This window comes from Streptomyces sp. B5E4, assembly GCF_039871555.1.
Classification (GTDB): Bacteria; Actinomycetota; Actinomycetes; order Streptomycetales; family Streptomycetaceae; genus Streptomyces.
Map to the genome: position 1 here is coordinate 1 of NZ_JBDPMI010000009.1, position 229959 is coordinate 229959.

At 72.2% G+C, this 229959-nt stretch carries 196 protein-coding genes, 1 tRNA gene and 3 pseudogenes (1 of these 200 only partly in view); 82 read left to right on the forward strand and 118 right to left on the reverse strand.

The features are described from left to right. Positions 1–69: 69 nt before the first annotated feature. Positions 70–675 carry a hypothetical protein gene (locus ABGA99_RS14300; protein WP_347582760.1) on the reverse strand — a complete coding sequence of 202 codons (606 nt, stop codon included), beginning with the start codon at positions 673–675 and terminating at the stop codon, positions 70–72. A gap of 231 nt (positions 676–906) precedes the next feature. Between ABGA99_RS14300 and ABGA99_RS14305 the strand changes: the two genes are divergently transcribed. After that, the gene (locus tag ABGA99_RS14305; RefSeq protein ID WP_347578235.1) at positions 907–1602 is read left to right on the forward strand and encodes a response regulator transcription factor; all 696 of its coding nucleotides are present in this window, start codon (positions 907–909) and stop codon (positions 1600–1602) included. 42 nt (positions 1603–1644) lie between these two features. Here ABGA99_RS14305 and ABGA99_RS14310 read toward each other — a convergent pair whose 3' ends face one another. Then, on the reverse strand, positions 1645–3456 hold the full coding sequence (locus ABGA99_RS14310; protein ID WP_347578236.1) for a GAF domain-containing protein: 1812 nt from the start codon (positions 3454–3456) through the stop codon (positions 1645–1647). Positions 3457–3684: 228 nt separating this feature from the next. Here ABGA99_RS14310 and ABGA99_RS14315 point away from each other — a divergent pair, with 228 nt between their 5' ends. Further along, complete coding sequence (locus ABGA99_RS14315; RefSeq protein ID WP_347578237.1) at positions 3685–4257, forward strand: TIGR03086 family metal-binding protein; 573 nt, start codon at positions 3685–3687, stop codon at positions 4255–4257. A gap of 18 nt (positions 4258–4275) precedes the next feature. Here ABGA99_RS14315 and ABGA99_RS14320 read toward each other — a convergent pair whose 3' ends face one another. From ABGA99_RS14320 to ABGA99_RS14335, 4 genes are all read right to left on the reverse strand, one after another. Then, a complete protein-coding gene (locus ABGA99_RS14320) occupies positions 4276–4737 on the reverse strand; it encodes a PaaI family thioesterase (protein ID WP_347582761.1) in 462 nt (153 codons plus the stop codon). 34 nt (positions 4738–4771) lie between these two features. Then, positions 4772–5356, reverse strand: a complete 585-nt coding sequence (locus ABGA99_RS14325) for an ATP-binding protein (RefSeq protein WP_347578239.1) — start codon at positions 5354–5356, stop codon at positions 4772–4774. A gap of 292 nt (positions 5357–5648) precedes the next feature. Further along, on the reverse strand, positions 5649–6416 hold the full coding sequence (locus ABGA99_RS14330) for an enoyl-CoA hydratase-related protein (protein WP_347578240.1): 768 nt from the start codon (positions 6414–6416) through the stop codon (positions 5649–5651). 118 nt (positions 6417–6534) lie between these two features. Then, positions 6535–7776: an Ig-like domain-containing protein gene (locus tag ABGA99_RS14335; RefSeq protein WP_347582762.1), complete on the reverse strand. Its 1242-nt coding sequence runs from the start codon at positions 7774–7776 to the stop codon at positions 6535–6537. Positions 7777–8108: 332 nt separating this feature from the next. On the opposite strand from ABGA99_RS14335, the gene ABGA99_RS14340 reads away from it, so the two are divergent. The 3 genes from ABGA99_RS14340 to ABGA99_RS14350 are packed head-to-tail and all read left to right on the forward strand — an operon-like array spanning position 8109 to position 13238. Then, entirely contained in the window at positions 8109–9404 is a 1296-nt protein-coding gene (locus tag ABGA99_RS14340) for an MFS transporter (RefSeq protein ID WP_347578431.1), read from the forward strand. A gap of 34 nt (positions 9405–9438) precedes the next feature. After that, the gene (locus ABGA99_RS14345; protein ID WP_347582763.1) at positions 9439–11385 is read left to right on the forward strand and encodes an ABC transporter ATP-binding protein; all 1947 of its coding nucleotides are present in this window, start codon (positions 9439–9441) and stop codon (positions 11383–11385) included. Further along, positions 11382–13238 (forward strand): ABC transporter ATP-binding protein, encoded by a 1857-nt coding sequence (locus tag ABGA99_RS14350; protein ID WP_347578243.1) that lies wholly within the window; start codon positions 11382–11384, stop codon positions 13236–13238. Before ABGA99_RS14345 ends, ABGA99_RS14350 begins: the two co-directional genes overlap by 4 nt. A gap of 40 nt (positions 13239–13278) precedes the next feature. Here the strand turns inward: ABGA99_RS14350 and ABGA99_RS14355 are convergent, their stop codons facing one another. Further along, positions 13279–13779 (reverse strand): HAD domain-containing protein, encoded by a 501-nt coding sequence (locus ABGA99_RS14355; protein ID WP_347582764.1) that lies wholly within the window; start codon positions 13777–13779, stop codon positions 13279–13281. Between the two features lie 400 nt (positions 13780–14179). On the opposite strand from ABGA99_RS14355, the gene ABGA99_RS14360 reads away from it, so the two are divergent. From ABGA99_RS14360 to ABGA99_RS14385, 6 genes are all read left to right on the forward strand, one after another. Then, positions 14180–15082 carry a lysozyme gene (locus tag ABGA99_RS14360; RefSeq protein WP_347578245.1) on the forward strand — a complete coding sequence of 301 codons (903 nt, stop codon included), beginning with the start codon at positions 14180–14182 and terminating at the stop codon, positions 15080–15082. 138 nt (positions 15083–15220) lie between these two features. Then, the gene (locus ABGA99_RS14365; RefSeq protein WP_347582765.1) at positions 15221–17446 is read left to right on the forward strand and encodes a right-handed parallel beta-helix repeat-containing protein; all 2226 of its coding nucleotides are present in this window, start codon (positions 15221–15223) and stop codon (positions 17444–17446) included. Then, complete coding sequence (locus ABGA99_RS14370) at positions 17443–17925, forward strand: hypothetical protein (protein ID WP_347578247.1); 483 nt, start codon at positions 17443–17445, stop codon at positions 17923–17925. Before ABGA99_RS14365 ends, ABGA99_RS14370 begins: the two co-directional genes overlap by 4 nt. Further along, the gene (locus ABGA99_RS14375) at positions 17925–19208 is read left to right on the forward strand and encodes a hypothetical protein (protein WP_347582766.1); all 1284 of its coding nucleotides are present in this window, start codon (positions 17925–17927) and stop codon (positions 19206–19208) included. Before ABGA99_RS14370 ends, ABGA99_RS14375 begins: the two co-directional genes overlap by 1 nt. Positions 19209–19250: 42 nt before the next feature. Beyond that, a complete protein-coding gene (locus tag ABGA99_RS14380; RefSeq protein ID WP_347578249.1) occupies positions 19251–19835 on the forward strand; it encodes a TetR/AcrR family transcriptional regulator in 585 nt (194 codons plus the stop codon). Positions 19836–19955: 120 nt separating this feature from the next. Next, positions 19956–21116 carry a maltokinase gene (locus ABGA99_RS14385; RefSeq protein ID WP_347582767.1) on the forward strand — a complete coding sequence of 387 codons (1161 nt, stop codon included), beginning with the start codon at positions 19956–19958 and terminating at the stop codon, positions 21114–21116. Between the two features lie 22 nt (positions 21117–21138). Here ABGA99_RS14385 and ABGA99_RS14390 read toward each other — a convergent pair whose 3' ends face one another. From ABGA99_RS14390 to ABGA99_RS14440, 11 genes are all read right to left on the reverse strand, one after another. Next, positions 21139–21870, reverse strand: a complete 732-nt coding sequence (locus ABGA99_RS14390) for an MBL fold metallo-hydrolase (protein WP_347582768.1) — start codon at positions 21868–21870, stop codon at positions 21139–21141. An 83-nt stretch (positions 21871–21953) separates the two neighbouring features. Then, positions 21954–23027: a hypothetical protein gene (locus ABGA99_RS14395; protein ID WP_347578252.1), complete on the reverse strand. Its 1074-nt coding sequence runs from the start codon at positions 23025–23027 to the stop codon at positions 21954–21956. Then, the gene (locus ABGA99_RS14400; protein WP_347578253.1) at positions 23027–24466 is read right to left on the reverse strand and encodes a polysaccharide pyruvyl transferase family protein; all 1440 of its coding nucleotides are present in this window, start codon (positions 24464–24466) and stop codon (positions 23027–23029) included. The genes ABGA99_RS14395 and ABGA99_RS14400 overlap by 1 nt, the downstream gene beginning before the upstream one ends. Positions 24467–24525: 59 nt before the next feature. Then, positions 24526–25866: a UDP-glucose/GDP-mannose dehydrogenase family protein gene (locus ABGA99_RS14405; protein ID WP_347578254.1), complete on the reverse strand. Its 1341-nt coding sequence runs from the start codon at positions 25864–25866 to the stop codon at positions 24526–24528. An 18-nt stretch (positions 25867–25884) separates the two neighbouring features. Then, positions 25885–27219 carry a hypothetical protein gene (locus tag ABGA99_RS14410; protein ID WP_347582769.1) on the reverse strand — a complete coding sequence of 445 codons (1335 nt, stop codon included), beginning with the start codon at positions 27217–27219 and terminating at the stop codon, positions 25885–25887. Positions 27220–27233: 14 nt separating this feature from the next. Beyond that, positions 27234–29336 carry an acyltransferase family protein gene (locus ABGA99_RS14415; RefSeq protein ID WP_347582770.1) on the reverse strand — a complete coding sequence of 701 codons (2103 nt, stop codon included), beginning with the start codon at positions 29334–29336 and terminating at the stop codon, positions 27234–27236. A 55-nt stretch (positions 29337–29391) separates the two neighbouring features. Continuing rightward, positions 29392–31353: a glycosyltransferase family 2 protein gene (locus tag ABGA99_RS14420; protein WP_347578257.1), complete on the reverse strand. Its 1962-nt coding sequence runs from the start codon at positions 31351–31353 to the stop codon at positions 29392–29394. 14 nt (positions 31354–31367) lie between these two features. Further along, positions 31368–33389 carry a hypothetical protein gene (locus tag ABGA99_RS14425; RefSeq protein WP_347578258.1) on the reverse strand — a complete coding sequence of 674 codons (2022 nt, stop codon included), beginning with the start codon at positions 33387–33389 and terminating at the stop codon, positions 31368–31370. Further along, complete coding sequence (locus ABGA99_RS14430; protein WP_347582771.1) at positions 33386–34918, reverse strand: bifunctional cytidylyltransferase/SDR family oxidoreductase; 1533 nt, start codon at positions 34916–34918, stop codon at positions 33386–33388. Before ABGA99_RS14430 ends, ABGA99_RS14425 begins: the two co-directional genes overlap by 4 nt. A 131-nt stretch (positions 34919–35049) precedes the next feature. After that, the gene (locus tag ABGA99_RS14435) at positions 35050–36621 is read right to left on the reverse strand and encodes a glycosyltransferase family A protein (RefSeq protein ID WP_347582772.1); all 1572 of its coding nucleotides are present in this window, start codon (positions 36619–36621) and stop codon (positions 35050–35052) included. 90 nt (positions 36622–36711) lie between these two features. Then, positions 36712–38085, reverse strand: a complete 1374-nt coding sequence (locus tag ABGA99_RS14440; protein ID WP_347582823.1) for a cation:dicarboxylase symporter family transporter — start codon at positions 38083–38085, stop codon at positions 36712–36714. Positions 38086–38221: 136 nt separating this feature from the next. Between ABGA99_RS14440 and ABGA99_RS14445 the strand changes: the two genes are divergently transcribed. From ABGA99_RS14445 to ABGA99_RS14465, 5 genes are all read left to right on the forward strand, one after another. Further along, the gene (locus ABGA99_RS14445) at positions 38222–40531 is read left to right on the forward strand and encodes an ATP-binding protein (protein ID WP_347582773.1); all 2310 of its coding nucleotides are present in this window, start codon (positions 38222–38224) and stop codon (positions 40529–40531) included. Then, complete coding sequence (locus ABGA99_RS14450; protein WP_347578262.1) at positions 40528–41229, forward strand: response regulator; 702 nt, start codon at positions 40528–40530, stop codon at positions 41227–41229. The genes ABGA99_RS14445 and ABGA99_RS14450 overlap by 4 nt, the downstream gene beginning before the upstream one ends. 213 nt (positions 41230–41442) lie before the next feature. Beyond that, complete coding sequence (locus tag ABGA99_RS14455; protein ID WP_347578433.1) at positions 41443–42783, forward strand: ABC transporter substrate-binding protein; 1341 nt, start codon at positions 41443–41445, stop codon at positions 42781–42783. 209 nt (positions 42784–42992) lie between these two features. Further along, complete coding sequence (locus tag ABGA99_RS14460; protein ID WP_347578434.1) at positions 42993–43799, forward strand: sugar ABC transporter permease; 807 nt, start codon at positions 42993–42995, stop codon at positions 43797–43799. A gap of 4 nt (positions 43800–43803) precedes the next feature. After that, positions 43804–44709: a carbohydrate ABC transporter permease gene (locus tag ABGA99_RS14465; protein ID WP_347578263.1), complete on the forward strand. Its 906-nt coding sequence runs from the start codon at positions 43804–43806 to the stop codon at positions 44707–44709. A 137-nt stretch (positions 44710–44846) separates the two neighbouring features. Here ABGA99_RS14465 and ABGA99_RS14470 read toward each other — a convergent pair whose 3' ends face one another. Next, positions 44847–45392: a lytic polysaccharide monooxygenase auxiliary activity family 9 protein gene (locus tag ABGA99_RS14470; protein WP_347582774.1), complete on the reverse strand. Its 546-nt coding sequence runs from the start codon at positions 45390–45392 to the stop codon at positions 44847–44849. A gap of 147 nt (positions 45393–45539) precedes the next feature. On the opposite strand from ABGA99_RS14470, the gene ABGA99_RS14475 reads away from it, so the two are divergent. After that, a complete protein-coding gene (locus tag ABGA99_RS14475; protein WP_347578265.1) occupies positions 45540–46250 on the forward strand; it encodes a helix-turn-helix transcriptional regulator in 711 nt (236 codons plus the stop codon). 160 nt (positions 46251–46410) lie between these two features. Beyond that, entirely contained in the window at positions 46411–46938 is a 528-nt protein-coding gene (locus tag ABGA99_RS14480; RefSeq protein WP_347578435.1) for a GNAT family N-acetyltransferase, read from the forward strand. On the opposite strand, the gene ABGA99_RS14485 is transcribed toward ABGA99_RS14480, so the two are convergent. Further along, positions 46935–47807 (reverse strand): oxidoreductase, encoded by an 873-nt coding sequence (locus tag ABGA99_RS14485; protein ID WP_347582775.1) that lies wholly within the window; start codon positions 47805–47807, stop codon positions 46935–46937. The two genes, ABGA99_RS14480 and ABGA99_RS14485, sit on opposite strands and share 4 nt — an antisense overlap. Positions 47808–47946: 139 nt before the next feature. Here ABGA99_RS14485 and ABGA99_RS14490 point away from each other — a divergent pair, with 139 nt between their 5' ends. Beyond that, positions 47947–48801, forward strand: coding sequence for a LysR family transcriptional regulator (locus ABGA99_RS14490; RefSeq protein WP_347582776.1), 855 nt, complete (start codon positions 47947–47949; stop codon positions 48799–48801). A gap of 19 nt (positions 48802–48820) precedes the next feature. Here ABGA99_RS14490 and ABGA99_RS14495 read toward each other — a convergent pair whose 3' ends face one another. The 4 genes from ABGA99_RS14495 to ABGA99_RS14510 all read right to left on the reverse strand — a co-directional run bounded on the left by ABGA99_RS14495 (position 48821) and on the right by ABGA99_RS14510 (position 52400). Next, complete coding sequence (locus ABGA99_RS14495; protein WP_347578268.1) at positions 48821–49411, reverse strand: hypothetical protein; 591 nt, start codon at positions 49409–49411, stop codon at positions 48821–48823. A gap of 34 nt (positions 49412–49445) precedes the next feature. Then, positions 49446–50489, reverse strand: coding sequence for a hypothetical protein (locus ABGA99_RS14500; RefSeq protein WP_347582777.1), 1044 nt, complete (start codon positions 50487–50489; stop codon positions 49446–49448). Between the two features lie 14 nt (positions 50490–50503). Beyond that, the gene (locus ABGA99_RS14505; RefSeq protein ID WP_347582778.1) at positions 50504–51166 is read right to left on the reverse strand and encodes a hypothetical protein; all 663 of its coding nucleotides are present in this window, start codon (positions 51164–51166) and stop codon (positions 50504–50506) included. A 208-nt stretch (positions 51167–51374) separates the two neighbouring features. Then, positions 51375–52400: a 6-phosphofructokinase gene (locus tag ABGA99_RS14510; protein ID WP_347578271.1), complete on the reverse strand. Its 1026-nt coding sequence runs from the start codon at positions 52398–52400 to the stop codon at positions 51375–51377. Positions 52401–52616: 216 nt separating this feature from the next. Between ABGA99_RS14510 and pta the strand changes: the two genes are divergently transcribed. Genes pta through pyk form a run of 3 tightly spaced genes read left to right on the forward strand, consistent with a single transcriptional unit; the run spans position 52617 to position 57439 of the window. Next, positions 52617–54776 (forward strand): phosphate acetyltransferase, encoded by a 2160-nt coding sequence (gene pta, locus ABGA99_RS14515; RefSeq protein WP_347578272.1) that lies wholly within the window; start codon positions 52617–52619, stop codon positions 54774–54776. Next, entirely contained in the window at positions 54773–55981 is a 1209-nt protein-coding gene (locus tag ABGA99_RS14520) for an acetate kinase (RefSeq protein WP_347582779.1), read from the forward strand. Before pta ends, ABGA99_RS14520 begins: the two co-directional genes overlap by 4 nt. Before the next feature lie 33 nt (positions 55982–56014). Continuing rightward, on the forward strand, positions 56015–57439 hold the full coding sequence (gene pyk, locus ABGA99_RS14525; RefSeq protein WP_347578274.1) for a pyruvate kinase: 1425 nt from the start codon (positions 56015–56017) through the stop codon (positions 57437–57439). 20 nt (positions 57440–57459) lie between these two features. On the opposite strand, the gene ABGA99_RS14530 is transcribed toward pyk, so the two are convergent. The 4 genes from ABGA99_RS14530 to ABGA99_RS14545 form a co-directional block, all read right to left on the reverse strand. Next, complete coding sequence (locus ABGA99_RS14530; RefSeq protein WP_347582780.1) at positions 57460–58761, reverse strand: hypothetical protein; 1302 nt, start codon at positions 58759–58761, stop codon at positions 57460–57462. Further along, entirely contained in the window at positions 58748–59299 is a 552-nt protein-coding gene (locus ABGA99_RS14535; protein WP_347582781.1) for a DUF6114 domain-containing protein, read from the reverse strand. The genes ABGA99_RS14530 and ABGA99_RS14535 overlap by 14 nt, the downstream gene beginning before the upstream one ends. A 90-nt stretch (positions 59300–59389) precedes the next feature. Further along, complete coding sequence (locus ABGA99_RS14540) at positions 59390–60019, reverse strand: DUF6230 family protein (protein ID WP_347578277.1); 630 nt, start codon at positions 60017–60019, stop codon at positions 59390–59392. A gap of 468 nt (positions 60020–60487) precedes the next feature. After that, on the reverse strand, positions 60488–61474 hold the full coding sequence (locus ABGA99_RS14545; RefSeq protein ID WP_347578278.1) for a tetratricopeptide repeat protein: 987 nt from the start codon (positions 61472–61474) through the stop codon (positions 60488–60490). Between the two features lie 196 nt (positions 61475–61670). On the opposite strand from ABGA99_RS14545, the gene ABGA99_RS14550 reads away from it, so the two are divergent. Together ABGA99_RS14550 and ABGA99_RS14555 are read left to right on the forward strand one after the other, a co-directional pair. Next, on the forward strand, positions 61671–62339 hold the full coding sequence (locus tag ABGA99_RS14550; RefSeq protein ID WP_347578279.1) for a TetR/AcrR family transcriptional regulator: 669 nt from the start codon (positions 61671–61673) through the stop codon (positions 62337–62339). Between the two features lie 70 nt (positions 62340–62409). Next, complete coding sequence (locus ABGA99_RS14555) at positions 62410–63384, forward strand: NAD(P)-dependent alcohol dehydrogenase (RefSeq protein WP_347582782.1); 975 nt, start codon at positions 62410–62412, stop codon at positions 63382–63384. Between the two features lie 45 nt (positions 63385–63429). Here ABGA99_RS14555 and ABGA99_RS14560 read toward each other — a convergent pair whose 3' ends face one another. After that, positions 63430–65130, reverse strand: a complete 1701-nt coding sequence (locus ABGA99_RS14560; RefSeq protein ID WP_347578281.1) for a methylmalonyl-CoA mutase family protein — start codon at positions 65128–65130, stop codon at positions 63430–63432. 152 nt (positions 65131–65282) lie between these two features. Here ABGA99_RS14560 and ABGA99_RS14565 point away from each other — a divergent pair, with 152 nt between their 5' ends. Then, positions 65283–65618 carry a DUF3817 domain-containing protein gene (locus tag ABGA99_RS14565; RefSeq protein ID WP_347578282.1) on the forward strand — a complete coding sequence of 112 codons (336 nt, stop codon included), beginning with the start codon at positions 65283–65285 and terminating at the stop codon, positions 65616–65618. 33 nt (positions 65619–65651) lie between these two features. Here the strand turns inward: ABGA99_RS14565 and ABGA99_RS14570 are convergent, their stop codons facing one another. Both ABGA99_RS14570 and ABGA99_RS14575 read right to left on the reverse strand, forming a co-directional pair. Further along, positions 65652–66158, reverse strand: a complete 507-nt coding sequence (locus ABGA99_RS14570; protein WP_347578283.1) for a MarR family transcriptional regulator — start codon at positions 66156–66158, stop codon at positions 65652–65654. Positions 66159–66179: 21 nt separating this feature from the next. Continuing rightward, the gene (locus tag ABGA99_RS14575; protein ID WP_347578284.1) at positions 66180–67532 is read right to left on the reverse strand and encodes an MFS transporter; all 1353 of its coding nucleotides are present in this window, start codon (positions 67530–67532) and stop codon (positions 66180–66182) included. Positions 67533–67613: 81 nt separating this feature from the next. On the opposite strand from ABGA99_RS14575, the gene ABGA99_RS14580 reads away from it, so the two are divergent. Further along, positions 67614–68606 carry a DUF5937 family protein gene (locus ABGA99_RS14580; RefSeq protein ID WP_347578285.1) on the forward strand — a complete coding sequence of 331 codons (993 nt, stop codon included), beginning with the start codon at positions 67614–67616 and terminating at the stop codon, positions 68604–68606. 121 nt (positions 68607–68727) lie between these two features. Beyond that, entirely contained in the window at positions 68728–69738 is a 1011-nt protein-coding gene (locus tag ABGA99_RS14585; RefSeq protein WP_347578286.1) for a glycoside hydrolase family 6 protein, read from the forward strand. A gap of 99 nt (positions 69739–69837) precedes the next feature. On the opposite strand, the gene ABGA99_RS14590 is transcribed toward ABGA99_RS14585, so the two are convergent. The 3 genes from ABGA99_RS14590 to ABGA99_RS14600 form a co-directional block, all read right to left on the reverse strand. Then, a complete protein-coding gene (locus ABGA99_RS14590; protein ID WP_347578287.1) occupies positions 69838–71769 on the reverse strand; it encodes a galactose oxidase-like domain-containing protein in 1932 nt (643 codons plus the stop codon). Between the two features lie 3 nt (positions 71770–71772). Next, entirely contained in the window at positions 71773–73704 is a 1932-nt protein-coding gene (locus tag ABGA99_RS14595) for a cellulose synthase catalytic subunit (RefSeq protein WP_347582783.1), read from the reverse strand. 132 nt (positions 73705–73836) lie between these two features. Then, positions 73837–74181, reverse strand: coding sequence for a DUF3817 domain-containing protein (locus ABGA99_RS14600; RefSeq protein WP_347582824.1), 345 nt, complete (start codon positions 74179–74181; stop codon positions 73837–73839). A gap of 129 nt (positions 74182–74310) precedes the next feature. On the opposite strand from ABGA99_RS14600, the gene ABGA99_RS14605 reads away from it, so the two are divergent. Genes ABGA99_RS14605 through ABGA99_RS14615 form a run of 3 tightly spaced genes read left to right on the forward strand, consistent with a single transcriptional unit; the run spans position 74311 to position 76313 of the window. Further along, complete coding sequence (locus tag ABGA99_RS14605) at positions 74311–74949, forward strand: AIM24 family protein (RefSeq protein WP_078898453.1); 639 nt, start codon at positions 74311–74313, stop codon at positions 74947–74949. Beyond that, entirely contained in the window at positions 74950–75600 is a 651-nt protein-coding gene (locus tag ABGA99_RS14610) for an AIM24 family protein (RefSeq protein WP_347578289.1), read from the forward strand. Positions 75601–75623: 23 nt separating this feature from the next. Beyond that, the gene (locus ABGA99_RS14615) at positions 75624–76313 is read left to right on the forward strand and encodes an AIM24 family protein (RefSeq protein ID WP_347578437.1); all 690 of its coding nucleotides are present in this window, start codon (positions 75624–75626) and stop codon (positions 76311–76313) included. 63 nt (positions 76314–76376) lie between these two features. Here the strand turns inward: ABGA99_RS14615 and meaB are convergent, their stop codons facing one another. Together meaB and ABGA99_RS14625 are read right to left on the reverse strand one after the other, a co-directional pair. Further along, positions 76377–77339 carry a methylmalonyl Co-A mutase-associated GTPase MeaB gene (gene meaB, locus ABGA99_RS14620; RefSeq protein WP_347578290.1) on the reverse strand — a complete coding sequence of 321 codons (963 nt, stop codon included), beginning with the start codon at positions 77337–77339 and terminating at the stop codon, positions 76377–76379. A 99-nt stretch (positions 77340–77438) separates the two neighbouring features. Next, the gene (locus ABGA99_RS14625) at positions 77439–78647 is read right to left on the reverse strand and encodes an acetyl-CoA C-acetyltransferase (protein WP_347582784.1); all 1209 of its coding nucleotides are present in this window, start codon (positions 78645–78647) and stop codon (positions 77439–77441) included. Positions 78648–78779: 132 nt separating this feature from the next. On the opposite strand from ABGA99_RS14625, the gene mce reads away from it, so the two are divergent. The 7 genes from mce to ABGA99_RS14660 all read left to right on the forward strand — a co-directional run bounded on the left by mce (position 78780) and on the right by ABGA99_RS14660 (position 88023). After that, positions 78780–79217, forward strand: a complete 438-nt coding sequence (mce, locus tag ABGA99_RS14630; protein ID WP_347578292.1) for a methylmalonyl-CoA epimerase — start codon at positions 78780–78782, stop codon at positions 79215–79217. Positions 79218–79382: 165 nt separating this feature from the next. Continuing rightward, on the forward strand, positions 79383–82757 hold the full coding sequence (gene scy, locus ABGA99_RS14635) for a polarized growth protein Scy (RefSeq protein WP_347582785.1): 3375 nt from the start codon (positions 79383–79385) through the stop codon (positions 82755–82757). Between the two features lie 103 nt (positions 82758–82860). Continuing rightward, positions 82861–83796: a cellulose-binding protein gene (locus tag ABGA99_RS14640; RefSeq protein ID WP_347578294.1), complete on the forward strand. Its 936-nt coding sequence runs from the start codon at positions 82861–82863 to the stop codon at positions 83794–83796. 147 nt (positions 83797–83943) lie between these two features. Further along, the gene (locus tag ABGA99_RS14645; protein WP_347582786.1) at positions 83944–84951 is read left to right on the forward strand and encodes an ABC transporter ATP-binding protein; all 1008 of its coding nucleotides are present in this window, start codon (positions 83944–83946) and stop codon (positions 84949–84951) included. A 5-nt stretch (positions 84952–84956) separates the two neighbouring features. Continuing rightward, positions 84957–85736, forward strand: a complete 780-nt coding sequence (locus ABGA99_RS14650; RefSeq protein ID WP_347578296.1) for an ABC transporter permease subunit — start codon at positions 84957–84959, stop codon at positions 85734–85736. Positions 85737–85888: 152 nt separating this feature from the next. Continuing rightward, positions 85889–87061, forward strand: a complete 1173-nt coding sequence (locus ABGA99_RS14655) for an ABC transporter ATP-binding protein (protein ID WP_347582787.1) — start codon at positions 85889–85891, stop codon at positions 87059–87061. Further along, complete coding sequence (locus tag ABGA99_RS14660; protein ID WP_347578298.1) at positions 87058–88023, forward strand: ABC transporter permease; 966 nt, start codon at positions 87058–87060, stop codon at positions 88021–88023. Before ABGA99_RS14655 ends, ABGA99_RS14660 begins: the two co-directional genes overlap by 4 nt. 20 nt (positions 88024–88043) lie before the next feature. Here the strand turns inward: ABGA99_RS14660 and ABGA99_RS14665 are convergent, their stop codons facing one another. Both ABGA99_RS14665 and ABGA99_RS14670 read right to left on the reverse strand, forming a co-directional pair. Further along, entirely contained in the window at positions 88044–88709 is a 666-nt protein-coding gene (locus tag ABGA99_RS14665; RefSeq protein WP_347578299.1) for a response regulator transcription factor, read from the reverse strand. Then, entirely contained in the window at positions 88702–89982 is a 1281-nt protein-coding gene (locus ABGA99_RS14670; protein ID WP_347578300.1) for a histidine kinase, read from the reverse strand. The genes ABGA99_RS14665 and ABGA99_RS14670 overlap by 8 nt, the downstream gene beginning before the upstream one ends. Before the next feature lie 167 nt (positions 89983–90149). Here ABGA99_RS14670 and ABGA99_RS14675 point away from each other — a divergent pair, with 167 nt between their 5' ends. Beyond that, positions 90150–90812, forward strand: coding sequence for a hypothetical protein (locus tag ABGA99_RS14675; protein WP_347578301.1), 663 nt, complete (start codon positions 90150–90152; stop codon positions 90810–90812). On the opposite strand, the gene ABGA99_RS14680 is transcribed toward ABGA99_RS14675, so the two are convergent. From ABGA99_RS14680 to ABGA99_RS14690, 3 genes are read right to left on the reverse strand one after another with little or no spacing between them, the layout of a single operon-like run. Next, positions 90729–91301: a cob(I)yrinic acid a,c-diamide adenosyltransferase gene (locus tag ABGA99_RS14680; RefSeq protein WP_347578302.1), complete on the reverse strand. Its 573-nt coding sequence runs from the start codon at positions 91299–91301 to the stop codon at positions 90729–90731. The genes ABGA99_RS14675 and ABGA99_RS14680 overlap by 84 nt on opposite strands. 23 nt (positions 91302–91324) lie before the next feature. Further along, positions 91325–92080: an ABC transporter permease gene (locus ABGA99_RS14685; RefSeq protein WP_347578303.1), complete on the reverse strand. Its 756-nt coding sequence runs from the start codon at positions 92078–92080 to the stop codon at positions 91325–91327. A gap of 60 nt (positions 92081–92140) precedes the next feature. Next, complete coding sequence (locus ABGA99_RS14690) at positions 92141–92926, reverse strand: ATP-binding cassette domain-containing protein (protein WP_347578304.1); 786 nt, start codon at positions 92924–92926, stop codon at positions 92141–92143. A gap of 79 nt (positions 92927–93005) precedes the next feature. Between ABGA99_RS14690 and ABGA99_RS14695 the strand changes: the two genes are divergently transcribed. The 4 genes from ABGA99_RS14695 (at position 93006) to ABGA99_RS14710 (ending at position 98075) form a co-directional block, all read left to right on the forward strand. After that, on the forward strand, positions 93006–93647 hold the full coding sequence (locus ABGA99_RS14695; protein ID WP_347578305.1) for a TetR/AcrR family transcriptional regulator: 642 nt from the start codon (positions 93006–93008) through the stop codon (positions 93645–93647). A gap of 125 nt (positions 93648–93772) precedes the next feature. Further along, on the forward strand, positions 93773–94627 hold the full coding sequence (locus ABGA99_RS14700; protein ID WP_347578306.1) for a 3-hydroxyacyl-CoA dehydrogenase family protein: 855 nt from the start codon (positions 93773–93775) through the stop codon (positions 94625–94627). A 330-nt stretch (positions 94628–94957) separates the two neighbouring features. Continuing rightward, on the forward strand, positions 94958–95242 hold the full coding sequence (locus tag ABGA99_RS14705) for an STAS domain-containing protein (RefSeq protein WP_347578438.1): 285 nt from the start codon (positions 94958–94960) through the stop codon (positions 95240–95242). A 109-nt stretch (positions 95243–95351) separates the two neighbouring features. After that, entirely contained in the window at positions 95352–98075 is a 2724-nt protein-coding gene (locus ABGA99_RS14710; RefSeq protein WP_347582788.1) for an ATP-binding protein, read from the forward strand. Between the two features lie 150 nt (positions 98076–98225). Here ABGA99_RS14710 and nucS read toward each other — a convergent pair whose 3' ends face one another. Next, positions 98226–98897: an endonuclease NucS gene (gene nucS / locus ABGA99_RS14715; protein WP_047018161.1), complete on the reverse strand. Its 672-nt coding sequence runs from the start codon at positions 98895–98897 to the stop codon at positions 98226–98228. 217 nt (positions 98898–99114) lie between these two features. Between nucS and ABGA99_RS14720 the strand changes: the two genes are divergently transcribed. After that, positions 99115–99507, forward strand: coding sequence for an SCO5389 family protein (locus ABGA99_RS14720; RefSeq protein ID WP_347578315.1), 393 nt, complete (start codon positions 99115–99117; stop codon positions 99505–99507). Between the two features lie 67 nt (positions 99508–99574). Here the strand turns inward: ABGA99_RS14720 and ABGA99_RS14725 are convergent, their stop codons facing one another. After that, positions 99575–100606, reverse strand: coding sequence for an LLM class flavin-dependent oxidoreductase (locus ABGA99_RS14725; protein ID WP_347578316.1), 1032 nt, complete (start codon positions 100604–100606; stop codon positions 99575–99577). Positions 100607–100807: 201 nt separating this feature from the next. Between ABGA99_RS14725 and ABGA99_RS14730 the strand changes: the two genes are divergently transcribed. The 3 genes from ABGA99_RS14730 to ABGA99_RS14740 all read left to right on the forward strand — a co-directional run bounded on the left by ABGA99_RS14730 (position 100808) and on the right by ABGA99_RS14740 (position 104654). After that, positions 100808–101134 (forward strand): ATP/GTP-binding protein, encoded by a 327-nt coding sequence (locus tag ABGA99_RS14730; protein ID WP_347578317.1) that lies wholly within the window; start codon positions 100808–100810, stop codon positions 101132–101134. A gap of 196 nt (positions 101135–101330) precedes the next feature. Then, complete coding sequence (locus ABGA99_RS14735; RefSeq protein WP_347582789.1) at positions 101331–102584, forward strand: glycoside hydrolase family 18 protein; 1254 nt, start codon at positions 101331–101333, stop codon at positions 102582–102584. Between the two features lie 315 nt (positions 102585–102899). After that, positions 102900–104654, forward strand: a complete 1755-nt coding sequence (locus tag ABGA99_RS14740; RefSeq protein ID WP_347582825.1) for a glycoside hydrolase family 18 chitinase — start codon at positions 102900–102902, stop codon at positions 104652–104654. Between the two features lie 99 nt (positions 104655–104753). On the opposite strand, the gene ABGA99_RS14745 is transcribed toward ABGA99_RS14740, so the two are convergent. The 24 genes from ABGA99_RS14745 to ABGA99_RS14860 all read right to left on the reverse strand — a co-directional run bounded on the left by ABGA99_RS14745 (position 104754) and on the right by ABGA99_RS14860 (position 129282). After that, positions 104754–105194 carry a DUF2550 domain-containing protein gene (locus ABGA99_RS14745; protein ID WP_347578319.1) on the reverse strand — a complete coding sequence of 147 codons (441 nt, stop codon included), beginning with the start codon at positions 105192–105194 and terminating at the stop codon, positions 104754–104756. Between the two features lie 36 nt (positions 105195–105230). Continuing rightward, complete coding sequence (locus ABGA99_RS14750) at positions 105231–105611, reverse strand: F0F1 ATP synthase subunit epsilon (protein ID WP_347578320.1); 381 nt, start codon at positions 105609–105611, stop codon at positions 105231–105233. Positions 105612–105721: 110 nt separating this feature from the next. Further along, positions 105722–107173 (reverse strand): F0F1 ATP synthase subunit beta, encoded by a 1452-nt coding sequence (atpD, locus tag ABGA99_RS14755; RefSeq protein ID WP_347578321.1) that lies wholly within the window; start codon positions 107171–107173, stop codon positions 105722–105724. Between the two features lie 2 nt (positions 107174–107175). Then, the gene (locus tag ABGA99_RS14760; RefSeq protein ID WP_347578322.1) at positions 107176–108117 is read right to left on the reverse strand and encodes a F0F1 ATP synthase subunit gamma; all 942 of its coding nucleotides are present in this window, start codon (positions 108115–108117) and stop codon (positions 107176–107178) included. Between the two features lie 2 nt (positions 108118–108119). Beyond that, positions 108120–109691, reverse strand: coding sequence for a F0F1 ATP synthase subunit alpha (gene atpA / locus ABGA99_RS14765; RefSeq protein ID WP_347578323.1), 1572 nt, complete (start codon positions 109689–109691; stop codon positions 108120–108122). 104 nt (positions 109692–109795) lie between these two features. After that, entirely contained in the window at positions 109796–110611 is an 816-nt protein-coding gene (locus tag ABGA99_RS14770) for a F0F1 ATP synthase subunit delta (protein WP_347578324.1), read from the reverse strand. Next, a complete protein-coding gene (locus ABGA99_RS14775; protein WP_347582826.1) occupies positions 110608–111180 on the reverse strand; it encodes a F0F1 ATP synthase subunit B in 573 nt (190 codons plus the stop codon). The genes ABGA99_RS14770 and ABGA99_RS14775 overlap by 4 nt, the downstream gene beginning before the upstream one ends. A gap of 23 nt (positions 111181–111203) precedes the next feature. Further along, complete coding sequence (atpE, locus tag ABGA99_RS14780; protein ID WP_026276655.1) at positions 111204–111446, reverse strand: ATP synthase F0 subunit C; 243 nt, start codon at positions 111444–111446, stop codon at positions 111204–111206. A gap of 80 nt (positions 111447–111526) precedes the next feature. Beyond that, positions 111527–112237 carry a F0F1 ATP synthase subunit A gene (atpB, locus tag ABGA99_RS14785; protein ID WP_347582827.1) on the reverse strand — a complete coding sequence of 237 codons (711 nt, stop codon included), beginning with the start codon at positions 112235–112237 and terminating at the stop codon, positions 111527–111529. Between the two features lie 304 nt (positions 112238–112541). Then, positions 112542–112991, reverse strand: coding sequence for a hypothetical protein (locus ABGA99_RS14790; protein WP_347578326.1), 450 nt, complete (start codon positions 112989–112991; stop codon positions 112542–112544). Positions 112992–113248: 257 nt separating this feature from the next. After that, on the reverse strand, positions 113249–114622 hold the full coding sequence (locus ABGA99_RS14795; RefSeq protein WP_347578327.1) for an MraY family glycosyltransferase: 1374 nt from the start codon (positions 114620–114622) through the stop codon (positions 113249–113251). 147 nt (positions 114623–114769) lie between these two features. Beyond that, positions 114770–115402, reverse strand: coding sequence for a protein-tyrosine-phosphatase (locus ABGA99_RS14800; RefSeq protein WP_347578328.1), 633 nt, complete (start codon positions 115400–115402; stop codon positions 114770–114772). Then, complete coding sequence (locus ABGA99_RS14805; protein ID WP_347578329.1) at positions 115399–116046, reverse strand: L-threonylcarbamoyladenylate synthase; 648 nt, start codon at positions 116044–116046, stop codon at positions 115399–115401. Before ABGA99_RS14805 ends, ABGA99_RS14800 begins: the two co-directional genes overlap by 4 nt. Positions 116047–116059: 13 nt before the next feature. Further along, entirely contained in the window at positions 116060–116917 is an 858-nt protein-coding gene (prmC, locus tag ABGA99_RS14810; RefSeq protein ID WP_347578330.1) for a peptide chain release factor N(5)-glutamine methyltransferase, read from the reverse strand. Between the two features lie 37 nt (positions 116918–116954). Further along, positions 116955–118034 carry a peptide chain release factor 1 gene (gene prfA, locus ABGA99_RS14815; protein WP_347582790.1) on the reverse strand — a complete coding sequence of 360 codons (1080 nt, stop codon included), beginning with the start codon at positions 118032–118034 and terminating at the stop codon, positions 116955–116957. Between the two features lie 121 nt (positions 118035–118155). Continuing rightward, the gene (gene rpmE, locus ABGA99_RS14820) at positions 118156–118377 is read right to left on the reverse strand and encodes a 50S ribosomal protein L31 (RefSeq protein WP_018840095.1); all 222 of its coding nucleotides are present in this window, start codon (positions 118375–118377) and stop codon (positions 118156–118158) included. 176 nt (positions 118378–118553) lie between these two features. Continuing rightward, positions 118554–119702 (reverse strand): LCP family protein, encoded by a 1149-nt coding sequence (locus ABGA99_RS14825; RefSeq protein WP_347582791.1) that lies wholly within the window; start codon positions 119700–119702, stop codon positions 118554–118556. A 206-nt stretch (positions 119703–119908) separates the two neighbouring features. Next, the gene (gene rho / locus ABGA99_RS14830; RefSeq protein ID WP_347578333.1) at positions 119909–121900 is read right to left on the reverse strand and encodes a transcription termination factor Rho; all 1992 of its coding nucleotides are present in this window, start codon (positions 121898–121900) and stop codon (positions 119909–119911) included. 543 nt (positions 121901–122443) lie between these two features. Next, positions 122444–123406: a homoserine kinase gene (gene thrB / locus ABGA99_RS14835; protein WP_347578334.1), complete on the reverse strand. Its 963-nt coding sequence runs from the start codon at positions 123404–123406 to the stop codon at positions 122444–122446. Between the two features lie 405 nt (positions 123407–123811). Beyond that, positions 123812–124876: a threonine synthase gene (gene thrC, locus ABGA99_RS14840; protein ID WP_347582828.1), complete on the reverse strand. Its 1065-nt coding sequence runs from the start codon at positions 124874–124876 to the stop codon at positions 123812–123814. A 36-nt stretch (positions 124877–124912) separates the two neighbouring features. After that, positions 124913–126205, reverse strand: a complete 1293-nt coding sequence (locus ABGA99_RS14845; protein WP_347578335.1) for a homoserine dehydrogenase — start codon at positions 126203–126205, stop codon at positions 124913–124915. A gap of 127 nt (positions 126206–126332) precedes the next feature. Further along, a complete protein-coding gene (gene lysA, locus ABGA99_RS14850; RefSeq protein WP_347578336.1) occupies positions 126333–127721 on the reverse strand; it encodes a diaminopimelate decarboxylase in 1389 nt (462 codons plus the stop codon). A 52-nt stretch (positions 127722–127773) separates the two neighbouring features. Continuing rightward, entirely contained in the window at positions 127774–128766 is a 993-nt protein-coding gene (locus tag ABGA99_RS14855; protein ID WP_347578337.1) for a DALR anticodon-binding domain-containing protein, read from the reverse strand. A gap of 63 nt (positions 128767–128829) precedes the next feature. Next, positions 128830–129282: a response regulator gene (locus ABGA99_RS14860; protein WP_347582792.1), complete on the reverse strand. Its 453-nt coding sequence runs from the start codon at positions 129280–129282 to the stop codon at positions 128830–128832. Positions 129283–129446: 164 nt separating this feature from the next. Here ABGA99_RS14860 and ABGA99_RS14865 point away from each other — a divergent pair. Continuing rightward, positions 129447–129518 (forward strand) — tRNA-Arg (locus ABGA99_RS14865). Between the two features lie 211 nt (positions 129519–129729). Here ABGA99_RS14865 and ABGA99_RS14870 read toward each other — a convergent pair. From ABGA99_RS14870 to ABGA99_RS14905, 8 genes are all read right to left on the reverse strand, one after another. Continuing rightward, positions 129730–130329 (reverse strand): hypothetical protein, encoded by a 600-nt coding sequence (locus ABGA99_RS14870; protein ID WP_347578339.1) that lies wholly within the window; start codon positions 130327–130329, stop codon positions 129730–129732. Between the two features lie 261 nt (positions 130330–130590). Then, positions 130591–131967: a tyrosine-type recombinase/integrase gene (locus ABGA99_RS14875; protein WP_347578340.1), complete on the reverse strand. Its 1377-nt coding sequence runs from the start codon at positions 131965–131967 to the stop codon at positions 130591–130593. Then, positions 131964–132167, reverse strand: a complete 204-nt coding sequence (locus ABGA99_RS14880; RefSeq protein ID WP_347578341.1) for a helix-turn-helix domain-containing protein — start codon at positions 132165–132167, stop codon at positions 131964–131966. Before ABGA99_RS14880 ends, ABGA99_RS14875 begins: the two co-directional genes overlap by 4 nt. Further along, positions 132157–133527: a replication initiator gene (locus tag ABGA99_RS14885; RefSeq protein WP_347578342.1), complete on the reverse strand. Its 1371-nt coding sequence runs from the start codon at positions 133525–133527 to the stop codon at positions 132157–132159. Before ABGA99_RS14885 ends, ABGA99_RS14880 begins: the two co-directional genes overlap by 11 nt. Continuing rightward, positions 133524–133769: a hypothetical protein gene (locus tag ABGA99_RS14890; RefSeq protein WP_347578343.1), complete on the reverse strand. Its 246-nt coding sequence runs from the start codon at positions 133767–133769 to the stop codon at positions 133524–133526. Before ABGA99_RS14890 ends, ABGA99_RS14885 begins: the two co-directional genes overlap by 4 nt. 179 nt (positions 133770–133948) lie before the next feature. Beyond that, positions 133949–134122: a hypothetical protein gene (locus ABGA99_RS14895; protein WP_347578344.1), complete on the reverse strand. Its 174-nt coding sequence runs from the start codon at positions 134120–134122 to the stop codon at positions 133949–133951. 30 nt (positions 134123–134152) lie between these two features. Further along, positions 134153–135496 (reverse strand): FtsK/SpoIIIE domain-containing protein, encoded by a 1344-nt coding sequence (locus tag ABGA99_RS14900; RefSeq protein WP_347578345.1) that lies wholly within the window; start codon positions 135494–135496, stop codon positions 134153–134155. Further along, positions 135493–135834, reverse strand: a complete 342-nt coding sequence (locus ABGA99_RS14905; RefSeq protein ID WP_181785710.1) for a hypothetical protein — start codon at positions 135832–135834, stop codon at positions 135493–135495. Before ABGA99_RS14905 ends, ABGA99_RS14900 begins: the two co-directional genes overlap by 4 nt. Before the next feature lie 208 nt (positions 135835–136042). On the opposite strand from ABGA99_RS14905, the gene ABGA99_RS14910 reads away from it, so the two are divergent. After that, on the forward strand, positions 136043–136786 hold the full coding sequence (locus tag ABGA99_RS14910; RefSeq protein WP_347578346.1) for a GntR family transcriptional regulator: 744 nt from the start codon (positions 136043–136045) through the stop codon (positions 136784–136786). A 333-nt stretch (positions 136787–137119) separates the two neighbouring features. On the opposite strand, the gene ABGA99_RS14915 is transcribed toward ABGA99_RS14910, so the two are convergent. Continuing rightward, positions 137120–137665: a hypothetical protein gene (locus ABGA99_RS14915; RefSeq protein ID WP_347578347.1), complete on the reverse strand. Its 546-nt coding sequence runs from the start codon at positions 137663–137665 to the stop codon at positions 137120–137122. A 240-nt stretch (positions 137666–137905) separates the two neighbouring features. Beyond that, complete coding sequence (locus tag ABGA99_RS14920) at positions 137906–139390, reverse strand: hypothetical protein (protein ID WP_347578348.1); 1485 nt, start codon at positions 139388–139390, stop codon at positions 137906–137908. A 496-nt stretch (positions 139391–139886) separates the two neighbouring features. Here ABGA99_RS14920 and ABGA99_RS14925 point away from each other — a divergent pair, with 496 nt between their 5' ends. Then, positions 139887–140258 carry a GIY-YIG nuclease family protein gene (locus tag ABGA99_RS14925; RefSeq protein ID WP_347578349.1) on the forward strand — a complete coding sequence of 124 codons (372 nt, stop codon included), beginning with the start codon at positions 139887–139889 and terminating at the stop codon, positions 140256–140258. Positions 140259–140689: 431 nt separating this feature from the next. Here ABGA99_RS14925 and ABGA99_RS14930 read toward each other — a convergent pair whose 3' ends face one another. The 3 genes from ABGA99_RS14930 to ABGA99_RS14940 are packed head-to-tail and all read right to left on the reverse strand — an operon-like array spanning position 140690 to position 141709. After that, positions 140690–141004, reverse strand: a complete 315-nt coding sequence (locus ABGA99_RS14930) for a hypothetical protein (RefSeq protein ID WP_347578350.1) — start codon at positions 141002–141004, stop codon at positions 140690–140692. Further along, a complete protein-coding gene (locus ABGA99_RS14935) occupies positions 141001–141309 on the reverse strand; it encodes a hypothetical protein (RefSeq protein WP_347578351.1) in 309 nt (102 codons plus the stop codon). Before ABGA99_RS14935 ends, ABGA99_RS14930 begins: the two co-directional genes overlap by 4 nt. Next, positions 141293–141709 (reverse strand): hypothetical protein, encoded by a 417-nt coding sequence (locus ABGA99_RS14940; RefSeq protein ID WP_347578352.1) that lies wholly within the window; start codon positions 141707–141709, stop codon positions 141293–141295. The genes ABGA99_RS14935 and ABGA99_RS14940 overlap by 17 nt, the downstream gene beginning before the upstream one ends. Positions 141710–142227: 518 nt before the next feature. Here ABGA99_RS14940 and ABGA99_RS14945 point away from each other — a divergent pair. Further along, positions 142228–143478, forward strand: coding sequence for a hypothetical protein (locus ABGA99_RS14945; RefSeq protein ID WP_347578353.1), 1251 nt, complete (start codon positions 142228–142230; stop codon positions 143476–143478). A gap of 3 nt (positions 143479–143481) precedes the next feature. Here ABGA99_RS14945 and ABGA99_RS14950 read toward each other — a convergent pair whose 3' ends face one another. The 9 genes and pseudogenes from ABGA99_RS14950 to ABGA99_RS14990 form a co-directional block, all read right to left on the reverse strand. Next, complete coding sequence (locus tag ABGA99_RS14950; RefSeq protein ID WP_347578354.1) at positions 143482–144408, reverse strand: aminoglycoside phosphotransferase family protein; 927 nt, start codon at positions 144406–144408, stop codon at positions 143482–143484. A gap of 475 nt (positions 144409–144883) precedes the next feature. Next, positions 144884–145993 carry a site-specific integrase gene (locus ABGA99_RS14955; protein WP_347578355.1) on the reverse strand — a complete coding sequence of 370 codons (1110 nt, stop codon included), beginning with the start codon at positions 145991–145993 and terminating at the stop codon, positions 144884–144886. 502 nt (positions 145994–146495) lie between these two features. Beyond that, entirely contained in the window at positions 146496–146657 is a 162-nt protein-coding gene (locus ABGA99_RS14960) for a hypothetical protein (protein ID WP_347578356.1), read from the reverse strand. A gap of 225 nt (positions 146658–146882) precedes the next feature. Continuing rightward, on the reverse strand, positions 146883–147626 hold the full coding sequence (locus tag ABGA99_RS14965; protein ID WP_347578357.1) for a HEAT repeat domain-containing protein: 744 nt from the start codon (positions 147624–147626) through the stop codon (positions 146883–146885). A gap of 225 nt (positions 147627–147851) precedes the next feature. Continuing rightward, positions 147852–148118: pseudogene (locus ABGA99_RS14970) on the reverse strand (transposase); the annotation flags it as partial. Between the two features lie 133 nt (positions 148119–148251). Beyond that, positions 148252–149682 (reverse strand): group II intron reverse transcriptase/maturase, encoded by a 1431-nt coding sequence (gene ltrA, locus ABGA99_RS14975; protein ID WP_347578358.1) that lies wholly within the window; start codon positions 149680–149682, stop codon positions 148252–148254. Between the two features lie 614 nt (positions 149683–150296). After that, a pseudogene (locus ABGA99_RS14980) lies at positions 150297–150557 on the reverse strand (DDE endonuclease); the annotation flags it as partial. Continuing rightward, complete coding sequence (locus ABGA99_RS14985) at positions 150554–151093, reverse strand: winged helix-turn-helix domain-containing protein (protein ID WP_347578359.1); 540 nt, start codon at positions 151091–151093, stop codon at positions 150554–150556. The gene ABGA99_RS14985 and the pseudogene ABGA99_RS14980, both read right to left, overlap by 4 nt. A 1209-nt stretch (positions 151094–152302) precedes the next feature. Beyond that, the gene (locus ABGA99_RS14990) at positions 152303–160996 is read right to left on the reverse strand and encodes a DNRLRE domain-containing protein (protein ID WP_347582793.1); all 8694 of its coding nucleotides are present in this window, start codon (positions 160994–160996) and stop codon (positions 152303–152305) included. A gap of 427 nt (positions 160997–161423) precedes the next feature. Between ABGA99_RS14990 and ABGA99_RS14995 the strand changes: the two genes are divergently transcribed. From ABGA99_RS14995 to ABGA99_RS15010, 4 genes are all read left to right on the forward strand, one after another. Next, positions 161424–161891: a hypothetical protein gene (locus tag ABGA99_RS14995; RefSeq protein WP_347582794.1), complete on the forward strand. Its 468-nt coding sequence runs from the start codon at positions 161424–161426 to the stop codon at positions 161889–161891. 71 nt (positions 161892–161962) lie between these two features. After that, positions 161963–162235 (forward strand): CopG family transcriptional regulator, encoded by a 273-nt coding sequence (locus ABGA99_RS15000; protein WP_347578362.1) that lies wholly within the window; start codon positions 161963–161965, stop codon positions 162233–162235. Further along, on the forward strand, positions 162232–162645 hold the full coding sequence (locus ABGA99_RS15005) for a PIN domain-containing protein (RefSeq protein ID WP_347578363.1): 414 nt from the start codon (positions 162232–162234) through the stop codon (positions 162643–162645). The genes ABGA99_RS15000 and ABGA99_RS15005 overlap by 4 nt, the downstream gene beginning before the upstream one ends. Before the next feature lie 692 nt (positions 162646–163337). Then, a complete protein-coding gene (locus tag ABGA99_RS15010; protein WP_347578364.1) occupies positions 163338–163757 on the forward strand; it encodes a hypothetical protein in 420 nt (139 codons plus the stop codon). Positions 163758–163796: 39 nt separating this feature from the next. Here the strand turns inward: ABGA99_RS15010 and ABGA99_RS15015 are convergent, their stop codons facing one another. The 8 genes from ABGA99_RS15015 to ABGA99_RS15050 form a co-directional block, all read right to left on the reverse strand. Next, positions 163797–164948, reverse strand: a complete 1152-nt coding sequence (locus tag ABGA99_RS15015) for an MFS transporter (RefSeq protein WP_347578365.1) — start codon at positions 164946–164948, stop codon at positions 163797–163799. Next, positions 164941–165777 carry a family 3 encapsulin nanocompartment shell protein gene (locus tag ABGA99_RS15020; protein WP_145783460.1) on the reverse strand — a complete coding sequence of 279 codons (837 nt, stop codon included), beginning with the start codon at positions 165775–165777 and terminating at the stop codon, positions 164941–164943. The genes ABGA99_RS15015 and ABGA99_RS15020 overlap by 8 nt, the downstream gene beginning before the upstream one ends. 23 nt (positions 165778–165800) lie before the next feature. Beyond that, on the reverse strand, positions 165801–166550 hold the full coding sequence (locus tag ABGA99_RS15025; RefSeq protein ID WP_347578366.1) for a sulfotransferase family protein: 750 nt from the start codon (positions 166548–166550) through the stop codon (positions 165801–165803). After that, positions 166547–167530: an aldo/keto reductase gene (locus ABGA99_RS15030; protein WP_347582795.1), complete on the reverse strand. Its 984-nt coding sequence runs from the start codon at positions 167528–167530 to the stop codon at positions 166547–166549. Before ABGA99_RS15030 ends, ABGA99_RS15025 begins: the two co-directional genes overlap by 4 nt. Positions 167531–167622: 92 nt before the next feature. After that, complete coding sequence (locus tag ABGA99_RS15035; RefSeq protein WP_347582796.1) at positions 167623–170670, reverse strand: amino acid adenylation domain-containing protein; 3048 nt, start codon at positions 170668–170670, stop codon at positions 167623–167625. Positions 170671–170706: 36 nt separating this feature from the next. Beyond that, positions 170707–171837 carry an FAD-dependent oxidoreductase gene (locus ABGA99_RS15040; protein ID WP_347578370.1) on the reverse strand — a complete coding sequence of 377 codons (1131 nt, stop codon included), beginning with the start codon at positions 171835–171837 and terminating at the stop codon, positions 170707–170709. Then, positions 171830–173458: an MFS transporter gene (locus ABGA99_RS15045; RefSeq protein ID WP_347578371.1), complete on the reverse strand. Its 1629-nt coding sequence runs from the start codon at positions 173456–173458 to the stop codon at positions 171830–171832. The genes ABGA99_RS15040 and ABGA99_RS15045 overlap by 8 nt, the downstream gene beginning before the upstream one ends. Further along, positions 173455–175101: an AMP-binding protein gene (locus ABGA99_RS15050; protein WP_347582829.1), complete on the reverse strand. Its 1647-nt coding sequence runs from the start codon at positions 175099–175101 to the stop codon at positions 173455–173457. Before ABGA99_RS15050 ends, ABGA99_RS15045 begins: the two co-directional genes overlap by 4 nt. Positions 175102–175299: 198 nt before the next feature. Here ABGA99_RS15050 and ABGA99_RS15055 point away from each other — a divergent pair, with 198 nt between their 5' ends. After that, positions 175300–176193 (forward strand): hypothetical protein, encoded by an 894-nt coding sequence (locus ABGA99_RS15055; RefSeq protein WP_347582797.1) that lies wholly within the window; start codon positions 175300–175302, stop codon positions 176191–176193. Positions 176194–176216: 23 nt separating this feature from the next. Here ABGA99_RS15055 and ABGA99_RS15060 read toward each other — a convergent pair whose 3' ends face one another. The 3 genes from ABGA99_RS15060 to ABGA99_RS15070 form a co-directional block, all read right to left on the reverse strand. Beyond that, on the reverse strand, positions 176217–177233 hold the full coding sequence (locus ABGA99_RS15060; RefSeq protein ID WP_347578373.1) for a GNAT family N-acetyltransferase: 1017 nt from the start codon (positions 177231–177233) through the stop codon (positions 176217–176219). Between the two features lie 7 nt (positions 177234–177240). Further along, the gene (locus ABGA99_RS15065) at positions 177241–178074 is read right to left on the reverse strand and encodes a DUF6202 family protein (RefSeq protein ID WP_347578374.1); all 834 of its coding nucleotides are present in this window, start codon (positions 178072–178074) and stop codon (positions 177241–177243) included. A gap of 116 nt (positions 178075–178190) precedes the next feature. Continuing rightward, positions 178191–179219: a DUF6421 family protein gene (locus tag ABGA99_RS15070; protein ID WP_347578375.1), complete on the reverse strand. Its 1029-nt coding sequence runs from the start codon at positions 179217–179219 to the stop codon at positions 178191–178193. Positions 179220–180474: 1255 nt separating this feature from the next. Here ABGA99_RS15070 and ABGA99_RS15075 point away from each other — a divergent pair. The 3 genes from ABGA99_RS15075 (at position 180475) to ABGA99_RS15085 (ending at position 182632) form a co-directional block, all read left to right on the forward strand. Continuing rightward, positions 180475–180909, forward strand: coding sequence for a hypothetical protein (locus ABGA99_RS15075; protein ID WP_347578376.1), 435 nt, complete (start codon positions 180475–180477; stop codon positions 180907–180909). Between the two features lie 749 nt (positions 180910–181658). Next, the gene (locus ABGA99_RS15080; RefSeq protein ID WP_347578377.1) at positions 181659–181889 is read left to right on the forward strand and encodes a hypothetical protein; all 231 of its coding nucleotides are present in this window, start codon (positions 181659–181661) and stop codon (positions 181887–181889) included. Positions 181890–181969: 80 nt separating this feature from the next. Continuing rightward, positions 181970–182632: an N-acetylmuramoyl-L-alanine amidase gene (locus tag ABGA99_RS15085; RefSeq protein ID WP_347582798.1), complete on the forward strand. Its 663-nt coding sequence runs from the start codon at positions 181970–181972 to the stop codon at positions 182630–182632. A gap of 123 nt (positions 182633–182755) precedes the next feature. Here the strand turns inward: ABGA99_RS15085 and ABGA99_RS15090 are convergent. After that, positions 182756–182925: pseudogene (locus tag ABGA99_RS15090) on the reverse strand (winged helix-turn-helix domain-containing protein); the annotation flags it as partial. A gap of 209 nt (positions 182926–183134) precedes the next feature. Here ABGA99_RS15090 and ABGA99_RS15095 point away from each other — a divergent pair. The 3 genes from ABGA99_RS15095 (at position 183135) to ABGA99_RS15105 (ending at position 186925) form a co-directional block, all read left to right on the forward strand. Further along, the gene (locus ABGA99_RS15095; RefSeq protein ID WP_347582830.1) at positions 183135–184223 is read left to right on the forward strand and encodes a MerR family transcriptional regulator; all 1089 of its coding nucleotides are present in this window, start codon (positions 183135–183137) and stop codon (positions 184221–184223) included. 114 nt (positions 184224–184337) lie between these two features. Continuing rightward, a complete protein-coding gene (locus tag ABGA99_RS15100; protein ID WP_347578379.1) occupies positions 184338–184898 on the forward strand; it encodes a GNAT family protein in 561 nt (186 codons plus the stop codon). A gap of 125 nt (positions 184899–185023) precedes the next feature. Continuing rightward, positions 185024–186925 (forward strand): ABC transporter ATP-binding protein, encoded by a 1902-nt coding sequence (locus tag ABGA99_RS15105; protein ID WP_347582799.1) that lies wholly within the window; start codon positions 185024–185026, stop codon positions 186923–186925. 28 nt (positions 186926–186953) lie between these two features. Here the strand turns inward: ABGA99_RS15105 and ABGA99_RS15110 are convergent, their stop codons facing one another. Further along, on the reverse strand, positions 186954–188411 hold the full coding sequence (locus ABGA99_RS15110) for an aminotransferase class V-fold PLP-dependent enzyme (protein WP_347582800.1): 1458 nt from the start codon (positions 188409–188411) through the stop codon (positions 186954–186956). 336 nt (positions 188412–188747) lie between these two features. Between ABGA99_RS15110 and ABGA99_RS15115 the strand changes: the two genes are divergently transcribed. From ABGA99_RS15115 to ABGA99_RS15140, 6 genes are all read left to right on the forward strand, one after another. Then, entirely contained in the window at positions 188748–189665 is a 918-nt protein-coding gene (locus ABGA99_RS15115; protein ID WP_347582801.1) for a class I SAM-dependent methyltransferase, read from the forward strand. A 275-nt stretch (positions 189666–189940) separates the two neighbouring features. After that, positions 189941–190690: a class I SAM-dependent methyltransferase gene (locus ABGA99_RS15120; RefSeq protein ID WP_347578383.1), complete on the forward strand. Its 750-nt coding sequence runs from the start codon at positions 189941–189943 to the stop codon at positions 190688–190690. Positions 190691–191102: 412 nt separating this feature from the next. After that, on the forward strand, positions 191103–191279 hold the full coding sequence (locus ABGA99_RS15125; protein WP_347582802.1) for a hypothetical protein: 177 nt from the start codon (positions 191103–191105) through the stop codon (positions 191277–191279). A gap of 27 nt (positions 191280–191306) precedes the next feature. Then, positions 191307–191975, forward strand: coding sequence for a DNA alkylation repair protein (locus ABGA99_RS15130; protein ID WP_347582803.1), 669 nt, complete (start codon positions 191307–191309; stop codon positions 191973–191975). 99 nt (positions 191976–192074) lie between these two features. Beyond that, the gene (locus ABGA99_RS15135; RefSeq protein WP_347578386.1) at positions 192075–192521 is read left to right on the forward strand and encodes an SPW repeat protein; all 447 of its coding nucleotides are present in this window, start codon (positions 192075–192077) and stop codon (positions 192519–192521) included. A gap of 225 nt (positions 192522–192746) precedes the next feature. Further along, positions 192747–193880, forward strand: coding sequence for a serine hydrolase domain-containing protein (locus ABGA99_RS15140; protein WP_347582804.1), 1134 nt, complete (start codon positions 192747–192749; stop codon positions 193878–193880). Positions 193881–193902: 22 nt separating this feature from the next. On the opposite strand, the gene ABGA99_RS15145 is transcribed toward ABGA99_RS15140, so the two are convergent. Further along, positions 193903–194517, reverse strand: coding sequence for a TetR/AcrR family transcriptional regulator (locus ABGA99_RS15145; protein ID WP_347578388.1), 615 nt, complete (start codon positions 194515–194517; stop codon positions 193903–193905). Positions 194518–194623: 106 nt separating this feature from the next. Between ABGA99_RS15145 and ABGA99_RS15150 the strand changes: the two genes are divergently transcribed. The 3 genes from ABGA99_RS15150 to hemC all read left to right on the forward strand — a co-directional run bounded on the left by ABGA99_RS15150 (position 194624) and on the right by hemC (position 198752). Further along, complete coding sequence (locus ABGA99_RS15150) at positions 194624–195598, forward strand: ABC transporter permease (protein WP_347582805.1); 975 nt, start codon at positions 194624–194626, stop codon at positions 195596–195598. A gap of 185 nt (positions 195599–195783) precedes the next feature. Continuing rightward, on the forward strand, positions 195784–197655 hold the full coding sequence (locus ABGA99_RS15155) for a CocE/NonD family hydrolase (protein ID WP_347582806.1): 1872 nt from the start codon (positions 195784–195786) through the stop codon (positions 197653–197655). 164 nt (positions 197656–197819) lie between these two features. Then, entirely contained in the window at positions 197820–198752 is a 933-nt protein-coding gene (gene hemC / locus ABGA99_RS15160) for a hydroxymethylbilane synthase (protein ID WP_347582807.1), read from the forward strand. A 24-nt stretch (positions 198753–198776) separates the two neighbouring features. Here the strand turns inward: hemC and ABGA99_RS15165 are convergent, their stop codons facing one another. Continuing rightward, complete coding sequence (locus tag ABGA99_RS15165) at positions 198777–200396, reverse strand: amidase (protein WP_347582808.1); 1620 nt, start codon at positions 200394–200396, stop codon at positions 198777–198779. A gap of 199 nt (positions 200397–200595) precedes the next feature. Further along, positions 200596–201873, reverse strand: a complete 1278-nt coding sequence (locus ABGA99_RS15170; protein WP_347582809.1) for a PQQ-binding-like beta-propeller repeat protein — start codon at positions 201871–201873, stop codon at positions 200596–200598. Positions 201874–202209: 336 nt separating this feature from the next. Between ABGA99_RS15170 and ABGA99_RS15175 the strand changes: the two genes are divergently transcribed. Next, positions 202210–202908, forward strand: coding sequence for a response regulator transcription factor (locus ABGA99_RS15175; protein WP_347582810.1), 699 nt, complete (start codon positions 202210–202212; stop codon positions 202906–202908). Between the two features lie 57 nt (positions 202909–202965). Here the strand turns inward: ABGA99_RS15175 and ABGA99_RS15180 are convergent, their stop codons facing one another. The 3 genes from ABGA99_RS15180 to ABGA99_RS15190 all read right to left on the reverse strand — a co-directional run bounded on the left by ABGA99_RS15180 (position 202966) and on the right by ABGA99_RS15190 (position 205992). Beyond that, the gene (locus ABGA99_RS15180; RefSeq protein ID WP_347578395.1) at positions 202966–203526 is read right to left on the reverse strand and encodes a hypothetical protein; all 561 of its coding nucleotides are present in this window, start codon (positions 203524–203526) and stop codon (positions 202966–202968) included. 11 nt (positions 203527–203537) lie between these two features. Next, entirely contained in the window at positions 203538–205529 is a 1992-nt protein-coding gene (locus ABGA99_RS15185) for an alpha/beta fold hydrolase (protein ID WP_347582811.1), read from the reverse strand. Positions 205530–205689: 160 nt separating this feature from the next. Continuing rightward, on the reverse strand, positions 205690–205992 hold the full coding sequence (locus ABGA99_RS15190; protein WP_347582812.1) for a hypothetical protein: 303 nt from the start codon (positions 205990–205992) through the stop codon (positions 205690–205692). Positions 205993–206270: 278 nt separating this feature from the next. Here ABGA99_RS15190 and ABGA99_RS15195 point away from each other — a divergent pair, with 278 nt between their 5' ends. The 3 genes from ABGA99_RS15195 (at position 206271) to ABGA99_RS15205 (ending at position 208444) form a co-directional block, all read left to right on the forward strand. Beyond that, positions 206271–207572 carry a methyltransferase gene (locus ABGA99_RS15195; RefSeq protein WP_347578398.1) on the forward strand — a complete coding sequence of 434 codons (1302 nt, stop codon included), beginning with the start codon at positions 206271–206273 and terminating at the stop codon, positions 207570–207572. After that, positions 207550–207960 (forward strand): DCC1-like thiol-disulfide oxidoreductase family protein, encoded by a 411-nt coding sequence (locus tag ABGA99_RS15200; protein WP_347578399.1) that lies wholly within the window; start codon positions 207550–207552, stop codon positions 207958–207960. Before ABGA99_RS15195 ends, ABGA99_RS15200 begins: the two co-directional genes overlap by 23 nt. Before the next feature lie 82 nt (positions 207961–208042). Further along, positions 208043–208444: a metalloregulator ArsR/SmtB family transcription factor gene (locus ABGA99_RS15205; protein WP_347578400.1), complete on the forward strand. Its 402-nt coding sequence runs from the start codon at positions 208043–208045 to the stop codon at positions 208442–208444. Positions 208445–208494: 50 nt separating this feature from the next. On the opposite strand, the gene ABGA99_RS15210 is transcribed toward ABGA99_RS15205, so the two are convergent. After that, positions 208495–209529, reverse strand: coding sequence for a transposase (locus tag ABGA99_RS15210; protein WP_347582813.1), 1035 nt, complete (start codon positions 209527–209529; stop codon positions 208495–208497). A gap of 276 nt (positions 209530–209805) precedes the next feature. Between ABGA99_RS15210 and ABGA99_RS15215 the strand changes: the two genes are divergently transcribed. After that, positions 209806–210846, forward strand: a complete 1041-nt coding sequence (locus tag ABGA99_RS15215) for a TIGR03086 family metal-binding protein (RefSeq protein WP_347578401.1) — start codon at positions 209806–209808, stop codon at positions 210844–210846. Positions 210847–211084: 238 nt separating this feature from the next. Continuing rightward, positions 211085–211597, forward strand: a complete 513-nt coding sequence (locus tag ABGA99_RS15220; protein WP_347578402.1) for a hemerythrin domain-containing protein — start codon at positions 211085–211087, stop codon at positions 211595–211597. A 38-nt stretch (positions 211598–211635) separates the two neighbouring features. Here ABGA99_RS15220 and ABGA99_RS15225 read toward each other — a convergent pair whose 3' ends face one another. Beyond that, positions 211636–212241 (reverse strand): DUF6506 family protein, encoded by a 606-nt coding sequence (locus ABGA99_RS15225; protein ID WP_347578403.1) that lies wholly within the window; start codon positions 212239–212241, stop codon positions 211636–211638. 107 nt (positions 212242–212348) lie between these two features. Between ABGA99_RS15225 and ABGA99_RS15230 the strand changes: the two genes are divergently transcribed. Beyond that, a complete protein-coding gene (locus ABGA99_RS15230) occupies positions 212349–215516 on the forward strand; it encodes a BTAD domain-containing putative transcriptional regulator (RefSeq protein WP_347582814.1) in 3168 nt (1055 codons plus the stop codon). A gap of 4 nt (positions 215517–215520) precedes the next feature. Next, positions 215521–216054, forward strand: coding sequence for an N-acetyltransferase family protein (locus ABGA99_RS15235; RefSeq protein WP_347578405.1), 534 nt, complete (start codon positions 215521–215523; stop codon positions 216052–216054). Between the two features lie 65 nt (positions 216055–216119). Here the strand turns inward: ABGA99_RS15235 and ABGA99_RS15240 are convergent, their stop codons facing one another. After that, on the reverse strand, positions 216120–216830 hold the full coding sequence (locus tag ABGA99_RS15240; protein ID WP_347578406.1) for an anthrone oxygenase family protein: 711 nt from the start codon (positions 216828–216830) through the stop codon (positions 216120–216122). Then, positions 216827–217666, reverse strand: a complete 840-nt coding sequence (locus ABGA99_RS15245; protein WP_347582815.1) for an NmrA family transcriptional regulator — start codon at positions 217664–217666, stop codon at positions 216827–216829. Before ABGA99_RS15245 ends, ABGA99_RS15240 begins: the two co-directional genes overlap by 4 nt. 183 nt (positions 217667–217849) lie before the next feature. Here ABGA99_RS15245 and ABGA99_RS15250 point away from each other — a divergent pair, with 183 nt between their 5' ends. After that, positions 217850–218764 (forward strand): LysR family transcriptional regulator, encoded by a 915-nt coding sequence (locus ABGA99_RS15250; RefSeq protein ID WP_347578408.1) that lies wholly within the window; start codon positions 217850–217852, stop codon positions 218762–218764. Between the two features lie 68 nt (positions 218765–218832). On the opposite strand, the gene ABGA99_RS15255 is transcribed toward ABGA99_RS15250, so the two are convergent. Next, a complete protein-coding gene (locus tag ABGA99_RS15255) occupies positions 218833–219279 on the reverse strand; it encodes an ATP-binding protein (protein WP_347578409.1) in 447 nt (148 codons plus the stop codon). Positions 219280–219538: 259 nt separating this feature from the next. On the opposite strand from ABGA99_RS15255, the gene ABGA99_RS15260 reads away from it, so the two are divergent. The 3 genes from ABGA99_RS15260 to ABGA99_RS15270 all read left to right on the forward strand — a co-directional run bounded on the left by ABGA99_RS15260 (position 219539) and on the right by ABGA99_RS15270 (position 221635). Further along, positions 219539–220432, forward strand: coding sequence for a helix-turn-helix transcriptional regulator (locus ABGA99_RS15260; RefSeq protein WP_347578410.1), 894 nt, complete (start codon positions 219539–219541; stop codon positions 220430–220432). 2 nt (positions 220433–220434) lie between these two features. Then, complete coding sequence (locus ABGA99_RS15265; protein ID WP_347578411.1) at positions 220435–220722, forward strand: DUF397 domain-containing protein; 288 nt, start codon at positions 220435–220437, stop codon at positions 220720–220722. Between the two features lie 85 nt (positions 220723–220807). After that, on the forward strand, positions 220808–221635 hold the full coding sequence (locus ABGA99_RS15270) for an SAM-dependent methyltransferase (RefSeq protein WP_347582816.1): 828 nt from the start codon (positions 220808–220810) through the stop codon (positions 221633–221635). A gap of 47 nt (positions 221636–221682) precedes the next feature. Here the strand turns inward: ABGA99_RS15270 and ABGA99_RS15275 are convergent, their stop codons facing one another. The 5 genes from ABGA99_RS15275 to ABGA99_RS15295 all read right to left on the reverse strand — a co-directional run. Beyond that, entirely contained in the window at positions 221683–223884 is a 2202-nt protein-coding gene (locus tag ABGA99_RS15275; protein WP_347582817.1) for a bifunctional serine/threonine-protein kinase/ABC transporter substrate-binding protein, read from the reverse strand. A gap of 13 nt (positions 223885–223897) precedes the next feature. Further along, positions 223898–226009 carry a bifunctional serine/threonine-protein kinase/ABC transporter substrate-binding protein gene (locus ABGA99_RS15280; RefSeq protein WP_347582818.1) on the reverse strand — a complete coding sequence of 704 codons (2112 nt, stop codon included), beginning with the start codon at positions 226007–226009 and terminating at the stop codon, positions 223898–223900. Next, positions 226006–226875 carry a hypothetical protein gene (locus ABGA99_RS15285; protein ID WP_347582819.1) on the reverse strand — a complete coding sequence of 290 codons (870 nt, stop codon included), beginning with the start codon at positions 226873–226875 and terminating at the stop codon, positions 226006–226008. Before ABGA99_RS15285 ends, ABGA99_RS15280 begins: the two co-directional genes overlap by 4 nt. A gap of 181 nt (positions 226876–227056) precedes the next feature. Further along, on the reverse strand, positions 227057–229363 hold the full coding sequence (locus ABGA99_RS15290) for a LuxR C-terminal-related transcriptional regulator (protein ID WP_347578416.1): 2307 nt from the start codon (positions 229361–229363) through the stop codon (positions 227057–227059). 236 nt (positions 229364–229599) lie between these two features. Beyond that, positions 229600–229959, reverse strand: the final stretch of a protein-coding gene (locus tag ABGA99_RS15295) for a class I SAM-dependent methyltransferase (protein ID WP_347578417.1). Its footprint extends 639 nt past the window's final position; the window shows 360 of its 999 coding nt (coding positions 640–999); its start codon lies beyond the right edge, outside the window; it ends in the stop codon at positions 229600–229602.

The window sequence follows — 229959 nt, forward strand, 5'->3', positions numbered from 1 at the left end:
CCGCGGGGCCCCGCGTCGCCTCGGCTCGCCTTCGTCGGCCCCCCGTCCGACCGGTCCCGCGCCCGCCCGCTACCGCTCGGAGGGCCCCGCGCTCCCCTGCCGCCAGTGCGGCTCCACCCGCGCCCAGTCGCGCTCCCACTCCTCCGCACGCCTGCGGTCCAGCCGTACGCGCAGCACGGTCCTGGTACCGAACGCCAGGCACCCCACCACGCCGGCCGCCCCGCCGGCGGCCACGGCGCTCTGCACACCGGTGTCGCCCGGGGGCGGCGGCGGGTCCACGGCGTGCCGGCCCGAGGCGTCCGTCCAGATCTCCGCCTCCGAGCCCTTGAGCAGCCCGGCGGACACCCGCGTACGGCCGGTGTGCGCCTGCCCGTCCGCGTCCCGCCAGCGGACCTTGGTGGTCACCATGCCGCCGGACCACGCATCGCCCCGCAGCATCGTCAGCGGCGGCGCGTCCTGCAGCAGCACGGCCGTCGTCCGCTGGCGCTCCGCGCTGCGGCTGCTCAACTCCTCGTGCACGGCGGACGCGGCGGCCCAGGCGGCCGCGGTGCCGCCGAGGGCGAACACCGCGACGGCGCCGAACGTCGCCCAGCCCTCCAGCACGTCCGTACGCCGTCTGAAGGGGTTGCGCCGGCTCCACACTCTGCGTACCGGGCGGTCCTCCGCGCGCCCCATGTCCGCTCCCGCGGCCATCGGCAACCCCCAATCCGCTTCCCTCACGCCCGGATAAAGGCTCTCCCCTCCGACTGTCGCACTTCGGCCCGCGTTCGGCGAGAACCGAGCGGACGCGGTGGGGCGGGTCGTAGCATCCGGGTGCCCGCGACGTGCCGGTCATGGGCCCGTTCGGCCCTACCCCCGGGGCACGGCGGCCGAGGACGATCGAGCCAGCCGAGCAGGAGCTGAAAGGTGCCCGACGTGACAGTGGAAAGGCAATTCTCGGCGGCCCGCCCCATCAGGGTCTTCCTCGTCGACGACCACGAGGTGGTCCGGCGCGGCCTGCGCGACCTGCTGGAGGCCGAGCCCGGCATCGAAGTGACCGGCGAGGCGGGCACGTTCGCACAGGCGCTCGCCCGCGGACCCGCGCTGCGGCCCGACGTGGCCGTGCTGGACGTCCGGCTGCCGGACGGCGACGGGATCGGGGTCTGCCGCGAGCTGCGCTCGCGGATGCCCGAACTGGCGTGCCTCATGCTGACGTCCTTCGACGACGACGACGCGCTGCTGGACGCGATCATGGCGGGCGCCTCGGGGTACGTGCTCAAGCAGATCAAGGGCGGCGACCTGGTCTCCGCGGTACGGACCGTGGCCTCCGGGCAGTCCATGCTCGACCCCGCCACCACCGCCCGGCTGATGACGAACCTGCGCCGCGACGACGTCCCTTCGGCGCCGGAGAACGAGACGCTCGCCGGACTCTCGCCGCGCGAACTCGACGTGCTGGAACTGATCGGCGAGGGCCTGACGAACCGGCAGATCGGCCAGCGGCTCTATCTGTCCGAGAAGACGGTGAAGAACCACATCTCCCGGCTGCTCGCCAAGCTGGGCGTGGAGCGCCGCATACAGGCGGCGGTGCTCGCCAGCAAGGCCCTGCGCCCGCCGGGCGTGTGACGCCCGCCGTACGCCCCTGCCGCGGCCCGCGTGCCGCACCGGTCACCCCCGGCCGGGGTCGGGACCGCTCCCGTCCGGGCCGCCCGCGCCGTCCTCCCGCCCGTCCGCCTGCTCCGCCTGGCCGCCCCGGTCCTGCACCGCCCGGCGGTCCAGCGGCACCCGCCACACCAGGCGCGTACCGCCGCCGGCCGGCGGGTCGAGGGTCAGCTCGCCGCCGAGTTCCCCGGCCCGCTCCGCGATGTTCGCCAGCCCGCTGCGCCGCCCGCCGACCGGCAGGCCGCGCCCGTCGTCCGTGACCGTGAGCGCGACCAGGCCCTGCCCGGCGATCACCGTGATGTCGACCGACGACGCGCCCGCGTGCCGGGCGGCGTTGGACAGCGCCTCGCCGAGCACCGCCACGAGGTGGTCGGCCACCGGCGCCGGCACGTCGGTGTCGAGCAGCCCCTCGGTACGCAGCGCCGGGGTGAACCCGAGCGTGGCGACCGAGTCCTTGACCTGGCTGAGCACCCGCAGCCGCAGGCCCTGCGCGGTCGGCCCGTGCTCGTGCCTGCGGAGGCCGAAAATCGTGGTTCGGATGATCTTGATGGTCTCGTCCAGGTCGTCCACGGCGCGCAGCAGCCGCTCGGTGCCCTCCTCGTGGGCCACGAAGCGCAGCGCGCTCTGCAGCGTCATGCCGGTGGCGAACAGTCGCTGGATGGCCAGGTCGTGCAGGTCCCGGGCGATGCGGTCGCGGTCCTCGAAGAGCGCGAGCTGCTCGGCGTCCCGGCGCCGCTGGGCCAGCTCCATGGCCACCGCCGCCTGCCCGGCGAAGCCCACGAGGGCATCGGTCTCCTCCGGGCCGAAGCGCTCGCCGCCCGCCTCCCGGCCGACGAGGAGCACGCCGCGCAGCCCGTCGCTGGTGCCCAGCGGCACGGCGACCGCGGGGCCGATGCCGTTGACCGGCAGCACGCTGTCGCGTGCGCGGGGATCCTTCGTCACGTCGTCGCTGATCGCCAGCTCCACCCTGGTGAACGCGACGCCGGACAGCGTGCCCTTCATGGGTAACGTGCGCCCTTCGAGCAGGTCGGCGGCCGTGCCCTGGGCGAGCACGATACGCAGCTCGTCGGCGCCCTCGGCGGGCAGCGCGACGGTGCCGAGGTCGGCCCGAAGGATGCTGCGGGCCCGGTCCAGCATCAGGCCCAGCACCTCTTCCTCCTGGGCGCCGGAGAGCAGGGTGTTGGTCACCTCGCCGCTGGCCTCGATCCAGCGCTGCCGGCGGCGGGCCTCCTCGTACAGCCGGGCGTTCTCGATCGCCACGCCCGCGGCCACGGCGAGCGTCGACAGGACCGCCTCGTCCTCGCCGTCGAACTCCTTGGCGCTGCGCTTCTCGGTGAGGTACAGGTTGCCGAAGACCTCGTCGCGGACCCGGATGGGCACGCCGAGGAAGGAGTGCATCGGCGGGTGGTTGGCCGGGAGGCCGTACGAGGACGGGTGGTCCTGCAACTCCTGGATGCGCAGCGCCTCGGGGTGCCGGATCAGCTCGCCGAGCACGCCGTGCCCCTGCGGCAGCGGGCCGATCTCCTCGTACTCCTCGACGGAGATCCCCACGGGGATGAACTGCGCCAGCCGCTCGCCGTGTTCGATGACGCCGAGCGCCCCGTACTCGGCGTCCACGAGCACCACCGCGGCCTCCACGATCCGCCGCAGGACCTGGCGCAGGTCCAGCTCCCTGCCGACCGTGAGCACGGCCTCCAGCAGGCTGTGCACGCGGTCGCGGGTGCCGCGCACCTCGTCGATGCGCAGTTGCAGCTCGTCCAGGAGCTGATCGAGCTGGAGACGGGGCAACTGCCCGCCTCCGTGTCTGCTTGTCGCCATCGCATCCCCCCACAGGACCCCGGGTGGTCAGACAGCACCTCCCTGCACCACGGTAGCCACGTCGTCACGCTCCGGGAGCCGTTCCCGGTCACCCGAATGCACGATGCGGCAACGGACTGCGGAAAGCCTCACGCACGGTGGCCGCCCACGCGGCCTCCGCCCGCCCTGGCAGGCGGCGGGGGCCCGCTCGGCGGGCGGGGTGACGGTGCCCGGCCTTACCGTGGGTACATGGCAGAGAACGAGACCTTGGCCCTGCACGCCGCCGCGCTCGATCAGTTCGCCGAGCACGTCCACCAGGTCGGCCCCGACCAGTGGACGGCGGCCACGCCGTGTACGGACTGGAACGTTCGGGATCTCGTCAACCACATGGCGGTCGAGCAGTTGTGGGTGCCGCCGCTGCTCGCGGGCGACAAGGTCGCGGAGCTGGGCGAACAGTTCGGCGGCGATCAGCTCGGCGACGATCCGGTGGCCATCTGGGACGAGGCCTCCGCCGAGGCCCGCGCCGCCTTCGCCGAGCCGCTCGCCCTGGCCCGTACGGTGCACCTGAGCTACGGGGACAGCCCCGCGGAGTCGTACTGCCTGGAGATGGCCGTCGACGCGATCGTGCACTCCTGGGACCTGGCCCGGGGCATCGGTGCGAACGACGTACTGCCCGTGGAGCTGGCGGAGTTCGCGCTGGACCAGGTGGAGCCGCAGGCCCGGATGCTGGCGGCCAGCGGGCTCTTCGCCGACCCGGTGCCGGTGCCGCAGGGCGCGGACGCGCAGACGCGGCTGCTGGGGCTGACCGGGCGCAGCACCTGAGCCGCGGGCCCGCCGGGGCTAGGTGTCCGTGTGCTGCGGGGCCGTGAGGATCGTGCCCTGCGCGACCGCGCACAGCGCGGCGCCGGCTTCGCCGTCCGCGCCGGCCGCGGTCTCACCGGTGTCCGCCCCGACCGCGTAGATGTCGCAGCGGCAGACGGCCTGGCGCCGGCCCGCGTGCACCACGTACGCCTCGGCCCGCAGGGTGCCGTCCCGCGCCGGGCGCAGGTACTGGACGGAGAAGCCGCCGGTGAGGACGGCGGGGCCGAGGACCGTGCCGGCGGCGAACGTCAGCGCGTTGTCGGCGGCGTAGGCGAGCAGCCCGCCGTGCGCGTAGCCGAACTGCTGGCGCAGGTCGTCGCGGATGTCCACCTCCAGCGTCGCGGCGCCGTCCGCGAACGCGGTGATCCGGGCGCCGAGCAGCCTGCTGAACGGTTGCTCGTCGAGCACCTTCTGCGCGAAGTCGATCCCGAGGTCCGTCATATGACCCCACGGTAACGGCTGTTGAGCTGCGCTTCTAGCCTCGCCCGGGCTCCCGCAGCTCGACCCAGGTGCACTTGCCGCGCGGCAGCAGGTCGACGCCCCAGCGGTCGGCGACCTGGTCGATGAGGAACAGCCCGCGCCCGCTGGTGTCCATGTCGCGTACGGGCATCAGACACGGCAGCGCGCGCGAGGGGTCGCGCACCTCGATGCGGATCCGGCCGCGCGCCCGCGACATGCGCAGCCCGAACGTGCGCGCCCCGGTGTGCCGTACGGCGTTGCCGACGAGTTCGGAGACCAGCAGCACGGCGTGCTCGGCGAACTGCGGCGACATCCCCCAGTGCTCGACGACGACCGCGTCGGCCAGCCGGCGGGCGATCGCGGCGGACTCGGGCCGCGACGGCAGCCGCACCTCGCCGAGGGCCGGGTTGCCCCACCGCTCCATCGGAGCGGGCGCCGTGCTCCCCGCGGCCTCGTCGGCCGGGGCGGCGGTGGGGAAGCGCCGGTAGGCGGGCGAGGGCAGCGGCCGCGGCAGGGGCCTGCGCGACCGCCGTACGGCGCGGGCGGCCGGAGGTGCCGGCTCTTCCCGGTGGAGTTGCTGGGTGTCCTCTAGGCCCGCCATGGCCTCATGATGGCGCGGGCGGACGTCTTTGGGAGCATTTCCGCGCCAACAAGTCCTGCGGAAGCCTACATTCCGTGAGCGCGCTCCGGCATATGCCAGAGCTACGCTGCCTCCGCCGCACCCCACTGAACTGCGCAAACGCCCCGGTGACCTGCGGGCGCACGGCCCCACAACACCCGAACAACCGAAGTCTTGCTTCCGGTGCTCACTACCCCCGGCCGGGGGTAGTGGTCACGGAGCGTCGCCGGGCGCGGGGCGGCTCCGCCGCCCGGCGGGCACCCGCGGGACGGGCTCAGCGGAACTCCGCCTTCCCCGGCCCCTTCTCCACGAAGCTGCGCATCCCGGTCACCCGGTCCTCGGTGGCGAACAGCCCCGCGAACCAGCTCCGCTCCAGCGCGAGCCCCGTCTCCAGGTCCGTCTCCAGACCGTGGTCCACGGCCTCCTTCGCCGCCCGCAGCGCCGTCGCGGGCCCCTTGGCGAGCCGTGCGGCCCAGGCGTGCGCCTGCTCGTACACCTCCGCGTCCGGCACCACCCGGTCCACGAGCCCGAGCGTCAGGGCCTCGTCGGCCTTGACCATCCGGCCGGTGAAGATCAGGTCCTTGGCCCGCGAGGGACCGACCAGCCGGGCGAGCCGCTGCGTGCCGCCCGCGCCCGGGATCAGTCCGAGCAGGATCTCCGGCTGCCCCAGCTTCGCGCTCTCGCCGGCGATCCGGATGTCGGCACAGAGCGCCAGCTCGCAGCCGCCGCCCAGGGCGTACCCGTTGACCGCGGCGACGACGGGCTTCGGCACCCGCGCCAGCGCCGTGAACGACTCCTGCAGACCGCGGCTCCGCGCGACCATGGCCGCGTGGTCCATCGCCTGCATCTCCTTGATGTCGGCGCCGGCGGCGAAGACCTTCTCGCCGCCCCACACCACCAGGGCGCGTACGTCGTCACGGCCGGCCGCCTCGACGGCGAGTTCGCGGATCCGGTCCTGGACGGCGATGTCCAGGGCGTTCATGGGCGGGCGGTCCAGGCGCAGCGTACCGACGCCCTCGGCGACCTCCAGGTATGCAGTCATGCCACCACACGTTAGCGCTCATTAACGCCGCGGGGCCCGGTGCGCCTGCTCACACACCGGGCCCGGCGCCCGCCCGTCCGGATCGTCCGGCCGGCCGGGCGTCAGTCGCTCTCTTCCGTCACTGCGGTGCGGTCCACTCCTCCCAGGACATGTTCCAGCCGTTGAGGCCGTTGTCCGGGGCGATGACCTCGTCCTTGGCGTTCTTGACCTCGACCACGTCGCCGATGAGCGAGTTGCGGAAGAACCAGGAACCGGGCGTCGACTTGTCGCCGCCGCCGCGGGCGTCGTACAGGCCGATGCAGCCGTGGCTGGCGTTGGCCGAGCCGAACGTGGCCTGTCCCGACCAGTAGTTGCCGTGGATGAACGTGCCGGAGGTGGACAGGCGCTGCGCGTGCGGTACGTCCTTGATGTCGTACTCGCCGCCGAAGCCGACCGTGTCGCCGTCCATCCTGGTGACGTCGAGCTGCTCGGTGATCACCATCTTGCCGTTCCAGGTCGGCGTGGCCGGTGCGCCCGTGGTCACCGGGATGGTCTTGATGGTCTTGCCGTTGCGCTCGACCTTCATCTTCTTGCTGTCGGCGTCGACCGTGCTCACCTGGCGCCGGCCGATCTCGAAGCCGACGTCCTTGTGCTGCTCGCCGTAGACGCCGTCCGCGCCCTCGACGCCGTCGAGGCGCAGGCTGAGCGTCACGTCGGTGCCGGGCTCCCAGTACTCCTCCGGGCGGAAGTCCAGGCGCTGGTTGCCGAACCAGTGGCCGTCGATCTCGACATCGGGGTCGGCGGTGACCTCGATGGCCTCCTCGACCTCCTTCATGTTCGCGACCGGCTGGTTGAAGTTGATCGACACCGGCATGCCGACGCCGACCGTGCTGCCGTCCTCGGGCGTGAAGTGGCCGATGAAGGTGTTCTCCGGCACGACGGTGGTGAACGTGGTGTCCTTGGCGGATTCCAGTCCGTCGGAGTCCTGCGCGACCGCGTGCACCTGGTACTTGGTCTGGGTACGCAGGTGGCCGGCCGGCTTCCACACCGCGCCGTTCTCCGAGATCTCGCCCTCGACCTCGGCGCCCTTCTCGTCCGTCACCTTCACGGAGACGAGCTTGCCCTTGTCCGCGGTCACCTTCAGCTCGCCCTGGGTGCCCACCGCGTCGGCGCCGTCCTTCGGCGTGATCCCGACGACCGCCTGCGAGACCTTCTGTTCCTTGCCGCCCGAGCCGCCCGAACCCCCCGAGCCGCCCTTGCCCCCGCCCTCGTCCCCGCCGTCGGAGCCACCGCACGCCGTCACCAGGACGAGCAGGCCGCCGGTCAGCAGCGCCGCCAGGCTGTGCCGGGTACGTCCCCTTCGTATCCGCTCCACCTTCAACGCCGCATTCTCCCCTCGGCCACACCGAGCCAGAGTTCCCCCGCGCGTGGTCCCTACGCGCCTTCGCGTTCAAGGTATCCCCAGCCACAGGGATGTGACGCCGCGCGATTGTCACCGTTCGGTCCCAACTGGTACGGCCCCCGCAGGCGCTTGCGGCGCGATAACCCGGTGGCGTCCCGGGAGCCGCCGGGCGACACTGCAACCCGATGACCTCCTCTTCCGCGTCCTCGTCCCCCCGCCCACCGGCCCCGGCGCGGCGCACCCGCCCGCCGGGCACCCCCGGCCCGCCGCACGACGGTCCGCCGGCGCCGCCGGAGCCCCCGCAACGGCCCCTGCGCAGCCGCGCGTTCGGCCTCTTCTTCGTCGCCCGCGGCATCGCCAGGCTCGGCGACATGATGGCGCCCGTCGCGCTCGCCGCCGGGCTGATCATGCACGGGTACGGCGCCGGGGCGGTGGGCCTGGCGATGGCGTCGATGACGGCGTGCTTCGCCGGGTTCGTCATCTTCGGCGGGGTGTTCGCGGACCGGTTCAACGCCCGCGCCGTGATGATCGGCGCCGACCTCGCCCGGGTCGGCACGCAGCTCGCGCTGGCGGGGCTCTTCCTCGCCGGCGACGTCGTGCTCTGGCAGGTCTGCGCCCTGTCCGCGCTGAACGGCATCGCGGCCGCGATGTTCCAGCCGGGGGTCGCCGGCATGATCCCGCGGATCGCCGACGACGTGCAGGGCGCCAACGCCTCGATCCGTACGGCCGAGTCGGCGATGACGCTCGCCGGCCCGGCCGCGGCGGGCGCGCTGGTCGGCCTCACCTCGCCGGGCGGCGTCTACGCCGCGCACGCCGGTACGTACGCCGTGAGCGCCCTGTGCCTGGCGCTGCTGCGCCTGCCGCCCCGACCGGCGGACGACGCGCCCCCCGCGCCGCCGGCGAAGGGCGGGCGCGGGCGGGCGTTCCGGGCCGATCTGGCGGAGGGCTGGCGCGAGTTCTCGTCCCGCACCTGGATGTGGGCGGTCATCGCGGTGTGGATGGTCTTCATGATCGGCTCCTGGGGGCCGACGGTCCCGCTGGTGGCGGCGGAGGTGGTCGAGGAGCACGGGGCCGGGGCGTACGGCGTCGTCAACTCCGTGATGGGCGCCGGGATGGTCGTCGGCGGGCTGGTCGCGATGCGGCTGCGCCCGGTGCACCCGCTGCGCGCCGGGGCGGTGGCGGCGCTCGGCTTCGGCGCCCAGCCGGCGGCGGTGGGGCTGGGGCTGCCGGTGCCGGCGATCGCCGGGGCGATGGCGGTGGCGGGGGCGGCGCTGGCGTTCTGGGGTGTGATGTGGGCGACGAGCGTCCAGACGCAGGTGCCGCCCGCGGCGCTGAGCCGCGTGAACGCGTACGAGATCGCCGGCTCGATCGCCATGATGCCCGTCGGCAACGCGCTCGCCGGGCCGGCCGCGGGGGCGTTCGGCGCCCACGCGGTGCTGGTGTTCAACGGCGCGCTGGCGCTGCTGACGGCGTGCGCCCTGCTGTCCGTACCCGCGATACGCAACCTGCGCAGGGTGGACGGTGTCCGTAAAGGTCCCCCCAAAGCGGACACCCGGCGGACGGATACGTGCATGACCGACAGGTCAGGAGAAGGGAAAACAGGGTGAGCGGTTAGCCTGCCCTTACGTAGGCTCGGAGGCGATGCCTGCAGCCGCCGTACACACCGAAGAGCCCGATCCCGCCGACTCCCCGACCGCCGCCGGTACCGGCCCCGGCCTCGAAGGTCCGTCCGCGTGGGGCGAGGAGGACCGCTCCGCGGTGCGCTCGCTGCTGCGCCTGTGGCCGTACGTCCGCCCGGTGCGGGTGCGGCTGTTCTCGGCGGCCGGGGTGGCGATCGTCGCGTCCTGTATCGGGCTCGTGATCCCGCTGGTGCTCAAGTGGCTCGTGGACGGCCCGGTGGCCGACCGGGACTCGGCGGGTGTGTGGCTGGGCGGGCTGCTGATCCTGGCGCTCGGGATCGCGGAGGCGGCGCTGTTCGGCTTCCGCCGCTGGCTGGTGGCGCGCCCGCTGGCCGGGGTGGAGGCGGCGATGCGGGCGAGCCTGTACCGGCATCTGCAGCGGCTGCCGGTGTCCTTCCACGACCGCTGGGCCTCCGGCCAGCTGCTCTCCCGCGGCACGACGGACCTCCAGCTCATCCGGATGTTCCTGGCCTTCCCGCTGACGTTCCTGGTCGTCAACGGCACGACCATCGCGGTCGGCTGCACGGTCCTGCTGGTCCAGGAGTGGACGCTCGGGCTGGTGCTGCTGGCGCCGGTGATCCCGCTGGTGGCGCTCTGCTCGGCGTTCGAGCGGCGCTTCTTCGGCGCCGCGCGCCGGGCGCAGGACCAGGTCGGCGACCTGACGACGGTGGTCGAGGAGGCGGTGCTCGGCATCCGCATCGTCAAGGGCTTCGGCCGGCACCGCAGCCAGGCGCAGGCGTTCCGCCGGCTGACCCACGAGCTGCGCGGCACCGAACTGCACAAGGCCCGGCTGCTGGCCGGGATCTGGGCGCTGATCATGACGCTGCCGGAGCTGGCGATCGGCGCGGCGCTGGTGCTGGGCACGGTGCAGGTCGCGGACGGCGATCTGTCCGCGGGAACGCTGGTGGCGTTCCTGTCGACGGCGATGGCGCTGCGCTGGCCGGTGGAGTCGATCGGGTTCCTGCTGGCGATGTGCAACGAGGCGGCGACCGCGGCGGACCGCTACTTCGAGGTGCTGGACGAGCCGGAGGCCGACGCGGCGGACAGCAAGGCCGCCGCGGCGCACCCGGCACCGGCCCCCGCCGTCCCCGCGCAGCGTACGGGCTCCCCGCCCGGCGCGGCGGACGGGATCCGCTTCAGCGGCGTCGTCTTCCGCCACCCCGACGCCGGTCGCGACACCGCGCCCGTACTCGACGGCGTCGACCTGCACGTGCGCTCCGGCGAGACCCTCGCCCTCGTCGGTGCCACCGGCTGCGGCAAGACGACCCTCACCGCGCTCGTCCCGCGGCTGTACGAACCGACCGCCGGCCGCATCAGCCTGGACGGCCGCGACATCACGGCCCTCCCCCGCGACGGGCTGCGCGCGCTGGTCGCCGTCGCGTTCGAGGAGCCGACGCTCTTCTCCGCGACCGCCGGCGAGAACGTGCTCATGGGCTCGTACGAGGCCGAAGAGCACGACCTGCTGCGGGCGTTGGACATCGCGCAGGCCGATTTCGTGCACCGGCTGCCGGACGGCCACCGCACGGAAGTCGGCGAGCAGGGGCTCAGCCTCTCCGGCGGCCAGCGGCAGCGCCTCGCGCTGGCGCGGGCGATCGTGGGCCGGCCGCGGTTCCTCGTGCTCGACGACCCGCTGTCGGCGCTCGACGTGCACACCGAGGCGCTGGTCGAGGCAGCGCTGCGGCGGGTGCTGGCGACGACCACGGCGCTGGTGGTCGCGCACCGGCCGTCGACGGTGTTGCTCGCCGACCGGGTGGCGCTGCTGTCCGGCGGCCGGATCGCGGCGGTGGGCACACACGACGAACTGCTGCACGGCAGCGCGGAGTACCGCGCGCTCATGGCGGGCGTACCGGAGGAGCAGGCGGACGGCGCGGACGGCGCCGCGCACGGCGAGGAGGGGGAGCAGCGATGACGGCGACAGTCACCGAGAGACCCGGCGGCGAGGAGCCGGACGACGACCGCCCGCGCCCGCGGACCGACCCGTTCGACCAGGACCTGCTGCCCGCGCCCGACGGCGCGTCCCGCACGCTGCTGGGCTCCCTGCTCGCCCCGCACCGCCGCCGGGTCGCCGCCGCGACCGCGCTGATCCTGCTGCAGCAGGCCGCGGTGCAAGCGGGTCCGCTGCTCGTCGCGTACGCCATCGACCACGCCGTGCCCGCGCTGCGGCGCGACGACCACGGCCCGCTGATCGCCGTCGGCATCGCGTACGCGATCTGCGCGCTGGCCTCCGGGCTGCTCCAGTACACCTTCGTACGGGCCGCCGCGCGCATCAACCAGGACGTGCTGCTCGACCTGCGCGGCCGCATCTTCCGCCACGCGCAGGCCCTCGACGTCGACTTCCACGACCGCTACACCTCCGGCCGGCTCATCTCCCGCTCCACCAGCGACGTGGAGTCACTGCGCGAGCTGCTGAGCGAGGGGCTGCAGGAGCTGATCGTCGTCGTGCTCCAGGTCGTGTACATCTCCGCGCTGCTGCTCTGGCTGGATCTGGGGCTGGGCGGGGCGGCGCTGCTGTCGTTCGTGCCGCTGTACGCGCTGATCCGCAACTTCCAGCGGCGTTCGATCAAGATCTACACCAAGCGGTCGACGGCGATCGCTCAGGTGATCGTGAAGTTCGTCGAAACGATGAACGGCATCCGGCCCGTCCAGGCGTTCCGCCGGGAACGCGCGAACGACGAGGACTTCGACCGGCTCAACGGGCACCACGAGCGGGTCAACGGCGACTCCATCCTGGAGATGGCCCGCTACGTCGTCTCCTCCCGGCTGACCGCCAACTTCTTCGTGGCCGCGATCGTGCTGTGGGGTGCGTACCGGGTGGCGGAGGGCGATCTCGCGCTGGGGGTGCTGGCCGCGGCGGTGCTGTATCTGCGGCGGCTGTACGACCCGATCGACCGGCTCGGGATGTTCCTCAACTCCTACCAGTCGGCGGCGGCGTCGCTGCAGAAGATCGCCGGGCTGCTGGCGCAGCGGCCGGGCGTCGCGGAGCCGGCGGAGCCGCGGCCGCTGCCGGCGCGCGAGGAGGGGCTACCGGGCCGGGAGGTGCGTTTCGAGGGGGTCGGTTTTTCGTATCGTACGGGCGGTGAGGTGCTGCCCCCCTTCGACCTGACGGTGCCGGCCGGGCAGACGGTCGCGGTCGTCGGCTCGACCGGGGCGGGGAAGTCGACGCTGGCCAAGCTGCTGGCGCGGTTCTACGACCCGAGCGCGGGCCGGGTGCTGCTGGACGGGGTGGACCTGCGGGAGATCGCGAACGCGGAGCTGCGGCGCGGGGTGGTGATGGTCACGCAGGAGGCGTTCCTGTTCTCGGGCACGGTGGCGGAGAACATCGCGATCGGCCGTCCGGACGCGAGCCGCGAGGAGATCGAGGCGGCGGCGAAGTCGCTGGGCGCCCACGGGTTCATCACGGCGCTCCCGGACGGCTACGACACCGACGTGCGCAAACGCGGCGGCCGCATCTCGGCGGGCCAGCGCCAGTTGGTCGCGTTCGCCCGCGCGCTGCTGGCGGACCCGGCGGTGGTGATCCTGGACGAGGCCACGTCGTCGCTGGACATCCCGGGCGAACAGGCGGTGCAGCAGGCGATGCACACGGTCCTGAACGGCCGCACGGCGGTGGTCATCGCCCATCGGCTGTCGACGGTGGAGATCGCGGACCGGGTCCTGGTGATGTCCCAGGGCCGCATCGTGGAAGACGGCCCGCCGGCCACCCTGATAGCCGACCGGGGCCGCTTCGCCGCGCTGCACCAGGCCTGGCAGGACAGCACGCTCTGACCTCCGGCCGGGACGGCGGGTTCGCCCGGGCGCCCCTCCGCTACGGCCCGCGCAGCCAGGCGTCGAGAGCGGCGAAGTCCGCGTCGGTGAGCCCCCGCCCGGGATCGACGCGGTACAGGAGGGCGCGCTCCGGGTGGTGGACGGCGACCCAGGCACGATCGGCCTCGGCGATCTCGTCGTCGACCCAGGCGAACGGGCGGCCGGCCGCCCAGTCGACCAGGAGCGGGGCCTTCCAGTGCGGGCCGCCGGGTACGTCCCCGTCGTCGTGTTCCGGGATGTCGACCACCGGCAGGTCGGGCAGGCCCAGGAGGGGCGCGATGGTCTCGTTGGCGTCGTCCTGCCAGGTCGTGGCCCAGACGAGTTCGCACGGCAGCGCCGCCAGCCGGGGCCCGTCCGCCGGTTCGACCCTGGCGAGCAGCGGGTTCCCCGTGTCCGGCACCGGGGGCGGGACGCGATCCGGGCGGCCGTGCCAGGTGGGTCCGAACGGGATGAGGGGCCCGTCGACGTCGAGGAAGAGCAGCGGACGTACGAAATCGATCACATCCGCACACTAGTAGCCCCCGGCACCGGCGGTCGTCCGGCGGAACGCGGGGCGGTGGGTGGCCGACGTGCCGGGTGGGGTGTGCGGTTCGGGGGTGGTGAGTGGGGATGACCGCGAGGATGCACAGCGTGTCTACTCTCGCACGCTCCGTGACCAGAATGCTATCCTTCGTTTCGGCTTTCACACCATGAAAGTTAACGATTTCCACTCCGGTAACCGCAGCTCAGCGCACGCGTCACTGGACTGGACCATAAAGGGTGGCGGTCCCCCCCTTCTCAGGCAGGCGTTCCTGTGCGTCACTTTTGTCGTGTACGCATCAGATCGCCGGTCTGTCCGTACAGCAGCACCCAGCACCGCCTCTCCCCACCCCCACAGAGCACACGAGTGCCAGGAGGCCGCGATGCACCCCCACACATCACTGACCCACCGCCTCTTCTCCCGCCGCGCCGGCCGCGCCCGCGCCGGCGCCGCCGTCGTCCTGGGCGCGTCCCTCGCCCTGGTCGCGGGGCTCACCGCCCCGTCGGCCGCGTCCTCACCGTCCTCCGACAGCGACGCCAAGAAGAAGAACCCCGTCCCGCTGGGCCACGCCTACATGGGCATGGGCGTGCACACGGACCAGTCGTCACCCGACGTCAGCCCGATGGACCACACCAGCGGTGTGCAGGGAATCGACGTCTCGCACTGGCAGGGCAGTATCAACTGGACGTCGGTGCGCAACGCCGGCATCCAGTTCGCCTGGATGAAGGCGACCGAGGGGACCACCTACAAGGACCCGTCGTTCAACACCAACTACCCGGCCGCGTACCGCGCCGGCGTCATCCGCGGCGCGTACCACTTCGCCCGGCCGAACTCCTCCAGCGGCGCGGCCCAGGCCAACTTCTTCGCCTCCAACGGCGGCGCCTGGTCCCGCGACAACCTCACCCTGCCCGGCGTGCTGGACATCGAGAACAACCCGTCGGGCTCCGCCTGCTACGGGCTCTCGCAGACCGCGATGCGCAACTGGATCCTCGACTTCTACCAGACGTACAAGGCGCGGACCAGCCGTGACGTCGTCATCTACACCAGCCCGAGCTGGTGGAACAACTGCACCGGCGGCTGGAACGGCATGGCCTCGCGCAGCCCGCTGTGGGTCGCGCACTGGACCTCCGCGCACAGCCCGTCGATCCCGAACGGCTTCCCCTTCTACACGGTGTGGCAGTACACCGCCACCGGGCGGGTCGCCGGCATCTCCGGCAACGTCGACCGCGACAAGTTCAACGGCACCCGCGCCCGGCTGCTGGCGCTGGCCAACAACACCGCGTAGCCCCGGGGCCGCGTACGGCGGAGGGGCCGGCCGATCGACGGCCGGCCCCTCCGGCGTGGACACACCCCGTACGCGCGGGACCTACCGGCGCGTACGGGGAGGGGTCACAAAAGATGAAAGTTGCTCTACTCTTCCGCCATGTCGTGGACGCGTAAGCTCCGAACGGCCCTTCTCCCGCTCGTCGCGCTGGGCGCGCTGCTGCTCACCACCGCCCCCGCCGCCGCACACGAGGAGCGCCCCGTCGAGTTCCCCGACGGCACCGGCACCGTGCCGACGTACCGCGACGAGGAGCCCGACCTGCTGGTCTGCAAACCGGGCCGGGCGGACTTCGAGGCGCGTATCGCCGGCTTCCCCGCCGCGCTGCGCGAGCGCAACCTCCGGCTGTACGAACGCTGCCGCGACCGCGGTTACGAGCATCTGCAGGAGGCCGTCGACGCCGTCGACGATCCCGGTATGACCATCGCCGTACTGCCGGGCGTCTATCTGGAGGAGCCCAGCCGGCCGAAGCCCACCGGGGCCTGCGCGCGGCTGAAGGCGCCGCGGTCCGACTTCGGGTACCAGATCCTGTCGTACGCGCAGCAGCGGCGCTGCCCGCACAACCAGAACCTCGTCGCCATCATGGGGAAGCGGGACCTGCAGATCGAGGGCACCGGCGCCGACCGCGGCGACGTCGTCATCGACGGCCAGTACCGCAAGCTCAACGTCATCCGCGCGGACTCCGCCGACGGCGTCTACTTCCGCAACTTCACCGCGCAGCGCTCCACGTTCAACTCGCTGTACGTGCTGGCCGCCGACGGCTTCGTCATCGACGACGTGCTCACCCGCTGGAACGACGAGTACGGCTTTCTGACCTTCGCCTCCGACCACGGCCTCTACCGCGACTGCGAGTCGTACGGCAACGGCGACTCCGGCATCTACCCGGGCAGCGCCTCCGACATCAACAACGGCCGCGGCTACGACGTCCCCCGCTACGCCATCGAGATCACCGGCTGCCGCAGCCACCACAACATGGTCGGCTACTCCGGCACCGCGGGCGACTCCGTCTGGGTGCACGACAACGAGTTCGACCACAACATGGGCGGCGCCTCCATGGACAGCGCCTTCCCCGGGCACCCGGGACTGCCCCAGAACCACGCGAAGTTCGAGCGGAACCTCATCCACGACAACAACCAGAACTACTACCCGTACGTCGCCGACGGCACCTGCGCGAAACCGCCCGCGGAACGCGGCTACGAGCAGGGCGTGGTCTGCCCGCAGATATCCATGCCGCCCGGGACCGGCATCATCACCGCGGGCGGCAACTGGAACATCTACCGGGACAACTGGATCTACGGGCACCAGCGCGCGGCGTTCTACCTCAACGCCGTCCCCGCCTTCATCCGCGGCGAGGGCGCGCTCGGCAAGCAGCTCGACACCTCGCACCACAACCGCTACGCCGGCAACCACCTCGGCGTCGACCGGGCGGGCAACGAGCGGCCCAACAAGACGGACGTGTGGTGGGACGGGCAGGGCGAGGGCAACTGCTGGCAGGGGGACGCGGGGGCGAGCAACCCGCGCACGCTCCCGGAGTGCGGCTCGCGACCCGGCGACGTCTCGGGCGGCTCGGACCGGATCGTCGGGGAGCCGGTGAAGCTGGCGCAGTTGCTGGTGTGCGCGGAGTACGACGTGCAGGCGCGGAAGCTGCCGGCGGGGTGCGACTGGTACGGGGCGCGGGGCATCGAGCGGATCGAGGTGCAGATCGCGCTGGCCGTGGCGGTGGTGCTGGGGCTGGTCGGCGGGGTGCTGTGGTGGCGGCTGCTGCGGCGCGACGCGGTGGCCACGGGCGCCGCGGCGGCGGGGGCGGTGGGGCTGGTGCTCGACGTGGTGGGGGCGGCGAGTTCGTACGCGCACACCTGGGTGCCGGTCGTCGCGCTGGTGCTGATGGGCGTGTGGTGGACGGCGACCGGGCTGCGGCTGCGGGCCGGGACCGCGGGCGGGCGGCCAGGGTTCACGGGGGTGACGGTGGCGATGGGCGTGCTGACGCTGCTGGACGCCTTCGACAAGTCGGTGCTGCTGATCCCGTGGATACCGCTGAGCCCGGCATGGCTGCGGACGCTGCTGGGGCTGGTGTGGGTGATCTGGGCGGTGATAGCGGTGGCCAGGCGGGCGCCCGCGGCGGACCCGGCGGGCTCGGCGGACCCGGCGGGCTCGGCGGAAGAAGCGGCGGCGGATCCGGGGCCGGAGCGCACGAAGGAGCCCGGGGCGGACGAAGTGCCGGAGCCGGAGGCGGGCCCGACGACGGACCCGCAGGCGGGCCGTCCGGCGGCCGGCCCCGGTCCCCGGCCGGGACCCGCCGGCCCCGCCCCGGAGGCCGGCCTCGCATGAGCCGCCGCACCTCCTCCCCCGGCTCCTCCCCCGCCGCCCGCGCCGGCCTCGTCGTCGCCGTGCTGCTGCTGGCGCTCGCCGCGGCCGGCTGCTCCCGGGGCGACACCCACCACAGGCCCGGCACCGGCCACGAGGTCGCCACCGGATCCGTACCCCCCGCCACCGACGTGCCCGACCGCGGCGCCGACGGCTCGGACGCGGGCGCCGGTACGCGCGCCGGCACCGTCGTGGAGATCGCCGTACGGGGCGGCGAAGTCACCCCCGCGCCCGGACGCGTCGAGGTGGGGCGCGGCGAGCGCGTGACCCTCCTCGTCACCGGCGACACCGACGACGAACTCCACGTCCACGGTTACGACAAGACCGCGGAACTGCGCGCCGGCGCGCCCGCCGAGCTGACGTTCACCGCGGACCGCGCCGGGGTGTTCGACGTCGAGACACACGGCTCCGGTCTCGTCCTCACCCAGCTCATGGTCCGCTGATGCCCCTCGCCCACGGCGTCGGCGGCACCCAGGACCTGCCGATACCCGCCTTCTACGCCTACGCCGGCGGCTTCGCCGCCCTGCTCGTCTCCTTCCTCGCCCTCGGCCTGCTCTGGCCCGAACCCCGCTACGCCGGCGCCACCGCGGGCCGCCCCCTTCCCCGCGCCGTGCAGCGCCTCGCCGCCGCGCCCGCCCTGCGCCGCACCGCCGCGGGCGCCGGACTCGCCGCCGCCGCGTTCGTCGCCGGCCACCTGCTCCTCGGCCCCGACGACCCCGCCCGCAACCCCGCGCCCGGCGCGGTCTACGTGCTCCTCTGGGTCGGCCTGGTCCCGGCCTCCCTCCTCCTCGGCCCCGTCTGGCGCCTGCTCAACCCCCTCCGTACGCTGCACGCCCTGGCCTGCCGCGCCCTGCACCGCGACCCGGCCGCCGGCCGCCCGCTGCCCGCCCGGCTCGGCCACCGGCCCGCCGCCGCCGGGCTGCTGGCGTTCACCTGGCTGGAGCTGGCCGCCCCCGAACCGGCCGCCACCGCCGCCCTGTCGGTCTTTCTCGCCGCGCACGCCGCCGTCCAGCTCACCGGCGCGGCGATCCACGGCGACCGCTGGTTCGCGCAGTGCGACCCCTTCGAGGCGTACAGCGCGCTGCTGGCCCGGCTGGCCCCCGTCGGCCGCCGCCCCGCCGACGGCGTGCTCGTCCTGCGCTCCCCCCTCGCCGGTCTCGACGCCACCCCCGCCCTCCCGGGGCTGACCGCCGTCCTGTGCGTCCTCCTCGGCTCCACCGCCTACGACGGCTTCTCCGCCGCCCCCTCCTGGATCGACACCCTGCAGACCTCCTCCCTCGGCCGCACCGCCACGGCCACGCTCGGCCTGCTCACCGCCATCGCCCTCGTCGCCGTCCTGTACGCCGGCTGCGCGGCGGCCGTCCGCCTGGTCTCCGGCCGTCTCGCCCACCCGCCGGCCGCCTTCGCCCACTCCCTCCTGCCGATCGCGCTCGGCTACCTCGTCGCCCACTACTTCACGCTCTTCGTCACCGAAGGCCCGCGTACCGTCACGATCGCATCCGGCACCGACGACCCGCCCCCGACCGACCCGCCGCTCTCCCCCGGCGGCCTCGCCGCGCTCCAGGTCACCGCCGTCGTCACCGGGCACGTCCTCGGCGTCGTCGCCGCCCACGACCGCGCCGTCCGCCTCTTCCCGCCCGCCCGCGCGGTCGCCGGCCAACTGCCGCTGCTCGCGCTGATGGTCTGCTACACCGTCGGCGGCCTGACCCTGCTGCTGGCCGCGTAGACCGTGCGGCCCGGCGGCGAGGCGGCGGAGCGGTCCGGCACCATGGACGACGTGAGCACCCCGTCCCTTCGCCGCACCCCCGTCCAGCAGCGCAGCGCCGAGCGGCTGGCCCGGATCCTCGACGCCTGCGCCGAACTCCTCGACGAGACCGGCTACGAGGGCCTGACGACCAGCGCCGTCGCCGACCGCGCGGGCGTCCCCATCGGCTCGGTGTACCGCTTCTTCCCCAACAAGCGCGCCCTCGCCGACGCGCTCGCCGCCCGCAACCTCGACGACTTCACCCGCCGCGTCACCCGCCGGCTGGCCGCCGAGCCCGCGCAGGCCGGCTGGCGGCGCATCCTGGACTCGATGCTGGCGGAGTACGTCGCGATGATGCGTACGGTCCCGGGCTTCGCGCAGGTGGACTTCGAGGCCAACGACCCGGTGGCGGCCCGGCTCTGCGACATCCTCGCGGAGCGGCTGTCCCTGCCCGTGACGGCGTCGCTGCAGCGGTCGTGCCTGGTGGCGGTCGAGGCGGCCGACGCGCTGCTCCAACTCGCGTTCCGCGCCGACCCGGAGGGCGACGCGGCGCTGCTGGCGGAGACGCGGACGCTGCTGCACGCGTATCTGTCGCGCACGCTGGACTGAGGGGGCGGGACGGTCACGCGGCGGCGGGACGCGGAGGCGCTGCTGCCGGGGCTACGGGCCTGGCTGCCGCGGCAGCGGTGGTTCGCCGGGAAGGACCGCCCGATCACGGGGCTGTCCCCGGTGTCGGCGACCGCGCTCCTCCCGGGCGTGCTGCACCTGCTCGTCCGCGTCCGGCAGCCGGGGGCGGGATCCGGGGACTGCTATCAACTCCTGCTCGGCACCCGCCGCCCGCCGGCGGCGTACGACGCGCTGGCGGATCCGCGGACGGCCGCGCTGCTGCTGGAGCGGCTGCGCCGGCCGGGGCGCACGGGGCGTCTCACGTTCGTACGTGAGGGGTGGGCCGGCGGGTACGCCGGGACCGGGCTCCCGGCGCGGCCGCTGGCCGCGGAGCAGTCCCACACCTCGGTGGTGTACGGCGACCGCTTCGTCCTCAAGGTCTTCCGCCGCGTCGACCCCGGCCCCAGCCCCGACCTGGAAGTGCCCTCGGCCCTGGCCCGCGCGGGCGGCGACCGGGTGCCGCCCCCGCTGGCGTGGTTCGAGACCTCCGCGCTCACGGACGAGCGCGGCTCCCCCGCGACGCTCGGCGTGCTCAGTCCGTACCTGGCCGACGCCGCGGACGGCCGGCGGCTGGCGGCCGAAGCCCTCGCGGCGCGGACGGACTTCACGCCGTACGCCCGCGCGCTCGGCCGGGCGACCGCGGACCTGCACGAGACGCTGCGCCGCGCGCTGCCGGTGACGGTGCTGCGCGCCCCGCAGTCGGCGGCGCTGGCCGCCGCGATGACGGCGCGGCTGGCGGCCGCGGCGGCGGCGGTCCCGGCGCTGCGCCCGTACCGCGCCCGGCTCGGCGAGACGTTCGCGGCGGTGGCGGAGCTGGGCGCGGCGGGCCGGACGTGGCGGGCGCAGCGGGTCCACGGCGACCTGCACCTGGGCCAGACGCTGCGCGGATCGCGCTCCGGCCGCTGGTCGTTCGTCGACTTCGAGGGCGAACCGGAGCTGCCGCCGCCGGCCCGCCGCCGCCCCCACCCGGTGACCCGCGACGTGGCGGGAATGCTGCGCTCCTTCACCTACGCGGCACCCGGGGCGCCGTCGTGGGCTGACCGGTGCGGCGCGGCGTACTGCGCGGGCTACGCGGAGCGGTCGGGCACGGACCCGCGGGAGGAGGCGGCGCTGCTGCGCGCGTACGTGGCGGACAGAGCGGTCCACGAGGTCGTGTACGAGGCGGGCAACCGCCCGGGGTGGCTGGGCGTCCCGCTGGGGACGATCGCGGACCTGGCCGGGTGAGCACGCGGGGCGGCGCCCGGGATCAGCCGCCGAGGGCCGCCTCGACCTCCGCACGGCGCCGCGGCGCCCCGTGGCTTTCCACGTACCACTCGTACTCCGCGCTCACCAGGCTCCGCGCCAGCGTCAGGTCCGGGCCCGCGCCCTCCTCCCGCAGGTGGTACGGCGGCGGGTAATAGCAGTCGCCCACGAACAGCACGCCCTCCGACGGCACTCCGACCACCGTCGAGTCCGCCGCGTGGCCGCCGCCGACGTGCCGCAGCTCCACCGTCACGCCCCCGAGCGGGATCACGTGCCGGTCGGTGAACGTCTCGTCGGGCGGCACGATGCGCAACGAGTCCCACCCGTCCTCCGCCATGGCGCGCGAGCGCGCGGTGTAGCTCGGGACCAGGCGCGGGTCACGGGCGGTCTCGGCCCGTACGTACGCCTCCGACCACGGCTTCTCCGCCTCCGCGCGCAGCGCGTCCGCCGTCAGCTCGTGCGCGGTCACCGGCACGGCCCACTCCTGCGCGCCCCAGACGTGGTCCCAGTGGTGGTGGGTGTGGACGAGGGCCCGCGCCCGCGGCAGGCCCGCGCCGCCGAGGGCGTTGCGGATCCGGCGGGCCAGCGCCGGGCTGTGGCCGGCGTCGACGAGCAGGCAGCCGTCGTCACCGGCGATCACGCCGACGCCCGCCTGCACCCGGTCCGGATCGGGGTGGTGCGGCCACCACCACACCCGCTCGGTGATCCGCACCAGCCCCGGCACCGCTTCCGCCATGTGCCCGCCTTTCTCTCACCGCCCGGCGCCGACACGCCCCGGCCCCGGACTATATGCGGCTCGCGCCCCGGAGGCGCCCGGCGCTACGGAGACTCCGCCGCCGCCAGCAGCGCCCCCGTCACCGCCGCGTACGCCGCACCCACCGGCACCCACGGCGCCGCGGCAACGGCGGATCCCGCGGGCTCCGCCAAGTCCCCGGCGGCCACCTCCGGCACCAGCGCGTCCAGGTCCCCCACCACCCGGACGCCCGACTTCCTGATCCCCGCGACGATCTCCGCGCTGACCTCCGCCGCCGCCCGCCGCGCCCACGCGGGCGTGGCGATGCGCTCCGCCGGATCCGTCGGCACATGCGCTCCGCGCAGGCTGCGGACCAGGGCCTCGCGCACCAGCTTGCGCTCCTGCGCCGGGCGTTCGGCCCGGGACAGCTCCCTGTTCACCAGCCGCAGCACCTCCACCTCCCCGGCGGTGAGCGACCGGTTGGTGAACCCGTCCTGCTCCGGTTCCAGCACCCCGGCCGGCAGCCCCAGCAGCCCTTCGAAGGCCCGCAGAGGCGCCAGCGGGTCGGCCTGGTCGACGACGACCACCGTGAGGTGGTCCGCGCCGGCCGCCTCCGCCCAGCGCGCCACCAGCTCGTCGTGCCGGTGCCGCCGCCAGAACGACGGCGTCGGCTTCCGGTACGGCGGCCGGCGCAGCATGCCGTCGAGCCACTTGTCGTACGCGTGGTGGTGGCCGGACTTGATGTACTCCTGCCACTGCGACGGCAGGATCCTGACCAGCGGCCGCAGCGTGACGACGACGTGCACCCGCTCCCCGCCGAGCCCGTCGACCACCGCACGCGCCGCGGCGGCGTCCGCGTTGGCGAAGCGCTCGCTGCTGACGACGACCCGGCGCCGCCGCCCCGCGCCGGCGACCTCCGCGCACAGCTTCTCCCAGTGCGCCATGCTCGGCGCCTCCAGGCTGTTCACGGGCGTCCCGCCGGCGATCGCGGCGGCGGCGTGCGCCGGTTGCCGGGAGGCGCCGGCGTAGCGGACGCCGTGGGCGGCCAGCGCGCGCCTGCCGCGGTGGAACGCCCCCTGCAGCGTCGTGGTGCCGGTCTTGTGCGGCCCGATGTGCACCAGCCGGCTGCCCGGCGGGAGCGCGCCCTGCCGCTGCGCCATCAGCCTCGCCCGCCCCGGCCCCTGAAGACCCCGCCGAGTCGCGCCATCGGCCCCTTGTCCATGGCGGCGACGCGCCGCTCAAGACCGGCGAGCTGCTTCTCCAGCCGGCCGACCTGCTCGGTCAGTTCCTCGTTGCGGTCCTTCAGCTCGCCGATGCGGCGCGCCGCGGCGTCCTGCCGCTTGCGGACGGTCTCGGCCCGCTCGTGCAGCCAGGCGACGCGGTAGCGGTTGGCGCCGTCGTCGGAGCCGTCCCACACCCGCATCGAGGGCGGCAGGTCGAGGCCGGCCATGCGCTCCTCGAAGGCGGCGCCGCGGTCGCCATGGGTGTAGGTGTCCTTCAGGCCGTTGCGGTCGAGGAAGCGGGCGAACCGGTCCCAGCGCTCCTGGTGGCCGTTCTGCAACCCGGCGAAGTCGGCCTTCTCGTACAGGTTCGCCGGGTCCATGTCGGCGGGCTGGTCGGCCAGCATCTCGTACGGGATGCCGAAGTAGCGGCAGAGTTCGAGGGTGCGCGAGTCGTGGCAGAGCACGACGGCGGGCGTGCCGGCCAGCAGCGCGGTGATGTTGCCGTGGATGCGGGTGCCGAACGCGAAGTCGTGCTCGCGCAGTTCCGCCATCCAGCGGTACGGGTCGGTGGGCAGCCGCATCTTATCGTCGCGCAGCAGCCCGTGCGTGCCCCGGTTGGGCAGGTCGGCCGACTCGCCCTTCTCGGCGGTGGTGTCGCCCCACAGCAGCAGTTCGGCGTCGGTGAGGTTCTGCGCGTAGTACGTGAGGTGGGCGAAGCGCTCGTACGCGTGCTGCGCGATCTCCGCGATGGGGCCGACCTTCGGGGCGCCCGGGGAGATGTTGATCGCGAGGCGGGAGGCGTCGGTGATGCCGCCCTCGGGCCTGCGGATCTCGGGGAAGGTGTCGCCGTGGAGGAACATCGACGGGCAGCCGATGATGTCGACTTCCTTGTCCTTGTAGCCGAGTTCCTTCAGATAGCCGGCGGTCAGCTCCCCGCGTACGCCCACGGACGCGGACCGCTTGAGCGCCGCCTTCATGAACCGCTTGACCGCCGGCTCGATGGCCTTCAGCCGCTCGGTGTCGTAGTCGGCGCCGGTCTGGGCACCGACGCCGATGACGACGACGGGGATGGTGAGTTGCTCGATGAGCCGGCTGAGGCGGTTGAGCGACGCCTCGAACGACGGCCGGAAGGCGTTGGCGAGCGGCACGACGAAGGCGTCGTACTGGTCGTTTATCTGTGCCGCACGCTCCTTGGAGTAGTCCGTCTTGAGGCCGTTGGAGACGACCTCGGTGCCGGGAACCTGGAGCAGCTTGTGCGTGGCGTCGCTGAACACCAGGTTCCCGGCGTTGGTGCCGATGAGGTCCTGCTGGATGACCTCGGTCCGCGTCGGAACGTGGAACGGGCTCTTACCGGAGCGGATGAGAAGGCGCTTCATGGTGGGGGCGGTTCCGTTCGTGTGGGGGTGCTGCGGTGGTGGTGGTGGTGGTGAGGGTTTCAGAGCGCGGGGCGTCCCATGGCCCGGAACGTCCAGCCCGCGGCGCGCCAGGGCGCCGGGTCGAGGGTGTTGCGGCCGTCGATGAGGTGCGCGGTGGCTGCGGCGCGGGCGAGCCGGCGCGGGTCGAGGGTGCGGAACTCGCTCCATTCGGTGAGGTGCAGCACGACGTCGGCGCCGGCGATCGCGTCCTCGGCGGAGTCCGCGTAGCGCAGCGTGGGGAACTCCCGGCGGGCGTTGTCCATGCCCTTCGGGTCGTAGACGGTGACCTGGCCGCCCTGGAGGTGGATCTGGCCGGCGACGTTGAGCGCGGGCGAGTCGCGTACGTCGTCGGAGTCGGGCTTGAACGTCGCGCCCAGCACGGCGATCCGCCGGCCCAGGAAGGTCCCGTCGCAGGCTTCGCGGGCGAGTTCGACCATGTGGGCACGGCGGCGCATGTTGATCGAGTCGACCTCGCGCAGGAACGTCAGCGCCTGGTCCACGCCGAGTTCGCCGGCGCGGGCCATGAAGGCGCGGATGTCCTTGGGCAGGCAGCCGCCGCCGAAGCCGACCCCGGCGCGCAGGAACTTCTTGCCGATCCGGTCGTCGTAGCCGATGGCCTCGGCCAGCTTGACGACGTCACCGCCCGCGGCCTCGCAGATCTCCGCCATGGCGTTGATGAACGAGATCTTCGTGGCCAGGAAGGCGTTGGCGGAGGTCTTCACCAGTTCGGCGGTCGGGTAGTCGGCGACCACGAACGGCGTACCGTCGCCGACCGGGCCCGCGTACACCTCGCGCAGCAGTTCCTCGGCGCGCTCGCTCGTCACACCGACGACGACGCGGTCGGGGCGCAGGGTGTCCTCGACGGCGAAGCCCTCGCGCAGGAACTCCGGGTTCCACGCCAGCTCGGCCTGCTCGCCCGCCGGCGCCAGCTCGGCCAGCCGGCGCGCCAGCCGGGCCGCGGAGCCCACCGGCACCGTGGACTTGCCGACGACCAGGCACGGGCGGTCGAGCCGGGGCGCCAGGGTGTCGATCGCGGCGTCGACGTAGCTCATGTCGCAGCCGTACTCACCCTGCTTCTGCGGCGTGTTCACGCACACGAAGTGCACGTCGCCGAAGGCGGCCACCTCGTCCCAGTCCGTCGTGAAGCGCAGCCGCCCGGTCGCGCCCTCGACCCCGGCGACGTGCTTGCGCAGCAGCTCTTCGAGGCCGGGCTCGTACATCGGCACCCTGCCCGCCGAGAGCAGCTCGACCTTCTCCTTGACGACGTCCAGGCCGAGCACCTCGAAGCCCAGCTCCGCCATCGCGGCGGCGTGCGTGGCACCGAGGTAGCCGGTGCCGATCACAGTGATTCTCAACGACATCCGTGCAGGTCCTTCTGGTTATCGGCGGATACGGCGAAGGCCGCGCCTGGCGGCGCTCCGCAGCGGGTTGGTGGCGCCGCCCCGGCCTCCGGCGGAGGCGTCGGCGGGCGCCGGCTCGGGCGTGGCGGTGGCGGCCGTCCCGGTGGCGGTGGACGCGCCGGACCCGGAGGAGTTCGGCCCGGTGGCGTCCTTCGCCGCCGAGGCGGCCTGGCTATCGTGCGTGGCCGCCTCGGCGGCGGCCCTGGTGTCGAGCGTGGACTGGGCGAGCAGCGCGCCGATGACGGCCTGCGCCGCCGCGGCCGCGGGGATCGTCGCCTGGGCCGGCGGCGCGGCCGGCGCGCTCGGCCGCTTCGCCAGCGACGCCAGGTCGCCGACGATGTTGACGCCGAGCGCGGCGATGGCGGCGGTCATCTCCTCGGCCAGCTCCGTGGCCTCGGCCACCGCCCACTCGGGGGTGGTGACACGCGCCTCGTCGCGGCCGGGCTGGTACTTGTCGCGCATCCGGCGCAGCGCCCCGGCGCGGACGACCTTGCCGTGCCGTTCCACGGACCAGCCGCGGCGGTGCGACTCCTCGTTGAGCAGCCGGACCAGCTCGGCCTCGCCGTGGGTCATCGACCGGTTGTCGCGCTCGTCGTAGACGAGGAACCCGGAGGGCAGCCCTGCGAACTCCTCGAAGACGCGGAGCTGCATCTGCTGGTCGGACTCGTCCTGCACCAGGACGGTCAGGTTCTCCGGGCCCGCGGCCGCCGCCCAGCGGGCGATCAGCTCGTCGTGCCGGTGCCGACGCCAGAAGCTGGGCGTCGGCTCGATACACGGCTCGCGGTGGAACATGGCCTCCAGCCAGTCCTCGTACGACGAGCGCAGCCCGTTGCGCACGTACTGCTGCCACTGCGACGGCAGGATCTTCAGCAGCGGCCGCAGCGTGACGACGACGTGCACCCGCTCGCCGCCGCCGAGGTCGGCGACGACCTCGCGGGCGGCGTCGTCACCGGCGTTGGAGAAGTACTCGGTGCTGATGACCGTGCGCCGGTCGCCGGCCTGGTCGCACTGCTGCACCAGCCGCCGCCAGCGCTCCATGCCCGGCCGGTCGCGCTGCAGGAACACGTCGAGCTCTTCGCGTACGGGCGTGCCCGCGGGCCCCGGGAACTCCACCCCGATCTTGGCGAGCGCCGCCGCGACCGGCTGCCGCTTGCTGCCGGCGTACACCACGTCGTACGCGGGCAGCCGGTCGCGGGCGCTGTGGAACGCGCCCTGCAGGGCGGTGGTGCCGGTCTTGTGCGGACCTATGTGGAGGAGGCGCCCGCCGCGCGGCACCGTGGGCACCAGCGACGGCGGCGTTGGCTGCGTCGGCATCAGAAGTCCTTCTCTCATCCGACGCTCTCCGGCAACTGGTCGTCCAGCCAGCCCGTGAGCGTCTGCATGTACGTCTCGGTGATGTGCTCACCGGCCCGGTAGACGATCACGTTGCCGATGACGGCCGGGCAGGTCCCGTCCGGGCAGAGCTCGGGTGCGAGGTCGATGACACGGACTCCGGTCCGCTTCGCCGCCTCCGTGGTGACCTGCTCGTATTCCAGCCCCTCGCGCAGCGGGAACGCGCAGTCGGTGAGTTGGTCGGTGGCTCCCGACACGCACGAGGGTATGTCCTGCGGCGGGTACGGGATGTCGGCGAACGCTGTGACGTCCGCCCCGTTCTCCTTCAGCTCGCGCAGCGTGGCGGACATCCCGTCGCGCAGTGCGCCGGCGTTGTCGTCGCCGTCGAGCTTGTCGCCGCCGCGCATGGCCGCCTGGTCGTCGCGGTTGCCGACGAGCACGAGGTCGGCCTTCTCCTCGGCGATGCGCTCGACGGCGGAGGCCCGCCACTCGTCGCACTCGGTGTAGTCGCGCTCGTACTGCCGGTTGTAGATGGTGACCTTGGCGGGCGTGCAGGCGGACTTGGTGAGGATCAGCAGCCGCCAGCCGCGCTCCTCGGCGATGGTGATCAGCGCCGGGGAGAACTGCGCGGCGTGCGAGTCGCCGAAGAGCGCCACGGTGGTGTCCGACTTCTTGTCGCCGTAGACGCAGCCCTCGGCCTCGGTGTCGCGCTGCCCGGCGTGGCAGCCGTTGCCGTACACCGCGCCCTCGTCGGCGTCGGCGTCCTCGGGCAGCGGGCTGAGCACGGAGGCGGACTCCTGGACCTTCGTGGAGTCCTGCAGCGCGGCGGCGCCGACGGCCTGCGAGGGGTCGGCGAGCTTCATGGTCGGCACGGTGGCCCAGGTCAGCCAGCCCAGCAGGGCGCCGGCCGCGGTGCAGGCCAGGCCGAGGACGAGGCCGCGGCCCACCGGCGCCAGCGCGCGCGAGACCCGTACCGGGTTCTCCACCAGCGCGTGGGTGAGCGCGGCGGGCACCCAGCTCGCCGCGACGACGACCGCGAGCTGGGCGGTGGTGATGTTCGGCCACTTGACGGTCGCGAAGGCGACGGCCGGCCAGTGCCACAGGTACCAGGAGTACGAGATGCGCCCGACGTACCGCATCGGCGCGGTGCCCAGCAGCTTGGCGCCCACCGTGTCCTGCGCCGCGGCGCCGGCCGCGATGATCGCGGCGGCGCCCAGCACGGGCAGCGCGGCGGCGGAGCCGGGGAAGGGGGTCTCGTCGGAGAAGCCGAGGGCGGCCACCGCGATGGCCGCGAGCCCCGCGAGCACCAGCCCGCCCGCGAGCCGGCCCGGCAGCCGCCGCCAGGCGTCCGCGGGCACCAGCGCGATCAGCCCGCCGACGGCCAGTTCCCAGCCGCGGGTGAAGGTGGAGAAGTACGCGGCACCGGCCTCCTCCTGCGTGAGGTGGACCGAGTACGCGAACGAGGCCACGGCGATGGCGCCGAGCGCGACGGCCAGCCGCGGGCGCACCGCCTTGCCGCCGCGGCGCGTGCACCACCAGCCGATGGCGATGATCAGCAGCGGCCAGACCAGGTAGAACTGCTCCTCGACCGCCAGCGACCAGAAGTGCTGTACGGGGCTGGCGTCGGCGCCGAGCGCGGAGTAGTCGACCGCGAGCGACGCCTGCTGCCAGTTGACGACGTACAGCGCGGCGGCGGCCAGGTCCTTGGCGACGGTCTTGCGTTCCACCGGCGACATCAGCAGCCACGCCAGCAGCGCGACCGCCGCCAGCACGACGGCTGTCGACGGCAGCAGCCGGCGGGCGCGGCGGGCGTAGAACCCGGTGAGGGAGATCCGTCCGCTGCGCTCCAGCTCGCGCACCAGCAGCCCGGTGATGAGGAAGCCGGAGATGACGAAGAAGACGTCCACGCCGACGTAGCCGCCCGAGATGAGCGGCACGCCTGCGTGGTAGAGCAGCACCACGCCCACGGCGACGGCCCGCAGGCCCTCGACGTCGGGGCGGAACCCGCGGCCGGGGCCGGCCGCGCGCTGCGCGTCCGGCTGGGACCGGCGCTCGGTCGGATCGTGCGCTTCGAGCGCCGGGGCCTGCTGGCCGTGCATCAACCCTCCGGGTAACGGTACTGGTGGTGTCGGGTACGCCTGGTGCGCCGGGACGTCACTTGCGCGCGGCGAGCCGGGACTTGGCGGAGCGCAGCACGGTGGCGATGCTCCGGCCGGCCGGCGGTGCGGAGGCGGCCGGGGCGGGCTCGGCGGGGCGCACGGGAACGGTCCAGGCGAGGCTGCCGGCGCGTACGGTGACCTTCGGCGTGAAGGCGTCGCGCCGCTTGCGGGCCTCGCGCGGCAGCCGCAGCCGGGCCCGGTACGTCCGGGTGGCGCCGGCGGTCCTGCCCGGCTGGGCGACGGTGGAGGCGACGGTGCCGGCGGGGCCCTCGACGTCGAGCCGCACCGCGTCGGCGGGCAGCCCGGAGACGGTGGCGCGCACGTCGACCACGAGTTCGTCGCGGCGCGGCGTGGCCTGGGCGGCGGCCTCGATCCGCTTGGCCGCCCGGTGCTTGATCTCGCCCAGCTCCAGGGTGAGGTGGCCGCTGGAGCGGATCGCGTACAGGGTGACGACCTGGCCGGAGCCGGCGTGCTTGGGCGCGGCGTGCACGGCCGGCTGCTTGACGAGGCTCAGGTTGTGCTCGTCGCCGAACCGGGTGACGTTGGCCTCGCCGCAGCTCAGCGAGAGGTCCCAGAGCGCCTCGGCCAGCGGCTCGCCGCCGCCCGCGGTCGCCGGGTCGATGTCCAGCCGGAATTCCTGGAAGCCGGCGTCGTCCCGCTTGTCGGCCACGGTCAGCGGCAGCCGGTGCTGGACGATGCCGCCGCGCTGCTTGAGCAGCATCTCCGGCGGGGCGCTCCAGCCGTCGGGCGCGGGCGCCTTGATCGTGCCGGCGAGGTGGACGACGCCGGTGGCGGGGTCCAGCTCCGCCTTGCCGACCCGGAACGGGACGGGCAGTTCGTCCGTGACGTCGTAGAACTCGTCCGGGATGTTCCTGGCGGGGTCGCGGAAGAACGGGTACGTGGCGTAGACCCGGCCGTTCTCCGTCAGGTGGTCCACGGCGCGGTCGCCGAGCTTGTGGTGGTACTTCGACGCCGTGAGCAGGTCGTCGAGGTCGCCGCGGCGCACCAGCTCCATCAGCAGCCGCTCCACGACCGACAGCCGGGCCGCCATGCCCTCGCTGTACCACTCGTCGAAGAGCCGGCGCATGTCCTCGAAGGCTTCCCGCTGGTCCGAGGCGTGCTTCTCGCGGCGCAACTGCCGGATGGTGTGCGGCAGGTCGATGGTGTAGTGCCGGGCCAGCAGGTGGTGGCGCCGCGGGCCCTCCGGCACGTACTCCCCGACCAGCTCGAACATCGCCCGCAGGAACCGGATCCGCGGCGCGGTGCCCTTGGTGACGGAGGTGTTGTTGCCGCCGTCGTCGCGCTTGACCCAGTACACGCAGTCGTAGTCGGCGATCACGCTGATGCCGTTGGCGTTCAGGTACGCGGCGCTCGTGAACGGCTGGTCCTGGCCGACCCGCAGCTCGGGCCGGAAGCGCAGCCTGTGCTTCTCCACCAGCTCGCGCCGGAAGAGCTTCATCGGGTTCAGCGTCCAGTACACGCGGGAGCTGAACACGTCGGTGCGGGCCAGGTTCTGGTGGTACATGGACGTCGGCGCGCCGCGGCCGTTGACGCCGATCATCTTGCCGACGACGACATCGGTGCCGTGGGTGTCGGCGGTGTGGACCATCCGCTCCAGCGTCTCGCTGCCGATGTAGTCGTCGGCGTCCAGGAAGAACACGTAGCGGCCGGTGGCCCGCTCCAGACCCACGTTGCGCGGGCCGGCCGGGCCGCCGGAGTTCTCCTGGTGGATGACGGTCAGGCCCGGGTTCTCCGCGGCGAGCCGGTCGAGTTCGGCACCGGTGCCGTCGGTGGATCCGTCGTTGATGACGAGGATCTGCAGCCGGTCGGTGCCGATGGTCTGCTCCAGCACCGAGGTGACGCTGCGGGTGATGTAGGGCATCGAGTTGTACGCGCCCGTGATCACCGTCACGTCGGGTATGGATCCGGCCGCGGCCGTGTCCGCAGGGGTGGTCATCGTGCGGGTCTCCTTCAGACGGCGCGCTCTAGATTGCGGCGCTCGGACTTCTCCGCCAGTGCGCGCACGGCCTCGCCGAAGCGGACGACTGATGCGGGCTCGTCAGGTCCGAGCAGATATTCCTTCAGCTCCTCGCGCGCTCCGCGCAGCGGGTCGGCCGCGGGGTCGGGGACGGCGGCGAGCAGCTCGTCGATCTTCGCGGCGTCGGGGGCGAGGATGACCGCCGCCCGTACCGCGGTGTTCTGGCGCTTGAACTCCTGCTCCCCCAGGCCCGCCGAGTCGGTCACCGCGTACGGCTTGCCGCTGGCGATGAAGTCCGACACGACGCTGGAGATGTCCGAGACCATGCCGTGCGAGACGTTGAAGCAGTCGTACAGCCGCGGCCGGTCACCGGTGACGACGCGGTGCTCCCACCAGCCGAAGGAGCGCCAGTAGGCGTCGTTCCACTCCTCCTTCAGCCGGGCCGCCTCCGCCTCGCGGGCGGGGTCGACCACGGCGTCGCGGGAGGTCTGCGCCTCGTCGGCGGCCTCGTCGGTGAGCCGGCCGAGCTGCTCCAACTGCGCCTCGATACGGACCAGCTCGGCCCGCGCCGCCTCCCGCTCGCCCTGCTCGGCGGCGGCCGCCCGCACCCAGCGGGGGTCGGCGGCGCGGCGCGCACGGGCCTGCTCGACCATGGCGACGATGCGCTCGTGGGCCGCCTTGGCGAGCGGGCTGACCATGCCGGTGAACGGGTGCGGTTTGTACAGCACGCGCACCGGCGGGTCGGCGGCCAGCAGCCGGCGGACGATGTTCTCGCCGGCCAGCATGAGCGAGGTGTTGCCCGGGTCGTCGGTCCAGCCCTCCCACGTCGGCGCGTAGAGGATGGTGGGGATGCGGCCGGCGGCGGGCGCCTCGGCGGGCCGGATCGGCGCCAGTTGCGGGCGGCCGACCTCCACGATGGCGTCGTCGCGGACACCGACGTCGGCCAGCGCGTAGCGGTCGCGCCCGGCCCGGCCCGCGGTCCACACCTCGTCGTAGACCTTGGCGTACGGGTTGATGCTGGCGACCTTGTCGCTGTCGCCGTGGCCGATGAAGACGTGCTTCATCGTGGGCACCCGCAGCAGGTGGATGTTCTTGCCGACGTTGGCGGGGTACAGCGCGACCCGTACCGAGGCCAGGTCCATGTTCATCAGATGCACCGCGGACGGCACGCACGCCACCGGCACGGTGGTGGAGGCCAGGCCCGGCAGCGTGTGCTGCTCACGCACGATGAGCAGCGGGCGCTCGTCCAGTTCCTCCAGCGTCTCCAGCCACATGTTGATCTGGTACGTGGACTCCTTGGTGCCGGAGAAGTAGAGCACCAGCGTCGGCCGGTAGGCGCGCAGCCACTCGTCGAACCACTCCAGCACCGCGTCCCGCTTCGGCGGCAGCCCGCCGGGCCGCAGGTGGTACGCCACCACGAGGATGTACAGCACCGTCAGGCCCAGGGTCACGCCCATGCCGGCGTAGCCGTACGCGCCCCGCCCCGTCTCGGCGGCGACGAGCACGCCCGTGACGGCGAACAGGTCGAGGTGCTGGACCTTCTCCGCGGCGCGGTGGGTGAGCACCCGGGGCGCGGCGTCGGAGATGCCGAGCGGCGCCAGGTCGATGTTGCGGGTGACGACCGGCAGCTTGCGGCGGTTGCGCAGCAGCGTGAGCAGGCCGCTGTGCGGTGCCTGCAGGGTGGCGATGAGGGCGAAGCAGGCGATGGCCTCGTAGCCGAGGGTGTCGCCCGCGACGCCCATCCGGGCCAGCAGCAGCACGAGCAGCAGTTGCCGCAGCATGAAGCGCAGCGTCAGGCCCGCGCGGGCGCGGGAGAGCCGGGTGAGCAGGTAGGCGTTGCGGCGGTGCAGGAAGTGGTCGGAGACGTAGCTCACGACCGCCACGACGGCGAACATGCCGAGGCTCGGGATCAGCGCGGCCACGAGCATCAGCGGGTACGCGGCCAGCATCAGGGCGGCGGAGGCGAACTCCGCGGGGCTGCCGACCCGGACCAGGCGAAGGAGTGCCCCCGTCACCGCACACCCGCCTCGGCGCCGCCTTCGCTGCGGTCGAGCACGGCGGCCAGCGCGCGGTCGACCCGCGAGCCGCGGGTCGGATCCTGCTGGCGCACGTCGATGACGTGGCCGGTCATCTCGGAGAGCAGCACGTCCAGGGAGGTGCGGGCGACGGCCTCGGAGGCCAGCAGCGAGCCGGCGGGCTCCTCGCCGAACGCCTTGGTGCGCATCGGGGTGGCGGTGCGCTCGGGGTTGATGCAGTTCACGCGGACGCCGTCGCCCGCCCACTCGTCGGCGAGTGCCTGGGTGAGGTTGACGACGGCGGCCTTGGTGGAGGAGTAGAGGCTGTACTCGGCGCGGCCGCGGGTGTAGCTGCTGGAGGTGTAGAGCAGCAGCTGGCCGCGGGTCTCGGCCAGGTACTTGTGGGCGATCCTGGCTATCTGCACCGGGGCGAGGTAGTTGACGCGCAGGGCCTCTTCGAGGGCGGCGTCGTCGGTCTCGGCGAGCCGGCCGATGCGCAGCACGCCGGCGGTGTTGACGACGTAGTCGATGCGGCCGGTCTCGTCGTAGGCGCGGCGCAGCGCCTCCTCGATGTCGGCGGGGTTCTCCACGTGCGTGCCGGTGGTGGAGCGGCCGAGGGGGTAGACGTGCGCGCCGTAGCCGCGGGCCAGCTCGCAGATGTCGCCGCCGATGCCGTACGAGCCGCCGAAGACGACGAGCGTGCGGCCCTCCAGCAGGCGGCGGTGGGCCTCCTCGTCGCTGTGCTCGGGGGCGGAGGTGGAGGCGAGCTGGAAGAGCTTGTCGGCGATGAAGACGTCGACGGGGTGGGTGACCTTCATGTTGTACTCGTCGCCCGCGACCACGTGGATCGGCACGTCCGGCAGGTACTTCAGCACCACCGAGCAGTCGTCGGTGGCCTGGAAGTTCGGGTCGCCCGCGGCCACCTCGTACGCCCGCCGGATGGTGGAGAGCTTGAACGCCTGCGGGGTCTGCCCGCGGCGCAGCCGGGAGCGGTCGGGTACGTCGGTGATGAACTCGCCGTCCTCGCCGTGCCGCCGGGTGACGATGATCGTGTCGGCGGAGGGGATGGCGACGTCCACGGCCTGGTAGCGCTCCAGGGCGGTGACGCAGTCGGCGATGACGCGGGCCGACAGCAGGGGGCGTACGGCGTCGTGGAAGAGGACGTTCGCGTCCTCGCCCTCGGCGAGGTCCGCGCCGATCTCGGCGATGGCGCGCTCGGTGGTCTCGTTGCGGGTGCCGCCGCCCTCCAGCACCCGGCGCACCTTGGTCAGCCCGGCCTTGGCGACGATCCGCTCGACGTCCTCGACGTAGCCGGGGGCCATGAGGACCAGGATCTCGTCGACGCGGTCGGCCTGCTCGAAGACCGTGAGCGTGTGCTCGATCACGGTCTTCCCGGCGATCTTCAGCAGTTGCTTGGGTATGGAGAGCCCCACGCGTTGCCCCGTGCCGCCCGCCAGCACCACGGCGGTGGTTCGGGTGGCCTGGCCGGTCGTACTCGCTGTCGGCTCCGTGGGGGCGCCTGTCGACACTGCTGCTCCTGGTGGTGATCGTGAGCGTCAGCCGAATTCGGGGTGAATTCGGCTCGACTGAAAGACATCCGAATGATGCGCAAAGTTGTACCCGGTTACGAGCTGAGCACGATATCGTCACCTCCCCGTGATCAGGACGCCGGGCGGACCGCTTGCCGGCCGCCCCGGCCGAGCCACCCGAGCAGTGCGCGCGCGGGGTTCGCGCTCTCCACCCGCACCGCCTGCAAAGGCAGCTCCGACCTGCTGTTTCCCGCGATCCGCAGGGCGAGGTGCCAGGTACCGGGACGGGGTACCCGGATACGGGCCGTGAACGTGCGCTTGCCGCCCGTGCCGGAGGCGGATGTGGCGTCGTTCACAGGCTCGTTGGGGGGTGCCGGGACGGCGACCGTGACCGTACGGCCGTCGCTCTCCCGGGTCGCCGTCAGCTCCAGCGGCACCGCGGGCAGCCGGACGCGGCGCCGGCCCCGCACGGATAACACCCGGGAGTCCCGGCGGTCCTGGGCGACGGTGACGGACCCGGGCCGGACGAAGGAGCGGGCGCCGACCTGGCGGGTGACGTCGAACACGGCGTCGGGCAGGCCGAGGCGGGAGTCGCGGAAGTACGGGTAGTGGGCGTAGACCCGGCCGCCCTCGACGGTGAAGTCGGCGGGCGCCAGCCAGCGCACCGGCTTGGCGCCGCCCTCGCGGTCGAGTACGCCGCGGCGCTTGCCGATGTACCGGACGACCGCCACCGCCTCGTCGTACAGCCCGCGCCGCACCAGCTCGCCCTGGAGACGCACGATCGCGGGGAGCTTCGCCAGCGCCGTCTCGCTGTACCAGCGGGCGACGGGCTCGTGCAGCGCGGCGAACATCCGGCGGGAGCGGTCGGGGTCGCGCTCGCGGTGCACGCCGCGCAGCGCGCGTTGGAGGTTGACCCCGAAGAGGCGGGTCAGCAGGTGGTCGCGGCGCGGGCCCGCGGGGGTGTTCTCCCCGACGAGGGCGAACATCGCGGGGAGCGTGCCGGAGCTGACGGGGCGGCCGGGTTCGGAGCGGGGTGCCTTGCGGACGGTGGTGGTGAGGTTGCCGCCGTCGTCGCGCAGCACGTAGTACACGCAGTCGTACGAGGCGAGCACGGAGATCTTCGCCGCGTGCAGATACGCCTTCGTCACGAAGACCTGGTCCTCGCCTGTGCGCAGTTCCTCGGGGAAGCGCAGCCCGTGCCGCTCGATCAGCTCGCGGCGGAACAGCTTCATGGGGTTGAGCACCCAGAAGACCCGGGAGCTGTAGAGGTCGGCGTCGGGCTGGTCGCGCCTGAACATCGACGTCGGCGGCTTCCGCCCGCCGACGCCGACGAGCTTGCCGAGGACGACGTCCGAGCCGTTCCGGTCGGCCATGGCGGTCATCCGCTCCAGCGCCTCCCGGCCCAGGTAGTCGTCGGCGTCGAGGAAGAACACGTACCGGCCGCGGGCCAGCGCGATGCCGGCGTTGCGCGGGGCGGCCGGGCCGCCGGAGTTCTCCTGGTGCACGACGCGGACCCGCCCCGGGTGCAGCCGGGCGAAGCGGTCGAGCTCCTCGCCGGTGCCGTCGGTCGAGCCGTCGTCGACGGCGACGATCTCGACGGCGTCCGGCGGCATGCTCTGCTCCAGCACCGATTCGACGCACCTGGTCAGGTACGGCATGGCGTTGTACGCGGCGATGACCACGCTGACGTGCGGCTGCTCCACTGGCCCCCCAGCCCGTTCTCGATGTTGTCCAAGGAGACCGGCCCGGGGGGCGAATGGTTGTCCTGTGTTTCCGTATTCGTAACGGGTTATTCAGACCTTCACGGGCTGCGATCCGGGCTTCAGCGGGGCGTCCGCAGGCTCGTCCGGTCCCGCCGCCGGGGAGGGCGCGTGGTCGTCCACGAGGGTGGCCTCGTCGAACGGCACCCGGCCGGCGAGGACGTGCTCGACACGGTCCTTGTCGATCTCCTTGGTCCAGGTGCCGATGAGGACCGTGGCCACCGCGTTGCCCGCGAAGTTGGTCAGCGCGCGGGCCTCGCTCATGAACCGGTCGATGCCGACGATCAGGCCGACGCCGTCGACGAGTTCCGGCCGGTGCGACTGGAGCCCGCCGGCCAGGGTGGCCAGGCCCGCGCCGGTGACGCCGGCGGCGCCCTTGGAGGCGACGATCATGAAGACGAGCAGCGAGATCTGCTGGCCGATGGTGAGCGGGTCGCCCATCGCCTCGGCGATGAACAGCGAGGCCATGGTGAGGTAGATGGCGGTGCCGTCGAGGTTGAAGGAGTAGCCGGTCGGCACGGTGATGCCGACGACGGGCTTGGAGATCCCGAGGTGCTCCATCTTCGCGATCAGGCGCGGCAGCGCCGACTCCGAGGAGGAGGTGGAGACGATCAGCAGGAACTCCCGGGCCAGGTACTTCAGCAGCCGGAAGATGTTGATGCCGGTGAAGAACTTCAGCACCAGCCCGAGCACCACGAAGACGAACAGCGCACAGGTGACGTAGAAGCCGATCATGATCATGGCCAGCGACTTCAGGGCGTCCACGCCGGTCTCGCCGACGACCGCGGCGATGGCGCCGAAGGCGCCCACCGGGGCCACCCACATGATCATCGCGAGCACCCGGAAGACCAGCCGCTGGATGTGCCCGATGCCGATCAGCACCGGCTCGCCGACGCGGCCCATGGCCTGCAGTGCGAAGCCGACGAGCAGCGCCACGAACAGCGTCTGCAGCACCTCGCCCTCGGTGAACGCGGAGACCATGGTGTGCGGGATGATCCCGAGCAGGAATTCGGTGGTCGACTCCGCGTCCCCGGCGGCGGCCTGGTCGGCGCCGACGCTGCGGGTCTCGTCGGTGAGGTGCAGGCCGTCGCCTGGCTGCACGATGTTGCCGACGACCAGGCCGATGGCCAGGGCGGCGGTCGACATCACCAGGAAGTAGCCGAGCGCCAGCCCGCCGACCGCGCCGACCTTGGCGGCCTTGCGGACCGAGCCGATGCCCAACACGATCGTGCAGAAGATGATCGGCGAGATCATCATCTTGATCAGATTGACGAAGCCCTCGCCGATCGGCTTGAGCTCCACGGCCGCGTCGGGCGCGGCGAAGCCGACCGCGACGCCCGCGAGCACGGCGACGATGACGGCGATGTAGAGATAGTGGGTGCGGTCCCGCTTCACGCGGCCCGCCACGGGGGTGGGTGCAGCCACGTCGCTGCCTCCTCACGGCTCGGTGTCCCTGCGGTCCCGGTGAATATGTCGGCCGGCGCGGACGGCGTCACCGTTGCGTTCATTTCGTTCACGTGACCGGTCCGGCGACACTGGATCCATGCGCCTCCCCCGTCCCCGCAGCCTGGCCGGCCAGCTCTTCGCGATGCAGGTCGTGCTGGTCACGCTGATGGTGGCCGGGGCGGCGGTCTTCATGTACGTCACGGCGCACGACCGCGCGGAGGAGGCGGCGGCCCGGCAGGCGGAGAGCACGGCGCGGGCGGTGGCCGCGGCCCCGGGGGTCGCCGAGGCGATCACCGGCGGCGGCAACCCGTCCGACGTCCTGCAGCCGTACACCGAGCGCGCCCGGCGGGACACGGCGGTGACGTTCATCACGATCATGGCGCCGGACGGCACCCGCTACACCCACCCCAACCCGGACGTGATCGGCGAGGCGTTCCTCGGCCACACCGCCCGCGCGCTGCACGGCGAGACCTTCACCGAGACGTACACCGGCACGCTCGGCCCGTCGCTGCGCGTGGTCACGCCGGTACGGGCCGACGACGGCCGGATCGTCGGGCTGGTGAGCGCGGGGATCACCATCAAGGCGATCAGCGACGAGGTGCGCCGGCAGCTCATGCCCGTGCTGTACGTCGCGGCGGGGGCGCTGGCGCTGGCGGGGCTGGCGACGTACCTCATCAACGCGCGGCTGCGGCGGCACACGCACGGCATGAACGCGGGCGAGCTGAGCCGCCTGCACGACTACCACCAGGCGACGCTGCACGCCGTGCGCGAGGGCCTGCTCATGCTCGACGGCGCGGGCCGGATCGCGCTGGTCAACGACGGCGCACGGGAGCTGCTGGGCATGCGCGCGGACGGCGAGGTGGTGGGCCGTCCGGTCGCGGACCTCGGGCTGCCGGAGCCGCTCACGGAGGCGCTGCTGTCGCCGGGGCCGCGGGTCGACGAGGTGCATCTGACGCGGGACCGCACGGTGGTCGTCAACACCTCGCCGGTCACGGGCGGCGAGCACCGCGGCACGGTCGTCACGCTGCGGGACGTCACGGAGCTGCAGACGCTGACGGGTGAGCTGGACTCGGCACGGGGCTTCGCGGAGGCGCTGCGCTCGCAGGCGCACGAGTCGGCGAACCGGCTGCACGCGGTGGTCTCGCTGATCGAGCTGGGGCGGACGGCGCAGGCGGTGGAGTTCGCGACGGCGGAGCTGGAACTGGCACAGACGCTGACGGACCGGGTGACGGGCGCGGTGACGGAACCGGTCCTGGCGGCGCTGCTGCTGGGGAAGGCGGCGCAGGCGAACGAGCAGGGGGTGGAGCTGGTGCTGAGCCCGGACAGCCGCATCGACGACGGCGTGCTCCCCTCGACGCTGCCGCCGCGGGACCTGGTGACGGTGCTGGGCAACCTGATCGACAACGCGGTGGACGCGGCGGCGGAGGGCGCGAGGACCCGGACGGCGTCCGGGGTACGGGACACGGCGCAGCCGCAGGTACGGGTCATGGCGCTGGCGGCGGACGGGGAGTTGCTGCTGCGGGTGGCGGACGACGGCCCGGGGGTGGACCCGCAGCGCGCGGAGGAGGTCTTCGCCCGCGGCTGGACCACCAAGCGCGGGGGCCCCGGCGGCCGCGGCCTGGGTCTGGCCCTGGTCCGCCAGGCGGCCCGCCGCCACGGCGGCGAGGCGACGCTGACCCGCGCGGAGAGCGGCGGCGCGGAGTTCACGGTCCGCCTGCCGCTGGGCCCGGCGGGAGCACGGGCCGACCGGACCCCGGAAGCCGGGGAGCCGCAGGCGGGACCGCCGCCGGAGCCCCGGACACCCGAGGGGGGAGCCGGGACGCCTCAGGGCGGGCCGCTCGCGGCAGCCCGGGCGGCCTCGGACGGGGCCGCCGCGGAAACCCCGGCGGACCCGGCGCACCCCGCCGCGGACGACCCGGCTTCGCCGGACCCGCCGGCACCGGCCGTTACCCCGAAGGGGGGCGACCTCCGAGGGCCCGGCACGGGCGGCTGGGCGGCGGACCCGTCGGTGACGGCCCGTACGCCCGCGGAGGGCGGGCCCACACCGGAACGGCACCCCGCCGACCGCGCCGCGGAGCCGGGCAGGCCTGCCGACCCCGCCGGCCCGCGGCAGCGTTCGGTGCCCCGCGCCCGCACCGCCGGGCCACCGGTCGACGGCACCCGGCATCCCGACCGGTCCGCGGATCCCGCGGACCCACCCGCCCCCTCCCGGCGTTCGACCTCCCGCACACCCACCGCGCGGCCGGACTTCGCCGACGGCACCCCGGGCCCCCACCGCTCTGAGGACTCATCCGACGCACCCGTGCCTGCGGTCCCCCGTGCCCGCTCCGTGGAGCCGGACCCCGCCCCGCGCCCCCGCCGGCACGGGGACGCCGCCGACACGGGGCCCCGCAGGGGCGACGGGTGACCGGCGCCGGGCGCTCCGCGCCCATCCGCGTGCTCGTCGTCGAGGACGATCCCGTCGCCGCCGACGCGCACCGGCTCTACGTCGAGCGCGTGCCCGGCTTCGCCGTCGCCGGGGCCGCGCGGTCGCGTGCCGAGGCGGCGCGCCTCCTCGACCAGGTGCCCGTCGACCTGATCCTGCTCGACCTCTACCTCCCCGACGGCCACGGCCTCGCCCTGCTCCGCTCGTTGCGCACCGCCGGGCACGCCGCCGACGTCATCGCCGTCACCTCCGCCCGCGACCTGGCCGTGGTCCGCGAGGGGGTGTCCCTGGGCGTCGTGCAGTACGTGCTGAAGCCGTTCGCCTTCGCCACCCTGCGCGACCGCCTCGTCCGCTACGCCGAGTTCCACGCCGCGGTCGGCGAGGCCGGCGGCCAGGACGAGGTGGACCGCGCGCTCGCCGCGCTCCGCGCCCCGGCGCAGGCCGCGTTGCCCAAGGGCCTGTCGGGACCCACCCTCGCCGCCGTCACCGACGCCCTGCGCCGGGCGGGCGACGACGGCCTCACGGCCACCGCCGCCGGCGAGGCCACCGGCACGTCGCGGATCACCGCCCGCCGCTATCTGGAGCACCTGGCGGAGACCGGCCACGCCGTCCGCGCCCCCCAGTACGGCCAAGTGGGCCGTCCCGAGCTCCGCTACCGCTGGTCCGACTCCCGCCCCTGACCGCCCGCCCCGGGGGTCCACACGAAAGCTTCCGGCCCGCCGGCGGCTGGAATCAGTCGGTTCAGCGCTGGAAACCGTCGGTACAACAACGTTGTCACCGATACAGGACAGCCCTTGTCAGAAGGATTGACCGGACATCCGGACAGCCGTACTTTCTCCGCATCCTCGCCAGAGCCGCAGGGAGGTACCGCCGTGCACCGCCCCGTTTCCCCGATGCTCGCCACCGCGCTGACCGCCGTGCTCGCCGCCACCGCACTCTCCGCCTGTGGAGACTCCGGCAGCGATCCGGACACCGTCAAAATCCAGTTCAAGAAGTCCACCGACGCCAAGAACAAGATCTTCGACCGCGAGATCGAGGCGGTGAAGAAGGAGTTCGAGAAGAAGTTCCCCGGCAAGAAGGTCGAACTGATCCCCGTTCAAGTGCCGGACGAGCAGTACTACACCAAGGTCCAGCAGATGCTGCGGTCCCCCAAGACCGCCCCCGACCTGGTCTACGAAGACACCTTCCTGATCAACTCCGATATCGCCGCGGGGCTCCTGACCCCCCTTGACGACTACCTCAAGGACTGGAAGGACTGGGGCCAGTACATCGACACGGCGAAGACCGCCGCGCAGGGCCAGGACGGCAAGACGTACGGCGTCCCGGACGGCACCGACACCCGCGGGCTCTGGTACAACAAGGAGCTGTTCGCCGAGGCCGGGCTCCCCGTCGACTGGCAGCCGAAGACCTGGGACGACGTCCTCGACGCCGCCCGCACCATCAAGCGCGAGCTGCCCGATGTCATCCCGCTGAACGTCTACACCGGCAAGCCCGCCGGCGAGGCCGCGTCCATGCAGGGCTTCGAGATGCTGCTGTACGGCACGGGCGAAGACCCGCTGTACGACCCGCAGTCGAAGAAGTGGGTCGCCGGCGGCCAGGGCTTCACCGACGCCCTCGACTTCGTGCACACCGTCTACAACGACGGCCTCGGCCCCGACCCGCAGGACGCCCTCGACCCCAACGTCGGCACCAGGGTCGGCACCGAGTGGCTGCCCGAGGGCAAGCTCGCCATCGACCTCGACGGCTCCTGGATGTCGAACAACTGGCTGGAGACCGGCCCCAAGCCGTGGCCGGAGTGGACCGAGGTGCTCGGCCAGGCCGCCATGCCCACCCAGAACGGCCAGGCGCCCGGCCGGGTCAGCATGTCCGGCGGCTGGGCGTGGTCCATCCCCGCCAAGGCCAACAACCCCGACCTGGCCTTCGAGTTCATGAAGGTCGCCCAGTCGCGGAAGAACAACACCCGGCTGACCATCGCCAACGGGCAGATCGCCGTCCGCGAGGACGTCGCCGCCGACCCGGACTACCAGGCGTACGTCCCGGGCGTCGAGTTCTTCACCGGCCTGGTCGAGGACACCCACTACCGCCCGGCGCTCCCGGTCTACCCGCAGGTCTCCACCGCCATCCAGGAGGCCATGGAGCAGGTGACCACCGGCGACGCCTCCGCCGAGGACGCCGCCAGGGGCTACGACGAACAGCTCGATTCGATCACCGACGGCGAGGTGGTCGAGAAGTAGCCGCCCGAGCAGCCCGAGAGGCCATGGTGACCAAGCACACCCCCGCCCCCGCCGGGCCCCGGGACGCAGCCGCCGGTACGGCGGCGCGCGTCCCCGGCCAGGCGGGCGGCGGCCGCCGCCGCACCGGACCGACGAAGCACCCGCAGCCGCCCCGCTCCGTCCTGCGCGCGCTGCTGCGGGCGCTGCCCGTGGGTCCCGCCGTCGTCCTGATGCTGCTGTTCCTGGCCGGACCCATCGCGTACTGCGTGTGGATCGCCTTCACCGACCTGCAGTTGTCGGGCCAGGCCGAGTCGTCGTTCGTCGGCCTGGAGAACTTCCGTACCGCCTTCGACGACGAGGGCTTCGTCAACGCCGTCTGGCTGACGCTGGTGTTCACGATCCTGTCGTCGATCGTCGGCCAGAACACGCTCGGGCTCGCGCTCGCGTCGCTGATGCAGCGGGCCTCGAAGACGGTGCGTACCGTCACCGGGGCCATCGTCATCACCGCCTGGGTGGTGCCGGAGGTCGTCGCCGGCTTCCTGCTCTACGCCTTCTTCCGCCGCGAGGGCACGCTCAACTCGGTCCTGGACTGGCTCCATCTGCCCAGCCAGAACTGGCTGTACACGCTGCCGATCCTGGCCGTGTCCTTCGCCAACGTCTGGCGCGGCACGGCGTTCTCGATGCTCGTCTACTCCGCCGCGCTCTCCGAGATCCCCAAGGAGATCACGGAGGCCGCGGAGGTGGACGGCGCGGGCGGCTGGCGGAAGCTGTGGCACGTCACGCTGCCGATGATCCGGCGCTCGATCGCCACCAACCTGATGCTCAACACGCTGCAGACCCTCTCGGTCTTCGGGCTGATCTGGGCGATGACCCGCGGCGGTCCTGGCGACCGCAGCCAGACGCTGCCGCTGTTCATGTACGAGCAGGCGTTCAAGAACAACCTGCTCGGCTACGGCACGGCGGTGGCCCTGCTCCTGCTGCTGGTGGGCGCCCTGTTCTCGCTGGTGTACATGCGGATGCTGCGTACGGAGGTATGAGCCGATGCCCACGTCCACGCTCACCCGCGACACCCCGCCGCCCGGTTCTCCGTCGCCCCGCCGGCGCGGCCCGGGCGGCACGCCAGGCGCGCGCCGGCTCAGCCGGCGGCTGGCGGCCGACCTGTGCCTGCTGCTGGCGGCGCTGGCGTTCATCCTGCCGCTGGCCTGGCTGCTGTTCTCGTCCGTCGACGCGGACTCGGGCCTGACCGCCCGGCCGCCCACGGACGTCACCTGGGACAACTTCGACGCGGTGATGACCACGGACATCACCTTCCGCCCGCTGCTGAACAGCCTGATCCTGTGCGGCTCGGCGACCGCCGTCACGGTGGTCGCGGCGGCGCTGGCGGCATACCCGCTGTCGCGCTACAGCTCGCGGCTGAACCGCCCGTTCATGCTGACGATCCTCTTCACCACCAGCCTGCCGATCACCGCCATCATGGTGCCGGTCTACGGGCTGTTCGTGCAGATCAACCTCATCGACACGATGTCCGGCACGGCGTTCTTCCTGGCCAGCTCGCAACTGCCGTTCGCGATCTGGCTCATGAAGAACTTCATGGACGGGGTGCCGAAGGTGCTGGAGGAGGCGGCCTGGACGGACGGCGCGTCGTCGATGCAGGCGCTGGTACGGGTCATCCTGCCGCTGATGGGCCCGGGCGTCGTGGTGGTGACGGTCTTCTCGTTCATCATGATGTGGGGGAACTTCTTCGTCCCCTTCATGCTGCTGCTCAGCCCGGACCAGATGCCGGCCTCCGTCTCGATCTTCGAGCTCTTCGGCAACATGGGTTCGGTGGTCTACGGGGAGCTGGCGGCGTTCTCGATCATCTACTCGGCGCCGGCGGTGCTGCTGTACGTGCTGATCGCCCGCCGCCTCGGCGGCGGCTTCGCGCTGGGCGGCGCGGTGAAGGGCTGACGGGGGGCGCGGTGGAGGGCCGGCCGGGGCCTGGCCGGCCCTCCACCGCCGCCCGCGGCGGCCGCGTGACGCGCCTGGCGGGACATCCCGCCGGGCGCGCCCCGTACGGCCGCGGGGACGGGCCTGTGCGACGGGCGTCAGCCGCCGATGTTGACGTCGACGCAGGCGTAGAAGGCGTTCCCGGTGTCGGCGACGTTCCACACGGCGAGGACCTTCTGCTTGCCGGTGATCCCGCCGAAGTCGACGGAGTGGCTGAACTCGGCCGGCGGCTGGGCGCCGCCGTCGTCGAACTCCGCGACCTTCTGGCCGCCGACGAAGTACTGCCAGGTGCTGGTGCGGTGCCTGGCCGTGATCTTCCAGTTGAACGTCGCGGTGCTGCCCACGTTGGTGACGTTCCAGCCGCGGTTGTCGTCGTCCAGTTCGCCGAAGCCCTGGTTCCCGCCGCTGCAGTTCGTCAGGCCCTTGGGCCCCTCGACGCTCTGCGGCTCGTACTTGATGCCGCCGCACGGGACGACGCCCTGCGCGCACTGCTGCTGACGGCTCGGCGGGTTGGTGATCCAGCCGTGGGCGCTCGCCTGCTGGGAGGGCAGGGCCAGGAGGAGCAGCGGGGCTACGCCGGCGCCGACGACGGCGGCACGTGTCGCACTGCGGCGCTTGCGGGCAGGCTTGGTGCTGCGGTGCATACAACTCTCCTTGCGTGGGGGGTCATTGGTCTAGACTTTAACTATTGGCCGTCCACCGTCAACCCCTCCGGCCCCACGCGCGTCTCCCCGTAGCTTCGGTGGAACGCACGGTTGATAACGGGGTGCACCACTACCTACGGTGACGGTGTGACGACACAGGTGCCCGGCCCCGGCGCCGGCCCGCCGGAACATCAGCCACCCTTCGACCCCGCGGCGGCCCGTCGATTACGCCGCGCCCTCGGCCTGGGGCACGACCACGTCGCGTACGGCATGCGCGCCGCGTACGGCCTGGCCGTACCCGCCGCCGCGGTCGCCGACTGGGAGAAGGGCCACGCCCGCCCCAACCGCCACGAACTCGACGCCCTGGCCGGCGCCCTGTGGTGCACGCCGGCCGATCTGATGGGCTCGCCCACGTCGCTCCACGCCCACCGCCGCGCCCACGGCCTGCCCCTGGACGACGTGGCCCGGCACATCGGCATGGACCCCGCCACGTACCTCAGCGCGGAACGCACCGGCCGCTGGCCCGGCACCGAATCGCAGGCCACCCGGCTCGCCTACCTCCTCCGCCTCCCCCTCCCCGACCTGCTGGACCTCACCGGCCGCAGCGAGCCCCTGGCCCGCCACCTCCGCGACGCCGCCACCACCCGCTGGCAGCCCCAGGTCCGCCCCGTCGCCCGGCTCACCCGCCTCCCCCGCCGCCCTCTGGAACGCGCCCTGAGCACCCTCCACGAGGAGTACCAGACCCGCACCGCCGCGGCCCGCAACTGGGGCGAGGACCCCCCGCCGGACTCCGCGGCGGGGGTGACGACGTATCTGCAGCAGGTGCTCCCCCGCTTCTGGGAACTCCTGCGCAACTGACGCCGCGACGGCCTTCACCGACCGGTTCGCCCGCCGCCGCTCCGGTGACGTGAAGTAGCCTCGCCCCGGGGGCGGCCCGGGCTTTCGCCGGGGACCGGACCGGAGGTCCTCAGCTCTCCTTCCGCATCCGCACACCCCGGGAGTTCCGACGGACACCGAACTGACCGCCGTCGCCGCCGAGACCATCCGGACCGCGCGGCTCGACCTGCTTCCCCTGCGCGTCGGGCACGCCGACGAGATGGCCGGCGTGCTCGCCGACCCCGCGCTCTACGCGTTCACCGGCGGCTCGCCGCCCGCGCTGGGCGAACTGCGGGCGCGATACGCGCGGTTGGCCGCAGGGGCGCCCGGCGGCGGGACCGTGTGGGGGAACTGGGTGCTGCGGGTACGGGCGGACGGGGGGCTCTGCGGGTACGTGCAGGTGACGATCCGGGAGGGGGCCGCCGAGGTCGCCTGGGTCGTGGGGACGCCGTGGCAGGGTCGCGGCTACGCCGGTGAGGCCGCCCGGGGGCTCGTCGCGCGGCTGCGGAAACTGCCGTTGCGGGCGGTCGTCGCGCACGTCCGCCCCGGCCACCGCGCCTCTGCCGCCGTCGCGGCGTCCGCGGGGCTGGTGCGTACGGACCTCGTCCAGGACGACGAGGACGTCTGGCGGCTCGACCTCACCTCGCCGCCACCGCCGGCCGCACGCTAGCGGCCGATCCCGTCCAGCTCCGCCATGTCCCCGTCGGAGAGGGCGAGTCCCGCCCCCGCGACGTTCTCGCGCAGGTGCGCCACCGACGACGTACCGGGAATGAGCAGGATGTTCGGCGACCGCCGCAGCAGCCACGCCAGCGCGACCGCCATCGGCGTCGAAGCCAGCCGCTTCGCCACCGCGGACAGCGCCGTGGACTGCAGCGGAGTGAAGCCGCCGAGCGGAAAGTAGGGCACGTAGGCGATGCCCAGGGCGGCGAGGTCGTCGATCAGCTCGTCGTCCTGGCGGTGGGCGAGGTTGTACATGTTCTGCACGCACACCACCGGCGCGATCGACCGCGCCTCGGCGACCTGCCCGGCCGTCGCGTTGCTCACCCCGAGGTGGCGGATCAGGCCCTCCTGCCGGAGTGCGGCCAGGGTTTCGAAGGGCTCGGCGAGCGAGCCGGGCCGGGGGCCCTGCGCGTCGCCGAGGCGGAGGTTGACGACGTCGAGGACGTCGAGGCCGAGGTCGTCCAGGTTCTCGCGGACGGCGCGGCGCAGGTCCTCGGGGCGCCGGGCCGGGGGCCAGCCGCCCTGCGCGTCGCGGTCCGCGCCGACCTTGGTCACGAGGTGCAAGGACGCGGGGTAGGGGTGCAGGGCCTCGCGGAGGAGCCGGTTGGTGACGCGTGGTCCGTACGCACCGGCCGTGTCGATGTGGGTGATCCCGAGGGCCACCGCCTCCCGCAGGACGGCGAGCGCGCCGTCGCGGTCGGCGGGCGGGCCCATGACCCCGGGGCCGGCGAGCTGCATGGCGCCGTAGCCGACGCGGGTGACGGTCAGATCGCCCAGGGGCCACGTGCCGCCGGGAGGCGGAGTGAAGGGGGTGTGCATGGCTGTGCCTTTGCTGTCGGGGCCGGTGGCGGGCTGTCCGGCCCGTGCCGTCGATGCTCGCCCGCCGGCGGGCGGCGCGGCCAATACCGACGCGGTGGCCCGTCATACCCGGGGGGTATCACCGACGTAGCCTGGGGGTGTGGACACCCTGGAGACCCGCGAGCTGCGCTACTTCGTCGCCGTGGCCGAGGAGCTGCACTTCGGCCGCGCCGCCGTTCGCCTCGGCATCGCCCAGCCGCCGCTGTCCCGGGCGATCCAGCAGCTCGAACGGCGCCTCGGCGTCCGTCTGCTGGAGCGCGACCGCCGCGGCGTCGCGCTGACCGCGGCCGGAGAGATGCTGCTGCACGAGGGCCGCGCCGCCCTCGACGCGACCGCCGCCGCCGCACGCCGCACGCGTCGCGCGGGCGGCGCCGAGGGGCACGGCGGCTCCCGTCACCGCCTGGTGCTGGCGGTGAAGGCCGCCGCCTCCCACGAACTGCTGCACGACCTTCTCGACGCGTACGCGGCCGAACCCGGCGCCGCCGAGGTCGAGGTGCTGCCCAGCGGCACGTGCGAGCAGGGGGAGATGCTGCGCGACGGCCGCGCCGACGTGGCACTCATGCACGCGCCGTTCAACTCCCTCGCCGGCTTCGACACCGAGGAGCTGACGCGCGAGGGCCAGATCGCCATCCTGCCCGCGGCGCACCCCCTCGCCGCGCGTACGGCCCTGACCCTGGCGGACATCGCCGACGTCCCCGGTCTCCCCCTCGCCCGCTGGTCGAGCGACGCACCCGGCCCCGGCCCCGAGATCCACGACCAGACGCAACTGGCCCAGTTGATCGCCCTCGGCCGCACCGTCGCCGTCTTCCCCGACTCCGCCCGCGCCTGGCTGTGGGCCGAACACACCGCCGTCCCCCTGACCGACGCACCGCCGGTCGTCACCCACCTCGCGTGGCCCGCGCACAGCCGCTCGCTCGCCCTCGCGCGGCTGGTCCGTACCGCCACCCGGCTGTGACCGGTCAGCGGGCCCCGCGCTACTCCTCCACCTGCGCCCGCTGCCATGCCAGGTAGTCCGCGACCAGCTCCGGCGGATTCGCCTCCGCGGTGAGCGGGATCTGCTCCTCCGGATCGTCCATGTCGAAGAGCACCACCGGCACCGGCCGCCCCAGCACCTCCTCGACGCGCCCCGTCTCGTGCAGATGCCGCGCCACGTCCACGCAGTCCTCGGCGAAGTCGGCGCACAGCAGGTCGTACACCGCGGACCACCGGTCCGAGAACTGCTCCTCGTCCTCGAACCACAGCCCCTTCGCCGCCGACTCCGCGCGGTGCAGCACGGTGCCCACGGGATCCTCCGGCACATGCCCGACGCGCTCGAACCCGTCGAGGATCCAGTACGCGTACGACCACCGCACCTCGCCGTCGGGATCCAGCTCCCCGCGCGCCGCCTCGCGCTCGCGGCGGATCTGCGCCTCGGTGTTGAAGCCGACCTGCACGTACGGATAGCGGGCGTCGTGGTCGACGCGGTACATCTGCAGGGCGACGACGTAGATATCGGGTCTCAGCTCCACCGGAAACGTGTCCAGTATCCGGTACGCCTCCTGCTTCAGATGCTGCCGAAACGTCATGTCCCGCCCGCCTTCCCCGGCGACACGCCCGCTGCTACCGCACGATCGACTGGATCTCCCGCACGTCGAGTTCCTGCGTGGCCTCGATGATCCCGGTCGGCAGCGGCTCGCCCGCGGTGCCGTCCGAGGCGCTCCACGTCACCCGCCAGGTGACGGAAGCGGTGAAGTCGTAAGGCCCGGTGCTCTCGGAGGAACGCAGGTAGGTCACCCCACACGGCGGAACCTCGTCGGCGTCCCCCTTCCGGTACGGAGCCCCGACGGCCCCGTCGCCGTCCATCGCACACTCGCCACCGCCGGGGTGCAACTCGGCGTCGTCGGTCCCGGGATCGATGGTCAAGGAGACCGGAGTGGCGGTGGTCCGCGCCCACATGTTCAGGGCGGGAACCCTGGCCTCCGCCGTCACGGGCCGGAACTGCGCGCCGTCCAGCCACACCCACGTGGGGAGGTTGACGATCTGCTCACCGTCGGGCCGCAACTCCGCTTCGGTGTCGGGCAGAACCATCCGCTCGTAGGCGAGCTCGGCAAGCATCGCAGGATCGATGGCCTGCTCCGTCACCCACGCGGGCGGAGGCTCACCGGTGTCCACCCAGAACGGGACGTCAGAGCATGCGCCCCGAGCGAGGACGTCCTCCTCAGCCGGGTTCGGAACGCCGGCCCAGAACATCCCCTCCCCGTCGTTCTCGACGTTCCAGTCCTTGAAGCCCGGGTGGTTGGGCCAGCTGTAGCCGTCCTCGTAGTGGTCGAGTAACTGCTGGAGCGCACTGCCGGCGTGCCCGGTCATCCCAGGCGTCGCCATCTGGCCCTCAATGGACTTCTTGGTAACCCGCTTGAAGTCCTTGGCACCCAGGTAGGGGGCGTACCAGCACGGCGGCGGGTCCCAATTGGACGTGGTGGGTGTGAGGTTCCCCGGTCCTTTGCCGGCGTCCTTGACCGCACCGGAGAACTGGATGCCACCGCCCGTGCTGGCCCAGATCTCCTGGTCGTCTGCACCGGCGTCGGTTTCGCGGTCGATCGGCGCATCCGCATGCGCCGCTGCCGCTCCCGTCACCAGCCCGAACGCGCACAGCAGGGCGACCACCCCTACTCGTCCCCTCACTGCCTGCACTGCGCGGCCTCCCCCTCGACGTCGATCAACGTCGCTTGCCACGCATCGTCCCGGCCCGGGATCTTCGCCATGCTGACCTGGTAGAACAGGTAACTGGCGTCACTCTCCTCGGTACGCAGAACCTCCCCGGTCTTGATCTCCTTGCCGTAGATCTCCGATTGGTCCACGCAGAAGGAAATCCCGACCGAGTCGCCGTAGCTCTTCACCTCGGCCCGGTAGTAGCGTTCGGTGCCCGTCGCGGTCAGGCTTTCGTCCACGTACGCCTGGATCTGGTCCTGTGCGTACGTCAGGGCCTGCTCGCGCGCGTAGAACTGCGCGGCGGGGTCCTTCGCCTCCTGCTCCGCGATCCCTCGATAGATGCTCCGCACGTAGTTCCCCGCATCCCGCTGCGCCGCCACGTGGTCCGGCTTCGACGGCTCGTCCCAGTCGAAGACCAGCTTGATGTCCTTCGGCAACGACACATCCGGCGCCCCCTCCGGCGCCTCTTCCGCCGGCTTCGGCGACTCCGGTGCATCGGAGGAGGAGTCCTTCGCCCCCTCGATCTGCTCCGTCCCCCCGTCGTCGCCGGAGTCGGAGTCCCCGCAGGCGGTGAGCGTCAGCGTGACGGCCGCGGCGAGGGCGGCGGCCGTCAGGGCGGTGCGTGTGCGCATGGCAAGAAGCTCCCGGTCGGTCGGCGGGAACAACTGGCGCCGGTTCGCGGCCTCTTGTCCCCCGGTGGCGAACTCTGCACGGTACGTTACCGAAACGACCGCCGGGGATTAAGGACGGCTCTGCGACCGCCCGGTCACAGAGCGGACACGGGCCGCGGGCAACCCGCACCGCGGCCCGCGGGGCGGACGCAGGGCCACGCGCCGCCCGTCAGAACACGACCTCCGCCTCGTCCATCCGGTCTGCCGGCACCCGCTTCAGCTCCCGCGTCGCGTCCGCCAGCGGCGCCATCACGATGTCCGTCCCCCGCAGCGCCGTCATCTGCCCGAAGTCGCCGCGGTGCACCGCCTCCACCGCGTGCCACCCGAAGCGCGTCGCCAGCACGCGGTCGTACGCCGTGGGGGTGCCGCCGCGCTGGACGTGGCCGAGGATGACCGGCTTGGCCTCCTTGCCCAAGCGGCGCTCCAGCTCGCCGGCCAGGCGGTTGCCGATGCCGGTGAACCGCTCGTGGCCGTACTGGTCGATCTCGCCCTTCTTGTACTCCATCGTGCCCGCCGCCGGGTGCGCGCCCTCGGCGACGCAGATGACGGCGAACTTCTTGTGCCGGTCGAAGCGCTCCTCGACCATCTTGCACAGGCTGGCGATCTCGAAAGGACGCTCCGGCAGGCAGATGCCGTGCGCGCCGCCCGCCATGCCGGACTCCAGCGCGATCCAGCCCGCGTGCCGGCCCATGACCTCGACGACCATGACCCGCTGGTGGGACTCGGCGGTGGTCTTCAGCCGGTCCATCGCCTCGGTGGCCACGCCGACGGCCGTGTCGAAGCCGAAGGTGCGGTCGGTGGCGGAGATGTCGTTGTCGATGGTCTTCGGTACGCCGACGACCGGCATCCCCGCGTCGGCGAGCATCGCCGACGCCGTCAGCGTGCCCTCGCCACCGATCGGGATGAGCGCGTCGAGGCCCAGCTCACGGCTGAGTTCCTCGGTGTTCTCGCAGGCTTCGCGGAGCCGGTCGCGCTCCAGCCGGGACGAGCCGAGGACCGTGCCGCCGCGGGCCAGGATGCCGCTGACGGCATTGAGGTCGAGCTTGCTGTACCGCCCTTCGAGCAGTCCCTTGAAGCCGTCCTCGAATCCGATCACCTCGTCGCCGTGACCGGCCACGGCCCGGTGGACCACCGACCTGATCACCGCGTTCAGGCCGGGGCAGTCTCCGCCTGCCGTGAGTACTCCGATGCGCATGTCTCTCCTGCTCGGTGCCGTCGCATGCATGCTCGATGCCGATTCTCCCATGCTCCGGGGGTCACCCGTCCGAACAGCCGGTTAACCCTCTGTCACACGCGGCGGTCACCTCGCCGTCACCCCGGGGGGCGGACCGCCGCCGTTCGCGCGCCCCGCCCCGGCCCGAACTGTATGGTCGAACAGGACCGCGACGGACGGGACGGATGGAGTGCAGGAGTGACCCGCAGCGTCTACGTCGCCGGCATCGGCCGCGGTGACGGCCGTCAGGTCGTCGAGCTGGGCATGATGGAGCTGCTCTCCCGCCAGGTCGACCGGGTGGGGATCTTCCGCCCGCTTGCCCACGCCGACGCCGATGCCCGCGACCCCGTCTTCGACCTGCTCCGCGCCCGCTACCGGCTGAGCCAGCCGCGCACCGGGGTGCTCGGCATGACGTACGAGAGTGCCTCCGCGCTGCAGGCCGACGAGGGTACGGACGCGCTGGTGGCCCGGCTCGTCGAGCGGTTCCACGAGATCGCCGCCGGCTACGAGGCCGTGCTCATCTTCGGCTCCGACTTCGCCGACACCAACATCCCCGCCGAGCTGGCGCTCAACGCCCGCCTCGCCAACGAGTGCGGTGCCGCCGTGCTGCCCGTCGTCGGCGGCGCGGAGCAGTCCGCGGAGTCGGTGGTCGCCGAGGTGCGCAACGCGCACGACGCGTACGCCTCCCTCGGCTGCGACGTCCTGGCGATGATCGCCAACCGCGTCGGCCCCGACGCCGCCCCGCGGGCCCGCGCCGCCGCCGCGGACATCGGCGCCCCTCTGCCCGTGCCGGTGTACGTCATCCCCGAGGACGCCGGCCTCGCCGCCCCCACGGTCGCGCAGATACGGGACGCGCTCGGCGCCGGGCTGCTGGCCGGCGACGCCGGCGGGCTGGCCCGTGACGTACGCGACTTCGTCTTCGGCGGCGCGATGCTCCCCGCGTTCCTGCCGGCACTCAGCGAGGGCTGCATGGTCATCACCCCCGGCGACCGGGCCGACCTCGTCGTCGGCGCGCTGGCCGCGCACTCCGCCGGCTCCCCCGCGATCGCCGGGGTGCTGCTGACGCTGGACGAGCGTCCCGGCCCGGACATCATGGCGCTGGCCGAGCGGCTGGCGCCGGGGACGCCGCTGCTCACGGTGGCCGAGGGCTCGTTCCCCACCGCCGCCGCGCTGGTCGGGCTGCGCGGCGAGCTGAACGCCGCGACGCCGCGCAAGGCGGACATCGCCCTCGGCCTCTTCGAGTCGCACGTGGACTCCGCGCAGCTCACCGGCCGGCTGGCGGGGGCGGCCAGCGGACGCGTGACGCCGATGATGTTCGAACACATGCTGATCGAACGGGCCCAGGGCGACCGCAGGCACGTGGTGCTGCCGGAGGGCACGGAGGAGCGGGTGCTGCTGGCGGCGGAGGTGCTGGTACGGCGCGGGGTGTGCGATCTCACCCTCCTCGGCGAGGAGCAGACGATCCGCAAGCGCGCCGCGGAGCTGGGGCTGAGCCTGCCGCTGCTGAGCGCCGACGCCCCGGCGGCACAGCCGGGTGATCCGGCCACGGCCCGGATCACCGACCCCCGCGTCTCGCCGCTGCGCGAGAGCTTCGCCGAGCTGTACGCGCAGTACCGCTCGCACCGCGGCGTCAGCGTGGAGCTGGCGTACGACGTCCTGGGCAACGTCAACTACTTCGGCACCCTCATGGTGCAGCAGGGCCTGGCCGACGCGATGGTCTCCGGCGCCGCGCACTCCACGGCGGCCACGGTCCGCCCGGCGTTCGAGGTCATCAAGACCGCGCCGGGCGCCGCGATCGTCTCGTCCGTCTTCTTCATGTGCCTCGCGGACCGGGTCCTGGTGTACGGGGACTGCGCGGTCAACCCCGATCCGAACGCGGAGCAGCTCGCGGACATCGCCATCCAGTCGGCGGCGACGGCCGCGCAGTTCGGCGTCGAGCCGCGGGTGGCGATGCTGTCGTACTCGACCGGCACCTCGGGCTCGGGTTCGGGCGTCGACAAGGTGCGGCGGGCGACCGAGCTGGTGCGGGCCCGGCGGCCGGACCTGGAGGTGGAGGGCCCGATCCAGTACGACGCGGCGGTGGACGCCACCGTCGCCGCCGCCAAGATGCCGGACTCGCAGGTCGCGGGGCAGGCCACGGTGCTGGTCTTCCCCGACCTCAACACCGGCAACAACACGTACAAGGCGGTCCAGCGCACCGCCGGCGCGATCGCCGTGGGGCCCGTGCTGCAGGGGCTCAACAAGCCGGTGAACGACCTGTCCCGGGGCGCGCTCGTCCAGGACATCATCAACACGGTCGCCATCACCGCCGTACAGGCGCAGGGCACCGCCGCACCGGCACCGGGCGGCCGCTCATGACCGCCCCGAGCCGGATCCTGGTGCTCAACTCCGGCTCGTCGTCGCTGAAGTACCAGCTCATCGACATGGCGGGACCGGCCCCGGGCGCCGACCGGCCGGCCCGCGGCATCGTCGAGCGGATCGGCGAACCGCAGGCCCGCGGCGGCGTGCCGGACCACGCGGCGGCGCTGCGCGCCGTCGGCGAGGAGCTGGCCGCCGCGGGGCACGGGCTGGACGCGCCCGATCTGCTGGCCATCGGCCACCGTGCCGTCCACGGCGGCACCCGCTTCACCGAGCCGGTCCTCGTCGACGACGGGGTGCTGGACGAGATGGAGAAGCTGGTCCCGCTCGCCCCGCTGCACAACCCGGCGAACATCGCCGGCATCCGCGTCGCCCGCGAGCTGCGCCCCGACCTGCCGCAGGCCGCCGTCTTCGACACCGCCTTCCACGCCACCCTCCCCGAGCACGCCTGGCGCTACGCGCTCGACACGGCCACCGCCGACGCCCACGCCGTCCGCCGCTACGGCTTCCACGGCACCTCGCACGCCTACGTCTCCCGCGCCACCGCGCAGTTGCTCGGCCGCGACCCGGCGGACCCCGGGGACTTCCACGTCATCGTGCTGCACCTCGGCAACGGCGCCAGCGTGTCCGCGGTCGCCGGCGGCCGGTGCGTGGAGACCTCGATGGGGATGACCCCGCTGGAGGGCCTGGTGATGGGCACCCGCAGCGGGGACCTCGACCCGGCGGTGATCTTCCATCTCGCCCGCGAGGCGGGCATGGACACGGACGCGATCGACACGCTGCTCAACAAGCGCAGCGGTCTCGTCGGCCTCTGCGGGGACAACGACATGCGGGAGATCGGCCGCCGGATCGCCGAGGGCGACGAGCGCGCGCGGCTGGCCTTCGACGTGTACGTCCACCGCATCCGCAAGTACATCGGCGCTTACACCGCCGTGCTGGGCCGGGTGGACGCCGTCGCGTTCACCGCCGGCGTCGGCGAGAACTCCGCCGCCGTACGGGAGGCGTCGCTGCGGGGCCTCGAAGGTCTCGGCATCGAGCTGGACTCCGTACGCAACGCGCTGCGCGGCTCCGCGCCCCGCGTGATCTCCGCGCCCGGCTCCCGGGTCACGGTGGCCGTGGTGCCCACCGACGAGGAGCTGGAGATCGCCGCCCAGACCCTCGGCCTGGTCCGCGGGGACGGCCCGGCGCTACCCCCACCGGAATAATTCCGGTCGAGAACAAACCGATAGGATGGCGTCATGCGCCGAGCGAAAATCGTCTGCACCCTGGGTCCCGCCGTCGACTCCTTCGAGCAGCTCAAAGCGCTGATCGAGGCCGGCATGTCCGTGGCCCGCTTCAACATGAGCCACGGCACCCAGCCCGAGCACCAGGAGCGCTACGACCGGCTGCGCAAGGCCGCCGAGGAGACCGGGCGGCCCATCGGCGTGCTGGCCGACCTGCAGGGCCCGAAGATCCGGCTGGAGACCTTCGCCCAGGGCCCGGTGGAGCTGGCCCGCGGCGACGAGTTCACCATCACCACCGAGGACGTGCCCGGCGACCGCTCCATCTGCGGTACCACGTACAAGGGCCTGCCCGGCGACGTCTCCCCCGGCGAGCGCATCCTCGTCAACGACGGCGCGGTGGCGCTGGAGGTGCTGGAGGTGCGCGGCCCCGAGGTGCGCACCATGGTCATCGAGGGCGGCGTCGTCTCCGACCACAAGGGCATCAACCTGCCCGGCGTGGCGGTGAACGTCCCGGCGCTCTCCGAGAAGGACGTGGACGACCTGCGCTTCGCCCTGCGCATGGGCTGCGACATGGTCGCGCTGTCCTTCGTCCGCGACGCCGGCGACATCGGCGACGTCCACCGGGTCATGGACGAGGTCGGGCGGCGGGTGCCGGTCATCGCCAAGGTGGAGAAGCCGCAGGCGATCGACCACATGGAGGAGATCGTCCTCGCCTTCGACGGCGTGATGGTGGCCCGCGGCGACCTGGCGGTGGAGTATCCGCTGGAGAAGGTGCCGATGGTGCAGAAGCGGCTGATCGAGATGTGCCGCCGCAACGCCAAGCCGGTGATCGTCGCGACCCAGATGATGGAGTCGATGATCAACGCCTCACGCCCGACGCGCGCCGAGGCGTCCGACGTCGCGAACGCGATCCTGGACGGTACGGACGCGGTGATGCTCTCCGCCGAGTCGTCGGTCGGCAAGTACCCGATCGAAACGGTCAAGACGATGGCGCGGATCGTCGTGGCGGCGGAGGACGAGCTGCTGTCGCGCGGGCTGCAGCCGCTGGTGCCGGGCAAGAAGCCGCGTACGCAGGGCGGGTCCGTGGCCCGGGCCGCGTGCGAGATCGCGGACTTCCTGGACGCCCAGACGCTCGCGGCGTTCACGCAGTCCGGGGACACCGCGCGGCGGCTGTCGCGCTACCGCGCGTGCCAGCCGATCCTGGCCTTCACCACCGACGAGAGCACACGCAACCAGCTCACGCTGAGCTGGGGCGTGGAGCCCGTGCTCGTGCCGCACGTGGACAACACCGACGCGATGGTGGACCTGGTGGACGCGGAGCTGCTGAAGCTCAACCGCTTCCACGAGGGCGACACGATGGTCATGACCGCCGGGTCGCCGCCCGGGGTGCCGGGCACCACGAACATGGTCCGCGTGCACCACCTGGGCGGCGAGCGCTGAGCTGAGCGGCGCGCCCCGCGCTACTCGACGGTGTTCCTCAGGCCCGGCACGGTGAGCGTGCCGCCGAACTGACCGGCCTGGACGACCTGCACGTCGGTGAAGAACGCGAACGGCAGGTCCAGCGGCGGCGGGCTCTCGGGGCTGAACGTCAGCGGGATCAGCCCGAAGAGGCTGCCCCGCAGCTCCTCGGTGTACATGGTCACGGTGCCGTCGCGGATGGTGGACGTGCTGCCCTTGTCGGCGCGTACGTGCGTGGTGTTCCTGCCGGGTCCGACGACGGTCTGGTGCAGGTCGCGGATGTCGACCCCGTCGTCCGCGGTGTACTTGAGCACCTTCTTGACCTTGCCGCCGTAGGTCCTCACCTCGACGATGCCGTGGTACGTGAGCCCCTGGAGGGTGAGCCTGGTGCTCTCCAGCCGCCACGGGTCGTCGGGCAGCAGCGGCAGCCCGGGTTCGGGTGCGGCGTTCGCCAGGGCCCCGGGGTCGGCGGTGGGGCAGGGGAACGGCTTCTTGCCGTCCGCGTCCGCGGCGGTGCCGTCCGCGGCGTCGGGCTTCTCGTCCGCGGGGTCCCCGGCCGTGTCCCGTACCCTGCCGTCCAGCTCCTCCACGGTGGCGCCGGCTTCCTCGGCGGCGTCGCGGACGGCCTTCTCCGTCGCCCGCCGCTCCTTCTCCGAGGCGGCGCCGGAGCCGGCGCCCGTACCGCCGGCGGAGCCGGAACCGGCCGGGCCCGCACCGGAGTCGGAGCCGGCGCCGCCCGAGCCGTCGGACGGCTCGGCTCCGGGCCCGGCCCCCGCTTCGGGGTCGTCCGGGTCGAGCAGGTCGTCCAGCGTGTCGCCGAGGCCCAGCGGGTCGTACCAGGGGTGGGACTCCGACGGCGAAGGACTCGGCTCCGCCTCACCGGACCCCGCGGCTCCGCCCCCGTCGGACCCGGCGTCGCCCGCGGCACCGTCCGACCCCGCGCCGGCGCCCGGCCGCTCCGCCGCCGACGGACCCGGCGACGGCCCGCCACCGGGCTCCGCCGACTCCCCGGCGCCCGGCGCCTCTTCGCCGCCCCGGGCCTCCGGCGCGTCCCCGGCGTCCGCCGTCTCCTCGTCCTCCGGCTCCTCCGACCGCTCCGCGCACGGCCCCGGCCGCCAGCGGTCCGCCGGATCGTCCTCGGCGATCGCCGGGCGCGGCGTCAGCCCCAGGCCCAGGAAGACCGCGGTGGGCATGGCCGCCAGGGCTATCGCCCTGCCCGCCGGCACCCGGCCGAGCAGCGGCCTGCGCGGCGCCGCGTGCCGCGGCCCCCGGCGTACGGCCCTCGCGTGGTCATCCGGCCGCACGGTGCCTCCCGCCGTCGATGTCCTCAAGGACACCCACGAGGAGTTCGTCGACGTCGGCTCTCTGCTCCTCCGGGTCCGCGGACGGCACGGCGGACCCGGAGGAGCCGGAGGCGTCGGAGGTGCCGGAAGCGGCGTCGGCCACCACGTCCCCCGGCACCCACGAGACGGCCAGCGCCCCGCCGATCAGCGACAGCAGGAAGCCCACCAGCAGCCCGCCGAAGTTGGACACCGGGATCGACACCAGCGCCAGCACGAGGGAGGCGACGCCCGCGAACACCCGGACGACGGAGTGGAACCACATGGTCAGCCCGAGCGTCACCAGCAGCACACCGATGATCAGGCCGCCGGCCCCCGCCTGCGTCGCCATCTGCAGGCTGAGGTTGCCGAGCTTGATGTGGTAGTACGGCAGCGCGCCGATCGGCACGCCGCCCGCGATGGCCAGCAGACCCGCCCAGAACGGACGGGAGCCACGCCAGGCACGGAATCCCAGCCGCCAGGTGTTCATTCGGTGCAGCAGGTCCGGCAGGTCGGCGCTCATGGATACAGCTCCCCGGTACGGCGGTGCGGTGCAGTCAGTGGGAGGTCCGGCGGGGAGCGGTACGCGCCTCCCCGCCGGCCGAGTGCCTGGTCAGAAGCACTCTTTGACGCCCTTGTGCAGCTTCATGCTGAGCCCGCTCAGCTTGAAGGTGCCGGCACTGGTGGCCCAGGCGGTCTGTTTCACGTCGGTGAGGACGGCCCTGTCGGCCTCCTGCGCGAAGCCGTTCGGGTTCGCGTTGTCGCCCTTGCCGATGCCCGGTCCCTTGGTGCTGGACCCGGCGGCCACACCGATGTTGATGTTCTCGAACGTCGCGTCGGCGTCGAGCTGCGCGATGTCGATGTAGAGGTTCTTCGCCTCCACCGGCTTGTCGTCGCCGGCCGTCAGCACCAGGCTGACCGAGCCGATGAGCGGGACGTCGGGCGTGACGACCGACTGGCACATGCCGTCGATCTTCGCGTCCTTGAACGCGGAGATCGCGACCGGCCGGGTGGCCTTGTCGCCCTCCAGGTCGTGACCGCTGTCGACTCCCCCGTACTGGACGAAGCCGGTGCCTTCCAGCCGGTCCGCCGTGACCTTGAACTCCTGGCCCGACACGCTGAACGACGCCGCCAGCGCGCCCTGGCTCAGTGCCAGGCCGATCGCGGCGGTCGCCGCCAGGCTCGGCACCATGACCACGGCGAAACGCTTCCATCTGGTCCCACCACGTGCCTGGGACTCCATGCCTCTCCTCCTTCTCGGACGTACGTCCTGGGCCCGTGGGCCGGTCCTCGGGAGCGAGGAGGATCCGCACGCGCTCGCCGGCGCGGCTCTGCGGGTCCGGGTACGGGCGGCGGACGCGCTACGTCGAAGGGGGTGTCACCCCCGAGCGACTCGTTGTCCGGACAGGCTCCGGTCCGCGGAAACGGTCCGCGGAAACGGGGAACCCCCCTGTCCGGTTGGCGATCGTGGTCCATCGGAAGGGGGGCGCACAAGGGGTTCGTTACCAACGGGTAACGCGAGGGTGAGGCAGATCCGGCCACACTGGCCGGATCCCGCACACTGGGTCGCCGACGACCGCGGGCGCACCCGGCGACATGGCATGACAAAGACGGCCATCTGACAGCGCGTCAGTTACTGCGGGTAACAGCCCTGCTCACAAGTCAATTCTTGGCAAAGCAGCAGGGACTGTCACCCTTGGTCATCTTCTGCTCAGAACAGCACACGGGCCAGCGCCTGCCGCCCCGCCACCACCCGGGGATCGTCACCGCCGACGACCTCGAACAGCTCCAGCAGCCGCACCCGCGCGGCCTGCCGGTCCTCACCGGCGGTCCGCGCCACCGTGTCGACCAGCCGCCCGAACGCGTCCTCGACGTGCCCGCCGACCAGGTCCAGGTCGGCGACCCGGATCTGCGCCGCCACGTCCGCGGGGTTGTCCGCCGCCTCCTTGCGTACGGCCGCGGGGTCGAGCCCCTCGACCCGCCGCAGCAGTTCCGCCTGCGCGAGACCCAGCGTGGCCTCCACGTTGCCCGGGTCGTCGGACAGCACGTTCTGGTACGCCTGGATCGCGCCGCCGAGGTCGCCCCGGTCCAGCGCGTCACCGGCCGCCGCTAGCGCGCTGTCGTAGGGACCCGCCGGCTCCTCCGGCGCCTCCTGCTCACCGGCGCCGTCCTCGCCGGCCGCGGCCGGCTCGCCGGCGACCGCCTGCCCGACGATGCCGAACTGCTGCTCGGCGACCTTGACCAGTTCGTCCAGCACCTGGCGGATCTGCGGCTCGGGTGCGGCGCCCTGGAACAGCGGGATGGCCTGCCCGCCGACGACCGCGAAGACGGCCGGGATGGACTGGACGCCGAACTGCTGGAACAGCATCTGGTTCGCGTCCACGTCGATCTTGGCCAGCACGAACCGCCCGGCGTACTCCTGCGCCAGCCGCTCCAGCAGCGGGCTGAGCTGCTTGCACGGCTGGCACCACTCGGCCCAGAAGTCGACGACGACCGGGACCTCGGTGGAGCGCTGCAGGACGTCCTGCTGGAAGCCCGCTTCGTCGACATCGATGACCAGCGCGCCGGCGCCGGGCGCGGGCACCCCGTCGCGGGCGGCCTGGGCGCGGGCCGCCTCCGCCTTCTCCTTGGCCTCCGCGGCCGCCTTCACCGCGGCCAGGTCGACCGCTCCGCTCATAGACATGTTGCGTGGCTGCATACGCCCTATCCTCCCCCCTTCCCGCGGTGCATTGAACGGACGGGCCGCGGATGACTCGGCGAACCCGCCCGGAAGGGTTCGTCCCGGGTGGGTTCCAGGTGCGGCGGAAGACACCGGTCGCTCGGGGGTGACTTACGCTACGCGCCGTAGCGTAACCCTGCCTGCGGTGGCGCGGAGAAGGGACAAGGTCCAGCTCATGAGGTACGAGACCCCCTGCGCACGGCGCGCGGGCCGGCCGCGCAGCGCGACCGCGGACCGGGCCATCCTGGACGCCGCCCGGGCCGCGATCGCCGAGACGGGCTGGGCCGGGGTGACGCTCGGCGGCGTCGCGGCCCGCGCGGGAGTGGCGAAGACCACGCTCTACCGGCGCTGGCCGGGCAAGAACGAACTCGTCCTGGACGCGCTCGCCGACCTCTTCGACTCACTGCGGCTGCCGGACCACGGCAGCCTGGCGCGGGACGTGGAGGGCGTGGTGCTGCAGTTCGCCGGGCTGCTGCAGGAGCCGCACACGCGCGGCGCGCTGACGGCGGTGCTGGCGGAGGCGACGCAGGACGCGGCCCTGCGCGAGCGGATCCGCGGCTCGATCGTGGAGCGGCAGCGGCATCTGGTGCTACGAGGCCGCGAACGGGCGCAGGCACGCGGGGAGTTGCCGGTGGAGCCGGACCCGGCGGCGGCGGACCGTACCGCGGACATGATCTTCGATGTGATCGCCGGCTCCGTGCTGCACCGGCTGCTGGTCAGCGCGGAGCCGGTGACGGCCGCGTGGGCGACGGCGTTCGCCACCCTGCTGACCCGGGGCCTGGCCGCCCCGGCCGATCCGGCGCCGCCCCCGGCCCCGGGCAGCCGGGAACCGCCGGCGCAATAGGCCCTTCGGGCCTGTCCCGGCCGCGCCCGGAGCGGGATGCTGGCAGCCCACCTCGAGGAGGAGGGCCCCCATGAAGGCGATCGTCCAGGACCGCTACGGCCCGGCCGGGGTGCTGCGGCAGGCCGAGGTCGAACGGCCGGAACCGGGTGCGGGCGAGATCGTCGTACGCGTCCGTGCCGCGGGACTCGACCCCGGCGTGTGGCACCTGATGACCGGGCTGCCGTACATGATGCGCCTGATGGGCTTCGGCCTGCGCCGGCCGAAGGACCGGGTGCGCGGCTGGGACGCCGCCGGGACCGTCACGGCGGTCGGCGCGGGCGTCACCCGCTTCGCGCCGGGCGACGACGTGTTCGGCGTCGGCAGCGGCGGCACCTTCGCGGAGTACTGCCGCGGCGCCGCCGAGATGTTCGCGCTCAAGCCGGCGGAGGTGGACTTCGACGCCGCCGCTGCCGTGCCCACCTCCGCGATCACCGCGCTGCGCGCCCTGCGCGACGCGGGCGGGCTGCGGACGGGCGGGCGCGTCCTGGTGCTCGGCGCCGGCGGCGGCGTGGGCACGTTCGCCGTCCAACTGGCCAAGGCACGCGAGGCCGAGGTCACCGGCGTCTGCGGTACGGACAAGACCGAACTGGTCCGCTCGCTCGGCGCGGACCACGTCGTCGACTACACCGAGCGGGACGTCACCGCCGGCACCGCCCGCTTCGACCTCGTGCTCGACACCGCGGGCAACCGCCCGCTCGCCGCGCTGCGCCGCGTCCTCGCCCCGCGCGGCACGATCGTCCTGGTCGGCGGCGAGGGCGGCGGCAGGTGGGTCGGCGACCTGCGGCGCTCGCTCGGCGGCTCCCTGCGCTCCCTGGTCTCCGCCCGGAAGGTGAAGGCACCCTACGTACGCCCCCGGCCGGAGGACGTCGACGAGGTGCGCGGCCTGCTGGCGGCCGGCACGATCACACCGGTCGTCGGCCGGAGGTACCCCCTGGCCGACGCCGCCGAGGCGGTCCGGGACTGGGAGAAGGGCCACACGCGCGGCAAGTCCGTGCTCGTCGTGTGACCCCGCTCCCCCGCGCGCGTACGGACCGGCCCGCGCGCGTACGGGTCAGAAGGCCGCCGGCTCGGTGTAGACGCCCCACTCGTCGCGCAGCACGTCGCAGATCTCGCCGAGCGTGGCCTCGGCCCGTACCGCCGCGAGCATCGGCTCGATCATGTTGCCGCCGTCCCGGGCCGCCGTGAGCATGTCCGCCAGCGCGGCGCGCACCCGCGCGTCGTCGCGGGCGCCCTTGCGGGCGGCCAGCGTGCGCACCTGCTCGCGCTCCACCTCGTGACTGACCCGCAGGATCTCCAGCTCGCCGGTGACGGAGCCGGTGTGGCAGTTGACGCCGACGATCTTCTTGTCGCCCTTCTCCAGCGCCCGCTGGTAGCTGAAGGCGGACTCGGCGATCTCGCCGGTGAACCAGCCGTCCTCGATGCCGCGCAGGATCCCGGACGTGATCGGCCCGATGGGGTGCTGCCCGTCGGGGTGGGCGCGCCGGCCGCGCTCACGGATCTGGTCGAAGATCTTCTCCGCGTCGGCCTCGATCCGGTCGGTGAGCTGCTCGACGTACCAGGAGCCGCCGAGCGGGTCGGCGACGTTCGCGACGCCGGTCTCCTCCATCAGCACCTGCTGGGTGCGCAGCGCGATCTCCGCGGCCCGCTCGCTGGGCAGCGCCAGGGTCTCGTCCAGGGCGTTGGTGTGCAGCGAGTTGGTGCCGCCGAGGACGGCGGCCAGCGCCTCGACGGCGGTGCGCACCACGTTGTTGTACGGCTGCTGGGCGGTCAGCGAGACGCCCGCGGTCTGGGTGTGGAAGCGCAGCCACTGCGCCTTCTCGCTGCGCGCCCCGTACACGTCGCGCAGCCAGCGGGCCCAGATGCGGCGCGCGGCGCGGAACTTGGCGATCTCCTCGAAGAAATCGACGTGGGCGTCGAAGAAGAAGGACAGGCCCGGGGCGAAGTCGTCGACGTCGAGCCCGCGGGACAGGCCCAGCTCCACGTAGCCGAAGCCGTCGGCCAGGGTGTAGGCCAGCTCCTGCGCGGCCGTCGAGCCGGCCTCGCGGATGTGGTAGCCGGAGACGGACAGCGGCTTGTACGCGGGGATGCGCGCGGCGCAGTACTCCATCAGGTCGCCGATGAGGCGCAGGTGCGGCTCGGGCTGGAAGAGCCACTCCTTCTGCGCGATGTACTCCTTGAAGATGTCGGTCTGCAGCGTGCCGTTGAGCACGCCGGGGTCGACGCCCTGGCGCTCGGCGGCGACCAGGTACATGCAGAACACGGGGACCGCGGGGCCGCTGATCGTCATCGAGGTGGTGATGTCGCCCAGCGGGATGTCGCGGAACAGCACCTCCATGTCGGCGGCGGAGTCGATGGCCACGCCGCAGTGCCCGACCTCGCCCAGCGCGTGCGGGTCGTCGGAGTCGCGCCCCATGAGGGTGGGCATGTCGAACGCGACGGACAGCCCGCCGCCGCCCGCGCCGAGGATGAGCTTGTAGCGCTCGTTGGTCTGCTCGGCGTTGCCGAAGCCGGCGAACTGGCGGATGGTCCACGTCCGGCCGCGGTAGCCGGTGGCGTACAGCCCGCGGGTGTACGGGAACTCGCCGGGCCAGCCGATGCGCTCGAAGCCCTCGTAGACGTCCCCGGGGCGCGGGCCGTAGGCCGGCTCGACGTCGTCGCCGGAGAGCGTGGTGAAGTCCGCCTCGCGCTTGCGGGCCGCGTCGTAACGCGCCTGCCAGCGGCGCCGGCCTTCTTCCATGGCCGCAGCATCCATGCCCGTACCGCCTCTCTCTGCGCGCGGATCGCGCGGCGCATTTAATAGGACGTCCTACTAAGTGTCGCATGCCCCGGGCCCGACCGCGCCCTACGCGGCCGGGAAGTGGGGGTGGTCACTACGTGTTCCGCGCGGGGTTTAGGCTCGATGCCATGAAGAAGAGCGTCCTCACCCGCTACCGCACGATGGCGTACGTGACCGGCGTGCTCCTCGTCCTGCTGACCCTGGGCATGATCGGCAAGTACGCCCTGGACCTCTCGGGCGCCGACGGCTTCACAAAGGTCGTGAGCATCGCCCACGGCTGGCTGTACATCCTCTACCTGGTGTTCGCCTTCGACCTCGGCTCCAAGGCGAAGCTCCCGGTCGGCAGGCTGATCTGGGTGCTGCTCGCGGGGACGGTGCCGACGGCGGCGTTCTTCGTCGAGCGGAAGCTCACCCGGGAGGTCGAGCCGCTGGTCGTCCGCGAGGGCGAGCCCGCGGCGGCGTAGGCGTAGCGGGTGCCGGCGCGCGGTCCGCGCGGGCTACTGCTCGAAGTCTCCCGCGGCTATCCGCAGCGGGCGCAGCATGGCGAAGATCTCCGTGCACTGCTCCTCGTCGTACGCGCTGAGCCCGAAGTCCATCGCCATCAGGTCCCGCGTCGCCTGCTCGACGACCTCGCGGCCCTGGTCCGTGATCGACGCGAGGGTGCCGCGGCCGTCGTTGGGGTTGGGGCGCTTGGCCACGTAGCCGGACCTGACCAGCCGGTCGACGGTGTTGGTCACCGACGTCGGGTGCACCATCAGCCGCTCGCCGATCTTCGACATCGCCAGCTCGCCGGCCTTGGAGAAGGTGAGCAGCACCAGGGCCTCGTACCGCGCGAAGGTCAGCCCGTACGGCTTGACCACGGCGTCGACCTGCGCCAGCAGGATCTGGTGGGCGCGCATCACGGAGGTGATGGCCCCCATGGCGGGTACGGCTCCCCAGCGCTGGCGCCAGAGTTCATCGGCGCGCGCGATGGGGTCGAACGACAGGCTCAGCGGCTTCGGCACGTCGCCGACCCTACCGCCCGGTCATGTCGTGGTCAGCCCGGTCCTATCTTTCGGTCGGGTCCTGCGCACTTCCAGACACACGAGCAGCGAGCACACCGTGCCCGTGACTCCGACCGCGGCGACGGCCAGGTGCACGGGCACGAACTCCGCGACCGCGCCCGCGCCCGCCATGCCCACCCCCTGCAGCGTCATCAGCCCGGCGGTCTGCAGCGTCATCGCCCGGCCGCGCCTCTCCTCGGGCACGGCGGCGACGAACCACTGGTCGAGGCCGAGCGAGTACGAGATGCCGAAGCCGGTGAGCACCAGCAGCGGCAGCGCCCAGCCGAACGACGGGTGCGTCACGAAGCCGATCGCGGGGACCGTGCACAGCACCGCCACCGGGAAGACGATCCGTTCCCGGCCGCGCGGGCCGAGCAGCGAGCCGGCCAGGATCTCGCTGGTGACCGCGCCGATCGGCATGCCGGTCATGAGCAGGCCGAGGCCGAGGGCCCCGATGCCGAGGTCGTCGGCGTACGCGGCGGCCAGCGCCTCGGGGGCGACGACGAAGGTCGGCGGGATCCAGGTGAGCAGCAGCAGCGCGCGGATGCGGCGGTCGCGCAGGAAGGTGCCGGCGGCGGCGAGCGAGTCGGCGACGGTGCTCGCGCGGCCGGGCGACCCCGCGGCGTTGCCGGCCGCGGTACGGGCCGGGCGGGCGCGGGTGCCGAAGCGCAGCACCAGCGCCGAGCCGAGCATCCCCACCGCCGTCAGCGTCAGCGTCGCGCGCGGGGAGAACGCCGCCAGCAGCCCACCGAGGGCGAACCCGACGAGTTGCGCCGCCTGCGCGGTGAGCCGGATGACCGAGCGGCCGAGGACGAACCGGTCGCCGGTGCCGAGGATGTCGGCGAGCGTGGCGATCCGGGTGCCGGTGAAGACCGGCGAGATGATGCCGGCGACGCAGCGCAGCGCCAGCAGCACGGCGACGGGCATCCCCGGCAGCACCATCAGCGCGAAGCAGACGGCAGCCAGCAGATCGCAGGTCACCAGCACCCGGCGGGCCGGAAGACGGTCGGCGATCGAGGACAGCAGGGTCCCCCCGACCAGGTACGGCAGCAGGCCGACGCCGAGGGTGAGCGCGCTCAGCAGCGGGGACCCGGTCCTGTCGTAGACGAGGACGGTCAGCGCGATGGCGGCGACGACCTCGCCGGTGATCGACAGGACATGGGCGGCGAAGACGAAGCGGAACTCGCGGACGCGGAAGACGTCGGCGTAGCGGGCGCGCGGGTCGGCCGGGGCGCCGGCGGGCACGTCGGCGCGTACGCCGGTGCCGTCCTGGCCGGACGGCAGGGCCGCGGGCACGGGCGCGGCCGTGCCGTCCGGGGCTGTGGTGTCGCTCATCACCGGAGCCTCGCCCCCCACCGGCAGGGGGCCGTAGTCTTTCGGCGGCAGCCGAATCAGTCAGCCGCAAAGGGGGCCGCCGTGCCGATGTACATGCGCTTCGGCCCGGACGATCTGCTGCGCTGCCGCTTCGCGGTCTCCCCGGTCTTCGAGACCCACGAGGCGATACGGACGCTGCGCCGCACCGAGCGCCACGGCTACCACCGGCCGTGGCTGCGCCGCCTCGGCGACGCCGCCGCCGGGCTCGACCTCGAACCGCTGTGGATCTTCATGCCGCTGGCCGGCCCCAGCTACACCCCGGACTTCCTCGGCGGCCCGCCGCAGGAGACCTACACCTCGGTGGCCGACGGGCTCGCCCGGCTGCGCGCCACCGACCCGGCGCTCGCGCACGCGGAGATGACCCTGTCGTTCGGCACCATCCCCGGCGCCGCCGAGTCCCCGCTCGGCCGCAGGCTGCTCGACGACCCGGCCGCCGCGATCCGCCTGATGGCCGACCTCACCGAGCACGCCTGGCACGTGCTGGTCGAGCCGTTCTGGCCGCGGCTGCGCGACCTGCTGGAGGCGGACATCGACTTCCGCGCCCGGCAACTGGCCTCCGCCGGGCTGGGCGAGCTGTTCGCGCTGCTGCACCACCGGCTGTCGTACGCGGACGGCCTGCTCACCGTGAACACCAAGTCCCGCGACCGCTACGAGCGCGACCTCGCCGGCGACGGCCTGCTGCTGATGCCCAGCGCCTTCGTCTGGCCGGACGTGGTGACCGGCTTCCAGCCGCCCTGGCAGCCCACCGTCATCTATCCCGCCCGCGGCGTCGGCACCCTGTGGGCGGACACCGGCCCCGAGGCGGCGCAGGCGCTGGCGCGGCTGCTGGGCGCCGGCCGGGCCGCGGTCCTCGCCGCGCTCGACGAACCGGCCTCCACCTCCGCGCTGGCCCGCCGCCTCGGGCTGGCCCCGTCCTCGGTCTCCGCGCACCTGACCGTGCTGAAGGCGGCGGGCCTGCTGACGTCCCACCGCGAGCGCCACCGGGTGCTGTACGAGCGCACGCCGCTCGGCGGCGCGCTGGCCGCGGGCGGCTGACGCCCATCCGGACGCCTCCGGCCCGCGGCACCGGCCGCGCGGGCGCGGCGTTCCGTGGGGAAAGATCCGCTCATGTCACGATCGACGGGTTCTGTTCGATCACCTCCCGCGGGAGAAGTGCATGTCGGCGCGGATCCGTACGCTCATCAGCATCCTGGTCCTCGGGGTCCTGCTCGGCTGCACGTCCGGGGACGGTGACGGGGACGAGGCCGGGCCGCGGCAGGGCGAGCGGGCGCGGGCGGCCACGGCCGCCAGGACCCCGTTCTGGGTGGACCCGAGCTCTCCGGCCGCCCGCCAGGTGCGCGTGTGGAAGCAGCAGGGGCGGGCCGAGGACGCCGCGCTGCTGGAGCGGATCGCGAGCAAGCCGGTGGCCGAGTGGCCCACCGGCGACCACGACCCGGGCGACGACGTGCGCACGGCCGTCGGCGGCGCCGCGGCCGACGGCCGCACCGCCGTGCTCGTGGCGTACAACATCCCGCACCGGGACTGCGGCCAGCACTCCGCGGGCGGCGCCGCCGACGTCACCGCGTACCAGAAGTGGATCGGCGCCTTCGCCGACAACATCGGCGACGCGAAGGCGCTGGTGATCCTCGAACCCGACGCCGTCCCGCACGTCGTGGACGGCTGCACCCCGCCGGAACTGCACGAGGAGCGCTACCGGCTGATCTCCGGGGCCATCGCCCGGCTCAAGCAGCACCCGGGCGTCAAGGTCTACCTCGACGCCGGCAACTCCTCCTGGATCACCGACCCCGGCCGGCTGGCCGGGGCGCTGCGGCAGGCCGGCATCGGCGCGGCCGACGGTTTCGCCCTCAACGTCTCCAACTTCCAGCGCACCGGCGAACAGCTCGCCTACGGCCGCCGGCTCTCGGAGCTGCTGGACGGCGCCCACTTCGTCGTCGACACCAGCCGCAACGGCAACGGCCCGCTCTCCGGCGCCCCGGACGACGTGTGGTGCAACCCGCCGGGGCGGGCGCTCGGCGAGCCGCCGACGACGCGGACCGGCGACGAGCGGGCCGACGCCTTCCTGTGGGTCAAGCGCCCCGGGGAGTCGGACGGGCCGTGCCGCGGGGGCCCCAAGGCCGGTACGTGGTGGCCGGACTACGCCCTGGGCCTGGCCCGCCGAGCGGGCTGAACGCCCCGTCCCGTACGGGCGGCAGGCGCGCCGCGCCCACCGGTACGCGGGGTGGTACGCCGGCGGGGCCGAGGGGCAGCGGCCCCGCCGACGGGCTTGTCAGGGCACGTGTACCCACTTCGCCTCGGACGGCACGCCCTTGCCGTCGGCGACGAAGAGCATGTACCAGCCGGGCGGCACCAGACTCGGGTCCGCCGGCACCGTCACCGTCACCTTTCCGGCGCTCTTCCGCACGTCCAGCTGGATCGAGCGCTGCTCGACGTCCGTGACGTGGGTGACCGAGCCCGGCCGGATCAGCCGCGCCTTCTCCACCCGCTCGGCTCCCTCGACCTCGTACGTCGCCTCCTGCCCGCGCCCCGGCCGCCCGGGACCCGCGCCGATCGACAGCCGCTCGCCGTCCTCCGCCTTGTACAGATACGGCGGCGTGAAGATCTCGATGCGCTTCTCGAAGGTGCCGGGCCGGGTGTCGGCCTTGTCGCCGAAGAGGGAGTCGGAGCCGAAGGTGGCCACCCGGCCGTCGGGCAGCAGCACGGCCTCGGAGTGGTAGTTGCGGCCCACCTTCGGATCGGCGGCGCGGGTGAAGGAGTTGGTGCCCGGGTCGTAGAACTGGGCCCTGTGGATGTCGCTGTCGCCGCGGCCGCGGTAGTCGGCGGAGCCGCCGCTGGTGAAGACCGTGTCGTCCGGCATGATCACGCTGTTGAGGTACCGGGTGCCCTGCGGCAGCGCGGGGCCGTCCTCGTACGCGGGCCGGTCCTCGGTCAGGTCGATGATCGAGGTGCGCGGCGTCGACTTCGCCGACTCCCCCACCCCGCCGCCGCCGAGCACCATGACCTTCTGGTCCTGCGCGGGCGGCAGCAGCAGCGAACCGGCGGTCTCCAGTTGGTCGGGGTCGGTCATGCCGGGCACGGTGCGGAAGGAGTTGTCCTCCAGGTCCCAGATCCCGGGCCTGCGGCCGCGGTCGGCGGGGCCGTAGCCGGCGTTGGCGCCGGAGTAGAAGAGCTTGCCGCCCTCGGTGAGGAAGAGCGCGGGGTACGTGGGGAAGTAGCGGTTCGGGGCCTTGGACCACTTCTTGGTCTTCGGGTCGTAGATCTCGTTGTCGCCGTAGAGGATCTCGCCCGACTCGTCGAGGCCGGAGACCGAGAGGACCTTGCCGTCGGGCAGCGTCACGAGCGTGGGGTACCAGCGGGCCTTGTCCATCGGGTCGACGCGCACGTAGCGCTCCTGGACCGGGTCGAACTCGAAGGTGTCCTTGATCCCCTGGAAGTCCTGCTTGTCCAGGGTGAGCTTCTGCGCGAGGCCGTAGACGTTGTCCGCCTTCTCGCCCGTCAGGCCCTCGACGAGGTACTGCGCCTGGCGGTCCTGGATGTAGCCGCGGCCCTCCTCCTCGGCCTCGACGAAGACGTTGGCCTCGGCGGCGGTGACGACCGGCTTGCCGCGCTTGGCGGTCTTCTTCTCCGCGGCCGGGACGGTGACCGCGGCGGTGCTGCGGTAGACGAGTCCGGAGGGGGCGATGAAGCCGGTGCCCTTCTTCAGCCTGACGGACGTGTCCGGGTTCTCGTTCTTCACCAGCATCCGGCCGCCGGCGCGCTCGACGTCGCCGTCGAGCAGTTCGTAGCGGGCGGTGCCGCCGGCGACCAGCAGCCGGCCGTCGGCGAGTTGGGTGTGGCCGGCGCAGAACAGGTCGGCGGGGGTGCGTATCTCCTCGAAGCTGTTCTCCTCCGGGTCCCACAGGACGGTGCGGAAGGTGCCGGCGTCGAACTGCTTCTGGTCGTTGCCCGAGCCGGCGATGAGCAGCACCTTGCCGGTGTGCAGCAGCGTGGCGTGGATGGCGTTGAGGTGGTACGAGTCCGGGGTGTCCTGCACCTGCCAGGAGCCGAACTCCCGCTGGTATCCGGGCCTGGATATCCGGTACTCGTGGTACTGCTCCTCGGCGAAGCCGATGGCCGCGGGGGCGTTGAGCCCTGCCAGCAGCAGGACCACGCCCGTGCCTATCGCCGCCTTCTTGAACCGTTTGCCGGGCCGGTACGCCATGGATCAGCTCCCGCTCGTCGTCGCAGTGGTGGTCGCCGTGGACGCCGTGCTCGCCGTGGACGCCGTGGCGGCAGTGGCGGCGGGGGCGGCAGTGGCGGCGGGGGCCGGCGCCGCCGGCGCCGCGGGCCGGCCGGCGTGCGCGTCCTCGGCCGCCCTGGCCGGCTTCCAGAGCCTCGTGCGCAGCCCTCTGGCCCGGCCGCGTACGGCAGCGGCCGCGGCCACGTCCGCCCGGCGCCGGACGTCCTCGCGCCGGTTCGCGCTCCGCACCCGCCACGCGGACCAGACCCAGATCGCCGTCGGCGCGAGCGCGATGCCCACCCCGAGCACCGTCCACGTGCGCATCGCGACGTGGGTGTGCCCCAGGGCCAGCGACGCCAGGAACGAGAGCGCGAGGAGCCCCGCCCAGAAGAGATGGATGCGGAACGTCGCCAGCCGGTCGGGGCTCGCGTCGCCGCCCTTGGGCGTCACCACGAACCGGCACGGCCGGCGCAGCACCGCCGCCTTGAAGGACGTGAAGTAGATCGGCGCCGACATCGCCGACATCAGCATCCCGGCGAGGCCGCCGGAGCCCTCGGGCTCGTGCGGCGAGACGTTGTGCCGCCGGTTCCACAGGTACAGGCCGATCTGCAGGGCCGCCGCGTCGCTGTAGAGCATCAGCCAGATCGACGCCGGAACCTGGGTGCCGGAGGCGCCGAGCCAGAGGAAGAGGACGCAGCTCAGCGCGCCGAGGAGCCAGTTGACCGCGGTCATCGGGTAGTAGACGAGCATGAGCGAGTAGTTGAGGAGGCGCCGGAGGGGGAAGCGCCCCTTGCCGCGCCCGTACTGGCCGATGAGCGTCTCGTACGTGCCGCGCGACCAGCGCAGTTGCTGGGTGAAGAAGTCGGTCCAGGAGGTCGGCCCCTCGCCGACGGCCAGCACGTCCGGGGTGTAGACCGACGACCAGTGCCGGCCGGTGGCCGGGTTGCGGGTGCGGTGCAGCTCGAAGCCGGTGGCCATGTCCTCGGTGATCGAGTCGTAGAGGCCGCCGATCTGCCGGAGCGCGGAGATGCGTACCGCGTTGTTGGTGCCGACGAACATCGGCGAGCCGGAGGCGTTGCCGGCGCGCTGGATCAGCGCGTGGAAGAGGTACTGCTGGCTCTCCGCGAGCTTGGTGACGGCGGTGTCGTAGTTGCCGTAGACCTGCGGGCCGACGACGAAGGCGACGTCGGGGTCGCGGAAGTAGCCGAGCATCCGCTCCAGATAGTTCGGCAGCGGCACGTGGTCGGTGTCGACCGAGGCGAAGAAGTCGTAGCCGTCGCCGTACGCGGCCAGCCAGGCGTTGTAGTTGCCGTGTTTGGTCCTGGCGCGGTGCGGGCCCTCCTCGGCGTTCCACTGCGGCACGCCCTTGCGGCTGAAGTGCCGTACGCCCAGCTCCGCGCAGAGCGTCCGGGCCTCGGGGTCGTCGCCCTCGTCGAGCAGCCAGACGTCCAGCGTTCCCTCGTGCCGCAGCGCCACCGCTCCGGTGAGCGTGGCACGCACCATGGCGAGGGGTTCCTTGCCGGGCACGTACGTGGTGAGGAACGCGACGCGGGTGCCGGGCTCGGCGGTGACCGGGACCGGGTCCCGGGCGACCATCGTGGCGTGCGCGATCGAGATGACGTTGACCAGCCGGAACGACTCGATCAGCCCGATCGATATGAGCATCACCGCGTCCGCGGTGAGCAGCCAGGGCGGGGCGCCGGTGCGCTCGGTCCAGTGCGAGGGCCAGACCAGGTAGAGCAGCAGGGCTCCGGACAGCAGCGGCGCCAGCGCCATGAGCAGGACCGCCCGGACGCGGTGCGGCTCACGGGAGAGCAGGCGCGTGTAGCGCACCCGGTAGGGCTCGGACGGACCGGGCTCCGTCAGCGGCCCCGCGAGGCGGCTGAACTTCTCGTAGTCATAGCCTTCCGGCCGCACGGTCCCTCCGCGGATACGACAACGCCGACATATCCCACCAAAAGCGGAAATGGATTGTGTGTCGAACCGGAGAGGGCCGTGCGGGGGGTTCCGTCCCGCGAACGGGTCGGACGGAGCGTCAGCGGGCGGCGGTCAGGTGCCGACGACACCCTGGCGGCGGGCGCGGTCGGCGATGATCCCGGCCTCCACCTCGCGGCGCAGCATGCGCTCGGCGACGAAGGCGCCGCCGGGCAGCACGGCGAGGACGAAGTACAGCGCCGCGCGCTTGACCGGCCAGCGGGTGCGGTTCCAGGCGTCGGCGAGGAAGAGCACGTACCCGATGAAGAGCAGCCCGTGGATCATGCCCATCACCGGGACCGCGTCGAAGTCCGTCGTCCGCTTGAGCACGGAGCACAGGAGCAGCAGCAGGAAGGAGACCGCCTCGGGGGCCGAGATCAGCCGGAGGCGGCGGAGGGCGGATGCGGTGTCGATGTCCACAGGGTCCATGGGAACAGCCTTCGAATTGTCCGGAATCCGGGGGATCTCCCCGGGCAAACTGGACCCCATTGTGTCAGCCGCCCATACCCGGCCTTCCGGGAGGGGTGGCCGAGCCGCTAGCGTCGCCCCGTGGCTCAGTTTCGACTGCAAGGCAGCAAGGTGCTGGCCGTGGACATGGCCGGCGACGCGGTGAAAGCGAAGAACGGCTCGATGGTCGCCTACGACGGCCAGATGGCGTTCAAGAAGCTCACGGGGGGCGGCGAGGGGATACGGGGGATGGTGACGCGCCGGCTGACCGGCGAGTCCATGGAGCTGATGGAGGTGAAGGGGCAGGGCACCTGCTACTTCGCCGACCGGGCCAGTGTGATCAATCTTGTCGGCCTGCAGGCCGACAAGCTGTACGTGGAATCGAGCAACCTGCTGGCGACCGACGGCGGGCTGAAGACGGGGACCAGCTTCACCGGGATGCGCGGCGCGAGCACCGGCACCGGCCTTTTCACCACCACGGTGGAGGGCACGGGGCAGGCGGCGATCATGTCGGACGGCCCCGCGGTGGTGCTGCGCGTCACACCGGGCACGCCGCTGGTCGTCGACCCCGGCGCGTACGTCGCGCACACCGGGCACGTGCAGCAGCACTTCCAGTCCGGCGCGACCTTCCGCACCCTCATAGGCGAGGGGGGCGGCGAGGGGTTCCAGATCCGCTTCGAGGGCGACGGGCTGGTCTACGTGCAGCCCAGCGAGCGCAACACGGTGGGGGGTGCGGTCTAGATGCCGTTCCGCATGCTCAATTCGAAGATCGCCGAGGCACAGGTGCTGCCCGGCCAGACGATGTACAGCCAGCGCGGGGCGATGCTCGCGTACACCGGGCAGGTCAGCTTCACGCCCAACATCCAGGGCGGCCAGGGCGGGGTGACGTCGATGATCGGCCGCCGGGTGGCGAACGAGGCGACGCCGCTGATGACCGTCGAGGGCTCGGGCACGGTGATGTTCGGGCACGGCGGCCACGAGGTGCACGTGATCGAGATGGCCGGCGACACCCTGTACGTGGAGGCCGACCGGCTGCTTGCCTTCGACGGCTCGCTCCAGCAGGGCACGATGTTCATGGGCTCGCAGGGCGGCGTCATGGGCATGGTCCGCGGCCAGGTCACCGGCCAGGGCCTGTTCACCACCACCCTCGCCGGCCACGGCGCGGTGGCGGTGATGGCCCACGGCGGCGTGCTGGAGCTGCCGATCACCCCCCAGCGGCCGGTGCACGTCGACCCGCAGGCGTACGTCGCGCACCGCGGCCAGGTGCAGAACAAGCTCTCCACCGCGCTCGGCTGGCGCGACATGGTGGGGCGCGGCTCCGGCGAGGCCTTCCAACTGGAGCTGTCGGGCAACGGCACGGTCTACGTGCAGGCATCGGAGGAGAAGCTTTGACCGCCGGACCCGTCGTTCACGACATGAACACGCTGCCGCGCAACGACAACGTCCACCCGTACGCCTTCAGCGTCGCGCTCAACGGGCAGTGGTTCCTGCAGAAGGGGAAGATGATCGCCTACTACGGGCAGATCTCCTTCGAGGGCGTCGGCTACGGGGGGTTCGACGGGCTGGTCGCCGGGAGCTTCCACTCGCCGCTGCACGCCGCGGACTGGGTGGTGGCGCGGGGCAGCGGCGTGATGGTGCTCGCGGACCGGGCGTTCGACGTCAACTCCTTCGACCTGGACGACGGCAACCTCACGATCCGCTCCGGGAACCTGCTGGCGTTCGAGCCGGGTCTGGAGCTGAAGCAGTCGATCGTGCCGGGCTTCCTGACGCTGATCGGCACGGGCAAGTTCGTCGCGGTCTCCAACGGCGCCGTCGTCTTCGTCGAGCCGCCGATCCGGGTGGACCCGCAGGCGCTGGTGGGCTGGGCCGACTGCCCGTCGCCGTGCCACCACTACGACCACGGCTACATGCAGGGCCTCCTCGGCGGCATCCGCGCGATGACCGGCATCGGCGGCGCGTCCGGCGAGGAGCACCAGTTCCAGTTCACCGGGGCCGGGCAGGTGCTGCTGCAGTCGACGGAGACGATGCAGGCGGGCCTGGCCACCGGCGCCGTGCCGCATCAGCAGGGCGTGCCGGGCGGCAGTCCCGCGGGCTACCCCAGGTAGCGGGCGCCCGGCGGCGTACGGGCCGGTCCCCCGGTTCGTACGCCCTGGGCCCCGGCCCGCGCCTCAGCCGCCGGTGAGGCCTTCGAGCAGCTCGTCGGCGGCGGCGTACGGGTCCAGCTCGCCCGCCGTGATCCGCTCGGCGAGCGCCGAGAGCCGCCGGTCGCCGTGCAGGTCGGCCATGCGCTCGCGCAGCGCCGTGACCGCGATCGTCTCGACCTCCCCGGCCGCCCGGCGCAGCCGGCGCGCGGCCAGCACGCCGTGCTCCTCCATCCACGCCCGGTGCTTCTCCAGCGCCTCGACGACCTCGTCGGTGCCCTCGTCGCGGGCGGCGACGGTCTTGACGATGGGCGGACGCCAGTCGCCGGCGGCGCGGGCCTCGCCGAGGCCGAGCATGTGGTTCAGCTCGCGGGCGGTGGCGTCGGCGCCGTCGCGGTCGGCCTTGTTGACCACGTAGACGTCGCCGATCTCCAGGATCCCGGCCTTGGCCGCCTGGATGCCGTCGCCCATGCCGGGCGCCAGCAGCACCACGCAGGTGTCGGCCTGCCCCGCGATGTCCACCTCCGACTGCCCCACGCCGACGGTCTCCACCAGCACCACGTCGCAGCCGGCGGCGTCGAGCACGCGGATCGCCTGCGGCGCGGACCAGGCCAACCCGCCGAGGTGGCCGCGGGTGGCCATGGAGCGGATGTAGACGCCGGGGTCGGAGGCGTGCACGCCCATCCGCACCCGGTCGCCGAGCAGCGCCCCGCCGGAGAACGGCGAGGAGGGGTCGACGGCCAGCACGCCGACCCGCTTGCCGCGCTTGCGGTACGCGGAGACCAGGGCGGAGGTGGACGTGGACTTGCCGACGCCGGGCGAGCCGGTGAGCCCGACGACGTAGGCACGGCCGGCGAGCGGGGCGAGGGCGGCCATCACCTCGCGCAGGTGCGGCGACGCGCCCTCGACCAGGGTGATGAGCCGGGCGACGGCCCGCGGGCCGCCCTCGCGGGCGGCGGCCACGAGCGCGGCGACGTCTGCGGCTGGCATGTGTGATGGCTCCTTGCGTCCGTACGGGGCCTGCTCCCCGGCCCCTCCCCTGTCCCGGTCACCGTACGGACCGGGGCGGCCGCGCCCGTGGCGCCGGCCTCAGACCTTCGGTACCCGCACCACCAGTGCGTCGCCCTGGCCGCCGCCCCCGCACAGGGCGGCCGCGCCGACGCCGCCGCCGCGGCGCTTCAGTTCGAGGGCGAGGTGCAGCACGAGCCGGGCGCCGGACATCCCGATCGGGTGACCCAGGGCGATGGCGCCGCCGTTGACGTTCACCTTTTCAGGGGTGACGCCGAGGTCCTTCATGGACTGCACGGCGACGGCGGCGAAGGCCTCGTTGATCTCGATGAGGTCGAGGTCGCCGACGTCGATGCCCTCCTTCTTCAGCGCGTGCAGGATGGCGTTCGAGGGCTGCGACTGCAGGGAGTTGTCCGGGCCCGCCACGTTCCCGTGGGCCCCGATCTCGGCCAGCCAGGTCAGCCCCAGCTCCTCGGCCTTGGCGCGGCTCATGACGACCACGGCGGCGGCGCCGTCGGAGATCTGCGAGGCGGTGCCGGCGGTGATCGTGCCGTCGGGCGCGAAGGCGGGGCGCAGCCTGGCCAGCCCTTCGGCGGTGGTGTCCGGGCGGATGCCCTCGTCGGTGTCGACGACGACGGCCTCGCCCCTGCGCCGGGGGAGCTCGACCGGGGTGATCTCCTCGGCGAAGATCCCGCGCTCCCGGGCGGCGGCGGCCCGCTGGTGGGAGGCGGCGGCGAAGGCGTCCTGCGGCTCGCGGGCGATGCCGAGGCGGGCGTTGTGCTTCTCGGTGGACTCGCCCATGGCGATGCCCTCGAAGGAGTCGGTGAGCCCGTCGTGCGCCATGGAGTCGAGCATCTGCAGCGCGCCGTACTTCACGCCCTCGCGGGACTTCGGCAGCACGTGCGGGGCGTTGGTCATGGACTCCTGGCCGCCGGCGACGACGATGTCGAACTCGCCGGCGCGGATGAGCTGGTCGGCCAGCGCGATGGCGTCGAGTCCCGACAGGCACACCTTGTTCACGGTCAGCGCGGGCACGCTCATCGGGATGCCCGCCTTGACCGCGGCCTGCCGCGCCGGGATCTGCCCCGCCCCGGCCTGGAGGACCTGCCCCATGATCACGTACTCCACCTGGTCGGCCGCGACGCCCGCACGCGTCAGGGCCGCCTCGATGGCGAAGCCGCCCAGATCCGCGCCGGAGAACGGCCGGAGGGAGCCGAGGAGGCGCCCCATGGGGGTACGGGCGCCCGCGACGATCACGGACGTGGTGCCTGAGGTGCCGCTGCCGGTCATGCGCGTCCCCTTCGGGGAGAAGTGAATGAGGGTTAACTTCAGCGTACTGAGCGGTACGCGTCCGGGTCACGGTTCGTTCGGTGTGACCGTGCGCACGTTGCGTAACCTTCCGTGCAGCGGTGGACTGTGCGCATGCTGACGCGCATCGACCACATCGGAATCGCCTGTCATGACCTTGACGCAACCGTCGAGTTCTACCGGGCCACCTACGGCTTCGAGGTGTTCCACACCGAGGTCAACGAGGAGCAGGGGGTCCGCGAGGCCATGTTGAAGATCAACGAGACGTCCGACGGCGGCGCCTCGTACCTGCAGTTGCTCGAACCCGTCCGCGAGGACTCCGCGGTCGGCAAGTGGCTGGCGAAGAACGGCGAGGGCGTCCACCACATCGCCTTCGGCACCGCGGACGTCGACGCCGACGCCGACGCCATCCGTGACAAGGGCGTACGCGTCCTCTACGACGAGCCGCGGCGCGGCTCGATGGGCTCGCGGATCACCTTCCTGCACCCCAAGGACTGCCACGGCGTGCTGACGGAACTGGTCACTTCCGCATCGGGCACGGGCGCACACTGACCTTTGATTCGCATGGCCGGTAGAGTGCAGGGGGCCGCCCGCGTCCTGGGCGGCCCGATCATCTGACACCATCGATACCAGCACACGAAGAGCCAACGAACGCAGTACACGTCATCGCCATTGCCAGTTCGGCAGAAACGACCCGGGGACGGATGGGACCGCGCAGTGCGGGGCTACGACCGCTACGAGCCTGACGCCGTGATGGACGGGCTCTCGCAGTTCGAGGCCGAGATCGAGCGGCTGAAGAAGGAGCGGGAGAAGGCCGTTCAGCACGCCGAGGACCTCGGCTACCAGGTCGAGGTGCTACGCGCCAAGCTGCACGAGGCGCGCCGCGGAATCGGCGCCCGTACCTCCTTCGACAGCGCCTCGCACCAGGCCGAGCAGTTGCTGCGCAACGCCCAGGCCCAGGCCGACCAGTTGCGCGCCGACGTCGAGCGCGAACTGCGTGAGGCCCGCGCCCAGGCGCAGCGGCTCCTCCAGGAGCACGCCGAGCGCCAGGCCCGGATGGAGGCCGACCTGCACGCCGAGGCGATCGCCCGGCGGCAGCGGCTGGACGAGGAGCTGGCGGAGCGCCGCACCACCGTCGAGACCCACGTCAACGAGAACGTCTCGTGGGCCGAGCAGTTGCGCTCCCGGACCGAGGCACAGGCCCGCCGGCTCATGGACGAGACCAGGACCGAGGCGGACCGGCTCGTCGCCGCCGCCCGGGCCGAGGCGCAGCGTCAGTCGGAGCAGACCCGCCAGCGGGTCGGCAGCGAGGCCGAGGCCGCCCGGGCGGAGGCCGACGACCTGCTGCGGCGCGCCCGCGCCGACGCCGAGCGGCTGCTGAACGCCGCCTCCACCCAGGCCCAGGAGGCCACCACCCACGCCGAGCAGTTGCGCAGCTCCTCCGCCGGGGAGGCGGAGGAGGCCCGCCGGGAGGCGACCGAGGCACAGCGCCGGGCCGAGGAGAAGCTGGCGGAGGCCGAGACCTCGCTGCGCTCCGCGCGCACCGAGGCGGAGCGGCTGGTGGCGCAGGCCGAGGAGGCGGCGACCAAGAAGATCGCCGAGACCGAGGCGGGCGCCGACCAGCGGATGCGCACCACGCGCAACGAGATCGCGCGGCTGGTCGGCGAGGCCACCAAGGAGGCCGAGGCGATCAAGGCGGAGGCCGAGCAGGTGCGGGCCGACGCCCGTACCCAGGCCGAGGCCCTGATCGCGGAGGCCGAGGAGACGGCCCGTACCCGCTCCGCGGAGGACAGCGCCAACGCCATCGCCAAGGCCGCCAAGACCGCCGAGGACGTGCTCAACAAGGCGTCCAGGCAGGCCGAGGACACCACCACGGCCGCCGGCGAGGAGGCCGACCGGATCCGCCGGGAGGCGGAGGCCGAGGCCGCGCGGCTGCGGGACGAGGCCGCGGCGGCGGCCGAGCAGCTCAAGGGCGCGGCCAAGGACGACACCGAGGAGTTCCGGGCCAAGACGGTCGAGCTGCAGGGCGAGGCCCGGCGGCTGCGGGACGAGGCCGAGCAGTTGCGTGCGGAGGCCACCGCCGAGGGCGAGCGGATCCGCGGCGAGGCCCGCAGGGACGCGGTCGCGCAGATCGAGGAGGCGGCGAAGTCCGCCGAGGAACTGCTCGCGAAGGCCGGCACCGACGCCGAGGAAATGCGCGAGGCCGCTACGGCTGAGGGCGAGCGGGTGCGCGGCGAGGCCGCCGAGCGGGCCGCGACGCTGCGCGAGCGGGCCGAGGAGGCGCTTGCCAAGGCCCGCACGGAGGCCGACGAGCTGCGCGCCGAGGGCGAGGCGCAGGCCGGGAAGATCACCGAAGCGGCGGCGGAGGCCGCGCGCAAGACCCGTACCGAGGCCGACGAGGCCGTCACCGCCCGCCGGGCCGAGGTGCAGACGGAGCTGGACCGGCTCCAGCAGGAGGCGGCCGCCCGGGTCACGGCCGCCGACGAGGCGCTGGCCGGGGCCCGCGGCGAGGCGGAGAGGATCCGCCGGGAGGCGGCGGAGGAGACCGAGCGGCTGCGCGCGGAGGCCGCGGAGCGGCTGCGTACGCTCCAGCAGCAGGCGCAGGCCGAGGCGACCCGGATGCGCGAGGAGGCGGCCGCCGAGACGGCCACGACCCGCGCCGAGGCCGAGGCCGCCGCCCAGCGGCTGCACGAGGACGCCACGGGCGAGTCCGAGCGGCTGCGGCGCGAGGCCCAGGAGGCGGCCGACCGGATCCGCTCCGAGGCGTCCGCCGCCGCCGAGCGGCTGGCGGCGGAGGCGCAGGAGGCGCTGACCGCCGCGCAGGAGGAGGCCGCGCGCCGGCGGCGCGAGGCGGAGGAGATGCTGACCGCCGCCCGCGGCGAGGCGGAGCGCGAGCGTACGCAGGCCACCCGGCAGGCCGAGGAGCTGCTGGCCTCGGCGCGCAAGCGGGTCGAGGAGGCTCAGGCGGAAGCCGCCCGGGTCACCGAGGAGTCGGAGCGCCGGGCACGCGAGCTGGTGACCGCGGCCGAGCAGACGGCCCAGCAGGTGCGGGACTCGGTCAGCGAACTGCGGGCGCAGGCCGACGAGGAGATCGCGGGGCTGCGCTCGGCCGCGGAGCACGCCGCGGCCACCCTGCGCCGGGAGACGCGGGAAGAGACCGACGCCGCCAAGGAGTTGGCGGAATCGACCGTCAACGACGCGCTAGCAGAGGCCGAACGCCTGCGTACCGAGGCGGAAAGGGTCCGGGACGAGTCCCGCGGCGACGCCGCGAAGCGCCGTACGGAGGCCGCGGAACAGGCCGACAAGCTGGTCGAGAAGGCGCACGAGGAGGCCACCAGGGCCACCGCGGCGGCCGAGGAGCAGGCCGATGTGATGGTCGCCGCCGCCCGCAAGGAATCCGATCGGCTGGTGCGCGACGCCACCTCGGAGGCGAGCGGTCTGGTGGAGAAGGCCCGCGCGGACGCCGACCGGATGCTGGAGGAGGCCCGCCGGGACTCCCACGCGATCCGCGAGCGCGCCGAGGAGTTGCGCACGCGCACGGAGGCCGAGACCGACGCGCTGCACGACCGCGCCCGGCGTGAGGCCGCCGAGGCCACCAGGGCCGCGGGCGAGCGGGTCGACAAGCTCGTCGCCGCAGCTCACGAGCAGCTCAACGCGGCCGAGGCACGCGCCGAGCAGATGCTCACCGACGCCAAGGGCGAGGCGGGCAAGGTCCGTATCGCCGCGGTGAAGAAGGCGGAGGGGCTGCTCAACGAGGCCGAGCAGAAGCAGGCCGAGGCGTTCGACGCGGCCGAGCGGACGAAGGCCGAGGCGCGCGCGGAAGCCAGGCGGATGGTCGACGAGGGCCGCCGCGAACTGGAGTTGATCACCCGCAGACGCGAGGACATCAACGCGGAGATCTCCCGTGTGCAGGACGTCCTCGAAGCCCTGGAGTCCTTCGAGAGCCCCGGCACCGCGGGGGCGAACGGCAAGGACGCCAAGGACGGCAAGAACAGCCAGGTCGGCAAGGGGAAGGACGGCGGCGGTAAGGCCCCCGCCGCAGCCGCCGCCCGGTCGGGGGGCAAACAGTCCGGTGGCAGACCACTCGATTGAGCGGACATTCTCCAGATCAAACCTGGATTGACGCTGTGACACGCCGTCAGCACCCCTAGGATTCCCCTTATCACCTCACTCGGTCTCTTTCGACAGGAACCCCATGAGCGACACTGCCAACCCCTTCGGTTTCGAGTTCGCAAGGCGCGGATACGACCGCGAGCAGGTGGACGAACGGATCACCAAGCTCGTAGCCGACCGCGACAGTGCCCTCTCGCGCATTACCTCCCTTGAGAAGCGGATCGAGGAGCTTCACCTCGAGACGCAGAACGCACAGGCGCAGATCGCCGACTCCGAGCCGTCGTACGCCGGCCTCGGTGCCCGGGTGGAGAAGATCCTGCGGCTGGCCGAGGAAGAGGCCAAGGACCTGCGCGAGGAGGCCCGCCGCGCCGCCGACCAGCACCGTGAGCTGGCCGAGTCGGCCGCGCAGCAGGTGCGCAATGACGCCGAGTCGTTCGCCGCCGAGCGCAAGGCCAAGGCCGAGGACGAGGGCGCCCGGATCGTCGAGCAGGCGAAGGGCGAGGCCAGCGGTCTGCGTGCCGAGGCGCAGAAGGCCGCGCAGTCCAAGCGCGAGGAAGCGGACACGCTCTTCGAGGAGACCCGCGCCAAGGCCGCCCAGGCCGCCGCGGACTTCGAGACCAACCTCGCCAAGCGCCGCGAGCAGTCCGAGCGCGACCTCGCCTCCCGCCAGGCCAAGGCCGAGAAGCGGCTCGCGGAGATCGAGCACCGGGCCGAGCAGCTCCGCCTGGAGGCCGAGAAGCTGCGTACCGACGCCGAGCGCCGCGCCCGGCAGACGGTCGAGACCGCGCAGCGCCAGTCCGAGGACATCGTGGCGGACGCGAACGCCAAGGCCGAGCGGATCCGCAGCGAGTCCGAGCGCGAGCTGGCGGCGCTCACCAACCGCCGCGACAGCATCAACGCCCAGCTCACCAACGTCCGCGAGATGCTGGCGACGCTGACCGGCGCGCAGGTCGCCGCCCAGACCGGGGCGGACGAGGTGGAGGACAAGCCGGGCGTGCCCGCGCAGCAGTCCCGCTGAGACCGGTGCGGCCGGGCGGACGACCCCGCCCGGCCGTACGGTACCTGTCGGGCGCCCTCCGCCTCCCGCAAGCGGAGGGCGCCAATCCCGTTGTGTCGATTGCTCCCAGGAGATGCGTTCGATGACGTCGCCGCCTAGGGTTAGCGCATGATCGAACTGGAGGGGCTGACCAAGCGGTACGGCGACAAGCTCGCCGTGGACCACCTGACCTTCCAGGTGCGCCCCGGAATGATCACCGGATTCCTGGGGCCCAACGGCGCCGGCAAGTCGACGACGATGCGCATGATGCTCGACCTCGACAACCCCACCTCCGGTTCGGTGCGCATCGACGGCAAGCACTACCGCGAGCTGCAGGAGCCGCTGAAGTACATCGGCGCCCTCCTCGACGCGAAGAACATGCACGGCGGCCGCAGCGCGTACAACAACCTGCTGTGCCTGGCCCAGAGCAACCGCATCCCGGACGCCCGGGTGAGCGAGGTGCTGGAGACCGTCGGTCTGACGGCGGTGGCCAAGAAAAAGTCCAAGGGCTTCTCGCTCGGCATGGGCCAGCGCCTCGGCATCGCGTACGCGCTGCTGGGCGATCCCGAGATCCTGATGTTCGACGAGCCGGTCAACGGGCTCGACCCCGAGGGCATCCACTGGATCCGCAACCTGATGAAGAGCCTGGCCTCCCAGGGCCGCACGGTCTTCGTCTCCAGCCACCTGATGAGCGAGATGGCGCTCACCGCCGACCACCTCATCGTCATCGGCCAGGGCAAGCTGCTCGCCGACACCTCGATGGCCGGCTTCATCCGGGAGAACTCGCGGTCGTACGTGCGCGTGCGCACCCCGCAGCCCGAGCAGTTCAAGGACGCCGCGAGCGCCGCGGGCATGGCCGTCAGCGTGCGCGAGGACGGCGCGTTCGAGATCGAGGGCGCCGACATGGCCGAGCCGGTCGGCGAGCTGGCCGCGCGGCACCGCGTGACGCTGCACGAGCTGAGCCCGCAACAGGCCTCCCTGGAAGAGGCGTTCATGCAGATGACCGCCCAGGCGGTCGAGTACCACGCGCACGATCTGAGCGACCCGAACGCCGCGGCGGCCGCGGCCGCGCCCCCGGCGCCGCCGGCGCCGAACGCGCCGCCCGCACCGGGTCCGCAGTGGGGCAAGGGAGACTGACGGCCATGGCAGCACCCTCGGCAGTGCTCAAGTCGGAGTGGACCAAGGTCCGCACGGTCAGCTCCACGATGTGGACGCTGGCCGCCGCGCTGGTCCTCACCGCCGCGGTGGGCGCGCTCCTGTCCGGCGTCATGAACGCCACGTTCGACGACCTCTCGGAGGCCGAGCGGCTCACCTTCGACCCCACCCTGGTCAGCTTCTTCGGCATGATGCTCGGCCAGCTCGCGATGGTCGTCTTCGGCGTCCTCGTGATCAGCACGGAGTACAGCTCCGGCATGATCAAGACCTCGCTGGCCGCGGTGCCCCAGCGCGCCACGTTCTACGTCTCGAAGGTCGCGGTCGCCACGGTGCTCGCCCTGGCCGTCGGGCTGCTCACCAGCTTCATCACGTTCTTCCTCGGTCAGTCCCTGCTCGGCGACCACAAGGCGTCGATCGGCGACGACAACGTGCTGCGGGCCGTCATCGGCGCCGGCCTGTACATGGGCGTGATCGCGATGTTCTCCATGGGCGTCGCCGCGATGCTGCGCAGCACCGTGCTCTCGCTCGGCCTGCTGATGGCGTTCTTCTTCCTGATCTCCTCGATCCTGGCGGGCGTCCCGGCCACCAGGGACGTCGCGCAGTATCTGCCGGACCAGGCGGGATCGCGGGTCATGCAGGTGGTGCCGGGCGCGCTGAACAGCGACGAGACGCCGTACGGGCCCTGGGGCGGCTTCGCCATCATGTGCGCGTGGACGGCGGTGGCGCTGATCGGCGGATACCTCGTCATGAAGAAGCGCGACGCCTGACCGCCCGCCCTCCGGTGCCCCTGCGCTCCCCCGGTGCCTCTTGCGGCAGCCCGGCGGCCTGCCCGCCGGGAACCGGAGGCGCCCCGATAGCCTCTTAGCCTGAAGGGGGACGGGAAGTCGCGTGCGCCCCCGTGTCCGACGCAGGGGGCCACATGATCGAAGCACAGGGTCTGACGAAGACCTACGGCGGGAAGACCGCCGTGTACAACCTTTCCTTCACCGTCAAGCCCGGTGTCATCACCGGCTTCGTGGGCCCCAACGGGGCGGGCAAGTCGACGACGATGCGCATGATCCTCGGGCTCGACGAGCCGAGCAGCGGCACCGTCACCGTGGGCGGCTACCCGTACCGCAAGCTGCCCAACGCCCCGCGCCAGGTCGGCGCCCTGCTCGACGCCAAGGCGGTGCACGGCGGCCGCAGCGCCCGTAACCACCTGCGCTGTGTCGCCCAGCTCTCCGGCATCCCGCAGCGCCGCGTCGACGAGGTGCTCGACGTCGTCGGACTGCGCGAGGTCGCGGGCCGCCGCTCCAAGGGCTTCTCGCTCGGCATGGGCCAGCGCCTCGGCATCGCCGGCGCGCTGCTCGGCGACCCGCAGATCCTGCTCTTCGACGAGCCGGTCAACGGCCTCGACCCCGAGGGCATCCTGTGGATCCGCAACCTGATGAAGAGGCTGGCGAGCGAGGGCCGGACCATCTTCGTCTCCAGCCACCTGATGAGCGAGATGGCGCTGACCGCCGACCACCTCGTCGTCATCGGCCGCGGGCAGCTCATGGCCGACATGAGCGTGCGGGACTTCATCAACACGCACTCGGCGAGCTTCGCCCGCGTCCGTGTCCCCGACCGGGACCAGGGCGTGCGCGACAAGCTGACCGCCCTGCTCACCGGGGAGGGCGCGCACGTGCAGCCGGAGGACGACGGGGCGCTGCGCGTGAGCGGAATGCCGCTGCCGCGGATCAGCGACCTGGCGCACGACGCGCGGATCCAGCTCTGGGAGCTGTCGCCGCACGAGGCGTCGCTGGAGGAGGCGTACATGCGGATGACGCAGGGCGCGGTGGACTTCCGCTCCACCGTCGACCACCGCGCCGGCCTGCAGCAGCCGGCGGGCCCGGTGCCCCCGCAGGGGTACGCGCACCCCGGACCCGGCTTCGCGCCGCCCATGGGCGCCCCGGGGATGCCGCAGGGCGCCCCCGGCATGCCGCCGCCCGCGATGCAGCCCGGCTACGCCCCGCCGCCGCAGGGGTACGCCCCGCCGCCACCCCCGGCCGCGCCGCACGGCCCGGCCGGCGCCGCCGCTCCCGCCCCGCGCGAAGGTGAGACCCCCCGATGAGCTACCCGCCGCAGCCCTCCGCCCCCGCCCCCGGCGCGCCTCCGCTGCCCGGCGTCGCACCCGGCCCCGTCCCCGGCGCCGCGCCACCGGCCGGCCCGCCCGCCGGCGGCGGCTACTCCTCGCCCATCCCGATCGTCAGGACGCACCTGGGCCACGCCTTCGCCTCCGAGTGGACCAAGATCCGCTCGGTGCGCTCCACGATGTGGACGCTGGGCGTGATGCTCCTGCTCGTCGTCGGCGTCGGCTTCCTCATCGCGCTGGCGATGAGCAGTGACGACTGGGTGGGCGCCCCGCTGCTCTCCGGCGGCCTCTTCGGCCTGATGCTCGGCCAGATCTGCATCGTCACGCTCGGCGTGCTGGTGATCACCTCCGAGTACGGCACGGGCATGATCCGCACCACGCTCACCGCCTCGCCCCAGCGCTGGCGCGTGCTGGCGGCCAAGGCCGTGGTCTTCTTCGTGCTGGCCTTCGTGCTGACCACCGCCGCCTGCGCGATCACCGCGCTGGTCCACTCGGCGGTCCTCGGCGGCCAGACCGTGCCCGAGTACGAGGTCAGCGAACCGATGTTCAAGGACTCGGTCTCCGACAGCGGCGAGCTGATCGCCACGAGCAGCCAGTGGTTCGACGCCACCGTGGGCGCGGCGCTGTACGTGTCGCTGCTGGGTCTGCTCGCGCTGGCCGTGGGCGCGATCCTGCGGCACTCCGCGGGCGCCATCACCACGATGGTCGGCTTCATCCTGCTGCCGCTGATCATCGCGCTGTTCATGCAGACGGAGAGCCTGCGGGACGTCCAGCGCAAGCTGATCGAGTACTCCCCGCTCAGCGGTCTGGCCTCGCTCTTCGGCATCCCGTTCTTCGACGACGGGGACGTCGGCGGCTGGGGACTGCTCGGCCTGCTGGCCGCCGTCACCGGCGGGATGCTCCTGCTGGCGTTCGCGCTGCTGTCGAAGCGGGACGTCTAGACCGCACGCCCCCGGCCGCTTCAGACGCCCAACTCCTGGGCCAGCACCGCCGCCTGCACCCGGCTGCGCAGCCCCAGCTTCGCCAGCAGCCGGCTCACGTGCGTCTTCACCGTGGCCTCCGCCATGGCGAGCCGGGCCGCGACGTCCGCGTTGGACATGCCCTGCCCCAGGCAGGCCAGCACCTCCCGCTCGCGCCGCGTGAGCGTGTCGAGGACCGCCGGGTCCGGGCCGTCCGGCGACGGGACCCGCCGGCCGCCCGCGAACTCGGCGATCAGCCGCCGGGTCACGGCCGGGGCGATCAGGCCCTCGCCCCGTGCGACGGTGCGTACCGCCTCCACCAGGGCGTCCGCCTCGGTGTTCTTCAGCAGGAAGCCGGCGGCGCCGGCGCGCAGCGCACCGAAGACGTACTCGTCGAGGTCGAACGTCGTCAGCACCAGCACGTCCGCCAGTTCCTCGGCGCTGATCCGCCGGGTCGCCGCCACTCCGTCGAGCTTGGGCATCTGGATGTCCATCAGCACCACGTCCGGCCGCAGTTCGCGGGCGAGCCGCACGGCCTCCTCGCCGTCGGCGGCCTCGCCGACGACGGCGAGCCCGGCGGCGGAGCGCAGGATGAGCACGAGCCCGGCGCGTACGGCCTGCTGGTCCTCGGCGACGAGGATCCGGACGGGCGGGGCGGCGTCAGCCATGGGTCCTCCGTTGCGGTGCGGCGGTGTCCTCGCGGGCGGGCAGCCCGGCCCGGACCGCCCAGCGCTTGCCGGCGCCGGGCCCGGCGCCGCCGTCCTCGGGGCCGGCGGTGAACGAGCCGCCCAGCAGTGCCACGCGCTCCTCCATCCCGATGAGCCCGGCGCCCGAGCCGGGCGCCCGCGGCACCGGCCCGGCCCCCGGCCGGCCGTCCTGCGGCCGCCCGTCGCCCAGCGGGCTGGTCACCACCACCGTCAGCGGCTCGGGCCCGGCGAGCGCGACCCGTACCTCGCCGGGGGCGGCGTGCTTGAGCGCGTTCGTCAGCGACTCCTGGACGATGCGGTACGCGGCCAGCTCCACCGGCGCCGGCAGCGGCACGCGGGGGTCGCGGGCGTCGTCGAGGGCGAAGCCGAGGCCGCTGGCGGCCCCGTTGACCCGGGCCTGCTCCACGAGCGCGGCCAGCCCGTCCAGCGTCGGGGCCGCCGCCGGCTCGGCCCCGGTGCCGTCGGCCGCGTCGGCGTCGGAGGCGGCGCGCAGCAGGCCGATGAGGCGGCGCATCTCCGCCAGCCCCTGCACGCTGTTCTCGCGGATGACCGACAGCGCCTCCCGGGACGCGGTCCGGTCGTCGATGGACTGGGCGGCGGTGGCGTGGATGGCGATGGCGGAGAGGTGGTTGGCCACCATGTCGTGCAGTTCGCGGGCCATCCGGGCGCGCTCGGCGCCGACGGCCTCACGCCGGTCCAGCTCCGCGAGCAGCGCCGTCTGCTGCGCCCGCAGCCGGGCGGCGTCGGCGGCCTGGCGGTGCGAGCGGACGGCGACGCCGGTGGTGGCGGGGGTGAGCGTGATGAGGCCGACGGCGACGCCGAGGAGGATCGCGGCCCGGTCCTGGAAGACGGCCAGCACGACGATGGTCGAGGCCACGGTGAGCGCCGCGGACGCCCGCGGGATCCAGCGGGCCGCGGTCGCCGTACCGTAGAGCACGGCCGCGTACATCAGGTCCGTGAACATCAGGATCGTGGCCAGCGTGCCCCACGTGAACTGGTCGGCGACGACGGCGACGAGGGCGATGGCCAGGGCGGTCACCGGCCGGGTCCGGCGCAGCAGCTCCGCGCCGGCCATCACGGCGAGCGGAATCAGGGTCAGCCGCGAGTCGTGGAACGGCCGCCCGCCCTGGGTGTGCAGCCCGAGTGCCCACAGCGCCGTCCCGCCGAGCAGGCCGATGACCGCGAGGAGTACGTCGTCGCGGTGCGGCCGGAGCGAGGGGCGTGAGCTGGTCACTCCCCCATCAAACACGGCCGCGGCGCCCGTGGCCTCCGTATCCCGGGCCGCTTTCGGCGGGCGCGGGCTACATCGAAGGATGCAGTCCGGGATCGTCGCGTACGACGACGTGCCCGCGCGCACCGGGCGGGAGCCTGGAAGGGAGGACGGGGAAGGGAGAGCACACCGTGATCGTCACGCTCATCATCGTCTGCGAGGTCGCCTTCTGGGTGCTGCTCGCGGCAGGGCTCTCGCTGCGGTACCTGGCGAGGAAGCCGCGGCTGGGCGCCGCGGTGCTGCTGTGCGAGCCGCTGCTGGAGGTCGTGCTGCTGGTCGTCACGGCGATCGACCTGAAGAACGGCGCGGAGCCGGACTGGAAGCACGGGCTGGCCGCGGTGTACATCGGCTTCTCGGTCGCGCTCGGCCCGACGACGATCCGCTGGGTCGACGCCCGCTTCGCGCACCGCTTCGCGGGCGGGCCGCCGCCGGTGAAGCCGCCGAGGTACGGGATGGCGCGGGCGCGGCACGAGTGGTCGCTCGCCGTCCGCTGGATCCTGGCGAGCGGCATCGCGATGGCGCTGCTGCAGGGCGCCGTCTGGTACGTGGGCGATGACGGGGAGACCGAGTCGCTGCGGGCGTGGCAGGCGCGGATGCTCGTCGTCATCGGCATCAACCTGATCATCGCCGTGAGCTACACGGTCTTCCCCAAGCAGCGCCCGGCGGGTGCGGTGGAGCCGGCTGCGGGGGAGGGCGCGGCGCGGGACCGCTCAGCGTTCGCCGCCGGGCACCCACAGCACGTCCCCGACCGCCTTGTTGGCGGTGCGCGCAAGGATGAAGAGCAGATCCGATAGCCGGTTGAGATACGTGGCCGTCAGCGGGTTCATGACCTCGCCGTGGACCTCCAGGGCGGCCCACGTCGACCGCTCGGCCCGGCGCACCACCGTGCACGCCTGGTGCAGCAGCGCCGCGCCGGGGGTGCCGCCGGGGAGGATGAAGCTGCGCAGCTTCTCCAGATCGGCGAGGAAGCGGTCGCAGTCGGCCTCCAGCCGGTCGACGTACTCCTGCTCGACGCGCAGCGGCGGGAACTCCGGATCCGGCCGTACGGGCGTGGAGAGGTCGGCGCCGACGTCGAAGAGGTCGTTCTGCACCCGGGTGAGGACGCGGGCGACCTCCTCGGACAGCCCGCCGAGCGCGAGGGCGGTGCCGATGACCGAATTCGCCTCGTTGGCGTCGGCGTACGCGGAGATCCGCAGGTCGGTCTTGGGCACCCGGCTCATGTCGCCGAGGGCGGTGGTGCCCTTGTCTCCGGTACGGGTGTAGATCCGCGTCAGGTTGACCATACGCACAGCGTATGCCCGCGGCGCTACGCCCCGGCGGCGCGGAACACGCGTGTGCCCAGCGTCACCGCCCCCGCGGCGAACACGGCGGCGACGAGCACGCCCCGGAGCATCTCGGCGCCCGCGTACTCGCCGACGAAGGCGGCGCGTACGGCGTCGACGAGGTAGCGGTACGGCACCGCGTGCGACAGCGCGTCCAGCCACCCCGGCGCCAGCGTCATCGGCAGCATCAGCCCGGACAGCAGCATCGACGGCAGCGTGACCGCGTTGACGGCCGGGCCGAACTCATGCGGCGCGGACACCCGCAGGGCGAAGGCGTACGACAGTGAGGCCATCGCGGTCGTGACCAGGGCGACGAACCCCAGCCCGATCAGCACCCCGGGCAGCGGCACGCGCATCCCCATCGCCACCGCGGCGACGACGAGCAGCGCGGACTGGAAGAGCAGCAGCAGCGCGTCGCGCAGCACCCGGCCGAGCAGCAGCGCGAGCCGGCTGACGGGGGTGGCGCGCATGCGGTCCAGCACGCCGAGGTTCTTCTCGACGATGACGCCGAAGCCGGCGAAGGAGGCGCCGGTCAGCCCGAGCATCATCAGCAGCCCGGGGACGAGGACTTGCCAGGAGTTGCCCTCGGCGGACAGCGGCAGGTCGCGCAGCAGCGGGCCGAAGAAGACGAGGTAGAGCAGGGGCATGAGGATGCCGAAGAGCATCTGGAAGCGCGAGCGCAGGGTCTGGCGGGCGTAGCGGCCGAAGACGAGGGCGGTGTCGGCGGCGAGGGCGTGCACGGCGGTCTCCCGGGGGCTGCGGGCGTACGGAATGGGCGGCGGGCGGACGGCGGGGCGGCGTCAGACGGCGAGCGGGGCGGGGTCCTCGTCGGGCGCGGGGCCGCGGCCGGTGAGCGCGAGGAAGGCGTCCTGGAGCGAGGCGTCGGGCGATCCGGCGTAGCGCTCCTTCAACTCCCGTGGCGCGCCGTCCGCGACGACGACGCCGTGGTCGACGACGACGATCCGGTCGGCGAGGGCGTCGGCCTCGTCGAGGTAGTGGGTGGTGAGCACGACGGTGGTGCCCCGGTCCGCGCGCAGCCGGCGCACCAGGTCCCACAGGTCGGCGCGGCTGCCGGGGTCGAGCCCGGTGGTGGGCTCGTCCAGGAAGAGCAGTTCGGGCCGGTGGACGAGTCCGAGCGCGAGGTCGAGCCGGCGCCGCCGGCCGCCGGAGAGCGCGGCGCAGGGCCGGTCGAGCTCGTCCTCGATGCCCAGGTCCGCGGCAAGTTCCGCGGCCCGTGCGGCCGCCGCGGCCTTCGTCAGGCGGTACAGCCGGCCCTGGGTGACCAGTTCCTCGCGTACGGACACCTGCGGATCGACGCCGCCGCTCTGGGCCACGTACCCGATCCGTTCGCGTACGCCCGCGGGGTCCGCGACCAGGTCGCGGCCGGCGACGGTGGCGGCGCCCCCGGTGGGCGGCAGCAGCGTGGTGAGCATCTGCAGGGTCGTGGTCTTGCCGGCGCCGTTGGGCCCGAGGAGCCCGACGATCTCGCCGGGCAGGACCCGCAGGTCGATGCCGCGGACGGCTTCGACGGGCCCCTGCTTGGTCGTGAAGGTCCGGGCGAGGCCGGACGCGCTGAGGATGGCCATGGCCCCAGAAAAACAGAGTTGCTGAATTTTTGCAATGACTCTAATTTTTCACCAACACCAGCCTGGGTACGATGAGGGTATGGCCGAAGGACTCAGGGAGCGCAAGAAGCGGCAGACCAGGCAGCTCATCTCCGATGTGGCCACCGGCCTGTTCCTGGAGCGCGGCTTCGACGCGGTCACGGTGGCCGAGGTCGCCGAGGCCGCCGACGTCTCGGTCAACACCGTCTACAACTACTTCCCGGCCAAGGAGGACCTCTTCCTCGACCGCAGCCGCGGCCTCGTGGAGCGCACCTCCCGTGACGTGCGCGGGCGGGCGGCCGGGGAGTCCGCCGCGGACGCCGTGCTGCGCGGACTGCGCAATGACGTCGAGGCGGGGTCCGGCCTGGTCGGACTCAACCCGGGGATCGGGAAGTTCCTGGTCGTCGTCCAGGAGGCGAACGCCCTCCAGGCGCGGCTGTGGCAGATGCAGCAGGAGGGCGTGCTGCACCTCGCCGCCACCCTCCGCGAGGAGACCGGGGCCGCCGCGGACGATCCGCTTCCGGAGCTGATCGCGGGTCAGCTCTCCTGGGTCACCAACGCGCTCTTCGACTTCATCCGCCGCGAGATGATCGCCGGGGGCGACCCGGCGGCCGTCTCGCGCGCCGCGCTCGTCCTGCTGGACGAGATGGCGGACCTGTTGGGCCAAAGGGTGCTCAACTACGCGCGCCGGCCCGCAGAGTGAGCCCCGGGCGTGTGATGTCCGTCATGTGAGACGTGACGCGCATCTCTAAGCGCTCCGCGAACGCGCCAGGAGCGCTAGTGTCCGCTTCGGAGCACGTGAACGAGCCGTATAGCGAGGGAACCACCGTGGAATCCGCCGGAAAGCTCGCCGTCGTCGGAGCCGGACTCATGGGGTCCGGTATCGCCCAGGTCGCCGCCCAGGCCGGCTGGCACGTCGTGCTGCGCGACCTCACCGACGAGGCGCTGACGCGCGGCACGGACGGCATCAAGGGCTCGTACGAGAGGTTCGTCGCCAAGGGCAAGCTGGACGCGGCCACCGCCGAGCAGGCGCTCGCCCGGATCACCACCACCACCGACCTCGACGCCGCCGCCGACGCGGACATCGTGGTCGAGGCGGTCTTCGAACGGCTCGACGTCAAGCAGGACATCTTCCGCACGCTCGACGGCCTCGTGCGCGACGACGCGGTGCTCGCCTCCAACACCTCCGCGATCCCCCTCACCAAGATCGCGGCGGTGACCGCCCGCCCCGAACGCGTCGTCGGCACGCACTTCTTCTCGCCGGTGCCCATGATGGGGCTCTGCGAGCTGGTACGGGGCCTGAAGACCAGCGACGAGACCCTCGCCCGCGCCCGGGCCTTCGCCGAATCCACCGGCAAGACCTGCATCGTCGCCAACCGCGACGTGGCCGGCTTCGTGACCACGCGGCTGATCACCGCGCTCGTCGTCGAGGCCGTCAAGCTGTACGAGTCGGGCGTCGCCACCGCCGAGGACATCGACGTCGCCTGCCGGCTCGGCTTCGGTCACGCCATGGGGCCGCTGGCCACCGCCGACCTGACCGGCGTCGACATCCTGCTGCACGCCGCCGAGAACATCTACACCGAGACCCAGGACGAGAAGTTCGCGCCGCCGGAGCTGATGCGCCGCATGGTCGACGCCGGCGACATCGGCCGCAAGAGCGGCCGCGGCTTCTACGAGCACTGACCCCGGGCCGTCCGTCGCCCCCGGCCGCCCGCCGCGGCCGCGGGCGGATACCGGCGTCCCCCGGAGGGGTGAAATCGGTACGGATACCCGTACAGACGGCAACCCGGAGCGGTCCGGGACAGTCAGATCAATAGAGGCACCGGCACGGACTCGGCATCACGGACAACGAGAACCCGCAGACGGGGAGCGCACATGTTTGAGGCGGAGGGCCGCGACAGCGCCCCGCCCTACCGGCAGGACCGCCATCGCACGGGCCCCGCACGCAGGGCCGCCCGCCGCCCGGTCCCGAACGGGGCCGCGGACGGCACGGGCCCCGGGACGCCCGCGTACATCAAAGGGGACCACGCCGAACTGACCGTCGGGGGCTGCCTCGACGTACGCAGCGCGACGGACGCCCGGGTCGCCCTGCACCGGGCCGTCGACGAGGGCCGCGGCGACCTGATCCTCGACCTCACCGACCTGGACTCCTGGGACGCCACCGGGCTGGGTGTCATCATGGGAGCCCACCGCAGGGCGGGACGGGCCGATCGCCGGCTCGTGCTGCGCGGGGTGCCGCCGCAGATGCAGCGGCTGCTGGTGGCGACCAGACTCCACCGCATCCTCACGATTCAGTGAACAAACGGCGTCGTCGGCCAGTCCCCCCTCGGAGATCGCCCGGCGGAGGTCATAGGGTTTCGGGGCCGGGGAGCGGCACGGCGCAGGACAGCGGGCAGGGGGCTTCGCGATGGACCCGAACACGGGCCATGGACAGGACGACACACCCGGGGGCATATCCCCGCCCCCGGGTTCGTACCCGGGCGAGCCCGCGCACACGCACCCCGACCCGGACGAACCGGGGGCCGCGTACCCGGAGCACGACCGGGACCCGGACGGGTACGCCGACGAGGCCGCGGGGGCTTTCCCCGGCGAGGAGCCCGTCCGGCCGTACGCCGACGAGGCGCTGCTCCCCTACGTCGAAGAGCCCGAGGAGACCGCCGAGGCCGCGGGTGCACCCGCCGTCTCCGCCCCCGGCTCCTTCCCCGGCCCGGTCCCCGGATCCGACGGCAAGGGCGGCGGGCGCGGGCGGCCCGGCGACGGCCTCTCCCCCGCCGCCGGCGCACGGCCGGGCCCGGCCCGTACGGCCCGCGTCATCGCCGGCGAGTACCGGCTGACCGTCAACCCCGTCGACGGCACCCACGCCGAGCTGTGCCCGCCCGCCGAACGCCCGGGGCCGCCCCGCCGGATGACCCCCGAGGAGCGCGCCGAGCACCGCAGGCCGCCCTCCCCGCCGCCCGGCCCCGCGGGGCCGCAACTGCCGCTGCTGGAGCGCGACGAGATCCGCGAGCGGCTGGTACGCCTGCTCTCCCGCGGCCGTTCCGTCCGCCTCACCGGCCCCTCCGGCTCCGGCCGCACCGCGCTGCTGGAGGCCGTCGCCGCCGATTGCGCCGAGCTGGCGCCGGACGGCGTCATCCGGCTGAGCGGCCGCGCCCGTACTCCCACCGATCTGCGGTACGACCTGTGCGCCGCCGTCTACGGGCTGACCGGCCGGCGCCCCGATCCCGGGCAACTGGCCGAGCTGCTGCCGCAGATCGGCGCGGTCGTGGTGCTCGACGACGTCGAGTTCGGCGGCACCGCGCTCGAAGAGCTGCTGGACGCCACCCCCGAGTGCGCGTACCTGATCGCCGTCACCCCCGACGTGGCCGGGCCGACGGCCGGCTCGTACCTCGAAGAGGTCACCCTCCCGGGCCTCGGCCGGGCCGCCTGCATGCAGTTGCTGGAGCGCGCCGGGCGCATGCCGCTCGGCGACGAGGAGCGCACCTGGGCGGCGGACCTGTGGTTCGAGTCGGAGGGGCTGCCGCTGCGGTTCGTGCAGGCCGGCGCGGTGCTGCGGCTCGCCGGTCCGGGTGCGGGCGAGCCGCTGCCGACGCTGGCCGAGAGCGCGGCGCCGGCCGCGCTGCTGGCGTCGCGGCTCAGCGGGGCGGCCCGTACCGCGCTGCAGTTCGCCGTGGCGCTCGGCGGCGTCTTCCCGCACCACGCGCAGTTGCCCGCGCTCGCCGGCGAGGCGCTGGCCGACACCGCGCTCGCCGAACTCGCCGGCTGCGGGCTGGTCTCCGGCGGCCTCGGCCGCTACCGGCTGGCCGCCGGCGTCTCCGCCCAGTTGATCGCCGCCGGCTACGACCGGCCGGCCGAGGGCGGCCAGGACCCGGTGCTCACCGCAGCGCAGCACTACGCCTGGTGGTCCGCGCACCGCTCGGTGACCCCCGAGGCGGTCGCGGACGACGCGGACGCCGTCCTCGCCGTGCTCGGCGGCCTCGTCGCCGACCGGGACGGCGCCACCGCCAGCACCGCGGTGCTGCTCGCGCGCGCCGCCGCGCCCGCGTTCGCCGCGGCGCTGCGCTGGAGTGCCTGGGAGCGGGCGCTGCGGTACGGGCAGGAGGCCGCCCGGCGCGCGGGCGAGGTCGCGGCGGAGGCGTACTTCCACCACGAGCTGGGCGTGCTGGCGCTGTGCACGGGCAACACCGCCCGGGCGCGCGCCGAGTTGGAGGCGGCGCTCGCGCTGCGCGGGGCGATCTCCGACCGCGGCGGCGAGATCGCCAGCCGGCGCGCGCTCGCGCTGGTCACGCACGGGGGCAGCAGCGAGGCGGTGACCGCGGCGCTGTCGGTGGTGCCGGCCGGCACCCCGCCCGTACCCGAAGGGGCGGCGGCGTTCGACAAGCCGGGCGAGGGCGCCGAGCGGCCCACCGTGCTCATCTCCCCGCCCTCGGGGGGCGCGGAGACGACCGTGACGCCCACGGTCCGCGGGCCCGGCGCCGAGGCGGCATCCGCGTCCAGGCGCAACCTGATCGCGGCCGGCGCCGGTGCGCTGCTGGTCGCGGTGCTCGGCACGGTGGTCACCCTCGGCATGACGGGCAGCGACGAACCGCCCGCCGACCGGGTCGAGGTGGAGCGGTCGGCCGCCGCGGACGACGACGCGCTGCCGACCGCGGAGCCGTCCCGCAGCCCGTCCTCCGAGTCGGCCCCGCCGTCGCCGGAGTCGTCGGCTCCGGCGCCGTCGGAGGCGTGGACGGACCCCGGCGACGAGACGAGCAGCGCACCGCCGCAGAGCCCGTCGAGCAGCGCGCCGGGTACGCCCTCGGACAGCGGCTCGTCGGCGGACGGGGGATCGTCCCAGGGCGGCTCGTCGAACGGCGGCGGTACGGACACCGGCGGTACGCAGAACGGCGGGACGACGGACGACGGGGGCACCACCGACGACGGGGGCACCACGGACGACGGGGGCACCACCGACGACGGCGGGACGACGGACGACGGCGGGACCACCGACGACGGGGGCACCACCGACGACGGCGGCACCACGGACGACGGGGGAACGACGGACGACGGCGGGACGACGGTGCAGGGAACGACCACCGGCACCGACTCCGCCGCATCGGGCGAGGCCGACGGCGCCCCGTCCGGCGAAGCCTGAGCCGCCCGCGGCGAGGACTCCGTACCGCCGAAGCCCGTCCGCCCGGAGCCCGTACGGCGACAGCCCGTACGCCCGCACACACGCCGGCGGCCCCGTACCGCCGCAAGGCCGTACGGGGCCGCCGTCACGCGGAGCGCAACACCCCCCGTGTCAGAACAGCTTCAGCTTCCCGTCGTCCGTCCCGCGCAGCGCGTCGTAGTCCAGCACCGCGCACTCGATCCCCCGGTCCGCCGCCAGCACCCGCGCCTGCGGCTTGATCTCCTGCGCCGCGAACACCCCCCGTACCGGCGCCAGCAGCGGGTCGCGGTTCAGCAGGTCCAGATAGCGGGTCAGTTGCTCCACCCCGTCGATCTCGCCGCGCCGCTTGATCTCCACCGCGACGGTGGTCCCCTTCTCGTCCCGGCCCAGGATGTCCACGGGGCCGATCGCCGTGGGGTACTCGCGCCGGATGAGGGTCCAGCCCTCGCCCAGCGCCTCCATGCGGTCGGCGAGCAGTTCCTGAAGGTGCGCCTCCACCCCGTCCTTGACCAGGCCCGGGTCGACGCCCAGCTCGTGCGACGAGTCGTGCAGCAACTCCTCGATCGTAATGATCAATTTTTCGCCTGCCTTGTTCTCGACCGTCCACACGGCGACACCGTCCTGTTCACCTTCTTTCAGGGTGCACGGCGGTGACATCCAGTTGAGGGGCTTGTACGCACGGTCGTCGGCATGGACGGAGACGCTCCCGTCGGCTTTGACCAGGATCAGCCGGGGCGCGGAGGCGAGGTGTGCGGTGAGCCGCCCGGCGTAGTCGACGGAGCAGCGGGCGATGACGAGGCGCATGGCGCACCACGCTACTCGACTCCCGCCGCACGCTGCGATCTGACCCCTGATGCACCTTTCGGCAATGGCCAGTTGTGTACGCGTTCTTGTGGTGGAGGCGCATCCTCCGCCCTACGGTGGAAGCAGGCGGTCGTCGCATGGGCACCGAGAGTGGTGATCGTCGTACCTGTCCGGTCAGGCCCCGCCCGAACCCCGCGGGGCTGCGAGAGGAGAATCCATGTCGCTGGACGTCACACCTGCTCTGCTCGATCAAGCCGAGCGGGGCGAAGTCGACGAAAGGGAGTTCGTCGACTGCGTCCGGACCTCGCTTCCCTATGCCTGGGACATGATCAGTTCCCTGGTGGCACAACTGAAGGTCGACGGCGGAAACTTCGCCGACAATCAGGTACCGCCCCCGGACGAGCACGCCCGCGGCCAGCTCCTGCGCGCGCTCGCCAGCAATGCGATACGGGGGGCACTGGAGCGCCACTTCGGCGTCCGGCTCGCCTTCCAGAACTGTCATCGCGTGGCGGTCTTCCCCCTGGAAGCCTCGGCAGAGGAGCCGCTGGCCCGCTTCACCTCTGTGCGGGCGCAGTTGCTCAACCAGTCACCGGAGCTGCGTGACTGCTGACGGGCCCCAGGACACCCCCCGCGCTGCCGCTCCCCACGCCGTCCGCTCGCGCCGCCCCCTCGGGTGGTCAGCGAGCGAGGAGCGGCAGCACCTCCGAACCGATACGCCGTACGTTCCGCTCGGTGGCGTCCAGCTCCCCCGAGCCCTCGACGAGCAGCGCGAAGCGTGTGATGCCGGTGCGTTCCGCGGTCGCCGCCAGCCGGTCGGCGCAGAGCCGCGGCGGGCCCACCGGGTGCAGCGCGCACAGCAGTTCCGTGTACGCCTCCGGATCACGCATCGGACGCCTTCTTCCGTCCACCGTCTCCATCGCCCCCACACCGCTGCGGAAGGCCCCCGGCAGGGCCGTACGCAGCAGCTTCGCCGCGTCCTCGGGGGTGTCGTCGACCTGGGCGACACCGGCCGAGACGTGGCCCGCCGCGTCGATCGCCTCCGGGCTCATCCCGGCCTCCCGCGCGGTACGCCGCCACAGCCGCACCATCTCCGCCTTCTCCTCGTCGCCGCAGTGCATCCCGAGCAGCATCGGCAGCCCGCGTCCGGCGGCGAGCCGCACGGTGCCGGGCGAGGTGCAGGCGACGAGCACCGGCACGTCCTCGGCGCCGTGCAGCGCCTCGGCCGGCCGGGGCACGACGGCGACCTCGCGGAACGCGTAGCGCCCCCCGCCGGCCCCGACCCGCGGTTCGCGCAGCCAGCGCAGCAGCAGGTCCAGCGACTCGGGGAAGTCGCTCTCGTACGCCGCGAGGCCGGTGCCGAAGACCTCCAGGTCCACCCACGGCCCGCCGCGCCCGACGCCGAGGACGAAGCGCCCCTGGGCGGCGTGGTGCAGCAGCGCGGCCTGCTCGCCGAGGGCGACGGGATGCTGGGTGGGCAGCACGCTGACGGCGGTGCCGACGCGGATGCGACTGGTGCGGCCGAGGAGCAGCGCGGCGAGGGTGACCGCCGAGGGGCAGGTGCCGTACGGGATGAAGTGGTGCTCGGCGAGCCAGACGGAGTCGAGCCCCGCCTCCTCCGCCGCGACGCCCGTCCGCACGGCACGGTGCAGGGCGTCGCCCTGTCCCTGGCCGGGGAACTGGGCGGCGAGCACAAACGAGCCGATGTGCATCCTGCCCCCTGTGTACCGGTGGTGCTGTCGTGCGCGAGGTCTGAACGGCCCGTCACCTGCGGCGACGGGGCGCAACCCCGAAGTCGTCCCCATTGTTGGTGACGGGCGGGTGAATCGTCATTCTTTGTGCCCGGGGCTGGACTTCGCGCCCCGTACCCTGGTAGGGAATTCCGTCACGACGATCTTTTCCGAGGTGCCGACGTGTCCCCCCGCCGGAACAAGCCGCGCTCCCGCGGCGCCGACCGTCCGTCCGCGGACGACGACCTCGCCGGCCGCATCGGCACGCCCGACGCGGCGGACTACGGGGGCGAGGACTTCCTCGTCCGCCGCGTCTCCGGGTCCGCGGCCGACAAGAGCTACCGCTGTCCGGGCTGCGACCAGGAGATCCGCCCCGGCACGCCGCACGTGGTGGCGTGGCCTGAGCACCGCGGCGCGGATATGCGCCGGCACTGGCACACGGCCTGCTGGAACGCGCGCGACCGCCGCGGCACCCGGCCGCAGCGCTCGCGGAACGCCCCGCGCCACTGACGCCCGTGCCCGCCTGCCCGTACGGCACCTCTCGCGGTGGATCACACCAACCCCCTGTGGTCCAGACCTATTGACGATAGGTGCAGACCTTCTCTACGCTCCCCCCTCACTGCGGTGAGCATGACATTTCCATGCCCACCGGGCGACGCAGGTCCCACCCCCACACGTATCCGGACCTAGCTCGAGGAGCACGCCCTTGAGATCCCCCCACGTACGCACCCGCACCCGCGCCATCGGCATCCTGCTGACCCTGGCGCTCGCGATTCCGCTCACGGTGCTGGCCACCCTGGCGCCGTCGAGCACCGCCGGCGCCGCGACGACCCCCGCCGGCCCCAGGGCCGCCGGGGTGAAGATGGGCTACTTCACCGAGTGGGGCGTCTACGACCGCAACTACCACGTGAAGAACATGGTCACCTCCGGCACGGCGGAGAAGATCAACACGATCAACTACGCCTTCGGCAACGTCCAGGGCGGCCGCTGCACCATGGGCGACTCCTTCGCGGCCATCGAGAAGAGCTACACCGCCGACCAGAGCGTCGACGGTGTGGCCGACACCTGGGACCAGCCGCTGCGCGGCAACTTCAACCAGCTCCTCAAGCTGAAGAAGAAGTACCCGCACATCAAGATCCTCTGGTCCTTCGGCGGCTGGACCTGGTCCGGCGGCTTCACCCAGGCCATGCAGAACCCCGCGGCCTTCGCCCAGTCCTGCTACGACCTGGTCAACGACCCGCGCTGGCAGGGCCTGTTCGACGGCATCGACCTCGACTGGGAGTACCCCAACGCCTGCGGTCTGAGCTGCGACAGCAGCGGTCCCGCGGTGATGAAGGACATGATGCAGGCGTTCCGCGGCACGTTCGGCGACCAGTTGGTGACGGCGGCCGTGACCGCCGACGCTTCCGCCGGCGGGAAGATCGAGGCCGCCGACTACGCCGGCGCGGCCCAGTACGCCGACTGGTACAACGTCATGACGTACGACTTCTTCGGCGCCTGGGACGCCCAGGGCCCCACCGCCCCGCACTCGCCCCTCACGTCCTACGACGGCATCCCGAAGCAGGGCTTCGACTCCAGCGCGGCGATCGAGAAGTTCAAGGCCGCGGGCGTCCCGGCCAACAAGCTGCTCCTGGGCATCGGCTTCTACGGCCGGGGCTGGACCGGTGTCACCCAGGCCGAGCCCGGCGGCACCGCGACCGGGCCCGCGCCCGGCACGTACGAGCAGGGCATCGACGACTACAAGGAGCTGAAGAGCAAGTGCCCCGCCACCGGCACCGTCGCCGGCACCGCGTACGCCCACTGCGGCAACCAGTGGTGGAGCTACGACACCCCGCAGACCGTCGGCGGGAAGATGTCGTACGCCAAGGAGCAGGGCCTCGGCGGCGCGTTCATCTGGGAGCTGAGCGGTGACACCGCGAACGGCGAGCTGATGTCCGCCGTCAACAGCGGCCTCGGCTGAGGCCGTTCGGCCGGCCGCCCGGCCGGCCGGAGCCCGGGACGGTGGTGTCGCCCCCACCGACCCGGGCTGCTGTCATTTGGTCCAGACCTCTTGACCACATTGGTATGTACCAATAGCCTCCCTGGCGAGTGAGTGTCATGGCATGAACAAATTTCTGGCTCGTGTACGACGGGCGGCCGTACGCGCGGACGCGCCGCCCGCACCTGACGGAACGGCACTCGACGAGGGAGACACACCTTGAGATCCCCCACCGGCAGTCGCCTGCTGAGACGCGCCACGGCCATCGTGGCCGCCGTGGCCATCCCGCTCGCCGCCATGGTCGGACTCGCCAGCCCCGCCCAGGCGGCCGGGGCGACCGCGACCTACCAGAAGGCCTCAGACTGGGGCACCGGCTTCGAGGGCAGGTGGACGGTGAAGAACACCGGCACCGCGCCCCTCTCCTCCTGGTCCATATCCTGGGACTTCCCCGCCGGCACCAGCGTCACGTCCGCCTGGGACGCGGACGTCAGCAACACCGGCACCCGCTGGACCGCCAAGAACAAGTCGTACAACGGCAGCCTCGCCCCCGGCGCCAGCCTCACCTTCGGCTTCAACGGCTCCGGCAGCGGCGGCGGCAACGTCACCAACTGCACCCTGAACGGCGACCCCTGCGACGGCGGCGGCATCCCCGGCGACAGCGCGCCCTCCGCTCCCGGCACGCCCAGCGCCGGGAACATCACGGACACCTCCGTCGCGCTGAGCTGGACGGCGGCCACCGACGACAAGGGGATCAAGAACTACGACGTGTACCGCGGCAGCACCAAGATCGCCACGGTCACCGGCACCACGTACACGGACACCGGCCTGACCGCCGGCACCCCGTACACCTACAGCGTCCGCGCCCGCGACACCGCGGACCAGGTCGGCCCGTCCAGCGGCTCGCGGACCGTCACCACGACGGGCGGCGGCGGCCCCGGCGGCGGCAAGATCAAGATGGGGTACTTCACCGAGTGGGGCGTCTACCAGCGCAACTACCACGCGAAGAACCTCGACACCTCCGGCACGGCGCAGAAGATCAACACGATCAACTACGCCTTCGGCAACGTCCAGAACGGCCGATGCACCATGGGCGACTCCTACGCCGCGATCGAGAAGGCGTACGGCGCCGGCGAGAGCGTCGACGGTGTGGCCGACACCTGGGACCAGCCGCTGCGCGGCAACTTCAACCAGCTCCTCAAGCTGAAGAAGAAGTACCCGCACATCAAGATCCTCTGGTCCTTCGGCGGCTGGACCTGGTCCGGCGGCTTCACCCAGGCCATGCAGAACCCCGCGGCCTTCGCCCAGTCCTGCTACGACCTGGTCAACGACCCGCGCTGGCAGGGCCTGTTCGACGGCATCGACCTCGACTGGGAGTACCCCAACGCCTGCGGTCTGACCTGTGACAGCAGTGGCCCGGCCGTCATGAAGAACATGATGCAGGCGTTCCGCGCGAAGTTCGGCAACAAGCTCCTCACCGCCGCCATCACGGCGGACGCCTCCAGCGGCGGGAAGATCGACAAGGCCGACTACGCCGGCGCCGCCCAGTACGTCGACTGGTACAACGTCATGACGTACGACTTCTTCGGCTCCTGGGACGCCCAGGGCCCCACCGCCCCGCACTCGCCCCTCACGTCCTACGACGGCATCCCGATCGCCGCGTTCAACTCCGACGCCGCGATCCAGAAGCTGAAGGGCATGGGCATCCCGTCGGCCAAGCTGCTGCTCGGCGTCGGCTTCTACGGCCGCGGCTGGACCGGCGTGACGCAGAGCGCACCCGGCGGCAGCGCGACCGGCCCCGCACCCGGCAAGTACGAGCAGGGCATCGACGACTACAAGGAGCTGAAAGGCAGGTGCCCGACCACCGGAACGGTCGCGGGCACGGCGTACGCCCACTGCGGCAACCAGTGGTGGAGCTACGACACCCCGGCGACACTCACCGCCAAGATGACCTACGCCAAGAACCAGAACCTCGGCGGCGCGTTCATCTGGGAACTCAGCGGTGACACCGCCAACGGCGAGCTGATGACCGCGGTCCACAACGGTCTCGGCTGACCCTCAGACGGGCCTGAGCCCGGGGTTTCCGGCGTGCGCTCGCCTCCCCGCCCCGGGTTCAGGCCCTTTCCCGTTCCCACGGACGAGTGTCCCGACGCGCTACGCCACGTTGACGCGCTGGCCCGGAGGGGCCGCCTCCAGCCAGGCGAGAAAGCCGGTGAGCGCATCCTCGCTCATCGCCAGCTCGATCCGGTCCTCGTCGTGCCGGCAGGCCAGCACGACGGCGTCGGAGAGCAGGGCGAGTTCCTCCTCGCCCGCGGGGGCCCGGCGCTCCAGCACCTCGATGCCGTCCCGCCGCAGCACACGACGCGGCCTCGGTGCGTACGAGAAGACGCGGAACCACTCGATGACGTCACCGCTGTAGCGGGCGACGCCGTACGCCCAGCCCTTCCCGGGCCGGTCGGCGCGGGCGGACCAGCGCAGGCTGCAGTCGAAGGTGCCGCCGGCCCGCTGGATCAGCCGGCGGCGCAGCCCGAAGAGGAAGAGGCCGAGCAGCAGCAGGGCGATCGCCACCCCGGCCAGCAGCAAAGCGAGGAACATCTCCACAGACCTCCTCGCCGCTCCTCTCGCGTGGCCTCAGCGACCGGCCACGGCCAGGAGCCGCACTTCCGCGCGCCGCTCCGCCCCCGCGTCCGCGTCCGCCTTGGCCCGCTCCAGGGCGCGCTCCGCGCGCTCCACGTCGATCTCGTCGGAGAGCTCGGCGATCTCGGCGAGCAGCGAGAGCTTGTTGTCCGCGAAGGAGATGAAGCCGCCGTGCACGGCCGCCAGGACCGTGCCGTCCCCGCTGGAGCCCGTCGTGCGGATCGTCACGGGGCCGGACTCCAGCACCGTGAGCAGCGGCTGGTGTCCGGGCATGATGCCGATGTCACCCGACGGGGTGCGCGCGATGACCCGGGTGGCCTCGCCGGACCAGACGCTACGGTCCGCGGCGACCAACTCGACGTGCAGCTCGGCCACGATGGCTCCTCAACTGGGGTTTAGCAGAGAATAACTGGTTTGCGGGCCGGGGGCGGGGCGAACCCCGCCCCCGGTTGGCTCGGAGCCGGTGAAAACCGCGGGCGCACCCGTCAGGAGACGCCCAGCTCCTTCGCCTTGGCCTTGAGGTCCTCCAGGCCACCGCACATGAAGAACGCCTGCTCGGGGAAGTGGTCGTACTCGCCGTCGGCGATCGCGTTGAACGCGGCGATCGACTCGTCCAGCGGCACGTCCGATCCGTCGAGACCGGTGAACTGCTTCGCCGCGTGGGTGTTCTGCGACAGGAAGCGCTCGATCCGGCGAGCCCGGGAGACGGTGAGCTTGTCCTCCTCGGACAGCTCGTCCATACCCAGAATGGCGATGATGTCCTGCAGGTCCTTGTACTTCTGCAGGATCGCCTTCACGCGGGTGGCGCACTCGTAGTGGTCCTGCGCGATGTAGCGCGGGTCGAGCACCCGGGAGGTGGAGGCCAGCGGGTCCACCGCGGGGTAGATGCCCTTCTCCGAGATCGGACGGGACAGCTCCGTCGTCGCGTCGAGGTGGGCGAAGGTGGTCGCCGGGGCCGGGTCGGTGTAGTCGTCCGCGGGCACGTAGATCGCCTGCATCGAGGTGATCGAGTGGCCTCGGGTCGAGGTGATGCGCTCCTGGAGCAGACCCATCTCGTCCGCCAGGTTCGGCTGGTAGCCCACCGCGGAGGGCATGCGGCCCAGCAGGGTGGAGACCTCGGAGCCGGCCTGGGTGAAGCGGAAGATGTTGTCGATGAAGAACAGCACGTCCTGCTTCTGCACGTCGCGGAAGTACTCCGCCATCGTCAGACCGGCCAGGGCGACGCGCAGCCGGGTGCCCGGCGGCTCGTCCATCTGGCCGAAGACCAGCGCGGTCTGCGGCAGCACGCCGGACTCGGCCATCTCCGCGATGAGGTCGTTGCCCTCACGGGTGCGCTCGCCGACGCCGGCGAACACCGAGACGCCCTCGTGCAGCTTGGCCACACGCATGATCATCTCTTGGATGAGCACGGTCTTGCCGACGCCCGCGCCGCCGAACAGGCCGATCTTGCCGCCCTTGACGTACGGGGTGAGCAGGTCGACGACCTTCAGGCCGGTCTCGAACATCTCGGTCTTGGCTTCGAGCTGGTCGAAGGGGGGCGCGGTGCGGTGGATCGCCCAGCGCTCCTGGATCTCCGACTCGTCGACCTCGTCGTTGAGGATCTCACCCAGGGTGTTGAACACCCGGCCCTTGGTGACGTCGCCGACGGGGACGGTGAGGCCCTCGCCGCTGTCGGTCACCGGCGCCTGGCGGACCAGGCCGTCGGTGGGCTGCATGGAGATGGCGCGGACCACCCCCTCGCCGAGGTGCTGCGCGACCTCCAGGGTCAGCACCTTGATCTCACCCGCCTTGGCGGGGTCGGCGACCTCGACGGTCAGCGCGTTGTAGATGTCGGGCATCGCGTCGACGGGGAACTCCACGTCGACGACCGGGCCGATGACCCGCGCGACGCGGCCGGTCGCCGTGGCCTTCGCTTCGGTGGTCGTAGCAGTGGTCATGATTATCGGTCACTCCCCGCAGAGGCGTCGGCGAGAGCGTTCGCACCACCGACGATCTCGCTGATTTCCTGGGTGATTTCGGCCTGGCGGGCCTGGTTGGCAAGCCGCGTGAGCGACTTGATGAGCTCCTCGGCGTTGTCCGTCGCCGACTTCATCGCACGGCGGGTGGCGGCGTGCTTGGAGGCGGCCGACTGCAGCAGCGCGTTGTAGATCCGGCTCTCGACGTACCGCGGCAGCAGCGCGTCGAGCACGCCGTCCGCGGACGGCTCGAAGTCGTACAGCGCGTGGTATTCCTGCTCCTTCTTGCGCGCCTCCTCGAAGACCTCCGCGGAGTCCGCGGCGGTCTTCTCGAAGACGATCGGGAGCAGCCGCTTGTCCACCGCGGTCTGCGTCATCATCGAGTGGAACTCGGTGTAGACGATGTGGATCTCGTCCACGCCGCCCTCCGAGGTCTCCTTGCTCAGCGCCTCGATGAGCGGCGCGGCCACCTTCTTCGCGTCCGCGTACGTCGGGTTGTCGGTGAAGCCGGTCCAGGACTCGGCCACCGGCCGCTCGCGGAAGCCGAAGTAGGACACACCCTTGCGGCCGACGATGAAGTGGTCGACCTGCCTGCCCTCGCCGGTCAGCCGGTTGGTCAGCGCCTCGGTCTGCTTGATGGCGTTGGAGTTGTAGCCGCCGGCCAGACCGCGGTCGCTGGTGATCATCAGCACCGCGGCCCGCACCGGCCGGTCCACCTCGGTGGTCAGCGGGTGCTTGGTCTCGGAGCCCGCCGCCACCGCCGTGACGGCGCTGGTCAGCTCGGTCGCGTACGGCGTGGAGGCCGCCACCTGGCGCTGCGCCTTGACGACGCGCGAGGCGGCGATCATCTCCATCGCCCTGGTGATCTTCTTGGTCGCAGAGACGCTACGGATCCGCCTCTTGTAGACCCGCATCTGGGCGCCCATGCTCAGCCCTCGCCCAGCAGCTTGCCGTCCGAGGTCTCGAACTGCCGCTTGAAGGACTCGACCGCGGCGCGCAGCGCCTCGACGGTCTCGTCGGGCATCTTGCCGCCCTCACGGATGCCCGTGAGCAGGTCCTTGTCCTCGCGGTGCAGGTGGTCGAGCAGCTCGCGCTCGAACCGCTTGACGTCCGCGACGGGCACGTCGTCCAGGATCCCGTTGGTGCCGGACCACACGGACACGACCTGGTCCTCGGTGGGGAAGGGCGCGTACTGCGGCTGCTTCATCAGCTCCATCATGCGCTGGCCCCGCTCCAGGGCCGCCTTGGAGGCGGCGTCCAGGTCGGAGCCGAAGGCGGCGAACGCCTCCAGCTCGCGGAACTGCGCCAGGTCCAGCTTCAGCCGGCCGGAGACCTGCCGGATCGCGCGGTGCTGGGCGGCACCGCCGACGCGGGAGACGGAGATACCGACGTTCAGCGCCGGGCGCTGGCCCGAGTTGAACAGGTCGGACTCCAGGAAGCACTGGCCGTCGGTGATGGAGATCACGTTGGTCGGAATGTACGCCGACACGTCGTTCGCCTTGGTCTCGATGACCGGCAGACCCGTCATCGAGCCCGCGCCCATCTCGTCGGAGAGCTTGGCGCAGCGCTCCAGCAGCCGGGAGTGCAGGTAGAAGACGTCACCGGGGTACGCCTCGCGGCCCGGCGGGCGGCGCAGCAGCAGCGACACGGCGCGGTACGCCTCGGCCTGCTTGGACAGGTCGTCGAAGATGATCAGGACGTGCTTGCCCTGGTACATCCAGTGCTGGCCGATGGCCGAGCCGGTGTAGGGGGCCAGGTACTTGAAGCCCGCCGGGTCGGACGCCGGGGCCGCCACGATCGTGGTGTATTCCAGCGCACCGGCCTCCTCCAGCGCGCCGCGCACGCCGGCGATGGTGGAGCCCTTCTGGCCGATCGCCACGTAGATGCAGCGGACCTGCTTGTTCGGGTCGCCGGAGCGCCAGTTGTCGCGCTGGTTGATGATCGTGTCGATGCCGAGAGCGGTCTTGCCCGTCTGCCGGTCACCGATGATCAGCTGGCGCTGGCCGCGGCCGATGGGGGTCATCGAGTCGACGGCCTTGTAGCCGGTCTCCATCGGCTCGTGCACCGACTTGCGCTGCATGACCGAGGGAGCCTGCAGCTCCAGCGCACGGCGGCCCTCGGTCGCGATCTCGCCGAGGCCGTCCACCGCGTTGCCCAGGGGGTCGACGACCCGGCCCAGGTAACCGTCGCCGACCGGCACGGACAGGACTTCGCCGGTGCGGGTGACCGGCTGCCCCTCCTCGATGCCCCTGAACTCGCCGAGGACGACCGCACCGATCTCCCGCTCCTCCAGGTTGAGGGCGAGGCCGAGGGTGCCGTCCTCGAACTTCAGCAGCTCGTTCGCCATCGCCGAGGGCAGCCCCTCGATCTTGGCGATGCCGTCCATGGCCTGCGATACCGTGCCGACCTCTTCGCGCGAGGCCGCGTCCGGCTGGTACGACTGGACATAGCTCTCCAGCGCGTCCCGGATCTCCTCCGGCCGGATCGTGAGCTCCGCCATCTGGGTTCCCTGCTCTCCTTGTTGGGCCCGTAAGTTCTTGCGTCCACGGCCCCACTCGGGCCGCTGGTGATGCTCTGGAGTTGGTGTGTGACGATCGGTGACCGTCAGCCCGCCATCCCGCGCTTCACCTCGTCGAGGCGGTCGGCGACGGAGCCGTTGATGACCTCGTCGCCCACCCGCACCGAGATCCCGCCGAGGACCGCGGGGTCCACGTCCAGGTTCAGGTGCATGTCCCGGCCGTACAGCCGGGACAGCGCGGCGCCCAGGCGCTCCTTCTGCCCGTCGCTGAGCGGCACGGCGGTGGACACGACCGCGACCATCCGGTCCCGGCGCTCCGCGGCGAGCTTGGACAGGGCCTCCAGGCCCCCTTCCAGGCTACGGCCCCGCGGCCGCTCGACGAGCCGCACGACCAGCCGCTCGGTGACCGGGTTCGCCCGTCCGCCCAGCAGCGTGTGCAGCAGCCCGGCCTTGGCGGTCCTGGTGCCCACCCGGTCGGTGAGCGCCCCGCGCAGCTCCTTGTCGCCCGTGACGATCCGGCCGAACCGGAACAGCTCGTCCTCCACGTCGTCGAGCTGCCCCGCTCGCTGGGCGGCGGTGAGGTCCGCGGTGTCGGCGAGCTCCTCAAGCACGTCGACCAGGTCGCGCGCCCGCGACCAGCGGGCCCGTACCATCCCGGCGACCAGGTCGGCGGCCTCGCCGCCGATCTGTCCGCCGAGGACCCGGCCGACCAGCTCGGCCTTGGCCTCGCCTGGCTGCGCCGGGTCGGTCAGCGCCCGCCGCAGCGTCACCTCGCGGTCCAGCAGCGCGGTCACGGCGGCCAGCTCCTCGGCGAGCTTCGCCGCATCGACCGAAGTGTGGTCGGTCAGCGCGTCGAGCTGCTCCCGGGCGGCGGCCAGCGCCTCGCGGCTCGCTCCGTTCATGCCCCGGCCTCGGCCTTCGTCCCGGACTGGGCGGCGGCCTTGGACTCCAGCTCGTCCAGGAACCGGTCGACGACGCGGCTCTGCCGGGCGTGGTCCTCCAGGGACTCGCCGACCAGCCGGCCGGCCAGCTCGGTGGCCAGCGCGCCGACGTCCTGGCGCAGCGCCAGCGAAGCGGCCTTCTTGTCGGCCTCGACCTGGGCGTGACCGGCGGCGATGATCTCCTCACGCTGCCGCTGGCCCTCGGCCCGCATCTCGGCGATGAGGGCCGAACCCTGCTCGCGAGCCTCCTCGCGCAGCCGGTTGGCCTCGTGCCTGGCCTCGGCGAGCTGGGCCTTGTACTGGTCCAGCGTCTGCTCCGCCTCGATCTGGGCGGCCTCGGCCTTCTCCATGCCGCCCTCGATGGCCGCCTTGCGCTCCTCCAGCACCTCGTTGATGCGGGGCAGGAGCTTCTTGGCCAGCAGGCCGAAGACGATGAGGAAGGCGATCAGGCCGATGACGAGTTCCGGCATCGGCGGGACGAGAGGGTTCTGCTCCTCTTCGGCCGCGATCTGCAGGAGGTTCACATCGATGCCTTTCGTCGGAAGGAGTCCGCTCAGGACGGGTAAACGAACGGCATGACGATGCCGATGAGGGCGAGCGCCTCACAGAAGGCGAAGCCCAGAATCATGTTCTGCCGGATCAGGCCGACGGCCTCGGGCTGGCGGGCCATGGCCTGCACACCGTTACCGAAGATGTAGCCGATGCCGACACCGGGGCCGATCGCGGCGAGGCCGTAGCCGATGGCGCCGAGGTTGCCCTTGATCTCGACGGCGGCGAGAGTCTCCATGACAGCCATGGGTGTTTCTTCCTTCTCTTCTACGGGCCGGTGGGGGTTGGCCACCGGACGATTCGGGGTGGTGCGGGTGGTGCGGTGGCTCAGTGCGCCTCTTCGAGCGCGCCCGAGATGTAGCTGGCGGTCAGCACGACGAACACGTACGCCTGGACGGCCTGGATGAAGAGCTCGAAGGCGATCATCACCATGACCATCACGAAGGCCACGGGCGCGTAGGCGAAGCCCCAGCTGTTCATGAAGAACCAGGTGGCGATGGTGAACATCACGAGCAGCAGGTGGCCGGCGAACATGTTCGCGAAGAGCCGCACCGCGTGCGTGAAGGGCCGCACGAGCACGTTGGAGAAGAACTCGATCAGCATGACCAGCGGCAGCACGCCGCCCAGCGACTTGTCGTAGCCGGTGAGGTTCTTGAACCCGCCGACGAAGCCGTGCCGCTTGAAGGTCAGGGTCATCCAGGTCACGTAGACCACGCCCGCCAGGGCGGCCGGGAAGGCGATGATCGAGGTCACCGGGAACTGGGCGAGCGGGACGATCGACCAGAGGTTCATCAGCCAGATGAAGAAGAAGAGGGAGACCAGCAGCGGCACCCACTTCTCGCCCTCCTTCTTGCCGATGGTCTCGTAGACGATGCCGCGGCGGACGAAGTCGTAGCCGGACTCGGCGACCATCTGCAGCTTGCCCGGGACGACCTTGGGGCTGGCGAACGCCTTCCAGAAGAAGACGCAGAGCACCAGCGTCGTCACCAGCGCCAGCAGGATCGGCTTGTTGAACTCGAAGCCGCCGATCGTGAACATCGGCTTGAAGACGAACGAGTGCAGGCCGGGAGACTGGAAGCCGCAACCACCATCAACGAAGATCTTGCAACTCGCGTCGAAAGCGAGCGTCGTATCAGCAGCACTCACCGGCGAGCTCCTTCGGCGTGACGCATGGCTACGGCAACCTCAATGTGTCGGCGTTGTGCACCGCTGGAGAGCGGTACGTGACAGGACGGGATACGGCCGGCGGGGTGCGGTGCGGCCCTGCGGCCCACTGCGCACGCGCGCACCGGCGCGGCAGGGGGACGATAGCAGTAGCGGATCACTGCTCGGGCAGCGCCCCTCATCGCCCGGCCTCGGTGGTTGTCCCGGAGCGCTGTTCACCCGCTCCGGTTTCTCGCTCCGGTTCCACGTACGGCAACTTCAGCCGGAAGTGGGTACGGCCCATGGCCGCGGTGAACACCAGCGCCGCGGCGAGCACCGTGAAGCCGAACGCCTTGGTGTTGAAGAGCGTCGTGTCGTTGAACAGGCCCATCACGACGGCGAGCAGCAACACCTGGGAGGTGTAGGTGATCAGCGCGATCCCGAGGAACAGCTCGGGGTTCTTGCGCGAGAAGTGCTGCAGTGCGAAGAGACCGAGACAGAAGAAGGCAAGGACCACCACGGTGGCTGCGGCGGCTCCCACACCGCCCTTCACACCGGCCGCGAGTGAACTGATGATCACTGCCACGACGCCGGCGAGGGCGGTCGGGATCGCGGCGCCACGGAGGATCCGGGCGTCGTTGACCTGCATAAGAGGAGTCTCCGGCGGGAGTCGGGAGCAACTGGTCGACGGTGACGAGCATGTCCCCGGAGCGAGTGCACCGCGTCGAGGGGCATCGCGCCAGAGAACCGTCGCACTACGGTCCTTCGGCTCTGCACCGGGTTCTCGTGAACGGTATCACAAGCATCTTGACCCGAGCTTTACTCGGTAAGTGTGCCCCCCGTCACACGAAGGGGGTACGCCGGCCGCGTCGCTCCGCTCATCTGGGGATATGCCTGCTAAAGGGCTCAATGTCCGGCCCGGCGCCAGCGCGAGCGCTCCCCCACCGCCGTCGAACCGCTGATGCCCGCGGGCACGAGCTCGTGCTCCTGTGAACCCGGCGTCCCGTTCGCACCGTTCGCCCCCTCGGCCGCGGCACCGCCGGCCGGCGCCGGGTCGCCCTGCGGCCCCGTACCGTCGCCGGGACCTTCGCCGCCGGGCCCGTCGCCGGCGTCCCCGGGGCGCCGGTAGCGCGGCGGTACGAGCTTGTTGGCCCAGGACGGCGTCTTCGGGGCGAACCGCGGCAGCAGCAACAGCACCAGCCCCGCGGCGCTCAGCCCGACCGCCATCAGCACCAGCCAGACGTTGTCGGCCTGCACCGAGAACGCCACCATCCCGAACGCGACCAGCGCCGACCAGAAATACATGAGCAGCACGGCCCGCATGTGCGAGTGGCCCATCTCCAGCAGCCGGTGGTGCAGATGACCGCGGTCGGCCGCGAACGGCGACTGGCCGCGCCATGTGCGCCGTACGACGGCCAGCACCAGGTCCAGCATCGGGATCGCCAGGATCGTCAGCGGCAGCACCAGCGGGATGAACACCGGCACCGTCGAGCGCACCGCCTGCTTCTCGCTGCCCGCGAAGACCTTCAGCGCGTCCGGATCCACCTGCCCGGTGATGGAGATCGCCCCGGCGGCCAGCACCAGGCCCAGCAGCATCGATCCCGAGTCGCCCATGAAGATCCGCGCCGGGTGCACGTTGTGCGGCAGGAAGCCGACGCACATGCCCAGCAGCACGGCGGAGAAGAGCGCGGCGGGGGCGGCGGCCTCGATCCCGTAGCCGAACCAGATGCGGTACGCGTAGATGAAGAACGCCGCGGAGGCGATGCCCACCATGCCGGCGGCCAGCCCGTCGAGACCGTCCACGAAGTTGACGGCGTTGATCGAGATGACGACGAGCGCCACGGTCAGCAGCGTGCCCTGCATCGGCGTCAGTACGACCGTGCCCACACCCGGGACCGGGATCCACAGGATCGTCAGGCCCTGCAGCACCATGACGCCGGCGGCGATCATCTGCGCGCCGAGCTTGAGCAGGGCGTCCACGCCCCATTTGTCGTCCAGCACGCCGATCAGCCAGATCAGCGCGGCGCCGGACAGGAGGGCCTTGGGCTCGTTGAGCTCGAAGACCCGCTCGAAGGCCTGCAACTGCGACGCGACGAGCAGCGCGGCACACATCCCGCCGAACATGGCGATGCCGCCGAGCCTCGGCGTCGGCTCGCTGTGCACGTCACGGTCCCGGATTTCCGGCATCGCGCCGGCCGCGATCGCGAACTTCCGCACCGGGCCGGTCAGCAGATACGTGACAGCGGCTGCGATGCACAGCGTCAGCAGGTATTCACGCACAAGCTGCCCCAGAGGTTTCGCTGTTCCGTTCAGCCACACACATTAGCCCGCTCCAGGGCCTCGGTTCTCCGGGTACGGACGCAAGCCCGTCCGGGCCCGTACAGAAAGAGACCCGTCAGGCGCCCGACCGGTTGCATCCGGCCATCGTCAGGCGGCGGCCGGCACGCCTGTGAGCGCCGTCACCGCCGGATCGAGCGCCTGCCCGATCTCCTCGGCGATCCGCCGGAAGTACGGTACGGGCGCCCCGTACGGGTCGTACACCTCGTCCGCCGCCGGGCTGGGCGCCAGCAGCCAGCCGCGCAGCGCGGCCGCGGCCTGCACCAGCGCGTGCGCACGCGCCACCGGGCCCTCGCGGGCCGGCGGAAGGGTGGCGGAGTCTATGGCCCGTACCAGCCGGGCGAACTCCTTGAGCGTGAATGTGCGCAGCCCCGCGGAGTGCCCCATGGAGATCACCTGCGCCCGGTGGTCCCGGGTCGCGGTCAGCACCAGATCCGCCCGGATCACGTGCTCGTCGCGCAGCTCCCGGGCCGCGAACCCGTCCGGGTCCGCCCCCGACTCGCGCAGCACCGTCGCCGCGTGCGCCTCCATCGGCGCGCCCTCGTGCCCCCAGGTGCCCGCGCTCTCCACCGCGATGCCCGCCGCGGGCCGCGGGCCGAGGCGCACGTCGAGGGCATGCCGCGTCAGCCGCTCGGTGATCGGCGAGCGGCAGACGTTGCCGGTGCTGACGTGGAGGATCCGGAATCCCTGTATGTCCCCCGTGCGCCCTTCGGGCGCGGTCAACTGGCGACCTCGAGCCCGCCTGCGACCTCGCGCAGTTGCTCCGCGGTCACCGCGCCCTCGCGCAGCAGCACCGGCGTACGGCCGGTGATGTCCACGATCGAGGACGGCACCGCGGCCGGCGTCGGGCCGCCGTCGAGATAGACCGAGACCGACTCCCCCAGCATCTCCTGGGCGGCGTCGCAGTCCTGGGGGGCGGGGTGGCCGGTGAGGTTGGCGCTGGAGACGGCCATCGGGCCGACCTCCTTGAGCAGTTCGAGCGCCACCGGGTGCAGCGGCATCCGTACCGCCACCGTGCCGCGGGTCTCGCCCAGGTCCCAGGTCAGCGACGGCTGGTGCTTGGCGACGACGGTCAGCGCGCCCGGCCAGAAGGCGTCGATCAGCTCCCACGCCTCCTCGCTGAGGTCCTTGACCAGCCCGTGCAGCGTGTTCGGCGAGCCGATGAGCACCGGGGTGGGCATGCTGCGCCCGCGGCCCTTGGCGTCCAGCAGCGCCGCCACCGCCTCGTCGGCGAAGGCGTCGGCGCCGATGCCGTAGACCGTGTCGGTGGGCAGGACGACCAGCTCGCCGCGGCGGACTGCGGACGCGGCCTCGCGCAGCCCGGTCTTGCGATCGGCCGCATCGCTGCAGTCGTAGCGCCGTGCCATGTCTATCTCCTTCTCAGGTACGGACCCTGCGGGCGGTCGCGAATCGAGGCCGGTTGTTGAGGTCGGGGTGGTCGGCGGCGTCCGCCCAGCCGCGTTCCTCGGTGAAGAGCCACGGCACCTGGCCGCCCTGGGTGTCGGCGTGCTCGACGACCAGCACCCCGCCGGGGCGCAGCAGCCGCCGGGCCGCGACCTCCAGACCGCGGATGAGGTCGAGGCCGTCCTCGCCGGAGAAGAGCGCGGCCTGCGGGTCGTGGTCGCGGGCTTCCGGGGCGACATGCTCCCACTCGGTCAGCGGGATGTACGGCGGATTGCTGATGACCAGGTCGACCTGGCCGTTCAGTTCCGGCAGCGCGGTACGCGCGTCTCCATGGTGCAGCACGACCCGGGCGCCGCCGTCGTTGTGCGCGGCGTTCTTGCGCGCCCAGGTGAGCGCCGTCTCCTCCAGCTCGACCGCGTGCACGGCGGCCCGCGGCACCTCCTGCGCCATGGCCAGCGCGATGGCGCCGGAGCCGGTGCACAGGTCGACGATCAGCGGCTCGACGACGTCCATCGCGCGGACGGCCGCTATGGCCCAGTCCACCACGGACTCGGTCTCCGGCCGGGGCACGAAGACGCCGGGGCCGACCTGGAGTTCCAGATAGCGGAAGTAGGCGACGCCGGTGATGTGCTGCAGCGGCTCGCGGGCCTCGCGGCGGGCGACGGCCTCCCAGTAGCGGGCGTCGAAGTCGGCGTCGGCGACGCGGTGCAGCTCGCCGCGGGGCACGCCGTGCACGTACGCCGCCAGTTCCTCCGCGTCGAACCGCGGGGAGGGCACGCCGGCGTCGGCGAGCCGCCGCGTGGCCTGTGCCACTTCGACGAGCAGCAGGTTCACGTTCCCTCCGGTCCCTCGGCCGTATCCCGTGCGGTGCTCAGCCCGCGTCCGCGAGCTTGGCCGCGGCGTCCGCGTCCACGCATGCCTGGATCACCGCGTCCAACTCCCCGTCGAGCACCTGGTCCAGGTTGTACGCCTTGAACCCGACCCGGTGGTCGGAGATCCGGTTCTCCGGGAAGTTGTACGTGCGGATGCGCTCCGACCGGTCCACCGTACGCACCTGGCTGCGGCGCGCGTCCGCCGCCTCCTTCTCCGCCTCCTCCTGCGCCTCGGCGAGCAGCCTCGCCCGCAGGATACGCATCGCCTGCTCCCTGTTCTGGAGCTGGCTCTTCTCGTTCTGGCAGGAGACCACGATGCCCGTGGGCAGGTGCGTGATCCGTACCGCGGAGTCCGTCGTGTTGACGGACTGGCCGCCCGGGCCCGAGGAGCGGTAGACGTCGATGCGCAGGTCGCCCGGGCCGATCTCGACCTCGTCGACGTCCTCGGCCTCGGGCAGCACCAGCACGCCGGCGGCGGAGGTGTGGATCCGGCCCTGCGACTCGGTGGCCGGCACCCGCTGCACGCGGTGCACGCCGCCCTCGTACTTCAGCCGCGCCCACACGCCCTGGCCGGGCTCCACGGCGGCGCTGCCCTTGAGCTTCACCGAGACGGAGACGTCCTTGTAGCCGCCGAGGTCGGACTCGTTGGCGTCCAGCAGCTCCGTCCTCCAGCCCTGCCGCTCGGCGTAGCGCAGGTACATCCGCAGCAGGTCGCCGGCGAACAGCGCGGACTCCTCGCCGCCCTCGCCCGCCTTGACCTCCAGGATGACGTTCTTGCCGTCGCTGGGATCGCGCGGTACGAGCAGCAGCCGCAGCCGCTCCGTCAGCTCCTCGCGCTCCCGCTCCAGGCTCTTGGCCTCGGCGGCGAAGTCCGAGTCCTCGGCGGCCAGCTCGCGGGCGTCGGCGGCATCCTCGCCGGCGCGCTCCCAGGCGCGGTACGCGGCGATGATCGGGGTCAGCTCGGCGTAGCGCTTGTTGAGCCGGGTGGCGCGGCGCTGGTCGGCGTGCACACCGGGGTCGGCGAGCTGCTGCTCAAGGGTGGCGTGCTCGCCGATGAGATCCTTGACGACCTCGAACATCGTGGGGCGCTCCGTAGGGGGAAGTAGCAGGACCTGGGGCGGGCGGCCGGACGGGACGAAAAACGTGCGCCGGCCCGGTCCGCCCCTCTTCGGGGCGGCCGGCCCGGCGCACGCGCACGAGCTACTTCTTCGCCGCGGCCTGCTTGCCGAAGCGGGCCTCGAAGCGGGCCACGCGGCCACCGGTGTCGAGGATCTTCTGCTTGCCCGTGTAGAACGGGTGGCACGCGGAGCAGATGTCCGCGCGGATGGTGCCGGAGGTGACGGTGCTCCGGGTGGTGAAGGAGTTACCGCAGGTGCAGCTCACCTGGGTCTCCACGTACTCCGGGTGGATGTCGCGCTTCAAGGGATTCTCCTAGGTTCGGGAGGGCTCCGGGTCGATCGGCGGATGCGTCACGTGAACCGGGGCCGACGTACCAGTCTACGAGGACCGGTCGTGCTCGCCAAAACGGGCCCCGCGCCCGCTTTATTCCACGGCCTGCGCTCCCCCGCCGGGGCCCGCAGGGCGCTCACGCCCCGGGGTCAGCCCGCGGCCGCCTGTGCACCGCCGCCCGGCGCGACCTCCTCCAGGCCGTCGCTCCCGGCCGGCGGGGCGGCGACGACGTCACGGTCCGCCTGCCCGCCCCCGGTGTCCTTCAGCGCCGACTTCGGTATCGACCGGTCCTCCCGCAGCGCCTTCCAGACCTGCGCGGACTCCTTCTCCCTCGGTACGACGCGGTTGGGGTCCTGCTTGTCGGCCGTCACCGGCAGGGTCGCCATCTGCATGTCGCCCGGGCCTATGTCGCCCATGCTCTCGGCCAGCCGGCGCAGCTTGTTCACCGTGCCCAGGCCGTCGTCCGTCGTGATCGACTTGGTGGCGGTGTCGGCGAGCCCGAGGAGCTTCGCGGGGCTGGTCAGCAGGTCGACCTGACCGACCTGCTGCACCAGTGCCTTGACGAACACCTGCTGCAGCTCTATCCGGCCCAGGTCGCTGCCGTCGCCGACGCCCTTGCGGGTACGGACCAGGCCGAGCGCCTGCTCGCCGTCCAGGGTGTGCGTGCCGGCCTTGAGGTCGAGGTGGCTGTCGGGGTCGTCGATGTCCTGGCGGGTGGTGATCTCCACCCCGCCGAGCTGGTCGATGAGCCGCTTGAAGCCGCTGAAGTCGACCTCGACGAAGTGGTCCATGCGCACCCCGGTCATCTTCTCCACGGTCTTGACCGTGCAGGCCGGGCCGCCGACGGAGTACGACTCGTTGAACATGGCGCGCTTCGCGGCGGGCGCGGTGTCACCGTCGTCGCGGGCGCACTCGGGGCGGTCGACGAGCGTGTCGCGGGGGATGCTGACGACGCTGGCGCGTTTCCGGTCCTCGTAGACGTGCACGATCATCGCGGTGTCGGAGCGGGCGCCGCCGCCGTCGCGGCCGTACTCGGCGTTCGCGCCGGCCCGGGAGTCGGAGCCGAGGACGAGGATGTCCATGGAGCCGCCCGGCAGGTCCTCGGGCCGGTCGCCGCCCAGCTTGGCGTCCAGGTCGACGCTGGTCAGGTTGCCGTTGAAACGGAAGTAGAGGTACGTGAAGCCGGCCCCGCCGAGGACCATCACCCCGACGAGCGTCCAGACCGCCACGAGGACCGCCTTGCGGCGTCGGCTGCGCGGCCGGCGGCCGGGATCCCCGGCTTCGTACGGTTCCGTCATCGGCTCCTCACCTCAGCCGCTCAGGTCCCTGATGACCGCGGGTATATCCGAACTTTTCCCCACATTCCCCGACAGGGATCACCTAAAAGGGTTACACACGTCCTGCTGAACGCGCAAAAGCCTCCCCTCGTTCCAAGGGGAGGCTTTTGCCTACGAAAACTGCCCGACCTGCACCGGTTCGCGTGGGACCGGCGCCGGGTTGCGCGTCAGTCGCCGTTGGGCGTGGGCGTCGTCTTCTGGATCTGCAGCAGGAACTCCGCGTTGCTCTTGGTCTGCTTCATCTTGTCCAGCAGCAGCTCCATGGCCTGCTGCTGGTCCAGCGCGTGCAGCACCCGGCGGAGCTTCCAGACGATGGCCAGCTCGTCGCTGCCCATCAGGATCTCCTCCTTGCGGGTACCGGAGGCGTCCACGTCGACCGCGGGGAAGATGCGCTTGTCCGAGAGCTTGCGGTCGAGCCGCAGCTCCATGTTGCCGGTGCCCTTGAACTCCTCGAAGATCACCTCGTCCATCCGCGAGCCGGTCTCGACCAGCGCGGTGGCCAGGATGGTCAGCGAGCCGCCGTCCTCGATGTTGCGCGCGGCGCCGAAGAACTTCTTCGGCGGGTAGAGCGCCGTGGAGTCCACACCGCCGGACAGGATGCGGCCGGAGGCGGGCGCCGCCAGGTTGTACGCGCGGCCCAGCCGGGTGATCGAGTCGAGCAGCACGACGACGTCGTGGCCCAGCTCGACGAGCCGCTTGGCCCGCTCGATGGACAGCTCGGCGACCGTGGTGTGGTCCTCCGCCGGGCGGTCGAAGGTCGAGGAGATGACCTCGCCCTTCACCGACCGCTGCATGTCGGTGACCTCCTCGGGCCGCTCGTCGACGAGGACGACCATGAGGTGGCACTCGGGGTTGTTCGTGGTGATCGCGTTGGCGATCGACTGCAGGATCATCGTCTTGCCGGTCTTCGGCGGTGCCACGATCAGCCCGCGCTGCCCCTTGCCGATGGGCGAGACCAGGTCGATGATGCGCGGCGTCAGCGCACCCGGGTCGCTCTCCAGCCGCAGCCTGTCCTGCGGGTAGAGCGGGGTGAGCTTGCCGAACTCCGCCCGGCCGCGGCTCTGTTCCGGCCCCTGGCCGTTGACCGAGTCGAGCCGGACGAGCGCGTTGAACTTCTCCCGGCGCTCGCCGTCGCGCGGCTGGCGCACGGCGCCCGTGACGTGGTCGCCCTTGCGCAGGCCGTTCTTGCGCACCTGGGCCAGCGAGACGTACACGTCGTTGGGGCCCGGCAGGTAGCCGGAGGTGCGGACGAAGGCGTAGTTGTCGAGGATGTCGAGGATGCCCGCGACCGGGATCAGGACGTCGTCCTCGGCGATCTGCGGCTCGCTGAAGTCCTCACGGCCACCGCGGCGCCCGCGGCGGTCGCGGTAGCGGCCCCTGCGGCCGCGCCGGCCGCCGTCGAAGTCGTCGTCCTGCTGCTGTTGCTGCTGCTGCCGGCCGCCGCCGCCCTGGTTCTGCTGGCCGCCGCCACCGCCCTGGCCGCCGCCGTCGTCGCCCTTGTTGCGGCGGTTCTGCCGGTCGCGGCGCCCGCCGCTCTGCCGGTCGCCCTGCCGGTCGCCGCCACCCTGGCGGTCGCCCTTCTGCCGGCCGCCGTCGCCGGACTGCTTGGCGTCGCCGCCCTTCTCGGACTTGTCGGCCTTCTCGGCCTTCTCGCCCTTGTCGGCCTTCTCGCCGCCGTTCTGCTCGGCGCCGGTGTCCTGCACCTTGACGGGCTGGCCGGGAATGTCGATCCGCGAGTCGCCGTCGTCCTTGCGGCCGTCGCCCTCGGCCGGCTCGGCCGCGTCGGTACGCGCCCGGGAGGTGGCCCGGCGCTTCGGCCGCGCCGCGCCGCCGTCGGCCTGCGCGTCCTTGCCCGCCTTGTCGGCGGCCTTCTCGGCCTTGGCCTCGGCGGGCTTGCCGCCGTCGGCGCCCTGCCTCTCCCTGATCACCTCGATGAGCTGGCTCTTGCGCATCCGAGCGGTGCCCCGGATCCCGAGGCCGGATGCGATCTGCTGGAGCTCCGCCAGGACCATGCCCTCCAGGCCGGCGCCGCGACGGCGCCTGGTCGAACCGGCGGTGGTTGCGGGAGCTGCCCCAGTCTCCTGCTGGGAGGCACCCCCAGAAGCTGGGCTGGCGGCGTTCTCTGCGTTGACGCCCATCAGATCGGTGGTGTCGCTCACGAAGGGTCCTTCCCTGGAGCGGTGCGTCGGCCTGTCTGGCTCGGCGACCGGTCGTGCTCTCCGGCTGCGGCCCGTGCGTTTGCGTCCGCGGGTCCGCGTCGGTGCGGTGGTCCGCCGTACGGCGGTGAAGACTGTGCAGGGTCGGCATGCTGATGGCACGAGGCACTCGGGTGGGTGTCACGCACGACAGCGGTGCCGATTCGGGAGCGTCACTGCACCGGCAGGCTGCTCAGGCAATGTGGAAGGCTCCCGGAAGAAAGGCTGCCCCGGCGGGGAAATCCCCTTGTGGGACCTGCCCCCGGGCCCTGCGGCCCGGAGAGACCCCAGCACACAGCACTGCCGTGTTGAGCCTACGACTGAAGTGCGCTGGTGCTGCCTTGAGGTTAACACTATCGGATCCTGCAGACATTCCCCCTCTCCCGGCATCGGCCGCCGGTTCCGTGTTGTGCAACCTGTGGTGCGGGTCGTCGTGCGGGCGCTCCGCGCGGTCCCTCTGACCTGCGCGTGCCCGCGTACGTCGCGTGGCACGGCCGCCGCGGCCGGTCAGGCCAGCGGCAGCACGCTCGCCCCCTCCCGGTCGAGGGCCAGCCGGTTGGCAGCCCAGCCCTCGCCCGCCGAACGGGCGACCTTCTCGGCCGCGCCGTCCTCGGCGAACGCCAGCACCGTCGGCCCCGCGCCGGAGATCACCGCGGGCACGCCGTCCGCGCGCAGCCGCGCCACCAGCGCCGTGCTCTCCGGCATCGCGGGCGCACGGTAGTCCTGGTGCAGCCGGTCCTCGGTGGCGGTGAGCAGCAACTCGGGGCGCCGGGTCAGCGCCTCGACGAAGAGCGCCGCGCGGGCGGCGGTCAGCGCCGCGTCGGCGTGCGGCACGGTACGGGGCAGCAGGCCGCGGGCCTCCGCGGTGGACAGCGGGTTGCCGGGCACGAACACCACCGGGACGACGCCCCCGGCCGGCTCCAGCCGCAGGGCCCGTACCGCCGCGGGGGCGTCCCCGGGCGCCGTGCCCGCGCCGCCCGTACCGTCGTCCGTCCAGGCCAGGGTGAAACCGCCGAGCAGACAGGCCGCGACGTTGTCGGGGTGGCCCTCCAGCTCCGTCGCCAGCTCCAGCAGCGCGGTGTCGTCGAGGGCGCCCGACCGCTCGGCGCCGCCTATCGTCACCGCCCGCGCCGCGATGATGCCGGCGCAGATCGCCGCGGCGGACGAACCGAGCCCGCGGCCGTGCGGAATCCGGTTGGCACACACCACTTCGAGGCCCCGCGGCTGCCCGCCCAGCGCCTCGAAGGCGCTGCGCATGGCCCGTACGAGCAGGTGGGACTCGTCCCGGGGCAGGTTCTCCGCGCCCTCGCCGGCGATGTCGACGTGCAGCCCGGAGTCGGCGACCCGGACGACCACGTCGTCGTACAGCCCGAGGGCGAGTCCGAACGTGTCGAAGCCGGGGCCGAGGTTGGCGCTGGTCGCCGGCACGCGGACGCGTACGGGCGCGGCGCGGAAGGCTGGACCGGCCATCGCTTGCGTGACTCTCCTTGTGACTCTCACCCGGTCTCCCGGGCGGTGGGGGAAATCAGCTCGGTTACGACTGTGCCCGACCGGCGCCCCCGCGGCACGCCGTGCGCGCGCGGAGGGGCGGTGCAGACGACATACGAAGGGGGTGCCCGGGACACTCCACCGGCGGGCTCAACGCCAGCTTATCGAAGGTGGGTTCCCTTGCGACATAGGGCGCACAGGAGGCGCTCGATGCGCGGCCCGCGCACGTCCCCGGCGCACGGCCTGCCCGCCGGTACGGTGCGCGCCCGGGGACCGGGCCGTACGGCCGTCCGCCCAGGCCGCGGGGGCTGCCACCCGCGCCGTACGCCGGTGCGCCCGTGCCGTACGCGGGTATGCCGCAGGGCACGGGCCGCGGGTGCGCCCCGGTCAGGCCAGCCCCAGCCGCTCCGCCGCCGCGTCCGCGTCGACCGGGACGGCCACGGGCTGCGGGGCGCCGGCGACCGCCCAGTCGGGGTCCTTCAGGCCGTTGCCCGTGACCGTGCAGACGATCCGCTGGCCGGGGTCGACCAGGCCCAGCTCGGCGGCCTGCAGCAGCCCCGCGACGCTCGCCGCCGAGGCCGGCTCGACGAAGACGCCCTCCTGCGCGGCCAGCAGCTTGTACGCCCGCAGGATCTGCCGGTCCGTGACCGCCTCGATGTGCCCGCCGGACTCGTCGCGCGCCCGCTCGGCCAGCTCCCACGAGGCGGGGTTGCCGATGCGGATGGCGGTGGCCAGCGTGCTCGGGTCCTTCACCGGCTCGCCGCGCACGATCGGCGCCGCGCCCGCCGCCTGGTAGCCCCACATCCGGGGGGCGCGGGTGGCGAGGCCGTCCCCGTGGTACTCGCGGTAGCCCTTCCAGTACGAGGTGATGTTGCCGGCGTTGCCGACGGGCAGGACGTGGATGTCGGGGGCGTCCCCGAGCGCGTCCACGACCTCGAAGGCGGCGGTCTTCTGGCCCTCGATGCGCACCGGGTTGACGGAGTTCACCAGCGCCACCGGGAACTTCTCGCTCAGCGCGCGGGCCAGCGTCAGGCAGTCGTCGAAGTTGCCGTCGACCTGGAGGATGCGCGCCCCGTGCACGAGCGCCTGGCCCATCTTGCCCAGCGCGATCTTGCCCTGTGGCACCAGCACGGCGCAGGTCAGCCCGGCCCGCACCGCATAGGCGGCCGCGGAGGCCGAGGTGTTGCCGGTCGAGGCGCAGATGACGGCCTGGGCGCCGGACTCCTTCGCCACGGAGATCGCCATCGTCATGCCGCGGTCCTTGAAGGACCCGGTGGGGTTGGCGCCCTCCACCTTCAGGTGGACATCGCACCCCGTGCGCGCGGAGAGCACCTGGGCCGGCACCAGCGGGGTCCCGCCCTCCCGGAGCGTCACCACCGGGGTCGCCTCGCCGACCGGCAGCCGGTCGCGGTACTCCTCGATGACGCCCCGCCACTGGCGGGTGCCCGACATTCGCGGTTCGTCGATCACTGCGTCCATTTCCTTACGTCACTCCCCTTCGACCCGCATGGTGCTCGCCACGCCGCGGACGGTCTCCAGCTGCCGAAGCGCCTCGACCGTGGCCGCCAGCGCGGCGTCCGTCGCCCGGTGCGTGACCACCACGAGCGACGCCTCGCCGTCCTTGCCCTGCTGCCTGACCGTGTCGATGGACACGTCGTGCTCGGCGAAGACCGCGGCCACGTGGGCGAGCACGCCCGCCCGGTCGGCCACGTCCAGGCTGAGGTGGTACCGCGTCACGACACCGTCGGGCGGCGCCACCGGCAGTTGCGCGTACGCGCTCTCCCCCGGCCCGCTGCCGCCGCTGAGCCGGTGCCGGCCGACCGCGACGAGGTCGCCGAGCACGGCGCTCGCGGTCGGGGCGCCGCCGGCGCCCGGGCCGTAGAACATGAGCTGCCCGGCGGCGCTGGCCTCGACGAAGACGGCGTTGTACGCCTCGCGCACGGAGGCCAGCGGGTGCGTCCTCGGGATCATCGCCGGATGCACCCGCGCGGTGACGGACGTGCCGTCGGGCGTGCGCTCGCAGATGGCGAGCAGCTTGACCGTACAGCCCATACGGGTCGCGGACGCCATGTCGGCGGCGGTGATCTCGGTGATGCCCTGGCGGTGTACGTCGTCGAGGCGGACCCGGGTGTGGAAGGCGATGCCGGCGAGGATCGCGGCCTTGGCGGCGGCGTCGTAGCCCTCGACGTCGGCGGTGGGGTCGGCCTCGGCGTAGCCGAGCGCGGTGGCCTCCTCCAGCGCCTCGGCGTAGCCGGCGCCGGAGGTGTCCATGCGGTCGAGGATGAAGTTGGTGGTGCCGTTGAGGATGCCGAGCACGCGGTTGACCTTGTCACCGGCCAGCGACTCGCGCAGCGGGCGGACGAGCGGGATGGCGCCGGCGACGGCGGCCTCGTAGTAGAGGTCGACGCCGTGCCGGGCGGCGGCGGCGTGCAGGCTGGGGCCGTCCTCGGCGAGGAGCGCCTTGTTGCCGGTGACGACGCTGGCGCCGTGCTCGAAGGCGGTGGTGATGAGCGTACGGGCCGGCTCCAGGCCGCCGATCAGTTCGATGACGATGTCGATGTCGCCGCGTTTGACCAGCGCCGTGGCGTCCGTGGTGACCAGCTCGTCCGGGATCCCCGGCCGCGCCACCCCCGCGCGCCGCACCGCGACGCCCGCCAGCTCGACCGGGGCGCCGATCCGGGCGGCGAGGTCGGCGGCGTTCGCCGTCATGATGCGCGCGACCTCGGAGCCGACGGACCCGCAGCCCAGGAGCGCCACCTTCAGCGGACGCCTCTCGCTCATACGACCTCGTTCCTCACGTGCACCGATGGGGGGCGATTCCAGTCTCACGCAGCGGCGGGCGATTGCGACGCCCTGTCCGGATGCCGAGACGTACCGTTTACGGCTTGAGATATGAGCGGACTGCTGCTCAGCCCACGTCGAGCCGCAGCAGGTCCTCCTCCGTTTCGCGGCGCACGATCTCCCGCGCCGCGCCGTCCGCCACCGCCACCACGGGCGGGCGCAGCACATGGTTGTAGTTGCTCGCCATCGCGCGGCAGTACGCCCCGGTGGCCGGCACCGCGAGCAGGTCGCCGACCGCCAGGTCCGCCGGGAGGTAGGCGTCGCGTACGACGATGTCGCCGGACTCACAGTGCTTGCCGACGACGCGGGCGAGCATCGGCTCGGCCGTGGACGCGCGGGAGGCCAGCGCCACCGAGTACTCGGCGTCGTAGAGCGCGGTGCGGATGTTGTCCGACATGCCGCCGTCCACGCTCACGTACGTACGCAGCCCCTCCAGCTCCTTGACCGTGCCGACCTCGTACAGCGTGAACGCGGTCGGGCCGACGATCGCCCGGCCCGGCTCGACGGACAGCCGCGGCATGGCCAGCCCGGCGGCGCTGCACTCGCGGGAGACGATGTCGCGCAGGGCCTTGGCGATCTCGTGCGGCTCGCGCGGATCGTCCTCGGGGGTGTACGCGATGCCGAGGCCGCCGCCGAGGTCGATCTCGGGCAGCTCCACCCCGTGCTCGTCGCGGATCTCGGTGAGCAGCCCGACGACGCGGCGGGCGGAGACCTCGAAGCCGGCCATGTCGAAGATCTGCGAGCCGATGTGACTGTGGATGCCGACCAGCTCCAGGGAGTCGAGCTTCAGCACCCGCCGTACCGCCTCGGCCGCCTGTCCTTCGGCGAGCGCGAGGCCGAACTTCTGGTCCTCGTGGGCGGTGGCGATGAACTCGTGCGTGTGCGCCTCGACGCCGACCGTCACCCGGATCTGCACCCTCTGGCGCTTCCCGAGCCGCTCGGCGAGGTGCGCGACGCGGACGATCTCCTGGTACGAGTCGAGCACGATCCGCCCGACGCCGGCCTCGACGGCACGCTCGATCTCGGCCGGGCTCTTGTTGTTGCCGTGCATCGCGATCCGCTCGGCCGGCATCCCGGCGGCCAGCGCGGTCGCCAGCTCGCCGCCGGAGCACACGTCGAGGTTCAGCCCCTCCTCGCGCAGCCAGCGGACGACGGCGCGGGAGAGGAACGCCTTGCCGGCGTAGAAGACGTCGGCGTCCTCGAAGGCGTCGGTCCAGGCGCGGCAGCGGGCGCGGAAGTCGTCCTCGTCGAGGAAGTACGCCGGGGTGCCGAACTCCTGGGCGAGCCGGGTCACGGGCAGCCCGCCGACGGTGACGACGCCGTCGGCGCCGCGGGCGACGGTACGGGCCCAGACGCGGGCGTCGAGGTCGTTGAGGTCGGCGGGCGGTGCGGCGTAGTGCCCTTCGGGCAGCACGTCGCCGTGCCGCGGCCCGGCGGGGTGGGCGGATCGGCTCACGGCGGGGTACTCCTTCGGTGGTGCGGGGTGTTCACAGATGGCTCACGGGTGACTACAGGTGCTCCGGGGCCCGTATCCCGAGCAGGGTGAGGCCGTTGCGCAGGGCGACGCCGGCGGCGGCGGCCCGGCGCAGCCGGGCGCGGTGCACGGCGGTGGGCTCCTCGTCGCCGCTGGGCAGGGCGGGGTGGGCCGCCTCGGCACCGAGGAAGGCGCCGGCCAGGACGTCGAGGTGCCGGGCGAGCCGGTCGGGCGCGCGGCGGCGGGCGGCGGTCTCCACGACGGCGGGGAGCTCGCCGATGGCGGCGCGGAGGGCGCCGTCGGAGCGAGTGTGCCGCACGGGGGCGGCGGGGGGCGCGGCGGGTGGCCGGTCGGCGTCGATGCCGAGGGCGGTGGCGGCGCGGGCGAGCGCGGCGGTGCGGGAGTGGGCGTACTGGATACGGAAGAGGGGGTTGGCCTCGCGGCGGAGGAGCAGTTCCGGTGTGAGACGGGGCCGTTGGTGGGCGGGGGCGCGCAGGAAGGCCCAGTGAAGCGCGTCGGCGGGGAACTCCCCGGGGACGGAGGGGGTAGGCACGGCCCGTACCCGAACAAGCTCACCGTGCTCGTCGAGGGAAGCACCGGCGGCGAGGAGGAGCCGCCGGAGGCAATCGGCGAGAACGCGGGCACGAGGGTGCCCGTCGGCAACGAGGTGGACGGACTTCCCGGCCAGGAAGTCCCCGTGCCCGAACAGCTCCCCGGCGGCGACCGCGTCCTCGACGGGATCGCCGTCCGTCCGGAGGGTGATGTTGAGGAACCCGGGCCCGGTGACGGTCACGGTGTCGATGCCGGGCTGGGCGGCGAGCCGGTCGCGCAGCAGCGCGGCGACGTCGAGGGGGTCGCGCCCGGCGACGTGGGCGAGCTGCAGGGCGGCGTTGGTGGCGTAGTCACCGCTTCCCCCGGGCCGCGGCCGCTCCACGACGACGCGCGCCGGCACGGGTGCGCCGAGCTCACCCACCGCGGCGGATCGCACCGTACGCAACACGGTGCCGGTGAGCTCTGCGGGGTCCACGGGACCAGCGTACGAGAGACACGGGGTGGGGAGGCGAACCCTTTTACCGGACTCGTCCCCGGCTCAGCACACCGGAGACCCGGCGGGCTCCGCGTCGTCGGCGGCATCCCCGGCGACCGACTCCCCGACCCGCTGCGAGGCCCGCCGCGCAGCGAGCCGCCGCACCACCCGTACGAGATCGACCGGCTCGAAGGGCTTCGCCAGGAACGCATCCACCCCGGCCGCCCGCCCCGCCTCGGCCTCCAGCTCACTGCACCCGCTGACCACCGCTATCGGCAGCTCCCGCGTCCGCGGATCGGCCCGCAACCGGGCGGCGGTCCGCAGCCCGTCGAGCCGGGGCATGACGATGTCGAGCGTCACCACATCGGGACGCACCCGATGGACGACTTCCAGACACTCGGCACCATCGGCCGCGGTCACGACCTCGAAACCTTCAAGTTCGAGATTGACCCTGATCAGCTGCCGGATCACCTTGTTGTCATCGACGACAAGGACCCGACCGGACAAGCCAGGCACAGGGAAAAGGGTAGGCGCGCCCGCCCCCCTACGTCCGGCTTTTGGACACTTCCGCCCCTGACCTGCACACACACCCCGCCCCCCACCCCCAAAACCCAGTACCCGACCACCCCCACGAAGCTGGTAGGGTTCTACCCGTCACCGCACCACCACGCGGCGGACACGCCCCCGTAGCTCAGGGGATAGAGCAACGGCCTCCGGAGCCGTGTGCGCAGGTTCGAATCCTGCCGGGGGCACCTCGCTTGAGGTGCCCAAGACCCCGTGACCAGCGCAAGCGCTGAGTACGGGGTCTTCTTGCGTACGCAGCCGAACGCCGCCAGAAGCAGCCCCATGTCACTGATCACGTAATGACCACGTAATGATCTACAACGGCAGATCCGCAGTTCAGACGGCGTTCTTGGGCGTGACTGTCCTGTCTCGCTCAACCGAGTCGTCTGTGCTTCAGCATCAGCGAATCTGATCGCGAAGCCGAGCCTCGGGGCCGACCTGGACGTGCCTGGCCACTTCGTCCAGCACGTCCCTGGCCAAGCCGAGAAACGCATTTCTCTCCGCTATGAATCTCATGCCGACCTCGTGCACGGTGTCGCCCCCGTTGCCAAGGCTGTCCGTCGCGGCTGCTTCCGCGTACTCACGAACGCCTTGGACCAGAGAAGACAACTGATCGACGAGGTTCTGCGCCGCCTCCGCGACGACCTCGGGACCTTCCAGGATCACCACGAACCCTGCGCTCTCGGCGTCCTTGAACTTCAGCCTGATCGCACCGATCCGCGCCTCGTCGAGCGGGGCCGGCGAGCGTCTAGCCCGCAGCTCACGGAAGAAGGCTTGGTTGTCCCGGTCAGCGGTCCCCAGCGCTTCGAGGAAGGAGAGGTAGGCAGCTTGTCGGCGTTCTCGGCGCCATCGCTGATGCTCGACCCGCAGCTCATTCAACTGCACACGGTCCTGTGATCTTTCCCTGCGCTGCTCCGTACGGGCTGCAACGAAGGCGGTGAGGGCGGCCCCCATGACGGTGCCGAGCACGCCCACAACTGATACGAAGATGGCGGTCATACCAGCGTGTCTTCCCCGCGATGCTGCGCGCGTACGCCGACACGCGTCGTAGAGCACACGGTGCCGGGGCATGCTCCGGCCCGCGACTGACATCTGTCTCCTCGAACCGAGTCCGCGCGGCTCACTCAATCCAGTCCAGGATGGTCAGCGCCTTGTGGACGCCTGACTTCGTTGAGACGGGACAGTGACAAAGCCCCGGATTTCTCCGGGGCTTGTGTCTGTGACCCTTGCGGCCCGTTCCTGTTTCCAAGCCTTCCCTGCCTATTCCTCCTCTCCGAGTCCCTGCATGATCCGGGTGTTCATCTCGGCTTCCTGGCCGTCGATGCACTTGGCATAGATCTTTAGAAGCACGTCGACCGAGTGCCCCGCGCGTGCGGCCACTTCCGGCGCAGGGACGCCGGAGTTGAGCCACTGGGAGACGCCCGCGTGGCGAAGGTCGTATGGTCTGGCCGCGAGCACTGACGAGACCTGCGGCGGGAGCAATGCCAGCTCCCGGGCCTGCTTCCACACGCGCGAGTAGGACGAGGCCGCGATGACATTGCCCCGTTCGCTGGCGAACAGCCGGCCGTCCTTGGCCGTACCGAACTCCTCCAAGTGCTCGCGCAGCAGCCGCACCAATGGCGGCGGGATGGGTACGGTGCGCACCTCACCGTCTGCGCGCTGCTTCAGCCCTCGCCGGTCGTGCGCCTCACCGGAGTCGGTCCACGCCTTGCCCGCCGTCGGGCGGGTCTCGGCCAGCTCGATACGGCCCCACCCCTTGGCAGGCAGCGTGCAGTCCGAGCGTCGCAGGCCCAGTCCCTCACCCGGCCTCAGCGCGGCGTAGTACAGGCACCCGAAGAACGCCCGTAGCCGCCGGCCGCTGGCCCGCTCCCAACCACCGACGTACGTCACCGCGGTCAGCAGCTCCCGGGCCTGCCGCGGATTGACCACCACGCGGCGATCGACCTCCTGCACCGCCCGGTGCCCGCGCTTGCGACGTACACGACCGAGCGGATTAGACGGCAGCGTGCCCAGCTCGACCGCGTACTCCAGGGCGTTGAAGACCACCGCCCGGCGCCGCCGGTACGTGTGCGTTGCCGCCGGTTTGCCGTCCAGCTTCCGCCCCAGCGCGTCAATCAGCTCGTGCACCCGGGCCATTTCCTGCAACTCCGCCACCGGCAGCGACGCCTTCTCCAGCCACCGCACGGCCGCCACCATCTCCTCGGGCCGCTCCCGCTCGCGCCGAGGCAGAGGCAGGAAGAACGAGCGCAACGCCTTCCGCATCACCTTCGCCGCCGGCCGCCCCCGTACCGGCTTGACCAGTACAGGGACAACCGTCGCCAGGGAGTCGGTCATGCTGTCGCGCTGCTTCGCCGACGCCTCCGCCCAGCGGTGATCGACGTACGTCAACGACAGCTCCAGAAAGGACAGCGCCGCCTTACCCCCGCGCAGCGAGTCCGGCAGCCCCGTCACCGTGTCGAAAGGCTCGCCCTTGTCCGCGGCACGAAGCAGCTTCGCACGGAAGCGGTCGGCCAGCCCTTTCGTCTTGTACGACTCGTGGAAGGGCTCGCCGTCCACGGACCACCGGACGAGGTACGTCGGCTTCTTTGCCGACCGGTTGATACTCAGCTTCCAGACGGCGACCTTGTACGACTTCACGACGCCGCCCCCTCCCTACGCTCCTCCAGCCAGTCGTTCAGCACGTCGCGCCGAACTCGCAGCTCGCCGTTCGGGAGCCGGATGCATCGCGGCGCGGTCCGCAGTTGCCGCCAGCGGTAGAAGGTGCGCCGGGAGATGCCGCCCAGCTCATCGAGAACCTGCCGGACAGTCAGCAGTTCTGTCGCCCGCTCACGCACCATGACGACCACCGCCCTCACGGACGGATGCGGCGACGAGGGCCGCCTCCGGCGAGTAGCCGCGCCCCACGTACCGCCACTGGCCGACGACAGCCGTGGACCGCCCATCGAGCCCGAGGGCCGCCCGCTGCTCCTCCGCCCGATGCGCGACACGGGTCTGCCGGAGCGCCGTGAGCGTGGTCGAGTAGCGGCGCGACTTGGTGGAGAAGTGACCGCCGTAGCCGAGCATGTGCGCCCACCGCCGCAACCTCAGCGGCTCGAACGGCGGAAGGCCGCCCAGCCACCAGCACGTGCCGATCATGCGCAAGGTGTGGTGCCGCACCGGCAGCAGCACCAGCTCCCGCGCCCCGTGGATCCGACCGTCCACGGCGCCGGCCGACTCGACCCCCTTCGTCGCGTACTTCGCGACATACGCCGCAACGGCAGCCGCACTCAGCCGCTCCCCCGCACCGAACGCCGCGACCGGCCGGACGTCGAGCTGCGTACCGAACCGCAGCACGCGCCGCCCCACAACCTCAGCACCGGGCGAGACGAGCCGAACCCGCCCCACGGCCTCACGCACAGCACCCGCCAGGAGATCCGTCGAGGCCCAGCCCGGCGGAAGTGTCGCCGACCCGTCCGGACCGTCCAACCGGATCACGGCGTGGAAGTGGACCAGGCCGCGCCGCTGGTACTCGGCCACCTTGGCGTACGACAGCCGCACCACTTCACCGAGCCGCGTCCGCGACAGCCCGGCTCGCCGGGCGAGTTCGCGACGTAGCTCCAGCACGAAGCGATGCCACAACTCCCCGGAACGGGCCTGCCACAGCACGGCTCCCGCGTAGTCGTAGCAGCGCGGGCAGAGCGGTTCACCGAGCCGCGGATCACCGTCCACGTGCCTCTCGTGGCACCCGACCGGCGTCCCGTGCGGGCAGCGCTCCCCCGGCTTCCGGGGGCGGCAGGCACGTACCCGCCCGTCGCGCTCACGCCGCGTGTGCACCGGCCCGAAGCCGGGAGCGGTGAGGGTGGCGAACACTCGGGGGTGCTCGCCGACCGCCTCTCCCACTCCCTTGCCGCCGACGAGGCCGGCGCGGACGAGTTGGTACGTGTCCGCGCGGTAGATCTGCGCGCAGGCCGGGCAGACAGTGGCCCGCCGATTGCCACACGCGATCAGGATCCGCCCGCCGTGTTCCTCCGGCGGATACGACAGCAGGGCCTCCCCCGTGGCCATGTCGACAACGGTGGCGCTGCCGACCAGGTGCACGGGGTTGGTGCAGCCGCCCAGCCGGATGATGTTGCGGCGCCACGCCTCGAAGCCGGGCTCCGATGCCCGCTCGACCAGCGCCATGACCCCCGCGGGCAGGGGCGTCGGCCGGCCGCTCATCGCGACTCCCCGAACGCGTAGTGCATCACCGTGGCAATGGCCTCCGGCCGGGTCTTGGCGCTGAACCGGAGCGTCGGGTCCGTCAGCCAGCACGCTGCGGCGTGTGCCGGGCAGAGTCGCTGCTCGACCTCGTCCGTACCGACGAGGACGATCTCCTCACGGCCGGCACAGGTCGGTTGTTCCTCGTCGTGCAGTTCGCACCGCTGCCGAGGAGATTTGCGCGAACGATTCGCGGTGGACAAAGTGTGAGTACTCCTTTCTCTACGCATGTGGCGGATGGAGTGGGTTCCTGGCGGGGTCGGGTTTGGCGACTTCGCGCCCCGCCGGGAGCCCGTCTTGCTGTGGGTCGGAGGAGGCCGCCGGTCAGCGGCACGGATGACGTGCGCAGGCATGGCTCTCCCCTCCTTTCGACTCGGGTTGATCAGGAGGAGACGCCGCCGAGGAAGCGGCTGACTCCGTCGAGGGCCGCTTGGACGACCGGCGCGGCGGCCGTCTTGGCGACGAGGAAGCCGAACGTTCCGCAGATGAGGAATTCGGCCCAGCGCAGGTAGCGGATGCGCAGCAGGAACCAGATCAGGAGGCCGAGGAGGAGCACGGCCGATGCGGTGACAGCATGAGGGCCCCCTCACCCGTCTCTTTTGTCGGCGATGCCGCCAAGGGCATCGGCCAATTCCGGCAGTTGCGGCGTGAGGTGCGCGTACTCAGCCGCTACAGCCTCCGCTTCGGTCTCGGTGATCAAGTGAGTGCGTGCGCGCTCCCACCCGTCACCCGAGGCCAGGACCGCGGTACCGGCCTGCTCGGGCCGTATCGCCTGAGCCGCCTTGAGGGCATCCGGGTTGAGGTCCCCCAACGCCATCTCGGCCGTACCGGGATCGGCCACCCGATGGCACACGCGCCCGCCGAGCTGGGCCCGCAGCGCCGTGACGCCCGGCCCCAGGTCGGAGCCGACGCGCTGCCCGGCGACGACGAGGAACAACCCGAGCGCAGCTCCGAGTTGGGCCAACCGAATCAGGGCCGTGCCCGCGGCGTGCGCTTCGTCCTTCTCGCTACGGCTCGCGATCAGGAACAGCTCCGCGATCTCGTCAACGATCACGACGACGGGGACGGGCCGTTTGGACTCGGGCAGACCCCAGATGTTGCGGACATGGGCTGAGCGGCACACCACCATCCGGTCAAGCGTCAGGTCGACGAGGGCAGCCAGCAGCTTGACCGCCTGCCCGCGGTTGGTCGCCAGTGCGGAGAGCCGAGGTCCGTAGAGGGACAGCTCCATGCCGCCCTTGCAGTCGATCCCGACCAGCGCCACAGGTTGCGGCGCCAGCCCGGCGACGAGCGCGTTGATCAGCGTCGACTTGCCCGACCGCGTGGCCCCGACGATGAGCCAGTGCGGCACGGCCCGCAGGTCGATGGCCCACTGAACGCCGGTCTCCAGCACACCGACGACAACGCGGAGCAGTCGGCCGGGGCCTCGCTGCTGAGGTATCTGCGGTGCGCGCAGCGGATCGGCCGCCGAGGCGACGACGCGAACCACACCGGGCCTGTACGGAGTCGCGCGGACAGCGTGGACCTGCCACGCCTCAGCGATGGCGGGCGACGCTTTGGTGAAGTCCTCCGGTACCTGGCCGGGCAGCAGCCGCACCAGCAGCCAGAACCCGCCGGCTGTCGGCCGTACCGCGCCACGACGAGGCACGCGCGGCAAGGGCGGCGGCGCCCCGTTGCCGACGAGCCCGGAGACGACCGTCAGGGCCGCCTTGCGGCTGATGGCCAGTCCGCAGCCGGCCATCAACGGCCGCCAGGTGCGGACGACTCGTAACCATGCTGCTGGGAAGCCGAGGCACAGCCACCAGGCCACGGGGAAGCGGCGGCGCAGCGCCGGGCCTGCGACAAGCAGACCCGACACCAACGCAGCGGCCCCCACCAGGACCCAGAGCGGCCACGGTCCCCCGCCGGAACCGGTGGAGGCGAATCTCATGCCGGCCCCGCCCCCTTCCCGGATGCGGCAAGGGGCTTGATCTCGGTCGCGCGGAAGGCGATCCCGTGCCGCCCCTCGTTCTCCCACGGAGTGGCGATCAGGTCCCGGACCTGCACCGGGATGCCCAACTGCACGCCGTTGGGCTCACCGACCACGGTGACGTTCACGACGTCCGCCGAGGTCCCGGCCATCAGACATAGGCCGACCTGGAACAGGGTCTTGCCGGTCTCGCGGTCCACGCGAAGCTGCCCGGTCTCCCGGTTCGCGATGCGCGGCGCAGGGGGGACGGCGCAGATGATCCCCGTGTACTTCGCGGTGTCGATCGGTAGTGCTGGCACTGCTGTCAACTCCTCTCAGAGCGTTAGCTCGTGGACGATCCCCGGCCCTGCTAGACCACCCGTAGTACGGGTGCACCTCAAGAGTGCAGCCCGTAGTACGGATTGTCAACCCGCTCAGAAATGAGAGAAGCTGAGCACGTCGGATTCCGTGGACAAGCTGTCCACAGGTTCAAACACCGCTCCCCGACCTCGGCCGATGGAGAACCGCATGCCAACCGAGAAAGCCCAGGCCAAGTACCGTCAGATCGCAGAACACCTGCGCCGCGGGATCTTGGAAGGCGAGTACCCGGCCGGCCAACCGCTGCCCTCGGAAGAGGTGCTGGCGAAGCAGTTCGGCGTCACCCGCCCCACGGTTCGGCAAGGCATCGCGGAGCTGCGCGCGGCCGGGATGGTGGAGGTGATGATGGGCCGCGGGATGTTCGTCCGCTCCCCGCACAGCCGCCCCAGCCTCACGCGCCCCCGCGGCGTGCGCCGCGACACGGACGGCCGCTACGTCGAGGCCGATGGCCTCCGTTGGACCGACGCTGAGGACGCCGCGATCACCCGCACAGACGCGCCCGTCGCACTGGCAGACCTGCTCCGCATCCCCCCAGGCGAGCCGATGCTCACCTACGACGCACTACAGACCGCCGACCACGGCCGCCTCCGCCAACTCCACCGCACCTACGTGCCGTTCTCAGTCCTCGTCGGCACGAAGTACGAGAAGGAGCCTCCGCCCCCGGCACCAGCCCTCTACACGGCACTCGCCGAGCTGGGCCACGAACTCCACTTCACAGAGCACGTCCGCACCCGCATGCCGCTACCCGATCAGGCCCAGGCGCTCCGCCTCCCGGACGGCGTCCCGATGCTCCACATCCTCCGCACATCGCTCAACGCCCAAGACAAGCCCCTCGCCCTAGAGGAGTTCCACCTCCCCGGCGACGACGTGGAACTCAGCTACCCTCTCCGCTGACTCCAGGGCTCAGACTTTCTCTACGTCATCAAGGCGCCGCGCACAGCGCGCCGCGCCACTCGGGCCCATGTCAGACGTTCCGCCCGCGAAGGCCGGCGCCGGCGGCGTGCTGCGCAGTGGCGCGACCAGACGTCAAAGGTCTGTTGCCGGGACCGGTCGGCTCCGCGATTTCAGGCAGCCACCTCGGCGCGAGCCTCGAAGATCATGGGGTCACATCGGGCTATTGCGGGCAGAGGTAAAGCCTGCCCCAATCGCTGGCAACTTACGGCCACAGCTCTCTCACACCAAGGAGGCTCCAGCCCAAATCGCTCCACCGACCTCAGTAGCCGGGACTCAATCCTCGTCCACCGGGGCGATCACATTGTTGTACCACACTGCCTCCACATGATCAGCCTGCGAAAAACTGCGGTCTGGCTCAGGAACGGGCTCATCACGCACAAACGCCCCAAGGCATTCGAGTGCATGTTCACAAAGCTGCTGCGGCAATAGGGGATGACCATCCCAAGTAATGTCTTCTATTTCAGAGTAGTGGCGGAGAAATTCAGTCACCGAGTGCAGTCGAGATCGAAGCTCTCTGTGTCTCATGCGCAGTAGCACCGGCTCGAGAGCGGCAAGTCGATCGTGTAATGCTTCTTCCCAGGCTTCATTCCGCTCGACCTCGCGGCCGGATCCGAGTCCGACCCAAAAGTGCTGCTTAAGTCGTACAAATTCGCTCGTTGCAACCTCTGCAGCGGAGTCGATGCGCTCGTCAATCACCTGCTGACGAGCGGCTTTCGCCTGAAGCCTATTCGCCATGATCGTGGTTGCAATCGACACGGCACCCCCAACGATAGTGCCGATCAGCCCGAACGTTGCTCCAATCCATATCGACGCATCCACGCGGAGCCTTCAACCTCCCCTGCGCCGCTATGCCCTTTGCGTGCCCCATCTGTCGGGAAACCACGGGACCAGCGTCGCATCGCAGTAGATCGAGGAGCTAGTCAGCAGTGTCCAACTTGGTTAGCTCACAGGTGGAGAGTGTGGGATTCCATTCCCACGATGGCGGGTTGCGCCACGACGGTCTTCAAGACCTCACTGCGCTTGACTCCATCATTGCGCCTCCGCCAATCTTCGCGAATATCAATCAACATAACCCAACTCACGGGCGTAGTTTTGAAGTTTCTGCAAAATATACACCGCAATAGCCGCTCGATTTTTGTTCGTCAGATAATCACCAGATCGCCACGTGTACTCAATGCAGATCGCTTCTCCGTTCACGACAAAAGACGTGTCGGGGATGAGGGGAGCAAATTCCATCCGCTCTTCAGCCTTGAATTCGCCTGCCTCCATCCCGTTGACCTCCGTGAATCCCTTTACGGCCTCCAGCACAGCCTTATTTAGCTCTTTGTCGGCCCCGTGCGTGAAGCCCCGCTCTGAAAGCAAATCAAATGCCGGGGTAGAGACGTGCGAGGGAGTGCCCCTCGTCTCGTAGGTCGATGTGGCAGTTCCCAGCAGATACTTGCCGAAGTCGCTCCGCCCCAGATTGCGGGATACCGACGCGGCACCCTTGTCCGCAATCTCAAGCTTCTGCAGATTATCCTTTACGTCTTCCGGGCCAAAGCGACGCAGAACGGGGACACTGACGGCTGGCGGCAAGCCGAATACTCGCGCATCCAGCTGGACGATCATCTGCGTTAGTAGTCCACGACGTTGCGCCCACCACTTTCCTACCACGCTTCCCGGAGTCGCGGCCAGCAGTGCGTTACCGTCGACGAACCCGAACCTGCTGCTGTTGGTCAGGTGCATCAAGACGCCAGGATCTGTACTCGCCGAAACAACCACCACTGCAAGTCGGATAGGGAGGCGCGTCCGTTGCAGAATATCGAGTCGATTCCTGGTGAAATCGTCCGAGATGGCACGCAGAAAGTCACCTAGCGTGCTATACGCGTTCGGATCATAGTCTCGGGGGTCAACTCCGAGCAACTCTAGTGAATCAACGTTGTTGGACAGCTGGAGGGTATTCGTCGCAATCGCCACCCAGGCATCCCGATGTGGCCCTTCGACATGCAGCGGGAGATCCATGGGGGGACGCCCAGCGATGTTCTGGTAATCAGCGGACATGGACTTTGCCAAGTCCTCAGAAGTTTCAGGCCAGCAGATAACGACTCGCCGGCCTACCGGATCCCTCAGGAAACGCTTGATCGCAGCAAGTTCCACCGTATCTGCCGGGGCGCTCTCACGGTGGTCGATAAGAAGTGGGATACTTCTGTCATCATTTTGCGCAATTGAACGGGCACCTTCCGTCACAGCAGCTATGAGCTCATCGAAGGTGACGGCTCCGTTGTGCTGGATGGTGGCCGAGAACTGAGAAGGAAGAAAGGTACGAAGATTACTGGCCAGCGTAGTCTTCCCTGTCCCCGAAGGGGCGTAAATCGGAACAAATAACCCCTCGCCTCGCGCACGAACACTTTGAGCGGCCAATTCAAGCGCATACAGAACTTGGCTAGGTGGCGCCACGACCAATCGGGCCACTTCGGAACCCACGTGCTCGATCAAGAACTCGTAGCGAGCCGGGAATACAAGCTCCTTCAGAATATGAGCACGAGGAGAAGTTGTCATGAACACACCCTTATTCTTCCCAGGTGACCGTCGCTGCCCAGGAGAGGGTACAGCCGCAGAATCCAACTACGCACCCATTCACCTGGATTCAGACGAGACCGTGCCAGGCTCGCATGGGACACGGGAGGTGATCTCGATCATCATTCGTGGAGTAGGGGCTGACGACCTGAGAGCCGTCACACCCATCGGCGCAGGTCAACATCGACTTCCGGTGCGAGTCACGCAGGGTTCGCAAGCACAGGGCCGAGGTCAGCCGCAAGTCCGAAGATCCTCTGTCGGCCTCAGCCAGTAGCCTGCGACTACTAGCCGTGGCGCACTTGGAGGGTTCGTGGAAGCTGCTCCTCTCACCAGTCCCGACCGACTCTGGTCGGCATCGGAAGTCTTGATGCGTCCGTGCCCTGTTCCAGCAGTGGCGGGAGTCTATGGGTGGCACTTCAAGCAGCCACCCCACCAGGACCTGAACGCGGGACGCATGCTCTACGTCGGGATAGCTCCGCGATACATGGCGAACCGGACCAGCAAGCAAAACCTACGGAAGCGCGTGCGGTACCACTACCGGGGAAACGCGGCCGGCTCGACGCTGCGACTCACTCTCGGATGCCTTCTAGGACTTGAATTGCGCCGTGTCGGTAGCGGCAAACGCATGACATTCGGCACGGCTGGGGAAGCCGTCCTCAGTCAATGGATGGCAGAGAACGCGCGGGTGTGCTGGATCAGGCACGGCGAACCGTGGGCCCTGGAGTCCATGCTCATCTCTCAGCTCGACTTGCCTCTGAACCTCGACCAGAACCGCAGCAACACGTTCCATGACCACCTCAAAGACCTCAGGGCCAAAGCCCGTCAGCGGGCTCGGGAGTTGCCCATCAGCGCGTAGCCGACGAACTTACAAGCAGGCGTCGATCGCACGCCTCGAGCCCGATACGTCCCCGATCGGGCCAGGAATCACGGTGAATGACAAGTCCAGCAAGGCTGAACCACGATGGTACGGATCTAGTTCCGGTGCGGTACGCCACCGAGCGGTTCCTGCCGGTCCGGCCGGGCTGCGGCGCTGGGGCGCCGGTCCCGGCCAGACGGCAGAGCCGCGGATGCTTGAGGGCGGCCCCGGAACTGCAGCGGGGAGCAGTGCTCCGGCGGGCGTTCCTGCCCTCGATCTGGCCGAGGCGGCGAGTACCTTCTGTGGGTCTGCGAATGCTCTCGCGCTGCGGAATGGCGGAGGCCCCGTATGCCGACAGCTGGCGGAGAGGACCAGCGGATTGCATCGGGGCCGGATCCGACCCGGGGATGGTCGGAGTTCCGGGACGCGTGCTATGCCGCGGGGGCGGTTGGGGGTGCTTCGGGGGCAGTTGCTTGGTTGGCCATCTCGGCGGAGAGGCCCGCGGTGAGTAGGTGGGTCAGGAGTTCCGCTGCTGCTGGGCGGATCGGGCCGAGGCGTACTACGCCCTCGCCGTGGATGTTCACGTCTGCCTTGAGGGACGGGAAGTCTGTCTCCAGGCCCAGGGCTGTCAGCATCTCCGCCAGGGCGTCGACGCTCTTCTTGGACTCTGCCCAGCCGCGGATGTACGGGACACCAGGCGTCAGGTTCTCGGCGCGTTTGGCGCACACGCCTCGGGGGTCCGTCATGGGTGCCTCCTCGCTCCAGTGTCCGGGGGCGTCGCCCCACGCGAGTCCTGATCACACGTCAGGGCCAGGCGCAGCAGCTCCGCCAGGCGTTCCACCGTTTCCGGGGAGATGCGGCCGAGTTCGATGAGGCCGTGGCCGAAGGCGTTGAGGTCTGCGCGGAGGTAGGGGAAGTCCCGCTCCATGCCGGCCGCGATCAGGACGTCTCGGAGGGCTGAGACCGCGTTGCGTGCCGCGCACCACTCCTGGCTTTCGATCGGGGACCAGCGGGCCGCTTCGTCGTCGGGGCTCTCATGCTCGCTGGGCATCAGTGGACACCTCCACGGCTGCGTGGATGTCCTGGTACTCCTGCCGGTAGCGATCGGCGCGAGAGACCAGGGCGGCAGTTGCTACGAACATCGCGGCCAGCGCGGCCGTGCGCGCGATCGTGGCCTCCGGGCGGCGCATCGGTGCGCGTAGCCAGGCGTAGCGATCGCCGGACAGCGGCATCGGGCCCGGGACGACCACCGTGGAGCCCTTGCTCAGGTAGCGGTACTTCGGAGTCTCGGTCGTCTCGTGCTTGACCATGCGCTCGAAGCACTCGCGGGAGCGCGATGGCAGGAAGAAGCCCGTCTGCCGGGACGCCCAGTCGACCATCACAGGGCCGAGCGGCATCGCGCACCGATCGAGCTGTTCGTAGGTCTCCATGCCGACGCGCTCTTCGATCACGACTACATCGAAGTAGCGACCGGCGGGCAGGGCGTACGGTGGCGCGGGTCGGCGGTCCACACCAAGCGGCAGTCCACCGGATCTTCGGCGGTCGCTGACAGCCAGGACATTCCGCGCTTCGTCATCATCTCCACGTCGACCCACTTCGGTTGGGCATCCTGCGGCGTGATCGCCGCCGTGTGACCACCCTGCTCCGGCTGGCCCTGAACTGGGCAGATGACGAGAGGTGACGTGGGATGACGACACCTCCGGGAGCACGTCACCCCGGTGTCGTCCTCGATTCCGGCGGGGATCTCCCTTACGGGAAGACACAGCCGTCTCACGTTCCGTACATTCGGAACGGGAACGCCTACAGCTTCGGCCCGAGCCGGGAGACGATCGAGACGAGCACCGACCAGCCCTTCGGCCATCTGCTCCGTGCTGCGCGACAGCGGCGCGGTTGGGGCCAGGTGCGGCTGGTACGCGAGATGCGACGGCAGGCCGCCGGCCGAGGGGACACGCTTCCGCAGGACGCCAGCGTGAAGCGTCGCATTGCGAGCTGGGAGAACGGCCACAGCATCCCGGACGAGTTCTACGGCCCGCTGATCTGCGAAGCGCTCGGCGTGAGTGCTGCGGAACTCGGGCTGAACCACTTGGCCGGCCAGGACGCCCGGTTACTGGACGCGCACTACCCACCGACCCCGGAGGACGCCTTCCGCGCAGTCGGCATGCTGTGGCGCGCGGACCTCAACGGTTACGAACCGCTGATCCTCTCGGAGGCTCAGCAACCCACATGGAACGAAGCCTCGCTGCGCTGGCTGGTGGCTCCGGAGCCGTCTTTCCCGAGCCGCCCCGGGTCGGACAGCGTGCAAGTGGGCCTCGCTGACGTCGCCATGGTCAAGTCGACGGCCGACGTCTTCGCTCAGTTAGACGATCGCTTCGGCGGGGAGCACGCACGCCAGGCCGTCGTGCAGTACCTCAGCCGGGACGTGGCACCGCTGCTCACCGGCACATACACGGAGGGGGTCGGCCGTGCGCTGTTCTCCACCGTGGCGGAGGCGACGCTCCTCGCCGGATGGATGTCGTACGACACCTGCCACCACGGGCTTGCGCAGCGGTACTTCTTGCAGGCCCTACGCCTGGCCCAGGACGGGGACGATCGTCGTCTCGCCGGAAGCATCCTGTCCGCCATGAGCCACCAGGCGACCTTTCTCGGCAACTTCATAGAGGCCGCGACGCTCGCCCGTGCGGCACGCATGGGAATCTCCCGTGTGGCGACACCGACGCTCATGGCTCAGTTCCACGCGATGGAGGCACGCGCCCTTGCCCGTACGGGAGATACGCGCGCTTGCGAACTCGCCCTCGCGGAAGCCACCAAGGCACTGGAGAGCAGGAACAGCGGCGAAGAGCCCGAGTGGATCACCTACTTTGACGAAGCCGAACTCGCCGCCGAGGCCGCCCACTGCTTCCGGGACGTGAACCGGGCCCGGCAAGCTGTCGGCCACGCGCAGAACGCCATGAGCGGCAGCCACGTCCGCAGCGACTTCTTCGCGACGATGGTGCTCGCGGACGCGCACGCACGGGCCGGGGAAGTGGAGGAAGCCTGCCAGGTGGCCTTGGGTGCGCTGGACCTTGGCGAGCAACTGAAGTCGTCGCGGTGCGTCAGCTACCTGGCGGAGTTCCGGCGAAGCCTCGCTGCGGCCGGTGACAGTGCGGCAGCCCGGAACTTTCACGAGCAGGCCGCGGAGCACCGGCTGTGGGCAGCCACGGCCGGTCAGGTCGCCCAGTAACGGTCAGAAGGGCTGCCAGCCACGGCGGCTGCCGCCGGTCCGGATGTCGCGTACGCGCCGCGGGAACTCCTCCGCGGCCCGCTCGTTCGTCGTGACCTGCTGGCCGAGCCACAGCGTCATCATCAGCTCCCGGACGTCGGCGAGCACCTGGTAGCCGGGCCAGTTCATGAGGTCGAAGCCGAAGCGGTGAACGAACTCCTCGTACTCCGCGCGCGTGTGCCAGCCGAACCGCTCGTAGTAGAGCGCCGTGAGCACGAGGTCCCACTCGCGAGGCGCGAGCGAGAAGCCGTCGAGGTCGATGAGCACGGCGTGCCCGTCACGGTGGCGGAGGATGTTCCCCACGTTGGCGTCCCCGTGGATCATCCCGAAGGGGAGCACGAAGTCCAGGCGGTCGTACTCCTTGTTCAGCTCGCCGGCCCGCGTCTCCAGGTAGGCCCGGTCTTCGTCCGCGATGCCGTTCAAGCGCCGCACCGAGGCCCATACCTTGGCGAAGGGGTCGTAATACGGGAGCCTCAGGTCCTCCGGCTCTTCCAGCCAGTGCAGCGTCTTCAGCAGGTCGGCCAGCTCGCCGAGCGTCGCGTACTCCGTACGGTCCTGGTCGCTCTCCCAGAACGTGACGACGCGGCCGTCAACGGTCTGCGGCTGGCTCACGCCGGGCAGGACACGAGTCGCCGGGAAGTCCTGCTCCCGCAGCCAGCGGGCGACGCGGACCACGCGCTCCATGGCGTCCAGGCTGTCGGGATCACGGGCGATACGAATGATCACTGGGGCGGCCGACAGCCGGTAGACGGCGTTCGAGCCCAGTCGCAGCAGCTTCGCGTCCGCGGGATCGAGCCCGGCCGCAGCGCAAGCCTCCCGTAGCGCGGCACCCGCGCTCTCCGCGGTGAACTCCTCGGCTGCGTGCGACTCTTCGCCGTTGCCCGAGATCATGCCTCCGACGATACGGGGCACCCCGGGCCCCGGACAGGCGGCTCACGTAATAGGGGCGTAATGATCTCCCAAAGGTCACCGCCCGGACGGGCCTCCCTCGCTGGTCAGAGGCCCATAGCCCTTCCCCACTCCCCCGGCCTCCGGAGCCGTGTGCGCAGGTTCGAATCCTGCCGGGGGCACAGATGATCAGGGCCTTGACCTGCAGGTATGCAGGGCAGGGCCCTCTGTGTTCATGCCAGAAGGCAAACGGTCCTTTGACCGTTGCACTTCCGCGGTCTCGTGGCGGGTGACAGCCCGTTATCGCTGCCTGATGCCAGGTCAGAAGCCTGCGGACGATGCCGTCACGAACCGCTAATCTCTGCGGAGTGACGGTGGAGACTCGCTCCATCCGTCCCCTGCCTGACTAGGCATGATGCCGTTCCGGTTGATGAAATGCGAACGGATTCGGTGGTCGTTTCCCTGATGGATGGCGTGACTATTCCTCGTTGTGGGTGGGCGGGTCGTACGCGGTCAGCAGGTGCTCGATCCGGTTGTTGGTGATGGACGGCCGGTCGTAGAGGCACTTGGCGTAGCGGGTGAGGAGGACTTCGGCGCTGTTGCCTGCGCGCTGGGCGACTTCGGCGGGGTCGGCGCCCGAGCACAGCCAGGTGGACAGGGCTGAGTGGCGCAGGTCGTAGGGACGTGCAGCAAGTGGGGTGGGGATCCAGCGGGGTGGCAGGGCGAGGGTGCGGGCTTCCGCCCAGACGCGGTAGTAGGTGGTGGAGCCGACGATGCCGCCGCGTTCGTTGAAGAACAGGCGGCCGTCCTCGGCGACTCCGAAGGTGTCGACGCTCTCGCGCCAGATCGCGACCAGGTGGGGTGGAAGGGGCACCACTCGTGTGTCGCCGGGTGGGCGGTTCTTCAGTCCGCGGTCGTCGTGCCGGCGCCCGCTGTCGGTCCATTTCTTGCCCACCTGCGGAAGCGTGCGGTTGACGATCATGCGTCCCCAGCCGGTGGTGGGCAGGGTGCAGTCGGTCGCAGCAACGGCTGCCGCCCCCTCCGGGCGCAGTCCGGCGTAGTACATGCCGGCGAAGAAGCCGACCAGCCGCCGACCCTTGGCACGGTCGTAGTTGCCGACGTAAGAGACCGCGCTGAGCAGATTGCGAGCCTGCAGCCTAGGGGTGCTCCAGCGGATCTGCTTGAGCGGGTGACTGGACAGCTCGCCGCGCTCGACGGCGTAGTGCAGGACGCTGGAGAGGACCTTGCGCTTACGCCGCACGGTCTCCACCGCGGCGGCGGAACCGTCACGTTTGCGGTGGAGCGCGTCCAGCACGGCGCGGGCCACGGCCGGGTCGTGGAGATCGGCCAGCGGACGCGACGCACGCGCCACCCAGTCCAGCACCCGCCGGGTTGACGCCGGGACTTCTTCCGCCTGAGGTCCTCGCTCAGTGAACGCCCAGCTCTGCAGGGAGCGGTGCAACAGAGTCTCGTTCGGCCGCCGCGGCACCGGATAGAGCATCGCCCGTGTGATCGCGGCCAGCGCCTCACTCCTCTCCCGCCGAGTATGAGCGGAACGGCCGATCCAGTGCGCCTGCGCATAGTCCACGGCAAAGGCGTACCAACTGACCTCCGAGGGCATCCGAGCCCCGAAAGCCGCCTCAGGCCCCGACGCCAACCCAGCCCGCAACGCCCGCACCAACTCAGACCCGAACTGCTCCGCCAACTGCCCAGCCAGCCCAGCACCCTCGCCGTGCGTACTACGCCGCCCCGACGCGCGACACCGACCCGACGCACCGCCGGGCTTCCCAGGATCTGGATGCTGATGCCTGAAACGGTCCATGCGCGCTCCTCGTGTTGCACCTGCTTCGAGCGTGCTTCTGTCCATTGGTTCGGTGCGCAAGGGCGCACGGTGCCAGGACGTGGAAGCCCGGGTAGGCGCACCGAGTGGTCACGCGCGCGGGGTATGCCGAGATTTCCGAGGCACATGTTGCTGACGCCGGCGTGGCTTTCGCAGGCCCAGACCCTGCGCCCCTTGGGGGACCGCCACAGTCGGCACCGGAGCACAGGAGGGCGACCAGCCGCGTCGTCGAGAGACTTCGCCTGATCCCCTACGCGGCATCGAGCGCTGCTCCGCCCACCGCAGCGTCGTCGTCGAGCAGGAACGCGACCTCTGAGGTGGTCATCTTGTCAGCCGCGTCGTAGCGGAGAGTGCTGCCGGCCTCCAGGTTCCCGGCGGTGTACCCAGCGCGTGCCGGGCACGTCCTCTTCACCACCTGGAACGCACTGCGCGACTACGCCGGACTCGCCCCTGCCGACGCCGACCTCCAGCCCTTCGTCAACCTCGTCGACGACCGCCACGATAGCCACGAGCCTGAACCCCCGCCCGCAGCAGGTCTCATCTGCTGGCGTTGCCGTCGGCGTTGCTGTCAATCACTCCGCCCCACCAGAAATAAGTTTCTGGTGGGCAACGTGCTTCACGAAGCACATTCCCGGAATTAAGCATGTATACGCTTTAGGGCCTTCTTGGCCTGACTCCGAACATTCTCGTCAGGATCCTCCACAAGCGAGGCGATGCGCTCACGCGCTTCCTTGAACTTCATCTTTCCGAGCGCTTCGATTGCAGAAGGTGCAACACTGGAGTCATCTATCAGGTCCAGTAGAATTCCGGGCACTCTGCCGTCCTTCGTCTTGGGAAGCGAGAGAACAATCTGACTCCTGGCGTCCCCGTATTCCCGGGCCGTAGCAAGCGAGATCAGATCGTTGGCGACACTTGGCCCTGCGAATACGAAGAGCCCATTGCCGATCACCCAGCGGATATGCTCCTCGCCAGGCTCCGAATCCTTCGGCCGCATGGGGTCTTCCACTCTCGGAGGAACCCGAAAGAGCTGCAGGAAGATCGGAAGCACCTGCTTCTTCGCGAAGGGAACTGAGAGCGCTCTGACGATGTCCTCAACGAGCGGAAGGTACGAGATCCGCGAGAGCCAGTCGACCAGCACAGGCACCGCGGCCTGGTACTTCACGGCCCCGCGACGCAACTCGCCCACGCTGCCGACCGGAAACCCGCATTCGGCCAGGTCCGCCAGCACACCTGCGGCACTCTCTGCATAGAGTTGACGACGCTTGACCACGTAGGGGTCGCGAGCCTTTGCCGCAAGCGCCTCCGGGCTGTTGATCACCGCCTGCTTCTCGGCCTGGGTGAGCCGCCGGCCAGCAGTGGGGGGTTCGTTCATTTCCGTCATGGCAGGTTCCTGATGAGATCGATTTCTCCCGAAGCTGCCCTGGCCTGCAGCGGCCCGGACCGCTCGCGGTTCAGGTCAGGTCGACGTCCAGGTGGGCGATGTCGGTGACGGTCACCACCTCCAAGCCCGCCGCGCAGCGGCCGCCGTCCTGCAAGTAGGCGTGTCCGAGCCCGGCACCGAGCAGCCCTCGCAGCTCCGCCTACTGTCCTTGAATGCGTGATGTCGTCATGGTGGTGCGGGTCGGAGTCCTGTACCGGTGAGGCAGCCGTCGAGGACCTCGGGGCAGTATTGGAGCCGGCGTAGTCCTTGGCGGACGGTGGTGATGATCAGGTCGTCGGGGTCGGCGAAGGCGCGGTTGGCCAAGGTGGTGCGCCGCAGTACGGACCACAGGCCCTCGACGGGGTTGAGGTCGGGTGCGTAGGGCGGCAGCTGGAAGACGGTCAGCCAGTCGCGGGCGGCGATGTAGCGGCGCATTCCGGCAGCCAGGTGGGTGGTGAAGTCGATCCGGGGCGCGGTTCTGGCCTCATCGACCAGTCCGTTTCCCCAGACCGCTTCCCGCACCCGGCGTGCCCGTTTCCGAGCACCGGGCGCTCCGCAAATCCTGTTCAAGACCCGCGTGTTGTCCTCATTCGAGGCTGGGCCAGGGGGTCGGGATGACTGTTCCCCGGTAGCGGTAACGCGTGGTGGTCACCTTGGCCGGGTTGAACAGTGACCTTTCCTCCGAGGCCGGCCACCAACCGACGTCGCAGTAGCGGCGGCGGAGGTCCTTCCACGTGGACCGGCGGTGCTTTCGGCGCAACCAGCTCCCGACCTGGCGCCACGTGTAGTAGCTCAGGTAGGCGAAGGTCGCGCTGGACACGCCGGGCCGGAAGTAGACGCACCAGCCCTTGAGCGCCGGGTTGAGCTGACGCAGCAGGGCATCGAGCGGCTGGCTCGTGTCCGTCGTCCGGCACATCATCCTGACCTTGCCGGTCATGGCCTTGACGGCCTTTCCGGACGGGTAGGTGTAGATGTAGTGCCGGTTGCTGCCTCGTTTCCGGTGGCGCTGGATGCGCCAGCCGAGAAAGTCGAGGCGCTTGTCGATGTGGGTGATCAGGGTCTTCTCCGGTGATAGGCGTAGGCCCATCGCGGACAGGACTTCTGCGATCTCCTCCCGGAGGGCTTCCGCGTCGACCTTCGTGCCCGACACCATCAGACACCAGTCGTCCGCGTAACGGACGAGCCGGTAGTTGGGCAGGCGGTGACGACGGCGCTTGGCCCTCTCTGTCTGGCTGGAAGCGGGTCCGCCGGGTCCTTGGGCGATGTGTTCGTCCAAGACCGTCAGGGCCACATTGCTCAGCAGCGGGGAAAGGATCGAACCCTGCGGGGTTCCGGCGCGGTTCTCTCGCAGCATGCGGTCCTCGCCGAGGATGCCTGCTTTGAGGAACGCCTTCACCAGTGCCAGGACACGCTTGTCCCCGATTCGTTCCCGCACTCGGTCCATCAGGGCCGGATGGGAGATCTCGTCGAAGCACGCCGTGATGTCGCCCTCGACAACCCACTCATAGGAGCGGGACGCGAAGTAGCGCACCTCGGCCACGGCGTCATGAGCACGACGGTTCGGGCGGAACCCGTAAGAGTACGGGTGGAAATCCGCTTCGAAGATCGGCTCCAGCACCAGCTTCAAGGAAGCCTGCACCACCCGGTCGGCAATGGTGGCAATCCCCAGGCGGCGCAACTTGCCACCCGACTTCGGGATCATCCGTTCCCGCACCGGCAGCGGGCAGAAAGTGCGGCCCTTGACCTGCGACCGTAACGCGTCGAGAAAATTCACGACACCCTGCCCAGCCTCGATGGAACGGGCCGTGCGCCCGTCCACCCCGGCCGTGCGTGCTCCCTTGTTGCCCCGCACCCGGTCCCACGCGACCAGAAGGAACGCGGGATCGGCAACGAGGTTGAACAGATCATCGAACCTGCGATGAGGATCATCACGGGCCCAACAGTGCAGTTTGGTCTGGATCCTCAGTACCCTGCGCTCCGCTCCCAACAGAGCAGAGTCAAGTTCGTCGGTGTTCACCGGCGACAGCCTCCTGACCTTCCAGTACGTCCACTGCTGACTTTCTGGTCTCCTTCGCCATGTACGCGCCTCTCGCGCGCTCGGACTACTACGAGACCTCCGCCCCGCCCGACGGCCCTCAGTCGGCAACGGACCTGCCCGCCCCGGGGTTGGCTGCCCGGTGGGAAGGGCGACCGCAGGCGGTTCCCACGTTCACCACGGAATCGATCAAGGAGGGAGGTGTCCGCCTCTACCCCGACAGCTTCGCCATACCTACGCCGCAGGCTTTCGGCATGGCCTCCCCGCCGGGCCTCAAAACCGGCTTCGGAGTTGAACGCCACCCGGATGGGTGACGGCTCACGCGCTGCAACCCGGCCCGTATCCACCAGATTTGAGCCGAGCGGGACACTTACGGGGCGTCGGACAGCGGTTCCTCTCGTACACCTTCTCCTCGCTGCTTGCCAGACCCGGGCCGTCTGACAGTGCCGACCCGTCCCGTCGTTGTCAGGGCTGCTTCCCGCTGCCACCTGCGTTCCCAGGAGGCGGCTGCCCTCAGCTTCACCGGACGGCTGCGACCGTTCGGCGGTGGGGTCCTTTCACCCCCACTCGATTCCGTAGCGCCTCGTGGCGCACTTGAGGTTGTCCCAGACGAGCACGATCGGGCCGCCGAGTTGGTGGTGGGCGGTCTGGATCAGGTCGCGGTAGTCCTTCCAGGAGAAGCTTTTGCGCCCGTCAGGCCGGGCGTCTGGACAGGGCCGGTAGATCAGCCGGGGGCGCCGACCGGGCTTGTAGCAGACCAGGGCGGCCACCGATAAACGGCGGCGGGAGCGGCCCCGCACGCGGACAACGGGAGTGTGGCCGCGGCGCGACCAGGTGCGGGTCGTCGGCGGCGTCATCGAGAATCCGGCTTCGTCTTCGAAGACCAGCCAGGCGTCGAGCGCCGCCGCGGTCCTTCCACGTGTGGCCAGATCTCCTTCACCCAGCCAGCGACTGCCGCCTCGTTGCGCTCCACCTCGCGGCGGGCCGGGACCTGGCAGCTCCAGCCGTGCCCCTTGAGCAGCGCGGCCACGACCTGGACGGTGTAGCTCTTGTGGAACCGGCGACCGATCAGGGTCTTGATCCGCGACAGGGTCCAGGTCTGGTCCGGCCAGCCGTGCGCGACCGCACCCTTGGCCAGCTCACCCTCCAGCACGGTGAACAACTCGTCACTCAGCAGCGGCAGCGACGCCGGCCCCTTGGACGCCAGGGCTCGCACTCCGCCCTGCGCCCAGAACCTCCGCCAGCGCTGTACCGACCGCACGCTGACCCACAGGTCACGAGCGATCGCAGCGTTGTCGTCATCGACCCGGAATCGCTCGGATGCCTCCGACCGCAACTTCTCGCCGAAGGCCCGCCGCTCGTCGCTCAGCCCTCCGCCTTGCGCGTACCTCACACATCCGGCATACCGCAGGGATCACGAAACGTCAGCCCACACGACACCACGCTTTCAAGCTCAGTAATCAATAGCGGAGCAGCCCAGTCCGTTCATATACCGCCGGCCTCTCTCCATTCTTTCTCCGAAAAGTAAATTCCGACCCAATCCGGGCGAGGCTCGCCTCGCACGCAAATTTTTACTGCCCACCGTCCCGGACGAGGGAGTCGAACAGTCTCTTCGTCCGGAATGGTGGGTGCCGTTATGCACAGGATCCCCGACTCGAAGGTCATCACTTCCTCGATCACCGTGCGGATGTCCGTCTCTTTTGGTTCGCCGATTGTCACATCGATAGCGACCTCACCATCTGTGTCTGTTCTCGTCGCAACGTACACGTGACCTGGGAGAAATTCCTCCACTTCCGGCTCGTCTTCCGTGTCAAAGTCACGAACAGAGAGGAGGCCATACTGAGTCAGTATCGACTGGGACCAGATTGTCCGACCCATGACACCACCCTTTGAAGCTCAGTAATCGCTAACCACGCACGGGCTCGTTAGGAAGTACCACGGTGCCGAAAGCCCGATCGTGAAGTCCCCGTCGCTTTGCGTCGAGAACGAGCAGGCTCACCTGCACCACGACTAGTCCCGGAATGACGACTGCCAAGATGTTCAGGAAATGGCGCCCCAGAGCGCGTCTATAGCTTATCGGAGAGCCGTCACCATCGACTGACGCAACCCGCAAGCGGACCACGCGCTTACCGAGCGTCCCCCCGAAGTGAGACGTCTGAAAAGGCGAGTAGACGCACAGGAAGATCAGCGACCAAAGGATTGCAGTGATGCGCCACGCCATGACTGCAGCGTCACCATTCCCTAGGATCGATTCCAGTACGAGAAGTGGCCCGACCACGATAATCGCAGCTGCTAGGGAATCGATCAGAACCGCTAGACCGCGAACACCAGGACCCGGGAGAGTTGAACCGGAAGCGACCGGAAGCCCGGCAACATTCGTATACTGTCCGAGCTCATCGCCAGCCCCATCTCGCCCAAACACCCGCTTGTCGCCTCACTCCGTATTCTCATGGGCGCGATGCGCACCCAGGGGATTACACCTTACTGCGGACGACCAACCAAGTCGAGAGGTCGCGTACAGCTTTCTGCAGCCTAGCTCCGGCCCAGAATTCTCTATCGCACACAGTTCACTGCACGCGACATGGAGAGAGGCTACTCCAAATCAGTCGTTACCGGTGAGGCCATCCGTCCAGTCCCAGAAGCCCAACCCTTCGAGTGCCTCGTCGATCTTGTTCCCAACCTCCGAACCTAGCGCGCCACCGAGCATGGCGCCTGCCGGTACGCAGATCCCGGCCAGAGGCCCACAGGCCAGGCCGGCCTCGCCTCCTAGCCAGGCCCCACCTGCCGTCAGCCCTCCCTTGAGCGCGGCTTTGCCGCCTGCGGTCAGCGCGTCTTCACCACCCAAAATTTCATCCATGAAGCCCGCTATTTGATCCACCCCCCTGAGAGTCTTTCCGCTGCGGTCAAACCATTTGGTGTCCGGCACCTCGGATCCCCATTTGGCGAATTTGTTGCTGTCGAAGAATTTTACGCCACGCTCTCCAGCTTTCCGGATCATTGGAATTTTCGATTCCGACATCATCTTCGACATGCGCGCGGAAGCCTGAATCAAATCAAATAGCTCTTGGCCGCGGGCTCCGTATTCGGCAAGCTGATATAGAGTTTGCTGCGCTCCCTGGAAATTTGCATTATACAGGATGAGGCGCGTGCGATCCCTTACGCCGAGGTCATCCATGAATTCTTCCGGGATTGCCACAGGGGTCTGTTCGGCGACCCAGAGATCGACCAGTTGATCGGTTTCAAGCCCTCGCCGCTCACGCTCAGGACGGTATTCGGAATCCTTGTCCGGCACACCATTGGTACATCCAGTAAGCACGCCACTCATACATTCAGCAGTGCCATGCCCGTCTATTTCTACCTGACTAATAGGGTTGCCGCCACCGTAAGCGTAGCGATTTCCGGTCATGGCGTCGATGGTCAGACCCATGTCCTTCAAGGCGCCGTTGTACATATCTCGGGTTGTGAATCGGTTGAGGCCGGGGCTGTAGTTGCGGAAGCCCATGTCGTAGGTGGTGGTGGAGGCGTCCCAGCGTTTGGCGTTGAACCGGTAGGGGTTGTAGGCATCCTCGTCGGGATTCGCCGGATCCGGCTTGTCGGTGCCGGTGAACTCGGCGTCGTTGTTGGTGCCGTAGGCGGTGTAGCCGTAGGTGGCGGTGGTGTTGCCGTCCTCGCCGGTGACGGTCTCGACGTCGGAGTGGCTGTTGTAGCCGTAGACGCCGAGTTGTTGAGTGCCGTCGGGTTTGTGGGTGATCTGCGAGAGGCGTTGTCCCCACGGCCCGTACTGGTAAGACTTGGTGATCTCGGATCCGACCCGTTCGTCGAGTACCTCTTTCGACATGCCGAGGTAGGTGAAGTCGGTCGTCTTGGGGCTTGAGGTGCCGGAGCCGATGGTCTTGGAGGTGGTGCGGTCCAGGGGGTCGTAGGTGTATTTCGTGGTCGCCGTGGTGCCGTTTTCCTGGAGCTTGGTGTGTTCGGCGATGTGGTCGAAGCCGTCGTAGGTGTTCTGCTCAAGGATCTTGCCGTCGGCGGTGACCGTCTCCAGGCGCCCGTAGGGGTCGTAGGTGTAGGCCGCGGTGAGGCCGCCGGAGCCATCGCCGGTGGCGGTGGCCTGCTGGAGCCGGTTGAGGTTGTAGTCGAAGCGGGTGTTCACGCCGTCGACGGTCTGCTCGACGACGTTGGCGTTGGCATCGTGGCGGTAGGTTTCGGTGCCAGCGCCTAGCCCCGTCTTGTCGAGCTTGGCGATGCGGTCCGCGGGATCGTAGGTGTAGGTGCTGGTGGTGTCGGCCAGCGTGCCGGTGTCGGCGTTCATGCGGCTGAAGACGTCTTTGGCCTTGTTGCCGTTTGCGTCCCAGTCGTAGCTGTGAGAAGCCACATTCGTGGTGCCGTCGGACTTTGTCTCGCGCGTGGTCTTGAGCGCGCCGTTGGCGTAGTAGTCGTGGTCGAGCAGGTTGCCGTTGGCTTTGGTCTCGACATCGACCATGCCTCGGGGGGTGTAGGTGTAGCTGGTGGTCTTGCGGGTCGGGTCGGTCTCCGACGTGGTGTCGGCGATCTTGACGGTCTCGATCAGGTTGCGTGCGTTGTAGGTGTAGCCGGCCCACTGGTCGGGGTGGGTGGAGGTCTCCGGTTGGCCGTTGGCGTCGTAGGTGAAGGCGGTGGACTTCTTCTCCTCGCCGGCCAGGTTCTCGGTGACCTTCGCAAGCTGGTTCAGCCCGGTGTAGGCCATTGTGTAGGCATCGATCCGCGTGCCGGACGAGGTGTCGTCGACGTCGGTCAGGTTGCCGTTGAGGTCGTAGCGGTAGCCGAAGACCTTCTCCTCAGCGTCAGCTGCCGCATCGTACGAGCGGACCAGCTTGACGGCGTCCGCGCTGACGGTTCCCTGGCCGGTTCCGGAGACCGAAATCGACTTGGTGCCCTGCTTGTAGCGGTAGGTGCCGAGCTTCACCCAGCGGTTGGCGTTCTCGGCCTGGTCGATCTTCTTGGTCGCGGGGCCGCCGGCGTGGTCGATGCGGTAGGTGGCGGTGCCGGCGTCCGACTTGGCCGGGTACTTGGCGTAGGCGGTGTACTCGCCGTCGCGGGGGATGATCGTCTGCCAGGTGAACGTCCCGGTTCCTGATGTCTGGCTGCGGTGGTTGAACCCGGTGTCCTTCGGCTCGCCCGAGAGCGCAATGGACTTCGACGCCTTCCAGGACCCGGAGGTGGAGGTGTGCTGGGTGTCGGAGTTGTCGACCAGGACCACGGCGGAGCCGTCGGGGACGCCGGAGTCCTTCTTGGTCTGCAGGGACCCGTCGGGGTAGTAGGCCCAGTCCATCGGGCGTTCGGAGGAGCCGCCTGCGGAGATCAGTCGTCGGCTCTTCTGCTGGCCGAGGTCGTTGTAGTCGTAGCGGGTGACGATGTCCCACGGGTCGGTGGAGGTGCGGATCCAGCCGTTGTCGAAGTACTCGTAGGTGGTCTCGTTACGGACCGTCTGGCCCTCCGACCGCGGTGCCGAGACCGTCTTGACCCGTCCGACCTCGTCGTAGATCGTCTCGGTGTAGATGTCCGGGTTGTTGTAGCGGGCGTCGTTCGGGTCGTAGGGCTGGTACTGCCGCTCCGGGCGGTTCAGCTCGTCGTAGGTGGTGCGGTGGGTGAAGTCGCCGGCGGTTGCGGTGTTGACGCCGCGAGGGGTTTCGACCTCGGTGCGGTTGCCGGCCTGGTCGTAGGTGAACTTCGTGGTACGCACCGTGCCTGCGTCGGTGTCGTAGGGGACGCGTTGGGCGATGGGCAGGCCGCGTTCGTCGTAGTCGGTCTCGGTGGTCTTCTGTGCCTGGTCGGTTGTGGCGATAACCAGGGAATCTTTGTCGTAGGTGGTGGTGGTGGTTTCGCCTGCGGCGTCGGTCACCCGCCAGGGGCGGTGGTTGCGGTCGTAGTCGGTCTTGGTGGTGAAGTCGGTGGTGTCGGGGGTGGCGTTCTTCTTGGGATCGATGACGTGGGTGACGTTGCCGACCTCGTCGTAGCGGTAGGAGAGCTTGTCGCCGTCAGCGTTGACGACATCGGTGAGCTGGTAGATCGCGTCGTAGGTGTTGGTGGTGACGAAGTCGTCCGGGTTGTCCGCTGTCGCGACGCCCTTGGGCTCGGTCGTGGTGAGAAGGTTGCCGACGCGGTCGTAGGTGTAGCGGGTCTCCCGGCCGGTGGTGTTGTTGTCCGGGGCAGTGGCCGCGGTGACCTGGTCTGCCTCGTCGTAGACGGCGGTGGAGATGGCGCCGTTGGGGGCGGTGGCGCGGGTGATGTTGTCGTTGGCGTCGTAGACCGGGGCGGGTGTGGTGATGAACTCGCCCGCGGTCTTGGGTACGACGCTCTCGCCGGGACGGCCGTAGGTGTCGTAGGTCTGGGTGGTGGTCTTGTCCAGGGCGTCGATGACCTTGAGGACCTGGCCGCGTTCGTCGTAGACGAAGTCGGTGCCGTTGCCCTTCGGATCAGTGATCAGCCGTGGGTAGCCGGTGGGGGTGAAGTCGGCGTTGGTGGTGGTGTTGTTGCGCGGATCGGTGGCCGTCTGGAGCTGGCCGTGGCCGTCGTAGGTGTAGCGGGTGGTGTAGTCGCCCGCTTCCGCGGTGGCGGTGCCCTTGGGGTCGGTGACGGTGAGCAGGTTGCCGTACGCGTCGTAGGAGAAGGTCCAGGTGCGGCCCTCAGGCGAGGTCTTGTGCCACAGGTCCTTCACGTAGCTGTCCCCGACGCGGGAGGAGTACTCGTACACACTGGCGTTATCCGGGGTGGCGCCGTCGGTGCAGACAGCCGGGTCGGGGACGCCACCTGCGGCCTTGTTCTGCTCGGCGTCGCGTTGCCAGCGGGGGTAGCCGGTAGTGGGGTCGTAGCAGTAGGCAGTTTCGGCGCCCTTGGCATCGCGGAGGTAGGTGACGTTGTTGTCCGCGTCCCACGACAGTTCGGTGGTCTCGTTCTTGGCGTTGGTGGTCTTGACCGGTCGGCCGAAGTCGTCGGTCACATAAGCGGTCGCCTTGTTTTGGGCGTCGGTGACCGTGGTATCGGTGAACTTGACGTTGCCGGCGTTCGGTGCATAGACGAAGCCTGTTGGGCTCTGCAGGCGGTCGGTGATGGTCTTGGTCCACCAGTGGTACTTGGGGTCGTCCCCGGCGCTGGGAGCATTGTATTCGAGCCGCGTGGTGTTCTGGCGTGGGTCCTGGACGCCGGTGAGTTTGACGTTCTTGTTGCCCTGGTCGGCGTCGTAGGTGAAGTCCAATTCCTTGGGCTGCGCGCTGCCCGCCCCGTCGACCATGCGCCCCAGCAGGCCCTTGGTGGTGTAGAAGAAGGCAAGTGTGCGGCCGGAGATGTCGGTGACCGACTTCATGTGGTCGTAGATCTTGGAGTTGTTCAGCTTCCCCGTACCGGTTTCCTGCTGGCCCGCGTCGTTGATGAAGTCGTACGACGCGTCGCCCTTCTGGTAGTACTCGATTTCAAGGGACTTCCGGCCGGCGGGGTCGGTGATGTAGTCCAGGAACTTCACCGGCTTGTTGTTGGACTTGCGCTCGGTGTACGTGTACGTCTGCGTGTTCCCGTTGGGGTCGACGACCGAGGTCAGGTAGCCGTCGCAGCCGAAGTAGAACCGGGTGCCGTCCGGGCGGGTCGCCGTCCAGGCGTCCGGTATCGGGTCCTTCGCCGGGGTGCAGTCCACGTCCTGTTTGGGTTCGAGCCTGTAGTGGACACCCGCGGGGGCTTTGAAGGTGCCGTCTTCCTGCTTGCGGAAGACGTGGGTGGTGCCGTCGCCGTCCGGCCAGCGGACCTCCGTGGGGCGCGGGTTGGGGTGGAAGTCCAGCGGGGCGCCCAGGCGTAGTGGGCCGGCGGCCTGGGCGGACCAGCCGTGACCGGTGATGGTGTCCGAGGTGTCGAGGGAGTTGTAGGCGACGCGGAAGAAGGTGTTCAGGCCGCGGCCGGGGTTGGTGAAGGCGTCGTAGGACCACACCGCGTTACCGGCGGCGGTGTTGTTCATCACCGTCGAGCCGGCGCCGGTGGGTGTGCCGGTGTAGGAGTAGAACTTCTCCAGGCCGAGCTCGTCGGACGTGGGGTCCTCGACGGCCACGCGCTGGGTGAGGCCGGGGATGCCCTCCTGGTCCGACAGCCACCTGTTCACGTCACCGCGGTACACGTCCCAGGTCAGCTGATAGTCGGTGCGCTTGTTGCCCGAATCGGAGTTGATCGGCGTCTTCACCTGCGCGATGACAGTCTTTTCCGTGCCTGGCGGGATGCTGGCCGGCAGGCCGGTGACGACCGGCTGCCCCAGACCCGGCGGGGTGCTGCCGTCGGGCAGCGTCCACCGGTACGACAGACCCCAGGTGCCCGGGTTGGCGTTCAGGGTGAAGTCGGTCGTGTTGGTGAACGTGACCTCGACGTTGTACGTCGAGTTCGGCGTCATCCGCTGCGGCGTACCTGGCGCGTAGTACGTCGACTCAGCGGTCGCGTCGACGTAGATGACGCGCATCAGCGGGCCGAGTTGCTGGTCGGTGCCCTCGCTGGACAGCCACAGCGACCGCTCCTGCGGCCCGGTGGCGGACTCGTCGGCGAGCTTGACCATCGCGCCCTTGTTGGACTCCGGCGTCTCCACCCAGCCCTGGGTCATCGACGTGGCATCCCACCAGTGCCGGCCGACTTCCTCCTCGAACTGCGGCACGGTGTCGGAGACCGTCGAACCGTAATCGCCGCCCGGGGTGGCCCACGTTCCGGTGGAGGTGTTGTTGTTCCACGTGGCGCCGGCCTCACCGAAGCCCTTCAGCAACGGCCGCAGCTCGTAGACCGCGCCGGTCGATCCCTCATCGCGGGTGGTTTCGGTGCCCCACATCTGCAGTTGGGCTTCGAGGACGGTCGCGGTGGCGGGGATGGTGGAGGTGTCGAAGTCCAGTGCGGCGCGGGTGGTGCCGTAGGTGTCGGAGTTGTTGCCCACGGACAGCCAGTTCTGACCCACGTTCCAGGAGTTGATGGTGTCCTGGTTGGTGTTCGGCTGCGCCGAGGAGAGCGTCGTATCCGCCACCGCCGCGTTGGCGGAGCCCTGGATGAGTTTCATCGTCCGGCCCGCTTTGGGGATGCCCACGATCCGCGTGGGCGAGCCCAGCAGGTCACCGTCTGCCGTCTTGACCGCGATCTGGTAGTAGTACGACTTCCCGATCTCCGGACCCGGATCCGGCGACGGCGTCGCGGTCGTATCGGTGAAATTGTCGGCGGTCCGCTCACCGATCGGGGCGATCAGTGTGGCCGCGGAGGGGGTGAACGCCTGCTGGGTGGAGCGGTGGATCTGGTACTCGACGAAGTCCGCCCCCGCATCGGTGGTGGTGTTGGTGTACGGCTTCCAGTGCAGCTCCGGACCGGTGCCGTGCACGACCGTCGGGGAGTCGAGTGCGGTGCCGATGCGGCCGTAGGAGACCGTGAGCCGGGGGATGGTGGACGTCTCGCCGCCGTAGGCGCCGTCGCCGGCCTCGTACCGCGGCCCGCCGCGCGCGTCCTCGCCCCTGGGGGCTTCGTCGTATGCCTTGAGTACGAAGCCGTTGTTGGGCAGGGTGCCGTTCACCCACTCCTGCACCGAGTTCTTCACCGGGAAGTTGTGCCACTGGTTGTACTCGCCGACGTCCTTCCACAGCTCCGCCCGGTTGACCAACCGCACCGCGTCCGCGACGTTCTTACTCGACGCGTCCCCGGTGTCGCCCAGCTTGATCGTGTTCGCGGTGCCCTTGGCGTAGCTCAGCTCCTCCGTGCCCAGGTCCACCCACCGGCCGGACGTCCCGCGCTGGTCCACGGTGAAGCTCGACTTCCCGTCCCGGTGCTTGATCTCGTACGGCGCCGCCGGGGCCGCGTCCGCGACTCCCGGGATGTACACGTCCGTGAGGTAGGTGGCGGTCTCGGGCACCTCCGGCTGCCAGGTGTACGACTCGCCCGTGGCCGAGTTCTGGTTGTAGCGGTAGTCCGACTCGATCCCCGCCCCCGCCACCCGGGTCCAGTCGCCGACCGCGGCCGTGCCCGAGCCGCCGTCATCGAGCTGCAGCTTCGTACCCGACAGATCGCCCAGCAGGTTCTTGGTGCTGTCCCAGGTGGCGGTCGTCTCGTCCCACGGTCCGGTGGCCTCGTGCGCCTCGATCTTCACTTTCTTGCCGCCGGTGGTGTGCGTCTGGTCGTAGTACAGACTCAGCCGCGCGGAATCCACCGTCACACCCGCAGGGATCTCGTTCAACGGGAACTTGATCAGCGAACGGGCCACACCGGCTTCCGTGGTGCCCACCGACAGATTCCACGCCGGGGCGAAGTTCACTCCAGGCTCATCGGAGAGCACCATCACGTCCTGAGACTGGGACGGCGACGGCGCGATCGTGATGGTCGGGTCGACCTTCACCGGGTACTGCCGCTCCTTCGCGGCCAGCCAGCCCGCATCCGGCGTCAGCGTCAGCAGCCACCGCTTCCCGTCCCGGCTCAGCTCCTGCGTGACCTTCGGACTCCACGCCCTCCCGTAGGGGGAGGAGGCGTCCTTGGCCGCATCCGTCATGAACGGCGCCGGGATCACCAGCACCGGATCCCTGCTCATCTCATGGAAGAACGCGACCGAACCGTCCCTACGGGCCTTCGGCGTCAGACCGTCGGTGACGTCCATGGTGAAGGCGAACGACGCCGGCCCCTCAGGCGGCTCGTCCAGGACGATGTCCTCCTTCACCTCCCCCGCCCCCACCCGGTACGAGATGTCCGCACCGTTCACGGCGTCGGGGTAGGTGACCGTGCCGCTCTCGGCCCGCGGCTTCAGCCCACCGCTCGCGTCCTTCAGCCCGAACGTCACGGACTGCCCCAGCTCCGCCTCGACCTTCAGCAGCCGCTCGGCCGAGTCACCGAAGTAACTGCGGGCCAGGTTGGTGGTATTGGCATACGCGTAACCCCTGGCGTCCGACTCCGTCACCGCGGTGTCGATCGGCTTCCACGCCCCGCCACGGGTCTCGTACGACGTGGGTGCGGCAGCCAGCTCCGCCTCGACCCCGCCGTCCGACATCCGCCAGAACCGCGCCTCCGGCGTACGGCGGCCGGTCAGCTCCTTCACCCGCTTCGCCACCGGCTCAGCCTTGCCCGCAGGCAGCTTCTCCCGGCTCGCAGGGTTCCGGCTGTCGCTCGACGGCGGCTCGTCGCCATCCGGATCGTCGTCGCTGAACCAGTCCCTGACGGTGTCGACGACACCGCCGGCCCCGGGCGTGGAACCCGCCGCAAAAGCCGGCTGCGGCAACAGCGTCACCAAAAACGCAGCCGCCACCACCGACGAAACGAACCGCCCCAGCCGAGCCCTCATTCCGCACCCCTTCACGCCATTTCCCGCACGCGAATACACACGGAAAACGGCACGCCGAATAACCGGACGAGCAGATGCCCGGCCAGCACAACGCACGCAATGCACGGGGGGTAGCCGCCCGATCTTCAACGGATCGCGATGTACCTGTCAAGCAATCGGCGATACACACTCAAAGCGACCCAAATACACCTGCCCGACAACGTGTAGTAGCACCGTGCACACGCAGTGGATCCATCAACTGCCCTGGTCAACGCACCACAGTGACCTGTTCCCGCAGCAGAGACCTGCCCTAATCTGAGACTCGCCCACACGCCGTGAATTCTCGCCAGAAAAGGAGAAGAGGCCCCTTCGCTTCCCCGACAGGCGGGCGTGTGACACTCTCGGCCTGCCAGGAATTCAGCGCCCGAAGGCGAAGGGAACCTCACCCATGCCTACCGCGACGACCGCGGAAGCCGAAACGGATAACCCGCACCCGCCAACCGGATTTCTCCCGCGGCACCGCCGAACCCTCACCGCCGCCCTCACCGCCACCGGGCTGGCCGCAGCCGCCCTCCTCGGCTACACCCTCACCCGCGACGACGACGCCCCACCCGAGCAACGCCCGGCGCCCACGGCCCCGGTGACGTACACCGTCGATGGCCAGGGCACCGCCCAGATCACCTACGTCGCACGAAGCACCACCGGCACCACGGTCCAGGAAGCAGCCCTGCCCTGGCGCAAGTCCGTACGCGTCCCCCTCGGCCAAACCCCCACGATCACCCTCGTCCTCCCCGACGACGGCAGCGAGGCCACCTGCACCCTCGCCATCCGCGGCAACCACACCCAACGCTCCACCGCCACCGGCCCCCACGGACGCGCCACCTGCAGCGCAGAACTGCCCCGCCAAGACCGCTGACCCGCGGACGGGGGCCGCCCACGAGAGTTCCCGCCAAGGTCCGCGAGAGGATGAGGGGTAGGATAGGTAGCATGGGTGAGCCTACTTCGAAGTACTCGATCACCATGCCCCGCGACATCGCGGAAGCCGCCAAAGCCCGTAGCGGCCCCTCCGGCCTGTCCGCATACGTCGCGAGCGCCGTCGCCAGGCAGGTCGAACGAGACAACCTCAACGAACTCATCGCCGTCGCCGAGGCTGAGCACGGCCCCATCACCGACGAGGAGATCCAGGCCCTGCGTGACCAGATGCACCAGGCCCGCCGCGATCAGGCCGGGCAGACGCCCGGCGGAGCGGACGCCGCGTGACCCGCTCCCCCGCCGTACCCGGCGGCACACTGGTCCTCGACAGCGAGGGCCTGGCCAAGGCCGTCCTGCGCGACCGCGCCGTCACCACCTGGCTCGCCCTCGCACGCACCGACGACCTCCGCGTCATCACCTCCGCAGCCACCCTCGTCGAAGTGATGCACCCCCGCATCAACCGCCCGGCCCTGGAATGGACGCTGTCCCGGCTCGTCATCGAGCCGGTCACCGAGCCGATCGCCCGCCACGCCACCGCCCTCCTGGCCGACGCCGGACTGCACGGCCACAAGCACGCCATCGACGCCATGCTCAGCGCCACCGCACTCGCCGCTCCCGCTCCTGTCACAGTCCTCACTTCCGATACCGAGGACCTCATCCCCCTGTGCGGCACGCGCGCCACCGTCATCAAGGTCTGAACTCCAGCAGCTGCGGGCGTTTGCGCTCGGCATGCCAGGTCGGGCGCTGATTCAGTTCATCGATCTGCCCGGTAGCCGCTCGATGCGCCAGCACGCTCAAGGATGACGCTGGTGGCCTGGGCCACGGCGTCCTCGTCATCCCCTCGCGCGGAATGAGGGGCGCGCAGGTGCGGAACAGCTCGTGGTTGCCCACGCTGGACAGGTGCGGTCTGAAGGCTTCGACCTTGCCGTTGGTCTCTGGCCGGTAGGGGCGGACGAGTGTCCCGGTTGCGCTGAGGCTGGCCAGGACCTTCTTCCAGGCCCAGGCCCTTGCAGTGGCCCAGGAGTTGTCAGTCGGAATCCGCTCGATCCGGTCTACGCCGTGCCGGTGGAAGAACGGCGGCGCTGATGAGGAAGTCCGCGCAGGTTGCGACTACATTCGCGGCGTCCGGCGGGCCGGCTTCTGCAAGCACGAGATGCCCTCGGACTGGTCTACCGGATTGCCGCAGGCCCACGGATCAACGCCGCCGTCGACCGCTTCCTTGCCCTCACCGCGAGCCCGCAGGGCCGGCCCGCGGGCGGGCGATGACCCGGTCGTCGGGAAGGCGGCGGTGGCGTCGCGGGCGGAGCCGTTCGGTCGGATGCGCCCGGACGGGCTTTTACGCTGCCGACGGCGGCCTCGTTCGCGTACGGTCACGGTCATGGTCATGGCGATGACGCGAACACGATCGTTACTCGTACCGGCCGCGCTGCTCGCCGCCGCGCTGACCGCGTGCGGTGGCTCGGACGACGCCGCCGACCGGAGTGGCCGGAGTGAGGAGCCGTCCTCCTCGTCCGCCGCCCCGGCCCCGAGCGCGACCTCCCACGAGGCCGTATGCGTGCGGCTGATCACCTACTGGGCTCACGACCAGCTCAAACCCGGCGGCGGCAGCCAGTCGGACTACCAGCAGAAGGGCCTGTCCGACGGGCAGAACACGATCCTGCTCGATGTCGTCGAGCAGGCCAGGGAGGAGCGGCGGAACAACGGCGACGCCGCGGCCCGGAAGCTGGTGGAGCGCGAGGTGAAGAAGCGCTGCGCGGAGCGGTACGAGGGCGAGGGCTCCGACGCCCCGTCTGCCGGCTGGCCCCGGTAGCGCGGCGCTGCGGATCGCTGCGGGCCGCGGCCCGGCGGCTCAGGCCGCCGCCGGGCCCCGGGCCGCCGCGGCCCGGGCCGCGGCCGTGCCCGCGTACAGCGAGCCCAGCACGGCACCGGCCGCGATCAGGAACGTCAGCGTGTAGCTGACCTCCGCGAGCACGCCGCCGATCAGCCCGGACAGGCCGATGGCCACGTCGAAGAACGACGTCACGGCGCCCAGCGCGGCGCCGCGTTCGGACTCCGGCGCGGCGTCGATGGTGATGAGCGCGAGCGCGGGATAGAGCAGCGTGAAGCCGCCGCCGGCGATCAGCGCGCCGAGCGTGGCCAGCCACAGGTCGGACGCGAACGCGATCAGCACCATGCCCAGCGCCTCTACCGACGCGGAGAACACCACCACCGGCAGCGCGCCGACCCGGTCGGGGATCCGGCCCGCCACCACCCGCACCGTCACATACGCGACGCCGAACGCGCTGACGACGACGGACCCGTGGGCCACGCCGCGGTGCGTCATCGCCAGCGCCGCGAAGCCCGCCACCATCGCGTAGCCGAAGGAGCCGCACGCCAGCGACACCCCCGGCAGCACGGCCGAGCGCGGCAGCAGCTTGCGGGAGACCGCGGCGCCCCGCTCCACCCGGTCGGTGAGCGCGAAGATCACGCAGAACGCGACGGCCGGCAGCGCCGCGGCCGTGGCCCACACCGCGCCGAACGATCCCGCCCGGTGCACCAGCTCGCCGAGCACGGGGCCGAGGGCGAAGCCGCTCCACATGGCCAGCCCGTAGAAGCCGACGATCTGCGCCCGCCGGTCCTGCGGGGCCAGCGACACCGTCCACAGCGACCCGGCCATGAAGAGCATCGCCTCGCCGACGCCCAGCAGCACCCGCGCCGCGTACAGGCCGGGCAGGCCGAACGGCAGCGCGTACAGGCCGGCGGTGGCCACGATGAGCACCGCGCCGCACAGCATCACCCGGCGGCAGCCGGTGCGCTGCGCGAGTTGCCCCGCGTACGGGCGCACCAGCAGCGCCACCACGCCGGAGACGGTGAAGGTGACGCCCACCTCGAACGCCGAGCCGTCCAGCTCGGCGGTGACCAGCTTGGGGATGATCGGGATCACCATGCCGACGGCGGTGAACGTGCAGAGCAGCGCGGCGATCAGGCCGGCGAAGGTGCGTGTCCACCGCTGTTCAGTCATGTGCCCCGCCCGGGACCACGTGGTAGAAGTGCGTCGGCAACTGCAGGGCCACGCCCTCGTAGACCTCGGCGCACACGGCGGTGCCGGGCGCCGCGAAGGTCCCGGGCGGCGGCTCCGCCACCTTGATCAAGGAGTGGCCGGCCTCCAGCAGCCGCGCCGCCATCGCGAAGTCACCGACGATCGCGTGGCCGGGCGCCACGTGCCGGTTGCGGCAGATCATGACCTTCTCCCGGGCCAGGTCGGTCAGCAGGCTGCCGGAGCCGACCAGCTCGCCGTAGTAGTCCCGGGGGTTGACGATCATTGCGTGCCCGGTGCCGCCGGTCTGCTCGATCTCGTCGAAGGCGGCCAGCACCCCCTGCGCGTACGAGCCGGAGTACGGCAGCGGCGCCAGGTCGGGGTGGCGCAGCAGGTCGACGGTGAGCGCGCGGTTCTCCGCGGTGCCGAGCCGCACCATCAGGCGGCGGTCGACGAACGACGCCAGCGCCTCCGGCTCGTCCGCGAGCCGGTCGGGTATCTGCACCCAGCCAGCGATGGGCGCGACGCCGTACGCCGCCGTGGCGAAGCGGAAGTCCGCCTCCCGTAGCCGCTCGCCCGCCGTGCGGGGCGCGGACCCGCCGGGCCGGGACTCGAACCAGGAAACGAGCGCGCCGGTGTCGACGCGCTGTTTGCGGAAGAGGTTGCGCACCGTCAGCCGGGGGCGGTCCGCGGTCGGCTGGAAGGCGTCGCTGAGCGTGAAGTCGAAGCGGACCTCCGCCGACGCCGGGTCGGTGCGGAAGGCGTGGGCGAACTGCTCACCGGGAGTGGCGGTGCGGATCTCCGTCGCGGGCATGTCTCTCCTCCTGTGCCGGGGTTTCAGAGGGCGTGTTCGACGAGCCGCTGGTAGTAGGGGAGATGATGGTCGTAGTACGCGCGCAGCCGCGGGTCGTCCTCGACGGCGACCCGGTGCCGGGAGCGCGGGGCGGTGAAGCCGGAGCTGGCGCTGGCGTCCAGGTGCCAGCGCCGGTTCTGCCGCCACTGGGGCAGCTCACCCGGGGCCCAGGTCAGTGCGGCGGGCAGGAAGGGCAGGCCGACCGCCGCGCAGTACGCGGCGACCGTGCCGGCCGGGTCGGCGAGCAGCCGCTCCGCGGCGACGACCACGGGCCGGACGCCGGTGGTCTTCCACGCCAGCTCGAACAGCGCCCACTGGTGCTCGTAGCCGACCTCGCGGCAGGCGAACTCCGGCTTGACGGCGTGGTGCGAGGCAATGGTCGCCGCGGGCTCGCGGACGATGAAGGTGTGCCGGAAGCCGGCGATCGACCCGGGGTGCGCGAAGAGGTGGTCGTAGCGGTACTCCAGCGTGTCCTTGAAGAACACCGGGCCCGCCGCGCCCAGCTCGGCCAGGTGCGCGAGCAGCTCCGCGTACGACCGCACGGTCGTCGTGCCGCCGCCGGGGCCCGGCAGCGCCACCTCGCCGTGATCTGTGAGCAGCACCAGCGGCTCATGCACCACGGTGACGTCGCCGCGCTCGGCCATCATGCGCAAAAACGCCGTCGACACCGAGCGCGGGTGCGCCCACAGGGCGATGACGCCCGCCCGCGCCCCCGCGCCGTCGCCCCCGCTCACATCGACCAGGCCGTGGGCCGCCGGTCCCACCGGTGCCGGCGCAGCTCGGCCAGCAGCCCGGCGTCGAGCGGCGGGGCGTCGGAGACCGCGACGTTGGCGCGTACGTGAGCGGGTTTGCGCATGCCGGGAATGACCGTGCTCACGGCCGGGTGGTGGAGGATGAAGCGCAGCGCGAGTTCGGGCAGCGTCATCCCCTCGGGGAGCACCTTCTTCAGCGCCTCCGCCCGGTCGACGGTGGGGCCGAGGTTGTCCGGGCCGAAGTAGACCGCGCGCCAGTCGTCTTCGGGGAACGCCGTCTGGCGGGTGAGCGTGCCGGTCAGCCCGCCCTCGTCGAACGGGACGCGGGCGATGATGCCGATGCCGTCGCGCTGCGCGCGTTCGAACAGCTCGTCCTCCGGCGCCTGGTCGAAGATGTTGTAGATCACCTGGACGACGTCGATGAGGCCGGTGTCGAGTGCCCGCATGCAGTTCTCCGGCTCCCAGCGGTTGACGCTGATGCCGAAGCCCTCGATCACGCCCTCCGCCTTGAGGTCGGCGACGACCCGCTGCCAGCGTTCGTCGCCGGCCCAACTGTCCTCCCACACGTGGAACTGCAGCAGGTCGATGCTGTCGGTGCCGAGGTTCTCCAGGCTGCGGTGCACGTACTCGCGCACGTGGTCGGGCGGGAAGACGTCGTCGAGCGTGTCGTCCTTGCCGGGCGGCCACTCGCGGTTGCGCGGCGGCACCTTCGTCGCGGTGTAGAGCCGCCGCTCGGGGTGGCGCTTCAGCAGCGCCGCGAGCAACTGCTCGCTGACTCCCCTGCCGTAGACCCAGGCGGTGTCGAAGAAGGTGCAGCCCAGCTCCACCGCCAGGTCCAGGCAGTCGGGCGCGACGTCGTAGTCCCAGCCGGTGAAGCCGCCGGGGCCGCCGCCGATGCCCCACATTCCGTAGCCGATCTCGCTGACCTGCCAGCCGAGCCGGCCCATGGTCCGATTCCGCACGAGTTCCCTTCCATCGCAGTTCCGTTCGGTTCCGTCGGGTTGCCTGTGGTACCTCCGGCCCGGCCGCCGCGCCGGCCGGGCCGCTCTCGCGGTCAGCCGGTGAGCGTGGCGCGGTAGGCGGCGAACGCCTTGTCGAGTGGGCCGTCACGCAGCCCGTGGCGTTCGTCCAGCGCCGCGCACCCGGCCCTGGTGAACAGCCGCGGGTTGTCGACGAACAGCCCGGCGAAGTCCGGTACTCCGTCCGCCCCGGTGGCCGGGAGGGAGGTCAGCACGGCGTGCAGCAGGGCGGAGGCCGACCGCTCGTCGGCCTCGGCCGCCGCGGCGAGCGTGGCCATGAACTCCCGCGGCGGCAGCGGGCGCGCCCCGCCGTCCGCCGCGTCCGCCGCGCCGGCCGGGGACAGGCCGACGGCCGCCAGGTCGACGCTCTCCGTTCGGAAGACGTGGTAGTCCGCACCGGCCGGTCCCTCGGCCAGCCCCGCCGCGAGCCGGGCGGCCGTCTCGTCGACCGGCGTGTAGTCGGTGCGCATCGGCACCGCGGGCCGTACCCCGGCCTCGTGGAAGGCGGACAGTAACAGGTGCGTGAGCGCCCGCGGGTTGGGCACGCCGTTGTCCGCGGCCGGCATGATCTCGCCGAGCCGGTAGATCGTGACCGGCGCGCCCAGCTCGCGCGCCCGCAGCAGCAGTTTCTCCGCCACCAGCTTGGAGCGGCTGTAGCCGCTGGCCGGGACCGTCACCCGCCGCGGGTCGGTGTCCTCGCCGAGCGGTGCGCCGGCGTGCAGCGCATGCCGGTCGAGCGCCCCGAGGGTGGACACGTGGTGCAGCGGCTTCGGCCGGCCGAAGAGCGCGAAGCGCAGCGCGTGGGCGGTCCCCGTGACGTTGGCGGCGCGGTGGTCCCGGTAGCCGAGCAGAAAGTTGACCAGCGCGCCGGCGTGCAGCACCGCGTCGCACTCCGCCGCGTACCGTTCCCACCGCCGCGCCGGCCAGCCGAAGCGGGGCAGGGCGAGGTCGCCGGCGCGGGCGTCCAGCCGCTGCCCCAGCGACTCCTCCCACAGCCCTTGGGCGCGCAGCGCGGCCACCATCCGGCTCCTGGCCTGAGCGTCGTCGCGGGCGCGCACCAGGCACACCACCCGGCCTTGTGTGCCGTCGAGCAACCGGTGCACCGCCCGGGAGCCGACGAAGCCGGTGGCCCCGGTGACCAGCACAGTACGCGGCGGCAGCACCACGGCGGCACCGGCGGCGCGGGCCGCCGCGTGCGCCAGGTCCGCCGGCGGCAGCGCGTCGCGCTCCATCAGCGCCGACTCCTCCTGCGCGCCGTCGTCGCCGTCCTGCGCCGGCCGGCGCAGGACGGCGACGACGAGCGCGGCGGGGGTGCGGTGGGTGTAGAGATCGGAGACGGTCACCGGCACGCCGAGCGCGTCGCGCACGGCGATGGTGGCGCCGAGCGCGCTCAGCGAGTCGCCGCCGCGGGCGAGGAAGTCGTCGTCCACGCCGAAGTCCGGCAGCCCGAGGACGCCGCGCACGATGTCCGCGACGCGCTCCGCCGGCGGGTCGCCGTCGCGGGCGGCGGACCGGACGCCGGCCTCCAGCTTCTCCGCCACGATCCGGCGCAGCGCCTCCAGGTCGACCTTCCCGTTGTCGGTCAGCGGGAGCGACTCCAGGACGAAGCAGTGCTGCGGCAGGTGGATGCGCGGCAGCACCGACGTCAGGTGCGCGCGGAGCGCCGCCGGCGCGGTGCCCTCCTCGGCGGCGGCAGCCACCACCAGCTTGTTGCGGCCGCCCCGCCGCACGGTCAGCGCCTTGGCCTGGATCACTCCGGCGCACCCCTCGGCCGCCGTCTCGATCTCGGCCAGCTCGATGCGCACCCCGTCCACCTTCGCCTGCCGGTCGCGGCGGCCGGTGAAGCGCAGCAGGCCCGCCTCGTCGAACCAGCCGAGGTCGCCGGTGCGGTACAGCCGCGGGCCGGGGATCTGGGGGTACGGGTTCGGCACGAAAACCTGCCCGGTGCGCTCCGGGTCGCCGAGGTAGCCGGCGCCCACGCAATCGCCGCCGACGAGGATCTCCCCGGTGCGGCCGGCGGGCAGCGGTGTGAGCGTGTCGTCGGCGACGACCGCGTAGCAGTTGTCGATGGGGCGGCCGAGCGGGATGCGGTCGCCCTCGTCGCCGGCGATGCGGTGGAAGACCATGCCGATCGCGGTCTCGGACGGGCCGTAGCCGTTGGTGATCTCAAGCCCCGGAACCAGGTCGCGCAGCCGGTGCACGGCGTGCGGGATGATCTCCTCGCCGCCCACGACGAGGTGGCGCAGCGACGCCACCTTCGCCACCGCCGCGGACTCGGCCTCCAGCAGGGCCAGCAGCATGCCGAGGATCGCGGGCACGAAGTCCGTGACGGTGACGCGGTAGCGGTGGATGATCTCCACCGTCCGCTCCAGGTCGAGGAACTCGCCCTGCTCTGGGACGATCGTGCGACCGCCGGTCGTCAGCGGCCACAGCAACTGCCAGATCGCCGAGTCGAAGGTGTGCCGACTGTTCTGCAGGACGACCTCGTCGCCGGTGGCGGCGAACCAGCGGGTCATGAAGCGCAGCCGGTTGGCCAGCCCGCGGTGCAGGTTCAGCGCGCACTTCGGCGCACCGGTGCTGCCCGAGGTGAACACCCCGTACGCCACCGCGTCCGCGCCCGGCGCCGGCACGTCGGGCCCGCGTCCGCGCGGACGGATGCGGTGCGCGGCGACCACGTGCGCGCCGTGCTCCACGACGGCGGCGGTCGCGGTGAGCACCAGCCGCGGGGCGGGGTGCACGAGCACGGCGCGCAGCCGCTCCTCGGGCCAGGCCGGGTCGCAGAGCGTGAAGGCGGCGCCGAGCTTCATCAGGGCCACCATGCACAGCGGCAGTTCGAGACTGTTGCCGAGGACGACGGGCACGATGTCTCCGGCGCGCACGCCCGCCTCGGCCAGTTCGGCGGCCAGGCCATTGGCGAGCGCGTCGAACTCCGCGTAGGTGAGCGTGGTCTCGGTCGTGCCGCGGTAGGTGACGGCGGGGCGGTCCGGCGTGCGGGCACGCTGCTGTTCGATGAGGGCGGTCACCGGACGGTACGGGCCGTGGTCGGCCCGGCCACCGGCGAGGTGCCAGATCGTATCCGACATGTCCAGCGAACTCTCTCTCCCGGAAGGGGGTTGAGGTCAGAGAGGTGCCGTGCGGGTGCGGACGGGGGTGACGTCTGTGGCGAGCGAACGCAGTGCGATGGGTGGTGCGTCCCCCGCGGTGAGGGCGGCGAGCAGTGCGCCGGCCGCGGGGGCTGTCTGGATGCCGTAGCCGCCGAGTCCGGCGAGCCAGCAGAACCCCGGCGCGTCCGGGTCGGGCCCGATCACAGGGGTATCGTCGGGCGCGGCGGTGCGCAGCCCCGCCCAGGCGTGCGTGACGTGCCGCAGCGGGAGTGCGACCATCGCCTCGAACCGCGCGATGGCCAGCGCCACGTCGGTATCGTCGTGCCGCGCTCGACCCGGCGCCATCGGCGTCGCGTCGGCAGGGGAGAGCAGCAGGCCGCCGGGCTCGGGGCGGGCGTAGAAGGTGTCGGCGACGTCGGTGACCATCGGCCAGCCGGTGACGTCGTGGCCGTCCGGTACCGATGCGAGGGCGGCGGTGCGGCGGTACGCGACGAGCCCGGCCGGCGCCACGCCGGCCAGGTGTGCAACGTCGTCCGCCCACGCGCCGGCGGCGTTGACGACGAGCGGCGCGGAGAAACCGCCGGCGGAGGTGGCGGCGTGCCACCGGCCGCCGCGGCGGCAGAGCCCTGTGACCCGTGCACCGGTCACCACCGTGCCGCCGGCGGCACGCAGCCCGCGCAGGAAGCCCTGGTGCGCGGCGTCCACGTCGATGTCGCAGGCGCCCGGTTTGTGCAGCGCCCGGTCGAAGGCGCCGGGGCGGAGCAGGGGGCAGAGCGCCAGCGCCGCCGCGGCGGTCAGCTCCACCGCGGGCTGCGGCGCGCCGGCCCCCGCGGCCTTCGCCGCCTCGAAGGCGGCGGCGGTCTCCGGGGTGCCGAGGGCGAGCACGCCGCGCGGCGCGAGCAGCGCGGCGGCGGCGAAGCCCGCGGGCGGCGCCGCGTAGAAGGCTCGGCTGTGCCCGGTGAGCGCCCGCACCGCCGCGTTGCCGAAGTACTCGCTGAACAGCGCCGCGGAGCGCCCGGTCGCGTGCATCCCCGGTGCGCGCTCCGCCTCCAGCAGGGTCACCCGGCTGCCGCCGCGCTGCCTGGCGAGGAACCATCCCGCCGCGGCACCCGCTATGCCTCCCCCGATGACAAGGACGTCAGCCACCGTCGCCCGTCCTTCCCGGCTCCGCCGGTCCCGCGGGACCGGGCGCCGCCGGCTCCGCCGGACCGGCGGTTCCGGCCGCCGGCGTGTCCGTCGTCTTCGGTCCGTCCGTACCGCCCGCCGCGGTGCGCACGTCCGCCGGCGGTCCCGGCTCGGCCCTCCCCGGCACGGTCAGCAGCGCGAGAAGCAGGGCGAGCGCCGTGACGCCCGCCGCCACGAGGAACCCGCGGCCGACGCCCTCGGACAGCGCGGCCTCCGCGTCCGCGCGGCCCTGCGCCTCGACCGTCGCCCACACCACCGTGCCGAGCACGGCCAGGCCGGTGGCGCCGCCGATCTGCCGGGACATGTTGAACAGGCCGGAGGCGGCGCCCGAGTCCTCGTCCGGTACGTCGGCGAGCGCGGCGATCGTCAGCGGCACGCTGACCACACCGAGACCCGCATACGTCAGCACCGTGGGAAGAAGCATCCCGGTGGTGTACCCGGCGGAGTCGCCGATCCGCGACAGCCACAGCATGCCGACCGTCGCGACCAGCAGCCCGCCGCACACCAGCGGCCTCGTGCCGGCCACCGCCACGAGGCGCGAGCTGACCTTGGCGCCCAGCACCAGCAGCCCGGTCAGCGGGATGTACACGAACGCCGTCTGCAGCGGCGAGTAGTCCCACACCCGCTGCAGGAAGAGCGTGAGGAAGAAGAAGATGCCGAACATCGCGGTGCTGGTGAGCGCGAACACCGCGTACGTACCCGGCCTGGTGCGGCCTGCGAACAGCCGCAGCGGCACCAGCGGCTGCTTGCTCCGCTTCTCCACCAGCACGAAGACCGGCAGCAGCACCGCCGCGAGCACCAGCGCGCCGACGACCGCGGGAGAGCTCCAGTTGCCGCCGTCCGCGGCGCCGTCGATCAGCCCGTAGACCAGCAGCAGCGCCGCCAGCGTCCCGGTGACGGCGCCCACCGCGTCGAACGCGCCGCGCCGCCGCTCCGTCTCCTTCAGCACCCGCCGGCCCACGGCGAGGATCGCCACCCCGATCGGGACGTTGACGAACAGCACCCAGCGCCAGGAGAGATACGACGTGATCAGCCCGCCGGCCATGATGCCGACGCCGCCGCCCGCCGTGGCCACCGCCGTGTACCAGCCCACCGCCCGATTGCGCTCCGGCCCCTCGGGGAACGTCACCGCAATCAGCGAGAGCGCGGCCGGCGACGCCGCCGCCGCGCCCACGCCCTGCGCCGTCCTGCACACCACCAGCAGCCAGGGCTCCCAGGCCATGCCGCCGAGCAGCGAGGCGACGGTGAACAGCGCGATGCCGGCGGTGAACACCTGCCGCCTGCCCAGGATGTCGCCGCATCGGCCGCCCAGCATCAGCAGCCCGCCGAAGGCGATCGAGTACGACGCGACGACCCACTCCAGGTCGGAGCCCGACAGATCGAGCGAGCGCTGCATGCTGGGCAGCGCGACGTTGACGATGGTCGCGTCGAGCAGGAACATCAACTGCGCCGTGGAGATCACCAGGAGCGCGACGGAGCGCCGCCTGCGCGCCGCGTGGGACGCGGGGGCGCCGCCGGGCTCCGCGGAGCCCGGCGGAAGAGAGGACCCCCAGGGGGGCGGGGAGCCCGGCGACGCCGTCATCGGCGGGCGGCGTACTCGATCTCGAGCCGCTCGCGCAGCGGATGGCGCAGCACCTTGCCCAGCGAGTTCTTCGGCAGCTCCCAGACGAACTGCACCCGGTCCGGCCACAGCACCCGGGCCATCTTCTCGGCCGCCAGGTGCGCGTGCACCGACTCCAGCGTCGGCGGTTCGCCGTCCGCCACCACCACCGCGCACACCAGCTCCGCGGTGGGCAGCTGAGGATCGGGGTAGCCGACGAGTGCGACCTCCCTGATGTTCGGGTGCCGGGTGAGGACGGACTCGACCTCCAGTGTGGCGATCTTCTGGCCGTTGGCGCGGTTGATCTGGTCCACCCGGCGGCCGGTGATGCGGATACCGCCGCGGCCGTCGTGGCGCGCCAGGTCGCCGGTGTCGAACCAGCCGTCGGCGTCCAGGCACGCTTCGTACACCTCGCGCTGGCCCAGATAGCCCAGGCACTGCGAGGCGCCGCGGACCAGCAGCCGGCCCACGGCGGGCTCCGGCCCGCCCGGCCCGGCGTCGATGCGCACCTCCATCGACGGCTCCGCCCGGCCGTCGCTGTGCGCCGCCCAGCCTTCCGGGTCGCCGTCCCGGGTCACGGTGACCGCGCCGTTCTCGGTCATGCCCCACAGTGCGCGTACGGGCAGGTCGAAGACCTTCCGCATCTCCGAGATCAGCCGCGGCTGAATGGGCGCCGAGCCGGAGACGACCTGCACCACGGCGGAGGTGTCCCGCGGCTGAGCGCGCTGGATCTCCAGCATGTCGACCAGCCGCGCCGGCGCGGCATACGCCCATGTGATGCGGTGCTCGGCGAGCAGGTCGAGGAACAGCTCCACGTCGAGGTGGTCGGACTGCGTGACGCAGGTGGCGTGCAGCAGCAGCGGCATGTAGCAGGCGTAGGTCAACCCGGCCATGTGCGTGGCGAAGGCCGGGATCGAGATGATGTCGCCGGCGGTCAGCCGGTGCGGCCGGGAGACCGCGAGCACCGCGGCGTGCAGGGTGTTCTGGCTGTGCACCACGCCCTTCATCCGGCCCGTGGTGCCGGAGGTGTAGAGCAGCAGTGACGGGTCGTCCGGCCCGAGCCGGGCGGCCGGCGCCACCGGCGGGTGGTCGGTCCGTACGAAGAACCCCTCGAAGTCCAGCGCACCGGACGCGGCGGCGTCGCCGACCACCACCCGGTGCGCCAGCGTCTTCGGCGCGGCCTCGGCCAGCCGGGCGCCGTAGTCGGTCTCGCCTATCCGGTCGACCGTGACGCAGACCTTCGCGCCGCTCTCCGTGAGCACGTACGCCAGCTCGCGCACGTCGAGCGCGGGGATCACCGGCGAGGTGACGGCGCCGATGCGGTGGCACGCCAGGAAGAGCGGGGTGAGCTGCCACCGGTTCGGCATGTACAGCGCGACGACGTCGCCACGTCCGACGCCGAGCGCCGCCAGCGCCGCCGCGAACCGCTCGACGACGTCCGCAAGCTCGGCGTAGGTGAGCGTCGTGGCGCGATCACGACCCTCGTACGCGATGATCGCGGGGTGAGCCGGGCGTGAACGGGCCGCCGCCTCAAGGTCGTCGAGGAACGTCTCGTCCCTCCACCAGCCCGCCGTGCGGTACGACTCGTCCTGTTTCCGGCCTGGCGTGACGAGCGTTCCCCACATGCCCACCGCAGCAATCCCCCTCGTACGCGAGCACGAATACGGCGGCTGATGCTAACGGGACGGTGCGGTTGAGCGGTAGACCGTCTGTGTGGCCAAATTCTTGTGCTGCCAACGGCCTTGACAGGGAGTTCGTCCTGCCGGGAGGCTCCGGCACGGGAAGGCGGAGGGCCGCGTCGCCACGCACCCGATGGGAGCACCGTGAAGATCGGCTTGCTGGGCTGGGACTACACCGGAATCGATCCCGACGGCCCGAGCCTCGTGGAGTACGGGCGTGAACGCGGGCACGAGATGTCGTTCTTCACGCTGGAGGAGATCGCGTACCGCACCGGGCCCGGCGGCGACGTGGAGCTGTCGCTGCGCGGGGAGCCCGCGGTGGCCTTCGACGCGATCCTGAACCGGGCCAAGCTGTACGGCGACGACTGGCAGGACCGGGTCGAGCGGCTGACGATGCTCAGCGACACCCCGGGCCCGCGCATGTTCGACCCCGCGGAGGCGTGGCTGACCGGGTACAGCAAGTTCCAGATGGCGCAGCGGCTGGCGGCGGCCGGGCTGCCCGTGCCGCCGCTGCGGTCGGCGACCACCACCGCCGAAGTCGAGGCGGCGTGCGCCGAATGGGGCCCGGTGATCATCAAGCCGTCGTTCGGCTACCGCGGGCAGGATGTCGAGCGGATCGCCGACTACGCCGCCGGCAAGGCACTTGCCGAGGAACTCCTCTCCCGTCACCGCACGCTGGTGTGCCAGCCGTACTACCCCACCGAGGGCGGTGAGTTCCGGATCACCGTTGCCGGCGAGGTCGCCCCGATCAACATGCTGAAGCTGCCGGCGGCCGGGTCCTGGCGCTGCAAGACGCTGGAGGGCTCCAGCTTCGAGCGCTTCGACGCCCCCGACGAGCTGATCGAGCTGTCGGTGGTGGCGACCCGCGCCATGGGCCTCACACTCGCCGGACTCGACGTCCTGCCGACCTCCGACGGCTACGTCATCCTTGAGGTCAACGCGGTGCCGGGCTTTCTGTCACTGCTCGGCAGGGAACAGCACCGGCAGGTGCTCGGCGGCGTGTTCGACTGGGTGGAGCGGAGCATGGCGGCGGGCTGAGCGGGCACCGCCGCCGGGCTCCGTCAACCGCCGGGTCGGCGCAGCACGGTCGGCGCCAGCGACGGCGCCGCGTACAGCGCGGAGTTCACCGGGGACTCGCAGACGAGGTTGACCGCGAGCTGACGCGGACCGCCGGCGGCGGCCGGGGGGCTGCTCCCGCCGCCCGTGCCGCCCGCGCCGGTGTGCTCGCCGCCCGGCGCGGACACCGGATAGCCGAGCATCAGCGTCGGGTCGCTGAGTGCGCCGAGCCGCAGCACCAAGTCGGCCTCGTCCGTCACCGCCGGGTCGGTGAAGTCCTGTGCGGGCACCGGCCGGAAGCCCAGCCCGGCCTTGAACACGAACAGGCCCGGCTTGGTGAGGTGCCCCGACAGGTTCGGCTCGTCGCCGAGCGTGGCGTACTCGTACCCCTTCTCCCGGGCGATGCGCAGCGCCGCGGTGTACAGCGCCCTCGGCAGGCTGCGGCGCCGCCACCCCGCGCTGACCGCGGAGAACCGCAGCACCGCGGTCCGGATGTCCGGCCGTTCCAGCACCAGCACGCCGCCGACGACGTCGGTGCCGTCCACGCCCCCGCCGCCGACGCCGTCCCCGGCGACGGCGAAGACGCCGAAGAACTTGTCCGGGCCGTTCAGGACCGTGTCCCGGTAGTCCAGGGCGAACGGCACGCCGAAGCGCATCCGCGCCACGCGCGCCGCGTACAGGACGAGGAAGCTGTCCAGCAGCTCCGGAGTGACGGGGTCGGCCACCACCTCCCGCAGCCCCGCCGCGGCGGCGCGGCGCTGCGCCCTGCGGATCGACTGCCGGTCGGCCCGCTCCAGCCTGCCCAGGAACGCCGCCTCGTCCGTACCCAGCTCCGCCAGCCACGTCACCGCGGACGGCTTGACCACGAAGCCGCGCGCGGCCAGCTCACCGGCCAGCCCCGCAGGCGGCTCCGGCAGCCGGACCACGTCGATCCGCTCCCGGACCTGTGCCCAGGGCCGGCGGTCCAGCTCCGCCGGCTCGATCACGGCGAGCGCCAGGCCGTAGTGGTCCCGCAGTTCCATGTCCGGGCTACGCGCCGGCCGCTGCGGGCTCGGCCAGGCGCCGCGCGAAGCACTGCAGCGCGCGTGAGAAGCTGCCGGCGTACTCCTCGACCAGCCGCAGGAACTCCGCCGCCTCCGCGTCGTCCGTGACCAGCGTGGTCATGCCGGTCTCGTCATCGCTGACCTGCGCGGCGTGCACCGTCTCCGCCTTGATGTGGGCGTCGATCCAGGTGAACTGCTCCTTCTCGGTGAAGACCTTCTCGCCGCCCGCCGTCACCTTCCCGTACATCCGCCGGAACGCCACCGCGATGTCGAGCGCAATGGTCTCCACGACGCGCAACTGCACGGCGGCGCCGTGCGGGGAGACGGCGAGCCGGTCCATGTTCGCGAGCAGCTCCGCCACCGGGCCCGGCAGCTCCTGCGCCCGGGCGCGCTCCGGCTCGCCCACGCGTGCGGCGAGGGGCGCGGTGATGGTGTCGTCCCACCAGACGTAGTGGATGCCGGCCGGCCCGCGGGGCGCGACCGAGCTGAACTCGGGGGCAGCGTTGTCCAGGTCGTCGCCGATGACGCGGTAGACGGTCTGGAGGGCGCCCAGGAGCGTACGGGACGGTTCGCGGTCCGCCGCGAAGGAACGGGCGATCACCCCCAGCCCGGCCAGCGTGGTGAACATGAAGCCCTTGGTCATCGCCCGCCACCACACGGCGATGTCGAGCCCGGCCTCCGGGGTGACGGAGCCGGCGTTGCGCGCGGCGGCGAAGAACGGGTTGTCCGTCCGGCGCAGTTGCGCCTTGTCGATCTGCTCCTCCACCCGGTCGTCGAGCCGGTTCCGGTCGACCGCGGGCAGTTCCGCTGCAGCAGTCACATGCACTCCAGGGTGTCCGTCGGGGTGTGCTCCTGTTTTCCGTTCCGTGCGAGTCGCGCCGTTCCTTCGGCCGCCGCGCGGTGACGCGCCGCGGCCGGGCCGGTCCGGGCCGCGCCCTACACGCCCAGCGACGCCTTGACCGCGGCGAAGTACGGGATGTGCCGGTAGTCGCCGGCCTCGGCGTCGTAGTCCGTGTAGGCGTGGGTGAACTCCAGCAGCCGCTTCTTCACCGCGGCCACCGGCTCCTGGTGGATCCTGCGCTCGATCGCCTCGATCTCGCCGAGGAACCCGGCCAGCACCCGGGGGAGGTCCCGGTCGAGATGGATCAGGCCGCCCCGAAGCCGCAGCCCGCCGTGCTCCGTGAGATAGGAGAAGAGAAGCTGCGAGGCGACGGCGTCGTAGTTGGGGCGGGGTATGCCCTCGACCGCGTAGCGCAGCAGCCGTTCGGCGAGGATGTACTCGTACGTCAACCGCGCCGGCTCCGCCGGCAGCGCGGCGTCGCCGAGGAGCGCCAGCATGCCGGACACGTCGACGCGCAGCTCCTCCAGCCCGGCCAGCGGCTTCGACGTCTTCGCCGGGAGGAACTCCGGAATGGGCATATCACCCTGCCTGTGATGGTATTCGTGCAGTCGCACCCACCAGGACGAAGCCAGCTCTATCTCCGTGTCCGTGGCTTTCTGCACAAGTGGCAGACTCCCTTCCGCAAGGACCGGTCCCAGCATGCGGCGGGTAATTCGGCGATGCCGCTCAACGAACTTGTCGATGAAATAGAAGATCTGGTCGTCCGGCTCCTGCATCCCGTCGATGTGATTCTCCGGGAACAGCGCCACCACCGGCCGGCCGCCGAATCCCGCGGAGCGGGCGACGATGTTCACCGGCATCGTATTACTGGCATACCGATCGGCCATGTACGGATTCGTGGGCAGGGTTTCGTACGCCAGGAACTCTAACCGCAGCGAGGGGAAGTACGAGGCGTCGAACAGGGAGAACAGCCGGTTGTCCCGCCTCGTGTTGATGTGCTCCTTGACGGCTGAGAGCCGCCGACCCGGGATGAAGTCGCGTATGTCGTCCAGAAAGGCACGGACCGCGGGTTCCCGGCACAGTCCCGGCATTTCCTCGATACGACGGGCGAGTCGGGTCAGCATCTCCGGATCCCGGAATGAGGCACGGTCGTCGAGGTCCCGACGGATTTCATCGGTCTCTGCGCACAGCGAGTTCAGCGGATCCATCCAATGCCTCCGGACCGGAGCGGGATTCAGGTGAACGAGCGGAGTCGCGGAATCGCGAGTCGACCAGGGGATCCTAACTCCGTGTCAAGACCGTGGCTAGGGTACGTGCGCATTACCATTCGAGAGCGCCAACGCGGCCGGGGAGCACGAGCAGTGCCCCGCCGGCCGCGACACGGGAGGGGCGGCGGCGTGCGGAGAACACGGCGTGGGAAACAGCGGCGTTCGTCTCCGCCCAGCAGCTCGCGCCGGCCGAGCGGAAGCGGCGGGAGGAGCGAGGGGCCCGAGAGCGGCTGCGAGGAACCCGAGCCGCTGGCGGCGGCCGAGGTCCGTGCCGAGGCAGTCCGTTCCGCGGCGGTGCGGCGACGGGACGAGGTGGTCGCCGCCGCGGCCGGGGTCATGGAATGGGCCGGGCAGGAGGCGGCGGACCTGCGTGACCGGGCATGGCTGGCGGCGCATCGTGTGGAGCAGGCGGGGCCGTACGGGAGCAGGAGCGTTACGCCTCGCGTATCGCCGAAGCCCGCACCAGCCTTATCGCGGCCCAGCGCTCCCGTCGCCTCGATCGCCGCTCGCCACAAGTCGGCACAGGGGGGCGGCGGGCGCGAGATGACGCCGAGCCCCGCCGCGCACGGTCGGAGGGACGGTTCACCCGGCGACGGCGAAGCCTGCCGGCTGCCCGACCGGCGGCCGGTTCAGGTCCGAGCGGGACCTCCTTCGCGCCAGCCGGTCGATCTGATTCGTTCACTGCCAGATGACGACCAAACGGAAATTTTCACTTCACGGGACATGCGCGGGATCAGCCACATAACACGCCGTCAGCTAGGTCATTGACCTCCGGAAACGCGGGAAGATCGAACGCTCCGGAGCCGTGTGCGCAGGTTCGAATCCTGCCGGGGGCACCTCAGTCGAGGTGCCCAAGACCCGTGACCGGCGCGAGCGCTGAGGACAGGGTCTTCTTGGGTGCGCAGCCGAAGGCCGCCGGATGCGGCTCCATGCCACTGATCACGTCATGAGCACGTAATGATCTTGACGGGCTCCCTCGCAGGTCGGCTCCTGCTTGGCCCAAGACATCCACCGCGTGGACCAACCATCGGCAGCGACCACCTGACCATGCCGCTCCCGCGTGTGGTGTCCTGGTCGCATGAATGGCGCTGCCTCGGCTCTCATCGCAGTCTTGGGGACGTTGCTGGGCTCCACGATCACGTACCTGTTCCAGCGCAAGTCGGCAGAGCGGACCGAAGGCTTCACTCGCCGGCAGCAGCTCCGCACGGAACGCATGGGCGTCTACAGTGACTTCGCCGGCGCCCTCACGGAACACCGGCGCAGCCAGTACGACCGCTGGCACCGCAAGAACGAAGATCCGGACAGCACGGCCACCTCGGAAGCCCGGCTGGAGTCGTACCGACTCAAGGGGCTCGCCCAGCAGGAGCTGTTCCGCGTTCAGCTCATAGCCGGCTCCCCCACGGTGGTCGAAGCAGCTCAGCTCGCTTTCGACGCGACGTCCCCCCTGCACCACGCGTCCGACGAGGCGCAGTTGCGCGCCGCGGGCAACGAGGCCAAGGCCGTCTTGGAACGCTTCATCACCTTGGCCTCCAACGACGTTCAGTAGCAGCCCACTCAGGGTGACGCGGGCCCGGATTGCTCCGGGGCCCGCGATCGGTCCTGCAGCAGGGGCGGCGGGAGCGGCGCCTCTCCGTCGTCGCGCTGCTTCCGGTCCCGGCGATCGTGTGCCTCGCCGGAGTTCGTCCACGCCTTACCCGGCGTGGGCCGAGTCCCGGCCCACTGGATGCGGTCCCAGACCTTGCGCGGAACGTGCTGTGCGGGCGTCGCAGATCCGGTGCTTCGCCCGGCCGCAGTGTGGTGTCTCGCCGGTAGTTCCCATGCGGGGTCAGGATCCCGACTCCGCCTTGCGGCGACGCACGTACTCCGGCCAGTTGCGTTTGATGGCCGAGACGTGCTCTATCGGGACGCGGACAGGTCCGCAGTGCTGCTGGTGGCCGCGGCATGCGCCACTCCTTCGTGCCGCCGACGAGCTGCACGACTCCTCCCGCCCCTCGGACACGGTGTGGAGCGACCTGCGTGACCGCTACGGCGAGGCACATCCTTGTCCCTGGCCGACGGGCTCCTCCTGGACGAGGAGAGCTGGGCCGCTCCGTCCCCGGCCACCGGCTCCGGCGCGCGGCGGCGCTGAACGGGTGGGGTCTGCCCGTCACCACGGCCGGGTGGGGCCGTGGGGGGCCACGTAGAGGCATTCCGGCGCAACCGGCGCGCTACCGGTGTCCTGTACCTCTTTCGTACACGAGAAGTCGGCACTGCGCGCGAGTGGCCCCACGAAACCCACAACCGTCTGGAGACGACATGTCGCAACGACCATCCCGTCGTGGCTTCCTGGGGATAGCCGCGGCCGTGGCCGCCGCACCCGTGATCTGCTCCGGTCAGGCCTTCGCCGCGGACCCGCGCGAACTGCCGATCGTGAACCGCCCCGACCATCCCGGCGCGCTCCACCCGTCCGGCACCCTGCGGCACGCGCAGGCGGAGCCGCTCAACGCCACCGTGGACTGTGCGCTGTCCGGACGGAGGGCCCTGTGACCACCTTCGTCACCCGGTCCCAGTGGGGTGCACGCGCTCCGCGGAACACCGACGGGAACATCACTCCCCAGAACGGCGGAGTGACCATCCATCACGTCGACGCCGTCCACGTCGCCCGTACGAACCACGCGGACTGCGCCGCCCAGGTACGCGGGATCCAGAACTACCACATGGACGGCAACGGCTGGGCGGACATCGCGTACAGCCACCTCGTCTGCGTGCACGACTACGTGTTCCAGGGCCGCGGTGAGAACCGCCGCACGGCCGCGAACGGCACCACCCCGGGCAACCAGAACTGGTACGCCGTCTGCGGTCTCGTCGGCGGGACCGCCGGTGACTACGACACCATCACCACCGGCCTGATCAACGCCTTCCGCTACGCCGTCAACCGGCTGCGCACGCAGGGGGGCGCGGCCCGTGCCATCTGCGGCCACCGCGACCACCTGAGCACCGGCTGCCCGGGGAACCTGTACGCGAACGGCGTGCTCAACGGCGCGACGAACCCCGGCGGCGGGCCGCTGCCCTACCCCGGCGTCAACTTCCGCCAGCCGCCGACCTTCAGCCACGCGAGCGTGGCCACGTGGCAGAACCAGATGAACGCCCGCCACGGCTACAGCCTCGCCGCGGACGGCGCCTACGGCCCCAACTCGGACGCCGCGTGCCGCAACTTCCAGTCGAAGAAGGGTCTCACCGTCGACGGCATCGTCGGCCCCGCCACCTGGGGTGCCACCTTCCCCGGCTGACGGACGCCTCTCGGCTTCGCGTCCGATGCCGGCGTGCGGAGGCCGAGTCCGGGCCCGAGGGGGACGCTCCCGTCGGGCCCGGACGACGCCGGCCGGGAGGCGGCGGCCTGGTGGCGGGAGCGGTCAGGAGCGGGAGTTCAGGCGGGCCGGGGGCGTGGGGGTCGTGGCGCGGAGGCGGTAGCCCACGCCGCGGATCGTTTCCACCGGGCCGGCGCCCGGTTTGCCGCGTAGTAGCGGACGTAGACGTCCACGATGTTCGAGCCCGGGTCGTAGTCGAAGCCCCAGACGTGCGCAGGACGGAGAAGCCGTCGCAGGCGGGGAGGCCGAGGTCGAGGATGAGCAGGTCCCAGCGGAGAATTCACACCGCGACTCGCCACGGCCTGCCCCGGGCTCGCGCTACGGCTTGCGGGCGACCCGCCGGGCACGAGGAAGGCCGCTTGACCCTCACGTGGCGTGAGGGGGCATCGTCGGGGGCGTGGCGGAACATCTGACCGTGGGACGCGTGGCCGAGTTGGCCGGGGTGAGTGTGCGCACGTTGCACCACTACGACGAGATCGGCCTCGTGCGGCCGTCCGCCCGGACCGCGGCCGGCTACCGGGCGTACGCGGCGGGCGACGTGGAGCGGCTGCGCGAGGTGCTGGGCTACCGGCGGCTGGGGTTCGGGCTGCGGGAGATCGCGGAGCTGGTCGACGACCCGGCCACCGACGCGGTCGCGCACCTGCACCGGCTGCGCGGGCTGCTGCTGGCGCAGCGCGAGCGCGCCGCCGCCATGGTGACGGCCATCGACAGGGAACTGGAGGCGCGGGCGATGGGGATCAGGACGACGTCGGAGGAGCAACTTCGGGTGTTCGGACCTCAGTTGTACGAGACCATCGGCTCGGCGTATCCCGCGACCCGGCGCACCGAGCCGCGGATCGCCGCGCGGATCTGGGACGCGCTCGGGGACGCCCGTACGGTGCTGAACGTCGGCGCCGGCACCGGTTCGTACGAGCCGCCCGACCGGGACGTGACGGCGGTGGAGCCGTCGGCCGTCATGCGGGCGCAGCGGCCCGCGGGCGCGGCGCGGTGCGTGGCCGCGAGTGCGGAGCGGCTGCCGTTCCCGGACCGGTCGTTCGACGCGGCCATGGCGGTGAGCACCGTGCACCACTGGCCGGACCCGGTGGCCGGGCTGCGGGAGATGCGGCGGGTGGCGCGGCGCGTGGTGGTGTTCACGTACGACGCCTGCGACCCGGGGCGGCGGGAGCGGTTCTGGCTCACCCGCGACTACCTGCCGGAGTTCGCCGGACTCCTCGCGGACTGGCCGTCGCTGGCGGACCTGACCCGGGCGATCGACGGCCGCGCGGAGCCGGTGCTCATCCCGTGGGACTGCGCGGACGGCTTCTTCGAGGCGCACTGGCGCCGGCCCGAGGCGTACCTGGAGGACCGCGTGCGCCGCGCGGTGTCGGTGTGGACCAGGGTGGGCCCGGCGGCGGAGCAGCGGGCGGTGAACGGCCTCCGCAAGGACCTCGCCTCGGGCCGCTGGCAGGAACGCAACCGCGACCTCCTCGCCCTGGACGCAGCCGAACTGGGCCTCCGCCTCCTCATCGCCTGACCGGGATCGGCCGTGTCGGGAGCCCGCCGGGTGGCTGCGGGGTTCGCTCGAACGGGCACGGCTTGCCGGGGGATGCGTTTGCGGTCGGTGGGTCCCGGCGGTTAGGAAACAGGGATGCTACGAGGCACGAAGGTCGGGCTCAGGGCCCGGCACGCGGACGACATCCCGGTTCTGCAGGCCGACCTCTACGACGACGTCGTCGCCGGCTCGCGGGCCCAGGCCACGCCGTGGCGGCCGATCGCGGCCGCGTCGAAGGACAACCCGCTGCTGGTGGACGACAAGGAGGAGGGGCAGGTTCCGTTCTCCGTGGTGGAGCTGGACGGCGGGGCGCTGGTCGGTACGGCGGCGCTGTGGGGCATCGACACCCACCACCGGTCCGCGCACGTCGGGCTGGGGCTCATGCCGTACGCGCGCGGCAAGGGCTACGGCACCGACATCGTCGCCGCGCTCTGCCACTACGGCTTCGTCGTACGCGGCCTGCAGCGGCTGCAGATCGAGACCCTGGCCGACAACGCCGCCATGCTGCGCGCCGCCGAGCGCAACGGCTTCGTCCGCGAGGGCGTGCTGCGCTCCTCGGCCTGGGTGCTGGGCACGTTCCTGGACGAGGTGATCCTCGGGCTGCTCGCCGCCGACTGGCAGCCGGACGCGGCCGGGCGGGTGGGCGGCGGGCGCTGACGGATCGCCCGATCGTTGGTACCCCGCGCGAGCCGTGGGGGTCCGGCACCCCGATCCTTTGGCATGCTGCACTCATGTCGACGCCGCCCCTGCGCCCGGGGGTCTCCCCAGGTGGTTCCGCCGGTGTGTCCGTTTCGCCGGCCGGTGGCCTGCGGTTGCGGGCGCAGCGGGTGAGCCGGGACGTGCGCGGGGCGGGGCGGGTGCTGAGCGGGGTGTCGCTCGACGTCGCGCCCGGGACCCTCACCGTGATCGCCGGGAGCAGCGGCGCCGGCAAGACGGTCCTGCTGCAGACGCTGGCGGGGCTGAGCGCGCCGAGCGAGGGCGAGGTGTGGCACGACGGGGCGTCACCGGGGCCGCCGGGGCCGGAGTTCGGGTACGTGCCGCAGGAGGACATCATCCACCGCGAGCTGCCGCTGCACCGCACGCTGGTGTACGCGGCCGGCCTGCGGATGCCGCCGAAGACCCCGGCCCCCGCCGTCGCCGCGACCGTCGACCGGGTGCTGGCCGCCCTGGGGCTGACCTCGCGGAGCGAGACGCCGGTACGGGCCCTCAGCGGCGGCGAACGCAAGCGGGCGAGCATTGCGGTGGAGTTGCTGACCCGGCCCCGGGTGCTGTTCCTCGACGAGCCGACGTCCGGGCTCGACCCGGCCACCGGCGCGGAGCTGATGCACACCCTGCGCGGGCTGGCCGACGACGGCACGACCGTCGTGCTGACCACGCACGCGCTCGCCGATCTGCCGCGCGGTGACCGGGTGGTCTTCCTGTCGGCCGACGGCGAGGTCGCCTATGCGGGTGAACCGGGCGCGCTGTGCGCGGCGTTCGGCGTGGCCACGGCGGAGGAGGTGTACGGCGCGGTGGCCGCCGGCGCGCGGGCGCCGGGGGCGGGCGCCGGCGACTTCCCGCAGCGGGACGCCTGGAGTCCGCCGGGACCGGCCGGTGCGGCGGCACCGTCCGGGCCGGCGGCACCGCCCGGCGCCGCGGCGCCGATCGACGCGACGGCACCGGTACCGGCCGCGGCATGGACCGTGCTCGCCACGGCGACGGCGGCGGAGCCCACCGCCCGGGCCGGCGACGCGGCACCGACCGGGCCCGCAGCGCCGCCCCGGACCACCGCCCCCACCGCCCCCACCGCATCCGCCGCATCCGCCGCCGTTCCGGCCACCCGGCCGGCCCGCGTCGGCGCCCTGCGCCAGTGGGCCCTGCTCACCCGCCGCGGCACCGCCCTCCTCCTCCACAACCGCCTGTCCGTCGCCGTCCTCGTCGGCTCCCCCGTGATGATCGTGGCGATGTTCGCCGTGCTCTTCCGCGGCGGCGCCTTCGACCCCGCGTCCCCGGACCCGGGGTCCACCGCGATGATCATGTTCTGGATCGCCTTCGGCGCCTTCTTCTTCGGGCTGACGTACGGCCTGCTGCAGATCTGCACCGAACTGGCCGTCCTGCGCCGCGAATGGCTCGCCGGCCTGCGGATCGGCCCTTACGTCGCCTCCAAACTCACCACCATGCTCCCCGCGCTCGCCCTCGCCGACGCCCTGCTGCTGGCGGTGCTGCGCGCGCTGGACCGGCTGCCGCCGGCCGGCTGGGACACGTACGCCTCGCTCTTCGCCTCCAGCGTGCTCGCCTCCGCCGCGGCCCTCGCGCTCGGGCTGCTCGCGTCGGCGGCGGTGGCGGAGCCGGGGCAGGCGACGCTGATGCTGCCGCTGCTGTGCTTTCCGCAGGTGCTGTTCTCGGGGGCGTTCGTGCCGGTGCCGCGGATGACGCTGGGCGGCGAGGCGATCAGCCTGGCGATGACCAACCGGTGGGCCTTCGAGGCGCTCGGCAGCGGGGTGGGTCTGGAGTCGCTGTGGCGTACGGGCCGTTCGCCCGCGGGGTGGCCGCTGCTGGCCTCGTACGGAGAGTCGTTCGCGCATCCGGCCGCCCGCGGGTGGCTGATCCTGACGGGCTTCGCGGTGCTGTTCCTGGCCCTGACGTGGTGGGTGGTCGTGCGCAAGTGCCGGGACGGCGCCGAGCGGAGCCGGCAGGGGCGTTGACGCGGGCCGGGGTCCGGGGCCCGCGGGGTCAGCAGCCCAGTCGCGGCGCCAGGTCCGCCACGTCGGGGACGCGGTCCCGGTAGGTCTGCGCCACGAACGACAGAAACGTTTCGACATCCCGGGGCTGCGACGCCGCGCCCAGGGACACCCGCACCGCACCCGCCGACGGCAGGTGCAGCAGCTTCAGATAGTCCTCCAGCGAGCCGAGCCGCCTGCGGGCCGCCCGGCGCAGCCGGCGCGGCGACAGGTCGAAGGCGGCCTCGCCGGCGCCCGGGTTGCAGAAGCAGCCGGTGCGCAGGGAGATGCCGTATGCGGCGCTGTCGCGGATGATGACGCGCTCGTCGACGACGCGCCCTTCGGCGTCGAGGACGTTCAGCGCGACCGTACCGCCGCGCGGTGCGCCGGTACGGTCCGGGCCGTACACCCGGATCAGCGGCGCGCCGTCGCCGTGCCGCAGCGTCCGCAGCCCCGCGAGTAACCGCCCCGTCAGCGCCTCGACGTGGTCGTGGACGCGGTCGATGCCGATGGCCTCGATCCAGGCGAGGCCGGCGGTGACGTCCGGTATGGCGAGGAAGTTGACGGTCCCGTCCTCGAACGCGGCCTCGTCGTCGGCGAGGACGTGCCACTGCGCCTGGGCGCTGACGGCGTAGATCGTGCCGCCGGCGAACCACGGGCGGCGCAGCTTGGCGAGCGCCGTCCTGCGGGCGATGAGGGCGCCGAGGCCCGTGGGATGACCGAAGAGCTTGTACCAGCTCACGACGGTGAAGTCCGGGTGGTGGCGGCCGAGGTCGAGGGCGTTGGTCGGGACGTACGCCGCCGCGTCGAGCACGACGTCGTAGCCGTGGGCCTGGGCGGTGGCGATCCACTCCAGGGAGTGCTGCACGCCGGTGAAGTTGCTCTGCGCCGGGTAGGCGAGCAGCCCGCGGGGGCGGTGGTGCCCGGGGGCGAGGGGCCGCCGGGTGCGTACGGACAGCGCGGCGTGCATCCGGTCCTCGTCGATCCCCAGGTCCGGCGTGCGCAGCGGGACGTACGCGACGGCCGCGCCGCGGGCCCGCGCGTACTCCCGCAGGCCGTTGACGGAGTTGTGGTTGTCGAGGGAGAGGACGAGCCGGCTGCCGCGCCCGAGCGGATACGCCTCGCCGACCAGGCGCAGTGCGCCCGTGGCGTTGGGCGTGAAGATCACGGCGTACTCGGCGGGGTCGGCCTTGAAGTACCGCAGCACCGCCTGGCGGGCCTCGGCGAGCCGGTCGCCGGAGGCCCGGGACGCGGGGCTCTCGGAGTGCGGGTTGCCGAACAGCCCGCCGGTGATGCGCCGCGCGCTGCCCGCGACGAGGGAGCGCGGCGGGAGCCCGGCGCCGGTGTGGTCGAGATAGGTGTGCCCGCCCTCGTCGAGATATCCGAACTCCAGTTCCCGCAACTCCGCGAAGAGGTCGGGGGCGTCCGCCGCTCGTTCGCGTACGTGCCCGGTGGTGTCTGCCCGGCCCATGGGACCCCTCCGCATGAATCCGCCAAAGGTAGCGATACCAGGATGACACCGACCACCCCCGGTGGCCGCAGCGAAGCGCGGCTAGGGCAAATCGAACTCAGCGGGGTATTTGATATGGCAGCTCGGCCGCATGTCGCATTCACAGATTTTCGAGTACCGCCGCGGGGCATGCAGGCGTGGCCGCCGGGACTTCGGCCGGTGTGCCGCGGCTGCCGGGTGCCTCACCTGGATGGCCCGCGCTCGCCGCGCCAGGGGCGTCCGCCCTCGGTGACGGTCCGGCGGGCCGATGCGAAATCGGGTGGCGGGGGTGCCCGGGGCGTTACTAGCGTCGCGGCCATGAGGCATGAGGATCCGCTGGCCTACGTGGTCGGCCTGGAGGGCGTTGCCCTGCTGCGTTCGTTCACCGGGGAGTACGACCGGGCGTTCGTCGCCGCGCGGCTCGGCGAGATCCGGCGGCTGCTCGGCGACGGGGCGCTGGCGGGCGCGGGCGTGGACGTCGCCCGGGTGTCCACGGTCGAGGGCTACCGGATCTGGTCGGAGACCTACGACGGGCCCAACTCGGCGTTCGACCTCGACGAGCCGGTGGTCGGGGCGTTCCTCGACCCGTTGCCCGCCGGCGTCGCCCTGGACGCCGCCTGCGGCACCGGGCGGATGACCGCGCTGCTGGCCGGGCGCGGCCACCGCACCATCGGCGTCGACAGCTCACCGGACATGCTGGCGCGGGCCCGGGAGCGGGTGCCGGAGGGCGACTTCCGCCTCGGCGGGCTGGCCGCGCTGCCCGTGGCCGACGCCGCCGTGGACGTGGTGGTCTGCTCGCTCGCCCTCACGCACGTACCCGATCTGGGCCCGGCGATGGCGGAGTTCGCGCGGGTGCTGCGGCCGGGCGGACACCTCGTGACCTCGGACGTCCACCCGGAGCGGGTGGCGCTCGGGTCGATACCCGCGGTGCGCCTGCTCGACGGCAGCCCCGGGCGGGTGGAGACCTACCGGCACGCGGTCGGGGACTACGTACGCGCCGCGCTCGCGGCGGGGCTTGAGGTGCTGGGCTGCGAGGAGCCGGGGGTGCCGGCCGCCGGGGAGGCGAAGGCCGCCCCGGCTCCGGCGGCCGGCCCGGGGCCGTGGGAGGCGTGGCCGTGGTCCCTCCGGGAGCTGGTCCCCGAGGCCGCGGCGGCGTCCGACGCGGGCGTCCCGGCGGAGATCGTCTGGCACTTCCGCCTGGCCGGGCGCCGGGCGATCACGCCTGCGGGCGCGTGACGTCGCAGCGCGGGTACGTCACCGCCGCGCCCCGGACGTCAGGGCTGTGTGCTCCTCACCGGGTGCTCGTCCGGCTCGCCGCCCCGCGTCCGCTCGACGCAGCAGGTGCGGCGCCGGAACCACCCGACGAGCGGCGACCGGCCGAAGTAGCCCGCGCAGCATGCCGATTCGCCCCGGCCGACCACCGAACGGGTCCGGCGGCGGATGCGGAACGCAGGTGACCTACCTCATCGGGGAACCGCACCCGCCACCGCCGCCCGCATAAGGTGGCGAACATGGATCCAGCAGACTTCTACACCGGAATCGTCGCGGAGCTGTACGGCCCACTGAAGTCCGTCACCCAGGACCCCGAGCCGTACGCCGCCTTCGTCGAACAGGCCGGTACCCCCGCGCTGGAGCTGGGCTGCGGCGACGGCGAGCCGCTGCTCGAACTGCGCCGCCGCGGGCTGGACGTGGACGGCGTCGACTCCTCCGCGGACATGCTGGACCGGCTGCGCCGCCGCGCCGCGGAAGAGGGCCTGCCCGTCACGGTGTTCCAGCAGCGCATGGAGGCCCTGGACCTGCCGCGCAGGTACGCCGCCGTCTTCCTCGCCGGGCCGACGTTCAACCTGCTGCCCGACGACGCCACCGCGCTGGCCGCCCTGCGCGCCATCCGCACCCACCTCGCCGCGGGCGGCACCGCACTGATCCCGCTGCACCTGCCCGCGCCCACCGCCGCGGCGGACGTCGGCCGGGCCCGCACCGCCACCGCACCGGACGGCGCCGAACTGCGGGTCCGCATCGTCGCCGAGAACCGCGACGAGCACACCCGCACCCAGACGACGCTGCTGCGCTACGAGCGCTACCACCCCTCGGGCAGCAGCATCACCGAACGCCCGTGGGTGCTGCACTGGTACACCCGCGACGGCTTCGAGACCCTGGCGGCCGTCGCCGGGCTCGCCCTGTCGGGGGTCACCGGCCCCGACGGCCGGCCCGCGGCGGCGGACGCCGACCACATCCACGTACGGCTGCGCGCCGCCGACTGACCTCCGCCCGGCCGCACTCCGCGCGCCCGTCCCGGACTCATTCGCCCGGCTGTTGACGCCCCCTCGCGGGCCGCCGGACGCTGAGCCGTATGCCCCCGACGACGTTCCGTCGTCCCTCGCGCCGCAGCGTCCTGCGCGGCGCCTCCGCCGTCGGCCTCCCGGCCGTCGCCGCCCCCGCATCCGCCCGGAGCGCCACCGACGCGGGCCCGCCGCCGCCCAACGTCGTCGTCGTGTCGATCGACGACCTCGGCCGGCGCGAGTTCGGAACGGCAGCCCCTGCCGGGACGCGACCGCGCCGCTGCGCGGCGGCGGCGGCGAGCTGTACCACGTCGGCCGCGACCCGGGCGAGACCGACGACCTCGCCGGCCGCCACCCCGCGAAGCTCCGGCAGTCGACCGTCACCACGGCGTACGTGGACCAGGGCGCGGGCTGGGAGTTCCTGTTCACGGCGGACGCGGGCGGGGTGCTGCACCTCAGGGACCCGGAGGTGCGGGCCGCGTACCGCTATACGGCGAGCGTGCGTCTCGACCCGGGCACGATCACGCTGAACGGGCTCCGGGCGGCGAGCCGCCCGGAGCGCGGCCGCTAGGCTCCCCTCGACCGGCAGGAGGGTGCGGTGGCCGAGATGACCCTGACCGAGGTGCTGGCCGAGCTGGCCGGACTGGAGGATCCGAAGGCGCGCGCGGTGAACGAGAGGCACGGCGACGACCACGGCGTGCACCTCGGCAAGCTGCGTGCGCTCGCCAAGCGGCTGAAGACGCAGCAGCCGCTCGCCCGCGAGCTGTGGCGGACCGGCGACACCGCGGCGCGGCTGCTGGCGTTGCTCATCTGCCGTCCGAAGGCGTTCGAGCGGGACGAGCTGGACGCGATGCTGCGCGAGGCGCGTACGCCCAAGGTGCACGACTGGCTCGTGAACTACGCGGTCAAGAAGAGCCCGCACGCCGAGGAGCTGCGCCTGGCCTGGCTCGACGACCCCGATCCGGTGGTGGCGAGCGCCGGCTGGGCGCTGACCGCCGAGCGCGTGGTGAAGAGCCCGGCGGGCCTGGATCCGGCGGGGCTGCTCGACGTGATCGAAGCGGAGCTGAAGGACGCCCCCGACCGGCTGCAGTGGGCGATGAACACCTGCCTGGCGCAGATCGGCATCGAGTTCCCCGCCCTCCGTGCCCGCGCCGTGGCCGTCGGTGAGCGCCTGGAGGTGCTCAAGGACTATCCGACGTCCCCCGGCTGCACGTCCCCGTTCGCGCCCGTCTGGATCGCCGAAATGGTCCGCCGCCGGGGCGCCTGACCAGCGGCGGACCCGGCAAAGTGGGCACAAGCCACCCAAACGGGCGTATCGTGGCCTAAGGGGATGCATCCGACTCTTCTTGGAGAGGAGGCAGCAACCATGTCGCATCAGCAACACACCACCGACATGACCTCGCACCCCGACGTGGGCGAGATGCGCGAGCGTTTCGATCGCACGACGGCCAGGGGTGGTGTGGTTGCCCTCGAAGGACTGATCCTGCTCGCCGGCTTGTTTGCCGCGATTTCGCCCTGGGTCGTGCACTTCACGGGGAACACCAACCTTGCCATCAACAACCTCATCGTCGGCATCACCATCGGCCTGATCGGACTCGGGCTGGCGCTCGCCCCGGAGCGGACGTCGGGCCTGGCCTGGCTGGCGGTGCCGCTCGGCGCCTGGCTCGTGATCTCCCCCTGGGTGGTCACCACCGCGAACACCGCGTCCAACGGCGCCATCTGGAGCAACTGCTTCGTCGGCGGCGCCACGGCCCTGCTGGGACTGCTGGCCGCGGGTATGACCGTGGCCTTCCGCCAGAAGGCACGAACGTAGGGCACACAGGCAGGGCCGGGCCTGATCCGGCCTGTCGGCACGGCCCGAGGCCGGGCCGGCCCGGGGTCGATCCGGGTGCGGCTCGGCCGCGGGCCCGTGCACGTCCGCGGCGGGGTGGGGACAACCCCCGGCCCGAGACGCCGACCAGCCCCCTCCCCCGCGACCGGCGCGTGGCGCAGGCTCATCGCGTACGAGAAGTACGGGACGGGCGAGACGAAAGCGCGGGTGGACCGGGTGAAGCGCGTACGGCGGATGCTGGCGACGGCGACGGCAGTGGTGGCGGTGGCGGCCGGATCGGTCGCCGCCGTACCGGTTGAGGGGGGCGAGGCGGCCGGGCGCGGCGGGCTGCAGGAGCGGCTGGACGAACTGGTGGCCGAGGGCGCGGTGGGCGCGCTCGCGGAGGTGCGCGACGGGCGGCGCGTGTGGCGCGGCACCAGCGGCGTCGCCGAGCGGGACACGCTGCGGAGGGTTCCGGCGCACGGGCGGTTCCGGGTGGGCAGCATCACCAAGACGTTCGTCGCCACCGTCGTCCTGCAACTCGTCGACGAGGGCCGGCTGCGGCTGGACGACCCGGTCGAGGCGTGGCTGCCGGGGGCCGTCCCGGACGGCGGCCGCATCACCGTGCGGCACCTGCTGGGCCACACCAGCGGGATATACGACTACAAGCGCACCCTGACCGTGCCGCCGGACCCGGCGTTCCTGGACTACCGCCACCGGACGTGGACCCCGCGGGAGCAGATCGGGCGCGCCGTCGCCCACCCGCCGACCTCGACGCCGCCGGGCACCGCCTACGCGTACTCCAACACCGGCTACGTCCTGCTCGGCGAGATCATCGAAGAGGCCACCGGCCGCCCGTACGCGAAGGAGATCGGGCGCCGGATCATCCGGCCGCTGCACCTCCACGCCACCTCGCTGCCCGGTACCAACTCGCGCATCCGCGGAGCGCATCCGCGCGGCTACGTCCCGATCGAGCAGGACGGCGGCGGAACGGAGTTGGTCGACTTCACGGAGATGAACCCGTCGCTGTTCGGCGCGGGCGGCGAGATGATCTCCACGGCCCGCGATCTCGACCGGTTCTTCGCCGCACTGCTCGGCGGGCGACTGCTGCCGGACCGGCTCCTGGACGAGATGCGCACGCCGTCGTTCCCGGGCCGCGCCTACGGGCTGGGGCTGGCCTGGAAGGACACCGCGTGCGGGATCACGGTGTACGGCAACGACGGCGACTCCATGACGTACCAGAGCTGGTCGTTCAGCACGGCGGACCTGCGCCGCCACGTCACCGTCGCGCTGACCCCCGACCACCGCGCCGACCTCGACGACTCCGTGGACGCCCTCCTGGACGAGGCGTTCTGCGGCTGACCGGCCGGGGCCGCCCGCGCGCTCAGGCGTGCGGCGACAGCAGGGCGCGCAGGCCGCTGCGGAGTTCGACCTCGACGTCCTTGAACACCGCCCGCTGCACGATGAACCCCTGGACGAGCGCCATCAGCGCGCGTACGACGTGGTCGGTCGGGATGTCCGCGCGCAGGTGGCCCGCGTCCTGGTAGGTGCGGACGACCCCGGCCCACATGACGCGCATCCGGTCGTAGCCGGCGTTCAGGGTCGCGGCCAGCCCCTCGTCGCGCAGGGTCTCGCTCCAGACCTGCACGATCAGTTCGGCGAACGCGCCGGGCCGGTCCGCCCCCGACTTGCGGGCCTGCTCTTCCAGTACGTGGCTCAGCACCTCGTCGATGACGTCGTCGAGGGGGCGCAGCGGGGCCTCGCGGCCGGCCGACTCGAAGGCCAGCCGCATCCGCTCGAACGCCTCCTCGGCGACGGCCGTGATCAGGTCGTTCTTGCCCCGGAAGTAGCGGTAGACCGCACCGGAGGAGAGCCCGGTCTCCTGGAAGACGTCCTGCATGGACGTGGCGTGGAACCCGTTGCGCGTGAAGCAGCGCCGCGCACCGTCCAGGATCTGCCGGCGCCGGGCGTCGAGGTGGGCCTGGGATACGCGAGCCATGGTGGACACACTAAAACGAACGTTCCTTCTTGACAAGTCGCGATCGGCGCGCGCAGAGTGAGTCTCGTAAAACGAACGATCCTTCTCTTTATGATCGAGGCTCCCGATGTCCTCCACCCGCAGCGTGCTCGCGGTCGTCGTCCTGGTCCCGGCCCTCATCGCCCTCGCCCTCTGGGCGTTCGTCTGGCCCAACGCCCGGCTCGCGCCGCGCGACCTGCCCCTCGGCGTCGCCGGCCCCGCCCAGGCCACCGCGCCGCTCAGGGCGCAACTCGCCGAGCGCGGCGACGCCTTCGAGGTGCACGCGTACGTCGACGCGGCCGCGGCCCGTACCGCCGTCGAGGAGCGTGAGGTCTACGGCGCCGTCCTCGCCACCCCCGGCGGGCCAAAGCTGCTGGTGGCCACCGCCGCCGGGCCCAGCGTGGCGCAGTTGCTCACCGAGGCCGTCGGGGAGCAGGCGGGGCGGCCGGTGCCCACCGAGGACGTGGTCCCGCTGCCCGCGGCCGACCCCCGCGGCTCCGCCCTCAACTCCAGCGTCCTGCCGCTGGCGCTGGCCGGCATCGTGATCGGCGCGCTGGTCACGGTGCTGGGGCTGCGAGGCGGTCGCGCGGTGCTGGCGGTGGCCGTCGCGGCCGCGGCGACCGGCCTCGTCGCCGCCGCGCTCGCCGACAGCTGGCTCGGCGCCCTGACCGGCGACTGGTGGGCGGAGGCCGGGGCGCTGGGCCTCACGGTCCTCGCGGGGGCCGCGGCGGTCGCGGGCCTCGCCGCGGTGCTCGGCCGCGCCGGGATGGGGCTGGGCAGCCTGCTGGTGATGCTCCTCGGCAACCCGTTCTCCGGCGTCACCTCGGCCCCCGAGCTGCTCCCGGAGCCGGTGGGGGTACTCGGCCAGTGGCTGCCGCCGGGCGCGGGCGGCTCCCTGATCCGCTCCGTCGCCTACTTCGACGGCAACGCCGCCGCCGGCCCGCTCGCGATCCTCGCCGGCTGGGCCCTCGCGGGCCTCACGCTGCTGACGCTCGGCCCGCTGCTCGACCGCCGCCGCGCCCCGGCGTCCGCGCGGCGGAGCGTGGAGAGCGTCGCGGTGTAGCGCCGCCCCGCACGGAGCCCGTACGGCCCCGGCCAACAGGCCGGTCGTGCGGGCTCGTTGACGTGTACGCGATGTGATCATACGCTCCACGCGTCGGTCCCGGTCGCGCCCGCGACGTGTGGTTTTCCCGGGCGCGCCCAGCCGCCGTCCCCCCACAACTCCGTACCGTCATTCCGGAGGAGCATGTGAAGAGACGCCACGCGGCCGCCTGGGCCGCCTCCGCACTCGCCGCCACCCTCGCGGCGACCGGCGCACTCGCCGGGCCCGCGACCGCGGCGCCCGAGGCGACCGCGGCCGGCCCCCAGGCCCGTATCGCCACCGCCACCGATTCCGTCACGCACGACGAGAACGACCGCGTGCCCGAGGGCGCGGAATGGACCCAGCACTACTTCCCCTCCGCCGACGACTCCGGTACCGAACTGCACGCCGACGTGCTGCTGCCCGAAGGGCTGGAGAAGGGCGAGGAGGTGCCCGTCATCCTGTCCGTCGGGCCGTACTTCGCGCATGCCGGCGCGACCGGCGACGAGGGCTGGTCGCACACCGGGCCCTCCTCGCGGTTCCAGGACTTCACCGAGGGCGCCGACATCTTCGCCGAGGGCTACGCCTTCGTGATGGTCGACCTGCGCGGCTTCGGCGGCTCCACGGGCTGCCTCGACTGGGCCGGGCCCGGTGAACAGGCCGACGTGGAAGCGGCGATCGACTGGGCCGCAAGCCGGCCGTGGTCGACCGGCGCAGTCGGCATGTACGGCAAGTCGTACGACGGCGTGACCGGGCTGATCGGCAACAACCTGGACCAGCGGGCCCTGAAGGCCGTCGTGTCGCAGGAGCCGGTCTGGGACATGTACCAGTACATCTACTCCAACGGCGTGCCCCGCCCCAATGTCACCGGCACCGCCAACGCGTACAACGACATCGCCACCATCCCCCCGATGGCCGACGACGACCCCCGCTACGCGGCCAACGCCCGCTGGGAGGAGACCCATCCGGAGTGCCTGACGGAGAACTCCGCCGGGTACCGGATCTCCGACCAGGACAGCAAGCACTGGAAGTCACGTGACCTGGCGCGGCTGGCCAAGGGGAGCGACACTCCCCTCTTCGTCACGCAGGGCTTCATCGAGCCCAACACGAAGCCCGAGGAGATGGAGGAGTACCTGGACAACCACCGCGGCCCCGAGCGCGGTTGGCTCGGCCAGTGGGACCACGTCCGCGGCGGCGACCGCGTCCCCGACGGCAGGCTGGCGATGGGGCGCGAGGGCTGGTACGACGAGACGCTCTCCTTCTTCGACCAGTATCTGAAGGGCGAGAAGCCGACCGTCCGCTACCCGAAGTACGCCATGGAGGACAACAGCGGCGACTGGCGCGCACAGAGCACCTGGCCGGTCGTCGAGCGGCGCGCGAGCATCTCCCTCGGGGGCGGGTCGTACGTCGACGACGGCGGCGCCTCCGCCCGCGCCGACCTGACCGCCTCCGGCCGCGCGGCGCCCGGCAGGCCCGCGCAGCCGTCCGGAAAGTGGGACATGGAGAACGCGCCCGCACGGGAGCCGGCCGCCCCGGACGGGCTGGCCGCCGAGGCCGCGAAGCAGCAGCGGGCGGGCGAGGTCACGTCGAGCTTCTTCGCGTGGTCCGAGCCGCTGAAGCGGGACGTGCGTGTGACCGGCACGCCGCAGATCGCGCTGAACGCGAAGGGCGCGGGCAACGTCATGGTCAAGCTGTACGACGTCGCCCCCGACGGCACCGCCGTGATGTTCGACGAACAGGTCTCGCTGCTGGAGCGCGGCCGGTTCACCGTCGACCTGAAGTCGACCGACTGGCGGCTGGCGTCCGGGCACGTCCTGGCCGTGGAGATCGGCACCATCCAGACCGGCTCGTGGCGGGACACCCCGTCCGGCGAGACGATCACGGTCGGCGACGCCACGCTGCACCTGGCCCTGGACGGCACCGCCGACGACGTGGCGACGGGCGGCGAGCGCTCGCCGTACCTGGACACGTATGTGAGCCGGAACACGGTGGCGCTCCCCGCGGGCCCGCCGTCGTTCACCGTCCCCGGCGTCAGGTAGCGCCGGCGACACGCTGATCAAGCCGTCACCAGCACGTCCGCCGCCCGGGAGCCCACAGCGGGATTCCGGGCGGCGGACGCGTTCGAGGCGGGTGCGAATCCCGCCCGAGCGCGGGGCCCGGGCCCGGCCGGAGGGCCCGTTTCTGACGGTCTATCGTGTACGGCATGTCCGTGCCCGAGCTCATCCGCATCGTCTCGCGCGACTCCCCCATGGCCCTCGCCCAGGTCGAGCGCGTCCGCACCGAGCTGGCCGCCCTGCACCCCGGCATCCGCACAGCGGTGGTGCCGGTGAAGACCACCGGCGACAAGTGGCTGGGCGACCTGTCCGAGGTCGACGGCAAGGGCGCGTTCACCAAAGAGGTCGACGCCGCGCTGGTCTCCGGAGAGGCGGACCTCGCGGTGCACTGCGTCAAGGACGTGCCCGCGGACCGGCCGCTGCCGGCCGGGACCACGTTCGCCGCGTTCCTGCGCCGCGACGACATCCGCGACGCGCTGGTCCACCCCGGCGGGCTGGGGCTCGACGACCTGCCCGCGGGCACCCGGATCGGCACGTCCTCCGTGCGCCGGATCGCGCAACTCTCCGCCTCGTACCCGCATCTGGAGTGCGTGCCGTTCCGCGGCAACGCCAATCGCCGGCTGGCGAAGCTGTACGCGGGGGAGGTCGACGCGCTGCTGCTCGCCGTGGCAGGGCTGGAGCGCATCGACCGCGCCGACGTCATCACCGAGGTGCTGCCGGTGGAGACCATGTGCCCGCCGCTGGGCGCCGGGATCCTGGCGCTGCAGTGCCGCGAGGACGACACGGCGACCATCGACGTCGTCAGCGACCTCAACCACCCGGAGACGTACCGCGAGGCCATGGCCGAGCGGATGTTCCTGCACGTGCTGCAGGGCCACTGCAACAGCCCCATCGCCGGCTTCGCCACCGCCGCGCCCGACGAACTGTGGCTGCGCGGCCGGGTGTTCACCCCCGACGGCAAGACCGTGCTGGACGCCCGCGAGTCCGCGGGCCGGCTCACCCCGCCCGACCTCGGCACGTCGGTCGCCCTCGCGCTGCTGCGGCAGGGTGCGCGGGAGCTGATCGACGGCATCGCGCACTGAGGCGCGCGGGGCGCGGCGGGGGGCTTACAGGCCCACGTCCGGCGCCCGGTACTCCGGCGGCCTGCGCACCGCGGTCGCGCGCTCGTACGCGTACGCCAGCCGCAGCAGCGTCGGTTCGCTCCACGCCGTCCCCATGAACGTCAGCCCGACCGGCAGCCCGAACGCGAACCCCGCCGGCACGCTCACCGCCGGATAGCCGGCGAGCGCCGCCGGGGTCGAGGAGCCGCCGCCGTAGGTGTCGCCGCGGATCAGGTCGATCTTGGCCGGCGGGCCGCTGGTGGGCATCACGAGCGCGTCGAGACGGTGCCGGCGCAGCACCGCGTCGATCCCCTCGGTGCGCGACAGCCGGTGGTTGACGCCCAGCGCCTCCCGGTACTCCCCCTCGCCGTACTCCAGCCGGTGCACGGTCTCCAGCCCGTCCTGGCGGACGTAGCGCAGCTCGCGGTCGGCGTGCTCGCGGTTGAACTCGATCAGCTCGGCGAGGCCGCGCGGCACGTCGCCGGCGGAGCCGGCGAGATAGGCGTTGATCTCGCGCTTGAACTCGTAGACCTGGACGACGACCTGACCCGGCAGGTCCTCGAGTTGCCCGGCGGTGGGGATGTCGGCCGGGTCGACCACCGTGGCACCGGCCGCGCGCAGCGCGGCGATCGCCTTCTCCGCGATCTCGTCGGCGTGGTGGCTGTAGCCGAAGTACACCTCGCGTGCCACCCCGATCCGCGCGCCGCGAAGCCCGTCGGGGTCGAGGAAGCGGGTGTAGTCGGAGTGGTAGTGGCCGCGGCTCGCCTCGGTCGCGGGGTCGCGCGGGTCGACGCCGACGAGGGTGCCGAGCATGACCGCGGCATCCCGTACGGTACGGGCCATCGGACCGACACTGTCCTGGCTCGGCACCCCGGGGATCATCCCGCCGCGGCCGACGAGCCCGACCGTCGGCTTGACGCCGACGACGCAGTTGGCCGACGACGGGTCGAGGATCGAGCCGTTCGTCTCGGTGCCGATGCCGGCGACGCACAGGTTGGCGGCGACGGCGGCGCCGGTGCCGGAGCTGGACTCGTGGGGCGAGCGGTCCAGCTTGTACGGGTTGGCGGTCTGCCCGCCGCGGGCGCTCCAGCCGGCGTGGTGGGTCAGCGACATGCCGCCGGCCCACTCGCTGAGGTTGGTCTTGCCCAGGATCACGGCACCCGCGGCGCGCAGCCGTGCCGCGACGGCGGAGTCCGTCCGCACCCGCAGCCCCTCCAGGGCGTACGAACCGGCGGTGGTGTGCATCCGGTCGGCGGTCTCCAGGATGTCCTTGAGCAGCACGGGCATGCCGTGCAGCGGGCCGCGGGGCCGCCGTTCCCGGTCGAGCCTCCGCGCCTCGCGGAGTGCGTCGGGGTTGACCTCGATGACCGAGCGGAGGAGGGGGTCGATGCGCTCGATCCGCTCCAGGTAGTGGCGGGTGAGCCGGACGGCGTCGAGCCGCCCGTCGGCCATGCGGCGGCGCAGCTCGGCGATGTCCAGCTCGTCGAACTCGTCCGGGGCGTCCGGGACATGGCGCCGCCCCGGCCGGGCGTGGGCCGGGGCGGCGCCCAGCACGGGCGCGGCGGCAGCGGCGGAGCCGAGGGCGAGCAGGGAGCGGCGCGAGGGGCGCAACGCGGGAGTTCTCATATGCCGGAACGCTAGGGCCGCGGCGCCGCCGGTTCCCTCCGGCTGGCACCCCTCGGCGCCGGGCGCCATCCCCCGGCCCGTACCGGGGGCCAGCCGCATTTCCCGCCGGGGACGGCGGGGTTCGGATCCGCCCGGCGGACGGGCGTGGGGGCGCCGCTGTTCCCTCCGGCTTGCCGTGGCGGCGCCCCCGCGCGGCGCGCTACCGCCGGTACGCCTCGATCCGCAGCGCCTCCTCGCCGACCTCGGGTTCGGCCAGGACGTACAGCGCGCCGCCGTCGTCGCTGGTGGCCACCGCCTGCGCGGAGCCCGCCTTCTCGGGCAGCATGCCCTCGGTCGAGGGCTCGCCGCCCTTCCGCGCGTCCCACAGCGCCAGGTACTCGCCCATGGCGCTGTCCTCCTCGTTCATGCCGTCCTGGAGCGCGACCAGTTCGCCGCCCGACCCGCTCCCGGGGGCCAGGGGGTGCGGAGCGAAGTCGAACTCCTTCTTCCACAGCTCCTTGCCCGCGGTCAGATCGATGCCGACGAAGTCGTTGGTGGCGTCGTCGTAGGAGGTGACGAGCACCGAGTCCCGGATGGTGAAGTCCCCCGGGTCGAGGTGCAGAAAGCCGTCGGGCCGTTCCAGCGGCAGGTCGGTCAGCACCTTGCCGCCCTCGCCGAACGACAGCAGCCGCTCCTGGGTCGCGACCGTCAGCGGCTGGTCGGTGAGGATCTCGACCCGGGCGGGCTGGTCCTCGTCGGTGAAGTCCGCGGCGGTCCACAGCTCTTCGCCGCTGCCGGCGTCGTACGCGGCTATGTGGTTCTCGGCGCCGGTCAGGTCGGGGCAGTCCACCACGGCGACCAGGTTCCCGGCGCTGTGCCGCCAGTCGACGTAGAAGTCGTCGCACTGCTCGCCCACCGTCACCTCGGGGGTGGGCAGTTCCTCGCCGTCGAGCGAGAAGCGGTGCAGACCGTCCTCGATCAGCTCGACCGTGACCGTCTCCTCGCCGACGCTGACGGGAATGACGTCGGCGCTCGGGTAGGCGCTGTCGCCGGCGGTCAGGTCCTCGCTCCACAGCAGCTCGCCGCTCGCGGTGTCGACCACCGCCAGCACCGCGCAGGAGTCGTCGCCGGGCTTCACGTCGGCCGGGCCGAACAGCACGGCGCCGACACCGTTGTCGTTCACGGTCGGCGAGGCGGCGCACGGCTGCCCCGCGCCCTCCGGCGGGGCCAGTTCCCAGGCGGCCTTGCCGGTCTTGGCGTCGTGGCCGGTGACCCCGTCGGTGCTGATGCCGACGACCACGTCACCGCTGACCCACAGCGGGGGCAGCCACACGTCCTTCGGTTCGTGCGCCACGGCCGGCGTCCGCCACTGCTCCGCGAGCGCGGCTCCGCCGCCACCGGCGTCGCCGCCCTCGCCTCCGTCATCCCCGCAGCCCGCGGCCAGCAGCACCGCGCCCGCCGTGGCCACTAACGCCCACTTCGTTGTGTTCGCGCCCATGCAGTCGCTCTTGTCCTCGTCCTTGTCGTGATCAACTCAGCTTCTTCGGACGCGACTCCGGACAGGATGGTTCCGCTACGGGTGGGGCGGAAGTCGGCCACGATACAGGGCTGTTTTCCCCACAAGCGGGCCCCGCGGGCCGGGCGGGCGGTGCCGTCGCGCCCGTTCAGGGCCCGGGCGGCGGCCAGCCAAACGGGCCGAACCGGGCACGATCCGCCGGGTCCCACGCGCCGGTCACCCACCGGTACGGCGGTAGCTTGCGCAATGACCAGTCGGGTTGACTGCGCGACCCTTTCCGTATCAGTGAGGTGAGTTCGCGTGCTTTCCATCGGAATCGTGACGCCTGACCGCCGGCATCTGTCGCACGTGCTCGGGCTCGCACTCGACAGATTCCACATCGACATCGTGCTGAGCAGCACCGTGGTGGCGGACGCCGTCTCACGCCCCGAGGCCGGCCGGGTGGACGTCTGGCTGGCGCGCCCGGCCGCGGCCACCGGGGAGTCCGTACGGGAGTTCCGGCGGCTGCTGCCGCCGCGGGGGACCGCCGGGTACGAGGCCGAGGACGGCGGGGCCGGGGCAGGTGCCGGGGGCGTGGGCCGCCCCCGGCCGCTGGCCGTGGTGTGCGGGGGTGAGGAGAGCCAGGTGGCACAGGCGCTGGCGCTGGGCGCGTCGGCCGTGATGCTGCCGGACGACTCGGTGTTCGACACCACCGCCGGCCTGTACGCGGCGGCCTCCCGGGACCTGTTCGTCTCACCGCGGCTGCTGCGCCGGGTGTCGCGGCGGCTGAGCGACGTGCTCAGCGGGCCGCTGACCGTCGGCGTGGACGTGCTGACCGAGCGGGAGCAGCGGGTGCTGAGCCTGATGTCCGCGGGCATGTCCAACGGGGCCATCGCCCGCTCGCTGTGCATCAGCCCCGCGACGGTGTCCACGCATGTGGGGCACATCCTGCGCAAGCTCGGCGCCGGGAACCGTACGCAGGCGGTGATCGCCGCGCTGCAGCAGTCGCTGATCGCGCACCCGGCGCACCGCGCCTGAGGGAGGGCGCGGTACGCCGGGTGCGAGGCGGTCGCGTACGCGGGCCGCCCGCGGCCGTCAGGTGCGGCGGTGCGGCGGCAGCTCGTGGAAGTCGGACGCGAAGAGCGTGCGCGGCTCCTCCTCCTCGTCGAAGCCGCCGGAGGACACCACGAGGAACTGCACCTGCCGGGAGCCCGGCGGATGCGGGCAGTGGTGCGTGACGAAGGTGAGCAGCGCCAGATAGGGGATGGTCAACTGCAGGACCTCGATGCGCTTCTCGTCCAGCGCGAGCTGGGTCAGCTCCGAGACGGTGTCGGGCAGCAGCTTCTCCACCCGCCGCCCGGGGTGCCAGAGCATGTGCCGGATCGTGCGCCGCTCCAGCATCGGGTACTCGGACCACTCCGTGGTGCCGCCGTCCGACAGCCGCTCGCGCCCCAGGACGTGGATGTCGGAGCGGCCGGGGTTGGGGGCGAAGAACGTGGTGACGGGGATCGCCGTGTTGATGGGGTCGATGCGGGTGAGGAACCTCGGGGTCTTGCGGAACTGCTTGGCCGCGGTGAGCCCCAGCCAGGAGGCGAGGACGCCGTAGAGCCCGTAGCGGGCGGCGGACCGCGGGAGTGCGGTGGCGGTGGTGGTCATGTGCGGTCTCCTCAGGCGCTGTCGGGGGCCGGCTCTGCCTTCCCGGCCTTCAGGGGTACGACCCGGGCGGCGCCCTTCGCCGCGCGCGTACGGGCCCACTCCACGGCCCGTACGACATGCGCCGCGTGCGCCTCGTCCAGCACCAGCGACTCGTGCCCCGCCTCCTCCACGACGTCGTGCCGCGACACCGTGGACAGCAGCGCCAGCTCCCGCTGGAACTCGGCGTGCAGCGGGTCGCTGCGCACCGTCTCCCCCGCGGTCACCACCGCCACCGGCGTGTCCGTCGCGGGCAGCGGCTGCCGTGCGTCGGGGCACCAGGTGCGCTGCGACTCGGCCAGCTCCTCGCGCGCCGTACGCCACAGCCGCGGCCGGCGCACGATCCGCTCCGTGGCCTCGCCCAGCGGCTCCGGCAGCCCCCTCATCTGCTGCGGACGGCCGGAGTGGCGCAGCAGCCCGAACGCGGCCTGCAGCCCGGTCGTCGTCATGCGCTGCCGGATCCAGGGCAGCGCCTCGCGCTGCCGCGGGGAGCGGACGAACTGCTCGGGGTGGGTGGCGTCCACGAACACCAGGCCGCCGGTGAGTTCGGGGTGGCGGCGGGCGAAGGTGCGGATCAACAGGCCGCCGACGGAGTGGCCGACGAGGACGAACGGGGGCCCCAGCCCCAGGGTGTGCAGGGTCTCCGCGAGGACGTCGGCGGCCTCGTCCGGGCCCTGCGGGCGGTCGGCGGCGTCGCTCCAGCCGATTCCCGGCCGGTCGTACGCGGCACTGGGCGTCCGCGGATCCAGGCCGCGCTGCACCCAGCCCCACTGGGTGGCGGGGGCGGCGAGGCCGTTCTCGAAGACGACGGAGGGTCCTTCCGCGGCGGAGTTGCGGGGCAGGACGTGGACGGTCCGGCCGCCGACGGTGAGGAGTTCGCCGGGTGCGTCGCTGCGCAGCCGGGCGTCACGGGCGCGGCCCGCCTGCCGGACGGCGGCGCCGGCCAGCAGCGCGAGACCGGCGCCGGCGGTGACGGCGGCGGCGCCGCGGGGGCCGGCGGCGGCGCGGAGCAGCCGTCCCGCGGTGGCGGCGTACGACGTCGGGGAGGCGGCCGGGGCGGCGGCGCGGGCGCGGGGGCCGAGGGAGCGGGAGACGTGCGCGAGCGCCGGGTAGGTGGAGCAGTAGGACCACACGAAGCGGTTGAGCCCCATGAAACGCGCGTTGCCGAGGTGGAACGCCGTACCCGCGGCCAGGATCCCGCGCGCCACGGGCTTCGGCGCGACCAGCACCAGCGGGAACGCCATCTCGCCGAGGATCGTCGCCCACGCGACCGACTTCGCCAGCCACGGCCGGTCGCGTACGGCGCGGTGGAAGAGCGGGTCGCCGAAGGTGTGCGTACGGAAGATCTCCGGGATCGCCGTGCCGTCGCGCCAGACCGGGGAGATGAGCTTGGCCGCGCCCGAGGTGAAGTACGCCATGCAGACCTGCGCGGCGAGGAAGCGCACCAGCATCTCGCGGGCCCGCGGATCGTGCCCGAACGCCTTCTCCGCGGCGGACACCGCGTAGTTGACGAACGTCAGGTGGTCGGAGCCGTCGAGGCCGAAGCCGCCCATGCGGGTGTGCAGGCCGTGCGCGGTGCCGCACATGGTCGCGGCGAGCACCCCGCGCTGCGCGCGGGTGGCGCCGGGCAGCAGCAGGCCGAGGCCGGTCAGGGCGCGGGTCTGCACCACGCCGACGACGCCGGGGTAGCCGAAGACCTTCTCCAGCCGCTCCTCGCCGACGCGGCGCCACCACAGGGGGGCGCGCAGCCGCATCACGGGCCAGGCGAACAGGCCGTCGTCGGCGAGCGTTTCGGCGGTGGCGAGCTGTTCGACGGCGCCGATGGTGGCGCCGACGGAGGTCATCAGCTCCAGCTTGCGGAACACGGTGTCGATGTCGTCCCGGCCGCCGTAGAGCCGGTCGGCGAGCCGGCCCGCCGACAGGCGGGCGGCGGCGACTGAGGGGGGTGGAGCACTGGGGGATGTCACGGGTGGGGTCTCCCTTCTGGCGGTACGGCGGTGCGCTCCCGGGCGGCGGCGGGGTGCCGTCCGCCCGGGAGCGCCGCGGCCGGCCGGACGCCGGGTGGCACCGAGGTGCGGGCGGTACCGGGACGTCAGGCCGTACGGCGGCTGAGGTGCGGGCCGGCCGTCAGACCATGCCCGGGTGGCCGCCGGTCAGCTGGTCGACCGAACGTCCCCTGAGCGCGGCGCCGTCGGGGGCGTCGGGCGAGGTGCCGTCGTGGTAGCCGAAGGCCGTGACGAAGCTGGTGACCGGGCCGAGCGCGCACCCGACCGCCCCGGCGACCGTCAGCGCGATCAGCGGGGTGAAGAGCACCGGGACGACGCGGTCGGTGGGGGCGACGAAGTGCTCGTCGTGCTCCGCCGCGTTCTTCTGCGCCCAGACGGCGATGCGCGAGTCCTCCGTCGTGGGGGGCTGAAGGGTCGTGGTCATGACCTCTTCCTTTCGTCGGGAGACTCCGAAGCTAGGCGCGCCGGCGGGGCCCGGCATCCGGTCAATGCACCGTCTTGGCGGCCGGTACGGAGGTGTTCCGAGGATTGACGCCGGGCGCCGGTTCGGGTACGGGCGTGGGCAGGCCGCCCCGGTCCGGGTTTGTCAATCCCCCGTAGCCCGCTCGTGTGCCGCGGTCCCTCCGGCGAACTGCGGATGCGCGGGCGCGGGCGGCGGTCCTACGTTCCGGGCATGAGGACGCCGAGCGGAAGGGCCGGGGCATGAGCGAGCCGACGCACGACGGAGGCCGGGAGCCGACGCACGAGCAGGAGGGGACGCGGCCCGCGGGGGAAGGCGGCGGCGCGGAACCACGGGGCGGCCGGGGGGCCCTGCACGGGACCGGGCGGCAGGGGTCCGCCGGCACGGGCGGGCCGGGGGCCGGGCGCGGGGCCGGCGGACGGACGGCCGAGGAGACCGAGGAGGCCGAGGAGGCCGCCGTACTGGCCGCGACCGGCACCCTGGTCTACGGCTTCGCGCTCTCCCGGATCACCGGCGCCTTCGTCCGCCTCGGCATCCCCGACGCGCTCGCCGGCACCGCCCTGCCCGCCGACCGCCTCGCCCACGCCACCGGCACCCACGAGCCGTCCCTGCGCCGCCTGCTGCGCGCCGCGACGGCGCTGGGCCTGCTGACCGTACGGCCCGGCGGACGCTACGAACTGACGCTGCTCGGCGAGCTGTTCCGCGACGACCCGCGGCTGCGCCGGCTGGCGGAGCTGTACGGCGACCCGGCGGTGTGGCAGGCGTACGGCGCGCTGGAGGACGCCGTACGCGACGGCGGCTCCGCCTTCCGGCACGCCCACGGCGTCGGCCTCTTCACGGCGCTGGAGACGGACGGGCCGCTGGCGGCGCGCTTCACCGAGGCGATGGGCACGGTGACGGCAGCGGTGACAGAACCGGTGCTCGCGGGCTTCGACTTCGGCGGCATCCGGCACCTCGTGGACGTCGGCGGCGGCGACGGCACGCTGCTCGCCGCGCTGCTGCGCGCGTACCCGCACCTGCGCGGCACGCTGCTGGAGCGGCCCGCGGCCCTCGCCGCCGCGCCGCGCGTGCTGCGGGCGGCGGGGGTGGCGGACCGGTGCGCGCTGGTGGAGGGCGACTTCTTCACCGCGGTGCGGACGGGCGACGGCGGCCCGGCCGACGCCTGCCTGCTGAAGAACATCCTGCACAACTTCGGCGACGACGACTGCGTGCGCGTGCTGCGCGCCTGCCGGGGAGCGCTGCGGCCCGGCGGGCGGGTGCTGGTGCCCGCGCTGGTCCTGCCGGAGGCGGGGAGCGGCGCCCGTACGCAGGCGGACGCGGAGGTGGCGGTGGCGCTGAGCGACGTGGAGATGATGGTGCTGACGGCGGGGCGGGAGCGGACCCTCGCCGAGTATCGCGTGCTGTTCGCCCGCGCGGGGCTCGCGCTGCCGCCGGAGCCGCCCCCGGCTTTGCCCGGCCCGGCGCACCACCACATGCTGGAGGGGACGAGCGGAACACGCTCCGAGACGGAGGAGGAGCGGGATGCTGCTGCTGTACGACGGTGACTGCGGCTTCTGCACCGGGTGGGCCGACTTCGGGCGCCGGCGGTTCGCGCCTCGGGTGCGGATCGTGCCGTGGCAGTCGGTGGACCCGGCGGTGTACGGGGTGCCGGAGGAGCGGCTGCTGCGCGAGGTGGTGCTGGTCGAGGAGGCGGGGCAGGCACCCGCCGGGGCCCCGGCGGCGCCCCCGCCGCCGGGCGGCGCCCTGGCCATCGCCGGCACCCTGCGCAGCGGCAACCGCGCCGGCCGCCTCCTGGGCCGCGCCCTCGCCGCCCGGCCGGTACGCCGCCCCGCCGCGGCCGTCTACCGCCTGGTCTCCCGCCACCGCTACCGGCTGCGCTTCCCCTTCCTCCCGGCCCGCTCCGGCGCGAGCTGCGGCGCCCCCCAGCGGTAGCGACCAGGTTATTCAACCGAACGGTTGACCAAGCGCGGGGTCCGGGCTAGCGTGTATTCAACCGAACAGTTGAGGACGTGAGATGACCTCGGTCCCAGAGCCCGAGCCTGAGCCCGACGAACGGCTGTCGCTGGTGTTCTCCGCCCTGGCGGACCCGACCCGGCGCGACATCGTCGCCCGCCTCACCGCGGGCGACGCCACCGTCAACGAGCTGGCCGAGCCGTACGACGTCAGCGTGCAGGCCGTCTCCAAGCACATCCGCGTCCTGGAGGACGCCGGCCTGGTCAGCCGCAGCCGGGACGCCCAGCGGCGGCCCTGTCACCTGGAGGCGGAGGTCTTCGACCTCATGACGAAGTGGATAGAGCGCTACCGGCGCGCGGCGGAGGAGCGCTACCGCCGCCTGGACGCCGTCCTGGAGCGGATGGAAGCCCAGGAAGGACCGCCGGAGACGAACCCCCGGACGACGAAGGAAGAAGCATCTTGACGTCCTCCCCCTCGCGCGAACGAGGGGGATTCCCACCCGAAGCCCCAGCTCTACGTGGAGAGGAGGAGATCGGATTGAGGTTCACGGTGCACCGGCCCGCTGATGCAGGGCCCTTCCCGTGCAGCAACCGCCCGCCCGGCGGCCGTCTTGATGTTCCGTGCGGCGTTGACGTCGGCGTTGCCCGTGTGCCCGCAGGCGCGGCACGAGAAGCGCGCTTGGCTCTCGCGCGCCTCCCGGTCCACTACTCCGCAGGCCGAACAACGCAGCGACGTGTACGCCGGATCGACCCGGACCACCCGGCCCGAGGCCTTGTCCTCCAGCCGGGCCGCCAAGGCACCCCACCCGGACCGCAGGATGCCGCGGTTCACACCGGCTTTCTGCCGCACCCGCGAGCCTGGAGTCGCGACCGTGCCCCTGGCCGAGGCGGTCATGCTCCGCACATCAAGGCCCTCAATACCGATCACGTCGAAGCCGGCGGCAAGATAGGTGGTCGACTTCTCCACCCAGTCCCGGCGGCGATCCGCGTCACGTGCCTTCAGCCGGGCAAACGCGGATCTCACTTTCCAGCGCCGGTTCGAACCCCGCTTGCACCGGGCCAGACGCCGCTGCAACAACACCAGGCGGCGTGCCTCGCTCTCCCGCAGCCGCGGCGCGTGCAGTCTCTCTCCGGTGGACAGGGCCGCGGAGACGGCCACGCCGCGATCGACGCCCACCACCGCGCCGTTCCCAGGCGCAGGAACCGGGTCGGGGACGGCGGCGAAGGCCACATGCCACCGGCCCGCCCTCTCACACGTGACGCGATACGACTTGACACCCTCGGGCACGGCACGAGACCAGCGAAACCGCACCCAACCGACCTTCGGCACCCTCACCTCGCCGCTGCTGCGAGACAGCCGTCGCACATCGCCCGGCTTCACCGCGACGACACGGAATCCCTCATGCCGCCCGGCCCTGCGCCACGAAGGCCGCCGGTGCGGGCCGCGGAAGAAGTTCGCCATGGCCTGGGCGAAGTCCCGCAGCGCCTGCTGCTGCACGGTTTGCGACGCTGCGGCCAGCCACGGGTTCACCGCGCGGGCCTCGGTCAACTGCCGGGCCTGGGCCACGTAACCAGGCGCCGGGCCGCGCCGGGGACCACGAATGCTGCTCCACCGCCAGATTCCATACGAAACGCGCATGCGCACAATGCCGACGCAGGATTTCCACCTGGTCAGACGTAGGGCACAGACGGTAACGGGACATGCACGCAACTTACCGGCTTGCACTGACAACGCCCCTGCTGAATAACGGCATCCCCCGGTGTCCCGCAGGAACACCTCTCCCTCCCCCGGCCGAAGCCGGAAGTACCCCACTAAGGAACTGAGATGAGCACCACGCCCACCCGCCACCGCAACGAGACCGGGATCGTCCTCGACCCGGCGCTGCCCACCATCGTCATCACCCGGGAGTTCGAGGCCCCGCCCGAGCGGGTGTTCCGCGCGCACACCGACCCCGACCTCATCGCCCAGTGGCTCGGCCCGCGCGGACTGACCATGACCATCGAGCGGTACGACGCCCGCACCGACGGCTCGTACCGCTACATCCACGCCGACGAGGAGGGCAACGAGTACGCCTTCCACGGCGTCTTCCACGAGGTGCGCCCCACCGAGCGCATCGTCCAGACCTTCACCTACGAGGGCATGCCCGACAGCGTCAGCCTGGAGACGGCCGTCTTCGAGGACCTCGGCGGACGCACCCGGCTGACCACCACGTCACTGCTGGACTCCCTCGAATCCCGCGACGGGATGATCGCCGGCGGTGCCGAGACCGGGATCCGCGAGGGGTACGAGCGGCTGGACTCCCTGCTCGACGGCACGCAGGCCGCCGCGGAGCACCGCCGGATCGCGGGCGACTTCACCGCGCGCGTCGGCGGCGTCCCGGCGGGCAGGTGGGACGACCCGGCGCCGTGCGAGGGGTGGGTCGCGCGGGACGTCGTACGGCACCTCGTCGAGTGGTTCCCGGGCTTCCTGAAGGCGGGCGCGGGCATCGAACTGCCCAAGGGCCCGTCGGTGGACGACGACCCGGTGGCGGCCTGGCAGGTCCACAACGACGCCGTGCAGGCCCTCCTGGACGACCCGGCCACCGCCGGCAGGACGCTCTCGCACCCGGAGACCGGCGACCTCCCGCTGGCCCAGGCGATCGACCGCTTCTACACCGCGGACGTCTTCATGCACACCTGGGATCTGGCCCGGGCCACCGGCCAGGACGAGCGGTTGGATCCGGCCAAGTGCGCCGCTCTGCTGGCGGGGATGCTGCCGATGGACGAGGTGCTGCGCGGCAGCGGCCACTACGGCCCGCGCGTCGAGGTCCCCGACAGCGCCGACGTGCAGACCCGTCTGCTGGCGTTCATCGGCCGCACGCCCTGAACCAGGCCGTGCCCGGCCGGTCCCGTTCCTGTCCCTGCCGCGCCGCCCGTGGCAGGGACAGGACCGTGCGTGCAGCGTATGGGCTGGTGAGCCGCCCGGCTCGGGTCGTGCCACGGATTTGGCCGATGCTTGACGGTCACTTGGCCAGTCGCTGGTACCGGCGGGCCCGGGAAGCCCGCCCGCCGGGGTGCCGGGACCCCGGGCCCCGGCACCCCGGCCGCCGTGATCGGATGGCGCCATGTCCCCCGAATCCCGTGCGCGGCTCGTCGCCTTCGGCGACGAACTCCTCGCCATCCACCGCGGGCTCCGCGCCGAGCTGGCGCGGCTCCGTACGGAGACCGACGACTATCTGGCCGGCGGCCCCCGGCCGCGCGACCTCAAAGCCCACTGCCTCGCCTTCTGCACCGCGCTGACCTCCCACCACACCGGCGAGGACCGCGGCGCCTTCCCCGCGCTCGCCGCGCGCCACCCCGACCTGCGGCCGCTGATCGCCAAGATGAAGGAGGACCACGCCATGATGAGCGGCCTCCTGCAGAGCCTGGAGCGGGTCCTCGACCACGTGCCCGAGGACCCGGACGAGCGGGACGCGGCGCGGGTGCGGGGCGAGCTGGAGGGGCTGAGCGCGATCGTGGAATCGCACTTCCGCTTCGAGGAGCGGACGATCGTCGCTGCCCTCGACGCGCTGCCGGCCGAGGCCGGCAGCACCGAAGACCTGCTGGGACTGCCGGGCACGGCACAGGACGGCGCGTAGCCCGGGATCCCGCCCCCCGGGGCCGGGACCCCAGGGGGTCAGGCGGCGCGGAAGGCGGCCGCGGCGTCCATCGACTCGATGCCGTACGTCACCGAGCCGACCGGGATGCCGCCGGAGACCGCGTGGACACGGGCCGCCGCGTCGGCGCCGAAGCCGCCGAAGATCTCGATCAGGCCCACGTTCGAGCCCCGTACCTCCCGCGCCTCCCGCTCCGCCGCGGCGAGGTCCGGCACCGCGATCGCGCGGAAGCCGAACCCGCCCTCGCGCTCGACGACCAGCCGGTCCCGCCGCGGATCCGCGCCCGGCAGCAGCATCAGGAACAGCTCCGACTGGTCCTGGCCCGCCAGGAACGTCAGATGGAAGCGGGAGACGGCGGCCAGCGACTCGCTGCCGTAGCCGATCGCCCCGACCGGCACCCGGTCCCCGACCTCGGCGATCACCTTCGCCGCCCCCACGGGACCGAACCCGCCGCACAGCTCGACCAGCCCGGCCCCCTCCGTCACCAGATCGGCGATGAGGGGCGCCGCCTCCGCCTCGTCCGGCACGGCGAGCAGCGTCAGCCGCCGCCCGCCGGACTCGAAGACCGTCCGGGTGCCCTTGGGGTCGGCGTCCGGCTGCGGGAAGACCACGATGGACTCGGACATGGTGTCGCTCCTCGGTATCCGCGGGGCGCGGTGTGCGTACCCCGGTACGGCACCGACGCTACGGAGCCGCGCTGACGGTCCACTGACGGTCGGCTTACGATCGCCGGATGCGCTTCGGTGTGCTGGGACCGCTCGCCGTCTGGACCGACACGGGGCAGGACGTCGCCGTGCCGGGCGCCAAGGTGCGCGCGCTGCTGGCGGACCTGCTGGTGCACCACGGGCGGGCGGTGCCGGCGCAGACGCTGATCGAGGACCTGTGGGAGGGCGCCCCGCCCGCGGGGGCCACGGGCGCGCTGCAGTCGAAGGTCGCCCAGTTGCGCCGGGCGCTGGAACGGGCCGAGCCGGGCGGCCGGGCCCTGGTGGAACGGGCCCCGCACGGCTACCGGCTGCGGGCGGAGCCGGACCGGGTGGACGCGGCGTTCGCGCGGGCGGCGGCACAGCGGCTGGAGGAGCGGCGGGTAACGGCGTTCGAGGGGCTGGCGGAGGAGCGCGTCGGGCGGGGCGGACACGGCGCGCTGGCGGACGAGTTGTCGGCGATGCTGGCGGCGCATCCGCTGCGCGAGCGGCTGCACGCGGTACGGATCCGCGGGCTGTACCTCGACGGCCGGCAGGCGGAGGCGCTGGCGGCGTACCGGGAGATCAGGGACCGGCTGGCGGAGGAGCTGGGGGTGGACCCGGGGCGGGAGCTGACGGCGGTCCACGAGGCGGTGCTGCGGCAGGATCCGGCGCTGGAGGGGGACGGCGGCGGGTCGCCGGGGGCACCGGCCGGGCCCGGACCGCGTACGGGAGGGGCGTCGCCGGCGGGGGGCGCCTCGGGTACGGAATCCGCGTGGCCGGCCGCATCCGGAGCCCGCACGGGCCCGGCGGCACCCGCCGGGCCCGGCTCTGCGCTCGGCCCGGAGTCCGCCGGACTCGCCTCGGCCGCCGGCCCCGCGCCGTATGCCGGGCTCGCCGCCCTCGTCGGGCGGGACGACGCCGTCGCCGAGGTCCTGGCGCTGCTCGGCGCGCACCGGCTCGTCACGCTCACCGGCCCCGCCGGGGTCGGCAAGACGCGGCTGGCGCTGGAGGTCGCGGCGAGCGCCGAAGGCGGGGCGCGGGTGGTGGAGCTGGCCGGTGTCGGCGCCGCCGGGGCCCGGCGGGACCGCGCCGTCCTGGCGGAGCGGATCGCGGCGGCCCTCGGCGTCCGGGGCGACCTGGGCCGCGCGCTCGGCACCCGGCGCCTGCTCCTCGTCCTCGACACCGTCGAGCACCTGGCCGTGCCCGCGGCCCGGCTGGTCGTGGCGCTGCTGGGCGCCGCCCCCGGGCTGCGGGTCCTGGCCACCGGGCGCGAGCCGCTGGCCGTGCCCGGCGAACGGCAGTGGCCGGTCGCGCCGTTGCCGGCACAGGCGGCGGTACGGCTCTTCCGCGAGCGGGTCGCGGACGCCGTCCCCGGGTTCGCCGCGGACGACGCGGAGATCGCGGCCGTCTGCCGCCGCCTCGACGGGCTGCCGCTGGCGATCGAACTGGCGGCGGCGCGGGTGCGCACGCTCGGCCTGCGCGAGGTCGCCGCCCGGCTCGACGACCGGTTCCGCCTCCTCGGCGCGGGCGCGCGCACGCTGCGGGCGGCGTTCGACTGGAGCTGGGAGCCGCTGGACGCCGGCGAACGGGCGGTGCTGCGGCGGCTGTCGGTGTGCGCGGGCGGGTTCGACCTGGCGACGGCGGAGGCGGTCGCCGCGGGGCCGGAGGTCGCGCGCGAGGACGTGGCGGGGACGGTGGCGGCGCTGGCGGACCGCTCGCTGATCACCGTGGACGGGACGGCGGCGGGCCGGTTCCGGTTGCTGGAGAGCGTGGCGGCGTACGCCCGGGAGCGGCTGGCGGAGGCGGCGGAGTCGACGGCGTACGCGAGCCGCCACGCCCGTCACTTCACGGACTTCGCGGAGCGGGCGGACGACCGGCTCCGCGGCCCGGAACAGCGGGAGTGGCTGCGCCGCCTGGACACGGAGACACCGAACCTGCGGGCGGCGCTGGCGGGTTGCGTGGAACGCGGCGAGGGCGGGGCGGCGCTGCGGCTGTGCGGGGCGCTGGGCTGGTACTGGTTCCTGCGGGGCGGTTACCGGGAGGCCCACCGGGCGTTCGGCGACGCGCTGGCGGCGGCGGAGCCGCCGGTGGACCCGAGCGCTCCGGAACCGGGAGCCACGGCGGATTTGGACGGCCCGGCGGACGCGCGCACCGGGGCCGGCGGGGACGGTTCCGTGGCGCCGCCCGGTGGGCCGGGGTCCGGCGCTTCGGGCTCCGACCGTTCGTGGGCGCTGGTGTGGCGGGCTGCGCTGGAAGCCTGGGAGCGGATGCCCGGTGGCCGGCCTCCCGGTGTGCGGCCCCCGGTCCGTACGGCGCGGCAGCGGTGGCTGCTCGGCTTCGCCCGTGCCGACGGCGGGGATCTGCCCGCCGCCGTGCGGGACGTCGACCGCGCGCTCGCCGACTTCCGGCGCGACTCCGACCGGTGGGGGACCGCCGCCGCGCTCGGTGTACTCGGCTGGGAGTCGCTGCGGCTCGGCGACCCCGGCCGCGCGCACCGCGAGGGCGAGGAGGCGCTGGCGCTCTTCCGGGAGGCCGGCGACCGGTGGGGACAGGCGCACGCACTGCGGCTGCTCGGCGTCCTCGCCGAGGTCGACGGCGACTACGAGCGCGCCGGGCGGCTGCACCGGGAGGGGCTGGCCGCCGCCGAGGCGCTGGAGTTGTGGCCCGTCGTGGTCGAGGGGTTCTCCCAGCTCGGCCGGCTCGCCGCGCTCGCCCGGGCGTACGCCCGCGCCGACGCCCACTATGAGCGCGCTCTGCACGTCGCCCGCGAGCGCGGTTTCCACCACGGCGTCGTCCACGCCCGCGTCGGCCTCGGGACCTCCGCCCGCAGACAGGGCCGGCTCGACGCCGCCGAGGAGCATCTGCACGCCGCGGAACAGGCCCACCGCGACGACGGCTACCGCTCCGGCCTCGCCTACGTCCTCGCCGAACTCGGTTTCGTCGCCGAGCAGCGCGGCGACGCCGGCCGGGCCCGCGCCCGGCACACCGAGAGCCTGGCGCTGGCCCGCGCCGCGTCCGACCCGCGGGCCGTGGCGCTGGCGACCGAGGGGCTGGCCGGCGCCGCGTCGCTGGCGGGCGACGCCGAGGCCGCGGCCCGCCTCCTCGCCGAGGCCGCCCGGATCCGGCCCCTGCCGCCCGCGGAACGCACCGACGTCGACCGCATCACGGCCCGTATCGCGGACACCTCCGGCCCGCCTTCCGTGCCCGGCGCACAATAGGCACGTGTCAACCTCCCCGTCGGCGGCCGTCATCCGCCCAGCTTCTCCCCAGGACATGGCGGCGATCGCCGAGATCTACGCGTACTACGTCACCGACACCGTGATCACCTTCGAGGAGACCCCGCCGCCGCCCGCGTACTGGCAGGAGCGGCTGCGCGACCTGGGGGACCGCGGCCTGCCGTTCCTCGTCGCCGAGGCGGCCGGAAGCCTCGCCGGTTACGCCTACGCCGCCCCCTGGCGCCCCAAGCCGGCCTACCGGCACACGGTCGAGAACTCCATCTATCTCGCGCCCGGCCGCACGGGACGGGGCATCGGGGGCACGCTGCTGGCGGAACTGGTCGACCGGTGCACGAAGACGGGCGTGCGGCAGATCATGGCGGTGATCGCGGACACCGGCGACGACACCTCGCCCGCTCTGCACAGGCGCTACGGGTTCACGCAGGTGGGCCGGCTGACGGAGGTGGGGTTCAAGCACGGGCGGTGGCTCGACACGATCCTCATGCAGCGCACCCTGCGCGGCGCGGAGCCGGCCGGGTAGCCCGTACGCCGACGACGTCGCCCGCCGCCCCACTCTGCGGGGCGGCGGGCGACGGGCAACCCGCATCAGCGATGCGCGGTCGGCGGGGATATCGCCGGTGCGGCCTGCGGGGGCCGGGCGGCCGGTTCCGCCCGGTACTGCCACCCCGGGCCCGGCCGTGCCTGCGGCGTACCCTGCGGCACGCCCTGCGGCGCAGGCGCGGACTGCCACCCCGGGACCGCCCCGGCCGGCGCCTGCCACCCCGGCGCGGCGCCCCGCGGCGCCTGCGCGTCGTCGGCCGACCGGTGCGCCCCGTACACGATCAGCGCCCAGGCCATCAGCCCGAACGCGACCGTGTGCAGCACCGCCCGGACGACGTTCCACGCCACCCACGTGCCCTCGAAGTCCGCCCGGACCGCGGCCAGATCCTTCACCCGGTCCGGGTCGCCGGCCTGTTCGAGCCGGTCGTTCAGCGGGACGTTCCCGGCGACGGTGACGCCGAACGCGACCACGTACACCACCAGCGCCGCGATCAGCCACGGCAGCGCCTCGCGGCCCTGGCCGCGCCATGCCAGCACGACGGCGAGGCCGAGCAGCGGGAGCGAGCCCATGAACGGGATCATGAACACCGGGTTGATGATCGCCTTGTTGATGCCCTGCATCGCCTCGACGAGGGTGCGGTCCGAGGACCGTCCCAGGCCCGGCATGACCGCGTACGCGAAGGCCGCGAAGAGGCCGGCCATGAGTCCCGTGGTGAGGAGGGTGGCGAGCAGGGTGGCTGTCTGCAGGTGTTTCATGAGGCGTTCTCCGGGTTCCAGACACCCGTGGCGGCCGTGGCGCGGGCGTAGTCGGTGAAGTCGCGGGCCGGGCGGCCGAGGATCTGCCGCACGCCGTCGTCGAGGTGGGCGTTGCGGCCGTCGAGGACGCTCGTGAAGAGGTACGTCAGCAGGTCGGTGACCTCCTGCGGGGCGCCCTCCGCGGCCAGTCCCGCCGTGAAGTCGGCCACCGGGACCGTGACGTAGCCCAGGTCCCGCCCGGTCGCCGCGGCGATCTCGGCGACGGCCTCGGCGAAGGTGAGCAGCCGGGGGCCGGTCAGCTCGTACGTGCGGCCGACGTGCCCGTCCTCGGTGAGGACGGCCGCCGCCGCGGCGGCGATGTCGTCGGCGTCCAGGAACGGCTCGCGGACGTCCCCCGCGGGCAGCGCCACCTCTCCGGCCAGGACGGGGTCGAGCAGGTAGCTCTCGCTGAAGTTCTGCGCGAACCACGCCGCCCGCAGCACGGTCAGGTCCGCGCCCGTCGCCGCCACCGCCTTCTCCGTGGCCGCGGCCTCCTCTTCGCCGCGCCCGGAGAGCAGCACCAGGCGCTGCGCGCCCCTGGCCACCGCCAGTTCGGCGAACGCGCCGACGGTCTCCGGCGCGCCGGGGACGGCGAGGTCCGGGTAGTAGGAGAGGTAGACCGAGCGCACGCCGTCGAGTGCGGGCCCCCAGGTCGCGCGGTCCTCCCAGTCGAACGGGACGCCGCCGGAGCGTGAGCCGATACGGACCGGCAGGTCGCGGCCGGTCAGCAGGTGGACGAGCCGGCCGCCGGTCTTGCCGGTGCCGCCCAGGACGAGGGTCAGGTCGTTGCGGTGCATGGGAAGTCCTCCCCGGATGCGGTACGTGGTCTCGGCGATGCGTTTTCCGCCACACCACGACCCTCCGCCACCACGGAGTCGACACCAATGAGCAACCGGGCACGTATCGTTAACCGGGGGTTGACGATCCCTGGATCACGCCTCTGACCAGGGGGATCGTGACCGTGGCCGAAAGGGGGCGCCATGGAGCGGCGCGAGATCGAGACGTTCCTCGCGCTGGCCGAGGAGCTGCATTTCGGCCGCACCGCCGAGCGGCTGCACGTGTCGGTCGCGATGGTGAGCAAGTCGGTGAAGAAGCTGGAGCGCGCCGTCGGGGCACCGCTGTTCGACCGGTCCAGCCGCCGGGTGGCGCTGACGCCCATCGGCCGCCGCCTCTACGACGACGTGCAGCCCGCGTACCGGCAGCTCCTCGACGGCTTCGCGCGCGCCGTGGCCGCGGGCCGCGGTGTGGAGGGGGTGCTGCGGGTGGGGTTCCTCGGGACCGCCGTGGCGCAGTTCGTGCTGCAGGTCGCCGAGGAGTTCCGCATCCGGCACCCGGACTGCCGGGTGGAGATCACCGAGGCGCGGTACGCGGACGTGGCCGGGCTGCTCGCCGGGGACGTCGTGGACGTGCTGCTGCTCGCGTCGCCGGTCTTCGACGCGGAGCTGACCGCGGGCCCGGTGCTGTTCAGCGAGCCCCCGGTGCTGGCCGTCTCCGCCCGGCATCCGTTCGCGCGCCGCGCGTCCGTCTCGCTGGAGGACCTGGCCCGCGACAAGGTGCTGCGCCCGCGCGCGATCCCCGACGAGATGGACGCGCTCTCCGTGCCGGCCGTCACCCCCGCGGGCCGGCCCATCGAGCGCGGTGACGACTTCGCGACGATCCAGGAGATGTTCGCGCTCGTCGGCGCCGGCCGCGGCGTCTTCCCCGTCCCGACGCACGCGAGCCTGTACGACGCGCGCCCCGACGTCGTCTACGTGCCGATGCCCGACGGGCTGCCGTACGAGTGGCGGCTGATGTGGCGCACCGCCGGGGAGACCAACCGGATCCGCGCCTTCGCCGCCGCGGCCGGCGACTTCGTCGCGGCGAACGGCAACCCGCTGCTGCCGGCCGACCGGTAGCGGCGGGGCTCAACCCTTTGCAGGCGCACACCCCGGGCGCAGCCGTACGCCGCGCGCGCCCCCTCGCCTCACCCCGGCCGCGGCACCCTGATCGTCGCCCACACCGCGAACCCCGCCCCCGAGGGCTCCGTCCCCCACGCCTCGCTCACCGCCGCCACCATCCCCAGCCCGCGCCCGCACTCGTCCTCGGGCCCCGCGACCGTGCGGATCGGGACCCCGTACGACCCGCCCTGGTCCCGCACCTCCAGCCGCACCCCCGGCGGCCGCAGCGCCAGCCGGCAGACGATCCTGCCGCCGCTCGCGTGCAGCACGGCGTTGGTCACCAGCTCGGAGATCACCAACTGCGCCGCGCCGCACACGTCGTCGCATAACCGCCAGCCGTGGAGCAGCCGCCTGACGTGCGCGCGCGCCTCGGCCGCCGCGGCGGCCCGCGCCACGAGCTCGAAGCTCTCGCCGTGCGCCGCGACGTCGAAGTCCGCCGTCGTGCCGAGCGCGGTGTGGGATGAGGAGGCCATGGGCCGGGTGCCTTCCGTACGTCCGTCGAGGGGGACACGGCGTCCGACCGCCCCGGAGCTTCGCACGTGGGTGGGCGTCGGCCGTGTGAACGGCGTCACCAGCCAACTATGCGGGGGCCGATCACAGATCGCAAGCGCCGTTTTGCAGACTGCACATCCGGGAATGCATAACGCTGCGAGCGATCCCAGCACGTGGCACACTGCGCACCGGCAAAGCCACCGACAACGCCCCGAGTTGGCCCCGGGAGGTGCAGACGGCATGGCGCGAGCGGGCGGCGAGGCGGGCACGGCTGCCATATCCGGCCAGTCCGCCCCCACGGCCGGCCGGCTCGTGCTGGGCCGCCGCCTGCAGAACCTGCGCGAGAGCGCCGGGTTCACCCCCGAGCAGGCCGCCAAGGCGCTGCGCGTCAACGCGACCAGCGTCCGGCGCATGGAGAAGGCCGAAGTCGGCCTCAAGTACGCCTCCGTGGAGAAGCTGCTGCGTACCTACGGGCTGCCGCAGGAAGACATCGAGTCCTTCCTCGAACTCGTCGAGGAGGCCAACAAGCCCGGGTGGTGGCAACGGTTCCGCGACGTCCTGCCGGAGCAGTTCGGCCTGTACGTGAGCCTGGAGTCGGCCGCGACCCTCATCCGCGCGTACGAGCCCCACTGCGTGCCCGGGCTGCTGCAGACGGAGGACTACGCACGCGCCCTGCTCTCCGCGGGCAACCTGCCGCTGGCCGCCGACGAACGCGAGCGCCGCGTCACCCTGCGCATGGCGCGCCAGGGACTGCTCATACGCGAGCCGAAGCCGCTGCGGCTGTGGGCCGTCGTCGACGAGGGGGCCCTGCGCCGTGCCGTGGGCGGGCCGCAGACGATGCGCGAGCAGCTCGACCGGCTGGTGGAGACCGCCCGGAAGCCGAACGTCACCCTCCAGGTGCTCCCGTTCGACACCGGCCCGCACCCGGCCATGTACGGCCCGCTGCACCTGCTGCGCTTCCCCGCTGCCGAGCTGGGCGACTTCGGCTACAGCGAGAGCCTGACCGGCCCCGCCTACGTGGAGGACACCGCGCTGGTCTCCCAGTGCCTGGAGGCCCTCAACCGGATATCCACCCAGGCACCGCCGGCACATCAGACCGAGAACATCATCGCCAACATCCGGAAGGAAATCTGACGATGGCGCACACCGACGGCACGAACGACGGCGGCCACACCGGCGCACCGGGCGGGGGGCAGGTGTACAACGGCATGCCCGCCCGCGAGCTGGGCACGGACGGCTGGGGCAAGCCCTGGAGCGGTCCCAACGGCGACGCCTGCGTCGAGGCGAAACGGCTCGCGGACGGCCGCGTGGCGCTGCGGCAGAGCACCGCCGACGACGGCCCCGCGCTGATCTACACCGCCGACGAGATGCGCGCGTTCATCGACGGCATCAAGAACGGGGACGCGGACTTCCTGCTCTCCTGAGCGGGCACCCCGGCCGCCGCCCCCGCGCGTTCCGTACGCCGCCCCCCACCGCCGAGCGCCGGCATGACCGAAACGGACCGACCAGGTGACCGACGCGACCGCCGACCCCACCCGTATCGACCGGACCCGGGCGCACCCCGCCCGTATCTACGACTACATCCTGGGTGGGCACGACAACTACGAGGTGGACCACACCGCCGCCCGGCAGGTGCTCTCCGTCTGGCCCCAGGCCCGTACCGCCGCCCGCGTCAACCGCGCGTTCATGCGCCGCGCCACCCGCTGGCTGACCGCCGAGGCGGGCATCGACCAGTTCCTCGACATCGGCACGGGCATACCCACGGAACCGAACCTCCACCAGGTCGCGCAGGACGCCAACCCGGCCGCCCGGGTCGTCTACACCGACAACGACCCGCTGGTGCTGCGCTACGCCGAGGCCCTGATGACCAGCACACCGCAGGGCCGCACCGCCTATCTGCACGCGGACGTCACCGCGCCGCACACGATCCTGGAAGCGGCCGAGTTACGGGGCACGCTGGACCTCGACCGGCCGGTCGCACTCTCCTGCAACGCGCTCTTCCACTTCATCCCGGACCGCGACGGCCCCCACGAGATCATGCAGACGCTGCTCAAGCCGCTGGCCCCGGGCAGCTTCCTGGCCCTGTCGCACGGCACCCCCGACTTCGACCCCGAACACATCGGGTACGTACAGGAGATCTACCACCGGCAGGGCATCCCGCTGACCACGCGCGCGAAGGACGCGATAGAACCGTTCTTCGCCGGACTGGAGCCGGTCACGCCGGGTCTGGTCGCACCGCACCGCTGGAAGCCGGACGGGGATCCCCTGACCGACGCCGAGGCGACGGCGCTGGACGCGGAGGTCTCCCAGTACGCGGCGGTGGCACGGAAGGTGTAGGGCCCCGGGGGACGGGGGTTGCCGGGGGCGGCGGGTGCGGCGGGCCCTCAGGCCCGCCGCACCTCGTCGTACGGGCCGAGGAAGGCGAACGTGTCGCCGCGGGCCTGGTAGAGGAAGAGGGATTCCCCCAGCTCCAGTTGATGCGTCTGGTCCCGCGCGAAGGTCAGATCCTTGGCCACCCCGCGGTACGTCTCCCCCCGGAACAGTTCCTGCACGAGGGCCCCGCGATCGACGGTCTCGTCCGTCGCCGTCCTCTTGAGCCGGGCGATCGCCGCGGCGATCAGGCCCACCGCGTCGTACGCCTCGGGGGCCCAGCGCGGCGGCGCCGCGTCGTACGTGCCCCGGTAGGCGGCGGCGAACTCCCGTGGTGCGGCGGGGTCGCTGAACGGGGCGGCGCACAGCCAGCCTCCGGCCGTGATGCCGGCCGCCTTGAGGAAAGCCGGAGTCATCGTGCGCCAGGTGCCGCCGCGCGGGCCGGCGAAGTCCGCGACGGCCAGCGCGCGGGCGCACTGCGCGGCGCGGTCCGGGGACTCGCCGGCGTAGATCACCGCCTCGGCGCGCTGGGCGAGAGCGGCTGCGACGGCGGCGGTGATGCCGTCATCCGTGTCGTGCACGGTGACGATGCCGTCGTTGGGCGGGTTGTCGTCCAGGGCAAGGGTGAAGTCCCAGGCTTCGCGGCCCTCGTCGCGGACGACGGCGGTGCGGTGGACGGGGCGTTCGTCGCTCAGGTAGTGGAGGAACGGGGCGGCCAGCAGCTCCTCGGGTGCCCGGGTGACGCACAGGGTGTCCGCGGTGCCCGCGGCGGGCTGCGGGACGCCGGCACCGTCGATGTTGACGAGCACGGCACCGAGCCGGGCAGTGCGGTACACCCCCGCGGCGGCCCGGGCGCCGGTGGCGGTGGTCGGTCCGAGGACGGCCCGTACGGCGGCGTCGTCCGCGAACCGCCGGGCGGCGCGCGCGGCGCCCGCGCGGGTGCCGCCGTCGTCGGCGACGTCCAGCGCGAGGCGGAAGCCGGCGTCGTCGCGGGCGTTGTGCCGGTCGACTGCCAGCCGCGCGGCGCGCTCATGGGCGCGGCCCGTGTCCTTCCCGGGCCCGCTGAGGTCGGCGTGCAGCCCGAGGGTGTGCACGGGAGGGGAGCTCGCACCCGAAGTCCCGCCCCGGCCGAGCCCGTACGCGAGCAGCCCGCCCCCGGCGGCGGCGACCCCCGCCACCCCGACGGCCAGGAACCGCCGCCGGGCGGGGGGCCCGGACGGCGGGGAGTCGGAGGGAGCGTCGTCACGGCGGGGGGCAGGAATGTCGAGCGCCCGGGCGGACCGCTCGGCAACGATCCGCACCACGGCAGGCGGCAGCCAACTCGCCGGATCCACCACGGTGTCCGCGCCACCTGCGGCGGCCGCGGGCGCGCCGTCCCCCGTCCCCGACGCCCGGTCCGGCTCCTGCCCCGCCGACTCCAGGGCCGCCGCAAGTTCCGTCGCCGTCGGGCGGTCCTCCGGGGGCTTCCGCAAGCACCGTTCCACCCACCCCCGCAGCGCCCCCTCCGGCACCCCGGACAGGTCCGGGGCCTCGTGGACCGTGCGGAAGATCACCGCCGCCGGGTTGCCCGTGCCGAAGGGGCGGAGGGCCGAGGCCGCGTAGGCCAGGACGCACCCGAGGGCGAAGACGTCCGCCGGCGGGCCCACTTCGCCCGAGCCGGTGCCGGCCTGCTCCGGGGCGAGGTAGCCCGGGGAGCCGATCACCACGTCGCTCGCGGTCAGCGCCGTGGCCCCCGACGCACGCGCGATGCCGAAGTCGATGAGCCGGGGGCCGTCCAGCGTCAACAGGACGTTGCCGGGCTTGACGTCGCGGTGGACGAGGCCCGCGCGGTGGACGTCCGCGAGCGTACGGGCCAGGTACGCGCCGAGCCGCAGGACCGCCGGCTGCGGCCACGGCCCGTGCCCGTCCACCGTCTCCGTCAGCGTCGGACCCGGCACGAACTCCGTGGCCAGCCACGGCTCCCGGGCCTCCGCGTCCGCCGCGACGACCGGCACCAGCCAGCGGCCCCGCAGCCGGCCCGCCGCCGTCACCTCGCGGCGGAAGCGGGCGCGGAAGTCCGGGTCGGCCGCGTGCTCCGCGCGGATCACCTTCAGCGCGACCAGCGCACCCCCCGGCGTCCGGGCGAGGTAGACCACGCCCATGCCGCCGGCGCCGAGCCGCGCCAGCAGCCGGTGGCCGCCGATGGCCCCGGGGTCGTCGGGGGTCAGCGCGCGCACGGCACGGTCCCTCTCACTCGCCCACGTCGGCGGGGCCGGCGTAGTCGAAGCGGCCGTACCGGACGCGGTAGTGGAACATCTCGACGCCCTGCAGATAGCCGTCCTGGAACGCGTACTCCCTGACCATCCCGCGGTACGTGCCCTTGGCCAGCAGCTCGAAGAGCTTCGCCCGCCCGGGCCGCCGGCCGCCCCGGACCGCCTCGGTGAGCCGGTCGAGCACCATCCGCGACACGTCGTACGCCTCGGCCGCCCAGCGCCCGGGAGCGTGCCCGTAGCGTTTGCGGAACGCCGCGGCGAACTCCGCGACCTGCTTCGCCTTCGGGTCGACGTAGGGCGCGAAGACCTCCCAGCCCTCCGCCGCCGGGCCCGCCCGCGCCGTGAACTCCGGCCCCGCGGCGGGGTAGCCGAGGATCCGTACGCCCGTGAAGTCCCGCGCCAGCAGCGCCCGCGCGAGGTCCGCGCCGCGCCGCGGGGAGCCCGCGTAGTAGACGGCGTCCGGCTCCCGGTCCAGCACGTCCGCGAGCACCCCGGCGGGCGAGGCCGCGCTCCGCGGCACCACCCGCGGGTGCACCTCGATCTCCACCAGCCCGAGGGTCTTGTACGCCAGATGGCCTTCCTCCCAGGCGAACTCCCCCGCTGCCCGGTCGATCACCATGCCGGCCCGGCGCACGCCCGCGGCCTGGAGCATCAGCGCGGCGGGCAGGCTGGTGGTGCCGTAGGTCGGCACGGTCTGCAGGAGGGAGCGGCGGGAGGCGGTGCCGTACGCGCCGAGCGCGGAGGAGACCGTGAGCTGCGGGATGCGCCGCTCGTCGTACGGGCCGAGGGCCGCCCCGGTGGTCTTGTCGCCCGTGGATCCGACGACGGCCAGCACGTCACGGTCGGCCGCGAGCCGGCGCGCGGCGCGCTCGGCCTCGGCGGGATCGCCGCGGTCGTCGGCGACGGCGACGGCCAGCTCGAAGGGGCGGCGTGCCCGGGCGTTGAACTGCTCGACGGCCAGCCGTACGCCGCGCTCCTGCGCCCGCCCCGCCGCCCGCTGCGGCCCGCTCAGGTCGGCCTGGACGCCGAGGGTCCACCGGCGCGCGGCGGGGCCGGATCCCCCGTCGTCCCGCAGGCCGGCCCAGAGCGCCGCGCCCCCGCCCGCCGCGAGCAGCGCGGCGCCGCCGGCGCCGAGGGCGAGGAAGCGGCGGCGGCCGGTGGCGCGGCCCGGTTCGGGCGCCGTGGCCGCCGTGGCGTCGATGTCGGGCAGCGCCAGCATCGCGGCGGAGTGGTCGGCGATCAGCCGTACGACCTCGTCCGGAAGCCACTCCGCGGTGCCCTCGGGCGCGTCTTCGACCAGGGCCTCGTCGAGTTCGGTGGCCGTCGGGCGGGCGGCGGGGTCCTTGGCGAGGCAGCGGACCAGCACGTCCCGTACGCCGTCGGGGACGCCGGTCAGGTCCGGCTCGTCGTGCACCGTGCGGTACAGCAGCGCGTCCACGGCGCCGGTGCCGAACGGCGGGCGTCCGGTGACCGCGTAGGCCAGCACGCAGCCCAGCGCGAACACGTCCGCCGCCGGGCCGACTTCCCGGCCCTGCGCCTGCTCGGGCGCGAGGAACCCGGGGGTGCCGACGACGGCGTCCGGCGAGGTGAGCGCGGTCTCCTCCGGGGAGCGGGCGATGCCGAAGTCGATGAGCCGCGGGCCGTCCACGGCGAGCAGCACGTTGCCGGGCTTGACGTCCCGGTGGACGAGCCCGGCCGCGTGCACGGCGGCGAGCGCCCGGGCGAGGATCTTGCCGAGGATCCGCGTGCCGCGCTCCGGCAGCGGGCCGCAGCGGGCGACGGCCTCCGCGAGCGCGGGACCCAGCACGAACGCCGTGGCCAGCCAGGGGGCTTCGGCGTCCGGATCGGCGCCGGTGACCGGCACGGCCCACGGGCTGCGCACCCGCCGGGCGGCGGCGACCTCGCGGCGGAACCGGGCGCGGAAGTCCTCCTGATCGGCGTACTCCGGGCGGATCACCTTGACGGCCGCCAGCTCGCCGTTCTGGGCGCGGCCGAGGTAGACGACCCCCATGCCGCCGGCGCCGAGCCGGGCGAGGAGGCGGTAGCCGCCGATCCGTACCGGATCCGAGGGTGTGAGCTGCTCCGTCACCGGCCGTTCCCCTCCGCGCCGTTGCTCTGCCCGCTCGGGTCCTGCCCGCCGTCGTCCTCCGCGCGCTCGCCCTCCGCGGATCCGTCGCGCCCGAGCGCCCCCTTCACCCGCTGGAGCATCCGGACCCCCGCCTCCCGCCCGATGTCCTGCGCCTCCGTCATGTCGTATCCGCGCCCGGCCCGTACCGAGACCGAGACGGTCACCTGGCCGAGCCGCATCTGCATCCAGGCGTACGGGGTCGCCGCCGCGCCCGCGCCGCGGTAGTCGCCGCTCTCGCGCAGCACGTCGTCGGCGTAGAGGTTCGCCGAGTCGCCGTAGTAGGAGGCGGAGGAGATCAGGTCCGTGAGCCGTTCGCCGGCGCCGAGTTGCTGCTCGGGGCAGCGGAGCATCTCCTCCAGCATCCCGGCGTTCTCCCAGTCGGCCTCCTCGGCGGTGCGGTGCACCGTGACCACGGCGACCAGGCGGGCCGCGCCCTTCCCCGCCGCGGCCGGGACCTCGAAGTGCCGCGAGAGCGTGGCGAGTACGTCGCCGGGCAGCGGCTCCTGCCGCCAGACGCAGTCCTCGCCGAGGACCGACCAGCGGCCGGGGTCGCTCTCGTACGGCGTGGCCGCGACCGCCCCGGGGCCGAAGAGCGCGGGGTCGGCGATGACGTCGTCGATCAGCGTCCGGGCGGCGGCGCGGTCCCGCGGCGCCTTCGCCGGGTCGGCGTCCAGCGCGGAGGTCGGCGCCGGGCTTGCGCCGCTCCGCGCACCGGAGGCGCGGGACCCGTCGCCGGCGGGCTTCCCGTCGTCGCCCGTGCAGCCCGCGAGGGCGAGCACCGCGGCGAGCAGCGCGGATCCGGCAACCCCCGTGGGCCGTCGTCGCACGAGTCTTCCCCACCCCTGACGTGACGCAGCTCTCCCCGTCCCCCGGAACGGATCGTACGGGCGGGCTCGACACGGTGTCAGCACGAGTGTGTACGGATCGCGTAACACCCTGTGAACGGACGGGAGTCGGAGAGGGGGCGGGCGGAAGGCGGGGTGCGGGACCCGCCTTCCGCCGCCGGCCTCAGCCGGTCGCGAGCCGGCGGGTCACCTGGACCCGGGACTGGCAGCCGAGCTTGCGCATCACCTTGCGCAGGTGGTTCACGACCGTCCACTCGGCGATGCCGAGCCGGCGGGCGATGACCCGGTTCGTCAGTCCCTCGGACACCAGCAGCGCGACCTCCAGCTCCCGCTTGGTGAGGATGTCGGCCACGTCGGTGGGCACGTCGTCCCCGGCCGCCGGCCGCGCGTCCGCGGCGGGCATCAGCCGCAGCGCGGCCTCCCAGGTCAGCTCGGCGCCGGAGCGCCACGCCCACATGTAGTCCTCAGCCGTCAGCTCCTGGCTGGCGGTGGCAAGGATCGCCGTGGTCAGGTCGGTCAGCAGCCGGGGACGGGGGTGTCCCAGGCGCCGGCGCAGCAGGTTGGCCAGGCCTAGCGTCGCCGTGAGCAGCCGCCAGTCGGTGATCCGGCGCCACTTGTACAGCGTGATCGCCAGCATCTCCAGGCACTCGGGCTGCTCCGCCGCGTCCGCCAGCCCGCCGAGCTGCTCGGCGGCGTCGGCGAACAGGGCCCGCGCCTCCGCCGAGTCCTGCGCCAGCAGCCGCACGGAGGCGAGGACGTAGCGGGCGGTGACCGCGCCGCCGAAGTCCTCGCGCCCCAGCTCCGCCGCCAGGGCGGTACGGGCCAGCTCGTCGGCGCGGGCCAGGTTGCCCGCGTCGCGCGCCACCACGGCGAGCCGCCGGCTCAGATAGCGGCCGACGCCGATCGCGGCGTCACCGGTGACCCCCGCGCGGGCGGGAGAGGCCAGGACGGCCAGCCCCTCCTCGAACCGGCGGCGGGCGCGGTCCAGGTCCCCGGCGGCGTACGCCTCGTCGCCGAGCAGCCCGAGGCAGCGCACCAGGCCGACGTCGCAGTGCACGGCGCGGTAGGCGTCGCGGGCCTGGGCGAGATAGCCCCGGGCGGCGCCGGAGCCGAGCCGCATCGCCAGCCCGCCGGCGGCCTCCAGCGTACGGGCGTGCAGCCGCGCGTCCTCGACGCCGGCCCGCAACGCCTCCTCGGTCAGCCGCAGGCACTGCCGGGTCTGGGCCGCGCCGGTGGACTGCTCGCGCAGCGCGCCGGCGATGAGGGCCATGAACCGGCCGTCGCGGGCCTCCCGCCAGTAGCCGAACGCCGCGAGCAGGTCCGCCCGGGTCTCCGGGCCGGGCGCGGAGCGCGGACCGGCGGCCTGGGCGCCGTGCTCGGACGGTGGCGTGGGATGGGGCGTGGCGAGCGCGAGGAAGTACTCGCCATGCGCCTTGCGCAGGGTCTCGTGGACGGGCAGCAGGGCCAGCGAACGGGCCGCGGCGTGCCGTACGGAGCTGGGGATGCTCAGGCTCAGCTCGCCGTCGGGCCGGTCTTCGGGGATGAGCACGCTGGCGTCGATGAGCCGTTCGAGAGTCCGGTAGCCCGAGGCGTCGAAGCCGGTGAGCACACCGGCCGCGGCGCGGGTGGTGAACGGGCCCTCGAAGATCGCCAGTTGGTTGAGCAGCATCCGCTCCTCGGCGGGCAGCCGGGCGAACACCCAGGAGACCATGCCGGAGATGCTGGAGTGCCGCGAGTACGGGTGCTGGTCGATGCGCCGCAGGTCGCCGGTGCCGCGCTCGAAGCGCTCCAGGATCAGGTCGGGTTCGGAGAACTTGACCTGCTCGGCGGCCAGCTCGATGGCGAACGGCAGCCCGCCGACGAGCCGGCAGAGGGCCAGTACGTAGCGGAAGTTCTCCGCGGTCAGCTTGAACTCGGGCCGTACCGCCCGCGCGTACTGTACGAACAGCTCCACGGCCGGAATGCGCGAGACCGCCGGAAGGTCGGCCTCGACACCGTGCCCGGTCGGGAGCGGCCCCAGCCGTACGACCCGCTCGCCGTACAGCCCGAGGCGGGCCGTGCCGACCGTGACCACCCGTACCTGCGGGCAGGTCCGGCGGAACTCCGTGAGCAGTGGCGCCAGTTCATCGGCGACATCCTCGTAGTGGTCGAACAGCACGGTGTGCGGCCCGGGTCCGAGTCCCTCCAGGGCCGACTGGACGGCGGCGGGGCCCTCGTGGAGCTGCTCCTTGAGCCGGCGCAGCATCAGCGCGCCCATGGCGGGGTCCGTGATCCGGCTGAAGTCGAACACCTCGACGGTGCCGCCGGGACCCGGCCCGAAACGGCGGAAGTACTCCATGACGAGCCGGCTCTTGCCCACCCCGGCCGGTCCGGTGACGGTCACCAGACCGGCGTCGGGCGCGGAGAGCACGGTGGCGAGCCGGTCGAGGTCGCGGGTGCGGCCGACCAGCGGCGTGGGTGTGTCACCCATGTATCCGGCGGGGCTGGTCGCCCGACCGGCTAACAGGTCTGCGGGACCCCACACGTCCTCGTGCTCCTTGGCCGCGACCACGGCGCCCGCGTTCACGGCGCCGCTTCGCGGGGGGTACCGGAAGCGACCGCCGACCGCGTACCCGTCGAGGCGACCGCCCACTTGCCATCAGGGCTCACTGCATTCCCTCCGCCGAAACCTGTTCCGCTCCCCCGTGCCACGGTCGGCTCGCCCCTCTACCTGGCGAAGATCAATGTGGCGGGTGAGGGCGTGGGCTGGAACGTGATCTCCTCGAACTCGGACTTGATCAGCCACTCGTGGTAGTCCGCCCGTCGCCAGGTGCTGCCGTGTCTGCTCTTCAGCAGCATCTCCGAGGCGAACTGCAGGGCGTACTTCGGGCCGCTCCGGTCGTCGTCCACGACGTAGTCGGAGACGACCAGCGTGCCGCCGGGCTTCAGGGCGGCCCTGATCTTCGCGAAGAGGGCCATGTTGTCCTGCGGCCCTTCCTGGCGGGCGATGTTGGAGTACACCACGTAGTCGTACGCGGCCGTGCCGAACCCGGTGGTGTGGAAGTCGCCGTCGATGTAGTCGACGCG

Bases quoted from the DNA above. Each gene is read 5' to 3' on its own strand.
- ABGA99_RS14300 (WP_347582760.1), bottom strand. From the start codon at position 675: ATGGGGCGCGCGGAGGACCGCCCGGTACGCAGAGTGTGGAGCCGGCGC.
- ABGA99_RS14310 (WP_347578236.1), bottom strand. From the start codon at position 3,456: ATGGCGACAAGCAGACACGGAGGCGGGCAGTTGCCCCGTCTCCAGCTC.
- ABGA99_RS14315 (WP_347578237.1), top strand. From the start codon at position 3,685: ATGGCAGAGAACGAGACCTTGGCCCTGCACGCCGCCGCGCTCGATCAG.
- ABGA99_RS14320 (WP_347582761.1), bottom strand. From the start codon at position 4,737: ATGACGGACCTCGGGATCGACTTCGCGCAGAAGGTGCTCGACGAGCAA.
- ABGA99_RS14325 (WP_347578239.1), bottom strand. From the start codon at position 5,356: ATGGCGGGCCTAGAGGACACCCAGCAACTCCACCGGGAAGAGCCGGCA.
- ABGA99_RS14330 (WP_347578240.1), bottom strand. From the start codon at position 6,416: ATGACTGCATACCTGGAGGTCGCCGAGGGCGTCGGTACGCTGCGCCTG.
- ABGA99_RS14345 (WP_347582763.1), top strand. From the start codon at position 9,439: ATGCCTGCAGCCGCCGTACACACCGAAGAGCCCGATCCCGCCGACTCC.
- ABGA99_RS14350 (WP_347578243.1), top strand. From the start codon at position 11,382: ATGACGGCGACAGTCACCGAGAGACCCGGCGGCGAGGAGCCGGACGAC.
- ABGA99_RS14360 (WP_347578245.1), top strand. From the start codon at position 14,180: ATGCACCCCCACACATCACTGACCCACCGCCTCTTCTCCCGCCGCGCC.
- ABGA99_RS14365 (WP_347582765.1), top strand. From the start codon at position 15,221: ATGTCGTGGACGCGTAAGCTCCGAACGGCCCTTCTCCCGCTCGTCGCG.
- ABGA99_RS14370 (WP_347578247.1), top strand. From the start codon at position 17,443: ATGAGCCGCCGCACCTCCTCCCCCGGCTCCTCCCCCGCCGCCCGCGCC.
- ABGA99_RS14375 (WP_347582766.1), top strand. From the start codon at position 17,925: ATGCCCCTCGCCCACGGCGTCGGCGGCACCCAGGACCTGCCGATACCC.
- ABGA99_RS14380 (WP_347578249.1), top strand. From the start codon at position 19,251: ATGGACGACGTGAGCACCCCGTCCCTTCGCCGCACCCCCGTCCAGCAG.
- ABGA99_RS14390 (WP_347582768.1), bottom strand. From the start codon at position 21,870: ATGGCGGAAGCGGTGCCGGGGCTGGTGCGGATCACCGAGCGGGTGTGG.
- ABGA99_RS14395 (WP_347578252.1), bottom strand. From the start codon at position 23,027: ATGGCGCAGCGGCAGGGCGCGCTCCCGCCGGGCAGCCGGCTGGTGCAC.
- ABGA99_RS14400 (WP_347578253.1), bottom strand. From the start codon at position 24,466: ATGAAGCGCCTTCTCATCCGCTCCGGTAAGAGCCCGTTCCACGTTCCG.
- ABGA99_RS14405 (WP_347578254.1), bottom strand. From the start codon at position 25,866: ATGTCGTTGAGAATCACTGTGATCGGCACCGGCTACCTCGGTGCCACG.
- ABGA99_RS14410 (WP_347582769.1), bottom strand. From the start codon at position 27,219: ATGCCGACGCAGCCAACGCCGCCGTCGCTGGTGCCCACGGTGCCGCGC.
- ABGA99_RS14415 (WP_347582770.1), bottom strand. From the start codon at position 29,336: ATGCACGGCCAGCAGGCCCCGGCGCTCGAAGCGCACGATCCGACCGAG.
- ABGA99_RS14420 (WP_347578257.1), bottom strand. From the start codon at position 31,353: ATGACCACCCCTGCGGACACGGCCGCGGCCGGATCCATACCCGACGTG.
- ABGA99_RS14445 (WP_347582773.1), top strand. From the start codon at position 38,222: ATGCGCCTCCCCCGTCCCCGCAGCCTGGCCGGCCAGCTCTTCGCGATG.
- ABGA99_RS14455 (WP_347578433.1), top strand. From the start codon at position 41,443: ATGCTCGCCACCGCGCTGACCGCCGTGCTCGCCGCCACCGCACTCTCC.
- ABGA99_RS14460 (WP_347578434.1), top strand. From the start codon at position 42,993: ATGCTGCTGTTCCTGGCCGGACCCATCGCGTACTGCGTGTGGATCGCC.
- ABGA99_RS14465 (WP_347578263.1), top strand. From the start codon at position 43,804: ATGCCCACGTCCACGCTCACCCGCGACACCCCGCCGCCCGGTTCTCCG.
- ABGA99_RS14470 (WP_347582774.1), bottom strand. From the start codon at position 45,392: ATGCACCGCAGCACCAAGCCTGCCCGCAAGCGCCGCAGTGCGACACGT.
- ABGA99_RS14485 (WP_347582775.1), bottom strand. From the start codon at position 47,807: ATGCACACCCCCTTCACTCCGCCTCCCGGCGGCACGTGGCCCCTGGGC.
- ABGA99_RS14495 (WP_347578268.1), bottom strand. From the start codon at position 49,411: ATGACGTTTCGGCAGCATCTGAAGCAGGAGGCGTACCGGATACTGGAC.
- ABGA99_RS14505 (WP_347582778.1), bottom strand. From the start codon at position 51,166: ATGCGCACACGCACCGCCCTGACGGCCGCCGCCCTCGCCGCGGCCGTC.
- ABGA99_RS14510 (WP_347578271.1), bottom strand. From the start codon at position 52,400: ATGCGCATCGGAGTACTCACGGCAGGCGGAGACTGCCCCGGCCTGAAC.
- ABGA99_RS14520 (WP_347582779.1), top strand. From the start codon at position 54,773: ATGACCGCCCCGAGCCGGATCCTGGTGCTCAACTCCGGCTCGTCGTCG.
- pyk (WP_347578274.1), top strand. From the start codon at position 56,015: ATGCGCCGAGCGAAAATCGTCTGCACCCTGGGTCCCGCCGTCGACTCC.
- ABGA99_RS14535 (WP_347582781.1), bottom strand. From the start codon at position 59,299: ATGAGCGCCGACCTGCCGGACCTGCTGCACCGAATGAACACCTGGCGG.
- ABGA99_RS14540 (WP_347578277.1), bottom strand. From the start codon at position 60,019: ATGGAGTCCCAGGCACGTGGTGGGACCAGATGGAAGCGTTTCGCCGTG.
- ABGA99_RS14545 (WP_347578278.1), bottom strand. From the start codon at position 61,474: ATGCAGCCACGCAACATGTCTATGAGCGGAGCGGTCGACCTGGCCGCG.
- ABGA99_RS14550 (WP_347578279.1), top strand. From the start codon at position 61,671: ATGAGGTACGAGACCCCCTGCGCACGGCGCGCGGGCCGGCCGCGCAGC.
- ABGA99_RS14555 (WP_347582782.1), top strand. From the start codon at position 62,410: ATGAAGGCGATCGTCCAGGACCGCTACGGCCCGGCCGGGGTGCTGCGG.
- ABGA99_RS14560 (WP_347578281.1), bottom strand. From the start codon at position 65,130: ATGGATGCTGCGGCCATGGAAGAAGGCCGGCGCCGCTGGCAGGCGCGT.
- ABGA99_RS14565 (WP_347578282.1), top strand. From the start codon at position 65,283: ATGAAGAAGAGCGTCCTCACCCGCTACCGCACGATGGCGTACGTGACC.
- ABGA99_RS14575 (WP_347578284.1), bottom strand. From the start codon at position 67,532: ATGAGCGACACCACAGCCCCGGACGGCACGGCCGCGCCCGTGCCCGCG.
- ABGA99_RS14585 (WP_347578286.1), top strand. From the start codon at position 68,728: ATGTCGGCGCGGATCCGTACGCTCATCAGCATCCTGGTCCTCGGGGTC.
- ABGA99_RS14590 (WP_347578287.1), bottom strand. From the start codon at position 71,769: ATGGCGTACCGGCCCGGCAAACGGTTCAAGAAGGCGGCGATAGGCACG.
- ABGA99_RS14610 (WP_347578289.1), top strand. From the start codon at position 74,950: ATGCCGTTCCGCATGCTCAATTCGAAGATCGCCGAGGCACAGGTGCTG.
- ABGA99_RS14615 (WP_347578437.1), top strand. From the start codon at position 75,624: ATGAACACGCTGCCGCGCAACGACAACGTCCACCCGTACGCCTTCAGC.
- meaB (WP_347578290.1), bottom strand. From the start codon at position 77,339: ATGCCAGCCGCAGACGTCGCCGCGCTCGTGGCCGCCGCCCGCGAGGGC.
- ABGA99_RS14625 (WP_347582784.1), bottom strand. From the start codon at position 78,647: ATGACCGGCAGCGGCACCTCAGGCACCACGTCCGTGATCGTCGCGGGC.
- mce (WP_347578292.1), top strand. From the start codon at position 78,780: ATGCTGACGCGCATCGACCACATCGGAATCGCCTGTCATGACCTTGAC.
- ABGA99_RS14640 (WP_347578294.1), top strand. From the start codon at position 82,861: ATGAGCGACACTGCCAACCCCTTCGGTTTCGAGTTCGCAAGGCGCGGA.
- ABGA99_RS14645 (WP_347582786.1), top strand. From the start codon at position 83,944: ATGATCGAACTGGAGGGGCTGACCAAGCGGTACGGCGACAAGCTCGCC.
- ABGA99_RS14650 (WP_347578296.1), top strand. From the start codon at position 84,957: ATGGCAGCACCCTCGGCAGTGCTCAAGTCGGAGTGGACCAAGGTCCGC.
- ABGA99_RS14655 (WP_347582787.1), top strand. From the start codon at position 85,889: ATGATCGAAGCACAGGGTCTGACGAAGACCTACGGCGGGAAGACCGCC.
- ABGA99_RS14660 (WP_347578298.1), top strand. From the start codon at position 87,058: ATGAGCTACCCGCCGCAGCCCTCCGCCCCCGCCCCCGGCGCGCCTCCG.
- ABGA99_RS14665 (WP_347578299.1), bottom strand. From the start codon at position 88,709: ATGGCTGACGCCGCCCCGCCCGTCCGGATCCTCGTCGCCGAGGACCAG.
- ABGA99_RS14680 (WP_347578302.1), bottom strand. From the start codon at position 91,301: ATGGTCAACCTGACGCGGATCTACACCCGTACCGGAGACAAGGGCACC.
- ABGA99_RS14690 (WP_347578304.1), bottom strand. From the start codon at position 92,926: ATGGCCATCCTCAGCGCGTCCGGCCTCGCCCGGACCTTCACGACCAAG.
- ABGA99_RS14695 (WP_347578305.1), top strand. From the start codon at position 93,006: ATGGCCGAAGGACTCAGGGAGCGCAAGAAGCGGCAGACCAGGCAGCTC.
- ABGA99_RS14710 (WP_347582788.1), top strand. From the start codon at position 95,352: ATGGACCCGAACACGGGCCATGGACAGGACGACACACCCGGGGGCATA.
- nucS (WP_047018161.1), bottom strand. From the start codon at position 98,897: ATGCGCCTCGTCATCGCCCGCTGCTCCGTCGACTACGCCGGGCGGCTC.
- ABGA99_RS14720 (WP_347578315.1), top strand. From the start codon at position 99,115: ATGTCGCTGGACGTCACACCTGCTCTGCTCGATCAAGCCGAGCGGGGC.
- ABGA99_RS14725 (WP_347578316.1), bottom strand. From the start codon at position 100,606: ATGCACATCGGCTCGTTTGTGCTCGCCGCCCAGTTCCCCGGCCAGGGA.
- ABGA99_RS14740 (WP_347582825.1), top strand. From the start codon at position 102,900: ATGGTCGGACTCGCCAGCCCCGCCCAGGCGGCCGGGGCGACCGCGACC.
- ABGA99_RS14745 (WP_347578319.1), bottom strand. From the start codon at position 105,194: ATGTTCCTCGCTTTGCTGCTGGCCGGGGTGGCGATCGCCCTGCTGCTG.
- atpD (WP_347578321.1), bottom strand. From the start codon at position 107,173: ATGACCACTGCTACGACCACCGAAGCGAAGGCCACGGCGACCGGCCGC.
- ABGA99_RS14760 (WP_347578322.1), bottom strand. From the start codon at position 108,117: ATGGGCGCCCAGATGCGGGTCTACAAGAGGCGGATCCGTAGCGTCTCT.
- atpA (WP_347578323.1), bottom strand. From the start codon at position 109,691: ATGGCGGAGCTCACGATCCGGCCGGAGGAGATCCGGGACGCGCTGGAG.
- ABGA99_RS14770 (WP_347578324.1), bottom strand. From the start codon at position 110,611: ATGAACGGAGCGAGCCGCGAGGCGCTGGCCGCCGCCCGGGAGCAGCTC.
- atpE (WP_026276655.1), bottom strand. From the start codon at position 111,446: ATGGCTGTCATGGAGACTCTCGCCGCCGTCGAGATCAAGGGCAACCTC.
- atpB (WP_347582827.1), bottom strand. From the start codon at position 112,237: ATGTTCACGATCGGCGGCTTCGAGTTCAACAAGCCGATCCTGCTGGCG.
- ABGA99_RS14790 (WP_347578326.1), bottom strand. From the start codon at position 112,991: ATGCAGGTCAACGACGCCCGGATCCTCCGTGGCGCCGCGATCCCGACC.
- ABGA99_RS14805 (WP_347578329.1), bottom strand. From the start codon at position 116,046: ATGGCACGGCGCTACGACTGCAGCGATGCGGCCGATCGCAAGACCGGG.
- prfA (WP_347582790.1), bottom strand. From the start codon at position 118,034: ATGTTCGAGGTCGTCAAGGATCTCATCGGCGAGCACGCCACCCTTGAG.
- ABGA99_RS14825 (WP_347582791.1), bottom strand. From the start codon at position 119,702: ATGACGGAACCGTACGAAGCCGGGGATCCCGGCCGCCGGCCGCGCAGC.
- thrB (WP_347578334.1), bottom strand. From the start codon at position 123,406: ATGGCCGGTCCAGCCTTCCGCGCCGCGCCCGTACGCGTCCGCGTGCCG.
- thrC (WP_347582828.1), bottom strand. From the start codon at position 124,876: ATGTCGGGCACCCGCCAGTGGCGGGGCGTCATCGAGGAGTACCGCGAC.
- ABGA99_RS14845 (WP_347578335.1), bottom strand. From the start codon at position 126,205: ATGAGCGAGAGGCGTCCGCTGAAGGTGGCGCTCCTGGGCTGCGGGTCC.
- ABGA99_RS14870 (WP_347578339.1), bottom strand. From the start codon at position 130,329: ATGACCGCCATCTTCGTATCAGTTGTGGGCGTGCTCGGCACCGTCATG.
- ABGA99_RS14880 (WP_347578341.1), bottom strand. From the start codon at position 132,167: ATGGTGCGTGAGCGGGCGACAGAACTGCTGACTGTCCGGCAGGTTCTC.
- ABGA99_RS14885 (WP_347578342.1), bottom strand. From the start codon at position 133,527: ATGAGCGGCCGGCCGACGCCCCTGCCCGCGGGGGTCATGGCGCTGGTC.
- ABGA99_RS14900 (WP_347578345.1), bottom strand. From the start codon at position 135,496: ATGAGATTCGCCTCCACCGGTTCCGGCGGGGGACCGTGGCCGCTCTGG.
- ABGA99_RS14910 (WP_347578346.1), top strand. From the start codon at position 136,043: ATGCCAACCGAGAAAGCCCAGGCCAAGTACCGTCAGATCGCAGAACAC.
- ABGA99_RS14925 (WP_347578349.1), top strand. From the start codon at position 139,887: ATGGCGAACCGGACCAGCAAGCAAAACCTACGGAAGCGCGTGCGGTAC.
- ABGA99_RS14930 (WP_347578350.1), bottom strand. From the start codon at position 141,004: ATGACGGACCCCCGAGGCGTGTGCGCCAAACGCGCCGAGAACCTGACG.
- ABGA99_RS14935 (WP_347578351.1), bottom strand. From the start codon at position 141,309: ATGCCCAGCGAGCATGAGAGCCCCGACGACGAAGCGGCCCGCTGGTCC.
- ABGA99_RS14950 (WP_347578354.1), bottom strand. From the start codon at position 144,408: ATGATCTCGGGCAACGGCGAAGAGTCGCACGCAGCCGAGGAGTTCACC.
- ABGA99_RS14965 (WP_347578357.1), bottom strand. From the start codon at position 147,626: ATGACGGAAATGAACGAACCCCCCACTGCTGGCCGGCGGCTCACCCAG.
- ABGA99_RS14990 (WP_347582793.1), bottom strand. From the start codon at position 160,996: ATGAGGGCTCGGCTGGGGCGGTTCGTTTCGTCGGTGGTGGCGGCTGCG.
- ABGA99_RS14995 (WP_347582794.1), top strand. From the start codon at position 161,424: ATGCCTACCGCGACGACCGCGGAAGCCGAAACGGATAACCCGCACCCG.
- ABGA99_RS15000 (WP_347578362.1), top strand. From the start codon at position 161,963: ATGGGTGAGCCTACTTCGAAGTACTCGATCACCATGCCCCGCGACATC.
- ABGA99_RS15010 (WP_347578364.1), top strand. From the start codon at position 163,338: ATGACGCGAACACGATCGTTACTCGTACCGGCCGCGCTGCTCGCCGCC.
- ABGA99_RS15015 (WP_347578365.1), bottom strand. From the start codon at position 164,948: ATGACTGAACAGCGGTGGACACGCACCTTCGCCGGCCTGATCGCCGCG.
- ABGA99_RS15020 (WP_145783460.1), bottom strand. From the start codon at position 165,777: ATGCCCGCGACGGAGATCCGCACCGCCACTCCCGGTGAGCAGTTCGCC.
- ABGA99_RS15035 (WP_347582796.1), bottom strand. From the start codon at position 170,670: ATGTCGGATACGATCTGGCACCTCGCCGGTGGCCGGGCCGACCACGGC.
- ABGA99_RS15045 (WP_347578371.1), bottom strand. From the start codon at position 173,458: ATGACGGCGTCGCCGGGCTCCCCGCCCCCCTGGGGGTCCTCTCTTCCG.
- ABGA99_RS15050 (WP_347582829.1), bottom strand. From the start codon at position 175,101: ATGTGGGGAACGCTCGTCACGCCAGGCCGGAAACAGGACGAGTCGTAC.
- ABGA99_RS15060 (WP_347578373.1), bottom strand. From the start codon at position 177,233: ATGGAACTGCGGGACCACTACGGCCTGGCGCTCGCCGTGATCGAGCCG.
- ABGA99_RS15070 (WP_347578375.1), bottom strand. From the start codon at position 179,219: ATGCTGACCCGACTCGCCCGTCGTATCGAGGAAATGCCGGGACTGTGC.
- ABGA99_RS15080 (WP_347578377.1), top strand. From the start codon at position 181,659: ATGTCGCAACGACCATCCCGTCGTGGCTTCCTGGGGATAGCCGCGGCC.
- ABGA99_RS15100 (WP_347578379.1), top strand. From the start codon at position 184,338: ATGCTACGAGGCACGAAGGTCGGGCTCAGGGCCCGGCACGCGGACGAC.
- ABGA99_RS15110 (WP_347582800.1), bottom strand. From the start codon at position 188,411: ATGGGCCGGGCAGACACCACCGGGCACGTACGCGAACGAGCGGCGGAC.
- ABGA99_RS15115 (WP_347582801.1), top strand. From the start codon at position 188,748: ATGAGGCATGAGGATCCGCTGGCCTACGTGGTCGGCCTGGAGGGCGTT.
- ABGA99_RS15120 (WP_347578383.1), top strand. From the start codon at position 189,941: ATGGATCCAGCAGACTTCTACACCGGAATCGTCGCGGAGCTGTACGGC.
- ABGA99_RS15135 (WP_347578386.1), top strand. From the start codon at position 192,075: ATGTCGCATCAGCAACACACCACCGACATGACCTCGCACCCCGACGTG.
- ABGA99_RS15145 (WP_347578388.1), bottom strand. From the start codon at position 194,517: ATGGCTCGCGTATCCCAGGCCCACCTCGACGCCCGGCGCCGGCAGATC.
- ABGA99_RS15150 (WP_347582805.1), top strand. From the start codon at position 194,624: ATGTCCTCCACCCGCAGCGTGCTCGCGGTCGTCGTCCTGGTCCCGGCC.
- hemC (WP_347582807.1), top strand. From the start codon at position 197,820: ATGTCCGTGCCCGAGCTCATCCGCATCGTCTCGCGCGACTCCCCCATG.
- ABGA99_RS15165 (WP_347582808.1), bottom strand. From the start codon at position 200,396: ATGAGAACTCCCGCGTTGCGCCCCTCGCGCCGCTCCCTGCTCGCCCTC.
- ABGA99_RS15170 (WP_347582809.1), bottom strand. From the start codon at position 201,873: ATGGGCGCGAACACAACGAAGTGGGCGTTAGTGGCCACGGCGGGCGCG.
- ABGA99_RS15180 (WP_347578395.1), bottom strand. From the start codon at position 203,526: ATGACCACCACCGCCACCGCACTCCCGCGGTCCGCCGCCCGCTACGGG.
- ABGA99_RS15190 (WP_347582812.1), bottom strand. From the start codon at position 205,992: ATGACCACGACCCTTCAGCCCCCCACGACGGAGGACTCGCGCATCGCC.
- ABGA99_RS15195 (WP_347578398.1), top strand. From the start codon at position 206,271: ATGAGCGAGCCGACGCACGACGGAGGCCGGGAGCCGACGCACGAGCAG.
- ABGA99_RS15200 (WP_347578399.1), top strand. From the start codon at position 207,550: ATGCTGCTGCTGTACGACGGTGACTGCGGCTTCTGCACCGGGTGGGCC.
- ABGA99_RS15205 (WP_347578400.1), top strand. From the start codon at position 208,043: ATGACCTCGGTCCCAGAGCCCGAGCCTGAGCCCGACGAACGGCTGTCG.
- ABGA99_RS15215 (WP_347578401.1), top strand. From the start codon at position 209,806: ATGAGCACCACGCCCACCCGCCACCGCAACGAGACCGGGATCGTCCTC.
- ABGA99_RS15220 (WP_347578402.1), top strand. From the start codon at position 211,085: ATGTCCCCCGAATCCCGTGCGCGGCTCGTCGCCTTCGGCGACGAACTC.
- ABGA99_RS15225 (WP_347578403.1), bottom strand. From the start codon at position 212,241: ATGTCCGAGTCCATCGTGGTCTTCCCGCAGCCGGACGCCGACCCCAAG.
- ABGA99_RS15230 (WP_347582814.1), top strand. From the start codon at position 212,349: ATGCGCTTCGGTGTGCTGGGACCGCTCGCCGTCTGGACCGACACGGGG.
- ABGA99_RS15240 (WP_347578406.1), bottom strand. From the start codon at position 216,830: ATGAAACACCTGCAGACAGCCACCCTGCTCGCCACCCTCCTCACCACG.
- ABGA99_RS15245 (WP_347582815.1), bottom strand. From the start codon at position 217,666: ATGCACCGCAACGACCTGACCCTCGTCCTGGGCGGCACCGGCAAGACC.
- ABGA99_RS15250 (WP_347578408.1), top strand. From the start codon at position 217,850: ATGGAGCGGCGCGAGATCGAGACGTTCCTCGCGCTGGCCGAGGAGCTG.
- ABGA99_RS15255 (WP_347578409.1), bottom strand. From the start codon at position 219,279: ATGGCCTCCTCATCCCACACCGCGCTCGGCACGACGGCGGACTTCGAC.
- ABGA99_RS15260 (WP_347578410.1), top strand. From the start codon at position 219,539: ATGGCGCGAGCGGGCGGCGAGGCGGGCACGGCTGCCATATCCGGCCAG.
- ABGA99_RS15265 (WP_347578411.1), top strand. From the start codon at position 220,435: ATGGCGCACACCGACGGCACGAACGACGGCGGCCACACCGGCGCACCG.
- ABGA99_RS15290 (WP_347578416.1), bottom strand. From the start codon at position 229,363: ATGGGTGACACACCCACGCCGCTGGTCGGCCGCACCCGCGACCTCGAC.